A 230,686-nucleotide genomic window follows, 5' to 3' on the forward strand; every position below is an offset into this window, starting at 1 on the left:
ACAAACTAATGGTCCGCAAACTCATCTCCAAACAATTGCTTTCAAGAAGAGGCAATCTTTCATTAATTCACTTGTGTGAACCAACTTCATCCGGTATTAGCTGTCCTTTCGGGCAGTTATCCCGGGCTTGAAGGTAGATTATCTACGTGTTACTCACCCGTGCGCCACTCTACTCAGGATTGCAAGCAATCCCTTTCTCGTTCGACTTGCATGTGTTAAGCACGCCGCCAGCGTTCATTCTGAGCCAGGATCAAACTCTCCAGTTATAATCCTTGATACTTCTAAACTCTTTAAGGTCTTGTTTTAAGACCCGCTTTAAAATTTCTCACTGACCAATTTTCAAAGATCAAACTTTACTTCTTACTTCCGTGTAGTCACAGTTTCCGTGACCCAAAAACCAGCACAATATACATGCGGTACTGGCTTTTGTCAATCGCTTTTTTTAATTAATTTAAAATTATTTTATGATATTTTTTTTTGCCGGCTCTCAACAGGATTTCACCTTCCTGAATATCATCTTTCTCGATCATTTGATCAAATGATGCCACCCTGCTTCCATTAATATAGGCACCTCCCTGCTTAACCAGTCGCCTGACATCAGATTTGGATTTACACAGTTCTGCGCCCATAAACAGATCAACAACAGAAAGCTTTGCTATAATATCATCACTATTATAAGACGAAGATGGAACAGAATCCCCATTAGCTCCACTATGAGTACCTCTTGGAATACTACTGCCCGACAAAAGATCTTCAGGTACATCTATACCACCAAACATGGATACGGATGCCTGGAAAGCCTTGAAAGCTTCATCTTCCCCGTGACAGATTTTAGTCGCCTCATAGGCTAAAATTGCTTTGGCCTTATTCAAATCAACCCCTTCAAGATCTTTGACCTGATTAATTTCTTCCATTGGAAGAAATGTAAACAAAGCCAGAAACCGTTCAACATCTGCATCATCTGCATTCACCCAGAACTGGTAATACTCGTAAGGAGAAAATCTTTGAGCATCAAGCCAAACAGCGCCTTTATGAGTTTTTCCCATTTTTATACCGCTTGCAGTTGTTATCAGGGGAAAGGTGATACCATATGCTTGTTTTCCCAATGTTCTTCGAACCAGATCAATACCTGCTACAATATTGCCCCATTGATCAGAGCCACCCATTTGCAAAAAGCAGTCATAAGAGTCGGCCAGCTTCATAAAATCATAGGCCTGAAGCAACATATAATTAAATTCGATAAAGGTAAGTCCGTCTTCAGAATCCATCCTGGCTTTATAGCTTTCAGCCTTTATCATACGGTTAACGCTGAAATGCCGGCCGATATCTCTAAGAAAAGGAATATATTCAAGTTTCGTAAGCCATTGCGCATTATCCAAAAGAAGAGCTTTATCTTCTGAAAAATCAAGAAACCTGGACAATTGTTGTTGAATCCCTTTTTTATTCTCATCAATCTGTTCCAGGGTGATAATTTTACGAAGTTCGGTTTTTCCGGACGGATCTCCGATCAAACCTGTTCCCCCACCCACCAGCGCGATGGGTCTATGCCCATGCCTCTGCATGTGGGCTAATGCCATTATACAGACAAGACTTCCAACATGAAGGCTGGATGCAGTCGGATCAAATCCGATATAACAGGTTGCCCGGTTATTTGTTAAATAATCTTCCAACTCCTCCGTATGTGTTAGATCTTCTATAAAACCACGTTCTTTCAATACCGACAGGACACTCATTTGCTTTCCAATCTTTATTTTTTAATATACTTTAATTTTTTAATATACTTCATTTTTTAGTGTATTCCACTGCTCTTGTTTCTCTAATAACAACGACTTTAACCTGACCCGGGAATGTTAGATTCTCTTCAATTTGAGCAGCAATATCTCTGGAAAGAAGCACAGCACTTTCATCAGTAATCTTTTCACTCTCAGCAATAACTCTTATTTCACGACCGGCCTGGATCGCATAGGTGTTAACCACACCATCAAAAGAATTGGCTATATTTTCCAAATCTTCAAGCCGTTTAATATAATTTTCCAGACTCTCTTTTCTAGCCCCCGGCCTGGCACCGGACAATGCATCTGCCGCCTGTACAATATAATCATAAACAGATTCCGGCATTTTGTCTTCATGATGGGCAGCAATGGCGTTTACCACACCTTCAATCTCACCATATTTTTTGGCAAGCTTTGCGCCAATAATTGCATGGGCTCCGTCTACCTCATGATCCACTGCTTTTCCGATATCATGCAACAGCCCCATACGTTTAGCCAGTTTAATATCCAGCCCTAGCTCGGCAGCAATTGCGCCTGATAAAAAAGCCACTTCAACAGAATGCTGCAGAACATTCTGGGCATAACTGGTTCTGAATTTGAGCTTGCCAAGCACCTTTATCAGTTCGGGATCAATTCCATGAACACCCAAATCAAAGGCAGCCTGTTCCCCTGCTTCTTTGATTGCCATATCCACTTCTTCCGTAGCCCGTTCAACAACATCTTCAATCCTTGCAGGATGAATTCGTCCATCAGATATCAATTTTTCAAGAGAAAGCCTGGCAACCTCTCTTCGAACCGGATTAAATCCTGATAATATGACTGCTTCCGGCGTATCATCAATAATCAAATCAATCCCTGTAGCAGCTTCAAGCGCCCTGATATTCCTTCCTTCCCTGCCAATAATTCGCCCTTTCATTTCATCTCCTGGAAGATGAACAACTGAAACCGTTCGTTCAGCCACATAATCGCCGGCATATCGTTGAATGGAAGTTGCAATAATCTTTTTAGCTTCTTTATCAGCATTTTCCCTTGCCTCACTGGTAATCTTTTTTATCAGCTTGGCTCCTTCGTGCCTTGCCTCTTCCTGCATGGCCTTAAGCAAAAACTCCTTTGCTTCTTCCAGAGTTAGCCCGGATACTTTTTCAAGCTCCTTTTTGATTTCTTCCAACATTATATCATACTGGTTCTCTTTTTTAGTCGCAGAATCAAGTTTTTTCTGAGTCTCAACTTCTTTTCTTTGGACATTCTGTTCTCTTTTTGATAACTGGTCTTCATGATTATCAAGTTTCTCACTCTTTTTTGATAATCTTCTTTCTTCCTTTTTCAATTCAGAACGGGTTTCCTCAGTCTCGGAATCAAAATCACTCTTCATTTCCAAAAGCCTTGACTTTGCTTCCAGCTTAGCTTCTTTCAACAATGTTGCAGCCTTGGCTTTTGCCTCTCCAATTAACCTCGTCTGTTCTTCTTCAATTTTTAAATTTTCCTGAATCATCTTTTTCTTAAGAACGAAAAAGATCACGACTCCCAACCCCAGTAAAACGACAGTAATTGATGAGAGCACAACCGTATATTCCATTAAAAAATTCTCCTAAATTATATTAATATCAACACATTATGTTGTGATAGTCTATTTTCATACCTTGATCTTAAATCAAGGGCTTGTCTTTAAAAAAATATGAAATGGGGTAAAAATATCAGGGAGGATAAAATTAAAAAATATTTATTATTGCAGTTACCCCCACAAACTGCCGTGTTGATAGTTAAGGCTTTGAACCATTGGTTCAAAAATGCGGGTGTCCAATAATACCTTTAGGCTTTTCCTTACCAGGAGGAACTTAGCACACCAGTAATAGCGTGGACTCCCTTTTTGCTATGCGTTAGGACAAAGGCTGTCATACAATCACGCACATTGCAGGGGTAAAACTTATGAACAATAAATAATTCTTGTGTTATTCAATTTCTCTATCAATTTTTTCTATCAGGGATGAAACCCTATTCTCTATCTCTTTTTCAAGTCCTGAGAGTTGTACCTTAAGCTCATAAAAATCCTTTGATAAATTGATAGCCGCCAACAACAGTATAACAATTTTATTTTTACTTGAAGGCTTATTTTGAAATAATTCTTCAGCTTCTTTTATGTATTTCTTTAAATATTGTACAACTTGTTCAGGATTTTCAACCTGCTTATCCGGTTTAAACCTGAATTCTTCTCCAAAAAGATCAATTACAACAATTTCATCCAATGAAATCCCTTTTCCGAAATACCTTCGGTTATAGGTTTGATGAAGCCTCTTCCGGATCGCTATTTGCAAAATCATCCAACTTTGTCAAAAGCCCATCAATTTTAGAGTGAATCAAAGCCTGTTGGTCTAAATATTCATCTTCAGTCTCTTTTTTTTTATCAAGTTCTGTTTCAAAATTTTTAATTTTTAACAATAATTCCTGATTTTCCAACTGAAGTGTATGGCAAAGTTCTATCATAAAATCAATTTGTCCATCAATTTCATCAAACTTTTTTTTTATAAGATCGTTACCCAATTTCATAGTCTCCCAAAGCTTATTGTGGTTCAGTATAATTCAAAATATTTCATAAAGTCAAGGCAATTCATTTGCCCAGCCTTTGAATAAGACACTCGACTTTGCAAAGGTCTTCAAGCGTATTTACTCCCATAACTTCTCTTGGATCATCCATTGTTAAAACCTGGATGGATTCATTTTGTTTTTTTGCAATCCCAATAACATCAGTCAAATAATATTCTACCTGAATATTATCAGGTTTAATCTTATTAATAGCAGATATAAGAAGCTCTTTATCAAAACAATAAATTCCAGTGTTGACTTTTTTAATTTTCTTTTCAATTTCAGTAGCATCTGCATATTCTTTAATATAAAGAAGATGATTGTATTCATCAAGGACAATGCGTCCATAACTGCCGGGCTCTTCAATATCGGTTGCAAGAACGGTTATTTTTACCTGTTTTTTTTTATGTTCATTCACCAGATTTCGTAATGTATTCTCCTGGACCAATGGCACATCTCCACATAATACAAGAATGTCTTTAATACCGGATTTCAACCATGGAATAACTGCTTTAACCGCATCACCTGTACCCAAAAGTTGCTCTTGAAAAGCAAAATTCACCTTAAAATATCTGTTAACTTCATCCTTAACTAATTGAGCCTGATGGCCAATAACCACATAAATATTTTCCGCAGCAATTTTTTTTGCACATTCAATCACATGGACGATCATACTTTTGGCACCAACTTTATGAAGCACCTTGGCAATATCTGAGTTCATTCTGGTTCCCTTGCCTGCCGCAAGAACAACAATCCCAACATCCTTATAATCCATATTCATACCCATAATAATTTATGCAGTTCTCAAAAAACATATCAATACATAATTTAAAAAGGGGGTACTCCAAAGACTCTGAAGCATCCCCCTATTTTATAGTGCAGGCAGTTTTCATGTATAATTGATATACTTAAGCCAAACTCACCCTATTATTTTACATCTTTAATCTTAAGCCTGTGGACTGCACGTCTCATGGCAGCTTCAGCTCTCACAAGATCAGTATCGGCAGCCTTTGCGGCGAGACGTTTTTCAGCCCGCTCTTTAGCCTTACTCGCTCTTTCAACATCAATGTTCATTCGGCGCTCAGCAGATTCAGCCAGAATGGTCACCTTGTCCGGCAAAACTTCTGCAAATCCGCCATTAATGAAAAGATATCTTTCTTTTCCACTGGCGTCTTTATAACGAAGAGTTCCAACATTCAAAGATGTGAGGAATGTGGTATGCCCTTTGAGCGCTCCAAACTCACCTTCCGAACCCGGAGCGATAACAATTTCAGCCTCTTCACTGACAATTGCTTTTTGCGGCGTAACGACTTCAAGAAATAATTTCTCAGCCATAATATCCCTCCGGATGCTTATTCAGCTTTTGACTTTTCAATGGCCTCTTCTATCGAACCAACCATATAAAAAGCATTTTCTGAAAGATCATCATGTTTTCCTTCAATAATTTCTTTAAATGACCTTACAGTATCTTCAACTTTAACAAATTTACCCGGCATACCGGTAAATGTTTCTGCAACATGGAACGGTTGTGACAAAAATTTCTGAAGTTTTCTTGCACGTTGAACCGTTATTTTATCTTCATCAGAAAGCTCATCCATACCCAAAATTGCAATAATATCCTGAAGTTCTTTGTATTTTTGCAGGGTCTGCTGAACAACACGGGCAACATTATAGTGTTCTTCACCAATATAAGCTGCATCCAAAATTCTGGATGAAGAATCAAGCGGATCAACAGCCGGATAAATACCAAGCTCTGCAATCTGGCGGGAAAGGACAACCGTACCGTCAAGATGAGCAAATGTTGTTGCAGGTGCAGGGTCTGTCAAGTCATCGGCAGGTACATAAACACACTGAACCGCTGTAATGGAACCTTTATCTGTTGAAGTAATACGTTCCTGAAGCTCACCCATGTCAACCGCAAGGGTCGGTTGATAACCAACCGCAGAAGGCATACGACCAAGTGTTGCTGAAACCTCGGCACCGGCCTGGGTAAAACGGAAGATATTATCAACAAACAAAAGCACATCCTGACCTTCTTCATCACGGAAATATTCAGCACAGGTCAAAGCGGAAAGGGCAACCCTCATTCTTGCTCCGGGAGGTTCCGTCATCTGGCCATAAACCAATGCACATTTTGGGAGAACGCCGGAATCTTTCATTTCATGGTAAAGGTCATTACCTTCACGAGTTCTTTCTCCAACACCGCCAAATACGGAAATACCTCCATGCTGCATAGCAATATTGTTAACCATTTCCATCATGATAACTGTTTTACCAACACCAGCACCACCAAACATACCCATTTTACCACCACGCGGAAAGGGTACAAGAAGATCAATCACCTTAACACCGGTTTCAAGAACCCTTACTGTTGTATCCTGTTCTGTAAAAGCAGGAGCGTGTCTGTGAATGGGAAGCATTTTTTCCTGGGATATGGGCCCCAGACCATCAACCGGTCGTCCAACAACATTAAGAACCCTTCCAAGGGATGCTTCACCAACCGGCATCATGATCGGAGAACCTGTATCTTTTACAGCCATTCCTCTCTGAAGACCATCAGTTACATCCATGCCAATACATCGAACAACATTGTCACCCAGGTGCTGTGCAACTTCGATTACAAGGTTGTCTTCCATGTCACCAATAGCCGGGTTAGTTACGGTCAAAGCCGTCAGAACCGGAGGAAGTTTTCCAGGTTCAAATTCAACGTCAATAACAGCGCCGAGTACCTGAGCTATTTTCCCTATATTTTCAGCCATTTTTTTCTCCTATAAAGCTGTTTTCTTAAATTAAGTATATCTTAAATTTATCCCTTAAGGGCTTCTGCACCACCAACAATATCCATAAGATCCGCCGTAATACCGGCCTGCCTTGTTTTGTTGAATATTGTCTGAAGTTCTTCAACCATGTCATCACATGCTTTGGTAGCATTTTCCATAGAACTCATTCGAGCAGCATGTTCACTGGTGGACGTCTGGAGCAGTGCATCATATATCTGAATGAAAATATTCTTTGGCAGCATCTCTCCAAGCAATGCATCAGAAGAAGGTTCGCAGAGATGTTCGGGTAAGAATTTTGCATCTTTGTCCACTTCTTTTTCTTCTGCCACATCTTCAAGAGAAGGAATGGGAAGAATCTGTTTTATTGTTGGGTTTTGTCTTGCCATATTCACGAACTCAGAATAAATCAGATATACTTCATCAACAGTTCCGGAAAGAAAATTGTCTATCATTTTCTGTCCGGAAGAGGATGCCACAGAGAACTCAACATTGCCTCCCACAACGCCAATGAATTCATCTTCAATGGGTTGGGGTTGTTTTTTTGCCCAGTCCCTTCCTCTTTTACCAAAACAGATAAGGGAGACATCTTTTCCATCAAGCTCTGATTGAATAAATTTATCAGCTTTTGCAATTAAATTTGTATTAAAACCGCCACAAAGTCCCCTGTCAGATGTACAGAGAATGAGGGCCACTTTTTTAACCTCATCACGGGGAACAAGCAATGGACTTGCATCCTCACCGGATTTACCGGCAATGCTTCCCAAAACTTCGGCAAACTTGCCGGCATAGGGCTTAAATGCCTCCATGTTGTTCTGAGCACCGCGTAATCGTGAAGTGGCAACCATTTTCATGGCAGAGGTAATCTGTCTAGTCTTTTTTACGCCGACTATCTTTGATTGTACTTCTTTTAAAGTTGCCATATAATCTACCTTTCAAGCCTATTATTAGTGAATAATGTCACGATAAATTCCAAAGTTACTATATCGTATCCTTGAATTCTTCGTCATAGGCTTCCAGGGCTTGTTTCAGTTTACCTTCAATTTCTGCTGTAATTTCTTGTTTTTCCTTTAAACCGGAAAAAATTTCAGAGAAACGATTTTCAATAAACGGATAAAGGCCCTCTTCATATTTTGCAACAGCCTCTCTTGGGTATTTATCAATATAACCTTTGGTTCCGGCATAAAGGGCCGTGACCATTTTTTCCATTGGAAGCGGTTTGAACTGGGGTTGTTTCAATAGTTCGACAAGGCGTTCACCACGGGTCAACTGCTTTTGTGTGGCAGCATCAAGGTCTGAACCAAACGCTGCAAATGCTTCAAGCTCACGGAACTGGGCAAGATCAAGACGAAGGGTACCGGCAACCTGTTTCATTGCCTTAACCTGGGCTGCGCCACCAACACGGGAGACTGACAAACCAACGTCAATAGCAGGACGAATACCTGCAAAGAAAAGGTCTTTATCCAGAAAAATCTGACCGTCTGTAATGGAAATAACATTTGTCGGAATAAATGCGGAAACGTCACCTTCCTGGGTTTCAATAATCGGAAGCGCCGTCAAAGAACCCGCACCTTCTGCATCACTGAGTTTTGCAGATCTTTCAAGCAGACGGGAATGGTTGTAGAAAATATCTCCAGGAAAAGCCTCACGTCCCGGTGGACGTCTGAGAAGCAGGGATACCTGACGATAAGCTGCTGCCTGTTTTGAAAGGTCATCATAAATAATCAGGGAATGCTCACCTTTATCCCTGAAATATTCAGCCATTGCACATCCGGCATAGGGTGCCAGGTACTGCATGGCTGCAGATTCAGAAGCAGATGCAACAACAACAGTTGTATATTCCATTGCACCATGTTCTTCAAGTGCGGCAACAACCTGGGCAACGGTTGATTTTTTCTGACCACAGGCAACATAAATACATTTTATGTCACTTTCTTTTTGAGCAATAATAGCATCAACAGCAACAGCAGTTTTGCCAATCTGGCGGTCACCAATGATCAGCTCGCGTTGACCTCTGCCAACAGGAGTCATGCCGTCAACCGCTTTTGCACCGGTATAGCAGGGTTCATGCACGGACTTTCTGGCAATAACACCCGGGGCAACCAATTCCATGTTCATATATACTTTAGAATTTATAGGCCCCTTACCATCAACCGGCTCTCCTGTTGTTGTCACAACACGCCCCAGAAGTTCTTCGCCAACGGGAACCGAAGCAATACGGTCGGTACGCTTTACAACATCACCTTCTTTAATTAATTTATCATCACCAAGGATTGCAACACCAACGTTATCGGCTTCAAGGTTTAATGCAAGTCCTAAGATTCCACCGGGGAATTCAACCAGTTCCATGGCTTTTACTTTTTCAAGACCGTATACGCGGGCAATACCGTCACCCGCCGAAAGAACAACACCTGTTTCACTCAGGTCGACCTGTGCATCAAAACCTTTGATCTGGTCTTTTATTATTTGGCTTATTTCTTCTGCTTTAATTTCCATTAGACACTCTCACCTTTTTTTAATGTTTCTCTCATATTAATCAGCTGAGTTTTTACGCTGCCGTCCATAACAAGATCACCGATTTTTGTAATCACACCACCAATGAGACTTGGATCTTGTTCAACATTCAAAACAATATTTTTACCGGTCTTATTTGACAACGCTTTTTTAATTTTGCCAATTGCGCCTGCCGACAACTCAGTTGCTGAAATGATACTGGCTTTAACAACACCGTTAAGCTCATCTGCCAGATCTTTATAATAGGAAGCAATTTCTCTTAAAAAAACAATTCTACCTTTATCAAACAAAAGAATCAGGAAAGATTTCATAATGGCAGATAAATTTGTTGCAGCTAAAACAGTCTGCAGAACTTTTTTTCTATCATTTTTGTTGTACAAAGGATTTGTCAACGCTGTTTCAAAACCTTCCTGCGTATCAAAGAGCTTGACAATGGAATCAAGCTCTGCATTATAATGGTCTGCCTGGCCGTCTTCCTGGCCGATAAGAATCAATGCCTTGGCATAACGCCTGGAAACTGCTAAATTTTTCATTATGCCACCACCTTTTTCAAATAGTCATCAACAAGCTTGTTCTGATCTTTTGGTTTAATAGAGGCTTTAATAATTTCTTCAGCTTTATCCAGTGCTTTTTCAACAATTTCTTGTTGAAGTTTGATTTTTGCAGACTTGAATTCCTGATCAATATTGCGTTTGGCCATATCTTCCAGTTTTTCAGCCTGTGCTTCTGCTTGTGCAATAATTCTTGCTTTAGCTTCTTCACCCTGTTTTGTGTAATCCTCAACAATCTGTTTAGATTCCTGGTCAAGATTTTTAAACTTGGCTTGATATTCGGCAAGTTTTTTTTCAGCATCAGCTTTTTTTTGTTCAAGTGCTTCAATCTCATCTGCAATGCTTTTTGCGCGGGATGCGAAAAACTCGGCAACCGGTTTCTTTGCAAGAAGAAATCCAACAACAGCAAGAATACCAAAATTCAATACTTTCCAGGTATCAATTTGAAGCCAGGCATTATGCACACCACCATGCCCCCCATCCGAAGATGCAAAAGCAACACCACACAAAACAAGCGAGACAACAAAGCCGGAAACGAGCAGCAATCCCTTGTTCATTCTACATTTTTTCATCAGCAAGCCCTCCCTAAAATCTTTTCGCCGATGGCTTTGGCATATGCCTCAACTTCACCTTCAAGCGCCTTTCTGGCCTGCTCAGTCTCATCTGCCACCTGCTGTTTAATCTCAGCAAGATTGGCCTGAGCCTTCTTGTTAATCCTGTCAATTATTTCCGTTTCTTCTTGAGATGCTTCTTCCACAAAGGCTTCTTTTGTTTTCAAGCCTTCAGATCTGGCTTCTTTTAATCCATTTTTGTAAGCATCTTCTCCGGCAATAAGGTCGCCTGCGGCTTTTTCAGCCCCATTTTGCATCCCTTCAATTTTTGCCTTTCTTTCAAGAAGAACATTACGAATTGGTTTATAAAGAACCAGATTAAGCACAAAAAGCAGAACCAGGAAATTGATCATCTGATACATTAAAGATATATCAGGAATCACAGTTATCATAAAATCCCCTCCGCCAGTTAATAATTATAAAAAGATCAACTACTTATATCTTACTGACTGTTTTAACTCAAAAACAGTCCATATTCCAATCAAATCGAGACTTGAGTACCATCCGGGCCATCATTTGTCAATATTGAATGATAAAATATTTAAGGTATTGGCCCCTACTTTTCAATCAGTCTTTGTCTCGGAGAAAACCGGAAAAATCATAAATTTTCCACAAAGTTTAATAAAACAAAAGAATTGATCAAAACAAACAGGCTTAATTTAGCAAAATTATTTGTGTTTTGTATTAACCCGACAGAGCAAGGAGCATAGGAAAGAATTTTTGACCTGCCGACATTAAACCTATTTTATTTTTTGTTGCGGCAGTTAAATCTGCCATGGCCTTTATTTGGAAGAAAATTTACGCATACTGATATTCAAAAGAATTCCAAATCCCACCATATTGGTAATAACAGAAGAACCGCCATAGGACACAAGGGGCAAAGGCACACCAACAACAGGCATGAGGCCCATGACCATGCCTATATTGATAAAAATCTGCCAAAAAATCATAATTGTAATACCAAATGCTAGAATAGAGCCAAACATATTCCGGCAGCCATATGCAATATTAACCCCCCAAAACAAGATAAAAATGTATAATATCAGCAAAATGCTGCATCCCAAAAGACCCCACTCTTCGGCAAGAACCGAAACAATAAAATCAGTATGCTGTTCAGGCAAAAAAGAAAGTGCATTCTGTGTTCCTTTTAAAAATCCCTTACCTGCCAGCATTCCCGACCCAATAGCTATTTTTGATTGAATAATATGATATCCGCTCCCAAGCGGATCCCGGTCAGGATTTAAAAAAGTTAAAATCCTGAATTTTTGATAATCTTTTAAAACAAACCATACTAAGGGTGCAGCAGCAATACAAAACCCTGACAGAGTAAAAAAAACCCTTCGTTCCAACTTGACAAAAAAGGTAATTGAGCCGGCAATTAAAAGCAAAAGCAATCCAGTTCCAAGATCAGGCTGGTTTACGATTAGAATAAATGGAATTGTACATAAAACAAACGGCTTAATCAATTTCCTAAAATTGAGTCCTGTCTGGGATATTGAAGTCGAATAGACCGAAGCAAGGCTTATGATCAAAGCAATTTTCATCAATTCAGACGGCTGAATTCTTAGTGGACCAAGTACAAGCCATCGCCGTGATCCACCCCCAATTTGCCCGAAAAGAATAACGCTGATCAAAAGTCCAATGCAGAACATATAAATAAATAAATTTAATTTGTCCAGTTCCTTAAAATCAATCATCACTGCTATCATGATAATAAATAACCCTGCACCCATCCACATAATTTGTTTTTTAAACAAGACAGGAATTGTTCCTGTATCATGTCCCGCAGTCAAAGCACTGAATAAAATAACAAGCCCCACAGACCCGATTAAAAAAATCAATACAACCAATCCCCAATCAAAATTTTTTATCAGTCTCCGGTCAAACATGGTTTACTCCATTACGGTTTCTTTTTGTGATAAGGTTTGAATATATTGCTCAATTAAAGCTCCTGCAACAGGTGCTGCTGAACTTGATCCGTGTTCTCCATGTTCAATGATCACAGAAACCGCAATAACCGGCTTTTCAGCAGGAGCATAAGCAATAAACCATGCATGATCCCGCAAATTATACCGTAACTTTTCAGGGTCTATCTTTTCACCTTTTTTAATACTGAAAACCTGTGCAGTCCCTGTCTTACCAGCTATTTCAACACCTTTGATCCTAATTCTTCTTGCGGTCCCCCGGTCACCCTGAACAACGTTTAAAAGACCCTTTCTAACAATATCCAATGTTTCTGAGCTTGCCGGCAAACTTCCGGTAATTTCAGGATCGATTTTCTTAATAATACTTCCAAGACTGTCTTCAATGGTTTTGACGATTCTAGGCCGGTACAAGGTTCCCCCGTTTCCCACAGCTGCCATAAAGACAGCCATCTGAAGGGGAGTAACCAGGTTAAAACCCTGCCCAATAGCAATTGAAAGGGTCTCCCCGCCTTGCCAGGCTTCATTGTATCGTTTCTTTTTCCAGGCAGAAGTCGGGATAAGCCCTTTTCTTTCATTATCAAGCATAATACCTGTTTTTTTCCCAAGTCCGCAGCCCTTTGCATATTGTGCCAGCGTATCCACACCTGCTTTGTCTCCCGCCTGATAAAAAAAAACATCACACGATTGTGTCAGGGCATTAATCACATTCATCTCGCCATGCCCATGCTTATTCCAGCAACGATAAAGTCTATTTCCATATTTTAAAAACCCCGGGCAATATACATTTGAATGAGTGTCAATATATTTTTCTTCGAGGGCTGCAAATGAGGTAATTATTTTATATGTGGATGCCGGGGGATATTCTGCCTGAATTGCTTTGTTGGTCATTGGTTTACCCGGATTGGAAATCAATGTTTCCCAATTTTTTGTACTGATGCCGCCGATAAAATCATTTTGATCGAAACTTGGATTGCTTGCCATCACAAGGATATCCCCATTGTTAGGATCAATGGCGACAACAGCACCATCCCTGTTGTCAAACAATTTCTCTGCTGTCTTCTGCAAATCAAGATCCAATGTAAGATTCAAATCAAGTCCTGCAATTGGTTCAACTGTTTTCAAGATCTTAATCGTTCTCCCATTGGCATCAACTTCTATCTGCCGCCCTCCCCTTTTTCCATGCAGATATTTTTCAAAACTTTTTTCAATACCATACCTGCCTATTGAGTCTCCTGTCTTGATATCAGGATATTTACCACTTCTCAATTCCGTGCTGTTTACCTGGCCTAGATACCCTAAAAGATGAGCAGCAGTTTTTTTATGGATATAATGTCGTGTCGGTTCTATATCGATATGGATACCCGGAAGATCAAATTTATGCGATTCAACAATGGCAAGCTGTTCCCTTGAAATATCATTTTTTAAAGTCACAGCCTTGTAAAATGAACCTTTTCCTGCATGATCAATGGTATCCATGAGTTCCTGGAGAGGCATACGGATCAATTCTGCAAGTTTTTTGACTGTTTTTTCAACATTTCCTGCATCTTCAAGAACAATTTTGAGATTAAACGAAGGTCTGTTATCAACCAAAAGTCTGTTATTTCTGTCAAATATCAGACCCCTGGAGGATTTAATACTTTTAAGACGTACGGCATTTTTTTCAGACAAAAGCCTGTATTCTTCACCCTTGATAATTTGAAGGTATACCAACCGAAGGAACAAAATAGCAAAGACAAGCAGAATGCAGACACTTGCGCCGACAAGTCTTTGCTTTATCAATTCTCTATCCGAATTTTGATTGAATTCGGTCAATTATAGCCCCTGTATTTTTTAGACATCTGTTTTCTCATTGATTTAGTTATAAAAATCCAGTTCTGCCATAAAACCTTTACCATCCATATACCTGGCGGTATAAAAACCAATCCCCAAACGACCTGTCTTATCAAAAGAGTGAAATCAAATTCAAACACAGCATTAAAGCCTTGATTGATAAAAACGGAAAACAAAAGCAAACCATGCTGGATAACAACGGATAAAATGCTGATGATAAGGATAAAAAGAATGCTTCGTTTGAAAAAAAAATGTTTAACCAAGTGTACTATGATATAAATCCATAAATATGAAAAAATATGATAGCAAAATGGCACACCGGATATGCTGTCCATTATACATCCAATAATTATAATAGCAGCAACCATTGAATAGTGAGATGAAATAAGACTTAAAAAAAGGACATTTATGATCAGCAGGTCAAAGCACTGGGCAAACCAGACAAACGATGGGAGGATAATTGTTTGCATAACGATTAAAAACAAAGTGAGAATGATGAAAAACAATGTATTCATTATTGAACACGCTCAATAAAATTCATCTGATATTTTTCAGCACAAGGACTTCTTCTATTTTGTCAAAATCAACACTGGTCTCTATGATTATATCCTGGAAAAGTTGAGAATGGACCTTTGTCACTTTTAAAACACTGCCGATTTTAAGTCCTTTGGGAAATACCTGATCCAAACCGGATGAAATAATCATTTCACCCTCTTTGACCTCATCCTTTCTCAATGCATATACAAAAGAACATTTGACCGTATTGTTTCCTTTTACAATCCCTCGTACCCTGGAATTTTGAACAAGGGCATCAACAGCAGAATTTCTGTCCGTGATCAAAAGAACTCTGGAATAATTGTGTGCAACTTTAATTGTTTGTCCGACAATTCCTTCGGAAACAAGCACGGGACTTCCCTTTACAAGACCATCTTTCTCCCCTTTATCAATCATAATGGTTTTAAACCATGGAGAGGGATCTCTTGCAATAACTTGAGCTGCCACATAGGTATCTGGAACCAAGCCGGTAAAATCAACAAATTTCTTAAGCCGGATATTTTCAAGTTTCAACTCTTTGCACTGATTTTTAATTTCTATTGTTTTTTCAAGCTGCTTTTTTAGTTCAACATTCTCTTGAACTGCAAGGACGGTCATAAAATATGTGTTCCAGATATTGCGTGTAAAATGAATAGTTTTAGTAACACCCTGCTGAATCGGAGATGTGATGGAAATAAATAATCGTTCAAGGCCGTGAGCCGGCAAAGATTCAGTACTGCCCATAGTTATTACCGTAAAATTCATGGCAATAAACAAAGCAACTCCAAGAAAAACAAACTGTTTGTGCGAAAACATGAAATCAGTTAATTACGACTTCTTTCAAAATTTCAATGGAGTCTAAGACTTTCCCGCAACCAAGCGCAACCGTAGACAAAGGATCATCGGCAACGACAATGGGAAGCCCGCTTTTTTCGTTGAGAAGCTTGTCAAGATTTTTCAACAATGCACCTCCACCTGTTAACACAATTCCGGAATCTACGATATCTGCAGCAAGCTCGGGAGGTGTCTGTTCAAGGGCAATTCGAACTGTTTCAACAATAGCTTCGATCTGTTCGGAAATAGCAACCCTGACTTCTTCGGAATCAATGGCAAGAATTTTAGGGATACCTGACACAAGATCCCTGCCCTTAACCTCTATGGTTTCAATATTATCAGGGTCAGGATATGCGTTTCCAATGGTTGTTTTGATTATCTCTGCTGTCCGCTCCCCAATCAAAAGATTATATTTGCGTTTTATATGTTTGCTGATGGACGCGTCCATCTTGTCTCCAGCAACCCTTAAAGATCGTGTGTAAACGACACCGGCAAGAGAAATAACAGCGACTTCCGTTGTTCCGCCGCCGATATCAACAACCATATTACAAGTCGGCTCTGTAATGGGCAGGCCCGCACCAATAGCTGCAGCCATTGGTTCTTCAATCAAAAAAACTTCCCTTGCTCCGGCGGATTCTGCCGATTCCCTGACAGCTCTTTTCTCAACCTGGGTGATACCGGACGGAACTGCTATGACAATTCTGGGACGAACAAGAGTTTTGCGGTTGTTGTGAACTTTTCGGATAAAATGCTTTAACATTGCCTCTGTAATCTCAAAATCAGCAATCACACCATCTCTCATTGGCCTGATTGCGACAATATTACCCGGTGTACGGCCCAGCATTCTTTTTGCTTCAGCACCCACGGCAAGGACTTTGCTTCTTGACCTTCTATCGGTTCTGACGGCAACAACAGAGGGTTCACTCAATACAATTCCTTTTCCTTTTACATATACAAGTGTATTTGCGGTTCCAAGATCAATTGCCAAGTCATTAGAAAATGCGCCAAGCAAAGAGTCAGTTATAAAATTCATTTTACCTCTTTCAAGAAAAGTAATTATAAATTGTATTTGATACAAAATTTTATTGAAGTTTATCTGCTAACAGACTTAGCAATTTTTTACAAGCCTAAAAATTCTTAATGCACAATATTTCATATTAATTGGGCATGTATTAAATCATGCAGTTGCGGACGAAATTTTTTAATCCCTTCATTGGATCTTAACGGATGTACCCGATTGCTTAGAAAAATAATTATTTTTGATATTTCAGGATCAATCCAGAAAGAGGTGCCTGTAAATCCAAGATGACCTATGGATGATTTTGAAAAATATCGACCTGAAGAAGAATTTTCTTTTGAAGGGGTATCAAACCCTGCAACCATGTCATGCTTATTTTTCTTTAATACAAAACTTTTTATAATATCAGGTGCCAAAACAATTGTTTTTTTATTCTGCACTGCATTCAATATTTCACAGCAAAGTTTATATATTGAACCGGCGCTACCAAAAAGCCCGGCATGCCCTTCTATCCCCCCTGCGGCCCAGGCATTGTCATCATCCACTTCTCCTGCAAGAACTCTTTTTCTCCAAGGGCATTGCTGGGTGGCAACAATTTTTTGCCGGTACTTTTTTAATTTTTCATTGTGTTGATTCAGTTTTATAAAAAACAGGTCATCAATTCCAAGGGGACGATATATCTGCTCTGATACAAAATGATCCAGCCTTTGACAGGTTATCGTTTCAATGATCCATGCAATGAGCATAAAGCCCAGATCGCTGTAAACCTGACATGTATTAACTCTATTTTCAAGAGGTTCATGGACAAGAAAATCTCTAAGGCATTGCCTGGGCAATTTGGCTGTTGTTATGATTTTTTTAAAATATTCACGGTGAGCTGGAAAGCCTGAAGTGTGTCTAAGCAGCATATCAATAGTAATATCTGCTTTATCACTTGTTTTAAATTCTTCCAGAATGGATCCGATCTTCTGATCCAAAAAAACCTGTCTTTTTTCAACAAGCTTTAGTACGGCAAGTGCTGTAGCCAAAGGTTTTGTCAAGGAGGCAAGATCAAAGATACTGTCTTTTCTCATTTTTCTTTTATTAAAAAGATCTGCCATTCCATAAGCTTCAAAAAAGACTATTTTCTGATTTACGGCACACAATAAGACTGCACCCGGAAAAATACCCTTTAAAATCGCCTGTTCCATCAGCTTGGAAATTTTATCTTTTCCCATAGGAATTAAATCCAGTGGATTCTTGAATTTACCGTATCCATTTCAACATCAGTTCCCATGCATAAAGATAAATTAATCTTGCCATGGCCGGCATCCAAGCCTGACAAAACGGGAACAGAATACTCATCAAATATTTCCGACAGGATTTCTTCCAGGTATTCACGATTGTTACAGTTCTCAAAAGACCCGGTAATGACGCCCCGGATACCAACAAACAATCCTGCCATTTTCATCTGCGTCAGCATACGGTCAATCTTATATGCCGGTTCTCCAATGTCTTCCATGAACAGAACACAATTCTTAAAGTCCGGTTGAAACCGTGTCCCCAGCAGATGGGAAATGGTGGTGATATTGCCCCCTTTTAATACGCCTGTACACTTACCGGGTTTGATGATTTGCCCGGCTGAAACTTTAATGGCGTCAACCGAATCCTGGATGGTACCATAAAAAGAATCAATGGTTTTTTGAGGGGCATCAGCAAATGAAACCACATTGGGGCCGTGAATAACTTTGTTTCCTGTTTGATCAATGATAGAAAGCAATATTGCCGTACAATCAGAGAACCCAATAAACGGTTTGGTATGATGCCTGATCAGATTCCAATTCAGATGATCCAGGACTCGCATAGCACCAAACCCACCCCGGGCGCAAATAATTGCATCAATGTCAGGATCTGAAAAAAGCCTGTTTATCAGACCTGCTCGCAGCTTATCATCCCCTGCAAGATACCTCTTCTTTTGAAAGATTTCTTCAGGAACTCTAACCTCAAGCCCCAACTGTTCTAAAACCCGGATTCCCCTGTTTAATGTTTCAGGGTCAAAGCGAGAGGATGGCGCGCAGACACCTAATACCCCCCCTGATTGTAAAGGTGTTGTGCCCATCCTATAATTACTGATCTCCATCATTCATGCTTAAGATCCCCCGCCCCAACCCTCATATTTTACAAATCTATGGTTTAATCCTTATGGAAGGATACAAGCCATTAAGTTCTCCCGTAGTATATGGCTGAATGGTGTTAAAAGATATGTTCTGGTCATCCTGGGCATGGCCTCGTTTTTCACCATTATTAAAAAGAGCTCCATTTGCCAATAAAATTTGACTGATTCTCCTTTTGAAGCCATCAATAAAAACAGAACCCTTGCCGGAAAAAACCATTCTTCCTATTCGCAAACTATCCCTTACATCAGCAAGTTTATCCAATGAAATGGTGTTGTTTCTCAAATCGTCTTCAGAACGGATAAACCCCCATATCAGATGTTCTCCAGGTATTTTAATGGGCACATCAGGATCTATGATTGTATGCGGCATAACAATACATCCTTCACCAATGTCAATGGTTGCATCAGGTTTTCCATTTAAAAATGAATTAAATCCGACAAAGGTTTCAAATCCAATGTTTGAATGTATTATTTTCCCGCCATGTGCCGTCACATTCAAGCCGACAAGGGTTGAATGAATAATATAAGAATTTTCCTGGGCATTGGACCCGTCTCCCATTACAGCATTATCCAAAAAAGCACTTTGAGCGACAAGAACGTTTTCACCAATATGTGTTTTACTTAAAACAACCGCATATCTGCTGACAGCTGAAGTTGCCGGCGCATCTATGGGTTCAAGATTCACTACATCAAATAACTTCTCGTAATCCTGCTCCCGTTCCTTAACAAAATCGTATATGATGCCGCGGGGCTGATATAAAGAATTCACCCCTACAAAATCATCCAGAATTTCTTTTTCAAATTTATATTTAAATTCAAAATTGTGATTTCTTATCCACACTGTTCCGGGATCAATTTTCCTGTGAAAAAGCTCCCCTGTCTGAACATAGGAAAATTCACCGACAATGCAGGAATGCAGGTTCATCAAATCCACGGTTGCAAAAGGCCCCAGAAAACATCCTTCAAGGGTTGACCCATGAATATTTGCGTAATGGGCTGAAATAGTATTTCGAATGCCAAATTCTTCAGGACTCTCAGGGTTATGCGAGTTGCTGTGTACAAGCGTTTTATAAAGAAGACTGTCCTTTATAGTGATTGTTTCATCTTCAACAAGGGGAATATTCTTTGAACAACGTATCGTATCACCTTTTCTTTTTAATTCATCCCCCCTTATGTCACTTTTGTATATGGTAGATCTTCCCACATAACATTTCCCAAAAAAATAACTGCCGGCAAGATTTGACTTTTTGAAATGAAAATAAATGGGGTGTCGAGAGGTAATACCATAAAACGCATAAAATTTTAACATTTTATCATATTCAAGGGAATTTTTTACAAAACTTTCCGTATCAAAACCAAACTCTTCTAAATTAATATTAACACGACTGATAATTCTATCATTAAGTTGCTTTAACTGATCCATAAATAAATCCTTATTTGCATAAAAAAGCCTTTTTAAAATTATTTCAATAATCAAATGAACAAAATTAATATCATAGAAATACAGAAGTGACAAGAACATGCTTTTTAGATTAACTATCTGAAAGGCTTATAGTATTTTGCAATGCCAATGGCATCTATCGGGCCTTATACTTATTTAGGCAGATAATCTTCCCGTAAAGGAGAAAATACCTCGATTGCAACTGAATCCTCTATAATTTCGGCTCTGTGTTCTACACCGCCTTTTATGGACCAGGTGTCTCCGGCTTCTGCAAGAAAGGACTCATTATCAACAAACAACCTCATTTTCCCCGACACCATAAATCCTGTCTGTTCCTGGGGATGGGAATGTTGAAGCAAAACACTTCCTTTTTTCAAATGAAACCGCGTTAACAAACTATTTTCACCATATGCAAAGGTTTTCATTTCTATGCCGTCAACAGGTGTCAAAAATCCTTCAGAATCATACTTTACAAACATATATTTTGCCCTTTAACCATTTTAATTATCATAAGTTACAAGTTCATTATTTTGACAAATTTTGTAAAAATTGCAATAGTACTCATTTATAAAATCAAATTTGGATAACAAAACAAATGAGCTTAAATACCCCAAAAATTCTTGCACCAGCCGGTGATAAAAATTCATTTTTAGCTGCCATTGCAGCAGGTGCTGATGCCATATACTGTGGCCTGAAAATGTTTTCCGCACGCATGGAAGCTGAGAACTTCAGTATTGAAGAACTTGCAAAACTTACAACACTTGCAAAATCCAAAAATATTTTAGTCTATATTGCGTTTAATTGCATTATCAAAGAATCCGAACAGGAAAAAGTGTTAAAAATCCTTTGCAAACTGTGCAGGTATGTTGATTTTGATGCCCTGATCGTCCAGGATCTTGCCATGATAAACCTGGCAAACAAAGCAGGTTTAAACAAAGAACTGCACCTTTCCACTCTTGGCAATTGCACTTTCCCTTCCGGCTTGAAAACCGCAAACCAATTGGGATTTAAAAAAGTTGTCTTGCCAAGGGAATTTAGCATTGATGAAATCAAAGAAATGGCAAAACATACTCCTGCAGAAGACATGGAACTTGAAATGTTTGTCCACGGAGCGCTTTGCTATTCTATTTCCGGGCGATGCTATTGGAGTTCATGGTTTGGTGGAAAAAGTTCACTGAGGGGCAGGTGTGTTCAACCCTGCAGAAGGATGTACGAACAAAAAGGGCACAAAAAAAGACATTTTTCCTGTATGGATTTTTCCGCTGATGTGCTGGTAAAAATATTAAAACAAATCCCTGAAATAACCACCTGGAAAATTGAAGGCCGAAAAAAAAGCCCCCATTATGTTTATTATGCGGTTAAAGCATATAAACTCTTGCGAGATGATCCCAAAAAGAAAAAGGAGGCTCTTTCCTTTCTTGATTATGCCATGGGCAGAGAATTCAGCCATTACAATCTGCTGTCACAACGGATCATGAATCCTTTGGAACACTCATCAGAAACAGGTTCTGGACTGTTTGCAGGACGAATACAAAATCCTGCATCTCCTTTTTTTATAACAAGAGAAGCCCTTTTACCTTCGGATCTTTTAAGAATAGGCTTTGAAGATGATCAATTTCATAGCATTCAAAGAGTCACAAGGGCTGTGCCTAAAAAAGGCAAATTCTTTTTAAGCAAACAGTCTAAATTTAAAGTTAAAAAAGGAACTCCTGTCTATCTTATAGACAGAAGAGGAGCAGAGCTTGCAACTGTTATTAAAAGCCTTGATGCAGAACTTCAAGACATAGAAACAACATCCATACGTCCTGTTGAGAATAAATTTAAGACTCAAACTGTTCCAAAAACTGTAAAATCGAAAAATAGAATCAGGGAAATCACCCTTTCAAGGGGAAGGCTTCGACAACAACACAACGCGACAGAAACAGGCGTATGGATTTCTGCCCAGGGATACTCCTCTCCCCCCTCGCCCAAGAACTGGCTGTGGCTTGACCCTCTTTTATTTCCAGGTGAAGAATCAATATGTTCCGAGTACATTGCTAAAGCGCAAAAAAAAGGAGCAAAAAACTTTGTTTTAAATGCGTTATGGCAGCTTTCTTTGTTTAAAAATCCAAAGCAGTTAAACCTTTGGGCAGGACCTTTTTGCAATATCACCAACAGCATGACGGTCAATACTTTAAAATCTTCAGGATTTTCAGGTGCCATCGTCAGCCCGGAGCTTGATCAGCAAACTTTTTGTTCTTTGCCTCAAACAAGCGCCCTGCCCCTTGGCGTGGTAATTTATGGCAACTGGCCATTGAGCATTTCAAGGGTTATTTCCAAAGATCTGAAAATAAACCAGGCGTTTACAAGCCCTAAAGGAGAAACCGCCTGGATTTCAAAACACAATAATAATTATTTTGTTTTTCCCAATTGGTATCTGGATTTAACATCAAAAAAAGAACACCTGAAAAAAGCCGGATTTTCACTCTTTGTCAATATTCATGAAAATATACCCAGGGGTATAAAAATCAAAAACCGGCCAGGCCTGTGGAACTGGGACTTGAAATTGTTGTGATGAAAAAAAAACAAAAGCTCCTGTCAACAGTAAAGGGTAAAAGTACCGGGGGTGTCCATAACAGTAAGACCTGTAACACAAACGGCAGAGGCTGCAGTAAACAAAGCGTCAATAAATTTCAAATGTCTGGAGGCAGTCGACAAGGGCAACATTAAACATAATGATCCCAGTGCAATGAGTAACATATAACCGAATATTAAAATTCGACCCGGGGACCTGGAAAGAGACCGGCCAAATTTTTCAGTTAATAATTTCATTTTCCATCAGATGGATATGGAACAATAAGGGCCTGTAACCAAAAGGTTATTCGTCACCGTTGACTGAATCTGCTCCATTTTGCTGCCAAGCAGTATATCCTTGATAATTCCATGTCCATATGCTCCCAAAACAATGAGTGAATTATGGGGAACATCGTACAACATGGTATCAAACTCTGATTTTTTATAAAAATGCCATTGGTTGGATAACTGGCTGACAGGTTCATCCAACCCCTCTTTTTTTATCAAATCTTTATAAAAAGCTTTGTTCTTTTTCTCCAGCAATGTGTAAATATTTAATGAAAGGCTTGAAGCCATGGCAATTTTCAGTCCTAATTTCAGTGCATTCACTGCATTTTTAGAACCGCCGAAAAAAACGGAGATGCTGTTCCAGGGTTTAAATACCGGGCTTGTAATCAGAATCGGGAACGTAGCATGCTTGATAATCCTTCTGACCTTTGGCCCGATATGTCCCAGGCCTATTTTTGAAGACAAATCACTGACAGATCTAGGGCAGCACAGATAATCAAAATTAGTTGAAATATCCGGTAAAGAGGAGGCGGTAAAATTTTTTGGTTCATAAAACATGGGTTTGATTTTTATTTCATCAAACAACTCTTCAGCATGCTGTCTGGCAGTGGCAGGTGAGGTCAGATAAGAATGGTCCAGATCAACCTGTACGGCATCATTGGAAAAATACATCAAAAATTTATCACTCTTTGGGATATATGCGACAGGGAATGCATTGATTGTTTTACAAAAATACAATGATTGAAGAAATGTTTCCCTGCCAAAGGGTGTATTTCTGAAAATATGAAGTAATTTATAATTCATCTTCTTCTCCTTTAGTTTTTTTTAGTTGATCTGCCATGGCCGTTATATAATTTTAACGGACACTGGTCTGCATGATCAGTTCCCTGCGGTACAAATCAAGTATTCTTGTTTTTGATATCATGCCTATAAACCTGTCATTTTCCACAACCGGTATGCTGTCCATACGATTGATATCCATCATATCCAGAACCTCTTGCAGATCATTTTCCAAAGAAGCTGTAATAACTTCGGTATCCATGATCTGGTTTAAAAAAATCATATCATACATCCCTGGATCCAAGGTGAATTTTCGAATGGCATTGATTTGAATCACTCCTTTATAGTCATCTGTCCGGTCCTCAATTACAGGAAAAAAATTCTGACTTGAAGTTTTGATGATCTCAATAAATTCTCTGAACACCATATTTTCCGATACCTTTATAAACCCTGGGTCAATGAGTTCACTGACATTCAAATCAGACAAAATCCTAGCATCAGTACCCGGTCTTAAAAACTGTCCTCGCTCTATCAACTCTTTAAAATAAAAAGATGCCGGTTCAATATAGTGACTCATGGTTGATGAAATGGAGGATACAACAATTAGAGGCAGCATGGTTTCATAACCGCCTGTGATTTCAGCAATCAAAAAAATTCCGGTCAAGGGAGCCTGCATCACCCCGCTGATAATACCTGTCATACCAAGCAGGGCATACGCACCTTCGCTGGCAACCCCGGCAGATGGAAATAAAACAAACAAAATTTTATGAAATAAAATACCGGTCAGACTTCCTATAACCAGACAGGGAGCAAATATTCCTCCTGATCCTCCCCACCCCAATGTCATGGCTGTGGCAAAAATTTTTGCAAAAACAGCCACAAGCGTAATAAAAATACCCATTGAAAAGGTCCCTGAAATCATTGACTGAATAAAATGATATCCCTCTGCCAGCACAACCGGCATGAACATCCCGATAGCACCAACCGTACAACCGCCGACAACAGCTCTAACCCATAAAGGAAAAGAAGATTTTTTAGCAAATCTTCCTGTCTGCCTTAACGCTTTTGTAAACAAAACCGATATTATGGCTGTAGAAACAGCAAGACCGATACTTGCCATAATATCAGGAAATCCGATTTGAAAAAGCTGGTGGTTAAAAATAACCTGTTCCGGAATAATTGCATTGCTGATTTCAGCCCCTGCCACGGCAGCAATTGCAATGGGAATAATATTCACAAATTTCCATTCTCCCAGAATCACTTCAATGGAAAAAACAAGACCTGCAATGGGAGCATTAAAAATAGATGCAATTGCACCTGCCGTGCCGCAACCCACTAGAGTAATGCGTTGCCGTTCGTTTAAACCAAGCAATTTTGCTATATTGGAACCAATAGAAGACCCGCTCATGACCACAGGGGCTTCCGGCCCGGCAGACCCACCGCTTCCAATGGTCAAAAGACTGGAAATCAATCTTGAATAACTGGATCTAAAACGCAATAATCCGCCATATCTTGAAACAGCGTATATGACTTCAGGCACACCATGTCCCGCACCTTCCCTGGCAATCCTGTCAAGGTAAAGAGAGGACAGCATCGCACCTATACCGGGCAAAACAAATGCCCACCAATAGTGACGGAATGGATGCAACCACTCCAGAACAAACTCAAGGGATAAACGAAGGGTAACTGCGGCCAGACCACTGCAGATTCCGGCAATGGAGCCTGCAATGATGAGCAGCAACCTGTCATCCAGATGAAACATTTTATGGTATAGGGTTTTATACCAATTTTTTATAGTAACCACGAATTTTGCTGCTCCATTATTTACAACTACATTGGATTGGCTTTTTGAAGAACTTCAATTTTTTCAATTAGCTTGTCCTGATTGGGTTTTGATTTAAGAAAGTTTATAAACTGACGGTCTCTTAAACAAAAAGATAAAGCAGATAATAAATGCAAATGCATTTTCAATTCCGGGCATAATATAAAAAAAAGGATTGATACGGGCTGGTTGTCCAATGCATTATATTCTACTGGATCAGCAAGAAAACAGATGGAAACCACAGGATTGTTTAAATAGCTCAATTGCTCTCTGGGATGGGGTATGGCAATCGCGTTTCCGATCCCGGTCGAAAGAGCCTGTTCCCTTTCAACCAAACGATCAAGAAGATCCGTCTTAAAATCATCCGGGATGATTGAAATTTTTTCAATGGCATCCTTTAAAACACTATTTACATCATTTCCTTGAATATCAAAATAAATCCCGCCGTTGTTCACGGCATCAGATAAGGAGATGATGGAATCCCCCTTTTTTTCAGAAGCGCCTTTATCTGAAAGATTCAGGCAAATATTATGTGTGGATGCCCACTTTTTTAATTCACTTATATGAAATCGATACGTTGCACCAGTTTTGGAAACCGGCAGTTTTCCCTGCCGTACCCAGCGTTCGATGGTATCCGGGACAACGCCCAGCAGTTTTGATAAATCAAAAACTGAATACTCCATTTATTCTTCCTTACTTTTTTATATATATGAAAGTCTTTAAAAATCCAAACAGCTACTTTCAATTTTTGTTGTGAGTAAACATGGATGAAAGACCAGGTCTGCCCGTAGCAATTATTTAAAAAATGTCAACAACGCATGAAGATTTGTAAGCGGATGCGGAGGACAACCCGGTATAAAAAGATCCACAGGCAAAATGGAATCCAAACCACCTTCGGTTATTTCAGGACTTCCCCTGAAGGGACCGCCTGTTATTGCACAACTTCCAACAGCAATGACAACCTTTGGATCTGCAATGGCCTCATATGTCTGCAGCAAAGCTGTTTTCATATTTTTGGATACAGGTCCGGTCACAACAACGCCGTCTGCATGACGTGGGGAAGCTACAAAATTTATGCCGAAACGGGCCAGATCAAAAAACGGTGTTGCCAATACATTTAAATCGGCTTCACAGGCATTACACCCTCCTGCCGATACCTGCCTGAGCTGTAAAGACCGGCCGAACAATTTTTTAAAGTGCTGTTTTGAGTGTTCGGCAAGAGCTGGAAGATCGCCATTGGTCAACAGGTCTTGTTTGCCGGCAGTTGCCGTCTCAAAATTCCGGGTAAATGTTACAAATTCCCCTTTTGAAATACGTTCGCATGTGCCGCAGAATACGCACCTGCCCATATCAATTTTTTCTTGTTCTATATCAATGGCATCCTGGGGACACGCATTTGCACACATTTTTACAAGGTCAGGAGAAACAACTTTTTTTATCATGGGTTTTCCACGATAACGCTCAAATACAGCGGGTTTTTCATTAGGATAGTCACATGTCCTGTAACCTTGTTCAAATCTATTTTTAAGTGTAGTGAACATTTAATATTCTCTTTATTATTTTCTCATTTAACATGATGTTTAAATCTTATTATTTCACACTTTTTATAATCAAAGATCAAATCCGCAATAGGAAAGATTAAAACTTTTATTATTTAATGGAAAATCCGATATTCCCGTATTCCGCAGCGCCATTGCAAGACCGTTCCAGTTGTGAAAAGAGGGATCTTTGACCTTGTACCGAAGTATTTTTGCGTTGTCATCCGTCAACATCACATGTGATACTTCACCTCGCCAAGCCTCATTTACCGTGGCCACAAAAGAAGACGGCGCAAGATTATAATTGCTGTCATTCACACATCGGGTGTCTACAGGTACATTGATCAAAGATTGAATAATATGAATTGATTGCAAAATTTCATCATATCTCACTTTTGCACGGGCATATACATCACATTGTTTTTTTTTGTTTTCAGGAATATCCAGTTGGCCGTAATATTCTGTGGGAAAACTTCTTCTCACATCATAGGGAATACCGCTGGCCCTGCCAGCCGGTCCGACCAGACCCAATTGCCCGGCATCATGGCAGCTGACAATGCCGCAGTCTTCAAAACGGCCCCGTACGGTTGCAGCAGAAAAAAGAAGATCAAGAACATGTTCCACCTGGGGCTTTAATTCACTGATCCGTTCATTCAGGGTTTTGCGAATATCATCAGAGAGTGAAAAACAGACTCCTCCGGGGCGTACCAGGCCTTTTCCAAACCGGTTTCCACATATCAAAAGCGACAAATTCAAAAAATCGCCTCGCATACGGCCAAAATAATTGGCTGGCGGCAAAAAGGCAACATCTCCGCTCAAGGCCCCAAGATCACCGATATGATTGGCAATCCGCTCCAGTTCCAAGGCAATGGTTCGAATTATTTTAGCCCCGGTATCCGGTTGAACCCGGGTCATTGCCTCAACCGCCTGGGCCATGCAAAGGCCGTGACCGATAGTGGTATCTCCTGCAATATTTTCAGCCAGAATGGGCAATCTTTTTGCTTGAACATTATAAAAAAGGTTTTCAACGCCCCTGTGCTGGTATCCCAGTTGTATTTCCAGATGAAGGACTCGCTCGCCAATGCAATTAAACCGGAAATGACCGGGTTCTATGACACCGGCATGAACAGGCCCGACAGCCACTTCATGGATTTCATCGCCTTCCACCTGATAATACTCATATCTGCCAGGAATATCTTCTTTGTAATCATTACCAAAAACATCCTCTACATTCCGGCAGTTGGGATGATACCTGACCATTTTCAACCAGGGATGCCCCTCGGGCCTTATGCCGAATTGTTCGGCAATTTCCCTTTCAAACAGGTGAAACAGCTCATGTTTTTGAGTAAATGACGGATAAAACTCAGGTGCGTCACAGCCGGCCACAAGAAGTTTATCTGTTCGCAAAACTGCCATGAGCTTGATAGAGTCTTTTTCCTGATAAGCAAAATACTGGACCACTTTCCCACCCTCTTCTACAATGCTCAAAACATTATCATAAAATGCATTAAAGGGCAGATGAGGAATTTTTTCCCGTGATATTTTCTCACCGTTTGAAATTTCTAAAAAAGCGTTCGTCATTTAAGTCCTCCGCCTATTGCAGTTACTGCCTCAACAATGGTTTGATATAATGTGTCCGGGATAAAAAAGCACAATATAAGAGATGTTAACAACAGTATATATTGCGGCCACACAAGGCTTGCTTTTTCTGTTAAACAAACCTTTTTATTAGAATCACCTTTATCATAGCTATCGTTATCAAAATTATTAAAGGAAATTTTCATTACCTGATTTGCAAATCCGGCAAATATGACACAAAGGCTCAGAATAAAAATTCCCACTGCCACATAGTGACCGGTTCGAAATGCAGCCACAATAATAAACAGCTCCCCAATAAAAATCCCAAACGGAGGAAACCCTGCAATACCGGCAAAACCGGCAAAAAAAGCAATAAATGTTTTTGGCATGCAGCGGACCATATCGCCTGTATTTTTAATCAGCCGATCTTTGTACCCCAATAAAATATTTCCGGATGACAAAAACAGGGAGGATTTGATCAGGCTGTGGTGAATCATGCACAGCACGGCACCATAAACCCCCAAACCACCGACACCTGTTCCAAAGGCGATAATTCCCATGTTCTCGATACTGGAATAAGCAAGCATTCGTTTATATTCATTCTGTTTAAGGATAAATGTTGCGGCTGCCAGAATGGACATCAAACCAAAAACAATCAGAATCATGCCGGAAAAATCACCGAGTCCGGCTGCATACATAATTTTATTTGTTTTAAAAATCCCCAGGTAGGCACAGTTTAACAGCACGCCGGACAAAAGGGCTGAAGCAGGACTGGGGGCTTCACTATGGGCATCCGGAAGCCAGGTGTGCATCGGAGCAAGGCCCATTTTTGTCCCATACCCAACCAAAATGAAAACAAAACCGGCTTTAAGCCACAGGGGATCTAATTTTTGGGCGACACTAACAAGTGCCGGATAGGAGAGCGGCACATCAACGTTACCAATGTCCATGGCAAGGGTAATAAGAACCGATCCTAAAAGCGCCATGGCAATCCCTACAGAACAGATGAGGACATATTTCCAGGTTGCTTCAAGGGATGCGGAAGACCTGTGGGTATAGATCAGAGGGGCGCTTGCAAGGGTTGTCGCTTCAATGGCAATCCACAGGACCATGATATGGTCGGATAGGGTTACCATTGTCATGGTTGATAAAAACAAAAGTATTGATCCTGAAAAAATATTTTCTTTGAGAATATCACTTTCTTTCAAATACCCGATCGTATAAATGGAAATCAGGAAAAACAGAAGGGAAATCACCAAAAGCGATAACAACCCTTCCGGAGTCACGGCAAAATAGCCTTTAAAAATTGCCTCAGGTCTATTTTTCCAAAGAAGGAGGGACAAAAAAAGATGAATCGTTCCAGTACCGACTAACAGCTGACGACCGGCCCTTTTGGGAAGGAAAAAAGCCAGAATGCCGGTGATAAAAGGAGTCAGAAAAACAATTTCTACCATAAAATAACACCTATTCCTTTAATGTTCTGAGGTGAGCGGTATCAACATCATCAAACGTTTGTTTGATATTTTGAAGTATAATGGCCATTATCATAACGCCGGCAAGCACATCGAGCAAAATACCGAATTCGACAATATGACGGGCACGAACTGAAAATGTAGTTCCTACAAGGTAAATACCATTTTCCATTATGATGTAGCCCAATACCATTGCAATTGCATTACGCCGGGCCATCAGAAGAAACATTCCCGTAACCAGAAGCGCTATGGCAGTGGGAAGTAAGAGCGTATATTCACTGATAGACGCAATATTCAGCTGACGGCTGATGAATGTTGCGGCAACGATTAGTCCAAGACCACAGAGTATGGAGGCATGATATCCGATAATGGGTTGCACTTCTCTTTGGATAGCCACTTTTTTTATGACCATGTAAATGCTCATTGGAATAATAATGCCCCTTATGGATAACGTGACAAGGGTAAAAAAAATGCCACCGCCCGTCATGTCATGCCCGAAAAAAAAAGGAACGATAGATACCACAATCCCTTGAAAGGCAACGACTTTAATAAGCCCGGGCAGCCGGCTTGAACCAAAAGAAAACAAAACCGAAAGCAGGACAAGTGACAAAATAGTGTCAACCGGATATAGCATCATTTGATAAACTCCAACGTAATAATAGTTGCAAAAAAGGCCAATGCAAAGGATGTCAGGACAAATTGCGGAACTTTATCCATTCGATAACGGGCCATGATAGATTCCATAACTCCGACAGCCATATATACAATAACAAGCCCGGCAATATATAAACCGAAAACCAGCCCTGGAATGCCCGAATCAAAAGGTAAAATCAGCCGTGAGATAAGAGTTGAATAGAAAAACAGCTTACAAAAAGAGCCCAGCTCAATCAAGCCCAAATCAGGTCCACTGTGATCTAACACCATAACTTCATGGATCATTGTAAGCTCAAGGTGTGTGGCAGGATCATCAACAGGAACTCTTGAATTTTCCGTCAACAAAATAATAAAAAAGGAAATCACTATAAACAATAATGGGGCACCTGCCATATTCCACAATGCAAGGGTATTTTCTCCCGCAAAATAAGCTGATAACTTAAGTTCGCCGGTCAATCCATAAAACAAAATTAAAATCATAAAAGTTGCTGCTTCACAAATAATCGGAAAATAAGCTTCCCTTGCCGCACCCATACCTTCAAATGGGGAAGCCGTATCCATGGCGGCGGCAATCGTAAAAAAACGGCCAAGTCCCAGAATATATAAAACAAAAATAATATCCCCGTTAAATGAAAAAATCGGGGGATATCCTGCAATGGGCAGAAACATGAGTGCGGTGATGGCACAAGCAAATGAAATAATAGGCCCGAGTTTAAATACAACGGTGGTACTGGTACTGTAAACCGATCCTTTTTTAAAAAGCTTGACCAGCGTATAATAATTAATCAGCAACGGTGGCCCCTTTTTCCCTCCGAAAAAAGCCTTTATTTTAAGAATAACTGCTGAAAAGAAAGGTGCCGTTAAAATTGCAAGAAACCAAAGAATAATGGATTCAATCATAAAATTTTCCCATTTGAATTTAGTTTATAAAAAACAATACTGATACAATCGCCAGTAAAATATAACCAATATACAGATGAATATCCCCGTGCTGAATCCATCTTAATTTATCGAACAGGCTCAGCACCGGACGAACGATAACTTTTTCCATGTGAAGTTCTGCAATATCATGTACATGACTGCGGTAATATGTTTTTAAAGGAAACAGTCCTTTAATTGGAGGATGATCTTCTTTTAACGGTGCCACCGGACTGAAAAACTCAAGCAAGAATGCTGCATAGGATGAGCCGGTATACTGCATTTTAACCGTGGGTCGGGTAAAACCGCATCCCCATGTCCCGGATTGAGTGATGGTTTTACCCCGGTAATAATACCACCTAAGTGCAATCACCAGCAATAAAACAACCAGAAAAATCATTGCGGCAAGCGTAATATTTACCGCCATCCCCTCAAAGGGCGCTAACGGAATATTGCCGTAATCCAGCCCCAAAGCACAAACAGCTTTAATGGACATTTGAATAAAAACCCATGGAAATATACCTATCAGAATGCAGGCAGCCGCAAGGATCGACATGGATACCAGCATGGTTGAACCTTTTTCATTTACATTCTCTGCGGCTTTGGTCCTGGGCTCACCTTGAAAAACAACCCCCACCACTTTGGTAAAGCAAGCCAGTGCAAGTCCTCCGATAATCGCCAGGCTGATAATGGCAACAATGCTCATAACAAAAGCAGACTCACCAAGGGCAACCCCTTTAAATCCGCCCATATAAATCAAAAATTCACTGACAAATCCGTTAAAAGGCGGCAGCCCTGAAATGGCCAGAGATCCAATAATAAAAGTTGTTCCGGTGATTTTCATTGATTTGAGCAAACCGCCCATGGCATCAATGGAACTGGTTCCAGTTTTGTGAAGAACCATGCCTGCACCCATAAACAAAAGTGACTTAAAAACAGCATGGTTGAGAACATGAAGAAATCCGCCGGAAAATCCAAGAACTGCCATCAGCGGATGTCCGGATGAAACTCCAATCATGCCGATACCCAGACCTATTAAAATAATGCCGATATTCTCAACGCTGTGATAAGCCAGCAATCGTTTGAGATCGTGCTGGCCCAGGGCATATACAACCCCCAGGATACCTGAAACCACCCCGGCAATAAGAACAATATTTCCGAAAATCGGCGTGTGAAAATTCAGCAGGGCATACATTCTTATGATACCGTAAATACCGGTTTTGATCATAACTCCTGACATGACCGCAGAAATATGACTGGGGGCTGCAGGATGTGCATGGGGCAACCAGACATGAAAGGGAAATACACCTGCTTTTGAACCAAACCCGACAAACGAAAAAATAAATATCACAATTTTTGCGGAGTCGGGAATAGCCGCCATTGAGCCGAATCCAAAGCTCCCGGTGTAACCGTAAATAATTCCAAATGCAGCGAATATGAACATGGCACCGACATGGGAAAAAACAAAATATAAAAACCCGGCTTTTCTGTTTTCAGGCAAATCATAATTGTAAATGACCAGAAAAAAAGAAGACAGGGACATGATTTCCCAAAAAAGCATGAAGGTGATTATATTTGATGCAGTTACAACCAATGCCATGGCTGCAATCAGGAAACTGAAAAACAAATAGTTCACCGCGATTTTCACTGAATTTTCTGTCTGATTCATGTAATGGAAACTGTAAATGGCGGCAAGCAGAGAAACACCGAAAATGGCCATCAAAAAGAATGCGGAAAGTCCGTCCATTTGAAAGGCCAGTGAAAAACCATTTAAGTATTCAAAGGACGCAACCATATCACTGCCTGTCCCCATAAGTTGTGCAACTGCAGTGATAACCCCTGAAAAACATCCTGCACTTAACAAAACAACAGTAATAATTTTTGTTGATTTGCTGTGCTGTGCAAAAACAAGGGAGAAAAAGCCTCCAAATAAAATCATCATTATTGATATAAAAAATTGAATCATAAATTCCCCACTCTCATAAATTCTCCCACTTTATTTTTATTTGCTGTTCACTGCTATATAACTTTTATTTTTTAAAGCAAAACTTTACATTTATATAAAAAAATCAAAGTTTGTCAATAAAAGAAAAAAAACAACTTGACTAATAAAAATTTTCCCAGACTTTCCTTGACAAAAAGCAACTTACCATCCTATTTAAGACCAATTTATGAATTTAAGGGGTCGATATAACCCTGGAAGAATTATATTAACTTTAGGAGAATTATATTAACATGAGTACTAATGCAACAGCTTTAACAGGTTCGAATTTTGACTGGAAACGTGTCCTTTTTCTTTTAATCGGTCTTACACTTTTTTTTGTTGTTAATTTTGCACCGCCATGGCCGGATGCCATTGATCCTACAGGAAAACATTTTGTGTTGAGCAAAGAGGCCAAGGGTGCCTTGGCCGTGTTTCTTTTAGGGGGTACCTGGTGGGTGTTTGAAGTGGTTCCCATTGGTGTTACAAGTCTTACCATCGGCGTACTGCAGGTTCTGTTTATGATCCGGCCTGCAAATTCGGCATTCAAGGATTTTATGACCCCGTCAGTCCTTTTTATTTTTGCTTCGCTTGTCATTGGCATGGTCTTCACCAAAACAGGTCTGACAAAACGCCTGGCCTATAAGATGCTGGCTGTTGTGGGGGAAAAAACCAGCATGATTTACCTGGGGTGTTTTGTTGTAACCGCTGCCCTGACCCATATCATGGCCCATACTGCCGTGGCTGCAACCATGTATCCTCTTTTAATGACCATCTATAGCATGTATACGGATGATGAAACTCCCACCAAATTCGGTAAAGGCTTGTTCATGGGAATGGCTTTTGTTGCCGGTGCCGGAAGTATCGTAACCCTTCTGGGTGCGGCAAGGGGTGCGGTTGCTCTTGGTTTTTTCAAGGATATTATCGGAAGAGACGTCTCTTTTTTTGAACTTACCTTTTATATGTTCCCTGTTGGATGGGCCATGACCTTTCTTTTGTGGGGATTTTTCATGATTTTTTTCAAGCCTGAAAGAGCAACTATTCCGGGGCTTCGCGAAAAAGCAAAAAAACTGAGTGTTGCAATGGGAAAAATCACAAAAAATGAAATCATTGCTGCAATAATCATTTTTGCCTGTATTTTTGTTATGTCTGTGAAACAATTTGTCCCGTTTTTAAAACCGGTTGACAAAACCGCCATCATTTTGACTTCAACAATTCTCTTTTTTGTATTGCGTATACTGGATATCAAGGATCTTGAATCCATTCCCTGGAATATTATCCTGCTGTTCGGCGGTGCCATGAGTATTGGGTTCTGCCTTTGGGAAACAGGTGCCGCAGAGTGGCTGGCCATCAACTGGCTGACCATGTTCCAGAAATCAAACTATTTTGTCTTTATCATGAGTATTGCATTTTTTGTCATGATCATGACCAATTTTATCATGAATGTTGCAGCCATTGCCATTTCCCTGCCGGTTGCTTTGGTTATTGCACCCTATCTGGGTGTGGCACCTGAAGTTATCCTTTTTGCCGCTCTTGTCACCGCAGGTATGCCGTTTCTGTTGCTTGTTGGTGCGGCACCCAATGCCATTGCCTATGACTCAAAACAGTTTACAACAGGAGAATTTTTCCTCTTTGGAATTCCTGCCAGTATAATGCTAATGATTGTAATTGCAGTTGCAGTTGCAGTTGTATGGCCGCTTATGGGTATGCCGATACTGGTAAAATAATAATGCTTGTGGTATTATTTTATTACCTTGACACTCTCTCCTATCATGGGAATGTCCATACTGGTAAAATAATTACCCAAGTTGAGGAGGAACAATCATGAAAGATAAACAAGTTAAAGAAGTAATGATTCCACTATCCGATTATGCAACTGTTTCGGAAGAGGAAACCCTTGGAAATGCTATTAAAGAGCTTCAACAGTCCAGGAATAATACACAATTAAATCATAAACACCGAGCTGTGCTGGTTTACGATAAAGATAACCAGATTACGGGGAAACTAAGTATCCGATGCATCTTAAAAGCACTTGAGCCCAAATACCGGCAGTTTGAACACCCTGAAAGTATTGGAAATATTGGATTGTCACGATTTGGCTTCAATAACGACTTTCTCAAATCTCTTCTTGACAACTTCAACCTATGGGATGAAACCTTGGAAGAACTGGTCAAAAAGGCATCTAAGCTGAAAGTTAAAAATGTCATGTATACCCCTTCCAGCGGGGAATATGTTGATGAAAACGCACCGATTTCAGAGGCAGTTCATCAGTTTATACTGGGTTGCCACCAGTCACTTCTTGTCCTCAAAGAAGATAAGGTTGTCGGTATTATACGACTGCCTGATATTTTTGATCTGGTCTGCGATATCCTGGTATAAAATTCAGTAATCCATCAAAAAAAGCTGTCTGTATGGGTATTCATACAGACAGCTTTAATATTTTTGCAGACAGCCTTAATAAACAAATAATTGCCTGACAAACCAAATAGCGACTTGCATTATTTGTTGCAGGCAAACATTAGTGAAATACCAAGCCTGACATGGCAGTTAATCTGGCAATATCTTTAGATCTAACCAGAATATTTTACATATATCTATTTGGATATTTCAGTTTTAAGCTTAATATTGTACTTATCAATTTTGGCATGAAGAGTAGGTCGTGACATACTTAATAATTTTGCAGCCTGGGAACGATTTCCGTTGGTTATTTTCAAAGCCTCTGCAACAACTATACTTGAAATGGTATCTATGAAATCATCAAAACTGGATTTTTCAGACGGACTTGATAATACCTGCCGGACCCACTCTTGAATAATATTTAATTCGATTTCTTCGGTAAATTTGATTTTTTCTTTTTTGTTGATCACCTGCTCAAGGTCTGCATTAGAGATCGGGGCGCCCCTGTTGAAAATCATCACTTTTTGAATCAGGTTTGACAATTCCCTTATGTTTCCCGGCCAGTCATAAAGATTCAGGCGAGTTAGCGCTTCTTTTTGGATACTGGGATTATCAATTTTTAAATCAGTTGAAAATTTAGCCATATAATATGAAATCAAATTATTAATATCTTCCCGCCTTTCTCTCAATGGCGGCAATTCAATGGTCACCACTTTTAGCCGAAAATATAAATCTTCCCGGAATTTTTCTTCTTCAATTGCCTGTTCCAAATTTTTATTTGTTGCAGCAATAATGCGCACATCAACGGGAATGGTTTCTTCACCCCCAAGTCTTTCAATACTTTTTTCCTGCAGCAGCCTTAAAATCTTTGCCTGTATATTTAAAGGCATGTCCCCGATTTCATCCAAAAACACAGTACCGCCGTTTGCCTGTTCTATTTTCCCGATATGCCGCTGGGAAGCCCCGGTAAATGCCCCTTTTTCATAACCGAACAATTCACTTTCAAGAAGATTTTCAGGTATGGCAACGCAATTAATAATCAAAAAAGCCTTTTCAGAACGAATCCCATGCTGATAGACTGCCCTGGCCACCAATTCTTTTCCGGTTCCCGATTCTCCCAGTATTAAAACGGTCGCATCGGTTTGAGATACCCGGCCGATTGATTTATATACGTTTTGCATGAGTTTGCTTTGACCTATAATGGCATCTCCTGACTGTTTCTCAGGAACAGCATCCACTTCAACCGGCGATCTCATAAAATATCCCGCCTCGATTGCCAGTTCGATCAGGTTGAGCATCTCCGGCACATCAAATGGTTTGAGGACATAATCATAAGCACCCATCTTGGTGGCTTCGATGGCAATCTGGGTTGTGCCATAGGCAGTCACAATGATGACCGGCAATTTTGAATCAATTTTTTTGATCTGTTTGAATGTTTCCATCCCATTTATACCGGGCAACCGCATATCCAGGATAACCAGATCCAACACATTCTGTTTAACAATTTCAATGCCGGCCTCACCGGAAGCTGCACTGATCACCGCATACTTTTCCTCTTTTAAAAGCTTGCAAAAACTTTTTCGCAATTGATCATCATCATCAATAACCAGAATAGTATCCATATTATGCATCCTTTATGGGAAGTGTAATAATAAAGGATGCCCCCTGGCCTTGTTCACTGGATACATCCAGCCACCCCCCGTGTTCATTTATGATATTAAACGCTATGCTCAGACCAAGACCGGTTCCGTCATCTTTTGTGGTGAAAAAAGGATTAAATACCTGCTCCTTGATTTCCTGGGGAATTCCCGCACCATCATCAATAATTCTGATAACCACAACTTTTTTTAGAGGCTCCACATAATTTTCTTCTTCCTGGATGATAATCAAACCGGTTTTATTCATGGCTTCACAGGCATTGATCATGATATTCACAATCACTTCCTTGAGCTGTTCAGGATCTATAAATGTTTCGGCAAGGGGACGATGCCGGATTAACCGGGTACTCACATTATAGGATTTTAACCGCTGTCCCAGCAGACGAAGGGCACTGTCCACAACAATCGAAGGACTCATTTTTTCCATCCTCAATTTGGGCGGACGGGAAAATTCCAAAAAATTTTCAACAATTTTATTGATCTGTTTGATTTCTCCTGTGATCACATTAAAATCTTCTTGTTGATAATTTGTAAAATCACACGACCGGTTTAATGAAAAAAGCCTCATTTTTACAGACGTCAATGGATTTCGGATACTATGAGCTGTTCCGGCAGCCAGTTTGCCCAGTAATGCCATTTTTTCCGACTGCATAAGTGTTTCCTGGCTCCGCTTTAATTGTTGATGGGCCTGTTCTGAATTTTCAATCAGACCGTGGACACTTTGTTTTAATGCAGCCACTTCATTTCCAGAAGAATTTGATTCTCCCAGCAAATCAGCTTCTGCTGCCAGCTTTCGAATGGGTTCCAATATATGGCGGGCAAAAATATAATTTATCATAAGGCTCAGGACAACAACCGTAATAATGGCAAGAAGGGCAATATATCTGAGTTGATTGGATTCCATACGGCTTGTGTTGATGGCATCTGAAATTTTGTCTTTATGAAAGGTTTTAAATGCTTCGCATAACTCCAGAATTTTAAAAAAATGTTGCCGCACATTCTTGTGAAGACTACTTCCCTTGTCATAATTACCGGATTTATAAAACTCAATGACTTTCTTTTTTATATTAACATAATAATCGTATTCAGATTCAATCTGAGCCACTGAATCTTTTTCCCATTGTTCTTCAACCAAAGACTTGACGGTTACCAGGTGTTCATTGAAAAGCTGCTTATATTTATTAAGCTGATCAATCCATGCCGGGTCACCGTCAAGCAGGTAATACGACACAAATCCTTTCTGATTTACAAGGGATGTACCAAGGGCTTCAGCAGATTGATAAATCACAATATTTTTATCAATAATATCACTGAAAATTTTTTCTATCTTATAGGTATACCAGACCATGAGTACCGCACCAACCATTGTAATACACAAAAGGATGGCATTGACCAGGTAGACCCTGTTTTTAAGACTCAACTGGACTGTAATTTTTTTCATAATTCCGGATGCAGACCTTTTAACCTTTTAACCTTTTGAATTTAGAAAATTTAATTCATACCCGCCGTATACAATACATAAAAACGCTTATACATCTCCGCTTCGCCGTAAAAGGAGCCTGACTTCAGCCTGCCTTATTCGCTCTTCGTGTTCATCTTTTCGTTTCCTGGCATTTTCCAGTTTGGTTTTTATATCTTCAAAATCAGCCGGTTTCATCAAATAATCAAATGCACCCAGTTTCATACCATCCACTGCGGTTTCCGTTGACCCGTGACCTGTCAGCATAATGACTTCAACAATGGGATAAAGCTTTTTAATCTGTTTTAAAGTTTCTATTCCGTCCATGCCAGGCATCCTGATATCCAGGAAAACCACATCAATGCCTCCTTTTTCCAAAGCCTTCAACGCCTCATTGCCACTGTAGGCTGTGGAGACTTTCTCTCCCTGCTGCTCCAGGCGCAGGGAAAACATTTCAACAAAATCTTTTTCGTCATCAACTATCAGGACTTTTGCTGGTATTTTTATCATTTTTCTTCACTCCTTGAATAATTAATTATCTCAATAGTCATATTGTATATTACTGTAATTATATATTATTTCACTATATTTACATACCATTATACTGTATTTGCGCACATTGTTTTCATTCAAGCCTTTTTGGCAGATTAATCATAAAACTGCTTCCCTTACCCAAAGTGCTTTCAACCGTAACCTCACCACTCAGACTGGAAATGATTTTATGAACCACAAAAAGCCCTAGACCGGTTCCTTCATCAAAAGGTTTGGTTGTAAAAAAAGGATCAAATATCTTTCCTAAATTCTTTTTAGGTATGCCGATTCCATTATCTTTAATTTCAAGATTGATATCAACATCGGTTTCCAACAAAGACAATGTAATGATACCATTATTCTTCACCGCATGAACCGCATTGCTCAAAAGATTTATGAGAATCTGACGGATCTGATAAGGATCACTCCATAGAACCTTTTTTTTCTTGTCGGTTTTCCATTTGATCTGTATGTTTTTTTCTTCCACTTCCCTTTCAAGCAATCCTAATGTTTCACCCAGCAAGGCTTTCAGGTCAACTTCTGAAATCTGAGATTTCTGTTTTTTAACATGGCCCAGAAGCTGATGGGTAATTTTACGGGCCCGTTTAACACTTTTTTCTATTTTTTCTATCCCCAGCAGCAATGCTTCTTTCTGGGGTATCCTTGACATTTCCGGTTGAATGATCACCTGCTTCATAAAACCTGCAGATTCATTGATGATGGCCAGAGGATTGTTTATTTCATGGGCAATGCCGGTGGACATGGTGCCCAGAGATACAAGACGTTCCGTATCAATCATTTTTTTTTCCAGCTTTGCACGGTATTCCAGCTCTTTTTGTTGTTCTTCCTCCAGCCTAATCATTTCAAAGGCCTGCTTGATTTTATTTACCAGGTGATCAAGTTCCACAGGTTTGGTTAAATAATCAAACGCACCTGATTTTATTCCTTCAATTCCATCTGAAACTGTAATATTTCCTGTTAAAAGAATAACCTGAATTTTTTCATAGGTCTGTTTAATGGCTTTTAATGTATCAATCCCGCTTATCCCGGGCATTTTAACATCCAGAACAACCACACCTACAGGCTTACGGCCAAGAATATCCAGGCACTCTTCTCCACTTGAAGCCTGAATAGGGGCAAACCCTCTTTTTCCAAGCCTCTTGGCGATTGTCGTTCGGAAACCATCTTCATCATCCACCAGAAGAAGACCTGGCCTATCATTATTGGCGTTATTCATGCTTTATTCTTTACACCTTTGTTTTATAAGAATTATCCTAAATTAACCCCAGGATTCTCCACCACAAGGCTGCAACCACAACTAAAACCGTCAATAAAACAGGTGTGGCAACCAACCCTACTTTAGTCAGATCGGATGATTTAAAATACCGGTAACTGTATGCAATGGCATTGGGGGGACATCCGATAACAAGGAGCATGGCAAAAGAAGTGGCTGTTCCCAGACAAAGGGACAGTACCGTAGGGTCCACACCTTCAAGCTGCGCCATGGGAATGACAATGGGAAGAATCAGGGCGGCCGCAGCAACATTAGCCATTGCGTTTGTTACCAAAGCCCCGAAGACACCTACGCCAACAAAAAGAACCAGCCAGCCTTTTCCCTGAATCAAAGGAAAAAACAAATGGGCAAAGTAATCTGCAGCCCCGGAATACCCCATGGCCAGGCCCAGTGAAATTCCGCCGCCGAAAATAAACAATGCCGTTCCCCATTCCAGGTTGTCATTGATATCACGCCATTTTAACACTTTGAGCAATACCAGGCAAGTTACCCCCAGCATACCGGTTACGGAATAATCTATACCGTGGAGACCCTTTGTCAGCCAAAGTAAAAATGCACAGGCAATAACGGTCACGGTTTTTTTCTCAAGTGACGTCATTGGACCTAAATCTTCATCAAAATCAGGCAGCTTGAATTTTGGATCCGGCCTAAAAACCACATACACAATGCATACGGCAATCGGCACTGTAATAAACGCTGCAGGCATGCAATATAGCATCCAGTCAAAAAAAGTGATCTCAATCCCTGTAAATTCTTTTAAAAAAGCTGCTGAAACCATACATCGCCCTCCGCCCACAAGAGTTCCCATACCGCCGCAAGAGCAGGCAAATGGCAATGACAGCATCATAAACTTGGCTGTATTGGTATGGGGTTCTATACCAACAGCGCGCATCAGCGGTAGCATGGTCACGATTCCGATGGCACAGGCTGCGGCATCATGCATGAACGATGAAGCAAGTCCAAGTCCTATGGCAATAATAAAGGTAAACCGAGTAATACTGTTACCTGCTTTTTTGATGATAAAATATCCCAGACGTTTGGTTAAACCGGCTTTATCAAGTGCAATTGCAAAAATCAGGCAGCACATGATAAAAATAACTACCGGATGCATATAAGGAGCCCACGCAGTTTTTACATCTGTAATCTGCATGATGACCAGAAAAACCCCTATACAAACCGCAGTTATTTCAAGTGGAATCGGCTCAATTACAAACAATATGACCAGAACGGCAAGGATGGACAAAAACCTTTTCGCCTTTGGTGAAAGCCCGTTAACATAATCAACAGTAACGGTATCCAGATTCAAAGTTTTTGCTTTTTGCTCTAAAAATTTTGCTCTGCCCTCAAGAGAACCGGGTGAATTTGCCTTTAAAACATATGATTCTGTTGGAATTTTTCCTTCAGGCATAACAGTAAAATGTTGTGTCACATTCTGTAAAAGAATTCGGCCGGTATCGCCTGATATTTTAAATTGCGTTCCTTCCGGCCTTGGAAGAAGAAAAACAATCACACCTATCAACACCGCAACACAGAGTTTAAATCCATTAGTCTTATAAAACATATCTTCTCCTTAACAACTCAACTCATATTTATATTTTTTCATTAATCAGCATGGGACTCATCAGACAATTTTTGTTGATGCCTGTGGGCTTCATGGATTTTATCCATTAACTCCGAAAGCTCGCATGGCTTGCTCAGATAATCAAATGCACCAAATAAAATTCCTTCTTTGGCAGCTGTTTGCGAACCGTGTCCAGTCAATATGATCACAGGAAGGTCAGGAACCATTCTTTTGATAACCTTTAAAACTTCGATTCCATCCATGTCTTCCATTTTTAAGTCAAGGAGTACCACATGAAAATCTTGTTTTCGAAGTATCTGTATGGCCTGGGTACCGCTAAATGCCTTTGTTGCAATAATAGATCGTCTGGATAACCTGTTGGACAAAACATTCAAATACCCTTTTTCATCGTCAACCAGCAAGACGTTTATGCTGTTCTTGTTGTTCCCGCTCATGATCTGCCTCTTTTTCTTATACTCTCCGCTCAGTAATTTCTCTTATGCGGGCTTCGGTAATTTTTTCTTCATGTATTCTTTTCTTTGATGCGGCATCATTTGCTTTGCTTACCAGCACATCAATATCACAGGGTTTCATCAGGTAATCAAATGCACCCAGCTTCATCCCGTCAATTGCTGTTTCTATAGTGGCATGACCTGTCAGCATTATGACTTCCACAAGGGGAAATCTTTTTTTAATTTCAATTAATGTCTGGATACCATCCATTCCAGGCATCTTTACATCAAGAACGACCACCTCAACGGCTTTATTTTTCTCAAGCTCATCCAAAGCCTCCTTTCCACCGTAAACTGCAGAAACACTCACATCTCTTTTTTCAAGACGTTTGGTAATGGTATCGAGAAATGGTTTTTCATCATCTACCAGCAATAATTTAATTTTTTTCATATTTAGTCTCCTTATATATTTATCTGATTATCAGTTATCTGATTATCAGTATCATTATTTTTGTCTTCAATTAAATCTTCCTGAAAAGGTATCCATATGCGAAATTTTGTCCCGATACCGACCTGGCTGTAGACATCAATTTCTCCCCCCATCTTCTGGATTATGCCGTAACAGATTGAAAGGCCAAGCCCGGTCCCTTTTCCAACGGCTTTTGTTGTGAAAAAAGGATCAAATATTCTGTCAAGATTATCCCTTGGGATACCGGGCCCGTCATCTTCAATTGAAACCACCAGTTGGTTCTTTTCAATCCGGCTGATGCTTGTTTCAATCGTAATTGTTCCACCACTTTTCTCCATTGCATCAATGGCATTATTGATTAAATTAAGAATAACCTGCTGCAGTTCAGAAGGAGATATCCTGATATAAGGAATCCCCTGATTCAGTTTTGTTTTAATCATAACATTATTATATCTTGCCATTTGAGCAGTCAGAGAAACAATTTCTTTGATGGCATCATTAATTTGGACATCATTGATTGTAGAATCCGTTTTCCTGGCAAAACTGAGCAGCTTATGAGTAATCTCCTTGCACCGTTTTCCCTGGGTGTTGATCTGGCGCAGGGCCCGCTTGAATTCATCAAAATTTTCAGATCCGTTTAAATCCTCTTCTTCAAGAAGATCCTCTATCCATCCGGCCTCTTCAACCATAATGGCAACCGGATTATTGATTTCATGGGCAATGCCTGCGGCAAGTTCACCTATAGTTGCCAGTTTTCCGCTTTCAATCACCTGTTTGTTCATGACCTCGCTCTTTTTGTCCGCACTTGAAATCAGCTCGACAATATTGCGGGGAAGCATAAAGGCGACTGAAAGAATAGCAATGCATCCAAAAACGAATATGATCAAAGTGAGAAGCTGTGTTTTCCATAAATCATGAAAAGCATCACTGATATCCTGACGAAACACCATTATCCAGTCAATATTTTTAAGCATTGACGTTACACATAAGAATTGATTTCCCGAGGCATCATGTTTTTTTTCAAAAACCGTTTCATTATTGTTATGCCCTCTGCGATCCACCATTGATGCAATGATTGACGGGTTGAATCCCATGTCAGTTTTGGTTTGCAGTTGGCCTTTACTATTAACAATAAAGGCTATTCCGGTTTCACCGATATGAATGTTTTCCACCAAAGAATTAAAGGCTCCGAAATTGATGGTTGACCGTAAAATATAGTCGGAATCATTTGATTTAACCTTGATGGCAATAATAAAATGGGGATGTCCCCTTAACCCGGCAAACACATCACTGATATAAAACGGTTTGTCTACTGCGTTCAAAAACCATTCAGCCTTTGAATAATCTGCATTTTCAAGTTTAAAAGGCCCTTCATAAGCAAACTGAATACCGTTTTCATTGACCAGTCCCAAATCAGTAAAGACATCTCCATATTCATTTTTTAATAATGTCAGATTAGTTTGAAGAAATTGCGTTGGGATCTGGGGCTTACTGTCAAAATACCGGGCTATAAACTGAATATTCCCTAATTTTTCCAATAAAAAAGTATCAATATTCTGGGTGTGCCGTTGAACCAGTTCTGAAATGTGAGCCTGAATTTTTTCAGTATATGTCAGGTTAAATCGATAAAAAAGAATGCCGGTTGTTAATATCATGGGAAAAAATGAAACAATTAATATCAAAACTGTCATTTTTCTTGTCAATATCTGATAAAAAGCTTTTCGTTCTGGTAAAGATTGTTCCATTATGTTTTTCCCTTTTACACTTTTTATTTTTATTTCCTCTCATTTGCTTATTATTTATATCAAAATACATGCCAAACATTACGAAAACCGTAACATAACATAACACATTAAAAAAACAGTACTATTCAATCTGTAAAAACATCTGACACCACGCCCAGACATGTCAGTTTTTTTTACAGGCAGTAAAACAAATTGACTAACAGTCAATAAATTGATCAGTATTTTGTAAAATAATCTTTGGTTAGTTTAACTTTTAAGACTTTGCCGAATTTAAGTTAATTGATTTTTTCGATGGAATACAGATAATTTTTATATGTTGTCAGGTAAAATGACAGTGGGCGTGAAAAATTCCTTCCCAGAATACCATCAACAAATAGCCTGCTGATATACTGCTCGTGTTCCAGTATTTTCTGGGACTGCAAAAAAATAATTTTTTCTTCCGGAGTCAGCCGTGAAACCATATCAATCATAACGGTTCTTGCCCTTGGCAGATACATCCAGAAATAAAACAAATCAAGAGAATTAATAATAATCATTCGAGCAAGATCCTTTACCTCGGAATTCCTGCTGTTAAATAATGCTTCTGATTTTTCAAGGATCTTGAGTTCTTCAACTTCAGGAAAAAGAAGTTCCAATTTTGAATAGGTATCAAACAGATCTGAAAATTTCTTTTTTATATCCCTTTTGCGAAGGCCCATATTATGAAACCGATCTGCCGTCCCTTCTATAATTCCCGCCACGGCATCAGACGCTGCTTTTGAAATGATGGCAGCCCATTTTTGAAGAATAACCTCAACAGCAGCAACACCAAAAAAACTTAACATCCCGCCAACCATGCTGCTGAACACGATTGCAACAGGAATGGAAAGGATACTCCGAAAAAAATTACCGGTTATGGCACCTTTGGGAAGTCCGCGAAATGCATTGTGAGTAGAAAGATAAATTCCATTGGCAAGCGCCATGCCGGAATACAATATCATAGGACTGGAAGTTATATTTATGCCAAAGGTCTTATCAAGGAGAACAGTTTTAATCACATAATCCAAAAGAGGAACTGAAAAACCTGTATATAGCAAGGAGTCTGTCAGTCGCTCCCAACTAATGTAATCATTCCATTTTAGCAGGGAGGATCTTCGAAGGCCGCCTCCCCCGAGAACAGATTGTAAAACATTTCGAATACCAGTAATACCAAACCAGATGAATGCGCCGAAATAGGCCAGAAACCACCAATCTTTGGTAAACGCAAAACAGATAAATGCAGGAATAAAACCAATAATCACTTTAAAGCCGTTTTTAAGTCGTGTATTAAGATTGTTCCAGGATTTTTCCGTAATATTTTTTTCACTGTCCGGCAAATCAAGTCGAAGACCGTTTCTGATGTCCTTTTGTATTCCGCCAAGAGTAACAATATTACCTTTTCTTTTCATATCCATGAAAAAGGCCTCAAAGACCCACTCTTTTTTTTGCACCTGCATAATTTGATCAAGACCGGGCAAGCGTTTTAAAATATTCATCACCCATTTTAAAACAGGATGCATACTGTTTATCGGAAAAGAGGTCACCCTCTGGTTTACTTTGATGTTTGCCGGAAGAATCAATCTGTCCCCGGTATATTTTTGGATCTCTTTTTTTGCTCTGAAAGTCAGTGTGTTTACAATACCAAATCCCATTCCATAAGTTTGATTGGATCTTCCGTTTGAATCACTGCCCAACCTGGATTTGAGCGGCCTTACTGAGTACATGTTTTTCAATGCATCAATATCATGAAGGATATCCACAAGTTTTTTCAACCGGTCTGTCTTATCAACATAATCAGACTGTTCCACACTCGTGATAATTTGCCGGACAACCCGTTTGAGCTTTAACAGGCTTCCGTCATTAATGGCTTCTTGAAGCGCATTAACTGAAAAGATATGATCTGTCTTGCCGAGAATAAAATCTTTTAAATTTACGATTTCAAGCCGGGTAACCAGACCATCGCTTTCATAAAGAATCTCAAGAACGTCTTCCGGTTTCAGGTCACCCAGATTAAGGGTAATTCTAAAACCATGATGAAGCTTTTCAATATTGGCAAGAAGTTCTTTGAAATTCATTTTAAGCCTGTCAGGCAAATCAATATCATTGCAGATATCAAACAGCATGGGCATACCATGATGTTGGGACAGGCGCAAATAGTTGGAAATAATGTCTCTGGCACTAAAACAGTCCATTTTTTCCACCATTTGTTTTATCTTTTGCTGTTCCTCGGCATCAGACATACTAAACATCTGATTTAAATCTTTGATTCGCTCTTTCATTGCAAAGACTGCAAGAGAATGAATATACTCTCCAAGATGAAGGACCGAGGGCTGTCCGGGAAATGCAAACCGCAAAAACTCCTCGGGCACAGGCCGTTTCATATCAATATCAAAATCCCGGCACAAGGTTTCAAACTTCTGCTCATTAAAATCAGACAAAAGGCGTAACACACATTTTTCCTGAAATTTTAAAACCGCCTTCCCCTGTTCCATAAATTCAACCACATGGGGTTCGGCAAGAAAACACAGGAAAGTATCAACATCAGGAAGCCCTCTGGATACCCAGATCAATGAGATGGTACTATTCCGGTAAGCTGCCCAGAATTCAATACCGATTCTAAGATCAATTTCCATAATCCTTGCAGCTTCGATGAGTTCTGCGGCAAATCTGGGTTCAATATAATGGTAATAAATCACTCTTAACCGGCGAATCCCCTTTATCCAGGCATCCATAATAAGATGGGTAGGAGATTTGCGGCCCGATGTATTGGCATCATGCACATGGTCGTCAAAGGTGATCTGGTTCCATTCTTCAGGCATTTCCAGAAGATGATAATGTTTGAGCAGTCTTCTGACAATCCTGGGTTTCCCAAAGGCTGCCATACGAAAATCATGGGCCAGGTGCAGTTGAAGAGAATAATCTCCTTTTGCCCTGACAAGCTCCTTCATTATTTGAAGCAGAACCCTGGCAGTATTTTTCGCCATGGGACCGTCAGCCGTGCTGAAAATATCATCATTCAGGCCCTTAAGAGCTTGCAGACGATTTTCTATCTGTCCTCTCTCCATTGACTCGAGAAGGTTTACAATAGAATATGCAGTCCTAAGTCCTTTGGATTCCGCCAGTTCCTTTATCCCCAGAGGGTGAAAAAAAGGGTAATATAATTTACGGGTATACCCAAGGGTGTTATCTGCATCATAGACTGAATTAACAATCCGGATAAGTTCATGGTCTCGTTTGTCAAAAAAGAACTGCTTTATTTTTATACTCCCTGAAAAACTATATTTAAAACCGTCTAATCAAAATGCATATTTTCAAAATCAATAGTTATTTCATATTCTCCTGAATTGGAAGCCCGTTTTAAAGAAAATCCCAATTTTCTGCCCAGCATCAGCATTTGTGTGTTTTCAGCCAGGACAAATCCAACCACATGCTTTACTCCCCTGCTCTGAGCTGCCTTTAGGCATTGTTTGAGAAGAGATGAGCCAATCCCCTTGCCATGCCAGCCGTCACTTATGGCCGTTGCAAACTCACCCCGGGTCTTGTCGGATTCTAGAATAATTCTGCATACACCGACCATTTTTTTATCCTTGCCTTCTCCCATCAGTGCGACAAGCGCAATTTCCCTGTCATAATCAATCTGGGTTAATTTGATAAGCATGGTTTTGGACAATTGTTTTACAGGTGAAAAAAATCTCATATAAATACTTTTGGGTGACAGTGAATAAAAATGCTCTATCAGCAAATCCACATCACTGGGTCGAAGAGGCCTTATAAAAAATTCATGACCATTGACTGTATAATCTTTTCTTTCATACTGCCATGGATAGGAACTGATGATCAAATGCCCGGGGGACGCAACAGATGGTTCGCAAACAATAACCCTGGCATCCACAGCCGTTATCTCACCATTTTCAACCATTAACGGATTGATATCCAGTGCATTGATTTGCGGGAAATCCGTAACCAGCCTTCCCGTCCTTATCAACAATTCCTCCAGCAATGAAATGCTGACCGGTCTGAAATTTCTAAATCCCTTTATAACCTTTGATATTTTGGTTTCTTCGATCATCTGTCGGGCAAGAAGCCTGTTCAATGGAGGCAGACCAATTGCAGTATCCCTGAACACTTCGGTCATGACACCTCCCATCCCAAAAACAATCACCGGTCCGAAATTGGGATCTGTTTTAGCACCGATGATCAACTCATAATCTGCCGGATTCTGCATGGCTTGAACGGTTACACCTTCAATAACAGCCTTGGGCGCAAATTCCTTTGCTTTTTCAATTATTTGAGCAAACGCTTTTTTAACCTCGCCGGCTGTTTTAAGATTCAGGATTACCCCATCGCAATCTGATTTATGAAGAATTTGCCTTGAACAGATTTTCAAAACAACCGGATATCCGATCTGCTCGGATAGTCTTACAGCCGTGGCTTCCGATTCAGCCAGCTGGGTTGTATTGACTGTAATTCCATAAGATTGAAGAAGGTTTTTGGCCTGTATCTCCGTCAAACTTTCAACTTTGTTGGAAATAGCCTTTTTGATTATATTTTCAGCCTTTGACCGGTTGATAATCAATTTTTTATCTGTTCGAACGGGAATTTCCAATAATGTTTCAATATTACGGCCATATTGATAAAAATTCTTAAACGCCCGGACAGCACGCTCTGCTGAATCATAGGTCACAATACCGGCTTGATTTAACACCTGCCGGGCCTGTTGAACATTATCCCCTCCTATCCATGCCGTAAAAATAGGACAAGACAAGGTTTTTAAAAAATTTGTCAACTCGTTTGCCAGCTTAAACGTATCCATTGTCCCGGCCGGAGAACACAGCAACAGCAAGGCATCAGTTTCTTCTGATTTGGCACATATTTTTGCCACCTCAATATAAATTTCGGCTGCTGTATCCCCGAGGATATCTATGGGATTTGCCCGGCTCCAGTTTTCCGGAAGAATTTTATCCAGCTTTTCAATGGTTTCGGAACTGAGCTGCACCGGTTCCATTCCATGGGAGGCCAGGGCGTCTGCAGCCATAACACCCGGCCCGCCTGCATTGGTAATAATTGTAAGGCCGGATACTGAAGGACGGCCCAGTTTTGATAAAAATTCAGAACAGTCCAATAATTCTTCAAATTCATTTACCCGTATAATTCCGGCCCGGCGAAATGCTGCGTCATAAATTGCATCTTCACCTGCCAGGGCACCTGTATGGGATGCCGCCGCCCTGGCCCCGGCTTCTGATCTGCCTGATTTCAAGGCGATAATGGGTTTTATCCTGGAAACTGCCCGGGCCGCACTCATAAAATTTCGAATATTGGTGATATTCTCCATGTACATGACAATACTTTCCACAGAACTCAAAGATCCCAGATAATCAATCATATCTGCAAAATCCACATCTAGCATTGAGCCAAGACTGATAAAATGACTGAACCCTATCTTTTCGCGATGTGCAAGATCCAAAACAGAGGTACACACTGCGCCACTCTGGGAAAGAAAGGCAATTTTACCTGACAAAGGGGACAGATGTGCAAAACTTGCATTAAGAGCCTTTGAAGTGTTCACCACTCCCAAACAATTGGGTCCGACAATACGCAGATTATATTTTTTGGCCTTTTCCAGAATTTTTGCTTCAATCGCCTGTCCTTGCTTTCCGATCTCTTTTCCGCCGGATGATACGATAACAGCGCCTGCCAAACCTGCTTTTCCACAGGATTCAACAATAGGAGGAACAAACTGTATGGGCGTTGCAATGACAGCCATGTCCATATCCGATTCGATCTCTTCAATATTTTTAAACGAAGGCAAACCCATGACACTGGTATGGTTTGGATTAACAGGAAAAATATCTCCCCTGAACCCATTTTTTAAAAGATTGCTCATAATTGAAAATCCAACCGAACCCTTTTTTTCACTGGCTCCAACCACTGCCACTGATTTCGGGTTAAACAGTCTGTGCAAATTAAGTGTACTCATCCTTCATCCTCCCACATTTACGAAAGCCACCCCATCGGACATAGCCTGTTAAAACGATTCAAACACACTGTTTTACAGTACCATACATTCGGTCATTTCACTTTTATTTGCTCCTGGTGAATTTCAGTTCATCTCGGACACTGACGACCGGAACCGAAGAATGCCGAAAGACCTTTTCAGCAACACTGCCAAAAAGAACTCTTGACAGGTTTCCCCTGCCCTTGTTGGCCATCACGATCAAATCGACTTTCTCTGTTTTTGCAGCGTTCAGGATACATTCAAACGGAACCCCCTCATCAACTTTTATGGTCATCTTTGATTTTTCATCGGAAAAATTTTCATCTATCAAATTTTTTATTCTTTCATGCCTATCTTTTCTTAATTCCCTGATATAGTCTTGTGCATTGATTTCATTTGAAAAATAACCGGGGAAATAACCACTGACCATTTCAACACCGTTGATATCCCTTTGATTGATAACATTTAAAATAATGATTTGAGCCTTTGATCCTTTTGCAAACTCTACAGAATACTTCAATGTCATCAAAGAATATTCAGAAAGATCAACACATGCTAATATTTTGTTTATTTTACTCATTGCAATTCTCCTTTATCTTTTAATAATTTTTCTTAATCCCCTTGACAAATCAGCCACATAAAGCAGTTCCCCTATTCCATGAAACTTTTCAACCAAGCTGTCAAAATTGTCGGAATCAATGTCAAATGTATGAAAAAACACCTTTCTAAAACCGTCTTCCATATCATCATAAGAGGTCATGATACTGCACAACCTGCCACCACTGTTCCGAATCATATCCGTTAAATTTTTTATAATGCCGGGTTTGTCCGGCAAATTAAATGCAAACACCTGCCCTTTGTTTGAAACACCTGTAAAAGACACAAAACATCTAAAAACATCGCTTTTTGTAAGGATACCCTCCAGCAAACCTGCCTTATCAACCACCGGCATTCCTGATATCCCTTTGCTCAGCATGATTCCGGCAGCTTCATCAACCGTATGATCAGAATGAATAGTAACAGCAGGCTTGGACATGACCGACTCAACACTAATGGAATCCAATAAAGATACAATCTCAAATTTATCCAGGGTCGTGGCATCAGAAGGGGTAGCTTTTTTTATATCACCATCCGTTACAATACCGAAAAGCTCTCCATTTTTCAAAACAGGAAGAATGGAAATAACCCTTGTCCGAAACAATTTGGCAGCATCATTCAAAGACTCATTATATTCTATGGTAATGACGGACCTGCTCATCCATTCTTGTATAACCACATTACACCTCCTTTATCTCCTAATTATTTTCCGAAATCCCCTTGACAGATCAGCCACATAAAGCAGTTCCCCTGCCCTGTTAAATTTTTCAACCAGATTGTCAAAGTTGTCGGAATCAATGTCAAATGTATGAAAAAATACTTTTCGAAGTCCTTCTTCTATATCATCGTAAGAGGTCATGATGCTGCACAGCCTGCCGCCACTGTTCATTATCATATCTGTTAAATTTTTTATAATGCCGGGTTTGTCCGGCAAATTAAATGCAAACACCTGGCCATTATTTGAAACGCCGGTAAAAGACACAAAGCATCGAAAAACATCGCTTTTCGTAAGAACACCCTCCAGCGAACCGTCAGAATCAACAACCGGCACTCCTGATATCCCTTTGCTCAACATTATTCCGGCTGCCTCATCAACCGTATGATCTGAATGAATGGTGACAACAGGACTGGTCATGACAGACTCAATCCTAACAGAATCCATTAATGAAAAAATTTCAAACTTATCCAGAGCCGGTGATTCAGAAGGAGCTGCTTCTTTAATATCACCGTCAGTTACGATACCAATCAACTCTCCATTTTTTAAAACAGGGAGCATGGAAATCACCTTTGTCTGAAATAATTTGGCCGCATCTTTCAAAGATTCGTTATAGTTTATAGTAATTACGGATCGGCTCATCCATTCTTTTATCAACATCATTAATCTCCTGTAGTTTACGCATCATTCTTAACAGACCCTTGCCTGTTATATTCTTTAATAGCAATTGACGTGCCAGTTTTATAAAAAAAATAAAACCCACGGGTATAAAGCTTCTATGGCTCTCAAAGCACAAAAAAAATACCTGGTCTTTCAAGAAACAAAGACAACAATCATGCAGGTTGTAAAAGAAGCTGACACAGGCAAGGGGGAAGCAATTTGATATAATTTAAAAGAAATAGTCCGGGAAAAAGCAATGAAGTCAAATCAGTAGTGTCAGGCTTGTATTATTGCCTTTTGTTTATCAAAAAATAATATTTTTGATAAACAATAAAACAAACCTGACACAGTTTACTATAGTTTAAATCCTAAAGTTGAGTTACTTAAAAAAAACAGCTCCTGTCTTATGAATTTAAAATTTTTTCCATTTCAAAAAACAAATCCTGTTCCCTTATCACACCCACGGTTTTGCCTGACAATGTCACAAGAAGGCGTCTTTCCTTTTTATAAATCATTAGATATGCAGCCTCCATCAGGTTGGAATTGCTCTCAATGGAAACAGGAGAGGGAGACATGACATCACTGATGCATTTGTCTTTTATAGCAATGATCCCCTTACTGAACATTCCTTTCCAAAACATTGGGGAATATTCAATACTGTCTGCCAGGGATGGCTTGGGTGCGGTAAGATAGGCCGGCATGATCATTTCCAAGAGATCTCTAATGGTTAAAATTCCGTTTATCTCATTATCATCCCCTTTCACAAGAATAGACCGATGACCGGTTTCCATGAGCCGGTTTGTTGCCATCTTTGTGATAAAGGATTTTTTAAGTTCGTTGAGTGCTTCAAATATGGTTTTACCTTCATTTATAGTTGTGTACTCTGTAATGGGAATCATAACAGATGTAACCTTTCTTTCTTCCTTGTCGGATAATTCACCTGGCATATGACAGGCTTCCTTGATCTTTTCCGCCAGCAAATCAATATCACATGGTTTGCTCAGATAATCAAACGCCCCTTCAACCAGGGCCTCCCTTGCTGAAGGGATGCCCCCGTGGCCGGTCAGCATGATAACCGGCAAATCAGGATTGATTTTTTTTATTCTTGCCAGGGCCTCGTGGCCATCAATTCCCGGCATTTTAATATCCAAAATAACCACATCAGGAGCTTCTGATATTTTTTCAAGAGCTTCCTCTCCACTTTCTGCAAGAATTGTTTCAAACCCTTTTTTCATCAATATTTTTTTGGTCGTATCCCTGAATCTTTTTTCATCATCAACCATTAACACTTTTATTTTTTTTGTCATCTGTGTTGTCTCCTTATTGATCAGTGCTTTTCATACTATTTGTGCGATATTATCGGATTTTATCCTTAATTAACGAATGCCATGATTGCTGAATATATCAAAAAAAACTGAATGGTCATGGAAACCAGCAAAATAAACAATACCTGTTTCCATGTTAACATGCAGGTATTTTTAAAACCCGTATATATCAGCCACCATTTCCAAGGCTCTGAAAACCACAAAAGAAAAGGAAGCCACGATATAAACAGGGTCACCCCGGATGAAAATGCATACAGACTGAAAATGATAAAAAAAGAGGTGCGTTTACCCAGAATCATTGCCATTGAAATATACCCCAACACTGACGAGATAAGTATCATTCCTGACGCATTGGCAAAAAAAATGACAGCCATTACCCAGACAGGTTTAGAATATGCCCCGGTTAAAAGACTTGCAATGGTGAAAAAAACACAGGCAATCATCATAAATCCCAAAGTTTTTCTCAAAGTTGCCTTTTCCGGAAGCTCCTTAAAAAACTGCCCTGGTTCTATCAAAAGCTGAATCAGAGAATAAGAGTAAAACTGCCATGCTTTTAAACTTGATTCCAACATAATCGCACTCTCCTTTAGATATCTTTGTCTGAATCAATCATGTGCTTGTTCACAGGTCATACCAGTTTTGAAATCAAACCGAAAAAAAGCATGATAATTGTCATAAAGAAAAAAATTTTACGTTCAGTCTCTTTGCTGAAAAACAATTTTGTATTTTTCACTATTGTTTTCTTGGCTTTTATATTTTTTATATCTTGTTTTATTTCTATTTGTTTATTCATAACAGCATCCGTTTAAAATCAAGTTAAAATCCGGGCATCATACCAAATCCCCTGAATGACCAGAAAACACCAGTCATAAAAAGCAATACAACATTGGCCAGGAAAAATATGGGAATGCCAACCCTGAGATAATCCTTGGGCTCAAGATATCCGCTGGCGTAAACAATTGCATTGGGAGGCGTGCCTATAATCAGGCAATAGGCAAATGATGAGGCAATAGCTGTAGCCATGGCCATGAACGGCAGATAAGTGGTTCCGGGATGAACCATACCAGCCATGTTCAGAGCAATCGGCCCGACTGAAGCTGCGGCAGGACCGTCTGCCATAAGGTTTGTAAGAATCGAGGTCAATCCGTTACTGACCATCATTAAGGGAAGACCGGCTTCCATACCAAATTGTGCTAAAAAGTCTATGACGGATCGAGCCAGCCAGTAAGCTGCACCGGTATTATCAAGTGTCCTTCCAAATATGATGGCACCTGCATATAGCCAGACAACCCCCCAATCCACTTTGTCCTGGTAATCGCGCCAGTTGACAACTCCGGTAAGAATATAGGCCACGGCACCTGCTACGGCAATAACACCAATGCCAAGGCGGATGGGATAAATACCCATGTTAAAAAACACTTTCTCCGTAAACCATCCAAACACCATGATAACAAATATAATCAGGGCCCATATCTGCTTGGAATTCCATGATCCCATTTTATCGATTTCTGTTCTTAATTGATCCATTGCAGGTGCCAGGGAAACGATTTTGGGCCTGAAACGAAGATTTGTGACAAACCAGGTAACTGGAATCATAACAATGACAAACGGAAAACAATAGGTAACCCATTGAAAATAACCGATATCAACCCCAAACATATCAGTTAAATAGGTCATCATAATAACATTCCTGGCACCGCCGGAAGGCGCTCCAGGGCCACCTATATTGCAGGCCATGGCAATACTGATCATTAAAAGTTTTGCAAGCTCCTTATCCTCCGGCACTTCATCAGTCAAGCTGTTCTGGTATAACAGCATCCCAATGGGAAGAAACATGGCAGCCAGGGCATGATCCGATATAAATGCGGCCAGAGGTGCAATAATGACAAAGAAAATCAAGGTGATCCATTTGGTATTGGGGACGGCCAGTTTTTTAAACATTGCCATGCAGACCCGTTTATCAACACCTGTCTTAACAAAGGCCGCAGCAAACATAAGACTGCCCATGATAAACCAGCAGGCATCACTCCAGTACAGCATAGCCACTTCTTTTCTTGAAACCACCCCGGTAAAAACAAGGATCAGGCCAATACAAAAGGCAACTGCCGGCAAGGGAATACACTCGGTTAAAAAACAAGCCACAACAAACAACCCCATGGCAATGGAAACTTTTATATGCCAGGCACCCTTGTCGGCAGCTTTTTTATCATTTCCTGTCAGGTCTTCATATTTCAATCCTTCTTTTCTAAGATTTAATGCATTTTCCATAAATGTCATAAAATCTTTTTCAGGCACATTGTCTTTTATATAGTCATGGGCCTTATCAAAATTTTTCTGGCTGGCACCCATCTTATATTTTTTGCACCATTTGATATCGCGTTTCAGGAAACGTTCTTTTTGCAAAGCGCCTAACCGCATGTTCTGTTCCATCATTTTGGCAATGAGCAATTGCCATTGTTCTGAATCGGAACTGGTTTTATCAAACAGTTCTGTGGTAATAAAGTTCACAACAGCTTTGGGACCAACTTTAAATTCAGTACCGACATCTTTCATGCCATTTGGGGTAGGCATCAATAAAACCAAAATTAAAAGGATGACCGGGACGCAAAAAATTTTCCAGTCTATATATTTATCATATCCAGTGACTTTCTTTTCTTTTTTCATTTATCAACCTCCAGTATACAAAATTTTATTCATCATCATCTTTGAGAATTTCGCGAGGGGATCTCATATATTTTTTTGTTTGAGCCGTCCTGATTTTTTCCTCAAGTCGTTGCCGTTTTTCAAATGCAGCTATGGCTTTTTCCATAATTTCATCAATATCGGCAGGTTTCATGAGATAATCACAAGCACCGGATTTAAGACCGTCAATGGCCGAGTCCACAGTGGCATGCCCGGTCAGCATAATGACCTCCACCAGAGGATACATGGATTTGATTGCCTTTAAAGTCTCATTTCCATCCATCCCCGGCATCTTGACATCAAGAATCACCACATGAACATTCTTTGTTTTAAGAAGTTCAAGAGCCTCCTTTCCGCTTTGAGCAATTAATGTCTCATACCCTTTTTTTTCGATCAGTTTTTGGGTTGTTTGAAGATAACGAGCCTCATCATCAACCAGCATAAGTTTCATTTTTTCCACAGCTAAGCTCCCTCCTTTTAATAATGTTTAACCGGCAGACAGATCACAAATGTCGTGCCTGTATTTTGTTCACTTTTCACTTCCATGACCCCGCCAAAACTTTCTATAATCCCATAACAAACGGAAAGCCCAAGTCCAGTACCCTTACCAACAGGTTTTGTTGTAAAAAAAGGAGAAAATATTTTTTCAATATTTTCCGGACTGATGCCTATTCCATTGTCAGTGATTTTTATTTCAATTTTATTTTCATTTTCCTTACAAACCGCAATACTCAAACGCCCCCCTGATGAACCATGCCTTTCTTCGATTGCATCCATTGCGTTATTTAAAAGATTAAGCATCACCTGCTGAAACTGGGATGGATCACCCAGAAACCCTGGAACATCTTCTGAAATATCTTTAACAATCTTGATACCGCTGACCGTTGCTTTTTTTTCTATCATCTTGATAATTTCAGGAATAATAATATAAGGATGCAGCAATTGCTCTTTTGTTTCATTCTCCCGCCCGAACTTTAAAATGGCATGAGTAATTTCAGAGCATCGGTTCACCTGGAGTTTGATCTGGTCCAGTGACTCCTCAATATCCTTTATCTCTTCGTTTTTGGGAATTTTGTCATTACCGAATACTTCATCAAAAAGGGTTTCAATCAAAGAGTATTCACTTTTAATAATTTGCAGTGGATTGTTGATTTCATGGGCAAACCCGGCTGCCATCTCACCGATTTCAGCCAATTGAGTAGCCCTGATCAACTGATTTCCAAGACTTTTCTTTTCCATCCCCAACTGCTCAATCCTTTTGAGGATGCGTTCAGTTGTATACAGAGCAATAACGACAATAATCGCCCCGCCGAGAACCATGATCAATATATTGATATACAAAGCGGAATATAAATATTTATAGGCATCCTTTTTTTCCTGGCGTACCACCAGGAGCCACTCTCCATTTTTAAGCCAGGTGGTTGCATACACATATTTATTCTTTGCCGAATCGGCTTTAATAAAGGTATGAGTTGTGTTTTGCAATTTTGGGAAACCGGAATAGTCCGGATCCATGTTCAAAACACGGGTACCATTAGACCGCCTAAGGGTTTGTGCAATTCCGTTTTTATTTAAAATATAAGCCTCTCCTGTTCTTCCGATTTGCACTTTTGATACCAGGGTGTCAAAAAACAAAGTATCAATGGTTGCACGAAGTACCCAGGTTTTATCCCCGCTGCCCTGCCGCACAGCAATTATAAAATGAGGGACATTTCTATACCCCAAAAAAACATCGCTGATATAGTATCCGGTCTGCATTACTTTTTTAAACCACACCTCATCCTTGTATACTTTTCCTTTCAACGGATATTTGCCGGAATATCTTATGTGGATGCCCTGAGAATCAAAAAGCCCCAGATCAACAAAAGCGCTGGATCGATCTTTTAAATTTTCAAATATGGCATTAATGGTCTGGGTCGAGTTGATTTGTTCAAAACTATAGGTGTTTGTGATAAGTTCAAGATCTGAATTGCGCTCTATCAGAAAAGACTCAATCATACCACAATGATCTTGTACGATCCTTTTCAACGTGTTGACGGTCTTGTTTTCAAGTGCAGTAGTAAAAAAATAGAAACTTACTCCAATGGCCAGTAAAAAAGGGATAAATGGAACAATAATCATATTTGTTAAAATGGTTCGTTTAACCCGCATTCCTTTTTCTTTACGATCTTGACTGTTCTTATCCATAATGCCCTCTTAACTTTTATGGTAATACTGGAATTTATAACTTCATCAAATGAATCTCCAAATCGCAACCAAGTAATAAATAACCAAATAGCAACTATGATGCCGATTTGATTCAAAGGACAAAGAAAAGACACAACTCACTGGAATATAAAAGATTGTTTTATTTTTATACATTGATCTGAGTTTGGACGAAGAAAAAAAGAGTACCAACACATGTCAGGTTTTTTTTCAATTTGTAAATCAATCAAAAAATCAATCGTGTTCAATGTTAACTTTAAAGAAATATCAAAAAAGGCAGGGTAATAAAAGATTGGCAGAAGCAATAAGGATAGGGTCAAACCTGTGTTATTATGCTTTTGCCAACACCTTGACCCCATAAACTGAAAATCATAGCAAAAGAGCCGATAACACAAGTTGGCCCAGTTTAAAAGGTTCCTTTGGTCAGCATGCCGCGTGTCCAGGACGACAAGATGTAAGGGCAACAACAAAAAACTCACATATACTGACCAAAGGAACACAGATCAACAAAAATCGGTATCAGCCGTCTTTGTCAATTTCTCTTAACTTGCGAAGAATTTCTCTGGGCCTGCTTGAGATGGAAATATTTAAAAGTTCATTCAACTTTTTTTCTTCAATCTGTTTTCTGTTCATTATTTTTTTTTTATATGCATCCTGCAGGGTTTCAAGAAGTTGATCCAACTCACATGGCTTTTGAAGATACGAATATGCACCGCTTTTGGTACATTCCACAGCAGAATCAATTGCCCCGTGCCCGGTCAGGATGACAACTTCCATCCATTTATGTTCCTGCTTCAGCAATTTTAATGTTTCTTCACCTGAAATTCCGGGCATTTTAAGATCCACCAGCGCAATATCAATGGTGTTGTTTTTAGCCACCTCAACAGCTTTTTCACCCCTGTTCGCTGTAATCACATTAAAATCCCTCAACTCCAGGCTTTTTTTGATTGATTCCAGAAACTGGTCTTCATCATCTACGATTAAAAGATTTATTTTTTCTTTTTCCATGTCATCATTCCTTTCTAAATTACATACTGCCTATTCCCATCCATTTCCAATACCCGAAAAATACCCATATCCACAACACAGCCATACTGAGGAGAAAAACCGCAAAACCGTGAATGAAAAAATCTTTCATTGTTACCAGCTGCTCTCCGGTTTCAGGATCACGGGCTATACTGTAAACAATTGCATTATTCGGTGTGCCGATGATCAGCATGTGCGCAAAAGAAGACGCAAATGCAGTTGCCAATCCAACCATGAGCGGCGATGTCCCGGAAAGGGTTGCCATTGGCACGGTAATGGGTCCTACAGCAGCCACAGTGGCACCGTCACTCATAAAATTGGTGAGGATACCGGTAATAAAACTTGTGGACATACACAGTCCGATTCCAGAAGTCAAGCTATCAGGGAGGATGGAAATAAAACTGTTTGCAAGCCAGAGCGCAGCACCTGTGGAGGCCAGACCGACGCCCATGGCACTGGCGGCCGCATAAAGCGCCACAACATCCCAATGAATGCTGTTGATATCTTTCCAGCGAAGGATTCCCAGAACATTCAACAAAACCAGGCATAAAATAACCGGACCGCCCATCCCCACCTTGCTGGAAAAGGTAACCCATAAAATAATAACCAGGATCAAAACTCCTGCAGCTTTGTACTCATCTGGTGTCATCTTGCCGATTTTTTCCCCTTCCCGTTTTACTGCGGCAGCAACATTGACTGATTTGACCTTGACTTTATTTCTAAAAACAATAAGAAAATATGCAGCAATGGTAAGCGCCATTACCGGCACAAAAGGAAGCCCCATTTTAACCCACTGACCAAACGAAATACTGATGCCGTAATCTCCGAAAATTCCAAGCATTACGGCATTACGACCGCCTGCGGCAGGTGATCCGGGTCCGCCTATATTTGCACAGAATGTCAGCATTAAAAGCAGCATGACAATCAGCCCCTTGTCTTTGGTTATGTTCGCCGTTCTGATTGTTCCCATATATACCAGCATTAAAATCGGAGCAATAAACGCAACCAATGCATGCTCGGAAAGAAAAGATGCTGTTACGGCCAGAAGAGGTGCAAAAATAAGCGCAAACTTGCGAAGGGAGGTGCTGGTTCCCAGCAAAAGAATACCGATCCGCCTGTCCAGACCGGTTTTACTGATGGCGGCTGCAAAGGCAAGAACACCGAAGATAAAAATAACCGAATCTTTTGCATAAGCTTTTGCCACCATGCTGGGAGGAAAAATTCCGAAAAAATACATCAATACGCCCACAAGAAGAGCTGTTATTCCTATGGGAACGGCACCTGTTGCCCAAAAAAGGGCGGCAACCATAAGAACTCCTATCATAACCTTTGCCCTGAAAGCCACCCTGTCCACACCTGGAGCTGTTTTAACCATGGCCCCATCCCAGTTTTTTGTTTGGGTGTACAAGTTTGCTTTTTTACCATAATACTCTACAATCGTCTGACCCTTTTCCATTTTGCGGTATTCTGCATATCCAGCAATGCTTTCTGTAAGATTACCAGTCTTCTTTGCCGATAAAAAATTTACCATCTGCTTTGGTGCCGGTATAAACACCATGGTCAAAAAAAGAATAACCCCTAGGATGATAACTCCCGGGCGGGCATTTTGCACACCAACCAGCCAGTTTTTAAGGCTGGTTCTCTGTACGTCGGGAATTTCATTTCTGGCCATGGCATAAACGCGTTCCTGACTGGCCGCTGTTATCTCTCTAATCAGATCATCCAGGGCACAAGGCTTTTCCAGATAAGAAAACACATCAAATTTTCCAGTCACCCGAGCCGATTCGATACTGCCATGACCTGTATGCATTATGACCTGGACTTCAGGCCTTAATTTTTTTATCTCTTTTAAGGTCTGAATACCATCCATATCAGGCATTTTCTGGTCAAGAATTACCACTTGTGGATTTTCGTGACGCACAATTTTTATGGCGTCTTCGCCATTGCTTGCATCAAGAACCTCATATCCTCTGTGTTCCAGCTGTTTTGCCAGATTTTCCCGAAACCTGTCTTCGTCATCAACCAACAACACTTTGATTTTTTCATTATTGCCATTTGCTATTATTTGCTCTTCCATAGCCCTTCCTTTTGGTTAAAATGTGAATAAGTTTATGTGTTCCATCACAATCTGCGAATCGGAAACGATACTGTAAACGAACTTCCGGCACCCTCTAAAGACTGAACATCAATTGTTCCGCCAAGTGATTCTACGATGTTCAGTGAAACACTCAGGCCAAGTCCGGTTCCTTTCCCCACCTCTTTTGTGGTGAAAAAAGGGTTGAATATCTCACCCAGTTGCCTGGGCGACATTCCCTTGCCGGTATCTTTAATCGTAATATGTATATCCTCGTCACTTCTAATCGTTGTAATCGTAATTTTTCCCGGCCCGCAAATCGCATCCCCGGCATTATTGATAAGGTTAAAGAAAACCTGCCGAATCTGGTCATGATCCAACATGATTTCAGGCAGACCAGGATCATACTCTCGTATAATTTCAATATCCGCCACCTTGAACTCGCGTTCTTTAAGCCCGCTCATGATGTCATCGAGAATATGGTTTACGTTACAGGGAATAAGCTTGGGTTCATTTTTACGTCCAAAAGCAAGAAGCTGTTTGGTGATGGTTCTTGCCCTGAACGCTGCCGAATCTATGGTATCAATCTCTTTGACGATTTCTTCAGGGCTGGGGTTAAGGTTGAATTCAGGATTGAGCATATCACGAATAACACCGCTTGTGGCAACGATAATGGCCAAAGGATTGTTAATTTCATGGGCGACCCCGGTTGCCAGTTCACCGACAGAGGCAAGTTTTGATGCATGAAACAGTTGATGCCGCAGTTCATCGCTTTTTTCAGCAGCCCCCTGGGCATGGGTGATCAGCCTGCTGTTTGCAACCCATATGCCTGCTGCAATCCCCAGAAAAATAATGACAAGGATAATACTCATCATACGTCGGCTCTCATACATCCCTGCATGAGCGATTTTCAACGGCTGCCGGACAACCAGTGCCCAGGGAGTTTCTTTGAGCCATGCATAACCTATAAGTATTGAATCTCCGTTTTTATTGATTTCCGTTACCCCGGATTCAATGTTTTCAGGTGGGATATAATCACTTTTGCCAAGCAATTCACCCCTGTCAGGATCCACAATTTGAAACAGTCCCTCTTTATTGATCAAGGCGGATTCCACCTCTTTTCCTCGGCTGATGGATCTTAAAAACATATAAAATTTATCCGGATCAAGTGTGGAACGCATAATATAAGGGTTGCCGTCAATTATCTGCCTGACGGCAATTGTAAAGTGTGGTTTTTCTCTGAATCCAAGATAAATATTACTGATGTAATAATGGCGTTTTTGATTCAACAAAATTTTAAACCAGCTTTCATCGCTGTAATTTTTATCCTTAAGGTATGGAAATGATCCTGCATATCCGGTTTGAATTCCCTGTGTATTCAAAAACCCAACATCAATAAAAGCATCATCAACCTGTCTTAAATCATGGAGGTAAGTTTGCATTTTATTTTGAGAAGGATTAAGACTGAAATCAGCGCTATGAAACAAGGTAAAAATATTAGCCACCCGTTCCTGCAAAAAAAGATCAATGGTATTTTTCTGGCTGTTTGAAAGAGCTTCCAGATTCAAGCGTCCGGTATCTTTCAAAGTCTTGCTGAACTGGAATTGGAAATAACCGAAAAATGCAGCATAGGGAAGCATAAAAGCAGCCAGCAGCCCAACTCCAAGTCGAACTTTAAGTTTCTTAAAATATGCCTTTCTGTCATGAGTTTGTTCTCTGATGGTTTGTCTTTTTTCAAAAGCCTCTTGAATTTTTTCTGAAATATCATCAATATCAGCCGGTTTGATCAGGTAATTTGCCGCACCTAATTTTACACCGTCAACAGCGGATTCCACAGTACCATGACCAGTCAGCATAATAACTTCAATCAAAGGAAAATCGCGTTTGATTTTCTTTAAGATTGCGATCCCATCCATACCCGGCATTCTGACATCCAAAAGAACCACCTGGATATTATGCTCTTTTAATTTCCCAAGAGCTTCCACGCCGTTTGAGGCAGTCTGAACAGTATAGCCTTTTTTTTCCAACAGCTTTTGAGTAGTCGAAAGAAATCTTTCTTCATCATCCACAAGCAGTACGTTTATATTTATCATTTACCCTTTTTCCTTTTTTGTAACCGGCAAAATCAAATTCCGCCGACCATATATGTTCCTCAAAAAAGCAAGCTTTATGCCAAATATTATTTGGCAATCAAAAAGAGCTAACCATTTAAAATATTTCACCATATCAACTCAATGACAAAAGCCGTCAATCCTGAAAAACAGGCGATTGTGTCGATATTCTTTACACCCTGTAAAAAAAACTATTCTGTCGACATTCTTTACCAATTGTAAAAATCGATAAAAGAGGCTTGATCAAAATATAAGGGTTATAATCTGTCATATTGCTGATTTAAATTTTTTAGTTGTGACGGATGAAAGAAGATGCTGTGCGATGCCACTTCAACAGCAAATGAGTTAATTGAAGCATTAAAGGCTTGATGAGATTCGATTGCAAGATATTTTGTCTGAACCAGTGCCGGCTTTCAGTTGTAAACCCTTTTTGCTTTTGTTATTATGAACAAATAATTTAAACAGATGAGCATACCTGATGGATGCATAATTAAAAACCAACAATCAAGATAAATATTAGTATATTTAGTGGTCTTGCGAAAATATTTTTAGTTCTGTAACAGCCTGTCGAACGATTCTAAAAACCATCAGGAACCCAGGAAGTGTAATCATTGTGACTAATGGAAAAACCGGAAAACCTACCATATTAAAAGACAAAAGCCGGGTTCTTGTGGTAGGTTGCGGACCAGCCGGATCTTTATTTGCCATTCACCTTCTCCGGGAAGCTAAAAAAACACAAACTATCTTATCCATAACCCTTATTGATAGCCGAGTTGTTCAGGAACCATTCAGCAACGAATGGACACTCAAAGGCTGTAATTTCTGTGCCGGTGTTATTTCACCCCGACTGTACAATGCACTGGCCAAAAATGGCCTCAAACCGCCACAAAAAGTGGTGAATACAGAATTTTCCCACATATGGATTCACGGGCTCTGGAAAAATTTTCCGCTAAAAGTACCATCATTCCAAAAGGTATGTTCGGTTTTCCGGGGTATCCTGCCCCCTGACCGGGAACTCCGGGGCAAGGGATTTGATAATTTTCTTTTAAAAAAAGCTCTGGAACAAGGTGCATCCGTCATTAACGGTTATGTTGAAACTATCCGATACTCTTGCACCCGTAAACCGATCCTGATTATCACACCACTTTCAGGAAAAAAGTTCTCCATTGAATCGGATTTTGTATGTATTGCAACTGGAATGAATGCTCCTGCAAAAAAAAAACAAAGGCAAAGCCGGTTTATAAGGTCATACCAAACCCTTAATCCTTCATTTGTACCACCCGGGGTAAGACCCACACTGGTATTTGAACTCAAACCGGGCCGAGCCTACCTAAAAAAACATATGGACAAAGAGCTTTACCTTATTGTATCCGGCTCAAAAAAGCTGCATCTTGACCATATTGTCCTTGTTCCAAAACAAGGATATCTCACTGTGGCACTTACCGGAAAAAGCATTGACTCGGCATCTTTACCTGAAGATACAGCCCGGATTATAAGACAATTTTTATCATTGCCCCATGTCCGAGGTATTTTGCCCCATATCACACCGGATAACACACCCATTGCCTGCTCTTGCTGCCCCAACATGGTGATTTCCCCATCCCGGTCCCCTTTTGAAGACAGGATATCAATGGTGGGGGATGCCATGGGGGCAAGACTCTACAGGGACGGGCTTTATTCCGCGTTTATCAGCGCACAGCGCCTTGCCCAAACCATTATTCACACAGGCGTTGACAAAAAAAGCCTGGAACAGGAGAACAAGGAGGTTATTCAATGGATTAGAAAGGACAACCGGTATGGAAAGGTCCTTTTCGCCTTGATACAAGCCATTTTAAAATCAGATATTCTCAGCCGGATACTCTACCAGACCTTTGCCACTGAAATGAAATTCAAAAAAATGACCCAATGGCCGATGGGAAATGTTCTGTGGAAAATTGGAAGCGGAGGGGCCGACTATGCACACATTTTCCGGGAATTCATGCGTATTCCTGTTTTTTGTTCGCTTCTCACCGGAGGAGTCAAGACGCTGCGAAATATTCTCACGGAATTGTTCTTCGGCCTGAACTGGGAAACCTATGGCCGTTATCCAACGGTCATCCTCAAGGAAAAACGCAATTATATCAAACAATCAATTTCAGCGCCCCTGGCAATCACCCTTGATACTTCCCCGCAAATGGAACGGATGTATACCATCAAGATCAGGGCCTCATCCAGAGCCATATTTAAAGAACTGGGCAAATTCGGAGATGCTGATGCAAAGTTTCTCAAACTCAGGTTTGTGGATGTAAAAAGAATATCAGGACTGCCAAACCATATTGGATCTATTATTCGTTACAAATTGAAGATCCTGCCGGTTTCCATGGATGTTTGCCTTGCCCGATGCATTCCAAACAAATCCCTGTTGTATGACCCCCAGGAGTTGTTTACAAGCCATGGCAAACTGCTGTTTGATATCACCCCCACAAATGATGGAAACAACCGCCTGACAATTTACACGGCATTTAACTTTAAAAAAGGCCATGGGATGATCAGCCGAATCTTCTGGAAACTTTTCAAACACACGTTCCCTGACTATGCCCATGATGTGGTATGGAACCATGCCATTTGCTGTATCAAGACCCTGGCTGAACGTCAGACAAATTCATATGAAAGTCTTTAAAAATCCAAACAGCGCCTTTCATTTTTTGGTTTCTGCCCTTTAGGGTATTGTAGGCAAACCCGAATGACCAGATTATTGTAAAATAATAGCCAGATCTGCCCGTGGCAGTTAATCAATTAAAAACAAGGTCTGATCCGTAAGCCGATGCAGAACGCCCGAAGAAACACTGCCGAGCAGCCAGCGTTTTATCCCTGAAAGACCGCGTTTTCCCATAATTACCGTCCCGTATTTACGGGTAATAATCGTCTCAACCAGCGCTAAAATTACATTGGTTGTCATATTGGTTGCCATATTGTTTTCAGGGCGGATAAATTCCAATGGAATATTTTCTTTAAACTTTGTAATTTTTTTCATTTTTTCCCACTGGCGTTCAACCGGACTTGACTTTCCGGTCAGGACATTGACAAAACTTATGTGAAAGTTTTTTTCCCGCATCAAGGTTTTACGCAAAAAAATCATTACCAGCAATGTTGCAGGAGACAAATCAACCGGCACAATCACTTTGTGCTGACGAATATTGGCACAAAGGCGTGCCAGCACCTTTCCCTGCTGTTTATACAACAACCGGTCCCTCCAGGCTTCGTTTGAGTTTGAACTGATAAAAACCTGTCCGTAATCGCCCATACAAATTTCATCATACACAAGTTTTTCCAGATTTCCCGTATGTTCTTTCACAACAAAATTAACTGTCCCGTCACCAGAGCAGTTCAGATCAACAACATCTTTCATCCATTCTATAAATTTATTTTGTGCTTGATCAACATCCCGTCCCTGTAGGGCTTGCCTGAGCATCAAAACCGTGGGAAAAAAATTTTTCTTTTTGGCCCGGATAAGAAGCGGCAAAGATTTTTTAAAGGTATAAATATCCTCAATATCACAAATCACCCACAGAGGTTTATAATTGCGTGTCATCAACTGATGCTCAAGTCTTGTCCTGTCACGGAGTTCTTCGGGCCAGCGGCTGCAGGCAAATCCCTGTTCCAATACAACCTGTTTCAGGCACCAGTTACAATTCACACAATGTATTATTTTACGATTTTTATCCACGGCCTTGGCCACCCATAAGGGATCAGTCCTCAAAGGCCTTCCCAGACCGATCAGATCTGCAATGCCTTCCTTGACCAGTTTATCCGCCATCAAAGGTGTGGTGATCCTGCCGGATGTTATGGTGGGAATACCGACTCCTGCCGTGAGTTTGGCCATATCTTTTTTCAGATAAGCTGTTTTGGCAATGCTTTTTAATACAGCCGGAGAAAATATGGAATTGTATGTCCCTGCAGAGGCGGAAAGATATGCAATTTTATTTTTTTCAAGAACCTGTGCAAAAGCCAGAGCTTCGGGAAGGTCAATGCCCTGAGGAACCCATTCCCTGATAATAAGCCGGTATCCCACGGGAAAATTCTTTGGAACATTTTTTTTTACGCTTTGTATTACAGCAAGGGGAAATGTTGTCCGTTCCTGGAAATCACCCCCAAAACCAGAGTCAATTTTGTTGGTAAAGCAAGACAGGTACTGACACAAAAGATAGCCGTTTGCACCGTGAAGTTCAACCATGTCAAAACCTGCTTCATATGCCCTGGCAGCGGATAAGCCGAAATCTTCAATAACCCTTGCCCTATCCTCACAAGTCATGGCCTGTCTCCATTTATTAAACTGCCCCAAAAGATATCGGGTAAGACTAAACCGTTTTTCAAAAGGAAAAAATTCCATAAAATCCTTTAATGATTCCACATTAAAAGATAAATTCTCACTGGTGACAGCAGAAGGCAGCAGCGGACGGCTGGTTTTCGCAAACCTTCCGGCATGGTTAAGCTGAAGACAGGCAATGGCACCTTTGTTTTGTATCGCCTTTGCCAGTTTTGACAAACCGGGGATGAACTTATCCTTATCAATTCGAAGGTTAAACTTTGAAACAACGCCATCTGCGGAAACAGCCGTATTAGCGACAACCACCATTGCCACACCAGAGTCTGCCAACCTGGTATAAAAATCAATCAGCCAGGAACTTACAGTACCATCCGGATATGCAAACCCGGTATGAACAGGCAGGGCAATCAGCCTGTTTTTCATTTGATGCCCCCCAACCTGCAAAGGGCTGAAAAGAAAAGGATAAGCGGTCATGTCTTTTTTTCTAATCTGATCCATGAATGATGTTTGTGTTTCATATAACGGCCATGGCAGATTGATCTGTAACAACAAAAATGAAAGAAACTTGATTCCAAACAGTTTAGAAGTTCTTTCACATAAAACTGCCACGGGCAGACTTGATCTTTCTCTCAGATTTGTCCACAACAAAACATGAAAGTCGCTGTTTGGATTTTTAAAGACTTTCATATAAAAACGGCCATGGCATTTATATCAACTTTTAAAACACATTATATCATAGATTGAAAATCCGTTAAAACAAATAGACCCTTGCATTTTATGCTATTTTTTTTCTTGACGCCCTATGCAGAAGAAGATTACAATAAAACGAGGCTGATTTTTCACCGGCATCCGTCTTCCTTTTACCGTTTTTTTTGCTTCTGTGTTGAAAAAAAGACCTTCAGATGTCTTTGGTTTGTTATCAATTACAAAAAAAAGGAGTCAAATCATGAGAATAGAACCAAAAAAAATACTGTGTGCCATTGATTTTTCAGACTTTACAAATCTTATCGTGTCTTATGGCAAATCACTTGCCGTGGAATTTAATTCAAAACTTTGTCTGTGCCATATTGTTCCGGGAACGCTTATGGTTTCAAGCCATATGCCTCCATATCTTGACTACGCAGGCATTGAAAGTGAGCGAATCCGCAATGCCGAGGAAAGACTTGAAAAACTGGCAGAAGAAATTGGAACTGAATGTGAAATAATCGTTGCTGCCGGCCACCCGCCGGATGAAATCGAACAGATTAGCCGCGAAAAAAACATGGACATGGTAATTGCCGCAACTCATGGCGGTTCAGGCGTAAAACGATTTTTAATCGGTTCTGTCACCAACCGGCTGGTAAAAATCCTGGAATGCCCTTTTCTGGTGCTGCATACACCTGAAGATCATGTGGTTTCACCGGTTGAGGATGGTATAAAACTGAAACGAATTCTTGTAGGATGCGATTTTTCACCTGATTCCAAACTTGCTTTTGACTATGCCCTGAGTCTTGCACAGGAATTTCAAACACAACTTTATCTGGCCCATATAATCAGACCAATGGAACACCAAGTGGGTGAGGATATCAGCTGGATTCGTGCCGAACATCTGAATCTGTCCCAAAAAACAATAGAAGAAGAAAAAGAGAAAAAACAAATAATGTTCAACCGCCTTGAAAAGCAGCTTATCAATATGGTTCCGGAAGACAGCCGGAACTGGTGTACACCTGTTACCGTCATACTTGAAGGAGAGCCATACAAGGAACTGATCGACTATGCTGAAAAAAAAGAAATGGATATGATCATACTTGGGGTCCGGGGCCACAGCCTTTTAGAGCGTTTTTTAGTGGGATCTACAACTGATCGAGTCATCAGCCGATCTCAGTGTCCGGTTATGGCAGTTCGCCACGTCGTCTGAAAACCATTTCGCCTGAAAAAAATGGATGCAAAAGGAGATGTTACATGATAACAGCAAAAGATATTATGAAAAAAGATATTATATCCATTTCCCCTGACACAGATATCACCAAAGCGGTTGAAATTCTTTTAAACAATCATATCAACGGCGTTCCCGTAGTTGATTCAAATGGAATCCTTAAAGGAATCTTATGCCAGAGTGATTTGATTTTTGCACAAAAAGACATTCCGTTCCCCCCAATTTTCGTCCTCCTTGACGGAATTATCCCATTGTCATCCTCTAAAAGACTGAATTCGGAACTCAAGAAGATTGCAGCCACAAAAGTAAAACAGGCCATGGTAAAAAATCCCATTTCGGTCCATCCTGATACCCCTGTTTCTGAAATTGCAAGCCTGATGGTTGAAAAACATTTTCATACCCTCCCGGTGGTAGATAAAAACAAACTTGTAGGCATTATCGGAAAAGAAGATATTTTAAAAATTTTAATCTCCAGAAGTAAAAACAATTAAACTTTTGTATCCGATATCTTCAGATTCTATACCTTAAGGTCCAGTATTTCCCGAATTAATACTGCCAGTTCTTTATTGGCTACCGGTTTTTGAACATATTTTCGAATGCCCATCTCAAGTGCTTTTGCCTCTGACACAGTCTCACTGTATCCGGTACACAAAATAATCGGCATATCCTTGCGAAGGTTGAACACTTTTTTGGCAAGCTCATCACCCGTCATACCGGGCATGGTCATATCCGTAACAATCAAATCGAATTGATCCGGATCTTTTTCAAACGCTTCAAAGGCTTTTATACCATTTTCAAAGGTGTCAACCGAGTAACCGCAACCGGTTAAAAATGCCTGACCAATCAAGCGGATATTTTCTTCATCATCCACAATCATGATTTTTTCAACTCCGCGTTTCAATACTTTTTCTTCTTTTCCACAGAAATCAAAATCCGTTTCCTGATCAATCAACGGCAGGTATATACGAAAACTTGTTCCCTGTCCTTCCGTACTTTCAACTTTTATATAACCGCCATGTGATTCAACAATGGCATGAACCATGGACAGACCAAAACCCGTCCCCTTTCCCACCTCTTTGGTGGTAAAATACGGATCAAACGCTTTTAATAAAATTTTTTCATCCATCCCAAGACCGGTGTCAGTGATCTCAAGCTCAAGATATCTTCCTTTGGTGATAATATGATCAAAAACATCTTTGTCTTTTGAAATCTCAACTTCTTGAAGTTGTACCGTCAAAACACCTTTGTTTTCTCCAATGGCATGGTAAGCATTGGTGCAAAGATTCATAATCAACTGATGCATTTGTACCGAATCAGCCAGGACTTTTGCTTTTGAAACAATATTTTCACTGATTTTAATGGACGTTGGGATTGATGAACGCAATAATTTAAGGGCTTCTTTTACCACAAGATATAAATTCAACGGATACTTTTCAGGTTCTGTCTGACTCTGGCGGCTGAATGTCAGAATCTGCCGGGTAAGGCCGGCAGCTCTCTGGGCGCCTTTGACAATCAATTCAATATATTTTTTTGCTTTTGCCGGGCTGTCCAGGTTCAATTGTGCCAATTCCGAATACCCTAAAATTCCTGACAGGATATTATTAAAATCATGGGCAATTCCACCGGCAAGGGTTCCGATTGCCTCCATTTTCTGGGCTTTTTCCAATCTCACAGCCAAGGTTTTTGTTTCCTGGGCAGCAAGTTTATATGCTGTGATATCCCTGCCTTCTACGATCATGAACGCCACGTCACCCAATGAATTTAAAACAGGCTTTATGGTGGTATCAATATTTCTGATCTGATCATCTTTTGAAATATTTGTGATTTCAAATCGAATAAAATCCCCCTTGGCAGCCCTTTCAACAGCGGCTTTCACTTGTTGCCGAACCTTGGGATCATGACGCCACCAGGGTGTCTGCCAGAAAGGTTTACCCATCACGTCATCTGCAGTACATCCTACAAAATCAAGTGAACTCTGATTGACCTCTTCAAGCATTCCCAAAGGGGATAACAGACCCGTGTACTGGAAAGATTGATTAAACAGACTGCGCAGCCTAAGATCATATTCTTCGATAACGGCACGGGCTTCTTTGTTTTTTTTAATTTCGGTTTTAATCTTTTCCTGGTTCTGTTCCAACTGATCCATAAAAGAATTAAACTGACGAGCCAGCCTGCCAAACTCATAAGGAGCATCATCATCCATACGAACGGAAAAATCACCCCGGGCACCTTGATCCAGTGTATCCATCAATGACACCAGCGGTTTTGTCACAGAAGTACTTATTAGATACGTTATCCAGACAGATGATAAGATGATTAATATCATGAAAACCACTAAAAAATTCCTGAATGTACTCAAAGGAGAGAAAACTTCCTCCACATAGCTTGAAGAAGCAACAATCCATTTATATTCCGGCAAATATTTGAAAATCGTTATCTTTTCCCGAGGTTTTAATTCATGGGGATTTTTCCAGAAATATCTGATTTTCCCGTTTTTTTCTTTAAGGATCTGTTTAAAAAACTCATTGGAATACGCTGATTGCCTTAACAGGTTTATCCCCTGCATGGTGGGATGCACAACAACGTCACCCTCTTCACTCAGAACAAAGGCATATCCTGTTTCTCCTGATTTAAAAGAAAGAATACTGTTTCTGAAATCATCGATATTTAAAAAAGAGCTGAACTCTTCACGATAGGAAGACGCTGAAATAATCCAGTCAAACGGTTCAAAATAAACCATATAAAGGGCTTTGGATTGCTTGTTTGATTCCCCCTCTTTTTTTATATCATATTCAAGATATCCTCTTTTAATTTGTATCTGCTGCCTGATAAATTCAAGTTCGGAAAAATTCTTATTGCTTATTTTTTCATTTGGATGAACCGTAATAATCCCTTTACTGTTAATGCAATAAATATAACCTTTCATGCCAACAGACTGACTTAAAAATATTTCTTTAATGATTTTAATTGTTTCAGACCTGCTCAACAATCCGGATTGATATTTACCATAATAATAACGGGCAATATCTAAATTTTTATCGGCAATGGCATGAAGCCTGTTTTTTATAGAAAGTGCGGCAGAAGTTTGTATCAGGTTTAATAAAGAAAGGGTTGTGTCCTGTAGTTCTTTTTCAATATTGGTTTGCAGAATTTTTTTGACCTGGTAATATGCAATGGTGCTGCTGATTAAAATCAACGGAACAAAAACAATCAAAAAAGCAAACAACAACCTGTTTCTATATTTAAAATTTGCATCAATCATAAAATAGTCCACTGCCTGAAAAAATCAAATTAACTGCCATGTGCAGACCTGGCAATTTCCCTTTGGACTTAAACCCGGTAACAATAAAACAAGCGCTTTTCAAAAGCAAGGGTTTGATTAATTCAGTGGGGAGAAAACAAGGCTGTACAGGGTAAGCAGCTTTAAAGGCTGATAGGACAGTTTTGCCTGACGAAGCCCCTTGATGCCAAGATCCTGCTCCCGGTTAAGGTAGAAACACTTATCTTTAAGATAGAGTGCTGTTTCATGATTGATAACCTGGGACACCCCCTTAAATTCAATATCAGATTTTTCAAACTGAATGTCATAGGTGGACCGGCTCAATCGGCTGAAAACAGAAAATGCGACCATCCGGCTTCCAATTGTTATGGAAAGCCCTTCCAACCCAAGATCTTCAAAATAATCAAATGATGTTTTTAATGCACAAAACTCATGGTCAAGGGTTGTTGAGTTTAGTTTGCTGCGGCTCATCAATTCTTTTGTCAGCTCCAGAGCTTTAGATTTATACTCTCCTTTTAATGGATGAACCTCAAAATCAGGATAGGATCGCTTGAACTGTGATATCAAATTTCTTTTTTTGTGCAGTTTTTTCCCGGTAAGTTCACACAGGCTGTTAACATCATATATGTATTCTGAATAATCGCGCTCTTCTCTGACCTCATAATAATTTTCAATCCATGGAAATCTTCTCAAATAATCCGGTGTGACAAGATAAAAATCAGGTGTCAGACCCATATCTTTTAAATTTAACGACAAGACAACAAGTTCTTCAGGACAAAAGTCTTCTCCCAAAGGGATAAATCCACATTGAGAAACATTATCATAAATCAAAAGCCGTTCCTGGTACAAGGTCCAGGTAAGCTGATAAGCATCCTGCCAGGCAAAAAGATTTGAAAAATTATACTCGCAGGACAAGGGCTTGAAAGTGTCAATATAAGTTTGAATCATCCCCCGGTCTTTTAAATCAAATCGGTTTAACTCAGGAAGTCTTGTTTTTTTTGGGGGAGCCTGTAAAACCGCTTCTGCCCTGTACATTTTATCAATCCTTATATTTTAACGGAACATGATCTTTGAGTGTTTCAAATCCCAGTTTTGTGTAAAACAAAGAGGTTCCCGGCTCAGCAACAAGTCCGATCCAGCCAACCCCTTTCTCCTTTAATCGTTTTACCAGTGTTTGAACAATTTTTTTACCAATCCCTTTGCCCCTGAATGTCTTTAAAACTGCGACATCCTGAATATAAGCATCACTTGCAAGATCAGAAAGGGCACGCCCCATTCCGACAAGTCTTTGTCCCGCAAAAGCACCCACAAAAAGGGCTGAATCTTTTACAATAGACTGCAAGAATTCAGGATGTTCTTCAAAAGAAGAATCCCACCACCCAGCATCCTTGTAAAGACCAATTAAATCATCCATTGAAGCGGATTTAATGGTCTTTATGATAAATTCTGTTTTGGAATCATTTGGCATTTTTTAATATCTTTTGTTCATTGGAGGGGACAAATCTCGTTATTATAAGGTTTCAAACATTTTTTGGGCAAAATAAGGCAGAACAAAAGAAGCCTCATGGATTTTTGGCGTATAATAGTTTAATTGTTTTTGAATTGCATCAGACATAGTGCGGCAAGGAGTTTTTAATTGAGGGCCTAAAGATCCCAAGCAGATGCCTATATTACCACCCGGATATGTGGGAACAAGTATATAGGAATATGCCTGAACCTCAAACAGCTCTTTTGTAATCTTCACAAGATTGGCAACGCACTCCTTGTGCATAAAAAAAGATTCACCCTGAGTGGCAATGATTCCGTTTTGACGAAGTGCGGCTTTTAAATTTTCGTAAAATGGCCTTTCAAACAAGGCCTCCCCCGGACCAATGGGATCGGAAGAATCCACAATAATCACATCGTATTTATTTTTTTGTTCCCGGAGATAGGCGTTTCCATCCCCAATATGAACCCTGACCCTTGGATCATCAAACCCGCAGGCCATATCAGGCAAAAATTCTTTTGACACCTTGATGACCTCTTCATCAATTTCACAAAAATCAATGGTTTTAACACAGGCATGGCGGGCAATTTCCCTTAAAACGCCCCCATCTCCGCCCCCAATGACCAGAACATTTTCAGGATTGGGGTGGGCAAACAAAGGCACATGGGCCAGCATCTCCTGGTAAGCAAATTCATCTGACTGTGTCAACTGGATAATACCATCCAGGACAAGCATTTTTCCATGGTTCCGGGTTTGGTACAGGTCAATCTGCTGAAATTTGCTCTTGTTGCTGTACAAAACCTCTTCGATCTCAAGAGACAAAGCTATGCCAGGCCACATGGGACATATTTCCGAAAACCAGCCGTTTTTTATTTTACTATAATTTTTCATTTTTATTATCGCGCATACCTCAATTGCCGGCTATTGGAAAAAAGACCTCCTGGCAGACAATTGGAATTTGATTGGATTATTGCCTTAAAGCAATCTGGATCTTATAATGATCACCTTTGAAAAATGACATTGCAAACTGAGCAACTTCCCTGGGTTCATAAAATTTACAACTGAATACATCCAGGTAAATTCTGTTTGATGCATTGGCAAAATGACCTGAAATCAATGACGTTTCAATAAGTTGCGTCATGCTGAACCCTTCAACTTTTTCATCGTCTCCGAAATGAACAACCTGGCATTCCCCAAACCGCTTCATATCAATCAGATCACACAATTGATATACAAATTGTTTAATGCTTTTTGCATCACTGATAATATTCGGATCACTGTCATAAATATCCACAGAAGTTAAAACACCCCATGGATTTTTACTTTCATATTCCTTTTTCCAGGAAATCGGATATATTTCTGATTTTTTGACAATCTGTCCCACTTTTTTTTGTTCAAACGCTTTGGAAATAATTCCCCTGTTTTGATCAGAAGAAACAACAACATTTTCAGACTCAAAAGAATCTTTCATGGAATTGATGGCTATTTCCAAATCAATATTATCTCCGCATGTGAATATATCAACCGCAGCATAATCATGTTCCGGCCACGCATGCACTGTAAAATGAGACTCTGCTATCACGACGACCCCGCTGATTCCCTGGGGTTCGAATTTATGAAATGTCGAATTAATCACGGTTGCACCGCTTTTTTGAGCTGCATCTAACAGAGCTTTTTCTACCAAGGCTTCATCTAAAAGAGCTTTTGTTGAGCATTCATAATACTCAATGGTAAGTTGTCTGCCCAAGGCAAAACAGTTATCCTTCCGGGAGTCATCAATAAATTTTTTATTTTTATCAAGCATTAATGCTATCTCCGGTAATCAATAAAATATCTGATATTTTCCACAAAACTGTTGGAGCATAAAAAAATAATTGCGCTTAAGGTAAATCCTAAATAATGAATTACAAGGGCAAAAAGCCAGGAGAAAAACTAAATCAATAAATTTCCATTATTGATTTAAATCTGTCAAACTCGGTGTTGGCAGGCATGTTGCGTTTGTTTAAATTGTGTATCATTCTTTGGGCGTTAAACCGTATGTAAGGATTAACACTTAATTCATCATCCAGAGTTGATACGATTAACCCGGAATTATATTTTTGAATGTATGCTTCAAAATTCGGGTTATCTTTTTCAATTATTTTTGCCATTTTAATGGCTTCGATAACATAATCATGACCAGCATAAATTTTGGTATTGCCCGGCAATGCAATCAAACGTTTCAGGGATTTAAAAAACGCTTCAAGGTCGCCTGAAAAACAATTCCCAATAGTCCCGTTAAACAATGTATCACCAGTGACCAGAAAATCATCTGCTGCAAATGTTATTGAATCATCAGTGTGACCGGGGGTGTGGTACGCCTCTATTATTTCCATGTCAAGCGCTATGGCCCGATCTGATTTGATCTTTCTGCAATCAATAAATTGAGCATTTGTTTTTTCAAGCAACGCCTGGTTGCCCGGAGTATGGTCATAATGGGAATGGGTATTTGTGACATATTTGATATGTATATTGTTCTTTTCGGCAAAACTCAGAATATCATCTACACTACCTGCATCAATGGCAATCCCTTCTTTTCTTGAATATGCCAGATATCCCAGGTTATCAGTTGAATACTTAAACTGCTTAATAAACATAAAAAAAACCTTTATATTTGAAAAATCATCAACGGTTCACGCTTATCACGGGACAGGCGGATCGAAGAACCACCTGTTCAATTGTAGGGCCGAAGGATACCTCATCAGGATCACTATACATGTGGTGATGGCCCATCACGATAAGGTCGCTGCGAGCTTCTCGTGAAAATTTCAACAATTCGATATAAGGGCTGCCTTCCCAGACAGCAATATCATAATTATCAAAATTGTGCATTTGAGAAACATATTCTTGATCTATTCTGTTTTTTGCTTCCTGTATTTGATCTTCAATCTGTTTCTGACCAAGAACAGTTTGTGTTCCGGATGAATCAAGATTAAGCGCATGAAAAATATGCAGTTTGCAACCGATATAATCCGCCAGTTGATATGCAAACTCAAAGGCCGCCATGGAAGCCTCTGAAAAATTGGTTCCAAAAACAATCCGGCTAAAATACCAGAAACAGGTTTCACAAGGCCTTGCAATACTCAATACAGGACAGCACGCCTCTTTTATTACCTTTTTCAAAGTTTTCCCGGCAGTTTTTATGAATCCTTTCCCGTCAGGATCATCTACCCTGCCATGCGCACCCATGATAATGCAATCCGCTTCGATTTTTAAGGCAAAATCAAGGATTGCTTGTGCAGGTTCCCCTTCAAGCACCTTATATTCAATATTATCAGGGTCAGGTTTTTTATTGTCATGGTACTCATATTTGGAGTCTTTGTTTTTTTTAACCACAGCTCCATATGTATTTTTCATTCCCTCCAGAACTGCTGCAATATAATCAGGTCTGAACCGCAGTCTTTTTATTGCCAATGAATCCGGAACAAAAAGGCAACTTTCTTTTGAGTCATCCTCATAAACGTATATCAAGATAAGCTCAGAATTATATTTTTCTGAAAGTTCAAAAGCAATTTTTGCTGCTGCTTCACAGACAGGAGACCCATCAGTTGCAAAAACTATCTTTTTAAACATAACGACCTCAAAAAACCAAAAAACTGCATTTTTACAAACACCTCTTAAAATATGCCTCTCAGGTCAACAGATCCGCCACTTTCTCCAGCAGCTTCTGAGCATCAAAAGGTTTGCCGAAAAAAGCGGCAGCCTTTGGAATCGAATATTTTGTGCTTGACAGTCCGCTGATAACAATGACAGGGGTATTAAACCCCTTTGATTTACTGACTTTTCTAAAAAATCTGGGCCCCCATTCTTCGGGCATTTCAAGATCAAGCGTAATCAAATCAGGGCTTTGCGCTTTATACAGATCCAGGGCTTTTTTACCATCAACTGCAACACAGGTGTCATAGCCATTGTCAGTAAAAAGTGTTTCCAGATATTTTGTTATGGCCGGATCATCATCCACGATCATAATTTTTTTACTCATACTGTTCCTCCTGACTATTTGATATGGCATTCACCGCAAAGTACCGGACCTTTATTTACTTCAAAATGGCAGTCCTTGCACCGTTTATGATAAGCACGCAACAAAGGAACGGAATTTTCATCATCTGATTTCAGAGAATGACATTCTGAACACTGACTGTCTTCGCTGGATTCATCCTCAAGTAATTTTTTACCGTCATACACATGATGACAAACAGCACAATCATCTATTTGTGCCATATCATTATGATCATCATGCTCAAATAGAGCACCTGGCCTATGGGGATTTTTAAATACTGAATTGTCCAATCGTTCCAATTGGGATTTTTCAGCTGAGTCCGGTTCAGCATTGGAAAACGAAACAACTGCCGCAAATAAAAACAATATAAAACCCATAAAAATAACTATCTGTTTCATCTTAATCTCCCGGTTTAAAAATTTTCTTTTCCATGGTTTCAAAAATAATATCTCCCAGGAATTTGACTTCCATGTTCAGATCATAATGCTCAACAATATCTTCAAGTCCGCTGTGGCAATTGTGGCAGGGAGCGATTAAAACCTCGGCACCGGTTGCCTTTAATTGTTCCGCCTTTACCCTGTTATTAACCATACGTTCCCCTTTGTAGGGAGGGCCGCAATTGATCACACCTCCACCTGCGCCGCAGCAATAATTATGTTCCCGGTTCGGAGTCATCTCTATAAAAGACTCACACAACATGTTTGTCACTTGTCTTGCCATATCGTGCAATCCCCTTCCCCTGGAAACATTGCAGGGATCATGGAGTGTAACGGTCTTTTTAAATTTTTCACCAATCATGATCCGGCCCGATGTCAGCAATTCATGATAAAATTCCAGTGCATGAACAACCTCAAAGGGCGGCATAGACCAGCCGATCCAACGGTTTCCCATATCATAAATTGACCGGAATGCATGTCCGCACTCTCCCATGACAATGCGTTTTACCTTCAACCGTGCGGCTGTCTCATAAAATGCCCTGGCAATGCGGCCTGAAATTTCATTGTCGCCTGTATACATGGCCATATTACTATTATCCCAACCCGGACTTGAAGGCATGGTCCAGTCAATGCCTGCGGCATGCATTATGGTGGCGGTCTGATAAATTAATCCTGCCTGGAATTTTGGTTCAGGTGCGATAACAGAATACATGATATCAGAACCCACTTTATCCAAAGGGATTCTCAGGTTTTCAAACTCTTCTCTTGCATCCTCTTCCTGCCATTGAAGGGTATCAATCCATTCATCCTCCTTGACCCACATCTGGTTCATGGTGGCGGAATGGCTGTTCACCGTATCTTGAATATATAACGGTGTTATTTCAAGTTTATGACAAATTCTTCGGACCAGCAGCATCAGATAGGCAATATCAATACCAAAGGGACAATACATGGCACAACGTTTACAGACATTGCATTCCGTATGGGCAATATGAACCGCCCTTCTGAGAAAATCCGTTGAGACCTCCCCTTTTTTTTTAAGCATTTCCCAAATGGTCTGTTTTACCTTACCTGCAGGTGAGTATGTCGGATCACGATCATTTGAAAGAAAATAGACACATGCTTCCGCACACAGACCGCAATGCATGCAGGTCTCAACATAAGCTTTAAATTTAGGACCTGTCTCATCCTGAAGCACCTGGTTAATGGTGCTTTTTATTTTTTCCGGTGTCAGCCTTGCCAGTCCCGCCTCAACTGCTTCATCCGTATTTTTTTCATTCACCATATTGGACTCATCCATTTTGTCATTTCCTTTGGTTATCATTTCCTTTGCTTGTCATTGGCTTTAGCATATTTGTCTCCTTTGGCTTATTACCAGTCTTTTGCATGTCTGACATTTCCAAATTCAGACCCCATATAAGCCCTTGTCAACGGGGCAACAACCATGTGGGAAAATCTTGAAAACGGAATGAGAATGAGCATCAACTCTCCTGAAAGCACATGCATGATGACCATTAGTTTGTATAAAAAGAACTGGTGATATGCCAGAAAACCTGTAATAAAAGGCAAAGCAACAATTAACAACAATATATAATCTTTAAAGGATGTTAAATACCTTACTTCAGGAACCTTCTGTCTTCGAACGGCAAAGAAAACCAACGCAAGGATCACAACAACAGTTAATATATCGGCCAGGCCGTCATCCAAAGCTATCCAGGAAACCTGGAACGCTTCATCAATCAAAACAATGTGGGACATCAAAAAAATGGGAACAATAAAAAGAAGCAGATGGAAAATATAAGATATTGAATAAAATACCGGGCTTTGTTTTGTACTTTGGGGGAAAAACGGAATCAGCCAGGCAAAAATTGATCTTAAACTGTGTTTCAAGGTCAGGTATGAATAGATATAAGGCTCTCTGGCATTCACATCTTTGATAATAGAAACGATTTTAAATATCAGTCCGAGTATGAAAATCAAAAAAGATACCCAGACCATTGGCCCCATAATAAAGTCTATAAAGGCATTCATATGTGTCTCCTTTGGTTAAATATCCTTTTATAAAATTTTGTTCAGTGACAGGATCTGTCGTTGATATACACCGTCTTTCACTGCCCGTTGCATAATTTTTGTATTGTCAGGACTGATCACAGGGGTGGTCATAAAATCATAACCATTTGGGATCACATGATTATTTACCACCAGAAAATATTGTCCCTGTTTTTCAATTACAACCGATACAATACTGCCATCAGAACTTATACACGGATCAAACACCTTGTCGGCTGCAAGATCCCATTTTTTTTGATTCACCGCTAAAGTCCAGGCCCCTTTGTCCTTGAGTACCGCCACCAGGGTTGATCCGTCTTTTGAATACACAAGATCAGAAATCATCTGATCCGCAGACATATTCCAGGCATTGTCATTTTGTGCAACCGTCCATTTACCGAACTCTTTGGATACAATGGCGGCAATATTACCTGTTTTTGGAGAAACCAAAAGTTTCCAGAGCTGGTCATAGCTGTTTTTCCAAAACGGTTGACAGTCTTTGTAAAGCGTCCATTTACCACCAGTCTTAACCGGTGCGATGACTGAAGATTCATCGGGTAAAAACACAGGTTTCCATACAGATTGAAACTTTTTATCCCAGGCCGTATCGTTGACGGCAATAGTATAGTCACTCCGGTTTAACCTCGCACCATAGGCAACGTTTTTGCCGGTTGAATCAAAACTTATATCCCATATATTTAAAAAGTTTTTCTCGATTGCCTTTCCATTAACTGCACAGGAAAAAACACCTTGTTTAAATGTTTCGATATCCGCAGCAGACATTGGGGACACCTGCACGACAGCAGCAGTACTGCCGGTGTCACTTAATACCATTTCATTGATGTTATCATACATCCGGTCCCAGGATTCATCATTGACCGCCATTGCATATTCCGAATCCTTCTGGACTGCGATACTTACGCTCGAACCATCGGGAGTTGCCTGAAAATCCCAAATAAAATCAAACCGGCTCTCCCAGTCTTTGCCGCTGATACTCAATGTCCATTCCTCATCATTGCTGACCAATGCAGCAAATCTGCCATCCGGCAAAGGCCTTAAACACCAGGCCTTTTCATATTCGCCAGCCCATAGCTCACCGTTTTCACACACTGAGAACACGCCTTCCTCGACATTCACAATGCCGGCAATGGTCTCCCCATCAGGACTGACATAGGGTTCTTCCACCCAGGCAAACCGGTCTTTCCATTCCCGGACAGGCACTTCCTTTAAATTTGTTGTCCAGTCAAAAGATTTGCTTTCTTCCATTTTAATCTCCGAACTTTTTGTTAAACCAACATTAGCTTTTTAATTCGTTAATAATTGTATCCAAAGATGCTACGGTCAGCGGCTTTTCAATGAAAAAATCTATTCCCGCCTTAAGTACGTCAAGTTTTAAATCATCATTAACAATCGTTGTCATTAAAATTCTTATAATATCAGGATTATCCATAGCCACCTGATTTAAAAAGTCAACGCCATTCATATCAGGTAAAAAATAATCTGAAATCACTATGTCAATCTTCTGATATTTGAGAGAATTCAACCCTTGTGCTGCTGTTTTAAATATCAAAAAATCCATCTGGGTGCTATCAAAAAAAACTTTTAAGGAATCCCGAACATGTTCATCATTATCAATAAACATTATTTGAGGTGATTTTTTATCTTGTTTTGCCATTTGATCCAAAATTAAATTATTAATTATTGGAATCATGGAAAGCAGAAACCATGCCAGTCTACAAAATAATAATTTTATTTATAATATCAGCAGATTACAAACACCTTGATGTAACACCTGTTTGTGTATAAAACAATTAGTATAAAGATTTCTAAAAAAATTTAGAAATCTTTCTAAGTTTAGAAAATTTCATATATGCCAATCATCCGCAATCCTTCTTGAGTACCAGATTGTCCCGATGAATAATTTCATCATAATGTTTGCCGCCAAGACAGGCTTCTATCTGGGAAGATTTTAATCCTTTTATCAAATTGATATCAAACGACCGGTAGTTGACCAGGCCCGTACCAATGATTTCATTGTCAGAAGTTTTAAAAAAAACCGCGGCCCCCTGCTCAAACTCCCCTTCCACAGATAAAACCCCTATGGGCAATAGGCTTTTTCCATTTTTTCGTACCGCACTTACCGCGCCTTGATCAATAACAAGACTGCCTTTGGGGACAAGGGCATAGGCAATCCAGCATTTCCTGCTGGCCATTTTCTCTTTTCTGGGAACAAAATATGTGCCGTGTTCCTCCCCATCAAACAAACGCAATAGTACGTTTTGGGAATTACCCCTGGCCACTATCATGGGAATTCCCGAGGAAGTGACTTTCCGGGCGGCCTGTATTTTACTGAGCATTCCCCCGGTGCCCAATGTTCCGGGAATATGGCTTGCATATTCTTCAATCTCTTTTTCAAATGTGGTAACCTTTGGGATCAGCTTTGCATCGGAAAATTGTCTTGGATCTTTATCGTACAATCCATCAATATCGGTTAAAATGAACAAAAAATCCGCATCCATTAACAAGGTGATCATGGCGGCAAGATTGTCATTATCCCCAAGTTTAATCTCTTCAACCATGATGGTGTCATTCTCATTGATAACAGGCACAACCTTCCACTCCATGAGTGTATGCAATGTATTTCTTGCATTCAGATACCGTTTCCGGTTGTTCAGGTCTTCCGCAGTCAACAGAATCTGAGCCACTTTTTTATCACATTCGGAAAAACTTTTTTCATAGGCATTCATCAGTCCGCTCTGGCCTATGGCTGCAATGGCCTGGCGTTTGGGGATCTCATCCGGACGGCGCGTCATTTGCATTTTTCGAAGTCCGGCCGCCATGGCACCTGATGAAACCAGGATCACCTCAATCCCCCTGTCCATAAGGCTGCTGATCTGCCTTGAGATGGATTCAATCACCTCCAGATTCAAACTGTTTTTAGCAGTGATAACATTACTGCCCAATTTTACAACTACCCGTCTGGCAGTAATCAATCGTTGTTTTGGCATGGTTTTCTCTAACTAAAAATCTTTATTCAAGGATTTATGGGTGAACGGTTTTGCGGCCTCTCCGGTATAATCTTTTACCATATGCCCGTCACCTATCATTCGCCACTGGTAAATCATCAGCCCTTCAAGCCCCACAGGTCCCCGCGCATGAATTTTATTGGTGCTGATGCCCACTTCAGCACCCAGGCCGAACCGGAACCCGTCACTGAACCTGCTGCTACAGTTCCAGAAAGCATCTGCCGTATCTGTATGATCCATAAAATACAAGGATCGTTTCTTGTCTGAGGTCACTATCACATCTGTGTGGCCCGATCCATACCGGTTAATATGCGCCACAGCCTCTTTCAAAGACGGCACAACCTTAATGGAGACAATCAAATCAAGGTATTCGGTCTGCCAGTCTTTCTCGGTGGCGGCTTCAACATCAATGATGGCACCGGTCTTTTCACACCCGTAAATTTTAACGCCCTTTGCTTCCAGTTCTTTTTTTAACACAGGAAGAATATCTTTGGCCAAAGCTTCATGGACCAGGATGGTTTCTGTTGCATTACACACCGCCACATACTGGCATTTGCTGTCCACGGAGAGGTCAACCGCCATTTTGGGATCGGCAAGCCGATCAATATAAAGGTGACAAATCCCGTCTGCATGTCCCAGAACCGGAATTACGGTATTATCCATTATATAACGCACAAATTCATTACTGCCTCTTGGGATAATCAGATCAACATATTTTTCAAGCTTCAGCATCTGATCCACATCGCTTCGGGTTTCCAGCAGCCCCAGCCACCCTTCAGGCAACCCTGTATCCAAACCGGCCTTGGAAATGACGGACGCCAGGATTTGATTGGTAGCCGAAGCCTCACTGCCCCCTTTGAGCAAAACAGCATTCCCGCTTTTCAAACAAAGCGCGGCAATCTGCACCAGGGCATCCGGGCGGGATTCAAAAATAACCCCTATCACGCCAATGGGCCTGCTAACCTTAAAAAGGGTCAAACCTTTGTCAAGCTCAGTTGCGGACAATGTCTTTCCCACCGGGTCTTCCAGTTTTATCAGACTGGCAATCCCGTCACAGGCTTCGGATATTTTTGGTTGATCAAATTTCAACCGTTTTAATAAAGGAGCGTCCAGATTATCTTTTCGGGCCTGTTCCAGATCGTTTTTATTGGCATCAATAATAAGATCCATATTAGTTTCCAAGGCCTTAATAATATTTTTCAGTGCCTTATCTTTGATATCGGTTGAAAGTGCCGACATCAAAATAGCAGCATCTTTACATTGCGTGGCTATTGCTTGAATATCCATTTTTTTTCCTTAACTTAAACTTCCTGTTCTTTGATTTTACGCCCTATTCATCCATTAAATTTGTTTTTCTGTCAAGGGTAAAAACCACTTCCAAAAGGGGTAAAACATACAAACGGACTAAAAAACAACCAAAAAAGCGGGATTTTATTTCTTAAATTCGGATTGTATTGTCCTATAATATATAGTAAAAGGATTTATTTTTAAATTAACTGGAATATTAAAAATATTCTAGTAATTTCATGGTTTAATAATCAGGCAGACAAAGACAAGCTCTGCTGCAAGGATAAACATTATGAGCAGTCTTGTTCGACTATTGGGATTTTCACTCTCCGGTCAGAGATATGCGTTGCATCTTGATGCTGTTGACAGGGTTGTACACTCTGTTGAGATAACTCGATTGCCCAATGCACCGGATATTGTTCTCGGAGTGGTGAATGTTCAGGGCCGGGTTCTTCCAGTTTTTAATATAAGAAAACGCTTTGGAATTCCTGATAAAGAAATTGACTTGACCGATCAGTTGATTATTGCCCACACAATAAGACGGACGGTCATTCTTTTGACAGACAACGTAAACGGAGTCATTGAGTGTTCAGAGCAGGAGGTCACCAAAACTGAAAAAATTATTCCCGGCATGGGATATATAGCCGGAATGGGATATATAGAAGGTATAGTCAAATTCAAAGATGGCATGATCTTCATTCACGATCTCAATAATTTTCTATCTCTTGATGAAGAAAAAGCATTGGATGATGCACTATATCAATAAACCTTTATATAGTGAAAATGAAACGGCAATTTCAGAATCATCACTGAGCTTGATCAGCAAATTTTTATCCGCTAATATGGGACTTTATTTTCCAAAAGAACGTTGGCCGGATCTTAGACGGGGTATCGTATCAGCCTGCCAAGAGTTTGATCACAAAGACCCGGAATCGTTTATCCAATGGCTTTTATCCTCGTCGCTCACAAAAAGCCGGATTGAGTCCCTGGCAATCCATCTCACCATTGGGGAAACCTATTTTTTCCGGGACAAAAACGTTTTCAATGCTCTTGAAACACACATCCTTCCAAAATTGATGCAAGCACGCCAAAAGACCGGCAAGTGTCTGCGGCTGTGGAGCGCGGCCTGCTCCACAGGTGAGGAACCATATTCTCTGGCCATATTGCTTTCAAAAATGATCCCGGATTTAAGCGATTGGAATATCACCATTTGTGCGACTGATATTAATCCTCAATTTTTAAAAAAGGCTTTAGGCGGAATTTATACCAAATGGTCATTCCGGGGAACTTCTGAGCGGTTCAAGGACACATACTTCACAAAAACAAAAAACGGACATTACAGGCTTGATCCGCTGATCAAAAAGATGGTCAAATTTTCATACCTTAATCTTATGGATAATTGTTATCCCTCGATAACAAATAATACCAACGCCATGGATTTAATCTTTTGCCGAAACGTACTTATGTATTTTCCACCTGAATATGTCAAAAAGGTTATCAGCCGCATATACCGATCTAACTCAAAGGGAGGATGGTTTGTGGTAAGTCCGGGAGAAATGCCCAACCAATTTCATTCAAAATTTAATACCGTGTACTGCGATGGGGCTATTTTCTACCAAAAAGGCAGCAGTCAAACTTCTTTTAAACAAGATTTCAAAGAAAATCCGGTATTCCCAATACCGGAAAACCAGCCGAAAAACCAGCTTGATTATCAAAATTATTTTCAGCAAGAACTTATTTTTTTGGAAAAGACCGATATAACCGATGAAATCATGCCCCAACCGCTGAAAATATCCCCGGAATCTCCCAAATCAACAGAACCGGACAAAAGTTCCAGCAAACAGGCTCTGCAATTATTTAAGAAAGGTGAATACACCAAGGCCGCTGAATTACTCCGTGAACTATTATCAAACGACCAATTCAACGCCGATGCCATGACCTTGCTGGCTCAAACATACGCCAACAAAGGAGACCTGGCCAAAGCGGCACAATGGTGTGAAAAGGCGATTGTCACAGACAAGCTCAACCCGTCCTTCCATTATTTATTATCAACCATCATGGCCGAGATGGGCCGAATGGAAGAGGCGGCATCAGCACTAAAGAACGTGCTTTATCTCGACTATAACTTTGTGCTTGCCTATTTTTCTCTCGGAAATATCAACTGCCGGCTGGGCAAGCTGAAAGAATCAAAAAAAAATTTTGATAATGCCATCTCCATTTTGAGCGGGATGCAAACAGACGATATTGTGCCGGAGTCGGACGGAATAACCGCCGGTCGTCTCATGGAAATCATAAAATTAACATCCGGCCAGGAGGCCGCAAATGAGCAATAATGATTTAATGTCAAAAAAAATAGACTGGGACCGGATTCATCGGCATTTGGACGAATCAAATACTGCTATTGGAAAAGGTTTCCCAGCAGACCCGGACAAAAAAATTAAAATCCTTAAACAAAGGGCTCAACTGCTTTCCAGGGAAACCGGGAAAATCGAGGGGAAAAAGGCTCAAATTGAAATAGTGGAGTTTGTCCTGGCCTATGAAAATTATGCCATTGAATCCAAATACATCAGTGAAGTCTATCCATTAAAGGAATTCACAGCCATACCATGCACACCAAACTTTGTTCTGGGCATTATCAACGTTCGCGGAAGGATTATCTCAATTATTGATCTCAAAAAATTCTTTGACTTGCCGGATAAGGGAATTGCCGACTTCAATAAAGTCATCATCATCAGTTCAGAGCTGAACGAATTCGGTATAGTAGTGGACAGCATTACAGATGTAAGGTCCATCATGACAAGTGAAATCCAGCCATCGCTGCCCACTTTAACCGGAGTTCGTGAAGAATATCTCAAAGGTATTTTAGAGGATAGAATCGTTGTGCTTGAGGCGGCAATGATTCTATCTGACTCAAAAATAATCGTTCACGAAGAAGTTGATACATAAGTAAAGGAGAGAGGCAAATGTTCAAAAATATGAGGATCGGCATAAAAATAGGATTTGGTTTTATCGTTATTTTGCTTCTGGCGATGGCGGTGATGTATTTCGGCCACAAAGGCTTGCTCGCAATGGAGGACCGGGTTGACAAGGTTGAAAGCGTTAACCGTCTGGTCAAATACGCGCTCGGGATAAACAGATCAGGTAAGAATTATGCTCTGACACATGATCGGCAGTATGCCGATGAGGTACTTGCCAACCTGGATGGAATGAAAAAGCAGGCCAAAAAGACCAGGGAAAAATTCAAACAGGATGTAAATAAAACTCATATGTCCGAAGTATTAGCCATTACAGATAATTATGACGATGCTTTTCATAAATATTTGGATATTGAAGCACAACAGAAAACACTGGATGCCGACATGGTTCAAGCAGCCCGTGACCTGGAAAAAATAGCTGATGATTTAAAACAGTACCAGAAAAAAGAATACTCCCGGTTACGCGAAAAAAATGCAAGCAAGGCTGAGCAAAACGACATATTGACAAAGTCTGACGATGCAAACCTGATTATCAACTGGATTCATGAATGCAGGCGGAATGAAAAAAACTTTATCTTGCGCAATGATGAAAAGTCTTCTCAACAATTAATCAAAAATATAAAAAATATCATCGACCATGCAACAGATCTTAAACGCCGTTTAGATAAAGAAGAAACTCAAAAAATGGCTGAACAAATTATTATTAAAGCTAAGGAGTACCAAAAGGCTTTTTTCAATTACAAGGAACTAAGTGATGGATTCAAGGTAAATTTAGAAAAAATGATGCATGTAGCAAATTCATTTAATTACATTTGTAAGGAAGTGGAGGCAGACCAGAAAAACAAGATGCTCAACGAGATGGCTTCGGCAAAAAACAGGATGCTCAGCGGCATAATTGCCGCTATTGTTTTGGGAATAATCCTCTCGTTTATCATCATCAGGGCCATTACTATTCCTATTTCCAGGATCACAGAGATTGCAAGAAAAATATCTGACGGTGATTTTATTTATGAAGTAGAAATTGTGCAAAACGATGAAATCGGCCAACTGGCAGATATTTTCAGAAACCTGAAAGAAAGCTTGCAGGAGAAGACACAATTGGCTGAAAAAATATCCAAAGGAGATTTAAATATTAAAGTAAAACCCAGATCAACAAAGGACGTGCTGGGAAATGCCCTGGCAGCCATGACCAAAAGACTTCAGGAACAGTCTGTTTCATTAAAAGAGGCGATTAATGTTATTTCCTCTTCAACTTCTGAAATCGCCGCCACAGTTACCGAGCTTGCCACCAGTGTCTCGGAGACTGCTACGTCAGCAAATGAGACCACCACCACAATGGAGGAAATAAAACAGACTGCGGACCTTGCCAATAAAAAATCAAAAACCGTTTCCGAAAATGCTCAACAGGCCCAGCAAATATCAATTACAGGCAAGCAGGCCACAGATGAAACCATTGATGGAATGAGCCGGATAAAAACCCATATAGGATCTATTGCCGAATCAATTGTAACGCTGAGCGAACAGAACCAGGCCATCGGAGAAATCATTGCCACGGTGGATGACATTGCAGAGCAGACAAACCTGCTCGCGGTTAACTCCTCTATTGAGGCAGTTAAAGCAGGTGAGATGGGCAAGGGTTTTTCCGTGGTAGCCCAGGAAATCAAGAGCCTTGCAAAACAATCCAAACAGGCCACCAAAAGGGTGAGGACAATACTCAACGAGGTACAAAAAGCCACCGGCAAAGCAGTCCTGGTGACTGAAGAGGGAAGCAAGACTGTTGAAGAAGGAATAAAACAAGCCAGGAAATCAGGGGATGCAATCTCAACCTTGACAGGCAGCATTACCACAGCTGCCCATACAGCGATCCAGATTGCAGCGTCAAGCCAGCAGCAGTTGGTTGGAATGGACCAGGTGGGAATGGCAATGATGAACATCAAAGAAGCCAGCGCCCAAAACGCATCCGGCACCAAGCAACTGGAAATCGCGGCCCGGAACCTGGACGAGCTGGGCCAAAAACTCAAGCAGAAAATGGAATGGTATAAGTTTGAAGCATAAGAAAAGGGAGTCTCATGGGCTTAACAAACAAAGATCTGCTGAAAAAACTCCGGGCCGCCTTTAAGGCTGAGGCTGAAGACCGCCTGAAAATAATCAACTCCGACCTGGTCAAACTGGAGAAAAAACCTGCAGGTGACAAATACGATGAAGTGATTGAATCCATATTCCGGCAAACCCATAGCCTGAAGGGTGCAGCCCGCTCTGCAGACCTGCCTGCCATAGAAAAAATTTCAGGGGTACTTGAGGACATATTTTCAGCATTAAAACGAAATGAGATTAAAATTTCGTTTGAAATGACAAATGTGCTTTATGATGCAACTGACACATTAGCGGACTTAACTGCTAATCCCGGAAGTGAACATACAAATGTTCATGAAAATCAGATTTCCAAAATCATAAAACAAATCAAAGAGCTGAGTTCAGGCAAAAGCGTGAACGAAACCAAACCTGTTGAAAAAGAACCCAAGCCAGTTGATAAGCTTCTTCCGGCCATGGCAATAAAAAAAACACAAAAAGAAATTGCACCACAGCCAGAACCTGCCGACCCTCAGAAGCAAGGACAGGAAGCTTTCAAAGAGGCTGATCCTCAAACACAAACCATAAGGGTCTCCATAAACAAACTGGATTCGCTCATGCTGCAAGCAGAAGAGATACTCCAAGCCAAACTTTTGGCAAACAGACACAAAAACGAGCTTCAGGATCTTATTGAAATGCTGGAGTTGTGGAAAAAGGACTGGGCACAGATAACAACGGCCACACATACTTTGTCACAAATTATTAACAAAGAAACAGAACCTGACTGTCAGAAAAAGACAGCCCTGGTATCCATATCTAAGTTGATAGATTTGGTTGAATCAAATCAAAACCAGTCAAGATTGTTTGAAGACAGGCTCCTTGCTCTTTTTAAATCAGCGCATCAGGATAAGAGGCTGGTCGGCGAACTGGTGGACAGGCTGCTTGAAGACATGAAGGACGTGCTGATGCTGCCCTTTTCTTTTTTTCTGGAAATGATCCCCAAAATAGTGCGTGACCTTGCACGCGATCAAAACAAGAAAGTCAAGGTATCAATGGAGGGCGGAGATGTTGAAATAAACAGAAAAATTCTGGAAGAAATGAAAGACCCGCTGATACATTTACTTCGCAACTGCGTGGACCATGGAATTGAAAAATCAGAAATAAGAAAGAAAAACAAAAAACCGGAAACCGGAACGGTTAATGTCATAATCAGCCAGACAAACAGTGACAAGATTGAAATTATTATATCCGATGATGGAGAGGGAATTGACATAAAAAAAGTAAAAGAAGCAGCCATAAAGAAAAAAGTCATATCAGGACAGGAAGCAAGTGGGCTTTCCGAAAAAGAGGCTCTTGATCTTATTTTTCAATCAGAGGTAACAACAAGCTTGATCATAACCGACATATCCGGAAGAGGACTGGGTATGGCCATCGTACGCGAAAAAATCGAAAGACTTGGCGGCGAGGTTTCTGTTGAAAGCACCCCTGGTAAAGGAACTAAATTCCGGGCACTTATTCCCATAACACTTGCCACCTTCAGGGGCATACTTGTGTCGGCTGGGGAACAGCAATTTATCATACCAACGGTGAATGTTGACCGGGTGGTTAGAGTCAAGCCAAATGACATTAAAACCGTTGAAAACAAGGAAACCATTCTCTTAAACGGCAAGACCGTGCCACTGGTGCGGCTTGATGACGTACTGGAAATCCATCACAAAGAAAGAGTCCCCGCGTCGGAAATATACCCTGCTCTGGTCCTTGGAACCGGGGAAAAAAGGATTGCCTTCAGCCTTGACAAGGTATTGGATGAAGAAGAAATCCTGTTTAAAAGCCTTGGCAAACAGCTCTCCCGAGTCAGAAACATATATGGTGCAACGGTCCTTGGAAACAGAAAAGTGGTACCTATTTTGAACGTCATGGATCTTATGAAATCAGCAGTACACATAAGCCCCATGTCCGCAGGAGTCCCAGTTCGCATGGAAGAACAAGAATCAGAAAAGATATCCGTTTTGGTTGCTGAGGACTCCATTACATCGCGCATGCTTTTGAAAACCATTCTGGAGTCAGCCGGATATCAGGTAAAAACCGTGGTTGACGGCTTAGAGGCGTTAACAGAACTCAAAGAAGGGGAATACAATTTATTGGTATCAGATGTTGATATGCCCAGAATGAACGGGTTTGTGCTTACCGGAAAAATCCGTGAGGATAAAAAACTTGGTGATCTGCCGGTGATACTTGTAACCGCACTCCACTCCCGAGAAGACCGAGAACGCGGAATTGACGTTGGCGCAAATGCATACATTGTCAAGAGCAGCTTTGACCAAAGCAATCTATTGGAAGTGGTCAAAAAATATATTTAGCAGGTAGGAAATTATTATGATTAAAGTCCTGATAGTCGATGATTCACATACAACCATGGAATATCTAAAACATCTTCTTGATTCGGACGATGGAATTATGATTGTGGGAATTGCGCAAAACGGTAAACAAGCAATTGAATTATCGAAAAAAAAGCAGCCTGACGTGATTCTGATGGACATCAACATGCCTAAAATGAACGGATTTGAGGCAACCCGCATCATTATGGAAAACAATCCCGTGCCCATCATTATTATGAGTTCAATCCATGATATTAAAGATACTGCCATAGTATTCCGAGCCATGGAAGCCGGTGCTGTAACCCTTTTAAACAAACCATGGGGGATGGATCATCCCGACTATAAACGTGATTCTGAAGACCTGCTTCAAAATATAAAATTAATGTCGGAAGTAAAAGTGATCAAACGCAGCAGATCAATACGGGAATCTGCAAAAATGCCGGAGACGAGACCTCCTGTGGCAAGACCCGTGGTCAAACCGGTGGCCAAACAGATAGCAAAGTCAGGCAGAATCAGTGTGATCGCAATAGGAGCATCTGCGGGTGGACCTCTTGTTTTACAGGAAATTCTTTTAAAAATACCCAAAAATTTTCCCGTTCCCATATTGATTGTTCAGCATATTTCAAGCGGCTTTATAGACGGCTTAATAAAGTGGCTCGGCCAAACCACTGAATGTACAATTCAACTGGCAGCTCACGGGGAGATATTTCTCCCGGGTCATGTCTATTTTGCACCGGACGATTATCACATGGGAGTCAACAACTCAAGCCAAATCATCTTGAGCAAAGCTGAGCCGGAAAACAGCTCCAGACCCGCCATATCATTTCTCTTCAGGAGCATGGCAAAAGTGTATGGTGCCGAAGCATCCGGTGTCTTGCTTACGGGCATGGGTAAAGATGGGGCTGATGAATTAAAACTCATGAGAGACAAAGGAGCTGTTACAATTGCACAGGACAAAAAAAGTTCGTTGGTTCACGGTATGGCCGGAGAGGCGATAAAACTTGATGCGGTCATGTATGAACTTTCCCCGGAAAGTATTGCTGATAAACTGATATCAATTGTTCAATAACAATTGATATTAAATATTAATAAAATGATCATTTAATAAAACAATCAAAGGAATGAATCATGAAGGATGATGTCCATTTATTAATTGTGGAAGACAGCCCCACTCAGGCTCTGAAAATTCAATATTTTCTGGAGCAGAACGGCTACAAGGTCTCAATGGCTAAAGATGGCGAACAGGCGCTTGTCATGTTAAAAGATATTATCCCCACCATAATCATATCCGACATTGTTATGCCCAAGATGAACGGCTATGAACTCTGTGACGAGATCAAGAAAAACGATAAGTTAAAGGATATCCCGATAATTCTTTTGACAAGCCTTTCCGAACCGGAAAACGTTATTAACGGACTGGTTTGCGGAGCCACCAACTTTATTGTCAAGCCTTTTGATGAACAATTTTTGCTGTCGCGAATCAAGTACATCCTCATAAACAAGGAAATGAGAGACAGTGCCTTCTCGCAGATGGGAATTGAAATATTTTTCAGAGATAAAAAATATTTCATATCTTCCGAACGAGTGCAGATGATAGACCTTCTGCTTTCTACATATGAAGTTGCCATTCAAAAAAGCCATGATCTTAAAAAGGCTAACCAGGAACTTGAGCAAATCAAGGATGAGCTGGAAAGGCGTGTGTTGGAACGGACGGCTGAGCTTTCAAAATCCAATGTTCAACTGCAAAAAGAAATTGAGGAAAGAAAGCATGTTGAGGAAGCTTTGAGGCAATCTGAGAATAAGCTGGCGATCAAAAATCAGATATCTCAAGTATTTATTACTGCGTCTGATGACAAATTATTTGAAAATGTTCTGCAGGTTGTTTTAAAAGCCTTAAAAAGCAAATATGGTATCTGTATCTACGGGTACACCGACGAAGATGGTTCATACACCTGCTCTTCTGTTACAAGAGAAGTTAAAAAAGAGTGCGAGATGTCGGATAAAAATATCATATGGCCCCATGCGTCATGGACCAGCATCAGTGGCAAGGCTCTTAGCGAGAAGGAAACCTTGTATTCCAACGAACCCTTCCGGGTGCCGGAAGGTCATATTCAAATAACAAGAATCCTGAATGTTCCCATTATCCACAGAGGAAATGTTATAGGCAATATAATGGTCGGAAATAAGAAAACAGACTATGACAATAGCGATGTCCAGCTAATGGAGTCAATCGCCGGGCATCTTGCACCCCTTCTCAATGCAAAGTTACAAAAAGACAAACAGACAAAAGAGCGTAAAATGCTTGAAGCCCAACTGCAACAAGCACAACGAATGGAATCCATTGGCACCCTTGCAGGTGGTATAGCCCATGATTTCAACAACATACTTTTTCCCATTGTAGGCCATACGGAAATGCTTTTGGAGGATGTCCCTGAAAGCAGCTTATGGCGGGATGATCTGAATGAAATTTATATCGGAGCCCTTAGGGCCAGGGACCTTGTTAAACAAATTCTTACTTTTTCACGTCAAGAAAGCATTGAATTAATACTGACAAAGACTCAGCCTATTATTAAAGAAGTATTAAAACTTATCAGATCTACAATTCCTACAACAATTGAAATAAAACAAAACATTGAAACCGATTGTGGTTTAGTCAAAGCTGATCCCACACAAATTCATCAAATTATGATGAATCTTACAACCAATGCTTATCATTCCATGCAAGATATTGGCGGTGAATTGACAGTGAGTCTCAAAGAAGTTGAATTGAGCAGGAATAACGTAATAATCCCCGATATGCTGCCAGGAACATATGCTTGTTTGACTGTGGCTGATACCGGTATAGGTATGGATAAAAATATAACTGAAAAAATCTTTGACCCATTTTTTACCACAAAAGAAAAAGGCACGGGCATGGGACTTTCAGTGGTGCATGGTATTGTGAATAGAATGGGTGGAACTATCCGGGTATATAGTGAGCCTGGCAAAGGCAGTGAATTCAATGTCTATTTCCCTGTAGCGAGGAGTTCTTCTGAAGAACAGGATTCTCTAACAAAAAAAATAATTCAGGGGGGCACGGAAAGACTTTTGCTTGTGGATGATGAAAATGCAATCATTTTAATGGAAAAAAGGATGCTGGAGCGTTTGGGGTATCAAATTACTTCATGTACCGACAGCATTGAAGCTCTTGACGTTTTCCACACCAACCCCGATAAATTTGACTTGGTGATTACAGATATGGCAATGCCAAATATGCCGGGAGATAAATTATCTGCTGAGATGGTCAGAATACGCCCTGATATTTCCATATTGCTTTGCACAGGATTCAGTGAAAGAATATCTGAAGAAAAAGCAGCGTCTTTGGGCATTAAAGGTTTGTTGATGAAACCGATTGTAATGAGGGATTTTGCCCAGAAAATTCGTGACGTGCTGGATGAATCTGTGCAGGCCTCATAGAGAGGACAGAGAGGTTAATGTTTTCAAGCAAGACTTCAAACGTTTGCCTTTGGCTTTTTGAGAATTTAAGCCTTCATCAAGTAAATTTAGCGTAGAACTTAACAATACGTCGCAGATTTAATACTATTAATGGATAAATGGTCGCATAATCGCAACCACTCAAAACAAATAGGCACTTTTCCAAATCATAACCAGCTAAATTTATAGATTTTTCAGAAAATATTAACAAGTATGTTTTTTGGCATGCATTATGCTATCTATACAAAACTGGGATTTAAGTTTTAAGATGACTCTAAATCAAGGAGAGGTTGAAAAATGGAAAAAGTAGTGGTTGTCGGATGCGGTTCATATATGGACCAGGGATATGGCTGCCCGGGCGAATGGCGTTGCTTGAAGGCAGCCGCACAGGGCGATGGCACATTCGAAAATCCATCCCAGGTTGTTGGTTTTGTCAAATGTGAATGCCCCGGACGAACCGTTGTTCCCAGTATTGGCATGGCAATGAAATTGTCTGAAATCAAACCTGATAAAATATATTTGAGTTCCTGCCTGGCCAATGCCGTTCCGGGATGTCCCTATACCGGTGCAAAGGACCTGGCAGACATCATAGAAAAGAAAACCGGAATTGGTGTTGTTGTAGGTACCCACGATTACCATTAAAAATTGAAAGGAATGATCAATGGCAGAAGCTGTCATTAGGCTTGGAAATAAAAACCGAAAAAATATTTTTTTGAACAAAGTCAAAGAATTGCTGCCTGAAGGCGGCAATTTAAGTGCTTGTTTAACTTGCGGTGCTTGCGCCTCAGGGTGTCCTGCCACAGGACTTGATAATATGGATCCCAGAAAATTTCTTCGAATGGCTGCGTTAGGTATGGATGATGAAATCGCCAAATCTGACTGGCCCTGGATGTGTACCATGTGCCAGCGTTGCATTTATGTATGTCCCATGCAGATCGATATCCCCCAATTGGTCTTTAATGCCAGAGCACTTCGCCCCAGAGAAGAAAGACCTACAGGTATCCTTGGGTCCTGTGACATGGCCCTGAGAAATGAAAGTACAAGTGCCATGGGAGCCTCTCCGGAGGATTTTGAATTTGTCGTCGGTGATGTATTGGAAGAATACCAGGAGGCTCAGCCTGAATTCGCAGATATGCAGGCCCCTATTGATAAAGAAGGTGCTGAATTTTTTCTGAACCAGAATTCCAGGGAACCTGTGACGGAACCTGACGAAATGATACCCCAATGGAAAATTCTTCACTTGGCTGGCGTTGACTGGACCTATGGCAGTCGAGGATGGGCAGGTGAAAACTATTGCATGTTCCTAGCGGATGACGATGCATGGAAAAAGGTAACCGGAACAACAGTGGATCAGGCCAACAAGCTTGGGTGTAAGACCTTTCTCAATACCGAATGAGGTCACGTAACATTTTCAGTCCGGGCCGGAGTGAAAAAATACAACCTTGAGCATAACTTTGAAATTAAAAACATATATGAATATTATGCAAAATGGATCCGTGAAGGAAAACTAAAGGTCAATTCCGACTGGAATAAAGATCTTAAAATAAAATTTACAGTACAGGATCCATGTCAAATTGTCAGAAAAAGCTATGGTGATCCCATTGCCGATGATTTGCGTTTTGTTGTCAAATCTGTTGTTGGAGAAGAAAATTTTGTAGATATGCAGCCAAACAAATCTAATAACTATTGTTGCGGTGGCGGCGGCGGTTTTCTCCAATCAGGTTTTAAAGAGGAGCGCCTCGAATACGGAAGATTAAAAGACAATCAGATCAAGGCTACAGGGGCCGATTATTGCATTGCAGGCTGCCATAATTGTCATGCCCAGATCCATGAACTGAGCGAGCATTATGGTGGGAATTACCCTGTAGTTCATCTATGGACTTTGATTTGCCTGTCATTGGGAATATTAGGGCCAAATGAGCGGGAATATCTGGGAGATGACTTGAAAGATGTCAACGTATTTCACCCGGAAACGGCTCTTTAACCTCCAAAACCATCAAGCTGAAAAATGAATATTGGATCTGAGGGGAAGTCTCAACAGTGACCTCCCCTCCAGATCACAGAATCTTTCGTATGTGTCCATACACAGTCCCATATCACTTTTATCAATTGATAAATACCAAACCAATGCCTTCTTCATTTTGTCATTTGACCTTATTTCCACCAGCCTAATTCATTAATAGCAAATGATTGATTAGGCTTGATTTTAAGGCCGTTGTCCAGAATAAAGTCCACCGTCCTTTTTTTAGCTGCCAATTTTCGGAAGACTCCGCGTTTAACAAGTTTCTTACACATACCCATCTAATGTTATAATGTTATGAGGCACTCAGATATTTTTCTTGATTAAGCCTAATCAATAACAAACAATGCTGAATAAATTGCTTCAAATAATGGAATCAAAATTCAATTTATCCAAAAAGAAATATTCCCGGAAGTTGAGTGATTGATAAAAAAATCAAAGCGCATTCCAGGATCGTTTATAGAAACCCGTGAATGCGCTTTATTCAAATTTAAAACTATATGAAATTGATTAACTCTGCCTAATGATGGGAATCTCCACTATCATTCAGGGTGTCATAAACTGCTTTTAAAACACAGAATGTCATGCCGGCACCCAGAATACCAATGGCATACCAGAATCCACCAAAGAAGATTCCGTGCCCGATATCCCATGCCCATTCAAAACAAAATGGAAACATAATCTTTCTCCTTTATGCAAAAAAGGTTATTCCGTCTCTGCCACTGGATTTGAATTAAGTTCCTGCTCCTGGGGGAAAACAGGAAGGTAACGATATGTAATCGCAATCAGGATAATTCCATAGGCCACGGGCAGAACAGTAGTTGCAACTTCCTGCCAGCTTGGAATATAAAGTGCCCAGGTATCAAAACTCATTACCGGAACCGCCATGATTTGAAGAACCATGACCCATCTGTTCAGACAAACCCCGATAACACCAAGAGTAATTGCAATAAGTCTCAAAGCCGGATTTTCACGTGTTGATTTTTTGATAAGAATCAAACCCGGAACAATGCCGCATAATACAATTTCAGTCAGCAGTATCCAGTATCCATAAAAACTGTTGTCAGTATAAAAATGACTTAGCTTAAATCCAAGACTTGGGACTGTTACGCTTGCCCAGTAAATGGTATCAATAATTTTGGCAACGATATAGGTGGTTATCATCCAACCGGATATTTTGGCCAGAAGATTCACAACATTATCTTTAACCAGTTTTTTTCCGGTAATAACTTCAGTTATTTTTGTCACCAGAAGGGTAAAGCAAGGACCGAATGCAGCCGCAGACCATGTAAACAAAAAGAAAGTCCAGGGCCAGATCAACAGACCTTCCCTGACGGCAAAAGGACGGCCATACATTACGCCTGCAACCCCGCCAAGAGATCCTTGATGAAAAAAAGAAAGAAAAGCACCGGTTGCGGCAAAAATAGCCATCACACCATGCATATTATGTGCAAGGTGATGAAAAAACGGCACCTTGTTGGCCTGACGGTTTTCAAGAATATTGGGGATAAACTCAATAGTCAATACCGCAAAATAACAAGACAGGCAAAATGCCACCTCTGTCAACATTGAATGAACATTGGCATGCCAGAAAATAAACCAGCCCCGAAGCGGCTGTCCAATATCAATGGCAAGAATCAGCAATGCCGAACTATAACAGATAAAACCGATGATAACGGCAAAATTTATGATATTTTTCAGCTCATCAATTTTAAAAATATATCGCAACAGCCCTGTAAAAAATGCGCCCCCCCCAACTGCAATGACGGCAAGATCAGCCCAGATCCAAAGGGCAAATCCGTAATAATCATTCATATTGGTCTGGTTCAGGCCTTTAAACCAGCAAAGGAACATGGCATAAACGCCCCAAAGAAGTACGGCACCAACGATTGCAATTCCAATGGTGAATTTTGGAAATGAACACCGTTTTGCACCTTCAGGTATTAATGCAGAATCCATATTTATTCACTCCTAAATAAGATTTCGGATATCTTAATCATGGGATGAAGACCCATGATGATTCTTAAATTTATCCCACTCGCCATCCAGGTAATTATCACCTGCTTTTCTAACCCATTCGCGTTCGGAAAGATAATAAACTTTTGGATTGGTTCCAAGTCGTTCAAGAAGCCTGAATACTTTAGGATTTCTTGATTTTCCGACCACATGTTTGTTTCTTGGATCAGGGTGGGGATCAGGTTTGACAATCTTATGGACCTGATGATCGGGATTATTAAGATCCCCGAATACAATTGCACCTGCCGGACAAGCTGTGGTGCAGGCAGTCTGATATTCGTGTTCCTCAATATCATCACGGCCTTCAACGTATGCAGTATCCCTTGCAGCCTGGTATCTGTGATAACAGAAGCTGCATTTTTCCACGACCCCTCTCATCCTCGGAGATACATTGGGACTCAGGTATTTTTCCATGCCTTCGGGCCATTTGGGGTCCCACCAGTTAAAATACCTTGCATGATAGGGGCATGCTCCCATGCAATATCGACATCCAAAACAGCGTGTATAAATCTGGCTGACAATTCCCGTATCATAGCCATAGTCGGTTGCAGTGGCAGGGCAAACGGAAACACAAGGAGAGTGACCATGATCACCTTTTCCTCCGCAGTGCTGACAAGGCCTTGGTACATATGCAATTTCAGTATCAGGAAAGGATTTACCATTGGTTAATTTATAAACACGCATCCAGGTGATGCTATCCTTTTTATTGGATTCATCCTCCTTAAACGGAACATTGTTCTCAGACATGCACGAAACCATGCACGACCCGCATCCGGTGCATTTGTCCAGATCAATAACCATTCCGAACTTATGTGCTTTGTTATTTTCTTGTTTCATTAAGAACCTCTTTAGCAATTTATCCTTAATTTAGGCCTTGGAAATTTTTGCTTTAATTCCAAAGGCAGCATCCAGTCCTGAACCAGATTCAATTACCGGGCCGATTAAGTCATTTACATTGATACCTTTGTTTGACACATACTTATTATCAAAGTTATGACCAAGGCCTTTAACCATTCCGATCACACCCGGCATCATTCCTTCGTTAAAATTTACCATCACACGGGCTGAACCCATGGGTGTTGTCAATGTAGCATAACCATTATCTTTAAGACCAAGACCCCTGGCAGTTAAAGGATTAATCTCTACAAAACTGTCCATGCCTTTTAAAACCTTATCTGAAACCGTCTTAACGGCAAAAGGAGATGCAGCAGTTCCTGAACTGATCAGTCTTATGTTGTCAATGGGGATCAATGTAAGCTCATAATCTCCCTGGGCCTGAACCTTTGCAGGGTTATCGGCAATAAAAGAGACATTAACAGATACTAAACGGGTTGGAACGCCTTCGGACAAAACAGCATAACCGTCTTCTGACAAGGCATCCCAGATGCCAGGAGTAACACTTTCCAGACACTGTTCATAGGATTCCCAGTCAAAGCTCCGGGCAATATTGCCTTCCAGGGCTTTTGCAATCAAGATGAGGGTATCCCCGGTATTTTTAGTGTTAAATACCGGTTTGCTCACAGGCTTGGTCAGCCCTACAACCTTCTTTGAAAGCCCGCCACCTGAAGGAACGTCTTCAAGTCGTTCTATGAACGTATGGCTTGGCAGAATAATATCCGCTTGTTTTGCTGTTTCATCAAGGAACGAAGAAAAGCTCACAACAAAAGGAATTTTTTCAAAGGCCTGCTTGATACGCTTGGAATCATGCAACTCGTAACACGGATTTGCATTGTAGACAAAAAGAGCCTCAACAGCAGGTTTTGAAGATTTGGTTATTGTTTCAAAAAGCTGGTTGATATCTTGTCCTGCTCTATTTTTTGCAACTCCGGTATCTGCAACGCCATCCATTAATTTATTCGGAAACTTAAGATACTCATTTTGGGGCTGGACAAAAACACCACCCTTTTTATTGATATTGCCCACCAGACAGTTCAAGGTATGAACAGCAACAAGTTCTTTCAGGCTTTGGGAACCATTGCCACGACCTTTGCCAAAAACTGCAACCGGCATCTTTGATTTGGCAAACAAAGTGGCGATTTTTTCAATATCAGAGACTTTTACCCCGGTAATTTCAGATGTTTTTGCAGGAGTATAATCCTTTTGGAGCAATGCGGCCAATTTATTCAATCCACCTTTAAAATTAGCGGCAGCTGCACTGTCAAACAAGTTGTTTTTCAAAATAACCGCGCACATTCCAAGGGCCAGATCCGATTCGGTTCCAGGTTTTATGGGTATCCATTTATCAGCATTTGCAGCAGTATTGGATAACCGAGGCTCAATTTGATAGAGTTTTGCATGCCTTTCTTTTCTGGATGCATTTGCCTTAAAGCAATTAACAGGAGACCCCCAACCTTCGATGATCCCTGCACCAAAGCTTAAAACAAAACTTGCATTTTCAAGATCGAATCCAATTGTATTCCCTTTACCATGTACTGTTGCTGCCGTCATTTCAAGATAGGATTCAAGGCTTGGCATGGTATAAAAATTGGGAGAACCAAATGTTTTGAGCAAGCGTTTAAACAAGCCGCAAACCGATCCCTGACCCTTATCTGCGATGCAGGCAAGTTTTTCAGGTGATCCGCTTTTCCGTATAGCAGAAAGTTTTTCAGCGACAAGTGCAATAGCATCATCCCAGGATATTTCTTCGAAGTTATCACCATTCTTTTTTAATGGAGTTTTAACTCTTGAAGGATCATACAAATACTGAAGACCGGCAATTCCATGAAGACAGGCACCGCCGGCATTTATAGGATGTTCTGCAAGACCTTCAATTTTAACGGGCCTGTCGTCTATTTTCCTGACATTTATACCACAGCTTCCGGGACAGAGGCTGCAAACCGAACTTTCATATTTTACTTCTCCGTCAACAGGGACAGGAGTCCATGGCCAGTTCTGGGTCCAGATGGAAGAATCATCTGTAAGTTTAATCCCCACAGGGGAAACTGCAATACCCGCAACTGCGCCAAGTCCCAATCCCAAGAAGCTTCTTCTGTCAACTTTCATAAATTATTCCTCTATAAAGTTTTGAATTCTTGTTTTTCAGGTGTTTTTACTTGTGGCACTGGAAACAATAACCCTGATGGCCTGTTTCCTCTTTGTGACACTCTGCGCAGTCATCCATCTTCATACGATCCCAGGAATGTTTTTTAATTCCCCAGATGCTTTTACCCCAGATATCACGACTGTAGCCGGTAATCCTGTTCTCTTCATAGGGTCTTGAAGATGTTGATTCTCCAATCGGGCCATGACATGCTACGCAATCCATACCGGCAGCCTGGGTGTGTGCCCCATGGGAGAAAAAGACACAATCCGGTTGTCGCGAATAAACATACCAGGGTATTTCTTTCTCATTTGCCACATACTCTTCTACGAACAGAGCCTCATCTTCTGTTTCACCCAAAGGCTCTTCAGAATGACAATCCAGGCAGGCAGCGAGCTTGGGGATACCGGTAAAACTGCCGTCTTCCCTAAAAGAATGGCATGCATCACAATCACCGGCCTCACCAACATGAAGCGCGTGATCAAAATTAAAAGGTTGCTCTTTTTTTGAATAGAGCAATTTGGGAAACAACAGAGTACCGGATAAAAAGCATACAACAAATGCAACAATAAAAAAGATGATGCCAAGTCCTAATCCTTTATCATCTTTTGCATCTCCGGCAGTGCATTCCCCCGCACTCTCCATAGAACCATTTTCAGTTTTGTTTTCTATTTCACTCATGAAAACTCCATCAATTTAAAATGTTGATGATACGTTAACCATTTTATCCGGGCCACAATCTATCAAAGCTTTAACCCGGACTATTTCCTTTGCAGACAGTTATCTTAAACTGTTTTGCAATCACGTCCATAATTTGCGTTAATCTATATTAATATCTTGTTTTCTTGTCAAGACAAATTAAGACAACACCGGCAATGATCAAGGATGGTTAAGCGTAACTATGAAGACCGCTAAGCAAATAATTTACTCCGAAATAAGTAAACAAAACAGCTATGAAACCGATAATGGAAACCCAGGCAAGCTTTCTGCCATACCAGCCTTTCATCATTCTTAAATGCATGAAAATAGCATAAACAAACCAGGTAATAAGAGACCAGGTTTCTTTGGGGTCCCAGCCCCAGTACTTACCCCATGCTGAATTGGCCCAGACAGCACCGGTAATAATGCCGATGGTAAGAAAAAGAAATCCGAAAACCACCATCTGATACGTCAATTCATCAATGAGTTCCCATGAAGGAAGCTTTGCAAATATGGATTTGGCATCAGGATTTTTTGGTTTGACAAAATACATGATACTGAACCCGAAAGCTACGGCAAAACCTGAATAACCTAAAAAACAGGTAATAACATGGGCGATGAGCCAATTACTTTTCAGTGCCGGGATTAAGGGGGAAATCTTACTGCTGATATCAGGAGAAAGGGATGCATAGGCAATGGCAAGAAATACCAGAGGAGATGCAAACACGCCGATAATGCGTTCTTTGTATTTTAATTCAACAAAAATATAAAGGATGGCAACCGTCCAGGAAAAAAACACCAGGGATTCATACATATTGGCAAAGGGCGCATGACCGTACCCCATCTGATAAGACTCGATCCACCGTAAAATAATACCGGCGGTATTTGCCAAAAACCCGATTACCAGGACAATAAACCCAAGTTTTGAAAGAACTTGCTTTTTAAAGGTAAAAGACCCGATATAAAAAACCGAGGCCAGCGCATAAATAAATGTTGCAGAAGATAATGCAAGAGAACTATTCATAAGAATTACTTATCCTTTAATTTTGTTACAATTTTTTGAATTTTAAGTTTCATTCCCTGGCGGTTTCGATTGGTGCTGCCTGAAACAAAAACCTTTGAACCATTGCCTTGGGAGGAGTTAATTTCAATATAACAGGACTGATGCGACATAAAAAAAGTAATCCAGCATCCGATAATCATCAGGATAAAGCCTGAATAAACATACCATATTCCAGGATCTTTGGTAATCTGAAGACCTGTATAGTATTTTTTTTCAAATTCTTTGATGACAAAGGCAAAGGTCCCTTTTCTCATCTTATCAAAAGTCGGGAATTTGACGGGAATACCAATTTGAAAACTTTTGCCGTCATTTTGTGTGATTCTTCCTATAAATGCTTCTCCAAGATTATGACCTCTGAAATCAAAATGGGGCAAAAAACCTTCAAGTTTGAATAATCCCTGATCCTGGGGCAATTGAATTTCATCCCCGATTTTGACGATTTTGCTTGTAACATGGTTGTCAGACTGTTGGATCATATCAAGCTGGACCCTGTCCGGTTTAGCCGTGCCGTAAGAGGATTGAAAAATATTGATGCCTTTGTATCTGAGAGGATGATTGACAAGGATATCTTTGGTAAAACTTTCTTTGCCGTTCTCAATTATCGTCAAATTTGATTTAAACTCTTCAGGTGCCCCTGTATCGTAAAATTTAACATCAAAGTCATTACACCGGATGGAAAAATCAAGTTTTACCGGCACTCTTTTTTTAACGACAAAAACCGTGTCAGAGGTTTCTCCCTCATCCAATTGCAGGTTGGCCTTGAATCCAAAAACAGACCCGATTAATGCCCCGATGAGCAACAAAAGAATACTGGAATGCACTACATATACACCAATTCTTGTCCATCTTCCTTTTTCCGCAAACATCATGGTACCGGTGTCGGTTTTTTCTTTAATGACTTTTCCAATTGTTTTGGATAAAACGCTTTCATAAGCTTCGGACAAGGATGAAGCATCTTTATCAACCTTAAACGTTTCACAATTTTTTAACTTCCTGAACCGTTCCGGATTAAACGTGACTTTTTTGGGAAAAGTAATTTTCCATGTAAAGGAAAGCCTCTCAATTGAACATACAACTATATTGATACACAGCATAAAGATCAGGGCAAGAAACCACCATGCATTATACATATCGTCAATATTTAAAACCTTAATCAATTTATAAAACGCTTCGCCATAAAGCTTTACATATTGCTGGCCTGTTCCATTCTGGAGGATAACCGTTCCAATAATAGATGTGCTTGCAAGAAGCACAAGCAGATAAACGGTCAGTTTTACAGAACAAAAAAACCGCCAGATTAATTCGGGAATTGTTTGATTTTTTTTCAAAATTTTTTCTTTCTTTCTTGTTTATTTTTTTCGATACGATAAAGGGCCGCTAAAAATTTTTTGATCAACTTAAAGAAACAGTCGTTCTTATCATTGCTCTCATCATTTTATAGTCATGGCTATAATCACGGTTATAGCAATGACTATCAGGTTAAAACTCTTTTTTGTATATCAAAATTATCCTTTGTCCGCAAAATATTTTCACATACATGATTAATTGATAATGTTCCGTATTCCCAAATAAAAAAAAATTTTAATTTTTACGTTTTGATTCTTCTATATACTTATCAATCCTTAAAAACGGAATATACAAAGAATCCAAAGTAAGGATATGATCTATCAACCAGTCTCTTAATTCTTTTATTACCTCACCTGTTAAATTTCCAATATCGTCGGAAATCTCTCGCCGCAAAGTGATGGATGCCTTGGTAAATTGACGATGGGCCTTGGCATGGGCTCCGAAGTCAGGATATCCTTTTTTTTTCAAGTATCTTTCTTCTGCGCTGAAATAAAATTTACTGTATTCGTTTATATCTGAAACCATATTGATACAATCTTTGTTGTCTGTTTTTGTTTTTTTCATATCAATCAACTGGTTGAACAATTCAAACATCTTTTTCTGATGCACATCTATTTCTTCAATATCAACGCTATATTTGGGGTCCCACTCTATTTTTTCAATATCAATCATTTTTTATCTCCTTTTATTCTTCTTTCAAAAAACATTGTTCCCACAACAGCTATAGAAATAATAATGGCAACTAAGACTGCAAATTTAAACCCACTATCGCCAAATTTTGGATAAACTAAAAAAGGAACAATATATAAATATAACACCATATGAAAGATACCAATTCCAATAATACGAAATATGATCTTTTTTTTCATTCAATAGACTCAAGTAATTTGTTGTGAATATTATCAAATCCGCCATTTGACATGATTAAAACAAGATCGTTACTTCTTAATTCAGGCTTCAAGAAATTTATAACCGCATCACTGTTTTCAAAATGATATGCCGATATCCCCTTTGTTTCTATGTCTGCCACAAGTTTTCGGATGGAAAATTTTTCTTTTTCAGGTATGTTTTTTTTAACTTGCGGCTCACAAACACACACCATATCTGCATCCAAAAATGAATCAGGATAGATATCTTGAAAAACATTTCGCATGCTTGTGTTTGTTCTGGGTTCAAACACTGCAATCACCCTGCCGTCTTTATAGAATGGTTTTACCGCCTTAATGGTTTCTCTGACTGCTGTGGGGTGATGGGCAAAATCATCCATTACCGTAATACCTTGTTTTATGCCCCTAACCTCCTGTCGTCTTTTTATGCCGGAAAAAGTTTTCAAAGCACGGCATACAATTTGATCATTAATACCTATCCTATGGGCTGCGGCAATGCAGGCAAGACAATTAAACAGGTTATGCCGGCCAACCAGGTCTGTTTCAACACAAATGGCTTTATCAGGCCCTTGAACATCAAAAAAAGTTTTTGATGTTTTTTGCATATGATTTGAAAAAGACCATTGACCCTTATTTCCATAGGTCTCAACAGATGCTTTTGAAGCGGTAAGAATCTGATTTAAATTGTCATTGTTATCAAATGCAATGATATGACTGGTTTTTTCATTTTTTTTTACAAACTTTGAAAAAACAGTCTTGATATGATCAATGCCTGTAAAAATATCTGCATGATCAAATTCAATTCCTGTCATGATGATTATGTCGGGATCATAATGCATAAACTTGGGCCCTTTATCAAAAAAAGCCGTGTCATATTCATCCCCCTCAATCACCATATACTCACCGTTTCCTATCCTGAAACTTGAATTAAAATCCTTTAAAATACCTCCGATCATAAAAGACGGGTCCATTCCCGCCTCAAACAGGATATGAGCCATGATGGACGAGGTGGTGGTTTTCCCGTGGGTTCCCGTCACCAGGATAATTTTTTTATCCTTTGCAATAAACTTATTCACGGCCTGGGGCATTGATATATAGGGAATACCTTTTTTTAATACTGCCTGGGCTTCAACATTGTGCCGTGTTATTGCATTGCCGATAACCACAAGATCAGGCGAATGATCCAGATTTGCCTCATCATATCCCTCAAAAAGCTTGACCCCCTTGTCTGCTAAAAAATCACTCATGGGCGGATAAACATTCTGGTCGGAACCTGATATTGAATACCCCATATCCTTTAGAATGCAAGCAAGGGTTCCCATTCCGGTGCCGCAGGCAGCAATCAAATGTATTTTTTTTACCATGTCAGGTTACAAATCTGCCATTGCCTGCTGTGCAGCTGCAATGGTCTTATCAATATCATCGTCAGAGTGGGCAAGAGACAAAAAGCAGGCTTCAAATTGTGAGGGTGCAAGGTATACACCTTTTTCAAGCATGATCCGGTAAAATTTTGCAAATTGTTCCAAATCACATTTTTTAGCATCATCAAAATTATGAACATCTTCTCCTGTAAAAAAGAATCCTGCCATGGAACCGATATGGCCTGTTTTCAAGCTGATGTTGTTATCGTCCGCAGCAGACTGTAAACCGGTCATCAATTTTTCTGTTTTATCATCAAGGGCTTTGTAAACACCTTTTTTCTTAAGCTCCGTCAAAGTGGCAATTCCTGCTGCCATTGCCAGAGGATTGCCGGAAAGAGTTCCTGCCTGGTACACGGTTCCCACGGGTGCGATATGATCCATTATCTCTTTGCGGCCACCATAGGCCCCGACAGGCAAGCCACCGCCAATAATTTTTCCAAAGCAGGACAGATCCGGTGTAATGCCAAACAGACCCTGGGCAGATCCTCTTGCAACCCTGAATCCTGTCATCACCTCATCAAAGATAAGAAGTGACCCAAATTTTGATGTGACTTTCCGCAAGGTTTCAAGAAAACCGTTGACAGGAGGCACCATACCCATATTACCGGCAACAGGTTCAACAATGACGCAGGCAACTTTGTCTCCCTTTTCTTCCATTATTTTTACAAACCCATCAATGTCATTGAATTTCAAAGACAATGTATTTGAAATAACTGACTTGGGTATACCGGGGCTTCCCGGGATATTCAGTGTTGCAATCCCTGACCCTGCTGCTACAAGAAGGGTGTCGGCATGACCATGATAACAGCCGTCAAACTTTATGATTACATCCCTGCCGGTATATCCGCGGGCAAGACGAACCGCACTCATGGTGGCTTCCGTTCCTGAATTAACCATTCTTATTTTTTCCACAGAAGGCACAAGTTCTACCACAAGACGGGCAAGATCTGTTTCAAGTTCAGTTGGCGCACCAAAACTGGTCCCGGTTTCAATTACCTTTTTCAAGGCTTTGATAACACAAGGCGGCCGGTGTCCTAAAATCAAAGGACCCCAGGAAAGCACATAATCAATATATTCATTTGCATCAGCATCATAAACCCTGCTCTGGTTTCCTTTTTCTATGAACACTGGCCTGCCACCGACAGATCCACAAGCTCTTACCGGGGAGTTTACCCCTCCCGGGATTAAATCCATGGCTTGTTTAAAAAGGTTTTCTGATTTTGCTGTAGACATATTTTTCCCCTTCATTTAAAAAAACTTAAATTTCATCATCATAAACAAATGAATATATCAAACCTGGAATTAAAGGGTCAACCGCTTTTTGTAAAGGCCATTGAAGAATCACATAAAAAAAACTATTTATGCATTTGCTTGCAACCTGAAATGATGTGTTTATAAATGCTGTTCAAACGAAATTTTCATCTCAAAGTCAATGACTTGAAGTTCAATGAATTGGCGATAAACAAATAGATTTGATTTTTTAAAACCAACACTGTAGAATCAGCCCCCTGATGTTGCAATAATAAAACATGACAAAAGGAAAATATTTCTTTATGAAATACAGGTGGTGGTTTTTTCAGATTATAATGACGCTGGTTTCTGTTTTTTTTCTGATCTTTGGATTGGATCTATTAATCAGTGCCTATTCTTTGAATAATCCTTTCAATTTTATTATGACCTTTTTTGCAGCAAGTTTTATTATTTTGATTAGTTTAACCCTGATGATCAGTTTTTTAATTAAAATGGTCAGGGTCTACCGTCACATTAAAAACAATACCAATGAATAACTTATGAGTCTAATTTTCAGCCTTAAAAACATTTCAAAAACATATGGCGATGATACCCTTTTTCAGGACCTGTCCATTGATTTTAAATCAAATGAACAGCTTGGGCTTATCGGAATGAACGGATCGGGTAAATCAACGCTGTTAAAGCTCATTGCCGGTCAAACCCAACCCGACACTGGTGAGTTGATAACAAAAACAGGCTTAAGATTTATCTATCTGCCACAAGAAGATCAGCTTAATCCGGACCAGACAGTGGAACAACTCTTATACGACAGTATTAAAGACAGCACTTTTGATGATAAACAGCGCCATAAAATTGTTCAAAAATTATTGGGAAAAGGCAAATTTGTCGATCCGACCATTACGTCAAAACAATTGTCGGGCGGATGGAAAAAAAAATTAGCGATTACCAGGGCCCTTTGCTGTAAACCTGATATTCTTTTATTGGACGAACCAACCAATCATCTTGATATTAACGGTATCTTATGGCTGGAAGACATTTTGAAAACAGCTGATTTTTCATTTATCGTTGTCAGTCATGATCGAACCTTTCTTGAAAATGTATGTTTAAATGTGATGGAAATCGGCAGATATTATGCTTCCGGGTATTTTAAAATCCAGGGCCAGTATCAAAAATTTGAAAAAGAGAGAAATAAATTTTTAGATGCCCAACAAAAAAAACAGATCTCTTTAGCCGGCAAAATGAGACGAGAGGATGAATGGCTCAGACAAGGCCCCAAAGCCAGAAGCACCAAAGCAAAATATCGAATTGAACAGGCCCAAAAACTGAGAATGGAGTTGTTTGCCTTAAAAGACAGGAATAAAAATACAGCCAAGGTGGAGATTGACTTTCACGCCACAGGCAGACAGACTAAAAAACTGTTACGGGCCTATAATCTGAAAAAAAGCATGGATGGGAAAAATTTATTTTCTGATCTTACCTTTGAAATAGGTCCCGGATTTTGCCTTGGAGTTGTTGGAGAAAACGGCAGCGGGAAGTCTACGTTCTTATCCATCCTTGAAAAAAAAATCCTGCCTGATGATGGCAAGGTTGAATGGGCACAAGACCTGAAAATATCCGTATTTGATCAAACCCGTTCAAGTCTGAATCCCCAGCACACCTTGAAACAAGCCCTCAACCCCGGCGGCTCAGACAGTGTTAATTATAAAGGCCGCTCCATCCATGTGGTAACCTGGGCAAAGCGGTTCCTGTTTATGCCGGACCAGCTTGATATGCCGGTCAAAAATCTTTCCGGCGGTGAAAAGGCAAGGATCATAATTGCAAATATCATGCTGACCCCTTGTGATATACTTCTTCTGGACGAACCCACCAATGATCTTGATATATTGTCCCTGGAAGTCCTTGAGGATAGCATACGGCAATTTCCAGGAGCGGTTATCCTCGTTTCCCATGACCGTTACCTTATGGACAAAGTCTGCCACAAAATTTTATATCTTGATACGGCTGCACAAGCCCGGTTTTTTAAAGATTTTCAACAAATTATGAATTACCGGCAAACCCTAACCCTGATTCAAAAACCTGAAAAAGTTGAAAAACAGACAAAAAACAGACAAACAGAGAAAAAACCTGCAACCATTGCGTTTTCATATAAAGACAAATATGAGTTAGACCATATAGAAGAAAAAATTCTTGAAGCTGAAGATGAGGTTGAAGGCCTGACCGCTAAAATTCAACACCCTGAAATTATCAGTCATCCTGAAAAAATGAAGCACTATTGTTCTTTGCTAAAACAGACACAAGAACAGGTTCAAGAGCTGTATGACAGATGGGAATATCTTGAAGAAAAAAAAGCCGGGGCTGATTAAGCTTCACATTAAACCATCCCAAGGTCAATGGCCTTTATAACCTGTTTTGCTTCCTGAAATCCCGGATCTTTTTCAAGGGCTTGCTGAAATTTTTTTTTTGCTGCTGAAATGTCTTTCATATCCAGGTAGAGCCGGCCGATATTATAATAGATATAGGGTTCATCCGGATGGACTTTCAAGGCTTTTTTGTATTGGTTCAGTGCAGTTTGTGGGTCCCCTTTTTTTCTGTATAAAACACCAAGGGTATTAAATATATTCAGTGAATTTGTACCTGATTCAAGAATTTCATTGAGAACATCTTCTGCAGCTCCTATTTTATCCGAATCCATATATATTTCAGCTGCCTGATGCATACACTCCTCTGCCTTTGCAAAATTCCCCATTAGCTTGTAAACCCGGCCCATCTCTTCATAAGCCTTGGCAAAAAGTTTGTCCAGGCGTGTTGCCATGGAAAAAGCTTCAATTGCTTCCGTATGCTTGCCCTGTAATGTTTTACAATACCCGATATTAAAATAGATTTCAGGAGCAATTTCTTTTTTTTTGATAACTGAGGTAAAAACTTCTATCGCCTTACCATATTCTTTTTTTTCTATTAACCGGATGCCTTGATTGACTGTATTCTCAGTTTTTCGGATCACAGGTGCTTTAAGCTTTTTAAGGGCAGACGGTATTTTACGGTGTATCACTTTTTCATCATAAGGTGTCACAAAAAGACCTGTTACACCTGTCTGCCCTGCCTTTATGACTTTGATTTTTGTAAATGCATTGTCTGCCAGAAAAAACGGAGTATCAAAAAGGCTGTCATCCCGCCTGATAATCTTAAGCAATGCAAGACCGGAAATTTCTTTCATTTCATAAGCTGCTATGACGCAATCAATTTTTCTGTCTTTCAAAATACCCCAGGCAGTATCCCCGTCATCAGCCAACAGTAAATGATTAAACCCAACTGTTTTCATCATTGTGTCCAGTTGCTGCAATTTGTGCTTGTCATCATCAACTAATAAAATCTGCTTATTTTCTTCCATCCAGTCCCCTGTAATATTGTCTAAAAGACCCCTACAATATGTCTAAATATGGTTTTTTCTTTATGCTCATGGCGGTACTATCCGGGCAAGCCAATTCATAATATGCTTTTTTAAGCTGACAAACGATATCAGGATCATGGGTATCGGAAAATTGAAAAATAAACAATCTTAAATTATCATCTGAATATTTTAACATGAGATTTGCCATTTGGCTGCATTGCACCTGCCTGTTGTTTGTTGGTGCAAACTCGATACTGTCAAGAAATAACTCACCCCAGTTATTGGAAATCAGGAACTCAGCCTTAATGATACCGGGAGTATCATAAAATAAAAGAATCATCATTTTTGACCATGATGCATCATGATCATAGCAAGAATCCGACAAAGGTTTTAATGGCTGAAATGCCATATATAGGGTATCTGCAGTAATGGCAGTATCAGATGATTCAAACAGCAAAAAATTTGTATGAAGTATTATGGATGCAGTTTGTCGCCGGTAAAGCTGATTTTCTAAAATCCACCCCATAACCCCTAAAAAATGGGAATGCTTATAAACCTTATCCATTCTTTGACCGGTTTTAGTCTGAAAATTAACTTCCCATAAATTTGTTTTTTTTATGATATCCAGATACAAAATATGTCTTCGCTTTAAATAGGTTGAACATTCAGAAATTTTATCAGCACTTTTTCGCAGCCTCTCCCTTGTTTTATTTCTTAAAATAATCCAGTTTCTTTTTTCAGTTCTGCTGTCAAAACGATGATTTATTTTACCGGTTTTCCGAATGGCATAATTATACATCTGTGCAAGCCTGTGAATATATGTTTTTTCCAGAACCAGTTTTTCCGACTCTGACCAGTTTGAATACGATAACAATTTTTTTACCTGGTTTTTATTCAACTTCCATCTGCGGATATACTTATCCAACAAATACCTTTTGGGAGTATTTTTATCAGGAAGCTTTACATCAGGATACTCGCATAACCTGAAAAAAACAGCATTCTTTATCAGATTAATCCCTTTTGGATCTTCAATGTCATGAAATTCAAGAATTTGATCAAAAAGAACTTTATAAGGGTCAACACCATAATCGTCTATCCCGGCAGTTGAATATCCCTGTTTTATTTTTTCACATAATAAAGTTTGGGGTAACTTTTGACTGAACCCATAACAAAAAATCATTGTGGCTTTGATAACGGCTTTAATCGGATCGGCTTTGGATTTACAGATATGCCACAAAAATCCTTTTAAGACCTCTTCAATGGGAAAGGATGTTATCTGTCCAAGATCAATCAAATCATCATACATGGATAAAATCTGTGCGGTTAAGCCATCCGCATTCCATATTCCCGTTTTTTCAAGGTCCTTTTCTCCAGGCAAAACAGACCAGACAGGAATTTTACCGGCGATCATCAAAAATGTTCTGTAAAACTCTTCCTTTAAAAATATTTTTGGTACGGTAAGCGTTTCTTCACCCTTAAATGGAGCATAACAATTATTTTTAATTTCCCTTTGATCCATTATAAAAAAACTTACTTTTTGATCATATGATTCCCTGCAGTATTTCAATATGGCATCCAGTTTTTTTTCAAGGGCTTCATAGCGTTCTTTAGAAAACTTTTTTTTATCTATGATGATCCAATAATCAAAATCCGAGCCAATTGACTGTGTAAAGGTGCCGATGCTTCCAATATGATAGAATCCAAGAATTGCCGGGCTATTAATCATATTATGTTCAACGATGGATTTTGGAAAAATTTTTGTTTTTATAACCTCTTTATAGAACCCGGATTGCTCAAAATTCCAGATACCGTGAGATTTAACCCTTGTCTCGATAAATCCCGGATATTCTGGAGAGTTAATATGCAGTAAGAACGGTATTTTTATAAAAATCTCTAACTTTTTTGCGGTTAAATTACGAACAGCCTCCCGCATTCTGACCATGTTATAATTGGAAAAAGCAGATCGGTTTTTCTCGATTTGGATTTTAAGATTGTTTAATATTTTCTTGTTTTTAATGATAACAAAGACCTTTTATACATATATATAAACCCATTGAAAAGGGCGCAAAAAAAGTCTATTATTCACACATTATATTGCTGAATACAAAGGTTTTTTAATTTTTTTTGTTTTTAATTTGGAGAATAAATGACGGATTGTGCAACACCCCATGCCGGTATTGAATTGGATGTGATAAATTTATCCAAAGACAATAAACAGTCTCTTTTTAAAAGCAATTTAAACTCGAACAACAGCAAAATAAATTATCAAGCATTTATTAAATATATTTTAAAAAAAATGCTTGATAATACTTCTTTTTTATCATTTTCAACTCAAATTAAAAATGTTAACCAAATCTTGAAAATGAAGTACTCTTCCGCCAATGATATTGCCAATGTTATTTTAAAAGATGTGGCCCTGACAACCAAATTATTAAAGCTTGTAAATTCTTCATTTTACGGTCAATTCTCAAACAAGGGGATTACATCCATTTCAGAAGCCATGATCATCTTAGGAACACAAGAAATAAAACTTGCAGCAGCCAGTCTTAAAATTTATGACTTCATGCAGAATATTGCAACCATTAAAATTTTAAAGGTAAAAACACTCAGATCCTTGCAGCGAAGTATCATTGCCCGTCAAATAGCTCTTGACGAAGAAATTAAAGATGCCGAAGCCATTCAAATCAGTGCAATGCTGTATGATTTTGGTGAATACCTGGTTGCCTTATTTTCACCTGAGGTTTTTATCACCATAGAACTGCTTTTAGATGAAAACCGCCTGACACGGGATCAGGCTTCCAAATCCATCATTGGCATATCCTATGGCATGCTGGGACGATTTATGGCATCAAAATGGAATTTGCCCGAGTCTATCATCCATGCCATGAAACCGGTTGAAAATATCAATTGTTCAAAAAACGACATGACCATAGAGGAATTTAAACGCACTATCTGTGCATTCTCAAATGAATTGTGCAATATTGATTTTTCCATGGGAGATGACCATATTCGAAAAAAAATAATGGAAATTTCAACAAATTATGAAAGCTGCCTTGAAATTCCGGCTTCAAAATCCGTTGAATTATTAAAAATGTCACGGCATAAAATCACTCAGCATTCATCCATTCTAAAAACGAGTACAAAAAAAATTTAGAATTCTATTTCTCCATATAATCGACTAATTTTCCCGTAGTTTTTCTCAAGTGCTGACTGATTAATTTTGAAATTTTCCATAAAATCTGAAGTCCTAACTTGGGATGGTCTTCAGCAATATCCAATAAATTTTTTTTTGAAATAAAAAAAATAATGGAATCTTCTGCTGCTATGCCTGTTGCGGATCGAGGCTCTCCATCCAGCAGTGCCATTTCTCCAAAGGTTTGTGAACTTTTTAATCTGGCTATTTTTTTTATTTGATCATCACTTTTCTTGAGGATATCAATTGATCCTTTAACAATAATGCCAAGACTTTCTTCTTTTTGCCCTTCTTTGAAAATAACCGCCCCTTTTTTTGCCCTTACCGGATGGATATAATGACAGATTGTACGGATGTGATCCCAGGAAAACTCATTGGACCATTTGGTTTTTTCAAGAATCTGGGCATATTTTACATATTTTTCGTAATCAAGTTTTGTTTCAGTCTGGTTGCCCATTAATACCCCTTAAATAATGAATTCACTTGTTTATAATTTAAAGGGTATGCACAAAACTGTCAAATTTAATCTTTAACAATAAACTCGTCGAGTTTTTCAAACAAAGAATCAGGCCACACTTCAGCATAAAGAAAAATTTCTTTTTCTTCCTCAGTCAAGCTTTCTTTAATACTCGGCGGCAAGCTGTCATAGGACATCTGCCGTTCCTTATCAATTTTCTTTTTATCTTTCATATAAAAGTTCCTTGAAATAGAGTTCTTGTTTTTTAAGAATACAGCCGAGAAATCAAATATGTAACCGCTGTTTCAACCTTTAAAATTCTTTGTCCGATATGACAGGAAAAAAAACCTTGTTTTTCCAGAGTTTGCACTTCAATATCGATAAATCCCCCTTCCGGTCCAACAGCAAGGGTTATCGCCTTGTTCACACCGGACGGACAGAGAGTTGGTGTTTTAGGGTGAGCCGTCATACACAAGGTGTTTTTTGAAATCAAAGGCAGTTCCTCATTTACAAACCGGGTAAAAAATCGTTTTTGATGAATTTGAGGCAATACCGTATCCCGGCTTTGTTCCAGACCCAGAACCATCTGCTTTCTAAGATGATCTTCATTCAGCCATGGACTTTGCCAGAAACTTTTTTCCACTCTCCACGAATTGATCAGATAAATTTGTTTGACCCCCATACTGGTAACGCTTTCGATGATCCGTTTGAGCATTTTTGGCCTTGGAAGGGCTAACAAAAGGGTTAACGGCAATGGTTTTGGGGGGTCAGTATCAAGATGAATTTTCATCTCAAGAAAATCACGGGAGATTTTTGTTATCAGGCCAGTACCTATTTTATCATTTAAAAGTCCGCACGCCAGCCGATCATTTTTTGCAACCTTGTTTACCGATATGAGATGCTTAAAACGTCTTCCTTGAATAACGACATAATTCTTGTCAATAAAATCCTCATTTTCCAACAGAACAAGATTCATATCAAAATGTTACCACCTCATTTCTACGCAAAAGGCGTTTTAACTTTTTTTTCCAGTTTTTTCCGCCTTTAAGAGACGCAAGTTCCACTGCCAGATGGATTGGTTTTAATTTCAAATCATTATGCCTGCCAAGTCCCTGCAGACAGGAAGGGCAATTGGTGAGTATCGTATGAAATGAATTTTCCTCTATTCCTTTTTTAATGGCATCTTTTTTTCGATCCAGCATGCCATTGCTGATATCCGGCCTTGAAAGCGCAAGGGTCCCGGCTTCAGAGCAGCAATATGGAATTTTTTGAATAACATTGTCCGTGCAGCAAGATTTCAACAAATCCAGTGCAGTGTCGTTTAAAGAATCGTGACAGGGTGCATGATATAAATAATTTTTATGTAATTCAAATGTATCATCACTTTTGAGTATATATTCTGAAATATCTTGAATGGAACAGTCAAATATACTGGAAACATCAATTTCCTTGAGCGATTCCATACATGTTCCGCAGCTGATAATACAGGCATCAAATGTAAACTCCCTGAACATATCTCTTATCTGGCTTAAAATAATAATATTTTCAAGGGTAATCCTTTCATAGTCCTCCCGTTTGGCATTGACCAAAAAAGGATAGCCGCAACACATGTATGAAGGAGGTAAAATAACCCTGTTATGATTTTCCAGCAATAAAAAAATAGAGGCCATTGATATTTTTGAAAATATCCGTTCACTTCCGCATCCGGGAAAATAAAAAACAGTTGTGTGAGCTTCACCTTCTGGTTCAAGAATAATGGCTTGGTTTTTATTGGTATTGGGTAACAGCCTGCTTAAGGTTTTACCTTCCGGTTTTGCCACAGGTGTCCGAAGCAATTGAAAATTTCTTGTCTGCTTCAATCCCTTAACATTCTTCAACGGCGATAAAACAGTTGCTGCTGTCCGTTGAACCCTTGCACCAATACCCAGAAGAGCGGTTCTCAAAACAGGATTTAAAATTTTATTTTTAGTTGAAAGGTATTTCAAAGTTATATTGGTTGATATGGGTGTATGCTTGAATCCGATATTATCAAGAATTTCACGCTCTTTGATGGCAATATTTCCAGAATCAATATTAACGGGACATTCAGTAAAACACTTGTGGCAAATGGTACAATGATCGGCTATCTGTTCAATATTTTTTAAAACTTTAAAACCAGTGGATTGTGTTCTCTGGGTTATATACAGCAATGCCTCTATCAATGCACCAATGGATAGGTTCTTATTTCTCGGATGAAAAAACATATTTTTGGCCGGAACAAATACCGGACACTTGGGTTTGCATCTTCCACACCGTACGCAATTGGCAATATTAATGGCAAGTTCTGACAAAGACCCGTGTTTTAAAATCCTGGCTTCAAGTTCCAGCAGATTCAAAGAAGGGGTAAACACCTTTTCAATAATATCCGGTTCAAAAAGCTTGTTAGGGTTCATTAATCCGTTAGGATCAATTTTCTTTCTATAGTCGGTAAACTCGTCTATTGTTTCCTGGTCAAGATGTTTAAATTTTGTAATGCCAATTCCATGTTCACCTGAAACAACCCCTTTCAAGCTAATGGTTTTTTCCATTATTTTGTCAGCTGTTTGATTGGCTCTTTCCATCATTTGGCGGTCATTGGATAAAACCGGAATATTCACATGAACATTTCCATCACCCGCATGCATATGGGTAGCAATGACAATCAGCCTTGACTTGGTTTCTTCATAGATCCTGTTCACATTATCAATTACAAGCGTATAACCTCGCAGATTGCCAATGACTTCCCGGTAAAAATTTTTAGAATGGATATAGGCTTCAAGAGCGTCTCTGGAAGCAATATCCAGTTTTTTTCTTGTTTTATAGGCAAGATCCTTTGCCTGCCCTACCCTTTTTTGCAATAATTCAGGATCTGATAAAGGAATTGCCGTATCCAGATAATGAACAATATTTTGAATGATCTGGGTCTGGTTGAATTTTTTTTCTTCAATATTATACTGATCCACAAATTTTGCAAACTCAGCCAATGAATCAATGGGCAAAACAATATCTTCATTTAATTTAAATGCATTGGTATGGGCGGCGATTGCTCCTAAACGTTTCCTGTCCTGCCAGAACCTTTTGGATTGCCTGTCATTTTCGGCAATACTCAAACCGGTTTTGTCATATGGCTCAAGAATTTTTTCAAGGGTATCAACCCCAGTTTGCAGCCGAAGTTGATCATTGGAAACCATATCTACGAGAAGAACCGCAATAAGCCTTGTTCCCACGGATGTTTTGGTTTTATAATTAATGGCTTTAACATACTCTTCATCAAAATGTTCCAGTGCCATCAAAGCCGGATCATGATTTGCAAATGCCTTACATATATCAGCAATAACAAGCCCTGCCTGGCTCATATCATTGCCGAAAAACTCAATGCAGAATGTCTTTTTAAATTTAAATTCAGGATATAAAATAAATCTGGCAGAAGTTATGATCCCGTCACACCCCTCTTTTTGAAGTCCAAAAAGCCCGTTCAAGGTTTTATTGGTAACATCTTTGCCAAGACCTTTTTTACGCATTTGATTTCCGTTTATGGTAACCGTATGGCTCAACTGACCGTCTTCATGATAAATATCAAACACAACAATATCTTCGGGAAGTGTTTTTCTTAACGGATGATCTTTTCGTTTGACCGTATAGGATACCGCATCCGGCATGGTAATTTTATAGGAGAGTACATTATCAATTGCAGTGCCATACAATACAGCTGTTTTCCCGCCTGCATTTTCCGCAAGATTCCCGCCAATGGTGCATGCCCATGAACTGGTCGGGTCTGTAGCAAAGATAAGTCCGTGTTTTTTTGCCGCTGCCATAGCATCCTGTGTAATGACACCTGCCTCAAGAGTAATGGCAGCATACGGGATATTGTTTTTATCTTTTTCATACTCAATATCTGAAATTTTATTCAATTTTTCAGTATTGAGCATAACACAGGTTTGGGTCAACGGAGTTGCTCCTCCGGTCAAACCGGTGCCGCCTCCCCTTGGTATAATATGAAGTCCCAGGCTTTCAATTTTTTTTACAAGGCTTGGCACCTGGGATTCTTTATCAGGACGCAAAACTGCAAGCGGCATATAAAGACGCCAGTCAGTCGCATCGGTTGCATGGGCAAGAATATTAAACGGATCAAAATAAATATTGCCTTTACCTATAATAGGCGACAACTGCTTTAAAATTTTATTCTGATAAGAACGGATTGTTTTGATTTTTTTTGCAAGTCTTTTCAGTTCAAGTCTGCACTGTTCCAGAACCACAAGAACATCTTCTTGCTGAACACGATTTCCAATCAAGTCAAGGTCGTTTTTAAACTCATGAAACAAGCGTTTTTTGAGCAATGGGTCCTCAACAAGTTCCTGAAAAAGAAACGGATTCCTCTGGATAATAAACAAATCACCCATAAATCTGTGCAAAAGCCTGGAAGATCTGCCGGTATCTTTTTGAAACTCCAGTTTTTTAATAACTTGGAGCAGATCAAATCCGAAAAGATGTTTAATTATCTGATCATCGTCGGCTGAAGTGTAATTATAGGGTATTTTCCTTGTTAAATCCATAATTTCTACAATTCAAAGGTTTTCATACTGATGACAAGTTCCAGGTCTTCGATTTCCTTTATAACCTCAGGCGGAACCGGTGTATCTGTTTCCAAAAATATAATATTCCTGTCCCCGTCCTCTTCTCTGCCCACCATCATACGGCAAATATTGATATTATGTTTTCCAAGGGTGATGCCCATTGAACCTATGGAGCCAGGCTTGTCAAGATTATGAATCAATCCAAGATGCCCTTCTGGAATAACCTCTAAGCGAAATTTATTAATTCTGACAATCCTGGCATCATCCTTGCCGAAAATAGTGCCCTCAAGAAGATTGGTTTCTTCGTCTGTTACTGCTGTTACCCTGATAAGATTTAAAAAATTACCGGCTTCCTTGGACGTAGATTCTGAAATTTTAATTCCCATTTCATTGGCAAAGGTAATTGCGTTAACCGAATTAACCTCATCTTGAACAAAATGGGCAAGCAATGCATTGATGGCGGATATGGTAACGGGTTTAAGGTCCAGATCAGGAAATTTTCCGATATATTCAATGTCCAGTTGCCTTATACCGCCTTTTGTAATCTGTGCCATCATCTTACCCATTTTTCCTGCAAGATACAAAAAGGGTTTAAGCTCTTTTAACAATTCACCGGAAACCGATGGGACATTGACTGCATTCATAACAGTACCATGCAACAAATAAGCAATAATCTGATTTGCTGCGGCCACTGCCACATTTGTCTGGGCTTCTTTGGTAAATGCTCCTATATGGGGAGTTGCAATGACCTGATCAAGCTTTAATAATGGATGATCCCCTGGAGGTTCCGTGGAAAAAACATCCAAAGCAGCACCGGCAACCGTACCTGACAAGACAGCATCATAAAGGGCAGACTCGTTAACAATTCCACCGCTGGCACAATTGATGATCATGACGCCTTTTTTCATCTTGTTAAAGGCCTCAAAATCCAGCAAATCAATGGTGGTATCAATTTTCGGAACATGGATGGAAATATAATCAGAGCGTTCATACAATTGCTCCAAAGAAACATATTCAAACCCGGCCTTTTTAATATGTTCCGAAGAAATATTGGGATCAAAGACAATAACTTTCATTCTCAAGCCTTTTGCAAGGCTTGCCACTCTGGAGCCGATATTGCCGAAACCTATCACACCAAAAATCTTGTTGCAGATTTCCGTTCCCTGAAGCAAATGTTTTTCCCATTTTCCAGCTTTCATGGACTGAGTGCCCCTTGGAATATTCCGGCTCATTGCCATCATCATGGCAATGGCATGCTCTGCTGAAGTCACCGTATTTCCACCCGGGGTGTTCATCACTGCCACACCCTTTTTAGTGGCTTCGTCAATATCCACATTATCAAGACCAATCCCGGCTCTTGCAATCACTTTAAGACGGGTTGCCGCATCAAGGATTTCTTTGGTCACTTTTGTTTCACTTCGGATTGCCAACGCATCATATTCGCCAATGATTTGTTTTAACTCAGCATTTGTCAAATCTGTCTTTACATCAACATCAATGCCTTCTTGCAGTTGAAATATTTCAACGCCTGCCTCCCCTATCTTATCGCTGACAAGAACTTTCATTATGTATTCTCCTTTTCAAAGGATTCCATAAATTCAATTAACGCTGTAATACTCTCCATGGTTGCTGCATTGTAAATGGATGCTCTGCACCCGCCAACCGATTTGTGCCCTTTGAGTCCTCCAAAGCCTTTTTCAGTGGCTTTGGCTATAAATTGTTTTTCCAATTCGTTGCTTGGCAACCGGAAGGTTACATTCATTAAAGACCGCGAAGATTTTTCCACAGTTGTTTTATAAATGGAACTTGTATCAATAAAATCATACAAAAGACCGGCCTTTTTAATATTATATTGTTCCATTTTTTCAAGTCCGCCCATTTCTTGCTCAATCCATTTCAACACAAGATTAATGGTATATATTCCAAAACAAGGAGGTGTGTTATACATGGAATTTTTATATGCATAGGTAGAATATCTCAACATGGTGGGCAAATCAGTATTGGCCGCATCCAGCATATCTTTTCTGATAATAACCATGCAGGTTCCTGACGGTCCAAGATTTTTTTGAGCCCCGGCATAGATCAATCCGAATTTATCCATATCAAGGGGGCGCGAACAAATATCTGAAGACATATCACAAATAATTGGAACTTTGTTTGTATCCGGAAATTCATGAAACTGTGTTCCCTTAATAGTGTTATTTGACGTCATGTGAACATACTTGGCATTGCCTGAAAACTTGATATTTTTTGGAATATATGAAAAATCCTTATCTTCCGAAGATGCCACAACATGATATTTCTTTTTTTGAATCTGAGCTTCTTTTATGGCTTTTGTTGACCATGTGCCGGTATTGATATAATCTGCCTTATCATTTTCAGATAAAAAATTCATGGGGATCATGGCAAATTGAAAAGAAGCTCCGCCTTGTAAAAAAAGGACATGAAACCGGTTATCAAGCTTTAAAAGCCTTTTTGTCCTATCAATGGCATCATTGATAACATCATCAAAATAAGAAGACCTGTGACTGATTTCCGTGATAGACATACCAGATTGATTAAAATTCAAAAAAGAAGACCTTATTTCTTCCAGAACAGGTAAAGGCAAAGCAGCAGGTCCGGCATTGAAATTAAAAATTCGTTTGTCTGTCATCGTTTTCCTTTTGTTTTAATAAGTTCGTTAATTATGTTCACGGGTTTTATGAAATTGAATCTGAGGCCACTCTTCCATGACAAATCCCAACTGATACTCACTAGTCGTCAAAAAGGTCAGCCAATCTTCTGAATCCATTGTAAGACTGGATTCATTTTTTCTTTTAAAATCTTTTAATATTGTTTCATCTTCACAAGTAACCCATCTTGCAACGGACAAATCAATTGTTTCATAACCGGCATTTACATTATATTCCGCTTTAAGCCGCGCCATGGTCACATCAAACTGAAGCACCCCAACCGCACCTATAATATGCATATTTCCAAGCAACGGTCTAAAAACCTGTATGGTTCCCTCTTCGGAAAGCTGAGTCAAGCCTTTTTGAAGAGCCTTTGCCTTCATTGGATCTTTTAAAATCACCCGTCTGAAATGCTCTGGAGCAAAATTGGGAATGCCTAAAAATTTTAAAGGTTCCTTGGTTGTAAACGTATCACCAATTTTGATGGTTCCATGATTATGTATTCCAATAATATCTCCGGGATAGGCTTCCTCAATATTATTTCGTTCCTGGGCCATGAAAATTGTGGCATTGGAAATTTTAATTTCTTTGCCAATTCTATGGTGTTTTACTTTCATTCCTTTGGTAAATTTTCCGGAACAGATCCTGAAAAAAGCGATTCGATCCCTGTGTTCCGGGTCCATATTAGCCTGAATCTTAAAGGTAAATCCGGAAAATGCATTTTCATGGGGTTCCACATCCCGTGTAGCCGTGGATCTAACTCCTGGTTGAGGTGCAATTTTGACAAAAGTATCCAACATCTCTTTTACCCCGAAGTTATTAATGGCCGAACCAAAAAAAACAGGGGTCTGGGTACCATTTAGATATAAACCCATATCAAAAGGATCTGATGCTCCGCAAATTAATTCCACACTTTCTCTGAGCTGCTCAGCCTGACTCTCGGAAATGAGTTCATCAAGCCTACAATCCGATAAATCATCAATGATAACACCATCATTATTTTTTGGTGTGTACCCGGGAGAAAAGATACCCAACTCTTTTTTTTCAAGATTATAAACCCCTTTAAACCGCTTGCCCATGCCGATTGGCCAGGTCAAAGGAACACACTCAATCTGTAGTTTGTCCTCAATATCTTCAAAAAGATCAAGCGGTTCCATTCCTTCTCGATCCAGTTTGTTAATAAAGGTAATGATGGGAGTGTTTCTCATTCGACAGACTTCCATCAATTTCTGAGTCTGTGGTTCAACCCCTTTTGCATTATCGATTATCATGACTGCACAGTCAACAGCAGTCAAAACTCTGTAAGTATCTTCAGAAAAATCTTTATGCCCTGGAGTATCCAGAAGATTAATTTCATATCCTTGATAGGTAAACTTCATAACAGAAGAAGACACACTTATTCCTCTTTCCTGTTCAATGGACATAAAATCACTGGTGGCAGCCTTTGCAACTTTTCTGGATTTTACAGCACCAGCTTGTTGTATGGCACCGCCAAACAAAAGTAATTTTTCAGTCAAAGTTGTTTTGCCTGCATCAGGATGGCTTATGATCGCAAAGGTTCTGCGCTTATTAATTTGATTTAAAAGGTTTTTATCTATATTATTATTTGAATTCATTAACTTCGAATTCCTTATACGCTAAATTTTAAGGGTTGGAATCTAACAGTATTTTTTTTATTTATCAATAAAAAAATATTTTATCATGACAAATTTTAAATAATTTCAAATTATTAGAAGAGAGTATTAGATTTAATTTTTCGCAATTAATAGTGGTTATAACGTGTTAATCTTCAGATTGTTTCTTGATTTTTTGTCTCTTTTTTATTTTAAAAAAATCATAGGCACCCCATGGAAGCAAAACTACACTTAACACTTTATTAAAAGTTGCATGTTCAACCATATCAGGGTTATTTGTCAGCCAACCATCCCAAAAGCACCATAAACCAAACCCGATCAATAAAATTGTAAAAATATAGGGACTCATCTGAGGTGGATCGGATTTTTTGTCCTTTTTTTCCATTTTAGACCTCAAATTTAATATTCATAATGCTTATTTCGACCCAATTAAATATCAAAGCTCAATTCAAAAATTATTTCATACAAAATAACATCAACTCGATAGAGGATCAATACTTTTTGATCAAAATCAGTTCACACTGATATTTAATAAACACATAAAGCCCACCGTTTTTAGAAAGTTTTACATGCTTGGGTTGGAATATTCCACCAATTATCCTCAAATTAAGGCGTGGCTATATTGGGACAATAAAAACAAAAAAGGTTTTCAACGAAAAGCTGAAAACCCTTGATTTTAAATGGTACGCCTGGCAGGATTCGAACCTGCGACCTACGGATTAGAAGTCCGTTGCTCTATCCAGCTGAGCTACAGGCGCAAACAAAAAGGACTTTTATCAAATTCATTTTAAATTGTCCACAAAAAAATACAGTATCCATTTTTTTTGTGCAAAACATATTGCTTTTATCGATATTATGGTATGGTGTATTAATTTTTATCAAAACATCTTAAGGTATATTGAATGACAAAAAAGATCGACCAGGAGAACAAAAACAAAGGAAGATTGACAAAAAAAGATTTTCTGATTCCCGTACAAAAGGCAAAAACTTCAAGCTCAAAAGCACTTGTAAAGTCAGACCCTATTCAAAGCTATCTTAACGAAATCAGCAGGTACAAGTTGCTTACAAGAGAGCAGGAAATTGAGCTTGGTAAAAGAATCCAGGAAGAAGAAGATCAGGAAGCGGCATATATTATGACCACATCCAATCTGCGGCTAGTGGTTAAAATTGCCCTTGAATTCCATAGAATATGGGTTCAGAACCTTCTGGATTTGATCCAGGAAGGCAATATCGGACTTGTGAAAGCTGTCAAAAAATTTAACCCATATAAAAATGTTAAATTTTCATATTATGCATCATTCTGGATAAAAGCCTATATCCTCAAATTTATCATGGATAATTGGCGAATGGTGAAAATCGGAACAACTCAGGGGCAGCGCAAATTGTTTTTCAGACTAAAAAAAGAGAAACAACGACTGATTGAACAGGGATTTGACCCAAAACCCAAGCTGTTGTCAGAACGGCTCGGGGTATCGGAAAAAGAGGTGGTTGATATGGATCAGAGATTGGCCAACTGGGATTTGAGCCTTGATGAACCGCTAAAGAACGATTCAAATACGGAAAGAATTGAATTCATAAATGTTGAGGCTGATTCATCAGAAGAACAGGTTGCCAAAAAAGAGATTGAAGATATTCTGCATACCAAGGTCAATGAATTCAAAAAGTCCCTTAACAATAGAGAACTGGATATATTTGACAGAAGAATTTTCTCAGACAGCCCTGAAACTCTTCAGGAAATCGGAGAACAATACTCCATATCGCGCGAACGGGTAAGACAGATCGAAAACAATATCATAAAAAAAATGAAAGCCTTTTTCAAAAAAGACATGCCTGATTTCGACATGTATGACCACAGCCAGTAAAAGACAACTTGTCATCATTATACTGCAATTTGCTATCATTAAAATAAGGTAATGCGAACCATGAAAAAAAGTCTTGTTTGTATTCTTCTCATTTTTATACCGTTTTTTTTTCTTACCGGCTGCACACAACTAAAAACAAGCCGGCAGCATTCTGAATCTCAAACCGGTAAGACAAGCAATTCAAAAGAAGAAAACGATCTGTCTTCAAATTATTACTACCTTGAATCAAGAATACACATTCAAGACAAAAATTTTCAAAAAGCCATAATTTCTCTGGAAAAGGCCCTTGACCAAGATCCTGATTCATTCATATTAGCACAGGATCTGATCTGGTTATACCTGAGACAAAACGACAACGACAAAGCGTTGGAACTCTCAGAGAAACTGGTCCTGAAAAATCCTGATAATGTTGATGCGCTGCTGCTGCTTGTCCAGTTAAAAAAGAATTCACTTGATGAAAAAAAACTGGTTGAAATTTTAAACCAAGTTATAGAGCTTGACCCAAAAAACAGAGAAATATTTCTTCATCTTGGCAAAATATACATGGAAAAGGAAAACTACACAGAGGCCCTGATATTGTTTAAAAAAATGGTGACCCAGTTCCCTGACTATTATGTAGCACGGTTTTATCTGGGCCAGGTCAATATGATTCAAAAGCAGTATGGCCTTGCAAAAATCCAGTTTTTAAAAACAATTGAACTTGAACCGGATCTTTTAGAACCAAGGTTTCAATTGATAGAAATCTACAGCACTGAAAACATACAGGATAACAAACAAAAAATTATAGAGACCTACGAGGAAATACTCGAAATAGAACCGGACAATAATCGGGCAAAATTAGGGATGGCCCTGCACTATTTTAAAAACAACAGAAAAAAACAAGCTGAAAACCTGTTTTTAGACCTTGGCCGGGACATTGAAACCAATTCCAGGCTGGTCATGGTTGCAGTGGACGAATATCTTTCCGGTCAAAAATATGAAGATGCCGTCATTGTCTTTTCCCAAATGCTGAAAGCAGACCCTGACAACTCAACTTTGAACTTTTTCACGGGCATGTCCTATGAAGCTGTCGAGGACTTCAAAAAAGCTATTTTTTACTATTTAAAAATAAAACCAGACCACTCCCAATATAAGAAAACCATTTTAAATATTGCCATGCTTTACAAACGTCTCGGAGAAGAGACGTCTGCCAGAAACTATCTTGAAGACAAATACAAGCTCTTTCCAAAAGATATTGACATCATCATCTATCTGGCCTCTTTTTATGAAAAGGACAACAACTATGACAAAGCAATTGACCTCTTTAAAAAAGGCCTGGAAGATTCTCCTGAAAACACATCTTTATTATTCAGGCTTGGCGCATTACAGGACAAGGCGGGTTTTGCAGAAAAAAGCATGATCACCATGAAAAAAATCATTGAGATTGATCCAAATGATGCCAGCGCATTGAACTACCTGGGATATTCATATGCGGATCGGGGTATCAAACTTGATGAAGCCCTTTTGCTTCTTAAACGGGCCTATGAACTACGGCCTGATGACGGGTATATCACGGACAGCCTGGGCTGGGTTTATTATAAACTGGGCCAATACCAAAAAGCCGTGGAATACCTTGAAAGAGCCGCCCAATTAACATTTTTTGAAACCATTATATCCGATCATTTAGGGGATGCCTATCAAAAAACCGATCAGTTTAAAAAAGCCCTTGAAACCTATAAAAAAGCTTTGTCCAATGCCAAAGATGAGGACAAAAATAAAATCCTTGAACTTAAAGAAAAAATCAACGCTGCCCGAAAGAAAATAGATGAATAACCAAACTCTTTTATCAAGCACAGCTTTTATCCTTGCGGTTATCCTTACGATCTCTGGTTGTGCATCAATTCGGCCTGAAACAGATCCGTTACTTGACAAAAAAGCCTTACGCCTCTCCAACCAGGCAAAATCGTTCAATCAACACATTCTGGCAAGCAAGGGAAGCGGCTGGGCAAAACTTGAAACCAAAACCCGCGCAGAAAAATTCAGAATTGCATGGGCTGCGGTCTTTCCAGATAAAGTCAGGATCACCTTTCTTTTATCCGGCCTGCCCATAGAAACCATTATTACCAATGGAGAAAAAATAACTTTTTTTTCACATACAGGAGAACATTCCAAATACTCATATAATTCAAAAAATCCTGATATGGAAAAATATATCCATGTTCCGGTCAAAATGTCTGAACTGATATTGCTTTTATTGGGACGATTACCGCTTAAACCATTTGATGATGCATATTTTTCAGTATCTGATTCTTCCTTATCCACACTTATATTAAAACAAAAATGGAAAAGAACGGCACAGCAACTCCATTTTAATAACAATGGAAATGTTGATGATCTTATATCCACAGATCCTGCCGGAAAATTATTATATAAAATAACCCCCACAAAATATAACACATATGATTTTGGTGATATTCCCATAAAAATTGAGATTCAAGACACAAATGAAAGAAAACTGACACTGGGAATTACAGACTTTATTGCCAATCCTCCCATAAAAGAATCTGTATTCCTGTTGACAGAATAAGGATAATGATCATTATTACGGAGTGATATGCTAACGATATTTCTCAAAGGAGATGTTATAAAATGATTCATGAAAGTGTTGACAAAGCCAAAAAGGGAAGCAGCTGCCCGTCACAAAGCGGTGGCCAGAATATGGATGCCAGACAGCAACAAGAAGAAATAGCAATTAAGGCTTCTCTTTCAAAAATAAAACACAAAATTTTTGTCTTAAGCGGTAAGGGAGGGGTGGGGAAAAGCAGCGTATCTGCAAACCTTGCGGCCAGCCTTTCAAAAAAAGGGTATAAAACAGGCCTGATGGATGTTGATGTCCACGGCCCATCCATTGCACAGATGCTGGGACTGACAGGAATTATGGATATTTCTGAAAACCAGCTTTTGATTCCCAAACAGGTCAATGGAAACCTTAAGGTTGTTTCCGTCCAGTCATTGATGCAGGACCAGGACCAGGCCATTATCTGGAGAGGCCCTGCCAAAACAGGCATGATCAAACAATTTGTCAGTTCAGTGGACTGGGGAGAGCTTGATTTTTTAATTATTGATGCGCCTCCGGGAACCGGTGATGAACCCTTGACCGTTGTGCAGACCATTCCCGATGCTTTGGGCGTCATTGTTACCACACCACAGGAAGTGGCATTGGCAGATATCAGAAAATCCATCTCCTTTTGCAAGACGGTTCGCTTAAAAACCCTTGGAATTGTGGAAAATATGGCTAGCTTCAAATGCCCGCACTGCAACGAACCCATTGACCTGTTCAGTTCAGGCGGTGGTGAAAAAACAGCAAAAGCCCAGGGTCTTGAATTTTTAGGCTCCATACCTTTTGACACACAGGTAGTCGTCTCAGGAGACAAGGGTATTCCAGTGATGTTCCAGGACGAAGAAACTGAATTTACAAAAGCATTTGAAACCATAGTGGAAAACATTACCAAACAATTGTAGTCAAGTGTAGTTACGCTATTGGATAACAATTTTAAAAAAGCCGGGGAACTAAAAAATCTTCTTAATCTCAGAGAAAAGGAAAATCTTTGTTCCCTGGCCTGTTTCAGTCATAATGCCATCAGGCGTCGCAAAGAAAAATTCACTAGAAACGAATACCGCCAGCCCTTTTCCTCAGATGCAGACCGTATTTTAAATTCCCTTGCCTTTACACGGTATATTGATAAAACCCAGGTCTTTTCCCTTATCAATAACGATCATCTCACCCACCGGGTGATCCATGTTCAGCTGGTCTCAAGAATTGCAAGGACCATTGGCAGGTATCTGGGATTAAACGAAGACCTCATTGAAGCGGCAAGCTTAGGCCACGACATCGGCCACACCCCTTTCGGGCATGACGGCGAGCGTTTCCTTTCAAAGCTGACCCATGAACATGGTGCCGGTTTTTTTCATCATAATATTCAAAGTATTCAATTTCTCGACAGGATTGAAAAAAAAGGCAAGGGCTGGAATTTAAGCCTTCAGACCCTGGACGCCATTCTCTGCCATGACGGGGAAACCCACTCACGACAACTTGTTCCTCAAGAAAACAGATCGTTTAAGGAATTTGACCAAATGGTGGACACCATGAGAAAAAAGGCTTCCTTTGAAGCCATCCCCATGACCATGGAAGGCTGTGTGGTAAGAATGGCAGATACCATCGCTTACATCGGTCGGGACCTGGAAGATGCAATCCGTCTGGGCTTGGTAAAAAGAGACGACATACCTGAAATCTGCAAACAGATACTGGGCCGGACAAACGGCACAATTGTTTATACCCTTGTGACCGACCTGATCTCAAACAGCCTGGATCAGCCTTTCATCGGATTTTCCGAAACAATTTCCGCTGCTTTAAAAAAACTGAAGGCATTTAATTACCGGCATATTTATACAAACCCCGTGATTAAAAAACATTTGTCTTCCATTGAAAATATTTTTTGTTTTCTCTTTGACACCTACCTGGCAGATCTGGAAAATGGAACCGAACACTCTGTCATTTTTACGGATTTTTTACACGGCATGTCACCCGAATACAGACAAACCCATTCATCCCCTGAAATTGTAAGAGACTATATCTCGGGAATGACAGATTCCTGTTTAATCAGGCAGGCACCCGATCATTTAAAACCGGATTCCATTGAACATGTTTAAAAATCGTATTTATCGTAAACAGCATCAAAAAAAAGGATTAGTCTCTTTTGATATCACGGTAAAAGAAACCAATCTGAATATCCAGGCTGCGACCGACCTGACCGACAAGGCCATAAAATCAGTATTGACCTGTCGAAATTATATTGAGGCCTATATAAATATGCATCCTGAATTTGCAACATCCATGACCCCTTTACAGAACTCAGGTCCTGCGCCCCAAATAATACAGGATATGATCAAAGCTGCAGAACTTGCAAATGTCGGCCCCATGGCAGCCGTGGCAGGCGCTGTTGCAGCGGGCACCGGAACATCATTATTGCCTTACTCCAATGAAATTGTTGTGGAAAACGGGGGCGATATTTTCATTAAATCCGATTCAAAAACCATTTTCAGTATTTATGCCGAGAACTCTGTGTTCAGCATGACCACGGGTATTCGGGTCGAAAAAAGAGACACTCCCTATGGAATATGTACCTCTTCGGGCACACTGGGGCATTCAAAAAGCTTTGGCAAGGCTGATGCCGTCACAGTGCTGGCAGATTCATGCCCGTTGGCGGATGCTGTGGCCACGGCACTGGGCAACCGGATCAAAAATACAACAGATATTAAAGCTGCCATTGATACCGGGAAAACCATACCAGGTGTCCAGGGAATTGTGATCATTAAAGGCGATAAAATTGGGTTATGGGGAGATCTCAAGCTCGTCAGACTGCCAAATTAATACAATTTGGCCTAATGCAATCGGGTCAATACAACCCACCCACTTTATCTTCAACAGCCTTAACAATACTGCCGTCTTTTAACAATGCCTTTACCTTGGCAATATCTGACGAAAGAATCCGGTCTTCGGTCATGTAATCAACCTTGCTTCGAATAACTTCATATGCTGCCAGAGTACCGTTTCCGGCTTTCATGTTGGTGAACAGATCAATTCCCTGGGCAGCACATAAAAGTTCAATGGCAATAACTTCTTCTGTGTTGGCAACAATATCCCTGCACTTTCGCGCGGCAATAGAACCCATGGAAACATGGTCTTCCTTGTTTGCGGAAGTGGGAATGGAATCAACCGATGCCGGATGGGCAAGCACTTTATTTTCCGACACAAGGGAAGCTGCCGCATACTGGGCAATCATGAATCCTGAATTCAAGCCGCCGTCTTCAACAAGGAATGCCGGAAGCCCTGAAAGCTGAGGATTTACAAGCCTTTCTATCCGCCGTTCCGAAATATTGGCAAGCTCTGCAATGGCAATACCCAGAAAATCACAAGCAAGTGCCAAAGGCTGGCCATGGAAATTACCGCCGGACAGAAAGTCTTTTGATTCCGGGAAAATCAGGGGATTTTCCGTGGATGAATTCATTTCAACCCTGATAACCTTTTCCACATAAGCAAAGGCATCCCAGGAAGCCCCGTGGACCTGAGGAGAACATCTCAAGGTATAGGCATCCTGAATCCTTGAACAATCGTGATGAGAAGAGATGATCTCTGAACTTTCCGTAATCCTGAGCATATTATCGGCAGCCTTGATCTGACCAGTATGGGGTCTTGCACGATGAATTCTCGGGTCAAAGGCAGATCTTGTGCCCATGAGGGTTTCAAGGCTCATGCCAGCGGCAATATCTGCATGTTTGCAAAGATTCAAGGCATCATGGAGGGCAAGGCACCCAAGTGCAATCATGAACTGGGTTCCATTGATCAGGGCAAGCCCCTCACCCGCCTCAAGCACAATTGGTTTGATCAATTTTTCCCTTAACGCCCCGGCACCCGACATCTTTTCTCCATCCACAAAAGCTTCTCCCTCACCAATCAATACAAGGGAAAGGTGAGCCATGGGAACAAGGTCTCCGCTTGCACCCACAGAACCCTTTTCAGGTACAACAGGTATAATGCCTTCATTTAAAATTTGAGCAAGTTTTTCAATGGTTTTAAGCCTCAACCCTGAATTACCGCGGCAAAAATCATTCACCCTCAATGCGATCATGGCCCGGACCACATCATCTTCCATGGGTCTACCCATCCCGGCTGCATGACTGAACAGGATATTTTTTTGAAGTTTTTTCGTATCTTCACGACAAATCGCCACATCCGACAAAGCGCCAAACCCTGTGGTGACACCATATATCCTTTTCCCCTGCCCTACCCACTGGTCAACCAGATCTCTTGCCTTATTGATCCTTGATTCAGACTCAACAGATATGGTGATGCCTACATTGTTTCTGGCGATCCGGACCAGATCTTTGAGAAGAAAATCTTTTCCGTTTAAAACAATTTGATTTTTCATTGTTCCTGCCCCCGCATGAATTTAAGCAACCGGTTCATATTTTGATCCAAATATGTTTGATCCAAATATGTTTGATACAACCATTAATTCATCTGTTCAATCATAGCGATAGTTGTTGACTTTAAAAACCACTTGATATCATATTTATACTTGTAAAAACGAGCAGTATCCATTTCAAACTCAAATGTCAACCATCTTGAGAGGGAAAACAATGAATAACAGGGAAAAACTTTTAACAGACCTGAAGATCGGATGCGGTGTTGCCCGTCCTGTCAGAGCACCCCGGGGCACACAACTGCACTGCAAGGGCTGGCAACAGGAAGCGGCCCTGCGCATGCTGTGCAACAATCTCGACCCTGACAACGGTGAAAACCCGGATGAATTAATCGTCTACGGCGGTCTTGGCAAAGCCGCAAGAAACTGGACCTGCTTTGATGCAATTGTCAGAACCCTGCTGGATCTTGAAAATGATGAAACCCTGCTGGTACAGTCGGGAAAACCGGTAGGTGTATTAAAAACCCATGAAAATGCACCACGTGTACTAATTGCCAATTCAAACATAGTTCCCCAATGGGCCAATTGGGACACATTCCATGAACTGGACAAAAAAGGGCTGATCATGTATGGACAGATGACAGCAGGGTCATGGATTTATATCGGCACCCAGGGCATCCTCCAGGGCACCTATGAGACATTTGCCTCCCTGGGACTAAAACATTACAATTCCGATTTGACCGGTAAAATCGTCGTCACCGCAGGACTTGGCGGAATGGGTGGGGCACAGCCCCTTTCCATTACCATGACAAACGGGGTGGCCATCTGTGTTGAGATTGACCCGGCCCGCATCAAAAAACGGCTTGAAAAACGCTACCTGGATATTGAAGTATCACATCTTGACAAAGCGATTTTTAAAGCAAAAGAGGCTGCAAGAATCGGCAAACCGCTTTCCATCGGCCTGTGCGCCAATATCGGAGATATCCTGCCTGCCATGATACAAAAAGGCTTTGTCCCGGATGTAATCACCGATCAGACAAGTGCCCATGATGAACTCAACGGATATTTCCCCCGGGGCCTGTCCTTTAAAGCCGCTTTACGACTTCGAAAAGACGACCCTGAAAAATACAAGGACATGGCCCTGAACTCCATGGCTGACCATGTGAGGGCCATTTTAAAAATACAGAAAAAAGGGGCTGTTGCCTTTGATTATGGAAATAATTTAAGGGCCCAGGCCATGAAACGGGGAGTTGACAATGCCATGGATTACCCGGGATTTGTTCCCGCCTATATCCGGGAACTTTTTTGCCGGGGAGAAGGGCCGTTCAGGTGGGCAGCCTTGTCCGGCGATCCTGAAGATATAAAAGTAACAGACCGGGAACTTGTCAAACTGTTCCCTGAAAAAACAAAAATGATCAACTGGCTGAAAATGGCCGAAGAAAAAGTGGAACATATGGGACTTCCCACACGAATCTGCTGGCTGGGATATGGTGAAAGGGAAAAAGCCGGTAAATTGTTCAATGATCTGGTCAGGGACAAAAAGGTCAAAGCCCCCATCGTTATTGGCAGGGACCATCTGGACTGCGGATCTGTGGCATCCCCCTACAGGGAGACCGAAGCCATGAAAGACGGGTCTGATGTCGTGGCCGACTGGGCTTTATTAAACTGCATGACCAACGTGGCGTCCGGTGCCACATGGGTTTCCTTCCATGATGGCGGCGGAGTGGGAATCGGGTATGCCCTCCATGCAGGCCAGGTCACGGTGGCTGATGGTACTTTGGCAGCAGAAAAACGGGTGACCATGGTTCTTCGAAATGACCCGGCCACCGGCATTATCCGCCATGCCGATGCAGGATACGAAACCGCCATTGATATGGCCAATATAAAGGGTGTCAAACTACCCATGATCAATATGCATTAAAAATATTTTTTATCATGGGGGTCATGAAGAAAATGAAAAAATCATTATTTTTTGCCACTTCATGATCTTCATGATAAATTAAATGATTAAAATTAGAAACAAGACCCAATAGAACAATACACCGACATGGAGCCTTAAACCCTTTGGAAACCCTATTGCCGGATAAAATAGATACTCTCTTTATCAATTGTCACCTGGCCACAATGGCTGACACCGCCCTTTCAGTTATTAAAAAGGGGGCCTTAGCCGTCACCGGAAAAACCATTTCATGGATGGGTAAAGAAAAAGATCTGCCAAAAAATTTTAAAGGCAGATGCCAAAAAATTATCGACTGCAAAAACGGCTGGATTCTGCCGGGTTTTGTGGACTGCCATACCCACCTGGTCTGGGCAGGCTCCAGGTCCAATGAGTTTAAAATGCGGCTTGAGGGTGCCACTTATGAAGAGATTTCAAAAAAAGGTGGCGGCATCTTTTCTACAGTCAAAGCCACGCGCAACGCCTCAACAGAACACTTATTCGTCCTGGCTGCAAAACGTGTAAACGCTTTGTTTAAACAAGGCATCACAACCCTTGAAATCAAATCAGGCTACGGGCTTAACCTTGAAACCGAATTAAAAATCCTCAAGGTCATCCAGCGCCTGGATGACCATTTCCCCTTGCACATAGACGCAACGTTTTTAGGGGCTCATGCCCTGCCCCAAGAATTTGTCAACAACCCGGACGGGTATGTTGATCTTGTAACCCAAACCATGCTGCCGAAAGTTAAATCCCAAGCCATTGCAACGGCAGTGGACGTATTTTGTGAACGTATCGCCTTTTCCCTGGATCAGACAAAAAAAGTGTTTGAAACGGCCGGAAATCTTGGATTTAACATAAAGCTTCATGCAGAACAATTATCCGATTCCAATGGTGCTGCTCTGGCTGCACAATTCAATGCCCTGTCCTGTGATCACCTTGAGTATCTGTCCTTGTCCGGCGCACAAAAAATGGCCCGGCATAATGTGACTGCCGTTCTTTTACCCGGTGCCTTCTACTTTTTAAAACAAACACAGAAGCCACCCGTGGATGTCTTCAGGGATCTTAAAATCCCCATTGCCCTGGCCACAGACCTGAATCCCGGTTCCAGCCCGGTTCACTCCATGACACTAATCCTGAATATGGCCTGCATGCTGTTTGACCTGACCTGTGAAGAAGCATTGCTTGGCGCCACCATAAACGGCGCAAAAGCCCTGGGGCTTGACTGTTCAAAGGGCAGCCTTGAAACCGGCAAGGATGCCGATCTTGTTGTCTGGGATATTGATACCCCTGCAGATCTCTGTTATCTTGCCGGGCTGAGTCCCAGTAACATTGTCATGATAAAAGGTCGCATACACCACGACGAACCTTATAATTAACCGATGATTCAATCATATCAAACAAAATAAAAGCAATTAAAAGAAAAACTTTTCAAGTCACATTTATTGTAGCCCTGATAACAGAATATAGTTAACATTTGAAAACCATCCATATAAATTGTATATAGACGATGAATTTAAAAAATTCAAACAGGCTAAGGAACGCAAATTAAATAACATGGACAATCGAAGGACAAAGAGTTGTTTCCGGCCAAAGACCCTTCATGCTCTTCAAGTCCTTCATGGTAAATTATGATTAACTTATTTAATTTTTATTCCTATATATGGAATGAAACAGACAAAGGAACAAAATAATGTGTGAATCCAACGTATACTTAAAAAAAGACAATAAAGAAGAATTGATCATGGAAAATGTTGCAGCCATCTCTCCGATTGGTAACGACACATTTATTTTAAAAGGTCTTTTGGGAGAAAGCATGGAGGTCAAGGCCATTATTGAAGATATTAATCTCATGGGACATAAAATCATCCTGAAAGCCCTGTAATGAGCAAGTTTTCAGACTATCTTCAAATCATTTCCCAAGTAAACGATCTGTCCAACGGTTCGGGAAACGGCCAATCCGTTCAATGGCTGTTCCATTGCGGCATGCTCTTTTCCACCAAGGATAAATGGTGGGGAGATTTCAAATTCCGGCAGGCCGTCCATGAAGGAATAGACATTACCTATTTTAGAACAGATAAGGATAACCTACAGGTCTTTGATGATTCCATCAAAGTTCCGGCCATGGATGACGGGATTATTGCAAATATCTGTGATGATTTCCTGGGTCAGACCCTTGTGGTTGAACATGAAAACTCATTTATTTTTAATCGGCGAATCCTTTTTACATATGCCCATATCATCCCTGAGAAAAGGTTAAAAATCGGTCAGACTATCGAAAAAAGTGAGGTTATTGCAAAGGTATGTAATACCTGTAAAAATCCGCAATTACCGCCCCATCTGCATTTTTCCTGTTTTGAAGCATCACAGCAGGTTTTGCCCGAACATCTGAACTGGAACCTTTTTTCAGGAGGCCGTGACGTCAATTTGATTCACCCTGTTTTTCTTTAATAAGTGATTATTGAGGAACAAATTTAAAATCTGTTCCCCAATAATCAAATACTGACCTTAAATTAAATATTTAAGCCTGTTTTATATAACGGCAATGGCAGATTGTCCTGCCACAACAAGAAATGAAAGATATCTGATTTCAAGAGGTTAGAAATTCTTTCATATAACGAACATGGCAGACCAAACTGCCAAAACACAAAATGAAAGAGAGCTAATTCCAACAAGTTAGAAGTTCTTTCATATATAAAAAGAAGAATTGAAAAAAAAGAAGAATTGATCTATGATCACAAAAACTTAATAATTTTGAATTGAAATTTGAATTGAATATGGAGCAGACCAATGAAAACAATTAAATATATTTTGTGGTTGATTATCATAGCAATGCTTGGAATCTTGATCTATCAAAATTTAGAGTATTTTATAACCCCTGTTTCCTTAAAATTTGATCTTAAAGTTGCTTCTTGGAACTGGACAATACCGGAACTTCAAAACATTGCCTACTTTGGAATTTGCTTTCTTCTGGGTCTTATAATTGCCGGCATTAAAGGGTTTGCTGTGAAACTTCGATTAACAAAACAAATCAAATCAAAAGATACAGATATTGCATCGCTTAACGAACAGGTCAATAAACTGAAAACAGATCTGGGCGTGTTTCAGCATGATCCGTATATCAAAAAAGAGATTGAAGAAAAAACGGTTGTCGGGCAACCTGAAAATGACAACAAAAAAGGCGACAAATCCAATACTGCGGATTGATTCTGCTTAAATAAACCTGCCCATGAGCCCAAAAAAAAACACTCCCATGATGGAGCAATACCTGTCCATCAAAGAATCTCATCAAGATGCCATATTATTTTATCGGATGGGAGATTTTTATGAGATGTTCCTTGAGGATGCACAAAAGGCGGCATCTATCCTGGAAATCGCCTTAACCTCCAGAAACAAAAATGATACCGCCCCTATCCCCATGTGCGGAGTTCCCTTTAGGGCTGCTGACAATTATATCGCCAAACTCATTGAAAACGGCTGCAAAGTTGCCGTGTGTGAGCAAATGGAAGATGCCTCCGCAACCAAAGGACTTGTGAAAAGAGAAGTTGTCAGGGTCATTACTCCGGGCATGATTTTAACTGAAGAGTTACTGGATAAAAAATCCAATAATTTTCTTTTAGCCCTGTCAAAAACAAGGGATGTTTGCGGTATTGCGTATCTTGACATATCAACTGGAACCTTTAAGACCACCCAGGTTGAAAGCCGGCAGTCAAAAATACCGGAACAATTGATTGACGAGGCATTAAAAGTTGATCCCAAAGAAATCCTTCTGCCCTCCAATTTTAAAACAGACCCTGTGTATAAGCATATCCGGCAGGCGTTTTACGGAAGACAAATCACCTATCTTGATAAAACTGATTTTTCGCTTGAAGAAGCAAAAGAAAGGCTTTTAGACAAATTTAAAACCCGGAGCCTTGAAGGGTTTGGTGCGGAAAATCTTCATGCATCCATTTGTGCTGCCGGCGCTATTTTATCCTATGTCCAGAACACCCAGATGCAGGATACAAAACACATCTTTCAAATCATCCCATATGACCTGAAAAATTTTCTGGTGATTGATGACCGGTCCTGTAAAAATCTTGAAATCCTTACAAATATACAAACATTGAATAAAAAAGGCACATTGATCCATGTGCTTGACCGGACGGTTACTGCCATGGGCTCACGCCTGATCAAGAACTGGGTCAGATATCCGCTGATTGATAAAAACAAAATCCAACAGCGCCTGGATTGTATTGAAGAACTCACCCGGGCTGCCCATATTCATCAATTGATCATCAATCACCTGAAATCAGTTTATGACCTTGAGCGTCTTGGCGGCAAAATTTCAATGGGCCAGGGCAATGCCAGGGATTTGATTGCCCTGAAAAATTCGCTAAAAAAGCTTCCCATTCTTTTTAAGGAACTGTCCCTGTTTCAAAGTCCTTTGCTCAATGGAAAAAATTTTGAAGAAAGGGAAACAATTTTATCTGAACTTAATGCCCTTGCGGCTTTGATAGAAAAAGCCATCCGTGACGATGCCACTCATGTGTTGAATGAAGGCGGATTAATAAATGATGGATACAGCCCTGAACTGGATGAACTTCTGTTGATTTCAAGGGATGGAAAATCCTGGATTGCAAAAGCCGAGGCTACGGAAAAAGAAAAAACAAAACTGAGTTCACTTAAAATCAAATACAATAGAGTGTTCGGTTATTTTATAGAAGTGTCAAAAGCCCAGGCTGTTTCGGTTCCTGATCATTATATCCGAAAACAGACCCTGGTCAATGCGGAACGATATATCACAGATGAAATGAAGCAGGTTGAATCCACCATCCTGAATGCCCAGGATAAGCGCAACGCAATGGAATACAAAATTTTTTGCACTATCAGGGACAAAATTGTTTCAAAGGCTACCCTTATCCTGAAAACAGCCGATTTTATTGCAACCGTTGACGTACTCCAGGGGCTTGCCCTGGTGGCATCGGAAAACTCATATATCAAGCCTTTCATCAATGAAGAAAACCGTATTTGTATTGAAGACGGGCGGCATCCGGTAGTTGAAAAACTGATCAAAGGGGAGCGGTATGTTCCCAATTCCATTAAAATGGATGATATTGAAAATCAGACCCTGCTCATCACCGGCCCCAATATGGCAGGAAAATCCACTGTATTACGACAGGTTGCCCTGACAATTTTAATGGCACAAATGGGATCATTTGTGCCGGCCCAGAAAGCATCTGTCTGCATTGTGGACAGGATATTTACACGGGTCGGGGCCCTGGACAACCTTTCTTCCGGTCAAAGTACATTTATGGTGGAAATGGAAGAAACCGCCAATATCATCAATAACGCCACGAACAAAAGCCTTGTGATTCTGGATGAAATAGGAAGGGGCACCAGTACCTATGACGGAATGAGTATTGCCTGGGCCGTTGCAGAATATCTCCATGACCTGAACAATAAAGGCGTAAAAACCCTGTTTGCAACCCATTACCATGAATTGATAAAATTAGAACAGATCAAACCCAGGATAAAAAATTTTAATATCGCAGTCAAAGAATTCAATGACAATATTGTGTTTTTACGACGGCTTGTTAAAGGCGGGACCAATAAAAGCTATGGCATCCAGGTGGCAAGGCTTGCCGGTGTGCCGGACATTGTGATCAATAATGCAAAACAGATATTATTCGGTATTGAGAAAAAAAACGACACCGATGCCCCCAACCCGTCTCACAAAAAAACAAAGGCTAAAAAGAAAAACAAAAAAGATGACGATCAATTGGACTTATTTGGCAACAATGAACAATCCATCAAAAAGATGTTGGAAAAGATTGATATTTCAAGTATTACTCCCCTTGAAGCAATTAACTTGTTAAACGATCTAAAACAGAAAGCATCAAACTAATATATGTGCAGGTTTAAACCATTCATACGGTCAATCTCTTTTTTGATCATGATCTTTTCAGGCGTTTTTATTTTCCCGGCAAACGGACCAGCCGATACAGCCAAAGGAAAATATCTTATAGCAGACTCCTGCTATAAAAAGCTTCGAAATTCTCCTGCCAAAAAGAGGCTTGAATCAGAATGGCTCAACTGTATCAGCCGGTATGAAAGCATATATAAACTTCATCCGAGAAGTTCCTGGGCACCTGCAGGAATGTACAAGGCAGCCCAGCTTTATTTAACCCTTTCCAAATTATCCGGCAAAAAAAGCCACAAAAGCCAGGCCGAAGACCTTCTTGCACGAATCAATAACAAATACCCTGAAAGCGCTTATGGCAAAAGGGCTAAATCACTTCTCAAGTCGATAGATGCCAACCCGAAGCTCTATACAAAAAAAATCAGACATCTTAAATCAAAAAAAAATCAGACCAAAAACGACAGCCTGATAAGAAAATTTAATCAGGCTCAAAAACAAGCCGTTGCAAAAAAATCAAGCCTTAATAAGCCCCACTATCAAAAACCGTCTGCCATAAAACCTGTTCCGGTAAAAGAAATTTTTTCAAGGGACACAACGATTGCAGATCTGCGGTTCTGGTCCAACCCTGAATATACCAGAATTGTCGTCAATGCTGATAAAGAAAGCGATTATTCCCACAGGCTTTTGAAAAAAGATCCGGGCATTGATAAGCCTTTTCAGCGATTATATATTGATATTGAGCAATCAAAACTTGGCAACGGGGTTGCCGAATATACCCCTATCAATGACAATCTGTTAAAACAGGCCAGAGCCGGGCAATATCTGCCCCATACAGTCAGGGTTGTGATTGATATCAAATCATTTGAAAATTATAAAATTTTCTCTTTAAAAGATCCGTTCAGGATTGTTATTGATGTCTGGGGAAAAGGTTCTAATGGTGGAACTGTTCCTCCGGCGGGTCAGCGCATCGCAAGTCTGGGCAAACCTGAAAAACCTGAAAAATTTTCCAGGATCACAACAGACAATTTAAAATCCTCAGATATCGCACGGCAGCTTGCATTGGGGGTAAACAAAATAGTTATTGATCCGGGTCATGGCGGCGCAGATCCGGGAGCTCCGGGATATTTTAAAAATGTCTGGGAAAAAGATATTGTTTTAAAACTGGCCAAAAAATTAGCCGGCATTTTAAGGGAACGCTTAAAATGCACTGTGCTGCTGACACGGTCAACCGACAAGAAACTGACCCTTGAAGAAAGAACCGCCATTGCCAACACAAAAAAAGCGGATCTGTTTATCTCGCTTCATTGCAATGCAGCAAAAAACAGGCGCGCCAAGGGTATTGAAACTTATATCTTAAACCTTGCCACTGATGACCAGGCCATTGCAGTGGCAGCCAGGGAAAATGCAACATCTGAAAAAAATATCTCGGATCTGGAATATATTTTAAGTGATTTGATGAAGCATGCCAAAATCGAGGAATCCACAAGGCTTGCCAATGTGGTGCATCATTCTTTTGTAAACGGAATGAAAAAAAAATATCCAGGCATTACTGATTTAGGCGTTAAACAGGCCCCTTTTTATGTCCTATTAGGTGCCAGGATGCCATCCATCCTGGTGGAAGCATCCTTTCTGAGCAACAAAACAGAATGCAAGCGGCTCATGAGCGACTCATACCAAACAGCAATTTGTAACGCCATCGCTGATGGGGTTACAAAATATATAGATGCAACAAACCCCAAACAATTATAACCCATATTATAAGGAGAACATCATGTCTTTTGAAAACATTATTCTTGAGGTTGCCGACCCTGTTGCAACCATATTTTTTAACAGACCCAAAGCCTTAAATGCACTGAATAATGCCCTGTTTGATGAATTGGACATTGCGCTTGACCAGATAAAGGAAAACAAAGATATCAGGGTTCTTATCCTGACCGGTGCAGGAGACAAATCATTTGTTGCAGGAGCCGACATTGCCGAACTCTCTCAAATGAGTCCCCTCCAAGGAAAATTTTTTTCACGCAGAGGACAGAAAATTTTTTCAAAAATTGAAGAACTTCCCATTCCGGTCATTGCAGCAGTAAACGGATTTGCTCTAGGTGGCGGTTCTGAAGCAGCTCTTGCCTGTGATTTTATCTATGCATCGGAAAAAGCGCTTTTCGGCCTGCCTGAAATCACCCTGGGATTGATTCCAGGCTTTGGCGGAACACAGAGACTGGCAAGAGTTGTTGGTATAAACCGTGCAAAAGAACTGATCTTTATCGGGAAACCCATCAAGGCACAAGAGGCTATGGAATACGGTATGGTCAACAAAATCTGCGAACCCGATAAACTCATGGAAGAGGTCTTGAAAACCGCAAATCTCATTGCCGCAAGGGGAAAAGTAGCCTTAAGGTCTGCAAAAGAAGTCATTCAAAGCGGCCTGAATACAGACCTTGAAACCGGATGTAAAATTGAAAATGATGTGTTTGGCCTCAATATGGCCAGCGAAGATGCAAAAGAAGGGACAAGTGCCTTTCTTGAAAAAAGAAAACCCGTGTTCAAAGGAGAACTTTATTAAAAGTTCTTCTTTTTTATAAGGAATAAAAAATGCCCATTTATAATATTGATTCCGAAACAATGCCAAGGGAAGGCATTGAAGCGATTCAGCTAAAAAGACTCCAAACAACCATTGAACGGATTTACGTCACTGTTCCTTTTTACAAAAAGACATTTGACAAAGCCGGGATTAAGCCCTCGGATATCAAGAGCCTTGATGATCTCAAACGGCTGCCCTTTACAACCAAACTGGATTTAAGGGACAACTATCCCTATGATATGTTTGCCGTACCCATGGAAAACATTGTTCGTATCCATGCATCTTCAGGCACTACTGGAAAACCTACCGTTGTGGGTTATACAAAAAGGGACATTGATACTTGGGCCAGACTTATGGCAAGATGCTTTGCTGCTGCCGGCGGAACAAGTGGTGATATTATCCACAATGCCTTTGGATATGGGCTGTTTACAGGCGGCTTGGGGGTTCATTATGGTGCTGAAAAACTTGGTGCATCCATCATACCGGTTTCAGGCGGCAATACCAAACGTCAGATTACCATTATGCAGGATTTCAAACCGACCATACTCACCGGCACCCCTTCTTATGTTCTTCATCTTGCAGAGGTTGCCGATGAAATGGGCGTTGATTTCAAAAACCTTTATTTTAAATCTGGAATTTTTGGTGCAGAACCATGGTCTGAAAATATGAGAGAAGAACTTGAATCAAAACTTCACCTGAAAGCCATGGATATTTACGGACTAAGTGAAGTCATCGGCCCCGGCGTTGCAATTGAATGTTACGAAGAACAAAAGGGCCTGCATATTTTTGAAGATCACTTTATTGTTGAAATTATTGATCCGGAAACACAAGAAGTTCTTCCATATGGTGAAACCGGGGAACTTGTTTTTACATCCATCACCAAAGAAGCCTTCCCTGTAATCCGGTATCGGACCAAAGACATTACCTCTTTAAATCCTGCACCCTGCATCTGCGGAAGAACCCATATAAGGATGAACAAACCCTCGGGCCGTACCGATGACATGTTGATTATCAGAGGCGTTAACGTCTTTCCGTCCCAGATTGAAAGTGTTTTAATGGAGACAAAACAAATTCTTCCCCATTATCAGCTGGTGGTTGACAGAAAAGGAAATCTTGACAGCCTTACCGTAAAAGTTGAAATTGATGAAGAACTTTTCAGTGATGAAATAAAGACTCTTCAGACCATGGAACAAAAAATCTCCAATGATATCAAAGAGTATCTGGGAGTTTCGGCAAAAGTTATGCTTGTTGAGCCAAAGACCATTGAAAGAAGCGAAGGAAAAGCAGTACGAGTCATTGATAATCGAAAAATTTAAATTACTTTAAGGGGTAAACACAATGTGTGCTGAACAAATTTCCGTATTTATTGAAAACAAGGAAGGCAGACTTGCAGAAGTTACTGCAATCTTAAGGGATGCCAATGTTAATATCAGGGCTTTATCCCTTGCAGATACAACTGATTTCGGTGTATTGCGCTTAATTGTAAATAACAATGAAGGCGCAAAAACTGCATTGAAAAAAGAAGGGTTTACCGTGGGCATAACACAGGTTATAGCCGTTGAAGTGAGAGATGAGCCCGGTGGATTGAATAATATTTTAGATCCACTTTCTGAAAATGAAGTTAATGTGGAATACATGTATGCATTTGCCAATCCGCAATGCAAAAATGCCATCATGATTTTCCGATTTGATGATCATGACAAAGCATTAAAAATCCTGGCCGAACAAAATATTAAAGTGATTAACAGCCAGGAAATCTGTAATCTATAAAAAAAATCAGGGGGGCTGCCGGATGTAAAGACGGCAGTACCCCAACTTTTTATCCTATTCTAACGGATTGTCAATTTGGAATGACTTGTGGAGGCAGGAATAAAAAATCCGGGCAACCTCTGCATAGGTTTCAGCAGGCGTAAATTTTGGAAACAAAGACTAAAGAAGTGCGGACTCATCCTTGGTCACTTTTCTTACCAATTCCTTGTAGTCAGCTGATGCAGTAGAACCGGGAGCAAACTCAAAAATAGATTTTCCATAAGATGGTGCCTCGGAAAGGCTTTCACAGTATCTTATGGGAGTACACATATATTCCGAATATAATTTTTTAAGCTGTGAATATATTGTTTCAGGTCCCTTTATCCGGGTATCCATAAAAGTGGGAACAATATATTTTAGGACAATTTCCTTTCGATATTTTTGAATTGATCCCAAACTTTTCATAAATTCCGACAATCCCTGAAGTGGCATTACTTCCAATGCTACCGGCACGAGAAGTTCTGTGGCATAAAACAGAACATTGACTATTAGCTGATCCCATCCGGGAGCCGTATCAATAATGATAAAATCATATCGTTGATCCAATTCTTTCATAGCTTCAGATAAGGTCCATTCTGCACCAAAACTTTTGCGATCAATAATTCTTTTAACACCTGCCAGTGATTTCCCTCCGGAAAGGAGCCAAAGATTTTTTCTGGCCCTGACAATACACTCTTCAGGCGCAAGCTCTTTTGTCAGCAATTCCGTTAAACCTGCTCTTGTTTTTTTCCCAAGGATATAGGAGGATTGACCCTGAGTATCTGTATCAACAAGCAGGACTTTATGCCCGGCAAGGGCTAATCCGGCACTCAAGTTGACTGAAGTCGTGGTTTTACCGACACCGCCTTTACTCAAGGTAACACAAATTTTTCTGGCATTAATTTTTGATTCTTGAAATTTTTCTTTATTAATGATCTGGTCAAGTTGCACAGGAAATTTATGACCGCAGGATTTACATCTTGCAGCAATTTTTTTTCCTAAAGGCGCATTTTCTTTAAGACTATCTAAATTGACTTTGTGTTTTTTTGCACATTTAGGACAGACAATAATAGCCACTAATCCTCCTTCTTAAGTTCCCTATAACGGCCACGGCAGATCAATCTGCCACAACAAATAATGAAAGACATTTAATTTCAGCAGGTTAAAAGTTCTTTCATATAAATCAACAAGGATATTGTCCATAATATCATTTCTCTAAGGCATGAAATATTTTTTTCTTAATCAAACAAAATAGTATCATCTTTTAACACTTGTTCTTTCATTTCTGCAACGATCTTTGAAATTTGATCAGCAGTTTTTTGTTTCATATCCATCCATTGAATACCACAGTGCCAATGTTTAGAAGGGCTCAATGAAAAATGAACAATCCGACCGTTCAAATCTTTAATTTTTAAATCAAAAATATTAAGTTCACAACTTTTTAAAATCTGGTCAATGGTAAACGCTGATTTATCTTCAAGAACAATGCCGATACTATCCAGACAAATATCCAGTACAGGATATTGTGTATTGTTAATTGTAACCAGGACATTCTGACTGTCTTTAACAGGAACACGAAATGATTTGCGAACAATTTCAGGTAAAGTTGAATCGTCTTTTATCTTCCCAAATTCAATGGATTGATCATTCATATGCCACCTTCTAAATCGCAGGAAAATATTAAATTTTCATCTGATTTCATATCATATAGTCCTAAGTTCTAAAGTCGCCTGAAAATATAGCAATAATGACAGACCCAGGCAAGAGAAATCGTTAAAACAGGATAAAATGGAAAAAGGGTATAAGATAAAAAAGCATCTTATACCCTTTTTAAGACGATAGTCAGTCTAATTTATGCAGTATGGCTTAGTGTCCGCCCAAAGCAGCAATAGCACCCTTAAGAGCAGGATGAGCATACATAAGGATCAAGGCAACAACAAGTGCATAGATACAAAGAGATTCAATCATTGCAAGACCGATCAGCATGTTAACCTGAATTTTACCGGCTGCTTCAGGATTTCTTGAAATACCACTCATAGCACCACTCAAACCCAGGCCCTGACCAATACCGCAACCAAAAGCGGCAATACCAATTGCAAGACCTGCTGCCCATACACTACCAACTAGAAATTCCATGTTTTACTCCTTAATATAATTTAATAAATAATATAAAATAACGGGCTTCTTCCCAGTTCCCGTAAAACGACTTATTAATGTGCTTCTTCTATTGCACCCGCAATATACATGGTTGACAACAAAAAGAATACAAACGCCTGTACCAGAGCAACAAATGCTCCCAAAGCCATGACCGGCAAAGGTGCAAGAAACATTCCCCCAAGTCCCAGAAGAATACCGACAACCAGCTCATGACCTGCCATGTTTCCAAAAAGACGGAAAGTAAGAGACAGAACTCTTGCGGAATGACCTATAAGTTCAATGGGTAAAAACAAGGGAATCATTGCAGGAACAGGCCCTAAAAAATGTTTAATATACTTGAAACCATGCTGTTGAACACCAATTACATGACTCCATAAAACCGCAATAATAGCTAAACCCAGGGTTGTATTAATATTTGCCGTTGGGGGAAAAAATGCAGGAACCAATCCCATGAGATTTCCCAGCAGAACAAACAAAAATATTGTCAATACAAGCGGATAAGATTTTCTTCCCTCATCCCCTGTAACCGTAACCATAAACTCTTCAAGCCCCGAGATCAGAACTTCAAATACATTCTGTGCAGCTTTGGGCACCATTGTAATACTCTTTCCTGCAAGCCAGCCGAAAAATATTAAAACAATCATACACAGCCACATATATGTAACATGTGGATATGCTGCCGCCCACTCTTCCAAACCTATCATTCCAAAAAATGACGTAAGAATCAAATACGGATGTTCCACCTTATACCGCCTCCTTGAATAATAATCTTGTTAACTCAAGCACCGTAGCCATAAACATGCTTGCCACAACAACAGACAGACCCGCCAAAAGACCCAGCGGATGCACAATATGGTTTGATATAAGCAGGAAAATCACTGTCCCGCTTATCGCAAATCGGATATAGTATTTTACCAGGACATTGCTCACAATCGAACGTCCTTGCTCTGATACGACTTCGGGGTGAAACATGTTTTTAAGCGTGTTTTTCAAAAGATGAAAATTAATTGCCACAATCAATCCACCAAGAATGATTCCCAAAGCAAATTTTACCGGGGTCATCATCAGGCCGATCATTCCTCCGAACAGCAATAAAAGCCAGTTGGAAGTTGTAACAAAATTAACTATCTTATGAAGATCCTGCATTAAAACTTTCTTCCCTTTTTACCTGCTCTGATAATATTGCTGAATCCGGCTGCAATACCAAATGCAAGCCCGATAAACATCAGGACAGGGTCTGTATCAAATTTCTTATCCAGCCAGATTCCAATGAAAAGACCGATAAAAATTGAAATTGCCACGGACAATCCAAGGCTGGCAAAATATCCAAGTTCTCTGACGGTTTTGCCGGTTTCCTTTTTCATCTTATACCTTCCAAATCCTTTCCTTTAGCCTTCAAAGATCAATTTATCTTGAGAGCAAATAACATATGCTGAATCTCAAGTCAATGTGAAAACGCATTAAATCATTCTCAAAAATCCAGCATTGCTGTCACGGGTAATTTCACCAACTATCCAGGCGTTTTGACCATTTATTTTCATTTTCTCAACGCAGGCCCCGGCTATGTCTTTGTTCAGGCTGATCAACAGACCACCTGATGTTTGTGGGTCAAACATCAGGTCAACTACGGCCCTGTCAACAGCCGGATCAATATGAGTCGATGCTTCAAAAAACTTCCGATTTTTATGAGCCCCCGCCGGCACCATTCCCATATTTGCAAAATCAAGCACACTGTTTAAAAAAGGCACCTTTGAGGTATGGAGAGTAATCTCTTTTTTTGATCCTTTTGCCATTTCCAGCAAATGCCCTGCCAGTCCGAATCCTGTAACATCTGTACAGGCATTGACCTTAAATTGTGTCATTACCATGGCTGAAGCTTTGTTTAACAGGGACATGACCGACACGGATTCATTTATATTCTCTTTTGTGGCAAGCTTTGCCTTTATGGCCGTTGACATGATTCCGGTTCCCACAGGTTTTGTTAAAATAACAGCATCCCCTGTGGCAGCTGCAGCATTGGTCAATACCTTATCTGGGTGAACAATACCGGTAACGGAAAGCCCGTACTTAAACTCATCATCCTCCACTGAATGACCGCCGACAAGAACGGCACCAGACTCATTAATCTTATCCATGCCACCTTTTAAGGTTTTGGCCAGAATATCCTCAGCAAGATCACAGCTGGGAAAACAGACGATATTCATAACTGTAATGGGGCTGCCCCCCATGGCATAAACATCACTCAAAGAATTGGCAGCAGCAATCTGGCCGAATTCATAGGGTGAATCGGTAATCGGAGTTAAAAAATCAAGGGTCTGGATAAGTGCTGTCTGTGAATTCAATTTGTACACACCAGCATCATCCGGCGAATCAAGCCCGACAATCAGGTTGGGATGCGATTTTATTTCAAGTCCTTGAACAATTCGATCCAGCGTCCCTGGATCAAGTTTGGCAGCTCAACCGGATGCTTTTACTTTCTGTGTCAAAAAAACTGCATTACTTTTTTCCATTTACTTTTTTCCATTTCAAATTTATATATCAAAACTCAGCCCATATCACCGCATTGATATCACACAGGCAAATCTGCTATCAGTTTTTTCGCCCCGAAAAGAATAAAACAGATCTGTATGACATTTTGTACAAATTTCCATATTTTCAATATGTTCTTTTTTAACCCCTTTATCCAGAAGCTGATCAGAACTCATTTCCCAGAAATCAAAATAATTTTTATCTTCAATTTTATACTTCCATATTTTTTTTGGGATTTCAGCCTTATAATTAATAAATTCGGAACAACATGGGCCAAGGGATGGAGAGATACCGGCAATAACATCTTCAGGCTGACAGCCAAACTCTAAAATCATTTTGTCCAGACAATTTCCAATAATATTTTTAACACTCCCCCTCCAGCCGGAATGAATGTTTGCAATAATTTTTTGCACCGGATCATACATCATTACCGACTGGCAATCGGCCACCCGGATCACAAGCGCCACATCCTTTATATTGGTAATGACACCGTCAGCGGTGCTGGTCTCTTTTCCCGAATCAAAATTTTCAGTTAGTTTCGTATCATACTTTTTTAACACCTTGATCTTATCCCCATGAACCTGATTTAAAAAGACAAGGGATTTTCGACCGATTTTAGAATCAATACCAATTCTCAGAAAATCAAAGGGAGTTGCAAGAGTTTTATTCATCCTTGTAAATATACCGTGAACAATATCAGGACAGGCCTTAAAAAGCTCAAATTCATAAACGTTTATATTATTATTTTCCATAATAAAGAGTACCGATTCGTTCTATAATTTTTGTCGTGGAAATATCAGGTTCCAAAATGATCCTTTCTACGCGACCCCCATTGCGTTTCACAAAATCTGCTCCAATGATCTTATCTTCAGACCAATCCGCTCCTTTAACAAGTACATCAGGACAGACAGCCTCAATCAATTTCCCGGGATCAGGTTCATCAAACAATACAACATGATCAATACACGCCAGGGATGCAATAACATAAGATCTATGATCCTGACCCAAAACCGGACGTTTTTCTCCTTTGATACGCTTCACAGAATCATCGGAATTTAGCCCTAAAATTAGAATGTCTCCAAATTCTGCCGCATGCGTTAAGTATTTTACATGGCCGGCATGAAGGATATCGAAACATCCATTGGTAAATACAATGGTCTTGTCAGCATTCTTATATTGCCTGGATAATATTTTAATCTCAGCAAAAGTGGAAATTTTATCCATAGATTTCAGGTCTCCTGTCCGTCATGCAGGGAATTAACGCTCTGGCCGTTTTCACAAGGCCATAATCAATCTTGGCAAAAACACTTGTTTCATCACATCCGGCATCGGCAAGAACATTGCCCATGGGATCCACAATCATGGACATCCCTGGAAAATGCAACAACTCATCACTGCCTGTCCGGTTTGAACAGACCATAAACAATTGATTTTCAACCGACCGTGCCGTGACCAGGGTTTTCCAATGCTCTTTTCTGGATTCCGGCCACTGCGCCGAAACAACAATCATTTGTGCCCCCTGCAAAAAAAGTGATCTTGCAAGCTCCGGAAACCTCAAATCATAACAGGTCATCAGTCCTATTTTTCCAAAACTTGAGTCGATTGTGACAATTTTATCTCCGGCAGTATAATACAGATTTTCACCGGTCAACCGAAAAAGGTGCAGTTTTCTATATACCCCTTTTACTTTTCCATCCACATCAATGAACACCATGGTATTGTAAATTTTATTTGCTTTCTTTTCAGGAAGCGTTCCCACTATGGCAATCTTCTTTTTTTCGGCAAAAAAAGAAAGTTCTTCAACGACCTTATCTGTTTTTTTTGAATGCCGACTTAAATTTTCATTATCAAAAGAACAGGAAAACATTTCCGGCAGGACTGCAAGAGAAACATCTTGAGATGCCAGCTTCTCCAAATATCCAAAAACAGTATTCAAATTGGTTTCAATTTGCCCGTTTTTTATATCAAACTGCACAACACCGGCTTTAATTTTTTTTCTCAACCTTCTCAATCTTCCTTTTTTTTAAAGCGTTACCTTTCAAAGCCTTACCATGGATAAACACCTCCTCACCATATAGTTTCACCCTTACATCGTCAATCTTTTTATCCCCACGGCCAATGCATATAAAAAAATATTAAAAAATCATTTTAATATAAAAAAACTTCTAAGGCGCAATATCATAAATAAATAGCCCGCAAAAAAGATCTGTAACTGCTATCTTAAATTTGGAAATAATGGGCTGTGGCCAAAACGTTTATAGGCACACTGAGTCGATGGAATATTTTATATTTGATATTGCGCCTAAGTGGAAAGATCAAGCACAGATCCCCCAAGTTCTCGAATTTTTTCATCAATGTCCTCAAGACTCTTCTCCATGGTTTCATATGAAATATCTGGTAATTTGCCTCCCCATGCTTTTTCAGCTTCCTGAAATCCCCGCAAAATGCCTTCTCTTCCTGATTTCAAACGTTCAAGGTCATCACCCGCCCCCTGAAGAACGAAATCTGAGATACGTTCAGATGTCTTTTTGACTCCCCAATAATCATTTTCACCAAAAAGTAACTGAGGATCTGAAATTTGATTTAAATCAGAATCAGGAGCTTCAAGTTTCAAATCCATGGATTCAGATAAAAAATTTTCTTTCATCAAGATGCCCTGTTTATTGAAACTTTCAAAGGCTTGGGATTTGACGTTGAGACTGAATTGACTGGATATCATGCTCAAATCCATTGATTTTTTGCTTGCCTGAGTACTGCGATTGCTTTTAACCGAAGCTGAAAATTGATTCAGCTTATAATTCAACGAATGCCCTGAAATAGTAGATGTTTTCATGTTTTTATCTTTCCCTTCCAAACTTCATTTATTTGCGACCCTTTAATTTAATACCTCAATTTTCGGACTTAAATCATGTTATGACAGACGGGTCACCCATTAAAAGGTTATTGCCAAGAGAATAAACCAGCATCACAAAAAAAAACTCGAGAATACAAGCCGGACCCAATCCAAATTGGGTTAATACTAAAAATATTTATTCGAATATTTAAGATATCGTTCAAACGAAGACTGAACTTTAAAAAAAACTAAAATTATTTTTTATAATATATTTGGAATGTTAGGAGGCAAATTCAATTAATCCATAAATTGAAACATTAAGTGACTTGATTACAAGTATCAACCGGATGAATTTTGGGCAGACGAGTTTTGAGTGTTATTAAATTCTGAATCCTAAAAGGCTACACAAAAAATCATAAAATTGTTATGGTTTGATCCAAATTTTATTTATTGAGAACAAAACATATGAAAACGACCCATACATTTTTTTTTCAGGATTCAAACAATCTTGACTTGATCCCATCAAACACTATTGACCTTATTGTTACATCTCCTCCCTATCCCATGATTGAGATGTGGGATGACATCTTTTCCTCTCAGAATAATGCGATTGCAAAAGCCCTTAATAGAAAAGACGGCAACAAAGCATTTGAACTTATGCACAAAATACTTGATTCGGTATGGGATGAAATTTTCAGGGTCTTAAAATCCGGCGGATTTGCCTGTATAAATATCGGGGATGCCACAAGAACCATTAATTCAAATTTTGCAATTTACTCAAACCATTCAAGAATTCTTCAATATCTTGTTAAACTTGGGTTCTCAGCTCTGCCTGGAATAATATGGAGAAAACAGACCAATACTCCCAATAAATTCATGGGATCAGGTATGTTGCCGGCAGGCGCTTATGTCACCTTGGAACACGAATATATACTGATTGTCAGAAAAGGTGGAAAACGTGAATTTAAGAGCAATTATGAAAAACTCAACAGAAGACAAAGCGCCATATTCTGGGAAGAAAGAAATACTTTTTTCTCAGACATCTGGTTTGATATTAAAGGAACCCGTCAAGGACTTATTGATAAAGCTTCCAGAAACAGAAGCGCTGCTTTTCCATTTGAACTAGCCTACCGGCTGATCAATATGTATTCTGTTAAAGGGGACAATGTGCTTGACCCTTTTCTCGGCACAGGAACCACCATGGCAGCATCCATGGCTTCAGCCAGAAATACAATCGGATGTGATATTGATAATAGTTTTAATGAATATATACCCCGGATCAAAGAAAATATCATTGATCTGTCTAACCACCATATGGAGAACAGATTAAAAAAACACCTTGTTTTTGTTAATGAAAGGATAGCATCGGACAAACTCTTGAAACACAAAAATATGCCTTATGGTTTTCCAGTCATAACCAATCAGGAAAAGGAACTTATCTTGAATGAATTACTCACCGTAGAAATAATGCAGGATCACTCAATAGAGGTAACCCATTCCGATCATCCCCAAACTGCATTCTGCCAAGAATGTGATACGCGCCAGGAATAAAAAAAATCATTCTCCCCAAAAAACAATCAAACAGTCTCCATCTAAAAACAGGATTAAAAACAAACCAAATGAAATCAAAAAGGATCTTTTATCTTACCGCCTGTAATGGCTTGACTTTTCATTATGCTTTTATTACCTTATTTAGATAATAAAAAAATTAAAAACCTAGTATCTAATATTCAAATTAAGGATACTGGCAACATTATTTTAAGCTAAATATCATTTATCCCTTTATATATTTTTTTTGACTTATATTTTTTTTAACAAGGAGAAAAAAAATGACACAAACCGGTTCTTTTCTCAAAGACAAACATATATTGGCTGTTGACGATGAATGGGATGTAATTGAAACCATACAGGAAATTCTGGATGAAGCAAAAGTGGACATTGCCCAAGACTACGAAACCGCTTCTGCAAAAATTCTCCAGACCCAATATGATCTTGCCATTCTTGACATTATGGGCGTTAACGGAATTAAACTGTTAGAAGAATGCGTAAAAAGAGATATCCCGGCTGTTATGTTAACGGCCAATTCTCTGAATCCTGAATCCTTGATGCAGTCCATTAAAAAAGGAGCGATTTCCTATCTTTCAAAAGAACATTTAAGTGAGCTTGATTCATTGCTCAATGAACTTTTGGGAGAAAAAAACCAGGGCAAACCAGTTTGGAAACTTTTGTTTGAAAAACTTGGGAATCATTTCAACCAGCGTTTCGGGAAAGGCTGGAAAGATGATAACAAAGATTTCTGGAATGATTTTGAAAAAAACTGGGAAGTCTCAAGGGGCATTCAGGAAAGACTCTTACACGACAAAAACATCATCGATAAAGGGATATAACCCCGGATAAAAAATAGAACCAGGATTTAATAACACCAAAAACAATTCCAAACGTCTCAATTTAAGGGGTCACTAAATCCAAGGTCAGATCCGTCATACATCACCATAAGTCTTACAGAACAAGCAAAAGCCGGTATTCATAAGAAAACTTCTTCATGAATACCGGCTTTTTTATTTGTCAGGCAAAGGACCTGACTTTTTAGCTGTTTTTATAAATATCCAAAGAACCTGGGCAGAAAAAGAACAACTTCAGGAAAATACGTTAGAAAGAAAAGAACCCCAATCTGGATAGCCAGAAACGGCATTACAGCCCTTGAAACATAAATAATATCCCTTTTCGCCAGCGAACCCGTAATAAACAAACTCACCCCCATAGGCGGAGTACAGTATCCAATGGCAAGATTTACGGTCATAATAAGCCCGAAATGCATAGGATCTACATTGAACGGCCCCAGCAGGGGAAGAAAGACCGGACCCAAAATCAACGTGGCGGAAATAATATCCATGAACATGCCGATCATCAGCAACAATACATTCATGGCCATCAAAAAGACAAATGGTGACTGAATGCTTGCCACCACAACTTCCGCCACCCTGTTGGGAATATTTTCAAACGTCAGATATCTTCCAAAACAGGTTGCAGATGCAACAATCAACAACAAAGTTGCACTTGTTACGGCAGAGCTGACTGTTATCTCTTTTACATCTTTAAAATCTATAGACTTGTAAATAAACAGTTCAACAAAAAATGCATATACACTGGCAACGACAGCAGCTTCATTGGCAGTGAACATACCGGAAAAAATACCGCCGAAAATAATGACAATCAGCATGAATGCCCAGAAGCCTTCCTTAAAAATGGAAAAAAGCTGCATAAAATCCGGAGCAGGCAATCTGTTGATATCTGTTCTATTTCTATACTTTAGCCAGGTATAAAGACATACACATCCGATGATGAGAACACCGGGAACAAACCCTGTAATAAATAGTCCCTCTAAGGATACGTTGCTGATCATTGAATAAAAGATCATACTGATACTCGGAGGAATAATAACCCCTAAATTCGGTGAGGTAGTCATAAGCCCCAGTGTATAATCCTCATCATAGCCGTTTCTGATAAGGGCCGGGATCATGAACCCACCCAGTGCCACCACCGTGGCAACTGTAGAGCCCGAAATGGCACCAAACAGACCACAACCGATAACACCCGCCATTCCCAGTCCTCCCGGCAACCAGCTGACCAGTGCATTGGCCAGATTGATCAATTTTTCAACGGTCTTTCCCTTACTCATGATGTTGCCGCAAAGAATAAAAAACAGCACAACCACCAATGAGAAATTATCAAGACTTCTGAAAAGCGTTTGTGCCAAAAGAGCCAGGGGCATATCCAGGAAAACAACAAAACCTATGGTTGCCGTAAAAAACAGGCATAAAAAAACCGGTACATAGGTTGTCATACAACCTAGAAGAATACATAAAATAATCAAATCACTGATCTGCATGATGGTCCTTTTCTGTTTAGATCTGATTTTTTATATGAAAGAACTTCTAACCTCTTGGAATCAGATCTCTTTCATTTTTTTATTGTGGCAGATCAATCTGCCATGGCAGTTTATATGAAAGTTTTCAAAAATCCAAACAGCGACTTTCATATTTTGTTGTGGGCAAACCTAAGAAGACCAAATCATAGCATAAAATGGCCCGGTCTGCCCGTAGCGTTATTTAGATCTTATATCTTGAATAATCACCTGAATCGTCCGGATAAATATCATAACGCCCATTACAGGCATTATGGCATAAACAATGACAAGAGGAATCTGCATGATGATGGTTTTCTGATGGGTTAATAACTGCAAATGAGTCATTCTATAACCATAGAATACCATCATCCATGCAAAAATAAGCATCAACAAGTTGGTATAAAGTGTCAGGCCCGGTTTAAGCTTTGGGAAAATCTGGACAACAGCATCTATCCGGATCATTGCCCGCTGTTTAACAGCCACACTGGCCCCGACAAAGGTTGAATAAATCATCACGATACGAACCAGTTCCTCACTCCAGGCAAGGGTATAATTGAATCCGTATCTCAAAACAACATTGGCAAAAAGTGACATTAATGCCGCCATAACAATAATAAAAAGTGTCCACTCTTCAACATTTGTAAAAATAGTGTCTAATTTTTTTAAAGTTTTCCCAAGCATAAACCTAATTCCTGTATAATTAGAATGAAAATCCAGTGTTATTTATTGCAAGAAATCCTGAACTTCTTTTAAGAAATTCACAGGTTTATAGGTATCTCCGGGATAGAGCTGGTTAATTTCCGGTGCATACCTGTTATAAGCCCCATCGCTCTGCTCTTTGAGTATTTTCATTTCCGCTTCAGACAACTTGAAAAATTCAACCCCGTTTGCTTTTGCGGATTCAATATTTTCCATTTCCCATTTTGCTGTTCTTTTCCTGTTTTCAGCACACACATCATGAACAGTGGCAACAAAGGTTTCTCTCAAATCCTTGGGAAGCCTTGCAAGCCAAGCTTTATTAAAAATCCAGATAAACAGTCCCTGGGCATAATTTAATTGCGTAAAATTCTTTGCCACTTCAAATTTTTTTGTCAGGTTGCACACTGCGGGGGTATGATCCAAACCTGTTATAACGCCTTGTTTTAAAGCAATCTGAACATCAGGCCATGGCATGGAAACAGGATTAAACCCCCAGTTTCGATAACTCAACTGGTTCACGGCAGCCTCGGCAGTCCTGAATTTAATTTTTTTTGCAGCTGCAATGGTTTGAACCGGCTCAGTGGTTGCCCATCCGTAATTTCCATAACCGGTGATATCAAGACCTGTAATTCCTTGATGATCCATGGCATTCAAGAAATGATCAAACAATTTCTTGTTGGCAATGAATTTATCTAATTTTTCAAACGAGTCGATAAGAAAAGGCAAATTCACCATTCCAAAACGTGGTCCAAGGTTGGTAGAAGCAACAGAACTGACCCCCATACCTTGAACAGCACCCATCTGAAGCATGTTTAAAACCTCTACTTCACCACCAAGAATTGATAGGGGTTTAAAATCAACATAGATCTGACCATTTGTTCTTTTCCAAAGTTCATCCCTGATCTCAAAACCGGCATATGTCCCGACCAGAGCTGGCGTTGAAACATTTGAAATAATGCATTTGTATTTTGCTCCTTTGGGATCAAAATTAGGTTTCCATTTATCAAGCGAACTTTCTTTTTTTGCAAAAACAGAAGACGTAACGATAAATGATCCAACAAACAAAACAAGCAGTAATACTAAACATTTGCCAAGCTTCATACTAGTTCCTTTCCTAAAAATTTAAATTTATAATTTGTGGTGCAAGACTTAAAAAGTCTTGCACCTGTTTCAACTTTTGGAATCCAACTAATTTTTACTTTAACTATTTTGCACTTTACTAGAATGGTCAATGGGTTTTACTCTACGTCATACTTCAACAATAAGTCAAGCCCAATGAAAAGTTTTATTTAAACAAGTTGTTTAAACGCCTCCTTACGACCTGTAAATTTTTCCCTAAGTTGTGGTTTCATGAGTTTTCCTGTTGGATTTCGAGGAACATGATCAAAAAGAACCTTACGCGGCACCTTGTAAAGAGATATTTTTGATTTTGCAAATTCAATAACATCTTCTTCAGTCAAATGTTTGCCTTCTTTGGGTTGAACAACCGCAAGAACGATTTCCACCAGTCGGTCATCCGGATATCCGATACATGCGACATCATCTATATCAGGATGATCCATCAGTGCATCTTCAATTTCAACCGGAAAAATATTTTCACCACCACTGGTAATCATATCTTTCATTCGATCAACAATATAAAAATAACCGTCTTTGTCTTTCCTTAATAGATCTCCTGTATAAAGCCAACCATCTTTCAGGGTTTCTATCGTTTTTTCAGGATTCGAATAATATTCCCGCATCATTCTGGGTGTCCTGAACACCAACTCACCCACAGATCCGTCCGGAAGTTCCTCTCCTGTGGGACCAACAATTTTAGCTTCAACACCAAAGGTTGGTTTTCCAATGGAACCCGGTTTTTCAAGAACATCTTCCGGATAGAGATTAAAGCTGCCTCCACCGCCACCCTCTGTGATACCATAGATATTGGATACTCTACACGGCAGTTTTTCCACCACCAGCTTCATGGTATCATAGGGTACCGGCTGTGCGCCTATTTCCATATACTTCCATGATGAAAGATCATAGTCATCCAGATTTAACTCACCATTTTCAATTGCATTAAGAATGGCAATACCAATGGGAACAACAAAGAGAGTGTCTGTACATTTTTCTGCAGCAATTGCTTCAATGATGGATTTGGGATTTTTCAAATCTTTTACAATGGTTCCTGTTGCGCCTGTGGCATAAAACGGGGCCCACAAAAACATAGTACCGGAATGATACAGCGGGAGAAAAATCAGGTAATTATCATCTTTTTGAACAAAATATGTCATTCCATTGCTAACGGCTATGCTGTTCAAAGAAAAATGAGTATGCAAAACAGGCTTGGGCTTTCCTGTTGTGCCAGACGTAAACATCATGGCCAGTGAATGATCCCTTTCAACTTCAACCGATGCATCCGATGTATCTTCATAATTCTGCACGGCTTTAAAATTGATCATATCGTCGGGTACATCATCGCCAATACAAATATATTTTTTAATGGTGGTAAGATCTTTTTGAATGGGTTGAACAACCCTTAAAAATTCAGATCCGAGGATAAAAACATCCGGATTGCATACTTCGGCTGCATAGAGGACATCAGGACCTTCAAAACGGAAATTGAGTGGAACAACAACCGCACCCAACCGAATAATTGCATAATATGTCAAAACCCATTCAAGGGAATTATTCTGAAGGTGCATTACAAAGTCTCCATGCTTTACACCCAACTCATTTGCCAAAAAATTTGCTGTTCGATTAATCTCTTCATTAAATTCTTTCCAGGTAAAAGATCTCCTTTCTCCCGTTTCCGGGGTTCTTTCAATCAGGCAAACTTTTTCTGGAATATGCCGGGCATGAATTGAAGCATAACTTGAGTAATTCAACAGTATTCTCCTTAATTTTCGTTAATGGTATCCTACTAACCTCATCTCTCCTTATTAAAATTTTCAGAGACCTTCGAATAATGACACTTCCTATAAACTGCCACGGGCAGACCTATTCTTTCGCTCGGATTTGCCCACAACAAAATTTGAAAGTCACCGTTTAGATTTTTAAAGACTTTCTTATAAAAACAAACAGTTTACAATTTATATTTCAAAAAAAGGATGTTATTCAAAGGTCTTCTGTATCACTCAAATCGGTATATCATAAATCTAAAAATTAACCTTATCAAGCCCTTTCAAACCAAGAATCTGTCTTGTCTCTTCAGAAGTTGCAGGCTCAAGACTCATTTCCTTTGCAATCCGTTTTATCATGTTAACCTGATCTGCACTGGCCTTTGCCATAATTCCCTTGCCGGCATAAACAGAATCTTCAAGCCCGACCCTGACATTTTGTGCCCCCATTGCCATGGCAGTAGTGGTAATGGGAATCTGGAACCGTCCACCGGCTGCCACCGACCATGTGAAATTTCCTTCGCCAAGCACTTCCTTTGCCTCATCATAAATCAAAACCAAGTGTTTGACCGACGGCGTCATCCATCCGACCATGGGACCAAACACAAACTGAAGATGAACCGGGCCTTTTGTCAGATTTTCTTCAAGAAGCCATTTGACATATGACACATGCCCCAGTTCATAAATCTCAAATTCAGGTTTGGTATCCATTTCCATGAAAGTTTTACCATAAATCATATCATCATTGAATGTTGGTCTGAAGGTTACATTCTTGCACAGCTCCAAGTATTCGGGTTCCCAATCATATTTGTATTCCTTGAAACGACCCGCGATTTGAAAGATACCAAAGTTAAACGGTGCAGGATCAAAAGAACACATTTCAGGCTCAAGCCTTTTTATTGGAATCAGTTTCTCCTCCGTGGTCTGATTCATCCCGCCACCAGTTGTGGGAAGCAGTATCAAATCACACCTTGCCTTGATCTTTGAACATACTTCAATAAACAGTTCAGGGTCGGCCGACGGAAAACCATTCTCAGGATTTCTCACATGGATATGGGCAATGGCAGCACCAGCCTCATGGGCTTTCACGGCATCTTCCACAATCTGGTCAGGAGTTATTGGAAGGTAATCACTCATGGTTGGAATATGAACAGACCCGGTAATCGCAGCGGTAATTATTAATTTATTATCCATATTGTTTAATCCTCCTGTTGAAAAAAATTATAATTATGTTTTTTTACACTGTGTATTCTTCATCCAAATCAAGCACTAACAGTTTCTTTTCTTTTACATTATCAATCACAAAAGAAGATTTAACCACTTGAATCCCTTCTATCTGGGTGAGTTTCATATTCATAAACTCCCCATAGGCTTTAATATCCTTTGCAATCACCTTTAAAATAAAATCATTTGCACCGGCAATCTGGTAACATTCAATCACTTCATCCAGAGCAATAAACTTTTCTTTTATAACAGCCACGGAAGAAAGGCTACTCAAGCTTAAACCGATGTTCACCATGGCCATAATTGAAAACCCTATCTTTTCAGGATCAAGTACAGCCGTAAAATGAGAGATCACCCCTGCAAGCTCCAGTCGTTTTACCCTTTCAAGGGTTGCAGGGGCTGAAATCCCGACAATCTTGGACAATTTAGAATTTGTTGTTTTTCCATTTTCCTGAAGTGTATTCAAAATCTGTTTGTCAATTTTATCCAGAACCATTTATTCCCTCTTTTTGGAAAATCTTTTAAATTAAACCTATCAAAAAAGTAAATGGTTATATTTTTCTTCAATTAAAGGCAACAATTCTTTCAGGGTTTCATCTATCTTGTTGACCAGGAAATCAATCTCTTCTTCTGTAATTGCAGTGGACAAAATAAACAATCCCCTTGGAATTGTAAAAATCCCTTTATTCAATAAAGACAAATGCATCAGCCTATGGAGCTGTTCTTCTGATTTTAACACCTGATCAGCATTTGTTATGGGTTCATTGACAAAATGAATATTGAGCAAAGAGCCAATCTGGTTAGCCTGAATATTTAATCTGTTGGCTTTAAAACTTTCCAAAAGACCATTTTTAAACTGATCCCCCAGTTTATTTACATAGGCCACTGCAGCTTCATCATATTTGGACAAAGCCGCATATCCGGCCTGCATAACTGTTTCATACCCGTTAAATGTTCCTGAATGATACAATGGCTTTTCCGTGTTTTCATGGCAAAAGATATTCATTATCTCTTCTTTACCACCAAACACACCAATGGGAAGCCCGCCTCCCACAACTTTTCCAACCGTTGTCAGATCCGGAATCACGCCAAAAAGTTTCTGGCAACCGCCTGTATTTACCCTGTAAGAAAAAATCTCATCAAAAATCAACAGGACGTTATTATCCGAAGTAACTTTTCTTACATGTTCAAGATAACCGGGCTTTGGCAGGACTACGCCACCTGCACCAAGGAAGGGCTCCATGATTACAGCAGCAAGTTGGTCAGCATTTTCCTTAACCGCATTTTCAAAAGCATCAAAATCGTTAAAAGGCACTTCCAGCATATCCTCTGTCATTCCTTCGGGAATACCGGCAGTGATAACATTCTTTTTTGTTGATGCAGCCACACTGTCATGGGTTCCATGAAATCCACCGATCATTTTCAGAATCTTGTCTTTCCCGGTATAAGCTCTTGCCGTTCTCATGACAAACAAAGTGGCTTCTGTTCCTGAATTCAAAAACCTTACCTTATCAAAACCAGGCACCCTTTCACATAAGAGTTTTGCCAGCTTATACTGCCCGTCCGTAGGAGTGGAGTACTGAGACCCCTTTGCAATGCCGTCCCGAACTGCCCGAACAACATCCGGATCACCATGCCCATGAACAATAGCTCCATAAGCATTGGTGACATCAAGTAATTTATGCCCTTCATGAGTATAGACATACGCTCCCTGGCCATAATCGATATGAATGGGATAGGGTTTAAAATAACTTAAGCTTCTGGTAGCACCACCGGGAATATAATTGATCAGTTGCTCATGACGCTCCTTGGAAACCGGAAATTTTTCCTTATATGCATCTTCAATTTTCTTTTCAATTTGCTCTTCAATCATGGCGTTGTCCTTGTTATTTTTATATTGAAGTCTTCAAACCCAAACAGCGACTTTCATGTTTTGTTGTAGGCAAACCAAGGAGATCAATCTTAGAATAAATGGCCAAGGTCTGCCCGTTGCAGTCATATAAAAGTAGCGAATGTTGAGTAATCAGTATTTAATTTTCCCCACTCACCACTTTTATATTTTATTTTGCCATCAAGGGATGGGGGTTATTTTATTATTCTTTTTCGTGAACAATCAATAGTTCGCCAATTTCTTTTTCAACTTTTTCTACAAACTCACCTGATTCAATTCGGGCTTTGAGTTCTTCCATATGATCAATATAAACTTTGTCATGATCCAGGTACGGAAGGGTTTCTCGAACCGCTGCATGCATAATTTTACCGGCAGGACTCAATTTTTCAATACCTCTTAAATCCGCAGCCTGGGCAGCGCACATCAACTCAAAAGAGAGAATATGATTGGTATTCTCAACAATCTTCCTGGCTTTTCTTCCGGCAATCAGGCCAAAGCTGACGATATCCTGAAAGTCTGCCGTCGATGTGATAGACTGAATGGAAGCCGGAATGGCAAGAGTTCTGTTTTCCGCCACAAGAGAGGTTGTCATAAACTGACCGCCCATAAGCCCCATGCGAACCCCGGTATCTCCTTTACACAAGAAGGGAGGCAGACCTGTACTGTGATGTTCATCCATAAACCGGTCAATTCTCCGGTCACTGACAACACCCAAATTTATCATGGCGATTCCCAGGCAATCCATTGCAAATGAAATGGGCTGGCCATGAAAATGTCCGTTATGAATAAAAGTATCCCATTCCGTAAATATCAAAGGATTGTCATTACTGGAATTCAGCTCTCTTAAAAGGACTTCCTCGGCATGGGCTACAGCTTCTTTTGTAGGACCTACAAACTGAGGGGTACAACGAATAGAGTAGGCATCTTCAACAGGGATATCCGCAACGGCAATGCCTTCATGTTTTTTGAGTACAGCCTGAAGTGTCAAAGAGAGCTCCTGTTCATCAATGGCCAAATCACTGCCGGTCAAAAGCTTGGTCAGATTCATGGCGGTTGCATATTGACCCGGATGATATTTTTGTGCATGAACTCTTACATCAAAAGGATTGATTCTTCCCATTAGAGTCTCAATGGCAAATGCGGCTATAATGTCAGAGTTTTTCAATGTATTCTTGGCTTCAGTAATAACGGTACAGGCAAGACCGACCATCCCGGAAGTACCATTAATAAGAGACAATCCTTCTTTGGCATTCAAGAACATAAGCTCTACACCTGCCGCTTCCATTGCTTCCTTACCCGGCATTACTTTTCCATTATATTTTGCTTTCCATTCACCAAAAGCAACACTTGCAATACAACCCAATGGACCAAGATCACCACTGGTTCCAAGAGATCCTTTTCTGGGGATAACCGGGAAAACGTGATTGTTAATCATATCCAGATAGATTCTCAGATTTTTTTCCTTAATACCGGAGAAACCGCGACAAAGAGAGTTTGCCCTGGCGATCATGAACTTTCTGACAAGCGTATCCTCAAAGGGCTCGCCAACCTGTGTGGTGACACTCCTGACAAGGTTTTTCTGAAAATCGTTATCTCTTTCTTTTGGCAGAAGATGGTCAACCAGACCGCCACAACTTGTATTTACGCCATAGATACACCGTTCTTCATTGGCCCATTTATCAACCAAATCCCTGCAATCACGAATCTTGGGCCAGTTTTTATCATCAATCTCAACTTTGATAGACAGATCAGTCCCGGCTTTCATAAGTTCTTCAAGTGTTAATGTGTAACCGTCAAGAATTAAAGTATTTTCTTTGATTGGCATGGTGTTCTCCTCTGTATATTAGTTTAATAACTTATAACACTCTGTAAAAAAATGACCACTTCAACTTAAAATTTAAAAAAACAGACTCTAAACCAATTTGTATGTTCCGTTTTGTTTCAATTAATCAAATCCACAAATCTTTGTCAAGCATTAATTTTAATTTTATAAGGAAATTTCTTATTTTCTTGTAACTATCGAAAGCACATGTCCTAATTTTAACTTATTTTGTAAGCCTTTTTACGAGGTTTGCCTTATTTTAATTTTAATATTTCTGCTGTTCACCCAAACAAATCAGACCACTTTCTTGACAAACTCCAAACATTCCAAATCCATCATTTTCATATCACTACCACAACTGTCCTCGTTATCCATTTTTTCATACAACCACCTATTTATCTTAATAATTTCAATGTTATTGAGACAAACAACAACCAATCCAATATATAGTTAATGATTTATATATTGGGATTAATTTTTCACTGGTTTGAAATTTTTTGCTCTGCAGAATTGCACAGCTTGACAACCTGTCATAAAAAATCGTTCAATCCATGACAAATGGCCCTAAAAAATCAACAAAAAAAACCGTCATGGAATCAAAAACAAAATTTTATTATATTATCTGTTTACAAAGGCTTAAATTGATTGTGGATTCATTGATTACAAATAGAAAATGGCTGGTATCGAACCGGTATTCATCCCTTTCTGGGATTTAAATACCGATACGACTTATAAAATTTTTTCATAACGAATTGTCAGGCAGATATTCGACAGTACCCCAAACAAATTAAAACCGCTCAAATTTTTAATCGCCCGGTATTTACCGCTTGATTTTTACCGCTTGACGTTTTCCGGCAACATATTTCATCTATACCCCGCAACATACGCCAAACGGCATGGATATTTTTGCAGTCAGACCGACTGCTGTTTCCTATCCTCAGCCAACGGTCATAATATGAACGACATCGCCTTCATTTAATACCTCATCCATCCTCTCGCCATAGGGAAGATGTTTGATCATGTTGACAGCTACCCGGTATTCAATATCTACTTCATCCTTTTTGTCTAATAGAATTGTTTTGACGCTAGGGCCAAATTTACTTACCAGACCATTGACCAGATCCCGCAATGTATTCCCATTAAAAACAAAATCCAGCTTTTTCCGTTTTTTCATCAGTTTATAAAGAGCCGGGATCCCTTCAATTCTAAAATTTACCTTCATTAATATACTCCTTTCTTAAAATACAGAACATAATAAGCCCTAAATGAACTTTGACAAAAAGAACCCTTTAGCGCTTCATTCATACAAAACTTCGCCCAACATACTGTAATAATAAAAGTTTCTTTTTTTGTTGTGGCAGACAAATATGCCATGCATGTTTTATATGAAAGTTTTCAAAAATCCAAACAGCGATTTTCAATCTTTGTTGTGGGCAAACCAAGGCGAAAGACCAGGTATGCCCGTGGCAGTTATACAAAAACAAAACCATCACAAATAATAGTTACTTTTCAAACAAATAATCTGTTAAAACGATTTTAAGCTTACCCAGGCAGCCCGAATAAAAATGGTCACAATCTTCAACAATCTGATAACTCGGGGCAATCCGCCAACGATGGATATGATCTTGAACCAGGTCTGAAGGCGCGATTTCATCATTGCTACCGGTCACAATCAAGCCGGTAGAAGGCATTTTTTCAATATCATCAAAGCTCATAAATCCAACAGGCGGCGATACCATAACATGGTCTTCAATTTCACATCCTTTTGAAACCACCAGGGCATTCATTCTTGCTCCAAAAGAATATCCTGCAAGAGAAATCTTTTTGTAACCCTGTTCATTCAGCCAGGACATGACAGCCTTTACATCCTCCTGCTCCCCGTTTCCATCATCAAACATACCTGTGCTGTTACAGGTTCCCCTGAAGTTAAATCTAAGAGTTGTAAATCCTTTTTCAAAAAAAGATTCAGCAATGGTCATCACCACAGGATTATCCATATTCCCGCCATAAAGCGGATGAGGATGACAGATAATGACAGCCCTTTGATTATCTTTTTCTTGCAAAATGCTCTCGAGTTGAATATTTTTACAGTGAATCGTGACGTGTGATTTCATTTGAAAAATCCTGTTTTTATAAACAATAATATCTCTTTGCTTGTAACCAAGCCTTTTTTTTTATAAATTATACCTTGCTTGATACAAGCTTTGATTATTTATAGAGGGTATTATTGAGAATATCAATTATTTTTAGAGATTTATAAATGAAGGGGCAACTCATGAAAATAAAGATCTGCCATAATTGTGGCGAAAAATTGAATAGCTTGACAGAAAAATGTCCAAAATGTGGCATCATTCCGAAAACATCCATCCCACCCGCTTTAATAGGAATTGCTGTTGTAATTATTTTACTGCTGATCGTGATTGCCGGATTAATTTTGTTATAGATACCATATTCAATCTGATTTCCCGACATCATGAAGCCGCTTCAAATCAAACAAAAAAAATTATAATATCAGAAACAAACCTGCACTGAATTTATTCTGATTAATGCCCAATCAGTTCGCCACAATGATAAGAAAAACAAAACCGGAATGCAGTATTGCTCTTCTTATCATAATCTACGTGTTGATCATTGTTTATTTTTTAATCATGACTTGCTTTTTAGCATTTTTCAATGATGCTTTGATAAAATCCCTGAATAATGGATGCGGATTTCCGGGTTTTGATTTGAATTCCGGATGAAACTGACACCCAAGATACCAAGGATGATCTTTAAGTTCAACAATCTCAACCAATTCATGATCAGGCGAAGTGCCGCTTATGACAAGCCCTGCCTCATCTATCAGTCGGTCTTTATATTCATTGTTAAACTCATAACGATGACGGTGACGCTCAAAAATTTCCTCTTGTTTATAGGCTGCCATTGCAAACGTCTCTGGAACCAGCTTACAAGGATATGCTCCAAGACGCATTGTGCCGCCTTTATCAGACTTTTCATCACGTTTTTCAATCTGCTTTGTATGCTCGTCATACCATTCTTTCATAAGGTAAATCACAGGATAAGGAGTATAAGGATCAAACTCTTCACCATTGGCATCTTCAAGATTCAGCAGATTCCTTGCGATTTCAATAACTGCCATGTGCATCCCCAGACAAATCCCAAAATAGGGCACCTTATTCTCTCTTGCGTATTTTGCCGCTAAAATCTTGCCTTCAATCCCTCTTGTGCCAAATCCGCCCGGTACAAGAACCCCGTCGCTTGCGGAAAGAATTTGAACAACGTTGGCTTCCGTAAGTGTTGTAGAATCGACATATTGAAGATTAACCCTGGCATCATTTGATATTCCGCCGTGGGCAAGTGCTTCGTTGAGACTTTTATAACTTTCCGTCAAATCAACATATTTGCCAACAATAGCGATATTAACTGAAAATCTCGGATTTTTAAGTCTTTCAACCATTTCCCGCCATTCATCCAACTGCGGTGCCCTGGCCCAGATGTTCAGTTTCTTTAATATTGTATCACCAAGCCCTTCCTTATTATAGACCAGCGGGACTTCATAAATACAGTCCACATCCTTTGCCGTAAAAACCGCATCAGTATCCACATTACAAAAAAGTGCGATCTTGGCTTTAATTTCCCGGGACAGATAGCTTTCGGTTCTGCAAAGAAGAATATCCGGCTGAATGCCAATACTTCGAAGTTCTTTAACGCTGTGCTGCGTGGGTTTTGTTTTCACTTCGCAAGCAGTTTTAATATAAGGGACAAGGGTCAGATGAATATAAATAACATTGGATGCTCCTGCATCCGCCTTAAACTGCCGGATAGCCTCCAGAAAAGGCAAAGATTCAATATCCCCAATGGTGCCGCCGATCTCAACAATCACAACATCTGCATCATCAGATACCAGACAGATGCTCTGCTTGATCTCATCGGTAATATGGGGGATGACCTGCACCGTGCCGCCAAGATATTCCCCCTTGCGCTCCTTGGTAATTACCTGATCATAAATTTTGCCGGTGGTAAAATTATTATTCTTACCCAATTTTGCATTGGTAAACCGCTCATAATGGCCCAAATCAAGATCTGTTTCCGCTCCATCATCAGTTACAAATACTTCACCATGCTGGAACGGATTCATCGTTCCGGGATCAACATTTATATAGGGATCAAGTTTTTGAATGGTAACCGTCAGGCCGCGGCTTTCAAGCAGCATTCCTATGGCAGCGGATGCGAGTCCTTTGCCTAAAGATGACAATACGCCTCCGGTAACAAAAATATACTTGGTGTTCTTAGCCATTATTCCTCGCTTGTTTAAAATATTTCATATAAAAGTCTTTGCAAACCAAACATAGACTTTCATGCTTTTTTGTGGCCAAACCCGAATGACCAGATTGTTGTAAAAAAAGGCCAAGCCTGCCTATGGCAGTTATTCATATAGTTTTTTAAAATTCTCTATGCGCCTGTCAAGATCGTCAACCTGTCTGGAATTCTCATCCAACGAATCAGGCTCATTTTTTGGATATAAACGCTTAATATGATCAATATCAAACAAAGAAAGAGAAAAATTTGATTTCAAATCAATCTCGTTCACCTCAATCGTTGCAAACAATTGATTGTCCAAAAAAATATAAACCTGCTTTGGATACCAGGTTTTGCTGACCTGCTGCCAATTACTATAAAAAAACTCAACCAGCCAGCCATTTTTTTCAACCACATATTGTACGGGCAAAAAAGATTCTTTTTCTATCCAGAGTCCGGCAAAGGGTTCACCTTTTGTCAAGGGTCGGCCAATGACATAGCAAACGGTATCATTAAATCTTTGAAAAGATACTTTATCTATATCAATTCCTGCCAGAACAAGCTGTTTTAAAAGAGTTTCATGGTTCCGGTAAAGCAGAATATCCGTATACATATCAAGCAGCGGTTTATCATTGGAAATGATAACCCCATTCATCACTTTGATACATTCAAAATCAGATTCAACACTGAAACTTGTCATGGCATCTGAAATAATTTCAGATCTGAACCGGTTGGGGTATCGATAAATCAGCCGTTCTTTTAATTGCTGAACACCTTTTTGCGTGTCTTTGTAATTTAAAATCTTTTTGTTCTGATAAACTTCAATGCCGACCGGCTGTTTGATCTTTTTTACAACCAGATTCAGCAGGTGAGGCGTTTGAGGCACAAACGCTTCACCCACACCTGACAGCAGGATTAAAAACAGCACAAAAAAGCCTACAAAAAATCTTTTTTTCATAACCTGAGGGTCACAATATATATATTAAAATCAGACAAAAAGATTTTCAGGAAATAATGCACTATCTCCCAGTTGTTCTTCAATCCTGATGAGTTGGTTGTATTTGGCCACCCTGTCACTTCTGGACATGGACCCTGTTTTTATCTGCCCGGAATTTATACCCACTGCAAGATCTGCGATAAAAGAATCTTCGGTTTCTCCGGATCTATGGGAAACAACCGTTGTATAACCGGATTCTTTTGCCATCTGAATGGTGTCCAGGGTTTCCGTAAGGGTTCCGATCTGGTTCAATTTGATAAGGATCGAATTGCCGATTCCCTTTTCAATTCCTTTTTTAAAGATATCCGGATTTGTCACAAAAACATCATCTCCAACGATTTGTATGGAATTTCCAAGCCGTTCGGTCATAAGTTCCCATGAATCCCAGTCCCCTTCTGCAAGCCCGTCTTCTATGGAGTATAAGGGATATTTTTCAATTAATTTTTCATAATAATCAATCAACTCCACAGCTGAAAGTTCACGGCCTTCCGACTGAAAAATATATTTGCCATCCCGGTAGAATTCAGAAGCAGCTGCATCAAGGGCAATACCAATATCCTTACCCGGCCTGTACCCGGCAGCCTCAATGGCATTGATGATATATTCCAATGCAACTTCATTGGATTTAAGGTTTGGAGCAAACCCGCCCTCGTCCCCGACAGCAGTGGAAAGGCCTTCACCCTTTAAAATTTTTGCCAGATGATGAAAAGTTTCTGCTCCCATCCGAACCGCTTCGGTAATGGAATCAGCTCCAAAAGGAAGAATCATGAATTCTTGTATATCCAAATTATTCGGGGCATGAGCCCCTCCATTGATAACATTCATCATGGGAACCGGCAGCACTCTTGCATTAATACCGCCCAGATGCTGATACAAAGGAATCTCACAGGCTTGAGCTGCAGCCCTTGCCGCTGCCATGGATACGCCCAAAATGGCATTGGCACCAAGTCTTGACTTGTTTTCAGTACCGTCAATATCAATCATGGTTCTATCAAGACCTGCCTGATCCATGGCATCATACCCAATAATTTCAGGCGCAATAACTTCATTGACATTGGCAACCGCGTTTAAAACACCCTTGCCCAAAAACCGGCTTTCCGAGTTGTCCCGAAGTTCCAAAGCTTCCCTTGTGCCGGTTGAAGCACCGGATGGAACCGCGGCCCTGCCCTTTGCACCGCAGGCTAAAACAACATCCACTTCAACTGTTGGATTCCCTCTGGAATCAAGGATTTCCCTTGCCCTGACATCAATTAATTCCGTCATTTTGCTCCCCTATCCTAAAATTTATTTTTTTATTATGAGTTTTAAAAATTTCATGATTTTTTCCGCACCCATTAATAGCAATATCCCTTCTGACATTCAAGGGCTATTCTCAAATTCTTTACCCTGATTTTTAACCGTTAAAACTTACCAAGTCACCAGATTGAACTATCCCTCTATGGAAGGGTCAAGCTTGCATTATTGGCGATTTTATTAAAAACCTCCTTTATGATCAATCAGTTGGCACAAACACAATAACACAAGTCCGACCTCATTGGCCCCATGAACCCATGGGCCAACAATTATGACGGGTGGCCGACATTCTGATCAAGCCTCCTTTTTTTGATAACCAGTGAAAGTTATTTAACCTCTTATCTTTTTATGATAAACAAAAAAAATGATAATCAAATCCAATGAGATCCATTGTCCCTTATGCAGAAGTAAAAATTTGAATTCATTTTTCAAAGACAAAAAAAGAATCTACCTGCGCTGTTTTTATTGCAAGCTGGTCTTTGTCCCAAAGCAATATTGGATTAATGCCGAAAATGAAAAAAAAAATTATGATTTGCATAAAAACGATTCAAATGATCAAGGCTATCGACAATTTCTGTCTCGATTAAGCACGCCGATATTGGAGAAGATAAATTCAAAACAACAAGGATTGGATTTTGGTTGCGGTCCGGGTCCAACCCTGTCGGTCATGCTAGAAGAACAAGGCATTCAGACGAATCTTTATGATCCATTTTACCACAATGATCCTTCGGTGTTTTATAAAAAGTATGATTTCATTACTGCAACGGAAGTAGTGGAACATCTACATGATCCATATACGGAATTTACCGCCTTGTTCAAGATGTTAAAAAAAGGCGGATGGCTGGGGATTATGACCAAGCTTGTGATCAATAAAACCGCTTTCAGTCAATGGCATTATATTCGAGACATGACACATATCTGCTTTTATAGTAGGAGTACCTTTGAGTACATAGCGCAACGCTTCAATGCCGAACTTAACTTTATCTCAAATGATGTGATATTGCTGAATAAAAAATAGACCTTTGACTTTAATATTTTTTTTGATCAAGGCAAAAGCTTAACCAAGTTCAAAGGCCTTTTATAACAATGAAAGTCCTTTGAACTGAATAGTTTAATTCCTAATCAAATATTTTAAAACCAAGCCTGTATCAATTTCCTGCCATCATTGCAGCCACATCTTCCTCCGGGGTCGTTATGGGTTTAATATCAAATTTTTCAACAAGAGCATTGGCAATTCCCGGAGACAAAAAACCCGGAAGTGTGGGCCCAAGACGGATACCCTTAAGACCTAACGACAGCAATGCCAAAAGAACCAGTACAGCCTTTTGTTCATACCAGGCAATATCAAATGAAATGGGAAGATCATTTATATCCTCAAGGCCAAAAGCCTTCTGAAGCTCCATGGCAACCACGGCAAGAGAGTAGCAATCATTGCACTGCCCTGCATCCAAAACCCGTGGAATACCGCCGATATCCCCCAGATCAAGCTTGATATATTTATATTTTGCACAACCTGCAGTCAGGATAACGGCATCTTTTGGCAATGCTTTGGCAACTTGTGTGTAATACTCCCGGTTTTTTTGTCTGCCATCGCAACCGCCCATGACAATAAAGCGCTTGATGGCACCTGATTTAACCGCTTCAATAATTTTATCCGCAAGGGCCATAACCTGGTTATGGCCGAAACCGCCCGTAATCTGACCGGTTTCAAGCTCCTCGGGAGGATCGCAGGTTTTGGCCATCTTGATGATGGCGGAAAAATCTTTTTTTCCCCCTTCTTCTCTGTCGGGAATATGTGGAGTCCCATCAAATCCGACAGCACCAGTTGTAAACAATTTATCCTTATAAGCCGCCTTTGTAGGCACAAGACAATTAGAGGTAAACAGCACCGGCCCATTGAATTTTGCCATTTCTTCTTTCTGGAGCCACCATGCATTGCCGTAATTACCAAAAAGATGAGAATATTGTTTTAATTTCGGATAATAATGAGCCGGCAGCATTTCACTATGGGTATACACATCAATCCCCTGGTCTTTGGTCTGTTCAAGCAGGTCTTCAAGATCCACCAGATCATGACCGGTGACCAGTATCCCCGGATTTTTACCCACACCAATGTTGACCTGCGTAATCTCAGGATTTCCATAAGCTGTGGTATTGGCATCATCCAAAAGAGCCATGGTTTTTACACCCATTTCACCGGTTTTGAGAACAAGGGCAAACAGGTCATCTTGTGATTTAGTTTCATCCACCAAAGTTGCAAGAGCTTCCATCAAAAACTCAAATATTTCCCGGCAGGACTTTGTAATCTGATACGCATGTTCGGCATAGGCGGAAATCCCTTTCAATCCATACAAAACAAGGGCTTTTAACGAACGTTCATCTTCATCTTCTATTTCAAGCCAGCCCCCGGCACCACTGTCGGCTTTGGCCAGAAGATCCTTGTCATCTGCCGGCACCCAGGTGGCACACTCGGGAACAGGCAAAGAAAAATTTGTACCGTTTTTTTGCTTATAAGCCTTTAAAAATTCATCTTTCAGGCGGTCCCTGATATCAATTCCTTTTTTTATAAAACCAATAAAATCTTCCCGGTCAAAATTGGCATTGGTAATGGTGGAAAAAAGCCCCTTATCAATAAAAAAACCGGCCTCATTATCGTAGATGCCAAATTCTTTTGCTTTCACGCCCCATACGGAAACACCTTTTAGCCCCCAGACAAACAAGTCCTGAAGATTTGCAACTTCAGCAGTTTTCCCGCACATCCCCTGTTTCATGGAGCATCCTGTATTTTTCATGGTCTCCTGGCATTGATGGCAAAACATGTTATCTCCTCCTTCTTTAAAAAATGTATTAAATAAAAACCAAGGTAACAACGGGTGTTAAATTTTAATGAAGATTCATTTTGTAAACCAACTATAAATAGAATATTGGCAGCATTGAGTCTTCGCACGGATGAAGAAGAGCCTAAATTATTTAAAATATTACAACAATCAGCCCTCAAAGTACATAAAAAAGAAATCCAGAATCAAACACAAATCATTAAGTGATAGAGACTAGAAGGGCCTGGCAGTTGACCTTTACGGAATCATTTGTTAACCGTATATGTGAAAGGTTTTTCTTAACCTTGACAAATAAAAACGACTCTTATATTTAGGGGAGTTGTGCCGATTTTACTTACATTTTAATAACTACCATGGGCAGACTTGTTATTTCAACTTGGTTTGCTCAAAACAAAACATGAAAGTCTTTATTTGAATTTTTAAAGACTTTCATAATAAAATATTAAGGAGTCTTGAATGAACATTTTATTTTTTGGACCAAACGGAAGTGGTAAAGGAACCCAGGGCGCTATCCTGAAGGACAAATACAATATTGCACACATTGAGTCCGGTGCCATTTTCCGTGAAAATATCAAAGGCGGAACAGACCTGGGTAAAAAAGCAAAAGAATATATCGACAAAGGAGATCTGGTTCCTGATGAAATTACCATCCCAATGGTTCTCGACAGAATAAAACAAGATGATTGCAAAGGCGGATGGCTTCTGGACGGTTTCCCAAGAAATAAAGTTCAGGCTGAAAAACTCCATGCATCCCTGGAAGAAGCCGGTATCAAACTCAATTATGTAATTGAAATGCTGCTTGACAAACAGATTGCAAAAAACAGAATCATGGGTCGTCGCCTTTGCGAAAATGATAACAATCACCCCAACAATATTTTCATTGATGCCATCAAACCGGATGGAGACAAATGCCGGGTTTGCGGCGGTGCATTAACCAAACGTGATGATGACCAGGATGAAGTTGCAATTGATAAACGTCATTCCATCTATTATGACACAGAAACAGGCACACTGGCGTCTTCTTACTATTTCAAAGATGTGGCGGCAAAAGACGATGCTGTAAAATACATAACACTGGCCGGAGAAAAAGCGCTTCCTGAAGTAACAGAAGAGTTGATTTCCAAACTCTAAAACCAGCCGATAAAATTTTATAAAAGAGAGCCTTTCCTCCTTCAACTTTAGGCGGAAAGGCTTTTTTTCTTGCTTTTAATATGTGTATTTGTTAGATAGTCGGGTTATAAATATCTCGGTATTTAAATACACTATGAAAGGGGCGATGTTTTTTGAAGGAAATTACAGTCACGGTTATTGATAATGATGTTGAAAGAGCGTTAAGGATATTAAAGAAAAAAATCCAGAACGATGGCCTCTTCAAACGTCTTAAAGTGAAAAAACATTTTGAGAAACCATGTCAATTCAGACGGCGTAAGATGCGAGAAGCAATGAGAAGACAGAGAATTGCTGCTTCACGCTCACGCAGAAGACCCAGGTAACAATTAAAATTCACCCGGTATAAATTATTTTCTTTAATACTTTATACCGGGTTTTTGTTTAAAAAAATGAAAAATAAAACTTCCCAAAATAATGCTTATCAAGCATGCCTCGATAAAATATACAAGCTTGGCCGTTTTGGCATCAAACTTGAACTGGACACCATATTAAATATTTTACAACGGCTGAACAATCCTCAAAAAAATTATCGTATAATTCATGTGGCTGGCACCAATGGCAAAGGCTCCACCGCCACATATATTGCATCAATTTTACAAAAAGCCGGGTTTAAAACAGGAATTTATACGTCACCGCATCTGGTTGATTTTAATGAGAGGATCGCCATAAACGGGGAACATATTTCAAATGACCAGGTTGTAAAAGCCTATGAAGCCGTCAATGCTGCAGATATCGGGGAAAGAAAAGCCACTTTTTTTGAGATTGCGACTGCAATGGGTTTTTATCACTTTTCAAAGGAAAATGTTGACTGGGCCGTAATTGAAACCGGCATGGGTGGAAGATTTGATGCCACCAACGTTATCACCCCACAGGTCAGCGTTATTACCAACCTGTCAATTGAACACACTGATTATCTTGGCAATACCATTCAAGATCTTGCCAAGGAAAAAGGCGGCATTATCAAACCGGACATACCGGTTGTCACCGGGGTTTTCCAGCCTTCAGGGCTTGACGTCCTCAAACAGATTGCAAACGAAAGATCATCTGAACTTTTTATTTATAAAAAAGATTTTTCAGCAAGAAAAGATCCAAATAAAAACACCTATACCTACACCGGGTTGAAGAACAGTTTCAATAAACTGATAAAGCCTTTGCCAGGGGATCACCAGAAAGAAAACTTAAGCCTTGCCCTTGCGGCGTGTGAGCTGGTTTTTGAAAAGTTAAAAACCAGTGATAAACGATACAATTTAAACCAAGCTCTTGTCTGTGACGGACTTTCCATTGCCAAATGGCCGGGGCGACTTGAGCATGTCATGAAAAAACCCCTTGTCATTCTTGACGGGGCCCACAACCTTCACGCCGCAAAAGTACTTGGAAAATATTTATCGTCACACCTGGACGGCAGAAAACTGACACTGGTACTTGGCATCCTTGATGACAAGCCTTATGAAAAAATGCTTGAAAGTCTTGTACCCTGTGCCCAAAATTTTATCATCACAAAGGCAAAAATAGACAGAAGCCTTGAACCATCCGTTTTGAAACAAGCTGTCCAACGACTTACCCACAGCCCTGTCACAATCATTGAAGATGTAAAAGAGGCGGTTACCCATGCCATTAACAATTCAAATGAAAACGACGCTGTGTGCATAGCCGGATCACTCTATGTGGCTGGTGAAGCAAAAGAAAAATTTAACCAGGAAAAGCTCAATCATGATCTTGACCATTAGCAAAGATTCAAGTATCATATGATTTTTGCGCTCGTAGCCCAGGGGATAAGGCGTCAGCCTCCGAAGCTGAAGATCGCTGGTTCGATTCCAGCCGGGCGCACCATACAACTTTCATGAACACACCCCTTAAAATAGGTCTTATCAGCTATCGAAGCAACCCCCACTGCGGTGGCCAGGGGGTTTATATCCGTCACTTGAGCCATGCCCTTTGTGATCTCGGCCATGATGTTGAGGTTATTGCCGGACCACCTGATCCTCTGCTGAATACTAATTCACATAATACGTCAAGTAACACGTTAACCCTTACCATGCTTAAAACACTGGATCTTTATAACCCTGAAGACCTTTTCCGAACCCCTAGCCTGTACGAACTCAAAGATCCCATCAACCTGATTGAATGGCTTGATGTTTCCACCATGGGATACCCTGAACCCCTTACCTTTGGGATGCGGGTTAAAAGACACCTTAATGAGACAAAAAAACAATACGATATCATCCATGACAACCAATGCCTGTCTTATGGAATTTTGTCCCTGGCAAAAACAATGCCTGTCACGGCAACGATTCATCACCCCATTACGGTTGACAGAAGACTTGCGGTTCAAAGTACAACATCTTTTCTAAAAAAACTCAAAGCCCTTCGCTGGTACTCATTTATCAGTATGCAAAAACGGGTGGCAAAAAAACTGTCCCACATCATAACGGTTTCAGACAGCTCTAAAAAGGATATAGCAAAAGAATTCAATATTTCCGAATCAAAATTCAAAACCATCCCCATCGGCATTGATACAGACAATTTTTATCCTTTGGAAAACATTAAAAAACAGTCCAATAGGATTATTGTTACCAATAGCGCGGACACCCCATTAAAAGGACTTTTTCATCTGCTCTTTGCCATAAAAGGTGTTTTAAAAACCAGACAGGTTAAGCTGGTAATCATTGGCACCCCCAAAAAAGGGGGAAGCATTGAAAACCTGGTTAAAAAACTTGGGCTGGACCAGCATATAAAATTCACCGGCCGCATTGACAATGATCAATTTGTCAAAGAGTATGCCAAATCCTCTATTGCCGTCGTACCATCTTTATATGAAGGATTTGGACTGCCGGTGGGAGAAGCCATGGCCTGCAGGATTCCGGTAATCTGCACCACAGGAGGCGCATTGCCCGAAGTTGCCGGAGATGCGGCAAAAATGGTTCCTCCTGGGGATGCAAAATCATTGGAAACAGCTATTTTAGAACTGCTGGATGATCCGTCCCAGCGCGAAACACTTGCCGAAAAAGGGTATCAAAGGGTTTTAAAAGAATTTAACTGGAAAAAAACCGCTGCCAGAACCGTTGACACCTACAAAGAAATTATAAATGATTACCATTGATTTTAACAAACTTGATATTCATCCCAATGACCGGATACTGGATATTGGATGCGGTGAAGGCCGCCACACCATAGAGGCCTGCCGGCAACAAGGGACCCTCTGTGTTGGTGCTGATGTCGGAGTTAAAACTCTTGTTGAGACTAAAAAAAAAATCGCCTTTCATCGGGCCTTGGATGATCTTTGCTGTAAAAGCGTTGATCTGTCCTGCATGGATGTGACCTGCCTGCCGTTTAAAAACAACTGCTTTGACACTGTCATCTGTTCGGAAGTTCTGGAGCATATCCCGGATGATCAAAATGCCATGTCCGAACTTGTCAGAATTTTAAAACCCGGCAAAATTCTGGCTGTCAGTGTTCCAAGATTTTTTCCGGAAAAACTTTGCTGGTTTTTATCGGATGAGTATGTAAACGCCGACATGGGTCATGTAAGAATTTATCAAAAACATTCGTTGATCAAGGCGATGGAAGCCTTTGGGGTCCGGCACATTTCCTCCCATTATGCCCACAGCATCCATGCCCCGTTCTGGTGGCTCAAATGTTTGATCGGACCCAACAGAACAGATTCAAAATTTGTCACCCTTTATCATGAGCTGCTTGTCTGGGATTTGATGAACAAACCTAAATTCACGGCATTTGTTGATAAATTACTCAATCCCGTCCTTGGAAAAAGTCTGGTTCTCTATTTTAAAAAGCCATAAGGTTTGATACCATACAATAATCATGGATGTCCGATTCAATCAATAACATTACGATAAGGGAGACCCACAATGGACCGACTGTTTATTTTTTTCCTGATTTTTCTTATCCTGCCCATCCTTCAATCCTGCGCCACAGTAAACAACCCAGTCCTGAGAAAAGATCCTCTGATCGGAAAGATAATCAACGCCCAGACAGGTGTACAAATAAATTTTGAATCCCTTATTAAAGATATCAGCACCCATGATGTGATCTACCTGTCTGAAAAACATGACAATCCTGAGCATCATAATATTCAGCATAAAGTGATCAATTCTTTGATTAAAAATGGATTAAAACCCACACTTGGATTTGAATTTTTCTCCATGGATAACACACCTGATCTGCTCAATTTTGTTGATTCTGGAAAAGTACCCCATTCTAAAAAAACAGAAACAATCATTGAAAAAAACCTGAGAAAAAAACTTGGCTGGGATACCCATTCAGATCAAATGTGGAAATTTTATTATGATCTTTTAAAAATCGCAAAAAAAGAACACCTTCAAGTTGCTGGAATTGATCTGCCAAACACCTTAAAAAAAAGAATTACCCGAAAAGGCATCAACGGCATTACTCCCATTGAAAAAGACCTGATTTTTTCAACACAATTAACGGATAAGGCATACAAAGATTACATGTACTCTATTTTCAAAGAAGTTCACTGCGGCATGAGCCATGGAAAAATGCAATCAAGATTATATGATACATGGGTAGCAAGAAACGATAAAATGGCATTATCCATCAACCAACTTCATAAACATCTCAAAGGACCCGTAATTATTATTATCGGCGGCGGACATACTGCCTATGGCCTGGGGGTTATCAACAGGGTTACGGCCATTGATAAAACAATACAGCAAATCAACATTGACTTAAAGGAAATCGATCTAACACCGTCAAGGCTATCTGAATATATTCAGCCCCTTGATCTGGAAGGCTTTGAAAAAGTCCCGCCGGCAGACTATCTCTGGTTTACCCAGAGGGTCTCCTATACAGACCCGTGTGAAGAATTTAAAAAATCTTTACAAAAAATGAAAAAACATTCTGAAAACTTCAAAAGAAATAACCCTCCAAAATGACACTTTTTTAAATGGCAACACCTGAAAAACATTTTATGCATCATTGCCGGAAAAGTTCTTGACCATTTGTTTTTATTAACTTATAAAAAATATTGAAAACTTTCGCCACCTGCGAAAGATAAGCTGAATCTCTATTTTTTTAAACAAAGACTTTAAGGAGGACACGAATGGCAAAAGTTGCAGTGTTTCATTACACAGAAAAAGCAAGAATCCCGGAACTGACCCCTGAACAAGCGGCAGGCTTTAAGGCAAGTATGGAAAAAAATCTTGCGGAAAATCCCGATGTCAAATTGGAAGGCATCTTTGTAAATTCTGATGGAATAGGGTTCGGCATTATCGATGCCCCGGATGCGGAAGCAGCCAGAAAGGTGGTGGAAGGCTCAGGAGCAGCTTATGATCTTATCACGGAAGTGCAAGAATTAAAGCTTTAAACAGATAACCTGAAAATCACAAACATCATAAAAGGTCTGCTTTACACGACAAGCAGACCTTTTTTTCAATCCATAATAAATTCAAATTTATTCAGACAATCAAATCGGTAGTCCTATCCGAAAACCAACAATCACAACTCGTTATCAGGAACTGCAAGACAGCATTGAACAACCGGGTCTGTTCCTGGCCCATTCAGGCCTTTTTGCTGCAAACATTTCCCTTCCCGGCTGCTCATCATAGGGCTTTCGCATCACATCCAGCAGTTCCCGCACCATGGAAAAATCGCCATCCTCTGCCTTGTCAATAGCGGTCTGGGCAAGGTAATTTCTCAAAACATATTTGGGATTTACCTGGTCCATTTGCTGTTTTTTATCCCATTGGGAAATCCGATTCAGACCCAGTCGTTTTTGGTAGACCTCAAGCCAGGCATTCAAGCGAGCAATATAGTCCAGAGTAATCTGATCCGGATCATAAAAGGCATTCTCCAGAAAAGATGGGATTAAAGTTTTTGCTAAGCCATCTTCAGTACCCAGGTGTGACAGCCCCCTGAAAAAAATCGTGTAATCGGTTTCCGTCAATTGAAAAATATCAAGCAGTCCTTTGATAATGGCAATGTCCGTATTGGGTTCAAAGTTTTGAAATCCCAGCTTTTGTGTCATCATAGTGAGTTGGCTCTGCCGGAAGTATTCTTGAGCATCATCCAGAGCCTCTTGGAGAGGTTCCGGGTGCTTGACCACGGGAAAAATAGCATTGCCCAGCTGGGCCAGATTCCAAAAAGCCATTTGGGGCTGATTTCCAAAGCAGTAGCGACGGCCAGCCAAATCCGTTGTATTGGGAGTCCAGCCGGGATTATAGTCTTCCAGCCAGCCATAGGGACCATAATCAATGGTCAAGCCCAAAATGGACATGTTATCCGTATTCATTACCCCATGGACAAAACCAACACGCATCCAGTGAATGATCATGTCCATGGTTCTCATACAAACCTCCCTGAACCAACGTACATAGACAGCCTGTGACGGTGAAGTCAGATGGGGAAAATCAGTTTCAATGGTATAATCCACAATACGCTTAAGAAGACTGTTTTCCCCCCGGGCCGCCAGAATCTGAAAGTTGCCGAACCTGGTAAAAGACGGTGCCATGCGGCAGACAACCGCCCCTGGCTCAAGCTTGGGATGGCCGTCATAAAACATATCCCGCTCCACATCTTCACCTGTCAAGGTCAGGCTCAAGGCCCGGGTAGTGGGAATACCCAGATGAAACATAGCCTCACTGCACAAAAATTCCCGGATGGAAGACCGCAGCACGGCCAGTCCATCGGCAGTTCTGGAGTAAGGTGTGGGACCGGCACCTTTTAGCTGCAGCATCCAGCGTTCATCCCGCTGGTTAAGGATTTCTCCCAGATTAATTGCCCGTCCATCTCCCAGTTGCCCGGCCCAGTTGCCAAACTGATGCCCCCCGTAACACATGGCAAAGGGATCCATACCCGGCAAGAGATGATTTCCGGTAAAGACCCGGGTAAAAAGCTCTGACTGGCAGGCCTCATCCTTCAAATCCATCAGCAGGGCGGCTTCAGGAGAAAACGCTACAAGCCTGGGGGCCGCTACAGGCGTGGGTTTCACCCGGGAATAGCAGGCACCAGTCACCTGTCGTCTTGTATTGGCGGTATTTGGATCACATGGCAGGTTTCTGACAAAACGATTATCAAAGGTCAAGTTTTCAAGGGTATTGGATTTTCTTTCAAGTGTCATGACATCCCCTTTTATATTAAAATCAGTCAGGCTATGTTCTGGCCGATCAAAATTATTTTAGGTATGTCTCACAATATAATCATTGATTTCCATAACAACAGGCAGAGTTATTTTTTTTAAAAAATTGGTCGTGATTCCAAGACAAACTATGCTTGGATAGTTCTGTTTGAATTATTCCAGGGTTGACATTCAAATATTTCGTTACAATACTATAAACAGTTTAACCTCAACTATCTTTAAATCCATTAACAAATAAGAGAGGTGACCCATGACAAATCTTCATACCTGCAAAACCTGTGGCAAAGTGGCAAAAAACCAGGGACATTTATGCGATCCTGTTGAACTCAAAAAAGCATATACCTGTGAAGACTGCGGAGCGTCTTCCCTTGATGCCAGACATATCTGCAAACCCAGGCTGGGAAAAATCAGATATACCTGCAACGGATGCGGACGTTTATCAGTCGAAGCCGACAAATTGTGCGATCCCAAAGAAATTCTGTAAGACTTGAGATCTATCTTTGAAAAACTGTGTTATCCTGAAAATTACGGCTTTCCCAGCAGCAGACTGCAGGGAAAGCCCCAAGCAAATTACTTGGCTTACCAAACCTCGGGATAGGCGACATCTACAAATTTTTGTTCCATTTTGAACTTATGGTTCCGTTCCATGGCAGCAAGATCCAGAAAAATCTTTTTTAATTGTTCGTCATCGCAATTTTCAGCAAGGGTCATATATTTTTTCATGGCGATTTCTTCATTTTTCATGGCAATACCAACCGCACTCTTAAGATCCATCTCCTCATTAACAACAGGCATTGCAATGGTTTCAGATACCTTAAAATCCTTTTCATAATCGAAAAAAGAGGTGTCCATTTTTTCTTCGGTTAATACACGGATCAAAATTTTTTCATGCTTTCCTTCTTCCCTGGAAAATTGCTCAAACAATTCTTTGAGATATGCATCCTTGATCCTCTTAGCAACCTTTTCATAAAAATTTTTCGCCTCAATTTCACCTTTAATGGCATCTGAAATAACCTGTTTATATTTTTCTAAATTCATATTCTCCCTCCATATGTTATCATGCTATATTAATAATGATTAAAATACCCAGGCTGTTACGGAATGCACAATTCGCCAAGACTATCTACAGTATACAGTCATGAAATGAACAATTGTACATTTCAATCAGCCATTCACTTTACACAATCTGCAAATTGCTCGGTTTTTGAATATGATCCTGTCTTGCCAGGCGAAGCCCATCCATATATTTAATCAATCCGTCACAGGTTGTCAACGACTGTTGGTTTTCACCTTCCAGATCAATTGCGACACCAATAATCATGATATTATACTGACTGGCAATATCTTTTGATTCCTTCATCAGGCATAGTTCTCCACCGTGAACAATTCCCATTTCATTTCCAAATATCGAATGGAGACTATCTTTTTCTTACGTTTATCCAGGCTTTTGCCGGAGCTGTTTTCTTTTTTTACGGGGATACGGACCGGATCACCATAAAAAAAACGCGCTTTGCCTACCCGTTAATAAGGCAGAAAAAACGCGCGATAGGTCAGATTGTGGCTATGAGGAAAGTCCTGTTTTTCCCTTCTTTTTCTCTTGCTTATCCTTTTTCTTTTCTTTCATAGTTTTTTCCGGTTTCTTTTTAACGGCTTTTTTGGAATCTTGTCCCTTTGACATATATGCCTCCTTAATTATATGGAAATCAGCCCAATGAACATCTTCCCGTGCTTGTTATATTTTTGAGTTCATTAAAAAAATGATCATGATCAGGTTACAGTCATTATCTTCGATAAAAAAACATATCCTCATTAAATGTTACAATGACAATGCTTAAAACTTATTATGTATTGATACAATCTGTGATTTTTAGCATCACGCTTTTTTCAGAAAATAATTTACTCTTCAAAAGGAGAGGTGTCCTCATTCTTCTCGACAGTAGTTTTTTGTTTCTCCAACTTGCGTTGCTTTTTTTCTTCTTTTTTCTTTTTCTTTGCCAATTCTTTTTGGCGCTTTTCAAATGAATAGTTTGGTTTAAACATGAGCAAATCCTTATTAATACTTTATGTTTTGCCTAAAAAAGACTGCTATAAAAAAAGGACTCTTAGGGGAACCACTTTATTCTATTGCCAAAGCATCTCTTGATACGTCGACTGGCAGTCTGGATATCCAGACAAATCTGTTATGGATGAGATGTTCTGCTTTTGCTGATCGCCAAAGAAAAAACACCGCCGTGTTGGTTTCTGCCTCGCCCGCCTGAAGCCGATTTTTTTCCTCTCGGCATTGGTCGTGAAATGCGTTTCCTCTTTTTAGCCACAATCTCTTTGGTATCCCAGGCAAAACCAGGAGTTTCCTGGCAACGCATTTTTTTTCCCAAATTTCGCTCTATGAGTGAAATTATTTTGCTATCTTCCTGACCGGCAAAAATAAATGCCTGACCGGTTCGTTCTGCCCGTCCGGTACGCCCTGTTCGGTGGGTATATGTTTCGGCTGTATCCGGGACATCATAGTTGATGACATGGGAAATCCCCTTCACATCAATCCCCCGGGCAGCAATATCGGTGGCCACCAGGATCTTGAATGTACCATTTTTAAAACCGTTCAGTGCTTCCTGCCGTTTGACCTGGGAAAGATTGCCTTGGATTGAAGCTGCCTTATAGCCCGCTTTTTGTAGTATCAGAGCCAGGCTTTTTGCCTTGTGTTTGGTTCGGGTAAAAACCAGCGTACTCTTCATTTCCTCTTTTTGAATAATTGTTTTAAGCAAAGAGGTCTTCTGTTCTTTTGAAACCTGAAACAGGACATGGGAAATTGCGAGAACCGGCTGGGTATGATTGATTTGTACAGTTGCCGGATTTATCAATATATTTTCCGCCAAGTGACGGATTTCCTTAGGCATGGTGGCAGAAAAAACCAGAGATTGACGTTTCGTGGGCAGCTGTTTGATAATTCTGCGGATATCAGGTAAAAATCCTTTGTCAAACATATGGTCTGCCTCATCAAGAACCAGCGCTTCAACAGCCTTCAAAGAAAAAGCCCGATCATTAAGGAGGTCCAGCAATCGACCCGGGCAGGCAACAATAATTTCCACGCCACTTCGGATTGCTTTGACCTGGGGATGCTTACCCACACCACCATAAATGGAAATACTCCGCAAACCGGTTTTTTGTGCCATTTTGCTGATATCTGCATGAATCTGTTCTGCTAACTCCCTTGTGGGTGCTACGATCAACGCCCGCACTTTTTTTCGAGGACCATCCAGCAGTCGCTGAAGAAGAGGCAGAACAAAAGCTGCAGTCTTTCCAGTCCCGGTCTGGGCCAGACCAAGGATATCTCTGCCGTCAAGTATTGGAGGAATAGCCTCTTTCTGGATCGGGGTGGGAAGTGTATAGCCGCAGGCTTCGATACCCGCTTCTATTTTAGGGTCAAACTTAAAACTTTTAAAACTCATTAATACTCCTATGTATTCCGTAATGATCTACCAGGTCATTTTCCTGGTTAAAAGATCTGAGGATTCATTAGAATCCGTTTATTATTTTATTTAATTTTATGGGAAATGATTGAATTGATTATACTGAGGCCACCAAAGGCAATCGGCAGATCATCGCCCGAGTTAATAGCTGTAAAGACATGATAATGGTTTATACTATAAAATATCATCATCGTTTCTCCTGTTTATTGAATCAGCAGAAACTTCGGCGGCAACAAACGATGTTTTATAAAACAACGAGGTTAACGAGAAAAACTTTGAAGGAAAATTTGATTCTACCTAAATATAAAGATACAGTATACATGGATGTATGGAAATTGCAATGAAATAAAAAAAGCTCTAGCCTGACGCATGAACAAACAAACGCTGCAATCATAATGAATTGAAAAATAACTTTTCGCGCTATTTTTGGCCAAATCAAACCATAACCCATTGATATTACAACAACCGGCATAAAAATTAATGCATCAGGACTAAAAAAAACCGCTAAACCTACCAAGGATCAATGCCTATAGCCCCTCGATACAAGTTTGCCTGATTCAAAAGCACTGATCAGACAGACATGGCGGTATCTCTTGCCGGACTCGATCAAAAAAAAACACCCCGTATTGAAAACCAAAATACGGGGTGCATTCTGATTGGAGGAGTGCAGCACGAACAGATCGAACGATTATAAATTTTCTTAAAACCTATAATCGTTCTAAAAGGGAAATTGCTTTGCCTGCAATAGTATTAATATCATGAACATGATCAACAGCACCAATTTTTATTGCCTCTTTGGGCATCCCAAACACCACACTCGATTTTTCATCCTGGGCAATATTAATTGCTCCTGCTTTTTTCATTTCCAGCATTCCGGCAGCGCCATCCTTACCCATACCGGTCAGTATGATGCCCAGCGCATTGGCCCCGGCATACCTGGCAACGGACTTAAACAAGACATCCACCGCAGGCCGCTGATAATGGACAAGAGGGCCTTTTTTAATTTCCACATAATACCTGGCACCACTTCGTTTGAATATCATATGATAATTGCCCGGTGCAATCAGAACCCTTCCGTTTATAACGGTATCACCATTTTTTGCTTCAACAACATTCATCTGGCACAACTCATCCAGCCTCTCGGCAAATGATGTTGTAAAACGGGCAGGCATGTGCTGGACCACCACAATCCCAGGAAAATTCTGCGGCAGCCGGGTCAACACCTTTTTGATGGCTTCCGTACCCCCGGTGGAAGCCCCAATTGCAACAATTTTATTGGTCGTGACGGAAAGGGCTTTTGATTCAATGGCACCCAAAGGCGCATTCTCTATTTTCTTTGCTTCCGATGGCATCACTCTTACCCTGCTGATCGCCCTGATTTTTTCGGCAAGCTGCAGGCTCATATCCCCAACGGAATAAGCGGCACTAGGTTTTGATATAACCTCAAGAGCACCCAGGGAAAGTGCTTCAAAAGCAAGTTTGCTTCCCTTGGTCGTTAATGAACTAACTATGATAACAGGAATAGGATAATACTTCATCAATTTCCTTAAAAAAGTTATGCCGTCCATGCGGGGCATTTCAATATCAAGGGTAATCACATCCGGTTTCAATTTCACTATCTTATCCCGTGCAACATAGGGATCAGGGGCGGTTCCTATAACCGTAATCCCTTTTTGTTTAGACAATTGCTCAGAAAAAACCTTTCTAACAACAGCAGAATCATCTACAATCAGTACTTTTATGTCATGGAGCATATATAATTCTCCTGGTATGCCAATCAATCCAGTGAGACATGAATTGCCATCATTGATGGAGTGGTCTCTACGATAGTAAACAATTCTGATTTCGGGATTTCAGATTCATCAATCACTTTTGGTATATTCAATTCAAAAGGAACTTTTGAATCTACTCTACTCAATGTATTGCCGCAGATCATGTTCAAAGTTTCCGTCAATGTACCCAAAAGATGTTCTTTCTCAAGGCTTTCCCTGGATTCCCCCATAAAATTTTCAGTCATGTCAACCAGAAGATTTTTGGGAATCACAAGGATAAAATGTCCGGAAAAATCACCGGAAAAATCCAGACGGCAGGCCAGATTAGGTTTATATTTATCCATTCCGCTTTGAATAAATGTTGATTCTTCAGGAAATTCAACAGGCAAATAAAACATGGTCTCCATTACTTCAGAAATCGAAGTCGTCATCGCTGTCATCAAAATCTTCATCATAGCTAATTTCTCCAAGGATATCAGTTAGTAAATCCCTTATTGTTTCAGGTGTAAAGGGCTTGGTGATATATCCGGCTGCACCGCAGTCCATAAACTCTTTAATTTTGGTTTCATTGCCCTCAGTGGAAATAACTACAACCGGAATATCCTTTAAAAGGTCATCTTGTTTAATTGTTTTAATAAATTCCATGCCGTTCATGACCGGCATGTTGTAATCGGTTATTACAATATCAATCCAGTCGTTTTTCATAAGTTCAAGCGCCTCTTTACCATTGGCGGCTTCATGGAATTCAGAATTTGCATAGCCGGCAGCCTTAAAGGTTCTTTTTATCACAGAACGCATGGGCAATGAATCATCCACTATAAGTATTGAGTATGACATTGTTTTTTTCCTATTATCCAGTGTTAAACAATCTGTAACAATTCTTCAACTTCCTGCATGTTAAAGCCAAATTCTGCAATAATCATGGCTATATCATCCGCTGAAATCCCCAGTTCCTTCATGGCCTGATTTTTAAACCGGTATGCAAGCCCATCCGATCCCACACCTATTCCCAGCATCATACACAGGCAGTCGGCAAGATAAACAGCGGCAATTTCCTTGTCTTTGATCATGGTTTCATCAGCCAGGTGATGATGCCGGATGATTTTAACCATTTTAGGACTGAAATTCCACATTTTTGCGATCATGGCACCCAGCTCGGCATGATCAATACCCAGTATCTTTTTTTCAGCTTCTCTAAAACTGAAATTTTTGTTTTTCAGAAGATTTTGAATTTTTTTTGCAGAACGGCTTACATACTTTTCCAAAATAATTTTGCCGATATCCTTTATCAAGGCCGACGTAAATATCATGCTTTTATTTTCCAAAGACAATTTAATGGCTATCTGCTTTGCAAGAACAGCAGAAGAAACAGAATACTTCCAGATATCCCCCTTTTCCAAGCCATATCCGTCCTGATTCCCGGAAAGACTTTCTGCCCCGGATTTCATTAAAACAAGTTCAATCACTTGATCCGTACCCAGCATATTAACGGCATCTTTGATGGATTCCGCCGGATTTTTAAGACCGAAAAACGCTGAATTGCAAGTTTTTAACACACTGGCCGTTATAATAGGGTCATATTGAATTACATTGGCAATATCTTCCATTGAGCTGTCAGGGTTATCCACAACAGCCAGAAGCTGATTAGCAACAGCTGGAATCGGTTTTAAATTTTTGATTTCTTTTAATAATTCCTGGATTGAATTCATATTCTTACCTCCTTTGATCCGGAAGTTCTTACATATATGTCGCCGGTTGCGATTTCAATCCTGACGGTCCGATTTACATTCCCGCCAACATCCTGCTTGTTGATCATAACTTTGTTTTTAAAAAACATTTTTTTCAATGCCATATAATTTCTTTTACCAATGTTAAAAAAACCTTTCTGGTCAAGAATTTCCGCTCCTCCTGCAACATATATTTTCATTCGCTGTTTAACCCCACCCAGCTTATAAGCAAACTTAAACAGCCTGGGTATTCCGGTATCAGCAAACATATAAGGCCTGGCAGCAGCCTTTTTTTCATCAATGGAAGACTCCGGCAGCATATAATGCAAAATACCTCCAACTTTAACAACAGGATCGTATATGACAAGACCGATACAGGAACCAAGGGAATAAGTGATAATTGATTCAGATCTGCTATTGCTAACTTTCATATCAGCTACACCAACGACAGTTTTCACATAGAGGTCCTTTCATTTTTTTATTGCTTAAAACCTAACCCGGACAAGCCGAAACCAAATAGTCTTTCTGATTTTCTTGCTAAAATAACACAAAAATCAGAGATAAGAACCTAAGTTGCATAATAAAAGATTTCTTAAGGCTCCTATTGCATGCCCTGTGACACAAGGCTGAAAATGCCATGAATATCGAGAATAAGCCCCACTCGTCCGTCAGCAAGGATGGCTCCGCCGGCAAGGCTTTCAACATCCTCAAGATTGGTGCCGAGACTTTTGATTACATATTCGTCTTTGCCCAGAAGTTCATCAATCAGCAATGCTCTTTTTTCTTCCTTTGACTCAACAACAACAACAAGACTCTCCCAGACAGATTTTTTTTGATTGCTGCTATTGTAAAGTTCATTCAATCTGATCAAGGGAATCAAATTACCCCTGTCCTTGACCATTTCGCCTTTACCCCTAACGGTAAAATAATCTTCTTTCTCCGGTTTAAAAGCTTTTTGTATGGCTATGGTGGGAATGACATATCTTTCATCATCAACCCTTACAAGCATTCCGTCAATAATTGCCAGCGTAAGCGGTAAGCTGATGGTAAATTTGGTTCCAACGCCTTTTGATGATTCAATATGCAACTGCCCCCTGAATTTTTCAATCCCATCTTTGACCACATCCATGCCAACCCCTCTGCCGGAGACATCAGTGATCTGCTTTGCAGTAGAAAACCCGGGCTGAAGGATGAGATCATAGATCTGGGCATCCGTCATCTGTTCATTACCTGTAATAAGACCCGTGCTTTTAGCCTTTTCAAGTATCCCGTCCTTGTCAAGCCCTTTACCGTCATCTTCGATTTCAATAATGATATGCCCGCCTTTATGATAAGCCCTCAAAACAATCTGACCCTGAGAAGACTTTCCATGTTCAAGACGATCTGTTTTTGATTCGATGCCGTGATCAACGGAGTTTCTGATCATATGGACCATGGGTTCATACAGCGCATCCACAACATTTCTGTCGATCTCGGTTTCTTCACCAATCATATTTAAAGCCACGTCTTTGCCTGATTTTCGGGATAAATCCCTGACCAGGCGTATCATTTTCATAAAAGTTGCTTTAATCGGGATCATTCTCATGGACATGGCAATATTCTGCATATTGGTTACAATCAAACCAAGCTGAGCAACATTCTGGCTCAATGACGGATCATTTGACGTTTTCTGTTTGAGCATGGACTGGGCAATGACAAGCTCTCCTGCATAATCCACAAGATCATCCAGTTTTTGAGTACTCACTTTAACCTGGGAGACCACCTGTTTTTTGGACAGATTTTGTTCCATCAAGGCAGAGGCAACCTGCTTGGGGGCTGCTTTTTTTTCTTCAACCAGTATTTCCCCGAGTTTTTTCTCAGGAGATTCCTGCTGACTCTCAAGGGATTGATCAAGACTTTCCTTGTTGATAACACCTTTTCTGACAAGAATCTCTCCCAGAGGTTCTTTTCCGCCTTTTGTCAGGGCAGTCTGGAGGTTTTGGAGTTTGTCCCGCAAATGGTTAATGTCAATATCATCATCCGGCTGCTTGAATCCTGTGGAAGTCCCTTGTTTTACCCTTTCTATGAGATTTTTCAAGGCATCCACAGATTCCAATATGGCATCTGTTGCTGTATTATTAATCACAAAATCTCCGCTGCGAGCACTGTCCAGAAGATTTTCCGTTGTATGGGAAAGCTTATTGATTTTCGTCAGTGACAAAAAGCCGGACACCCCTTTAATGGTATGAAACGGACGGAAGATATCGTTGATAATATCCTTATTGGTCGGATCCTGCTCCAGATCAATTAAACTGACTTCAATTGTATCAAGGTTTTCCTCAGCTTCAGATACGAAATCTATAAGAATTTCCATGTCATCGTCTGATATTTTTTCCGGTTCTGTTCGGACTGCCGGTTCCGGTTTTTCTTCAATCTCCACGGCCTTTTCAGGTTCCTGTTCTTCCTTTATAGGCAAAATTTCTTCAGGTTCCGGCTCTTCTATTACCACTAAGGTTTCTTCGAATTCCGGCTCTTCCTCAATTACCTCAGTCTCTTTGACCTCTTGTTCTTTATCGAGCTTGACATTTAACAATTCCAGAACATCAGAATAATCAAATGCAAACCCCTCTCCTCTTTTCAAATGGCTCAAGACGGATTTGAGCAGCAAAAGGCCTTCTTCAATGGGTTTTGTATCATGAACATCTTCCAGGGTCATGTATTCCACATACCCTTTGCAGGCAACCGAGACTTCATTCAAGATAACAAAATTTTTCTGTTTTGAAACCGCAATAAGCTCATCCAGTGTATTGAGCATCAAACCAAGATCAGGAATTTCTCCGGGACAATAACCGCTGATCAGATCAGCGAATTGTTTCAAATTTTCTTCTATTCGATCCAAAACCTGAGAATCAGGTATTTCATCAGATGAATTATTTTCAGTATGATCCGAAACCTGATCATTTTTTTCCGGAAAAGATATGGGCGACGACAATTCAGATATCAATTCACCCAGAGCAGTCATTTTTTTTTCAACATCCCCGGTATTATTTTTTAAAACAGCCGTTATAATTTTTCTTGCCTTTAAAACCTCTTTTGCTTTAGCATCCAAAGACAGTTCCGTACACTTTCCATGAATTTGTTTCAAAATCGGCAACAAACCGGATAAGCTTTCCGGCTCTTCTTCTGGATTTGCCAGGACAAAATCACAGGAAAGTTTTTCAACTAAATCTTCAATGATTTTATAAGTCATAATAATTCCAATGTCTAAGATTAAAAGTCTCCAAAACCATCATCACCATCAAATAGATCACCTGCTTACTTGAAAACTTGGCGGTTTTCACATTTTTTTTAGCAATTCCTTCAGGTTTGGCACAGATATCGAGAGAAAGGGATGTAACAGTAAGTTTTTGTTTAAAACCAAGTCGCCCCAATTTATTGTTTTTTTTTTCTATTACTTCAAAATCGGTTTTCTCAAACCTCATTAAAAACTCACAACATTTCTTGTTATAGCCCAGCTACTGCCCAAATCAAAAAAAACACCGGAACATGTTTGATGTTCAGATCAATTTCAATGGGACTCAGAGTACAACATATATTACTACAAAACAATTTAAATTTCATCGGGCAGGATAATTTTAAAAAGGGTCTCTTTTTCCTTTATGGACGTTACATGAATGAAGCCGCCATGCTGTTTGATAATAGAATTTGAAATATACAGTCCGAATCCAGTTCCTTTTGTACTTTTTGAGGAAAAGAACAGGTTGAATATTTTTTCTTTTGTTTGACTGTCCATTCCACAGCCGTTATCATAAATTTGAATCACCAATTGATCTGTTTTCCTTAATATTTCAAACTCAATGGCATGATCTTTTTTCTGCATATCAGACCGGCATGCATCAATAGCATTATCCAGGATATTGACCAGGGCGGCCATGATAAATTCCTCATCCACAAACATGGTTTCAGGACAATGTGTATAATTGCAATTAAAGATTATATTTGTTTTTTTCAATTTTAATTCCATCATTTTTTTAATCTGACTGACAAACCCTTTGGTCTCAATGACGGTTCGGTTAAGCTTTCTTTCCTTGGAATACAATAAAACATCCATGATCATCTTTTTTATCCGGTCAACTGACTGCCCCAGCAAGTCCATTCCTTCTTCGATTGTTTTATTGTTGTTGTTTTTCAGGCCGGACCGTGCCACATAGAGTCCACCGTCAAGATTGGTTAACAATCCCTTGATATTGTGTGAGATGGTTCCCATCATAAGCCCCAGGCCGGACAAATGATCGGCCAGCTTTGATTTTTCCAGGATGAGAAGTTCAAGTTTTTGAGTGTATTCCAAAAGCTTTTGACCTGAGACAATTTTTTCAACAGCTTTTTCAACGGCAATTTCAAGAATATCCACATTTACAGGTTTGGTGATAAAATCCATGGCCTCGTGCTTGAGGCTGCGAATGGTCAAATCCATGTCGCCGTGACCGGTGATCATCAACACTTCGGTTGCAGGATTTTCCCTTTTAATCTGTCTTAACAATTCAATACCATCCATAACCGGCATTTTAATATCTGTAATAACTATCTGGGGTCTTTTGGACTTGAATATCTCAAATGCCTTTTCGCCATTTTCTGCAAGCAATACCGTATATCCGATATCCATTAATGCAATTTCAAGAACGTCCCTGATATCTTCTTCATCATCAACAACCAATATGGACACCTGGCTTTTATCAATCATATTTCCTCAACTTTTATGGCTTTCATACACGATATCATCTCCATCTCCGTCCGGTACGGGAAAAGAGATAATAAAAACCGCGCCTTTGTTCTTCCCCGGCTCTGCCTGGATTGTGCCGGAACACTCTTTGATAATACCATAACTTATGGACAACCCCAAACCCGTTCCCTTTCCCACTTCCTTGGTGGTGAAAAAAGGCTCGAACAGCTTGTCAGCCGCCTCTTTTTGAATTCCGATACCCGTGTCACGGATTTCAATGACAACCCTGTTATCCCGTATTTTGGTTATAATGGTAATTTTGTCGGTATCCCCCGGCCTTGTGCCCTGTTTTTCCCATTTTTCTTCTATGGCATCTTTTGCATTCATCACAAGATTAATAAAAACCTGTTCAAGTCTGTCGGGATTAGCCTGTATTTCCGGCAATGCATCGTTTTTATCCCAGATAACATCAATACCGTGAATTTTAAGTTGCTGGTTAAACATTTCAAATGTTCTTTGAAGCACCTTGTTTATGTTTGTTCTGACAAGTTTGATTTCAGTTTTTCTTGCAAACTGCCGCATATGGTGAATAATTTTTTCAGCCCGGTCCACATTGCTGTCAATTTTTGAAATCAGCTTGTTGAAAATCTCTTTTTCAATTATTTCATTTTTCCGCATTTTTTTCATACAAAAACTGCTGGAAGATTTAATCACCGACAATGGCTGGTTCAATTCATGGGCAATCCCGGTGGACATTTCACCCAGGGTGGCCATTTTGCTTGCATGCATCAGGTGCTGTTCGGTTTCAAGACGCTGAGTAATATCATTAATGGTGACAAGCAGCACTTTTTGGCCCGAATAATTTGATGGCGAAACCCACATGTCAACATAGATGAACCGGTTATTTTGCACCAGGTGTTTCACCTTGTTTATCTCCCGGCCCGACCTCATTTTTTTAACCAGTTCGGCTGCCTGAGATTCCACAAAAAACTCGGAAAACAATTTGTTTAACAAGATGCTTCTGGAATACCCGTAAACTTCAACTGCTTTAATATTACAGTCAAGGATGGCAAATGTCTGGATATCGACGACAAAAACAGGATTTGAAATATTGTTAAATATTGCATGATACTTTTCCTCAGAACTTTTAAGCTCTTTTTCAAGCCTTCGTCTCTGGGTAATATCAATGCTCATCTCCATTGCGGCAACAATGTTTCCGTCAGCATCAGTTATGGGAGAGGTGATAAACATCCAATGGGTTTTTTCACCGTCTTTTCCCATACCCTCAGCTTGGCCATAGTGGGACTTACCATCCAAAAAAGTTTTTTCAACCGGACAATTGACACATTTTTCTTCCAGACTTTTATAGGCGTGATAACAAAGAGATCCAGGCTTGGGATCAAATCTGTCTTTAAACACTTTATTCCATCTTAACAACCGGTAATTTTTATCCTGAACTGTGATCATGCAAGGAGCGGTTTCAAACAATAACTGGTATTCATTTCTCTGTTTTTTCAATTCAGCCCGGTCAAGATTAATCTGCGTACCCATTTTTTTGATGGCTCTGCCAAGAAGACCTATTTCATAATCATTGCCAATATCAATATCTTCATTGTATTTTCCTTCTGCTATTTTACGAGTTCCCTTAATCAGCTTCTTTATCGGCCGGCTTACAAATTGTAAAATAGAGAAAAAAATAATTACGGATATAATAAAAATAGTCCAAAATGCAAGCTTGATGATCCCCTTTTCAATTTTCAGCATCTGACGATCAGATTGTTCAAGCGATACAACCACATCAAGAGTCCCCAGTATTTTTTGATACCCAGGATGAAAATGACACTCTGTAGCGCAGCCGGGTTCATTGCATATGGGCTGAACAATGCCCAGAAGTCTGTGGCCCTTTTCCGAGCGGAAAAACCGGGTCCGTTGCTCCAGACTGAGGTTTTCTAACGGCGGGTTCAGTTTGTGGCAAATTTCACAGGCCACCTCATTAATATCTACCAATGTATCTATCTCTTCTGTCTGGTTGGTAAATTTTATCTTACCCTCTTTATTGTATATCCTTATATTTTCTATTTCCGGCTGAGTTGCGATATTATTTATAATCTGGGTAATGTCATCCCTTGAATTGAGCATCATAGCGTAATGGGTGCCGAGTTTGATGGAATTTGTAAGCCTGTCCGTACTGGCGATCAGGTTTTTCATAATCTGGGTCCGAATATTATTAATATTAAAATATGCCCAGGCAGATATGGAAAAAATAACGGTCAGTCCAACAATAATGATCAACTTTGAAACAAGGCTGTGCCTTAAATATTTGGTAAAATTACTCATATAATACAGCTCTTTTTGCAAAAACTCCTGTATGGGAAAGATTTAAATCCAACCGGGTATCTTCTTGTTTTTTTCCCATGGCAAGCCCTAAAAACTGCGGAAGGAAAAGAACCGGGATTTCAAGATTTTTCCCTTGTTGTTGAGATATTTTTTTTTGATAGCCTTCAAGGTTCATCTGGCACATGGGGCAGACGGTTAATATTGCATCCGCCCCTTTTGCAGCCTGCAAAATTTTTCCCACCAGTGCCAATCCTGCTTCAGGCTTTGTACTGGTATTGGAAGCGCCGCAACATTGACCACCCATGTCCCATTCAAAAATTTGTGCCCCGGTTGCCCGTATCAATGCATCCATGGAATGGGGATCTTCTGGATCATCAAAAACATTGAAAGGCCGCAGACACTGACATCCGTAATAAGGCGCAATGCTCAGACCCGACATTTTTTGTTGAGCTGCCAGCTTGATTTTTTTGATATCCACATCATTTGCCAGAACATCCAGCAGGTGCCGGACGGTTACATCTCCATTTAAAACAAGATCTTCTTCGGCAAGCACCATATTAATTTGCCCCAGCAAATTCTTGTCTTTTTTTATCTTTTCTTCGGTTTTTTTCAAATTCAGATAGCAGGCGCTGCAGGGCACCAGAATCTGTTTGGATCTGTTCATTTTTTCAGCAAGGGCCAGATTCCTTGCCGGAAGCACATAGGACAACAGCCGGCTTACGGACTCGGCTGCCGTGGCCCCGCAGCAGGTCCAATCCTCAATTTCTTCCAATTGTGCGTCCATAGCCTGCATTAATGCTTTGGTGGAAATATGATATTCAACAGAGGTGCCTTCCAATGAACAGCCAGGATAATATAAGTATTTCATCTCATCCCTCCAGTTGTGCTGTTTTTTCAAACAATGCCGTTAATTTTCCCTTGCCTCCAAAAGAAAAGTCAGGCCGGATCTTACCCTTAGCCAGCAGCCTTGTTCCTAAAGCCGCATAGCCCAACGGAAGCAGGGGGTTTTTCATCGACATAAAATAGTGGGTCATAAACTCCATCTCCTTGACCCTGCCATGTTTTTCAACGCTGTCTAAAAAAGCTTCATAAAAAAGAGACGAGCGCCGGAACCGCTTTAATTTTAATTTTGATGCCGCCTGTTTCAACAGGCTCATGGCAGCAGTCAACTCAAGCCCCCTTGGGCATCTCAAGGTGCAATAATAGCAGGATGAACACATGATAAAAGATTTGCTTGAAAAAATTACGTCAGCATGATCCGTCAGCAGCAAACGCCACATATGCCTGGGAGTCATGTCCATAAATTTTGTGTTCGGACAGGACGCAGTACAGGTTCCGCATTGAATGCATGTCTGGATCATCTCCTTGATCGGCCCGATATGTGTCAACAACAGTTCATTATTTTCCTGGCCCATACCCTTTCCCCTTTTTTTAGTGTTTAATTCCTGCATTACCTGATATTTTATCCGGCAGTTCACTGAAATTTTCATCCGGCAACTTAACAATTGCCCAGGATATTACGACAATACCACGATAATATCACAACAATGCCATATCAATGACATCCAGCATCTGCCTGGCGTCAAACCCCTCCAGGACTGCCGAACCGCTTGGACAGACTGCCGCGCACACACCGCATCCCTGGCAGGCACCAGGATCAATACCTATTTTTTCCTCCAAAGCATCAACAAACCTTGCACCATAGGGACAGGTATCCACACACATTTCACACATGCTGCAGGTTGCCGCACGGGTTGTTGCAACTGTTTTCCCGGATACCAGACGCTCATGAGAGAGAATTCGCATGGCCCTTACGGCACAGGCCTGGGCTGAAGAAATTGCTTCTTCAATGATACACGGTTTTAACGACAAGCCGCAGGAAAAAACCCTGTAATTCATGCTGTCCACAGGCCTGAATTTTGAATCAGCTTCCTTGAAAAAATAAAATTCATCTCTTGTTGCGCCATATTGATCTGCCAGTGCCTTTGGAAGATCCGGCAAAATACCAGTGGCATGAATCACGCAATCAGCCTGGATTTCAACCGGCATATCCAGCAGAATATCACGGGCTTTGACAAGACACCCGCTTTTATTTGTTTGTGTCACAGGCTTGTTTTCAGGATCATACTGAAAAAAAACCACACCAAGATTTTTTGCCCGGATGTAGTATTCTTCAAAAAATCCATAGCTCATCATATCTCTGTAAAAAATAAAGACCTGGACATCTGGATTCTTTTCTTTGAGCAAAAGCGCATTTTTTAAAGCCCTGATACAACAGACCCTGGAGCAGTAATTTTGCTTTTCATCCCTTGTTCCGGAACACTGTATCATCACAACACTGTTCAACTTTTCAGGATTAATTTCCCGGTCGTGAACAGCAATTTCAAATTCTTTCTGGGTCAACACATTTTTTGACGGGTCGTTAGACATCAAATCAAGTGGGGCCTGGTTGCCTCCTGTAGCCAGAATTGTCACCCCGTGAAAAATCGTTTCACTTCGGTCATTGTCTTTGTTTAAAACAGTGGCAAATTCTTCTGCCCTCCCTCTATAATCGTTAACTGCAAAACCGTTAACACCAGAACCTTCAATATTTGTTTGTTTATGAATCGTAACATGATCATGGGATTCTAGCTGTTTGACTTTTTCAGCCAGATACGCCTGAATATCCAGACCGTCAACATTCTTATCCATCCACAACAGATTCCCGCCAAGAGTATCATTTTTTTCAACCAGGTCCACATGATACCCGCAGTCCGCAATTGACAATGCCGCTGTGATACCTGCAATACCACCGCCAATCACCAGTGCGTTTTGATTGGATTCAACTTCCTCAACCGGCACGGGATTTTTAAACCTGGCCCTTGATATCAAAACTTTCAACTCTCTTTCAAGACATTGTGTTGTCCCTATAATTTGAAAATCGGTAATTTGAGAATTTAAATTCCTGTTTAAAACAGGAACCATATCCAGAGTTTCAATAAGGCTTGGGTGAAGTTTTGACATATTTCCAAGTTCCCTGATTTTTTGTTTTTGAATACAAGGAAGGCATGCTCCTATAACAAGACGGTTGGGATGGATTTTTTCAATCTTGTCAATCAAGGCTGCCTTTCCTTCATCCATGCACAGCTTATCCATTATTTCAATGGATTCTATTTCCGGAATTCGCTCCAGGCTGGCTTTCAGAGTTTCAATGTCAAGCTTTTGAGAAAATGCAGTATTGCAAGAACACAGCACCGTTAAAATTCTTGGATTTTCCCTTGCCAGAATCGCTGGTTCATCTGCCTGTATTTCATGGGTTATCCGCCGCCCTGCCTTGTGCATGATTTTGCATGCCCCAAAGGCTGCTGCCGATGCACAGGTGACTGATTCGCCGATATCCTTTAACCCGCAAAGAGATCCGCCGGATAAAATCCCCGGCCTTGATGTCTCAACCATTGAAAAAGGCAGGGTTTCAACAAATCCCCATGTGTTTGTTTCAATGTTGTTTTTAATGGCAAAATCGGTCATCTGTTGGGCAGGTCTTTGTCCGGTTGCCAGCACCACAAGATCAAAATCTTCTTCATGGATGACTCCCTGAATGTCTGCGTACCTGGTCACAAGATTGCCGTCCATTTTACCGGAATCTTGAGAAACAACAGAATTTTTAAAAAAGGTGGGGTTTTGAGAAAGAGAATGAATTCTTGCCCTGACAAACCTGACCTGGTTGTCTTGTTGAGCAGTTCGCTTATACTCATCAAAGGATTTGCCGATTGTTCTCATATCCATATAAAAAATCGTGGTTTCAATATCCGGGCCAAATTTTTCTCTGGCAAGAATAGCCTCTTTTATGGAAATCATGCAGCAGACACTGGAACAAAACTGTGCCCCAGCCTGGACATCCCTGGAACCAACGCATTGGAACCAGGCGATTTTTCGAACAGGCTTGCCGGTTTTTGGATGAATCAACCTGTTGCTGCCGGAAACAAATTCAGGCCCGGTTCCACTGATGAGCCGTTCAAACTCCATACCGGTTAACACCCCCGGCAAAACACCATAACCATAAGGATTTTTTCCCAGTTCAGGCCTGAAAAACTGTGTTCCCCCGGCAAGAATAAACGCATCCACCCGTTCAACACGTCCTTCGGCAATTTCAAACTCATGATAGACTTTCAGCACCATGGAAATCAATATATCCGGATCAAAGGGTTTGGTAAGATAATCAAGGGCCCCATGTTTCATGGCATCCACGGCTGAATCAACCGCGGCATACGCCGTCATCATAATAACGCACAGATCTTCATTTTTCTGTTTTGCCCTGGCCAGCAATTCAACCCCGTCCATTCCAGGCATTTTGATATCGGTAAGCAGCATGTTAAACAGCTGTTCGTCCATCAGGTCAAGGGCTTTTTGTCCTGAATCCGCTGTTTTGACGAAAAATCCCTCTTCCTTGAGCCACTCTTTCATGGAATCCCGGACAATTTTTTCATCATCAACCACCAGGATCTTAAATTTTTCCCTATCCTGTTCTGTAAATTTTATCGCCCCTGCAGAACAAATTTTCTCGCACTCGCCACACCTTGTACATGCCGTATAATCAATGGTGTAAGCATTGGAAAAGGACTGGGGTGTCGGCAGGTAGACAGCCTTTCGCTTTGTAAATCCCTCGTTGAACGGATCATTTACCAACACCGGGCAAACCCGTTCGCATTCACCGCACCCCGTGCATAAAGACGAATCAATCAAAGAGGGGTTTTGTTTGAGGGTAACGGTTAAATCCCCTGGTTCCCCTTGAACAGATATCAGTTCCGTGGACAAAAGGATCTCAATATTTTCATGGAAAAGCCCTTTTCTCAAACAATGCTGGGAAGACCGGTCCCTGTCAAACATGGGCAGCATCCGGCAATATCCACATGTGGATGTGGGAAACTGGTAATCAAGCTGACACAACAGGCCGCCGATGTGGTCTGCTTTGTCAATGAGAAGAACCTTGAAGCCTGTTTCAGCCAGATCCAGTGCAGATCTGATACCGCTTAACCCTGCGCCGGCAACCAATGTTCTGCCAATTGCCTTGTTCATTTGACCTCCAAAAAATAAATTATATCCGATTATTCTTTTGCCACACCAACTATGCTCTCAAACTCTTGTTCATTAAAAACCGATAAGGGAGGCAATTGATTTTCGTCTGTTCCGGGAGAATATTCAAAGGCTGCCTGGGTTTGTTGAGCCACGCTCTTGAACAGCTCAAAAACATTAATATCGCTGGGGCATGCATTTGAACACTGACCGCATCCCACACAGGCATGACTCATATGTGCCATCCTGGTGAGATGATAAAAAACCGTATCCGTGGGCATTTTGATACTCCCCTTTTTTTCAGCCCACTGGTGATATTGAACCGGCTGATGATAAAACACATCCGTATTAAAAACGCACTCTTTGCAATAGCAGACCGGGCACATGTTCCGGCAGTTATAGCAGTTGATGCACCGGTCAAAAAAAGCATTGAGTTTTACGATACTGTCTGTCTTATCGGTGATGTCGCAAATCATTGCCTGATTGGCTGTTGAACGGGCCTGTTTTATCTGAGCCATGATCTGATCTCGTTTCTCCGGCAAGACCGCCTCCGGCATTTCAAGGCTTTCCAGAATCTTTTGCCCCGTTTCACTGTCTGACTCCACCACCACCCCCGTTGAAAGATCAATACCGTGAAGAAGAATATTCAAGTCACTGTTGATGGGAAACGGATTCTCACAGGTGTTACAGGCACTGCTGAATGTAAAGCCTTCTATAGTTTCATTGTTGTCTGAGGCTTCATTTTTGTCTGAGGTTTCATTGTTGCCTGAAAACACCGCCTCAACATAGGCATCATCGGTCAAAGGCGATCCTTTCATGTACGCTGCACAGTCAGACGATGTAAATGCTTTGGGGCAATCCATGCCCATAAGAATCAACTCCTGCCGGGAGCCTTGTTTGAGCTTTACCAGTTCAATAAAAGCCCGTATTTCACAAGGTCGTAGCAATACAACAGTTTTTCTTCCGGACGCCTTATAGGAAAGACGAGATACCATCCTTGCCGAATTAAGCGCAAAAGCAGGGCTTAAAGGTATGGCATTCTCCAATTGATCCGGGCTGGTCACAAGAGACGGCATAATGGAACTTGACCCTTCTAAGCGAACCGGCAGAAAAAGAGCATCAATCTTGCGGGTTTCCAGGAGCCGTTTAAAAAACAACTGCAATCCTTTGATCAGGCTGTTATCCTCACGCTCTATTTTGCATATCATGGCAGTTTTTTTCCTTTCCATCATATGACCTTGCTCAACCTTGTCTGAGAAGGTCCCATTTCAATTATTTGATCATTGAGCTTCGTCATGACTTGAGAAAATTCAATGCCGTCACTTGCCCCTATCCATGTCAGCCTCAGCCGGTCCCTTTCAATTCCAAATCGCACAAGAATTTCTTTTAACAGCTTGATCCGGCGTCTTGCCTTGTAATTGCCGTTGATATAGTGGCAGTCGCCCGGATGGCACCCACTGATTAAAACCCCGTCAGCTCCTTCAAGAAAAGCCTTGATAACATATTGGGGATCAACCATTCCCGTACACATGACCCGGATCAGGCGAATATTATCAGGATAGGACAATCTGGATGTCCCTGCAAGATCCGCAGCCGTATAGGTACACCAGTTGCAGACAAAAGCGATGATAACCGGTTGAAAATTTTCCATTTAATTCTCCTTTTGCCAGTGGGTTGATATCTTTAAAAAATTCCGCTGATTTCCGCGAAAATCTGTTTTTTGGTAAAATGGCGGCTTTGTGCCGCACCGCTGGGACAAACCCCGGAACAACTGCCGCATCCTTTACAGACAGCTTCATTGACAACAGACACCAATCTTCGGTCGTCAAATTCAATGGCTGAATAAGGACACAGGCTGATACAGGTTTTACACCCTACACAAACATCAGGATCAATAAATGAAATTGTAGGAGCAATATCAACCCGGCCTTTTGCAGCAAGAGACAATGCTTTTGCCGCAGCGCCCGATGCCTGGGACACGGTATCGGGTATGTCCATGGGCTTTTGACAGCATCCGCAAAGAAACACGCCTTCTGTTGCCGTATTCAAAGGAGCCAGCTTTGGATGTTCTTCAAGAAAAAATCCATCCGCCCCCTGGTTAACGCCAAACACCCTTCCCACATCCCCGGCATCTTGCCTTGCCTGGATGGCTGTGCAAAGAATGATCATGTCCACGGGCACTCTGACAAGTTCCCCCAAAAGGGTATCTTCCGCAATGGCAATCAGCTTTCCCTGTTCAGACGACTTGTCGGGTTTATCCGTGATCTGTGCCACTTTGCCCCGGATAAAAATTGTTCCCTCTTCCTGGCACCGCTTGTAAAACTCTTCATATCCCTCACCAAAACAGCGCATATCAATATAAAAATCATAGACCTTTGTATCATGACCTACTTTTTCCTTGATCAGGTGCGTATATTTTAAGGCATACATGCAGCAAACCCTTGAGCAATATTCGTGGAAATTCACATCCCGGCTGCCTATACAATGAACAATTGCCACGCTTTCAGGCGGTTTTACAAATTCATTGTTTTTGTCGCGCATCAAAATTTTACCTCCGGTAGGACCGGTGGCATTGCTTAAGCGCTCAAATTCAAGGGCTGAAAACACATTGGCAAACCTGCCATAGCCAAATTGTTTCATAGGGGTTGGCTCCAGGGTATCATAACCTGTGGCAAGAATAATGCTGCCTGCCTGCAACTGCACGGTCTTTTCCTTCATAAAATGGTCTATGGCCTTTGCCTCACACACTGACATACATTCCATGCATTCACAGCAGGTGGCACAGTTCAAACACCGCTGCGCTTCCTTTACGGCCTGCTCTTCCGTCAAAGTGGCCTCAACTTCCTCATAGGAAAGAACCCTTTGTTCAGGATCAATAGAGTGAACACAGGCCCTCTCTTCAACCATTGTGTTTGAAGGAATTTCAGAATAATTTTCAAGTTTCACGGCTTGATTTGCATCATTACCATGATCTGTCTCTTTGCCATTGTAAATATCATTGTCATCCTTATGCGTTTGAATATTGTTTATATAATTATCAATACCTGTGGCTGCCTTTCGTCCCTGGGCAATGGCTTCAATGACAGTGGCAGGACCCGTAACCATATCCCCACCTGCAAACACATTTTCAAGAGATGTCTGCAAAGTGTCGGGATGGGTCTTTATACGATTGTAGGAAGTGATCTCAAGACCGGGCATTGAGTTTGCCCATGACAGGTCTGTTTTCTGCCCAATGGCCGGAATGATGGTGTCGCATTCAATCACAAATTCAGACCCCAAGATATTTACCGGTCTTTGTCTTCCTGAATCATCTTTTTCACCCAGTTTATTTTTAATGCACTCAATACCGGCAACCCTGCCGTCCCTTGTTATAATTTTGGCAGGTGTTGTCAGGGTTAAAATCTCAATATTCTCCTCAAGGGCTCCTGTAATTTCTTCTTCATAGGCCGGCATCTCCTGCCTTGTCCGCCGGTATATGATGGTGACTTCACAGTTGCCGGTTCGTTTTGCACACCTTGCAGCATCTATGGCCACGTTACCGCCTCCAACAATCATCACTTTTTTGCCGCAGTCTGTCTTGCATCCCAAGTTCACATCCCGCAGAAAACTGATGGCATCCATAACGCCTTTTGCGGAAGCTTCCCCTTCCAGACCAAGTGTGAGAGATTCATGGGCACCTGAACTTAAAAACAGTGCGTCAAACCCCTCTTTTTCCAGGCTTTCAAAAGTAATATCCTTTCCAAACGCCGTATCTGTAACAAGGTTGATACCGTGGGCGAGAATGGTGTTTATTTCTCCGTCAAGCACGTCTGACGGCAACCTGTAGTCCGGGATACCGGTTTTGAGCATACCTCCTGGAACGGGCAGTTTTTCAAAAACAGTTACCCGGTATCCTTTCAGGCGCAGAAAATAAGCAGCCGTCAGTCCGGCAGGCCCGGCACCGATCACGGCAATTTTTTCTTCCCGGTCCAAAATTTCAGGAATATATGTATCTTCAAGGCTTGCCCTGTCTGCTACAAATCGTTTCAGCTCTTTGATGGCTATGGGTGCATCCACAAATTTTCGCCGACATTCAGCCTCGCAAGGATGTGGGCATACTCGTCCCAGCACGCCCGGAAACGGGGCTTTTTCCATAATCAAACGAAACGCCTGATCATATTTTTTTTGTTTAACCAGTTGAATATATCCCTGCACATTTATCCCGGCAGGACAGGTTAACCGGCAGGGGGCTGTCTGTTTTTTCTCAATATTATAGGTGATGGGTATGGCCTGGGGAAAGGCCCTGCCGATTGCTTTTCGTTGAGCCATGCCCATGTCCCAGGGATTAGGAATAAAAACCGGGCACACCTTTGCACATTCACCGCAACCAGTACAAAGATTTTGGTTGATATACCGTGATTTTTGCCTGACATCCACTGTAAAATTACCGATAAACCCAGACACGTTGGTGACCTCACTGAAACTGAGCAGCTCAATATTCGGGTTCTGCCCCACTTCCACCATTTTTGGAGTCCCAATACAGGCGGCACAGTCAAGAGTTGGAAAGGTTTTGTCAAATTGAAGCATATGGCCGCCAATAGTTGTATCTTTTTCAATCAAATATGCCTTGTGACCTGAATTTCCGACATCAATGGCCGCCTGCATACCTGCAATGCCGCCACCGACGATTACAACATTTGGATTAACGCCCGATGTTTTTGTTTCAAGATGATCATGAAATTTCACCCGTTGAATGGCAGCCGTTACCAGGTGCATGGCTTTTTGGGTGGCAAGCAATTCATCCTCGGTCACCCAGGAGACCTGTTCTCTTACCGAAGACATTTGAAAATAGTATGGATTAAGCCCTGCCCGCCTGCAGGCTTCCATGAATGTTTTTCCATGAAGTCTCGGAGAGCAAGATGCCACCACCACCCGGTTCAGACCCAGTTCCCGGATGTCCTTTTCAATCATGGCCTGACCAGGTTCCGAACACATGAATTTATAATCCCTGGACACAATTATTCCCTCAAGGGTCTCGACATATTCCCTGACAGCTTCAACATTCACTTTGCTTGCAATGTTCAACCCGCAATGGCAAATGTAAAACCCTATCCTGCAGGGTTGAAATCTCAACAAAGCTGTCTTGCCGAATTCCGGTTTTTCAGATGCAAATTTGTTGGAGCCGGGCGCAAGCTTCTTGAACATGGACACCTCCAGTATGGTTGATATTTTTTTACGGTTCTTTAAACACCCGATTGCTTTGGGGGAAGTTTAATTACAAATTCAGAGCCTTTTTCCAGAGTGCTTTCCACAACGATTGTGCCTTTGTGTTTTTCAATAATTCCATAAGTTAAAGACAGCCCCAAGCCAACCCCGTAGCCTTCATTTTTTGTGGTAAAAAAAGGTTCAAAAATAAAATTTATATCATCTTTTGAGATCCCCTTTCCATTGTCTTTTATGGCAATAAAAACAAGGTTTTCTTTTGAATCAAAGCCTGTTTTAATCTCCAGACGCCCGCCATTTGCCATAGCGTCAATGGCATTGAAGATCAGGTTAATCATGCATTGTTCAAGCTGATTAAAATCGCCGCAAATATGGGGGACATCGGTATCGTATTTCTCTTGTATAATGATATTGCTCAACTCAAGCTTATGTCTGCACAATAAAAGACTGTGTTGAATTAATTCAGCCACATCAATACTTGTTTGTTCCAGCTTTGTTTTTCTTGAAAATTTCAACAGGCCGGACACAAGATCCGAGCATCTCTGGGTCTCGGCTTCTATGATTTCAAGATAGGAGTTGAACTTGTTGAACCGCTCCTGCAACCTGTCCTGCAACCGGGCTTGTGTCAGATCCGGTTCCATGCCAGATTTAAGGCCAGACTTCATGCTCAAGCCTCTCTCTGATCCTATGTCAGAATATTTTTTACTGATACGAATCATGAGCCTTATATAGTTCAAGATTCCTGACAAGGGATTGTTGATTTCATGAACCATGCTTGAAGCAAGCCGTCCCAAAGAGACCATTTTTTCCCGGTGAAGCAGTTTTGCCTGATCCGTTACTTCCTGCTCCAGGGTTCTAAGATCCCTTAAATCACTAATGAAAAGCACCATGCTGTTTGGGACCGTTTCCTGGGATAGAATAAACCCTGAAACCTGGACAGGGATATCTTTTTGTTCCACTGAAAGCATGGAGGTTTCATAGACAAACAACCTGTTCTTACCACCAAAATCACTGCCGGACAAATCTTGTTTCAGTTTTAAAAACCGGTGGGGTTTGAAAAACGACATCACTTTCATTTTCTTTAATACCAGGGCTTTGGGATACCCCAGCAGTTTTTCCATACTCCGGTTATAGGTTACAATGATATCGTTTTCATTACATCCAAGAATTCCGTCCATTGAATTTTCAATGAGACTGCTCTGAAAATTTACACTCTTTACCAGCTCAGAGCTGGTTTTTAAATTTTCATTTTCAAGCAGGGTAGTGTAATCAGACAATTGTTTTTTATCAACATACCGTTTCATGGCCCGCTTCAATGCCGTGTGCAAAGCGTCATCATCAATGGGCTTTGAAATAAAATCAGACGCATCATATTGCAGAGCTTTGACGGCTTTTTCAATATCGCCAAACCCTGTGGTAATAATGACTTCTGTTTCCGGTTTCAGTTTTTTGATTTTTTCAAGGACTTCAAGGCCGTTCAAGCCGGGCATTTTAATGTCCGTGATAACGATCTGGGGTTCTTCTCTTGTGGTGAGCATGAGACCCGTATACCCGTCAGGAGCACAAACAACTGAATATCCGGCATCTTTCAGGATGATTTCCATAACATCCCGGATATCTTCGTCATCATCTATCAGAAGTATCTTCCAGTTTACGGGCAGGTTCATTGGACCTCCTGTTGTTTGTAATCTTTAAAGAGAGCAAACAGCATGCCAAAAAAAATAGAACTATAATTTCACAATTGATTCCTTTAATTATTAAGGAGTTAAAAAATCATACCATCTCATGAAAAATTACCAGCAAAGCCTATCAGTGCAATATCGCAATCCTATAACGATGCAATATTGCACTGATAGGTCGGATCACTTTGCGCCCACGTTACCAAGTATAGCAGCTTAACAGCCTGATCCACTAGAGCCTGATTCCATAGGATTTGCTCCGATAAAACTTGACCCGATAAAACTTGACCAATTGAGACAGCACCAGAATTTTGCAAGAATCCTCCTTTCATACCATAGAATCGTCCTCTCTGCATCCAGGCATTAAAAAAGACGGACCAAGAGGATTGCCTTTGGCATAAGCTTCAAGCACCTGGTTAACATTGCCGCCGATAAAGGGGATCAGCTTAATGGCGCAAGCCTCAATCAATGTAGAATGAATTTCTGAAATTGCCCCACAGATCAGGACTTCAATACCAAAATGACTTAAATCCTCTGTAAGGCGAGCCTCAAATTGAGGGTTAAATGATTGATAGGACATTTTTTTTATTTTTTCATTTTTGATGTCCGCAATTAAAAGCTTGTGAGCAGAATCAAAAACAGGGGAAATTTTCTCATCCCAAACCGTAATTGCAACTTTCATCCTAAATTTTCCTTTCTTGAATAACTGCCTCGGCAGACTTGGTCTTTCACCTTGGTTTGCCCACAACAAAGATTGAAAGTCGCTGTTTGAATTTTTCAAGACTTTCATATAAATTAAGATGTATCGCAAAGAGCATGCCACCTATGACCCAAACGGTTAAAAATAAATTTTTCCTTTAATTATAATCAGTTATATAAATTTAATCCATGTCCTTAAAAAAAACTCAACCTCCGCAAAAAAGTAAAATTGTGTAACAATGCAATTTTAAGACTCTACCATAAATTTTAACGGTTGCCGCCGCCCATACCGCGTCCACCGCCCATACCGCGACCGCCTCCCATACCTTGTCCACCTCCACCGCCCATGCCTCGACCGCCACCGCCACGTCCACAGCCAATTCCTCTTCCGCCCCCCATGCCTCTTCCCTGGCCTTGCGGCATTGCATTACCCTGACCCGCCATATCCTTCACACCGGACTTTTCGTCAACCGTTGGATCAACAGAAGGAGTCAATTCTCCATTTTTAAATTTTTCTACAACATCCTTGATTAAACCCGCCTGCCCTGTAACAACCTTTATTTGGCTTTCCGAAAAAACACCCATGGCATTAGGGCCGCAATTACCGGTCAAAACAACCTCCACGCCCTTTGAGTTCATGAAACCCGCTGACTGAATACCAGCGCCCCCACCAAGGGATTTATACTCATTTTCAAACACTTCAATATTCATATCATCCATCCGGATAATCATAAAATACGCACATCTGCCAAATCTCGGATCGATCTGGGAATTCATATCTTTTCCTGTTGAACTGATACCTATTTTCATACCATTCTCCATTATTAATATTCCTTACACAAAACAATCTTTAACATACTGAAATTAAAGATCTTTCATTATCCTTTGTAGCAGAGTGATCTGCCATGGCTGTTATTGAGACATACCCTTCTTTTTTATTTAATTAATTATTTAAGTTATACCTAACTTACAAATTTAGTTATCGCAAAGAACATGCCAGAGGTTATTATATTTCCAAATAAAAAAAATACTTATAATCACAGATAATTACAAAAACTATATTATGGATTGAATTTTTTCAGATGATAACAAAATGCAAAAATGCAACAGTATAGAGACTGAACAGTGCAGAATGCCGGGAAATTATTTTTTTTTGGATCGCCCATCAATTTTCGGCAGCTTGATCCCGAGCCTATCAATTTTCCTGAACAGGGTACTTTTGTGTATCCCCAAATCCCTGGCCGTGGCATTTCTGTCATAATTATTTTTGCTCAAGTAGGCTCTTATCACTTTTATTTCTGCTGCTTTCAAGGGAAACCGTGACGTGCTGTCTTCTATTTCCATCATGACTTGCCGGGTAAGCGAAGACGGAAGATGATCCGGGGTGATCTCCCCTTTGGAACACAGCACAAAGGCATGCTCAATAATATTTTCCAGCTCCCGTATATTGCCCGGATAATCATGGGCCATAAGAATTTCAAGAGCTGTTTTACTTAACCCTCTGACAAATTTTCCCTGGATTTTATTTAAGGCCGCAATAAAATGATCTACAAGAAGAGGAATATCCTCCATTCTTTGCTTGAGCAGCGGCAGTTTTAATTGCACCACATTGATGCGGTAAAACAGATCCTGCCTGAAAATATTTGCATCCACCATTTGAGACAGATTTTTATTTGTGGCTGCAATGATCCTTATGTTTATTTGTTCTTTTTTAACCGCCCCAAGAGGTAAAACCGCCTGTTCCTCCAAAACCCGAAGAAGCTTTACCTGGAACGAAGGACTCGTATCCCCAATTTCATCCAGCAAGACCGTCCCTTCATTTGCCATGGATAATTGTCCTGGTTTGTCCTTTGTTGCATGGGTAAACGCACCGGCTTTATAACCGAACAATTCTGATTCCAGAAGAGTATCCGGCAGTGCGCTGCAATTAATCGCAACAAAAGGAGCGTCTTTTCTCGGACTCAGATCGTGAATCGCCTTTGCCATCAATTCTTTACCCGTACCTGTTTCTCCCATGATCAACACGGTACTGTCACTTTGAGAAATTTGCGGTAAAATTTTAAATATGCTTCTCATTGACTGGGCCTGACTGATCATATCTCCCATTTGAAAGCTGCCATTCAATTTTTTTCGCAGTTCCTCCACAAGGCTGTGGTCCCTGAAAGTCTCAACGCCACCGATAATATTCCCGTTTTCATCTTTTAACAAAGAGGTAAAAACCGTTGTGGGAATCCGTTTTTTTTTACAATTAATGATATATGTAAAACTGCTGAAAAATGATCGGCCTTCCTGCATGGTTTTTTTTAGTGCACATTCGTTCTGGCACATGTTTGATCGAAACACATTCCAGCAATGCTTACCAATGGCTTCTTTTCGTGATATGCCGGTAATTTTTTCAGCCCCATGGTTAAAGGACATGATTTTCCACTCATGGTCAACCGTAAAAACACCGTCAGATATGCTTTCAAGAATTGTTTCTGTCGTGTTCCGGGTAAATGTATCCAATATTATTATTTCCCCCTCATTGGCATTGCACCATAAAAAGTTACCGGAGAACCCGTTTTAGATTGGTATTAGTTTTTCATAAACCGCAAAAGGGATCAAGAATTTTTGTGATATCTTTGCGTTTAATTTATATTTTAAAAATTTATTTTGGCTTTATCAGGTCGGGTAATGGGATCAAGTTTATTTTCCTTATACAGGCTGATAATTTCTTTTACGCTCATTTCTCTATCAATTTTAATGATATCAACATACGAATTTTTTAACATATGAAATGAAATTTCACCAATACTTGAAACAAACAAAAGGTTAATCTTGTAATCAATAATTGCTTTTACGACATTAACGCCGACATGCCCTTTTTTATCAAGAAAATCATTAGCCAGATAGGACTCAATCTCCATTAAACCATGACCAATATTTAAAATAATAAAATAAGGCGCCCGTCCAAAATGCTTATGAAGTATGGAATCAAGACCGTTTTTATCCTGAACGGGTATCACCGCAGTTTCAATTGTCTCTTTTTCCGGTTCAACATGAACAAAAACAGATGCAATATTATCATATTTCGTCAACAGCATATTTTCTGCAATATCCGCCAGTTCATGAGATTTATACAATACCAGGGACGGTGTTGTTTTAATGATGCAATTGACGATTTTAAAAGGGCCGGACTGCCGTATTTTGACGTCGCAAACCCCCTGAACCCCCTGAATTTGGTTCAATTTTTCCTCAATTTCCATCTTCAAATCCGTATCCATGTTGGCATCCATCAAAACCATGATGGATTTCCATGCGGTTTCTATACCAAGTTTCATGATCAATACTGCTATCAAAACAATAACTGCACCTTCCACATAGGCAATCTGTGCATAAACACACAAAATTCCCACAAGAACAAACAAGGATGTAAAAATATCAAAAAAAGCTTCCTGTGATGTGGCCAAAAGGGCCTGTGATCCAATGGCTTTTCCAATGGCCCGCTGCTTAACGGCTAAAACAGATGCAACGACACAAGAGACAATTGATGCCCCAATGGGAAAAACGGGGAAACCATTCCGGGAATTGATCATAAAAAGCTTGTGCCACCCTTCCTTAAACAAATCAATACCTATGAAGGCAATCAATATCCCTATCAAAAGACAGGCAAGGGTTTCCGCCCTGTAAAGCCCGTATGGAAATTTACTGGATTTTTTCTTTGACGCAAAGATAAGACCGAAAAGAGATGAAAGGTTGATCAAAATATCCGCACCGCTGTGCCATGCATCTGCAACTAAAAGAGGAGAGTTAAACCGATAGCCGACAAATGCTTTCAGCAAAGCTAACGCGAGTATGAGCAGCGTTGATAACAGGGCTATATGCTGCCCTTTTTTCAATTGTTCCCTTTTATCAATAATCTTTGAATTTTCCATTTTGTCAAAACACTTTTGAACCGGTCAATTCCATACGGGCAATATAAATATCAGATCTGCCGCAGCAGTTTATAAAAGATTTTCCTGTTTTAATTGAGCAATAATCTCACCTGTGGATTTACTTCGATCCATGGTATAAAAATGAAGTCCGGGAACGCCTTGTTTTAAAAGTCCCCTGCACTGTTCCGCGGCAAAGTCTATCCCCAGCTTAACAGCTCCTTCCTTGTCTTCAGAATCAAGAAAATTTAATTTTTGATCCAATTCGTCTGTAATGGCTGATCCACAGATTTTTGACAGCATCCGTGTCATTTTAACCGTATATACCGGCATTATACCGGGAATAATGGGAACGTTGATTCCTTGATCTTTACATTTATCCACATAATTGAAAAAATAATCATTATCATAAAAATACTGTGCCACGACATACTCAGCACCATTATCGACTTTCTGTTTCAGGTATTGAATATCCTGATCCAGATTTTTTGCCTCAATATGACCTTCCGGATATCCTGCACACCCAAGTGTAAAATCATAATTTGACTTGATAAATGAGATAAGGTCCGATGCATACAAAAAGCTGTCCGGGTGAAGGGCTGCATCATCTGTCTTTGGTTGATCGCCCCTGATAACAAAAATGGTTTCAACACCCAACTCCCTGTAGCTATCCAGCACCTCCCTGATGTCATCCGGGCCAAGCCCATACCCGGCAATATACGCGACCGTGGGCAATTTTTTATCAACAATCAATTCCTTAACTGTTTGATACGAACCATCCCGTGTAGACCCTCCGGCCCCGAAGGTAATGGACATATAGTCTGGATTGTACGCGGCCAGGGTATCAATCAATCCGCCGAATTTCTCAGATGCTGCCTGATTTCTGGGTGGAAAAAATTCCATTGAAATTACCGGTTGTTTGTTTTTATATAACTCATTCACACGCATGGTGACCTCCTTGAAAATATTTTTATCATCATCTTATATTATAATCGTTCTGCTAAATTACAGCCAAATTTTCAGTTATATTTGCAATCCGTGTGCCACGAAGCAACAAATCGAAAAAAGATAATAATCAACTTAAATTTTAACGACTTATAAGAAAAAAATCTTACTTCCATAAAAGCGAAATAAAAAAAGGATCGCAATTTTGCACCTTTTTGTTTCCTGATTCATTATATTACTTCATTTCTTTTAGACTCTGAATCATGCATAATAAATTTGGATACTGAAAAACACACTAAAACACAAAAAAATTTATGACGTTCAAATAGTTAAACAACTGTTAAACAAAATAACATCAGGTATAGGAGGTACGATGAGAGACCCCATCTTTGAACCTATCACAATCAATACTCTCAACATTAAAAACAGGATCTATCTGCCTGCAATGCACCTTGGAATGGCTCAAGATTTTAAAATTACAGATCAGATTATTGATTTTTATGCCCTGAGGGCCAAAGGCGGTGCCGGCATGATTTGTACGGGTTATGCAACAGTTGATGAACTTTCCGGCAATACACAAACGATAGGCGCACATAACGATAAATTCATTCCAGGGCTTAAACGACTTTCAAAAGCGATCAAAGAGAACGGATCGCTTGCTGCAATCCAGATAAATCATGCAGGAAGATATAACTTTTCCTCTTTTCTTAAAGGCAAACAACCGGTAGCGCCTTCTCCCATTGCCTCAAGACTGACCAAAGAAATTCCAAAAGAAATGACGGTTAATGAGATAAAAAAAACGGTTAAAGCATTTGCCAAGTCTGCATCACGGGTCAAAACAGCAGGCTTTGATGCGGTTGAAGTATTAAGCGGAACCGGATATTTAATCAGTGAGTTTCTTTCTCCTTTAACCAATCACCGGACCGACCGGTATGGCGGCAGTTTTAAAAACAGGATGAGATTTGGAATTGAAGTTGTTCAAGCTGTAAGGGATTCGGTGGGGAAAGACTTCCCCTTGATTGTCAGGATGAACGGCAATGATTTCATGCCGGGCGGAAATTCCAGGCATGAAATCATGGAATATGCAAAAGCTCTTTCCTTCAGCCTTGCTGATGCTCTTTGCATCAATGTGGGATGGCACGAAGCAAGAGTCCCCCAGATAGTGGCATCTGTTCCAAGGGGCGCGTTTGCATATCTTGCAAGAGGAATCAAACAAGACGTAACCATACCTGTCATTGCCAGCCACAGAATTAATGACCCTAAAACTGCAAGACAGATGCTTGATGACGGTCTCTGTGATATGGTGGCCATGGGCCGCAGCCTTATTGCAGATCCAATGCTTCCTGAAAAAACAAGACACGGCAGGGAAAATGAAATCATCCATTGCATTGCTTGCGCCCAAGGATGTTTTGACAACCTTTTTAAGCTAAAACATGTGGAATGTCTGTGTAATCCATTAGCAGGCCATGAAGGGGCAACACCTGTTAAAAAAATAAGTTATCCCAAAAAGGTTCTTGTGGCAGGAGGCGGTGTTGCCGGAATGACAGCCGCCCTTGCGGCACACTCAAGAGGCCATGATGTTGTCATTTATGAAAGCGGCACCAGGCTTGGAGGACAACTTTACCTGGCAGCCGCCCCTCCGGGAAGAGAAGAATTTGCACAACTTGCAAAAGATCTTGAAACCCAGATTTCCGTAAAAAACATACCTGTTGCCTTAAAAACAAAAGTGGATGAACAACTGATCAAAAAACAAAATCCAGACACCGTCATTCTTGCAACCGGTGCCAAACCTGTTGTTCCATCCATCCCAGGAATAAATCTTCCCCATGTTGTGAAGTCATGGGATGTTCTGCAGGACAATGTCTGTACCGGCAGAAAAATTGCCATTATAGGAGGCGGTGCCGTTGGGGTTGAAACCGCCCTTTTCCTTGCAGAAAAAGGGACTTTATCGGCTGAAATAGTAAAATTTCTTCTTGTAAACAGGGCTGAAGACCCCGAGACTCTATTTGAAATGGCAACCTGTGGCACCAAACAAATCACTCTAATCGAAATGTTGGACAAGGTGGGCAAAAATATAGGAAAATCAACAAAGTGGGTTATGATGCAGGATCTTGAAAGACATCATGTAAAGACCATGACTGACAGCAAAGTTATAGAGATTACACCCAGAGGTCTGAAAATTGAAAAAGCAGGCAACAGGCATGAAATAGATGCTGATACTGTTGTCGTAGCTGCCGGTTCTGCACCGAACAATCCTCTTGAATCAATACTAAAATGCTTGAATAAGGACTATAAAGTTGTCGGGGATGCCAGACAGATCGCATTGGCATTTGATGCTGTTCATCAAGGTTATAAGGCGGGATTAGACGTCTGACCTCTAAGGATATGATTTAAAATTTTCAATTCAAAAAAGACATATTATTGAACTGACAATAGTTAACCTGCAGTATTATTCAGGGAATTGCCGCAAAGGTCTGACAATTCCCTGAACAATAATTGCGTCTATTCGCTTATTTGGTCAGTCATCTCGCTATCAGAAGAACTTGACGGCGAATTAAATTCTGTTGAATCATCTTTAATGCTCTGTTTATTTCCAGACAGATGCTGCCTTATTTTTTCTTTATGCTTTGTGATCTGTAGTTTTATTTTGTCTGCCATTGCATCAATGGATGAATACATACTTTCAGATTCTTCTTTTGCATGAATCCTTAATTTATCACAATTGAGGTTTATTTCAGCTATATGTCGTATTTTTTCAACGGATAGAACAATATGAGCTTCTGCCGGATGATCAAGCATTTTATCAAATCTATCCATTTTTTTTTGAACGTAAGATTTTAAGGAATCTGAGGAATCAATCTTATTAAAAGTAACACTTATTTTCATAGCATCTCCCTGAAAAATTATTTTTATTCACGATACCACATCTCAAAATTACTATCAACGACGGTTAACGGATATCAGGTATAAAAATTTATCTGCCAACTCCACTTCTATAAGATCATGTATAAGGTCCAAAACTGAAATAGACCTTAATGAGTTTAACATTTCAGGCTATTTCAAAAAAATGGAACCTACAATATTTTGTATTGCAAATCAAATAAAATAAAATAAAACCATAGGAATAAAATTTAGACATAAAAACACTTCAAAGGCCTCAAAAAACAAAACTAAAGAATATTTTTAAATCATTAAACCTGAACACGGACACACCTTGTATTTGAAAACAAATTACATCTTTTTGACAAGGTCGTGTTTACATCAGACAAAAAAGACGTATATAATACCTTTCAAATCTATGTAATAAGGCTTTAGGAATTTTTTATGGCAAAAAACTTGAATGCAAATTTGGTAAAGGTGTTTTTGATGCCGTACAAAATGGTACTCCCATTGCTACTTTTGCTAATCCAGGTGAAATATTCGGGGAAATGAGTGTTTTTGAAGGTATTCCCAGAACAGCTATTGCTTGACAGCCAAATTCCCATGTGTTTGAATGTCGCTCAAAAAATGTTTTAATTAGAGTGCTTTTCAGTCGGTTGATTACTAAATACAAATAAAACATTCAAATGAATCAGCACAATTACTAAAATAAAGCTATTGATTTTCCTTCAGGTTATTCAAAAGAAAATCATATGCTTAAAAGAAGAAAAACCGAAAAAGGAGAAAGACATGAACTGGGGAAAAAGTCATTTCAATGTCCATAGAAATATGGCCATAGCATTGATAATCGGAACATTAATTTTATTTTTTGCCCCTTCTGCCATGGCAAAGAAGATAACTCTTCGCTATGCAAGCTACAATCCTCCAAGGGGAATGGGAGCGCAGACCGCTATTTGGATGATGGACGAGATTACAAAAAGATCAAAAGAAGATGTAAATTTTCAGCAGTACTTTGGCGGGACGCTTATCAAAGCAAGAGAAACTCTCAGAGGAATCCAGAGAGGCACTGCTGATATGGGTTATCTTTTTGTTCCCTACTTTCCAAAAGAATTACAAACCTGGACAGTGGCCGAACCCTTTGTTCAGGGTCCGGTATCACCTGCCAGGCGGGGAAGTTTTTTCTGGGAGCTTTACGACCACTCTCCTGAGATGGAAAAGCAACTGAAACAATGGAACCAGAAAGTTGTGGCAATTCGGGTATTTGGCATGCACAGCGTGGGCGGATCCAAACCCATCAAATCCCTGATAGACCTCAAAAAGCAGCGTGTTCGGTGTGCAGGAGGATATGATGCTTTGCATATGGGTGATTTTGGCGCAAAAATTGTTTTTCTCAAAGGTTCCGAAGTGTATTCAGCCATGCAAAAAGGTGCTGTGGATGCCAATTATACGCCCCTGACGTCTTATTACAAATACCGGTTATATGAAATCGGAAAAAATCCTCATTTGTTGCTAATCCCACAGTTTGTCGGTTCAATAGGGCTGGTAACAATCAATTTAGATACCTGGAACAATCTGTCGGCTGATTTAAAAAAAATCATTTCCGAGGTCGGCAGAGAATATAGCCGGATTCAGGATGAAAAAATCCGGGAATTGGAAAAGGAATACATCGAGAATATGAAGACTAACGGGTGTAATATTTTCCAAGTATCCAAAGAAGAAATCAAGAACTGGGCAGAAGTCACACAAGGACCAAGCAAAATAAAATGGATAACCTCTGCCAGGGAACAGGGTGTTTCAGGTGCTGAACAACTGCTTGAACGAACGGAGAATCTCATCAGAAAGTATACGGAATAGCTGCCTGTCACAAATTTAAAATACAAAAAGGTTTATATGGTACAGGAGGTTCCTCAAGCCATGAAAATAGTGAATAAAATGTTTGGATCAGCGGGAGGAATACTTATCGGTGCCATGATGTTACTGGTTGTTGCCGAAGTCTCTAACCGCCTTTTTTGGGGAAGTTCAATTGAAGGCGCAATAGAGATTGAGGGTATATTCCTGGCACTGGCAATTTTCCTGGGATTTTCCCCATGTGAGGAAGAAAAAAAACACGTCAGGGTTGAACTTGTAGCTGCCCGTTTGCCCAAAAAATTAAAAACCTTCCTGGATATCATCGTTTATATAACCGCCGTAGGTGTGGTTGCCGTCATCACATGGCAGGTAGGCCTTGACATGATAAGTTCCTGGAGCATACGAGAGACTTTGCCCGGAGCAAAAGTGCAAGTGCCTGTATACCCCGCAAAGGCGGCTGCTTTCATAGGATATTTTGCCTTTTTTATTCAGTTGATGGTAAGCCTGGCGAGTATCATAAGGACTCAAAGGCGGTCGGAGAGCCAAACCATGAGACCGTCGAAAAAAAGAAATTTATAATGAAGCTTTTTTCTTAACTAACGGCCATGACAGATCACTATGCAACTAAAATTGATTACTAAGGAGTTATAGGTATGGATCCGACTCTTACCGGTGTCCTGGGAATTGTTGTTTTACTCATTTTTATATTGAGCGGTCTCCATGTAGGATTAGTCCTGATTTTGGTCGGCGGACTGGGCAGTGTCGTGCTTTTAGGGATTCAGGGAGGACTGAATATCCTGGGCACAACTCCGTTTGCCGTGGCATCTGCATATGATCTTACCCCCTTGCCTCTGTTCTTGCTTATGGGAGCATTGGCTGCCAATGGAGGACTTGGTGCTATCGCCTACGATGCCATGGTAAAATGGATCGGCACGGTAAGAGGAGGGCTTGCCATTGCAAGCACTTTCGGCTCAGCCTTTTTCGGACTTGCATGCGGCTCATCTCTTGCTGCGACAGGTGTCTTCACAAAAGTAGCGCTTCCGGAAATGCTGAAACGCAATTACAATAAGGAACTTGCCATCGGTAGCATTGCTGCGGCAGGGACTTTCTCCACCATGATGCCCCCTAGCGGCCTTTTGATAATATATGCTATTTTCACGGAAGAATCCATTGGTCAACTTTTTATGGCAGGCATTATCCCGGGGATTATTACTGCTGTTTCCTATGCCGTCTTAATTTATTTCAGGGTTCGAAGAAATCCAGATCTGGCACCAATAACAACAGAACGCTTTGACAGGCGGACAAAACTGATATCTCTGGCACAGACCTGGCCTATCTTTTTTCTTGTAGGCCTGGTATTGGGCGGCATCTTTGCAGGGTGGTTCACAGCCACTGAGGCCGGTGGTATTGGCGCTTTCGGCGCTCTTATCATTGTGTTCATTTACAAAGGCTTTCGTGGTGCCAACCTGTTGGGGGCGCTTATGGATTGCATGAGAACCAATGGCATGATTTTTCTGGTGATCATCGGGGCCATTGTGTTCGGACGATTTCTCAGTGTCACTCAAATACCGGTAAACCTTGCCACATACCTGAGTGAGCTTACAATTCCCATGCCGATGATTTTGCTGGGTTTTCTGATCATGTACTTTGTTCTGGGTATGTTTCTTGACGCCGTTGCAATTCTTTGCATAACACTTCCGGTTGTCTTTCCCGTAATTGTCCACCTTGGCTTCAACCCGATCTGGTTCGCTATTATCGTGATAAAGGTTACGGAAATAGGACTGGTTACACCCCCCGTAGGGATGAATGTTTATGTTGCGGCCAGCGCAGCAGAAGGCCAGGTGTCTTTAACGGATGTTTTCAAGGGTATTGCCCCTTTTATTTTTTGCGATATTTTTATACTGGCTCTGTTGATCGCCTTTCCACAAATTGCCTTGTTTCTTCCCGGCCTCATGTTTTAAAAAACAACCGGGCAGAAAAAAAAATTTATCCTGCCCGGAAACTTATCATTATTCGCCGTCAAATTCCGTGATGGCAAATACATTGCAACCTTGAATCTGTTCTCTGCCTTTCAACTCCGGCAGTTCAACAACAAAGGCGCATTCAACAATATCTGCGCCCAGTTTTTTTACCAGCTTAACTGTTGCTCCGATCGTTCCGCCGGTGGCAATCAAATCATCAACAATGACGACTTTCTCTCCTTTTTCAACAGCATCTTCATGAATTTCAAGAGTATCTTCTCCGTATTCCAGGGTATAGGTTTCCTCAATAGTGTTCCAGGGCAGCTTGCCTTTTTTTCTGACCGGAACAAACCCGATCCCCAGTTTATAGGCCAAAACCGCACCAAAGACAAACCCCCTGGCATCAATCCCGACTATTTTTCCAACATCCTGGTCCTTGTACCTTTCATACAAGATATCACACGATTGACCATAGGCCTGAGGATTTTGCATCAATGTAGTCAGATCTCTGAACACAACGCCTTCAATTGGCCATCCAGGTATGCTTCTTATTGTCGTTTTAACATCCATTTATTTTTTCCTTTACTATAATATTATGTTTTTCACTATTATTATGTTCACTATTGCTTATTTTAATCCCTGTACAACCGTTACAAGCAGTTTTTTTACATTATCGGCATTATGATTGAATACGGCCAGGATCTCATCCCAGGTAACAGGCGCTTCATCCTCTTTCCAGCAGTCATAATCCGTTGACATGGCAACGGCAGCATAAGGGATACCGGCTTCATTTGCCAGCATGGCTTCTGGGGCTGTTGACATATTGATCACATCCGCTCCCCAGATTCTGAACATCTTTGATTCCGCAACCGTAGAAAACCTAGGCCCTTCGATGGTAACAACGCATCCTTTGTCATGAACCTCTAAATCCAGTTTTTTTGCGGTTTCATAAAGTTTTTTGCGCAATCCTTCATCAAAAGGATGAGCCATGGCGGTATGAACGGCACCATTCTCAAATGAGTCTGCAAAGGTGTTCTTCCTGAATCGTGTAAAATCAATAAACTGATCCAAAACAACCAGGTGCCCCCGGTCTATTTGTTCACGCAAACTGCCGCAGGCCGTGGTGGCAATAATATGGGTAACCCCTGCATGCTGAAGCGCTTTGATATTGGCCCGGTTGTTTACCTGGGTGGGGCTGAACTGGTGATTCCGGCCATGGCGGCTGAGAATAACAGTCTCGACATCATTTATCTTCCCGGACAACAAAAAGGAAGAAGGGACTCCATATTCCGTGGAGATATCAAGTTTTTCCGGGTCTTTTAAAATATCAGGATCATCAAGCCCTGATCCACCGATAATGCCGATTTTAAACATTTATTTCTCCTATCAAATTTAACTTTCTGTTTTAAACTTTAATCTTTTCTTTTACTTTTTTGTTTATAACAAGCGCCTAACATAATTGGATTAACTTATCAAGAATGGAATAAGAATAACCATATCTGAAAATTTGAGTATTATGGATCAACAATAACCAGCATTGCTTTATCCATACGTTTTACCGCAAGCCGTTGTGCTGCACTGGAATTTTTTACAGCAATCTCCATATAAGCGGAAGATGATCCGATGAGAAACAGTTCACCCTCTTGGGCAAAAGAATAACTGCTCACTGTTTTTTCAATCCTGATACCATTGATTTTAAGACAATACCGCTTGTTCTGCACAAATTGTCTGAATTTTGTTTCTTTAAGATTCAAGATCACGTTTCCAAACCAATCAATATGAATAACGGTCAATTCCATTGAAAAGGCAGTTTTGTCTATTCTTGGAAAATGATATTCAACACATTTTTCAAGGGGTTTGCCTAAAGTTGAAATATCTTCAATCCCCTTTGAAATATGGGCGGCCACAGGCGCAAAGATATCCCTGCCGTGAAACGTACTTGACACTGAATCTAAAAAAAAAGCTTTGTTGGCAAGATGAATAATGCGGTTGATTTTATTGTCACTGGCGGCTTTCCAGAGCAAGCCGTTATCCGGGCCCACAAAATAATAATCTTGGGTCTGAATACAGATCCCTTTGCGGCTTGAGCCCACACCTGGATCAACAATACAACAGAACACACTTCCCCTGGGAAAATATGAACAGGATGTACTCAATAAAAAAGAGCCGTGCAGGATATCCTGGGGATTTACCTCATGGCTCAGATCAATTACTTTTGATTCCGGGCTGACAGAGGCAATAACCCCTTTTAAAACCCCTGAAAATGAATCCTGACGGCCAAAATCAGTCAATAAAATGATGGGCTTTTTATCAATATTCGCCAAATTCAATCTCTCCCATTGATTTGAATGCATATTTAAATTATGACAGCACCATATCATATATCAACAATCGGAACGGAGTTGAACGGTTTTTATAAAAACAAAAAAAATTAACTATATTTAACAGGGGGAGTTAACAATGGCCATTGAAATAGAAAAAAAATTTCTTTTAAAGTATCTTCCATCCTCGCTTTTGACCAACGGAACCCTTATCCGCCAGGGGTATATGGTAAATGAAAAAGAAAGAGTTGTCAGAATTCGCCTTGCAGGAGACAAGGCATTTTTGACTATCAAGGGTATAACCTGCAATGCCGCCAGAAAAGAGTATGAATATCCCGTCCCGCAACAGGATGCAAAAGAGATGCTCCAGTTGTTCTGCAAAGAACCCTTGATCGAAAAGACCCGGTATCATGTTGAATTCAAAGGTTTTGAATGGGTGATCGATCAATTTTCAGGAGACAACCAGGGACTTGTGGTTGCTGAAATAGAGCTGGATTCTGTTGATCAGGTGTTTGAAAAACCCGACTGGATTGGAAAAGAGGTCACTCATGACTCGGGATACTTTAATTCCAACCTGATTAAAAATCCCTATTCAACCTGGCAGATAAAATAGCCTTCACACAAAAAGAACAGATTTGAAAATTGGTCCCCACCAAACCAAGAATCTTTTAATTCAGATTATTTTAGCTTACCCACCTCTTTTTTAGGATCAAAGTATATGAACTCACTATCAATAACATCACACAAAGGCTTAAATGAACAATATCCAAAGCAATAATTGTGGTGTGCGCAAAATAAATATGGGAAAGATTTTTAACCACCATAAAGGCCCCGGTGACAATCAATCCTGCAATTATTCCTGTTTTAAAGTAACCGTACCCGGTAATTCGATTGAATCCTGATCTTTTGAAAATAAAATCAAATACAACATATGTGGCAAGAGCAATCAATACAATGGCGGCAATATAATGAACCATATGCGTCACATAAAAGCGGGCCAGCCAACCCAGCCCCGGAATGTCCGCTATATAATATCGCTTGAAAATTGGCATCTGCCCAAAACCGGACAAGGTAATAAAAACAAGGGTGACACCATAAATATAGTGTTTTAATTTTCTGGCAACTTTCATTATTTATCCTCCTTTGCACTCAGATAAAATTTTCCAAATGCGGCTGCAACACCGGCTATGGGCGCAATCAACATGGCTTTGGCAAGATTGGTTCCATTTGCCATCATATTCTTGACTTTATTTAAATGGGGTTTGCCTTTTGATTTTTCAATCGTCTGGTTTAATTGATCAAAAGGGACAGGAGAAACATAAATGGTATGGGTTCCGCCATTTTCGTGTTCACCATAAATATAGCCGTTCATCTCTCTTGCAAGGGAATGTGCTTTTTTCAAAATTTCACTTTTCGGCCCGATGGTCTGAACATCTTCCGGACAGGCCTCTATACAGGCCGGCACTTCGCCCTTTTCAAGCCGATTGTAACACCTGTCACATTTGTACATGACCCCGTTTCCGGCAAAGGCAGGCAAAAGATCAAGATAAAGCCCGACACCTGTTTGTCTTTGCGGCACATCCCAGGGACAGACTTTTTTGCATTTTGAACCGCCAAGGCAAAGGTCTGAATCAATCCTTGAAAGACCGTTTTCTTCCTGTTTTAAGGCCCCCCAGGGACACAATTTGACACAGGGAGGATTTTCGCAGTGCATGCATCGCCGAGGAATGGTCAGTTCAATTTGCTCACCATTGACAGTGGCAGATGCATGCTGGATAAAAAGCCAGTTGTAGGGCGTCAGACGATCGGTCACATCTCTTCTTTCTGACCAGTCTTCCACAAGAACCCTGTCAGGAAACATTTTGGGAAATGGTTTTTCAGGATTTGGGTATTTGTTTTCATTGGCTTGCCGGCATGCATAGACACACTCTTCGCACCCAATGCATTTGCTGATGTCAATCAAGGTTGCCAAAGGCTCTTTTTTTTCACCGGACAAGGACCTGGCGGCCCTGGCAATGCTCGCGGTCGCTGCCACAGATCCAGCCACCGTAATTGAGCCCTTTAAAAATGCTCTGCGCGAAATCTTGGGCCTTATTTTCCTTGTGGTCATTGCATGCTCCTATAGAGTTTTGACAAATTCATTGAACGTCATTTTGCTATAACTTTTGGTATGAATATATTTTAAAATGTTTAAAAACTGTTTTTTATCAACATATCCCGGGATACTGCTGATCTTTGAATTATCCGGTTCAAGAAACCATAGGGTTGGCAGTCCCTTGACCTTCCATTGTGTGGAAAGTTTCTGATTTTTATCAGTATCAACTGCAATACTGATAAAATTATCCCTTAGATAGCTTAACACTGCCTCATCCTTAAAGGTTGTTTTCTTGAGTTTCCGGCAATATGTACACCAGTCTGCATGAAAGTATAAAAAAACATGTTTGCCCTGTGTTTTTGCCATGGCCATGCCTTGATTGTAATCCTGCCAGGCAATAGTTGACCCATCCCCATTTTGGCCGGACAATTCAGCTTTGCCAGACACTTTAGAAGGGAAAAACCCCGTCATGCTACCTGATTTAGAGTTGTTGTACATAAAGACACCAGCAACAGCAATACAAACAATAGCAACAACAAGTATGTTCTCTTTTTTCATGTTTTAATCCTTCAAATTTGAATTCAATTTTATCACATATCGCCAAGCCACTTAGCAACAAACTTTTAGCAATAAATGTGCCAAAAATTATTTTCCATTACAAAACAATTTTCTGTGATCTTTGTGCCTGCAATATCATGTTGTTTTGCCAATTATTACCTTTTTCAGCCCTATTGCCTTGAACAGCACACTGAACCCGGTATATTAACAAAAAGTTAACAGTTCAAAAATAATAGCACAATTTACAGAATTTCAAAAGTCAAGTACCACTTTGTGTGCTTTACAGACAATTAAAGTTCATTTATGACTAAAGGTAATTTATGATAAAATAATAACCTCGCATAAAAAATTCTTTATTTACATTTATCAAAGGAGAATCCCATGACCGACAATGTTCTTATCACACTTGCCTGCGGCACGGACAACCCGAACCGCGCAACCCGCGCACTTTTTCTTGCCGCCCTGGCCCAGAAAAAAGGAAAAAACGTCACTGTCTTCTTGCTGGATGAAGCTGTTTATCTTGCCAGAGAAGGAGCTACAGAGAACCTGAAAGCCGCCACAGGAGACTCTGCCGATGATTCAATGGCGCACCTTCAGGCCCATGGGGTCCCGATTCTTGTGTGTACTCCCTGTGCTAAAGCAAGGTTTATTGAAGAAAAAGACCTTGCAGATTCCTGCAGAATGGCAACAGCAGCCGAACTGATTGATCTTGCCTGTGATGCCGCAACCATAAGCCTTTAAGCTGTTCAAAAAAATCATTTAAGTTGTATTCCATACTTTTTGATGCGCTTCCACACGGTTATCCGGCTGACGCCTAAAATTTTTGCAGCACGACTCTGGTTTCCGTCTGTCTGGCGAAGCGCATCAAGAAGCTTTTCTTTTTCAGACAGCCCTAACTTGATCGTATCCTCAAAGGTCGGATCATTGAAAACCGTATCTTTGGATGCCAAATATTTTAATGATCCGGTTTCTCCAGATGTATGGCTAATAATTTTTTCCGGCAAATGCTCCGGCCCGATGCTTTTCTCTCTTGCCAGGACAAATGCATACTCTATACTGTTTCTCAATTCCCTGATATTACCGGGCCAGGGGTATGCCACCATCAAGCGCATGGCTTCCGGCGTAATTCCCAAAATATTTTTCCCTGTCTTTTCTGCATGAAAATTGATGAAATGCTGGATAATCAGCGTAATATCATCTTTACGGTGACGAAGAGGCGGACAAGTCAACGGGAAAACATTGATCCTGAAAAACAGGTCTTCCCTGAATAATCCGTCTTTAATCAATTGTTCAAGGTTTTTATTTGTAGCCGTAATAATCCTGACATCAATCTGAATGGATTTATTGGC

The 230,686-nt window shown here is 40.3% G+C and carries 198 protein-coding genes, 2 tRNA genes, 1 rRNA gene and 1 other RNA gene (1 of these 202 cut by a window edge); 52 read left to right on the top strand and 150 right to left on the bottom strand.

The annotated features are described in order from the left end of the window. From BLT94_RS09020 to BLT94_RS09130, 22 genes are all read right to left on the bottom strand, one after another. Positions 1-266, bottom strand: a 16S ribosomal RNA gene (locus BLT94_RS09020); the annotation flags it as partial. Positions 267-446: 180 nt separating this feature from the next. Further along, positions 447-1,733, bottom strand: coding sequence for a tyrosine--tRNA ligase (gene tyrS, locus BLT94_RS09025; protein WP_092233028.1), 1,287 nt, complete (start codon positions 1,731-1,733; stop codon positions 447-449). Between the two features lie 49 nt (positions 1,734-1,782). Then, on the bottom strand, positions 1,783-3,348 hold the full coding sequence (gene rny / locus BLT94_RS09030) for a ribonuclease Y (RefSeq protein ID WP_092233032.1): 1,566 nt from the start codon (positions 3,346-3,348) through the stop codon (positions 1,783-1,785). A gap of 155 nt (positions 3,349-3,503) precedes the next feature. After that, positions 3,504-3,693: non-coding RNA, 6S RNA (ssrS, locus tag BLT94_RS09035), on the bottom strand. A 28-nt stretch (positions 3,694-3,721) separates the two neighbouring features. Next, positions 3,722-4,015 carry a cell division protein ZapA gene (locus tag BLT94_RS09040; protein ID WP_014957469.1) on the bottom strand — a complete coding sequence of 98 codons (294 nt, stop codon included), beginning with the start codon at positions 4,013-4,015 and terminating at the stop codon, positions 3,722-3,724. Positions 4,016-4,043: 28 nt separating this feature from the next. Continuing rightward, positions 4,044-4,316 (bottom strand): DUF904 domain-containing protein, encoded by a 273-nt coding sequence (locus tag BLT94_RS09045; protein ID WP_092233033.1) that lies wholly within the window; start codon positions 4,314-4,316, stop codon positions 4,044-4,046. Positions 4,317-4,377: 61 nt separating this feature from the next. Then, complete coding sequence (locus BLT94_RS09050; RefSeq protein WP_092233036.1) at positions 4,378-5,127, bottom strand: sugar phosphate nucleotidyltransferase; 750 nt, start codon at positions 5,125-5,127, stop codon at positions 4,378-4,380. A gap of 152 nt (positions 5,128-5,279) precedes the next feature. After that, entirely contained in the window at positions 5,280-5,687 is a 408-nt protein-coding gene (locus BLT94_RS09055; RefSeq protein ID WP_092233038.1) for a F0F1 ATP synthase subunit epsilon, read from the bottom strand. Positions 5,688-5,704: 17 nt separating this feature from the next. Beyond that, positions 5,705-7,111 carry a F0F1 ATP synthase subunit beta gene (atpD, locus tag BLT94_RS09060; protein ID WP_092233043.1) on the bottom strand — a complete coding sequence of 469 codons (1,407 nt, stop codon included), beginning with the start codon at positions 7,109-7,111 and terminating at the stop codon, positions 5,705-5,707. 47 nt (positions 7,112-7,158) lie between these two features. Next, complete coding sequence (atpG, locus tag BLT94_RS09065; protein ID WP_092233045.1) at positions 7,159-8,052, bottom strand: ATP synthase F1 subunit gamma; 894 nt, start codon at positions 8,050-8,052, stop codon at positions 7,159-7,161. Between the two features lie 58 nt (positions 8,053-8,110). Beyond that, positions 8,111-9,625, bottom strand: coding sequence for a F0F1 ATP synthase subunit alpha (atpA, locus tag BLT94_RS09070; RefSeq protein ID WP_092233047.1), 1,515 nt, complete (start codon positions 9,623-9,625; stop codon positions 8,111-8,113). Next, on the bottom strand, positions 9,625-10,176 hold the full coding sequence (gene atpH, locus BLT94_RS09075; RefSeq protein ID WP_092233049.1) for an ATP synthase F1 subunit delta: 552 nt from the start codon (positions 10,174-10,176) through the stop codon (positions 9,625-9,627). The genes atpA and atpH overlap by 1 nt, the downstream gene beginning before the upstream one ends. After that, positions 10,176-10,766 carry a F0F1 ATP synthase subunit B family protein gene (locus tag BLT94_RS09080; RefSeq protein ID WP_014957461.1) on the bottom strand — a complete coding sequence of 197 codons (591 nt, stop codon included), beginning with the start codon at positions 10,764-10,766 and terminating at the stop codon, positions 10,176-10,178. Before BLT94_RS09080 ends, atpH begins: the two co-directional genes overlap by 1 nt. Beyond that, entirely contained in the window at positions 10,766-11,197 is a 432-nt protein-coding gene (locus BLT94_RS09085) for a F0F1 ATP synthase subunit B family protein (protein ID WP_092233052.1), read from the bottom strand. Before BLT94_RS09085 ends, BLT94_RS09080 begins: the two co-directional genes overlap by 1 nt. A 390-nt stretch (positions 11,198-11,587) precedes the next feature. Further along, the gene (gene rodA / locus BLT94_RS09090) at positions 11,588-12,694 is read right to left on the bottom strand and encodes a rod shape-determining protein RodA (protein WP_092233055.1); all 1,107 of its coding nucleotides are present in this window, start codon (positions 12,692-12,694) and stop codon (positions 11,588-11,590) included. A gap of 3 nt (positions 12,695-12,697) precedes the next feature. Then, positions 12,698-14,542, bottom strand: coding sequence for a penicillin-binding protein 2 (gene mrdA / locus BLT94_RS09095; protein ID WP_092233058.1), 1,845 nt, complete (start codon positions 14,540-14,542; stop codon positions 12,698-12,700). 555 nt (positions 14,543-15,097) lie between these two features. Continuing rightward, positions 15,098-15,910: a rod shape-determining protein MreC gene (mreC, locus tag BLT94_RS09105; protein ID WP_092233065.1), complete on the bottom strand. Its 813-nt coding sequence runs from the start codon at positions 15,908-15,910 to the stop codon at positions 15,098-15,100. Positions 15,911-15,914: 4 nt separating this feature from the next. Further along, positions 15,915-16,961: a rod shape-determining protein gene (locus BLT94_RS09110; RefSeq protein WP_092233068.1), complete on the bottom strand. Its 1,047-nt coding sequence runs from the start codon at positions 16,959-16,961 to the stop codon at positions 15,915-15,917. A 119-nt stretch (positions 16,962-17,080) separates the two neighbouring features. After that, the gene (locus BLT94_RS09115) at positions 17,081-18,163 is read right to left on the bottom strand and encodes a serine hydrolase domain-containing protein (RefSeq protein WP_092233070.1); all 1,083 of its coding nucleotides are present in this window, start codon (positions 18,161-18,163) and stop codon (positions 17,081-17,083) included. A 5-nt stretch (positions 18,164-18,168) separates the two neighbouring features. Continuing rightward, positions 18,169-19,068, bottom strand: coding sequence for a S66 peptidase family protein (locus BLT94_RS09120; RefSeq protein WP_245743064.1), 900 nt, complete (start codon positions 19,066-19,068; stop codon positions 18,169-18,171). A gap of 43 nt (positions 19,069-19,111) precedes the next feature. Then, positions 19,112-20,524 (bottom strand): transferase, encoded by a 1,413-nt coding sequence (locus BLT94_RS09125; RefSeq protein ID WP_014957452.1) that lies wholly within the window; start codon positions 20,522-20,524, stop codon positions 19,112-19,114. A gap of 170 nt (positions 20,525-20,694) precedes the next feature. Beyond that, positions 20,695-21,021, bottom strand: coding sequence for a cupin domain-containing protein (locus BLT94_RS09130; protein WP_092233076.1), 327 nt, complete (start codon positions 21,019-21,021; stop codon positions 20,695-20,697). A gap of 116 nt (positions 21,022-21,137) precedes the next feature. Here BLT94_RS09130 and BLT94_RS09135 point away from each other — a divergent pair, with 116 nt between their 5' ends. Next, positions 21,138-23,096, top strand: coding sequence for a peptidase U32 family protein (locus BLT94_RS09135; RefSeq protein ID WP_092233079.1), 1,959 nt, complete (start codon positions 21,138-21,140; stop codon positions 23,094-23,096). Between the two features lie 263 nt (positions 23,097-23,359). Here BLT94_RS09135 and BLT94_RS09145 read toward each other — a convergent pair whose 3' ends face one another. From BLT94_RS09145 to BLT94_RS09185, 9 genes are all read right to left on the bottom strand, one after another. Next, the gene (locus BLT94_RS09145; RefSeq protein ID WP_092233085.1) at positions 23,360-24,187 is read right to left on the bottom strand and encodes a universal stress protein UspA; all 828 of its coding nucleotides are present in this window, start codon (positions 24,185-24,187) and stop codon (positions 23,360-23,362) included. Between the two features lie 52 nt (positions 24,188-24,239). Next, positions 24,240-25,967 (bottom strand): chloride channel protein, encoded by a 1,728-nt coding sequence (locus BLT94_RS09150; protein ID WP_092233088.1) that lies wholly within the window; start codon positions 25,965-25,967, stop codon positions 24,240-24,242. Between the two features lie 26 nt (positions 25,968-25,993). Then, positions 25,994-26,668, bottom strand: a complete 675-nt coding sequence (locus BLT94_RS09155) for a PTS sugar transporter subunit IIA (protein ID WP_092233091.1) — start codon at positions 26,666-26,668, stop codon at positions 25,994-25,996. Positions 26,669-26,779: 111 nt separating this feature from the next. Next, positions 26,780-27,526: an NADH-quinone oxidoreductase subunit B family protein gene (locus BLT94_RS09160; RefSeq protein WP_092233093.1), complete on the bottom strand. Its 747-nt coding sequence runs from the start codon at positions 27,524-27,526 to the stop codon at positions 26,780-26,782. Positions 27,527-27,595: 69 nt separating this feature from the next. After that, positions 27,596-29,104, bottom strand: coding sequence for a hydrogenase large subunit (locus tag BLT94_RS09165; RefSeq protein WP_092233096.1), 1,509 nt, complete (start codon positions 29,102-29,104; stop codon positions 27,596-27,598). Further along, entirely contained in the window at positions 29,101-30,555 is a 1,455-nt protein-coding gene (locus BLT94_RS09170; RefSeq protein WP_092233100.1) for a proton-conducting transporter transmembrane domain-containing protein, read from the bottom strand. The genes BLT94_RS09165 and BLT94_RS09170 overlap by 4 nt, the downstream gene beginning before the upstream one ends. Positions 30,556-30,565: 10 nt before the next feature. After that, positions 30,566-31,210 carry an NADH-quinone oxidoreductase subunit K gene (locus BLT94_RS09175; protein WP_175530308.1) on the bottom strand — a complete coding sequence of 215 codons (645 nt, stop codon included), beginning with the start codon at positions 31,208-31,210 and terminating at the stop codon, positions 30,566-30,568. Continuing rightward, a complete protein-coding gene (locus BLT94_RS09180; protein WP_092233103.1) occupies positions 31,207-32,127 on the bottom strand; it encodes a respiratory chain complex I subunit 1 family protein in 921 nt (306 codons plus the stop codon). Before BLT94_RS09180 ends, BLT94_RS09175 begins: the two co-directional genes overlap by 4 nt. A 19-nt stretch (positions 32,128-32,146) precedes the next feature. Then, positions 32,147-34,111: a proton-conducting transporter transmembrane domain-containing protein gene (locus tag BLT94_RS09185; RefSeq protein ID WP_092233106.1), complete on the bottom strand. Its 1,965-nt coding sequence runs from the start codon at positions 34,109-34,111 to the stop codon at positions 32,147-32,149. Between the two features lie 269 nt (positions 34,112-34,380). Here BLT94_RS09185 and BLT94_RS09190 point away from each other — a divergent pair, with 269 nt between their 5' ends. Beyond that, positions 34,381-35,853: an SLC13 family permease gene (locus tag BLT94_RS09190; protein WP_092233111.1), complete on the top strand. Its 1,473-nt coding sequence runs from the start codon at positions 34,381-34,383 to the stop codon at positions 35,851-35,853. A 97-nt stretch (positions 35,854-35,950) separates the two neighbouring features. Continuing rightward, positions 35,951-36,505: a CBS domain-containing protein gene (locus BLT94_RS09195; RefSeq protein WP_092233115.1), complete on the top strand. Its 555-nt coding sequence runs from the start codon at positions 35,951-35,953 to the stop codon at positions 36,503-36,505. Between the two features lie 215 nt (positions 36,506-36,720). On the opposite strand, the gene BLT94_RS09200 is transcribed toward BLT94_RS09195, so the two are convergent. The 21 genes from BLT94_RS09200 to BLT94_RS09300 all read right to left on the bottom strand — a co-directional run bounded on the left by BLT94_RS09200 (position 36,721) and on the right by BLT94_RS09300 (position 65,082). Then, complete coding sequence (locus BLT94_RS09200; protein WP_092233119.1) at positions 36,721-38,145, bottom strand: sigma-54-dependent transcriptional regulator; 1,425 nt, start codon at positions 38,143-38,145, stop codon at positions 36,721-36,723. A gap of 1 nt (position 38,146) precedes the next feature. Further along, positions 38,147-39,622 (bottom strand): ATP-binding protein, encoded by a 1,476-nt coding sequence (locus BLT94_RS09205; protein ID WP_175530309.1) that lies wholly within the window; start codon positions 39,620-39,622, stop codon positions 38,147-38,149. A gap of 87 nt (positions 39,623-39,709) precedes the next feature. Then, complete coding sequence (locus BLT94_RS09210; RefSeq protein ID WP_092233121.1) at positions 39,710-40,150, bottom strand: sigma-54-dependent transcriptional regulator; 441 nt, start codon at positions 40,148-40,150, stop codon at positions 39,710-39,712. Positions 40,151-40,265: 115 nt separating this feature from the next. Beyond that, a complete protein-coding gene (locus BLT94_RS09215; RefSeq protein ID WP_245743065.1) occupies positions 40,266-41,408 on the bottom strand; it encodes a hybrid sensor histidine kinase/response regulator in 1,143 nt (380 codons plus the stop codon). Between the two features lie 37 nt (positions 41,409-41,445). Beyond that, complete coding sequence (locus BLT94_RS09220; RefSeq protein WP_092233124.1) at positions 41,446-43,026, bottom strand: SLC13 family permease; 1,581 nt, start codon at positions 43,024-43,026, stop codon at positions 41,446-41,448. A 41-nt stretch (positions 43,027-43,067) separates the two neighbouring features. After that, complete coding sequence (locus BLT94_RS09225) at positions 43,068-43,481, bottom strand: response regulator (protein WP_092233127.1); 414 nt, start codon at positions 43,479-43,481, stop codon at positions 43,068-43,070. Positions 43,482-43,497: 16 nt separating this feature from the next. Then, positions 43,498-43,929, bottom strand: coding sequence for a response regulator (locus BLT94_RS09230; protein WP_175530310.1), 432 nt, complete (start codon positions 43,927-43,929; stop codon positions 43,498-43,500). 11 nt (positions 43,930-43,940) lie between these two features. After that, positions 43,941-45,692: a sensor histidine kinase gene (locus BLT94_RS09235; protein ID WP_092233130.1), complete on the bottom strand. Its 1,752-nt coding sequence runs from the start codon at positions 45,690-45,692 to the stop codon at positions 43,941-43,943. 275 nt (positions 45,693-45,967) lie between these two features. Continuing rightward, the gene (locus tag BLT94_RS09240; protein ID WP_092233133.1) at positions 45,968-48,775 is read right to left on the bottom strand and encodes a hypothetical protein; all 2,808 of its coding nucleotides are present in this window, start codon (positions 48,773-48,775) and stop codon (positions 45,968-45,970) included. A 227-nt stretch (positions 48,776-49,002) separates the two neighbouring features. Then, positions 49,003-51,687, bottom strand: coding sequence for a bifunctional acetate--CoA ligase family protein/GNAT family N-acetyltransferase (locus BLT94_RS09245; RefSeq protein ID WP_092233136.1), 2,685 nt, complete (start codon positions 51,685-51,687; stop codon positions 49,003-49,005). Positions 51,688-51,790: 103 nt separating this feature from the next. Continuing rightward, positions 51,791-52,285, bottom strand: coding sequence for a universal stress protein (locus BLT94_RS09250; RefSeq protein WP_092233139.1), 495 nt, complete (start codon positions 52,283-52,285; stop codon positions 51,791-51,793). A gap of 12 nt (positions 52,286-52,297) precedes the next feature. After that, the gene (locus BLT94_RS09255; RefSeq protein ID WP_092233142.1) at positions 52,298-52,981 is read right to left on the bottom strand and encodes a CBS and ACT domain-containing protein; all 684 of its coding nucleotides are present in this window, start codon (positions 52,979-52,981) and stop codon (positions 52,298-52,300) included. A 12-nt stretch (positions 52,982-52,993) separates the two neighbouring features. Then, a complete protein-coding gene (locus tag BLT94_RS09260; protein ID WP_245743066.1) occupies positions 52,994-53,680 on the bottom strand; it encodes a CBS and ACT domain-containing protein in 687 nt (228 codons plus the stop codon). 401 nt (positions 53,681-54,081) lie between these two features. Beyond that, a complete protein-coding gene (locus BLT94_RS09265; protein WP_092233148.1) occupies positions 54,082-54,984 on the bottom strand; it encodes a response regulator in 903 nt (300 codons plus the stop codon). 65 nt (positions 54,985-55,049) lie between these two features. Further along, a complete protein-coding gene (locus BLT94_RS09270; RefSeq protein WP_092233151.1) occupies positions 55,050-55,574 on the bottom strand; it encodes a YIP1 family protein in 525 nt (174 codons plus the stop codon). 244 nt (positions 55,575-55,818) lie between these two features. Then, a complete protein-coding gene (locus tag BLT94_RS09275; RefSeq protein WP_092233154.1) occupies positions 55,819-57,666 on the bottom strand; it encodes an SLC13 family permease in 1,848 nt (615 codons plus the stop codon). Between the two features lie 25 nt (positions 57,667-57,691). Then, a complete protein-coding gene (locus BLT94_RS09280) occupies positions 57,692-58,144 on the bottom strand; it encodes a response regulator (protein ID WP_092233157.1) in 453 nt (150 codons plus the stop codon). A gap of 17 nt (positions 58,145-58,161) precedes the next feature. After that, positions 58,162-59,871, bottom strand: coding sequence for a sensor histidine kinase (locus tag BLT94_RS09285; protein ID WP_092233160.1), 1,710 nt, complete (start codon positions 59,869-59,871; stop codon positions 58,162-58,164). A gap of 537 nt (positions 59,872-60,408) precedes the next feature. Then, complete coding sequence (locus tag BLT94_RS09290; RefSeq protein ID WP_092233163.1) at positions 60,409-60,897, bottom strand: response regulator; 489 nt, start codon at positions 60,895-60,897, stop codon at positions 60,409-60,411. A 19-nt stretch (positions 60,898-60,916) separates the two neighbouring features. Further along, positions 60,917-62,992, bottom strand: coding sequence for an SLC13 family permease (locus BLT94_RS09295; RefSeq protein ID WP_092233166.1), 2,076 nt, complete (start codon positions 62,990-62,992; stop codon positions 60,917-60,919). Positions 62,993-63,036: 44 nt separating this feature from the next. Next, complete coding sequence (locus BLT94_RS09300) at positions 63,037-65,082, bottom strand: response regulator (RefSeq protein WP_092233169.1); 2,046 nt, start codon at positions 65,080-65,082, stop codon at positions 63,037-63,039. A gap of 631 nt (positions 65,083-65,713) precedes the next feature. On the opposite strand from BLT94_RS09300, the gene BLT94_RS09305 reads away from it, so the two are divergent. Beyond that, on the top strand, positions 65,714-67,759 hold the full coding sequence (locus BLT94_RS09305; protein WP_092233172.1) for an NAD(P)/FAD-dependent oxidoreductase: 2,046 nt from the start codon (positions 65,714-65,716) through the stop codon (positions 67,757-67,759). A 108-nt stretch (positions 67,760-67,867) separates the two neighbouring features. Here the strand turns inward: BLT94_RS09305 and BLT94_RS09310 are convergent, their stop codons facing one another. Next, complete coding sequence (locus BLT94_RS09310) at positions 67,868-70,093, bottom strand: oxidoreductase (protein ID WP_092233176.1); 2,226 nt, start codon at positions 70,091-70,093, stop codon at positions 67,868-67,870. A gap of 259 nt (positions 70,094-70,352) precedes the next feature. Here BLT94_RS09310 and BLT94_RS09315 point away from each other — a divergent pair, with 259 nt between their 5' ends. Next, the gene (locus tag BLT94_RS09315) at positions 70,353-71,303 is read left to right on the top strand and encodes a universal stress protein (protein WP_092233179.1); all 951 of its coding nucleotides are present in this window, start codon (positions 70,353-70,355) and stop codon (positions 71,301-71,303) included. A gap of 44 nt (positions 71,304-71,347) precedes the next feature. Next, a complete protein-coding gene (locus BLT94_RS09320) occupies positions 71,348-71,812 on the top strand; it encodes a CBS domain-containing protein (protein WP_092233181.1) in 465 nt (154 codons plus the stop codon). Positions 71,813-71,838: 26 nt separating this feature from the next. Here the strand turns inward: BLT94_RS09320 and BLT94_RS09325 are convergent, their stop codons facing one another. From BLT94_RS09325 to BLT94_RS09395, 15 genes are all read right to left on the bottom strand, one after another. Next, a complete protein-coding gene (locus BLT94_RS09325; protein WP_092233184.1) occupies positions 71,839-74,583 on the bottom strand; it encodes a cache domain-containing protein in 2,745 nt (914 codons plus the stop codon). A 117-nt stretch (positions 74,584-74,700) separates the two neighbouring features. After that, on the bottom strand, positions 74,701-75,636 hold the full coding sequence (locus tag BLT94_RS09330; protein WP_092233187.1) for a DUF2156 domain-containing protein: 936 nt from the start codon (positions 75,634-75,636) through the stop codon (positions 74,701-74,703). Between the two features lie 4 nt (positions 75,637-75,640). Further along, a complete protein-coding gene (locus BLT94_RS09335; RefSeq protein WP_092233190.1) occupies positions 75,641-76,069 on the bottom strand; it encodes a GNAT family N-acetyltransferase in 429 nt (142 codons plus the stop codon). A 42-nt stretch (positions 76,070-76,111) separates the two neighbouring features. After that, on the bottom strand, positions 76,112-76,978 hold the full coding sequence (gene speE, locus BLT94_RS09340) for a spermidine synthase (protein ID WP_092233193.1): 867 nt from the start codon (positions 76,976-76,978) through the stop codon (positions 76,112-76,114). Between the two features lie 76 nt (positions 76,979-77,054). Next, on the bottom strand, positions 77,055-77,891 hold the full coding sequence (speD, locus tag BLT94_RS09345; protein WP_092233195.1) for an adenosylmethionine decarboxylase: 837 nt from the start codon (positions 77,889-77,891) through the stop codon (positions 77,055-77,057). 133 nt (positions 77,892-78,024) lie between these two features. After that, positions 78,025-78,723, bottom strand: coding sequence for an MBL fold metallo-hydrolase (locus tag BLT94_RS09350; protein ID WP_092233198.1), 699 nt, complete (start codon positions 78,721-78,723; stop codon positions 78,025-78,027). Between the two features lie 28 nt (positions 78,724-78,751). Next, on the bottom strand, positions 78,752-79,699 hold the full coding sequence (locus BLT94_RS09355; RefSeq protein ID WP_092233201.1) for a universal stress protein: 948 nt from the start codon (positions 79,697-79,699) through the stop codon (positions 78,752-78,754). A gap of 58 nt (positions 79,700-79,757) precedes the next feature. Next, complete coding sequence (gene divK / locus BLT94_RS09360; RefSeq protein WP_014957405.1) at positions 79,758-80,108, bottom strand: DVU0259 family response regulator domain-containing protein; 351 nt, start codon at positions 80,106-80,108, stop codon at positions 79,758-79,760. A gap of 14 nt (positions 80,109-80,122) precedes the next feature. Further along, entirely contained in the window at positions 80,123-80,524 is a 402-nt protein-coding gene (gene tmcA / locus BLT94_RS09365) for an acidic tetraheme cytochrome c3 TmcA (RefSeq protein WP_092233204.1), read from the bottom strand. Between the two features lies 1 nt (position 80,525). Beyond that, positions 80,526-81,863, bottom strand: a complete 1,338-nt coding sequence (gene tmcB / locus BLT94_RS09370; protein WP_014957403.1) for an electron transfer complex ferredoxin TmcB — start codon at positions 81,861-81,863, stop codon at positions 80,526-80,528. 71 nt (positions 81,864-81,934) lie between these two features. Beyond that, entirely contained in the window at positions 81,935-82,594 is a 660-nt protein-coding gene (gene tmcC / locus BLT94_RS09375) for a TmcC family electron transfer complex membrane anchor subunit (RefSeq protein ID WP_014957402.1), read from the bottom strand. Positions 82,595-82,621: 27 nt separating this feature from the next. After that, complete coding sequence (gene tmcD / locus BLT94_RS09380; protein WP_092233207.1) at positions 82,622-83,878, bottom strand: electron transfer complex subunit TmcD; 1,257 nt, start codon at positions 83,876-83,878, stop codon at positions 82,622-82,624. 31 nt (positions 83,879-83,909) lie between these two features. Next, complete coding sequence (locus tag BLT94_RS09385; RefSeq protein WP_158406096.1) at positions 83,910-84,287, bottom strand: response regulator; 378 nt, start codon at positions 84,285-84,287, stop codon at positions 83,910-83,912. Positions 84,288-84,489: 202 nt separating this feature from the next. Then, positions 84,490-85,620, bottom strand: a complete 1,131-nt coding sequence (gene proB, locus BLT94_RS09390; RefSeq protein ID WP_092233210.1) for a glutamate 5-kinase — start codon at positions 85,618-85,620, stop codon at positions 84,490-84,492. A gap of 12 nt (positions 85,621-85,632) precedes the next feature. Next, positions 85,633-86,925: a glutamate-5-semialdehyde dehydrogenase gene (locus BLT94_RS09395; RefSeq protein WP_092233213.1), complete on the bottom strand. Its 1,293-nt coding sequence runs from the start codon at positions 86,923-86,925 to the stop codon at positions 85,633-85,635. 292 nt (positions 86,926-87,217) lie between these two features. Here BLT94_RS09395 and BLT94_RS09400 point away from each other — a divergent pair, with 292 nt between their 5' ends. The 9 genes from BLT94_RS09400 to BLT94_RS09440 all read left to right on the top strand — a co-directional run bounded on the left by BLT94_RS09400 (position 87,218) and on the right by BLT94_RS09440 (position 99,806). Continuing rightward, positions 87,218-87,691: a chemotaxis protein CheW gene (locus tag BLT94_RS09400; protein WP_092233216.1), complete on the top strand. Its 474-nt coding sequence runs from the start codon at positions 87,218-87,220 to the stop codon at positions 87,689-87,691. Then, a complete protein-coding gene (locus BLT94_RS09405) occupies positions 87,672-89,258 on the top strand; it encodes a CheR family methyltransferase (RefSeq protein WP_175530311.1) in 1,587 nt (528 codons plus the stop codon). Before BLT94_RS09400 ends, BLT94_RS09405 begins: the two co-directional genes overlap by 20 nt. Beyond that, positions 89,248-89,871: a chemotaxis protein CheW gene (locus BLT94_RS09410; protein ID WP_092233221.1), complete on the top strand. Its 624-nt coding sequence runs from the start codon at positions 89,248-89,250 to the stop codon at positions 89,869-89,871. The genes BLT94_RS09405 and BLT94_RS09410 overlap by 11 nt, the downstream gene beginning before the upstream one ends. Positions 89,872-89,888: 17 nt before the next feature. Beyond that, the gene (locus BLT94_RS09415) at positions 89,889-91,955 is read left to right on the top strand and encodes a methyl-accepting chemotaxis protein (RefSeq protein ID WP_092233224.1); all 2,067 of its coding nucleotides are present in this window, start codon (positions 89,889-89,891) and stop codon (positions 91,953-91,955) included. Between the two features lie 14 nt (positions 91,956-91,969). After that, a complete protein-coding gene (locus BLT94_RS09420; protein WP_092233227.1) occupies positions 91,970-94,330 on the top strand; it encodes a hybrid sensor histidine kinase/response regulator in 2,361 nt (786 codons plus the stop codon). Positions 94,331-94,346: 16 nt separating this feature from the next. Further along, complete coding sequence (cheB, locus tag BLT94_RS09425; protein WP_092233229.1) at positions 94,347-95,417, top strand: chemotaxis-specific protein-glutamate methyltransferase CheB; 1,071 nt, start codon at positions 94,347-94,349, stop codon at positions 95,415-95,417. A gap of 59 nt (positions 95,418-95,476) precedes the next feature. Beyond that, positions 95,477-97,804 carry a response regulator gene (locus tag BLT94_RS09430; RefSeq protein ID WP_092233232.1) on the top strand — a complete coding sequence of 776 codons (2,328 nt, stop codon included), beginning with the start codon at positions 95,477-95,479 and terminating at the stop codon, positions 97,802-97,804. 315 nt (positions 97,805-98,119) lie between these two features. After that, entirely contained in the window at positions 98,120-98,464 is a 345-nt protein-coding gene (locus BLT94_RS09435) for a CGGC domain-containing protein (protein WP_092233236.1), read from the top strand. Between the two features lie 19 nt (positions 98,465-98,483). Next, positions 98,484-99,806, top strand: a complete 1,323-nt coding sequence (locus BLT94_RS09440) for a (Fe-S)-binding protein (protein WP_092233239.1) — start codon at positions 98,484-98,486, stop codon at positions 99,804-99,806. 556 nt (positions 99,807-100,362) lie between these two features. On the opposite strand, the gene BLT94_RS21975 is transcribed toward BLT94_RS09440, so the two are convergent. From BLT94_RS21975 to hemL, 11 genes are all read right to left on the bottom strand, one after another. Then, complete coding sequence (locus BLT94_RS21975) at positions 100,363-100,521, bottom strand: hypothetical protein (RefSeq protein WP_173391123.1); 159 nt, start codon at positions 100,519-100,521, stop codon at positions 100,363-100,365. Positions 100,522-100,547: 26 nt separating this feature from the next. Continuing rightward, on the bottom strand, positions 100,548-101,801 hold the full coding sequence (gene qrcD, locus BLT94_RS09445) for a menaquinone reductase integral membrane subunit QrcD (protein ID WP_014957388.1): 1,254 nt from the start codon (positions 101,799-101,801) through the stop codon (positions 100,548-100,550). A gap of 33 nt (positions 101,802-101,834) precedes the next feature. Further along, positions 101,835-102,695, bottom strand: a complete 861-nt coding sequence (gene qrcC / locus BLT94_RS09450) for a menaquinone reductase iron-sulfur cluster-binding subunit QrcC (RefSeq protein ID WP_014957387.1) — start codon at positions 102,693-102,695, stop codon at positions 101,835-101,837. A 30-nt stretch (positions 102,696-102,725) separates the two neighbouring features. Continuing rightward, positions 102,726-104,861 carry a menaquinone reductase molybdopterin-binding-like subunit QrcB gene (gene qrcB, locus BLT94_RS09455; RefSeq protein ID WP_092233242.1) on the bottom strand — a complete coding sequence of 712 codons (2,136 nt, stop codon included), beginning with the start codon at positions 104,859-104,861 and terminating at the stop codon, positions 102,726-102,728. 46 nt (positions 104,862-104,907) lie between these two features. Then, complete coding sequence (gene qrcA / locus BLT94_RS09460) at positions 104,908-105,579, bottom strand: menaquinone reductase multiheme cytochrome c subunit QrcA (protein ID WP_092233245.1); 672 nt, start codon at positions 105,577-105,579, stop codon at positions 104,908-104,910. Between the two features lie 208 nt (positions 105,580-105,787). After that, positions 105,788-106,621 carry a c-type cytochrome biogenesis protein CcsB gene (gene ccsB / locus BLT94_RS09465; RefSeq protein WP_014957384.1) on the bottom strand — a complete coding sequence of 278 codons (834 nt, stop codon included), beginning with the start codon at positions 106,619-106,621 and terminating at the stop codon, positions 105,788-105,790. 5 nt (positions 106,622-106,626) lie between these two features. Beyond that, positions 106,627-107,988, bottom strand: a complete 1,362-nt coding sequence (resB, locus tag BLT94_RS09470) for a cytochrome c biogenesis protein ResB (protein ID WP_092233246.1) — start codon at positions 107,986-107,988, stop codon at positions 106,627-106,629. 253 nt (positions 107,989-108,241) lie between these two features. Beyond that, positions 108,242-108,679, bottom strand: a complete 438-nt coding sequence (locus tag BLT94_RS09475) for a bacteriohemerythrin (RefSeq protein ID WP_092233249.1) — start codon at positions 108,677-108,679, stop codon at positions 108,242-108,244. Then, complete coding sequence (locus tag BLT94_RS09480; RefSeq protein WP_092233254.1) at positions 108,676-108,876, bottom strand: hypothetical protein; 201 nt, start codon at positions 108,874-108,876, stop codon at positions 108,676-108,678. The genes BLT94_RS09475 and BLT94_RS09480 overlap by 4 nt, the downstream gene beginning before the upstream one ends. Beyond that, positions 108,873-110,258, bottom strand: coding sequence for a UDP-N-acetylmuramate:L-alanyl-gamma-D-glutamyl-meso-diaminopimelate ligase (gene mpl / locus BLT94_RS09485; protein WP_092233256.1), 1,386 nt, complete (start codon positions 110,256-110,258; stop codon positions 108,873-108,875). Before mpl ends, BLT94_RS09480 begins: the two co-directional genes overlap by 4 nt. A 6-nt stretch (positions 110,259-110,264) precedes the next feature. Next, complete coding sequence (gene hemL / locus BLT94_RS09490; protein WP_092233259.1) at positions 110,265-111,548, bottom strand: glutamate-1-semialdehyde 2,1-aminomutase; 1,284 nt, start codon at positions 111,546-111,548, stop codon at positions 110,265-110,267. A 557-nt stretch (positions 111,549-112,105) separates the two neighbouring features. Between hemL and BLT94_RS09500 the strand changes: the two genes are divergently transcribed. Next, positions 112,106-113,929, top strand: a complete 1,824-nt coding sequence (locus tag BLT94_RS09500; RefSeq protein ID WP_092233265.1) for an ABC-F family ATP-binding cassette domain-containing protein — start codon at positions 112,106-112,108, stop codon at positions 113,927-113,929. Positions 113,930-113,937: 8 nt separating this feature from the next. Here the strand turns inward: BLT94_RS09500 and BLT94_RS09505 are convergent, their stop codons facing one another. Together BLT94_RS09505 and BLT94_RS09510 are read right to left on the bottom strand one after the other, a co-directional pair. After that, entirely contained in the window at positions 113,938-114,954 is a 1,017-nt protein-coding gene (locus BLT94_RS09505; RefSeq protein ID WP_092233268.1) for a tetratricopeptide repeat protein, read from the bottom strand. A 31-nt stretch (positions 114,955-114,985) separates the two neighbouring features. Further along, positions 114,986-116,974 carry a class I adenylate cyclase gene (locus BLT94_RS09510; protein ID WP_322787277.1) on the bottom strand — a complete coding sequence of 663 codons (1,989 nt, stop codon included), beginning with the start codon at positions 116,972-116,974 and terminating at the stop codon, positions 114,986-114,988. Between the two features lie 126 nt (positions 116,975-117,100). Here BLT94_RS09510 and BLT94_RS09515 point away from each other — a divergent pair, with 126 nt between their 5' ends. Then, positions 117,101-118,108 carry an HDOD domain-containing protein gene (locus tag BLT94_RS09515; protein WP_092233274.1) on the top strand — a complete coding sequence of 336 codons (1,008 nt, stop codon included), beginning with the start codon at positions 117,101-117,103 and terminating at the stop codon, positions 118,106-118,108. Between the two features lie 4 nt (positions 118,109-118,112). Here BLT94_RS09515 and BLT94_RS09520 read toward each other — a convergent pair whose 3' ends face one another. The 9 genes from BLT94_RS09520 to BLT94_RS09555 form a co-directional block, all read right to left on the bottom strand. Then, on the bottom strand, positions 118,113-118,604 hold the full coding sequence (locus BLT94_RS09520) for a cyclic nucleotide-binding domain-containing protein (RefSeq protein WP_092233277.1): 492 nt from the start codon (positions 118,602-118,604) through the stop codon (positions 118,113-118,115). Between the two features lie 65 nt (positions 118,605-118,669). Next, positions 118,670-118,837 carry a hypothetical protein gene (locus BLT94_RS21980; RefSeq protein WP_173391122.1) on the bottom strand — a complete coding sequence of 56 codons (168 nt, stop codon included), beginning with the start codon at positions 118,835-118,837 and terminating at the stop codon, positions 118,670-118,672. Between the two features lie 32 nt (positions 118,838-118,869). After that, positions 118,870-119,580, bottom strand: a complete 711-nt coding sequence (locus BLT94_RS09525; protein WP_092233280.1) for a 16S rRNA (uracil(1498)-N(3))-methyltransferase — start codon at positions 119,578-119,580, stop codon at positions 118,870-118,872. 1 nt (position 119,581) lies between these two features. Then, positions 119,582-123,175 (bottom strand): DUF3683 domain-containing protein, encoded by a 3,594-nt coding sequence (locus BLT94_RS09530; RefSeq protein WP_175530312.1) that lies wholly within the window; start codon positions 123,173-123,175, stop codon positions 119,582-119,584. 5 nt (positions 123,176-123,180) lie between these two features. After that, the gene (gene serA, locus BLT94_RS09535; protein ID WP_092233286.1) at positions 123,181-124,761 is read right to left on the bottom strand and encodes a phosphoglycerate dehydrogenase; all 1,581 of its coding nucleotides are present in this window, start codon (positions 124,759-124,761) and stop codon (positions 123,181-123,183) included. After that, a complete protein-coding gene (serC, locus tag BLT94_RS09540) occupies positions 124,761-125,849 on the bottom strand; it encodes a 3-phosphoserine/phosphohydroxythreonine transaminase (protein ID WP_092233289.1) in 1,089 nt (362 codons plus the stop codon). The genes serA and serC overlap by 1 nt, the downstream gene beginning before the upstream one ends. A gap of 27 nt (positions 125,850-125,876) precedes the next feature. After that, a complete protein-coding gene (locus BLT94_RS09545; RefSeq protein ID WP_092233292.1) occupies positions 125,877-127,484 on the bottom strand; it encodes a peptide chain release factor 3 in 1,608 nt (535 codons plus the stop codon). A gap of 166 nt (positions 127,485-127,650) precedes the next feature. Continuing rightward, entirely contained in the window at positions 127,651-127,887 is a 237-nt protein-coding gene (locus BLT94_RS09550; RefSeq protein ID WP_092233295.1) for a hypothetical protein, read from the bottom strand. Positions 127,888-128,183: 296 nt separating this feature from the next. Next, positions 128,184-128,260: transfer RNA gene (locus tag BLT94_RS09555), tRNA-Arg, on the bottom strand. Positions 128,261-128,404: 144 nt separating this feature from the next. On the opposite strand from BLT94_RS09555, the gene BLT94_RS09560 reads away from it, so the two are divergent. From BLT94_RS09560 to BLT94_RS09585, 6 genes are all read left to right on the top strand, one after another. Next, complete coding sequence (locus tag BLT94_RS09560; RefSeq protein WP_092233298.1) at positions 128,405-129,364, top strand: sigma-70 family RNA polymerase sigma factor; 960 nt, start codon at positions 128,405-128,407, stop codon at positions 129,362-129,364. 60 nt (positions 129,365-129,424) lie between these two features. Next, positions 129,425-131,176, top strand: coding sequence for a tetratricopeptide repeat protein (locus tag BLT94_RS09565; RefSeq protein ID WP_175530313.1), 1,752 nt, complete (start codon positions 129,425-129,427; stop codon positions 131,174-131,176). Then, positions 131,169-131,930, top strand: a complete 762-nt coding sequence (locus tag BLT94_RS09570) for a hypothetical protein (protein WP_092233304.1) — start codon at positions 131,169-131,171, stop codon at positions 131,928-131,930. The genes BLT94_RS09565 and BLT94_RS09570 overlap by 8 nt, the downstream gene beginning before the upstream one ends. A 62-nt stretch (positions 131,931-131,992) precedes the next feature. Further along, positions 131,993-132,865: an Mrp/NBP35 family ATP-binding protein gene (locus BLT94_RS09575; RefSeq protein ID WP_092233306.1), complete on the top strand. Its 873-nt coding sequence runs from the start codon at positions 131,993-131,995 to the stop codon at positions 132,863-132,865. Positions 132,866-132,883: 18 nt separating this feature from the next. Then, the gene (locus BLT94_RS09580) at positions 132,884-134,053 is read left to right on the top strand and encodes a deoxyguanosinetriphosphate triphosphohydrolase family protein (protein WP_092233309.1); all 1,170 of its coding nucleotides are present in this window, start codon (positions 132,884-132,886) and stop codon (positions 134,051-134,053) included. Beyond that, positions 134,046-134,774 carry a UPF0280 family protein gene (locus BLT94_RS09585; RefSeq protein WP_092233311.1) on the top strand — a complete coding sequence of 243 codons (729 nt, stop codon included), beginning with the start codon at positions 134,046-134,048 and terminating at the stop codon, positions 134,772-134,774. The genes BLT94_RS09580 and BLT94_RS09585 overlap by 8 nt, the downstream gene beginning before the upstream one ends. Positions 134,775-134,799: 25 nt before the next feature. On the opposite strand, the gene hutH is transcribed toward BLT94_RS09585, so the two are convergent. Next, a complete protein-coding gene (hutH, locus tag BLT94_RS09590; RefSeq protein ID WP_092233314.1) occupies positions 134,800-136,332 on the bottom strand; it encodes a histidine ammonia-lyase in 1,533 nt (510 codons plus the stop codon). A gap of 211 nt (positions 136,333-136,543) precedes the next feature. Between hutH and hutU the strand changes: the two genes are divergently transcribed. The 10 genes from hutU to BLT94_RS09640 all read left to right on the top strand — a co-directional run bounded on the left by hutU (position 136,544) and on the right by BLT94_RS09640 (position 148,512). After that, the gene (hutU, locus tag BLT94_RS09595; protein WP_092233317.1) at positions 136,544-138,247 is read left to right on the top strand and encodes a urocanate hydratase; all 1,704 of its coding nucleotides are present in this window, start codon (positions 136,544-136,546) and stop codon (positions 138,245-138,247) included. A 155-nt stretch (positions 138,248-138,402) separates the two neighbouring features. Then, a complete protein-coding gene (gene hutI, locus BLT94_RS09600) occupies positions 138,403-139,641 on the top strand; it encodes an imidazolonepropionase (RefSeq protein ID WP_245743069.1) in 1,239 nt (412 codons plus the stop codon). Between the two features lie 314 nt (positions 139,642-139,955). Further along, entirely contained in the window at positions 139,956-140,147 is a 192-nt protein-coding gene (locus BLT94_RS09605) for a CooT family nickel-binding protein (RefSeq protein WP_092233323.1), read from the top strand. Next, positions 140,147-140,713, top strand: a complete 567-nt coding sequence (locus BLT94_RS09610; protein ID WP_092233326.1) for a M23 family metallopeptidase — start codon at positions 140,147-140,149, stop codon at positions 140,711-140,713. Before BLT94_RS09605 ends, BLT94_RS09610 begins: the two co-directional genes overlap by 1 nt. A gap of 339 nt (positions 140,714-141,052) precedes the next feature. Further along, a complete protein-coding gene (locus tag BLT94_RS09615; RefSeq protein ID WP_092233329.1) occupies positions 141,053-141,469 on the top strand; it encodes a hypothetical protein in 417 nt (138 codons plus the stop codon). Positions 141,470-141,491: 22 nt separating this feature from the next. Continuing rightward, on the top strand, positions 141,492-144,149 hold the full coding sequence (mutS, locus tag BLT94_RS09620) for a DNA mismatch repair protein MutS (protein ID WP_092233332.1): 2,658 nt from the start codon (positions 141,492-141,494) through the stop codon (positions 144,147-144,149). A 3-nt stretch (positions 144,150-144,152) separates the two neighbouring features. Beyond that, positions 144,153-145,913, top strand: coding sequence for an N-acetylmuramoyl-L-alanine amidase (locus BLT94_RS09625; RefSeq protein WP_092233335.1), 1,761 nt, complete (start codon positions 144,153-144,155; stop codon positions 145,911-145,913). A 22-nt stretch (positions 145,914-145,935) separates the two neighbouring features. Then, positions 145,936-146,724 (top strand): enoyl-CoA hydratase-related protein, encoded by a 789-nt coding sequence (locus BLT94_RS09630; RefSeq protein WP_092233338.1) that lies wholly within the window; start codon positions 145,936-145,938, stop codon positions 146,722-146,724. A 29-nt stretch (positions 146,725-146,753) separates the two neighbouring features. Continuing rightward, positions 146,754-148,058 carry a phenylacetate--CoA ligase family protein gene (locus BLT94_RS09635; protein ID WP_092233341.1) on the top strand — a complete coding sequence of 435 codons (1,305 nt, stop codon included), beginning with the start codon at positions 146,754-146,756 and terminating at the stop codon, positions 148,056-148,058. Positions 148,059-148,080: 22 nt separating this feature from the next. Further along, positions 148,081-148,512 carry an ACT domain-containing protein gene (locus tag BLT94_RS09640; protein ID WP_092233344.1) on the top strand — a complete coding sequence of 144 codons (432 nt, stop codon included), beginning with the start codon at positions 148,081-148,083 and terminating at the stop codon, positions 148,510-148,512. Positions 148,513-148,671: 159 nt separating this feature from the next. Here the strand turns inward: BLT94_RS09640 and BLT94_RS09645 are convergent, their stop codons facing one another. The 11 genes from BLT94_RS09645 to BLT94_RS09695 all read right to left on the bottom strand — a co-directional run bounded on the left by BLT94_RS09645 (position 148,672) and on the right by BLT94_RS09695 (position 156,049). Beyond that, positions 148,672-149,607: an AAA family ATPase gene (locus BLT94_RS09645; RefSeq protein WP_092233347.1), complete on the bottom strand. Its 936-nt coding sequence runs from the start codon at positions 149,605-149,607 to the stop codon at positions 148,672-148,674. Between the two features lie 161 nt (positions 149,608-149,768). Then, positions 149,769-150,182: a hypothetical protein gene (locus BLT94_RS09650; RefSeq protein WP_092233350.1), complete on the bottom strand. Its 414-nt coding sequence runs from the start codon at positions 150,180-150,182 to the stop codon at positions 149,769-149,771. 214 nt (positions 150,183-150,396) lie between these two features. Beyond that, the gene (gene atpE / locus BLT94_RS09655) at positions 150,397-150,666 is read right to left on the bottom strand and encodes an ATP synthase F0 subunit C (RefSeq protein WP_014957338.1); all 270 of its coding nucleotides are present in this window, start codon (positions 150,664-150,666) and stop codon (positions 150,397-150,399) included. A 74-nt stretch (positions 150,667-150,740) separates the two neighbouring features. Further along, positions 150,741-151,430: a F0F1 ATP synthase subunit A gene (gene atpB, locus BLT94_RS09660; RefSeq protein WP_014957337.1), complete on the bottom strand. Its 690-nt coding sequence runs from the start codon at positions 151,428-151,430 to the stop codon at positions 150,741-150,743. A 1-nt stretch (position 151,431) separates the two neighbouring features. Beyond that, positions 151,432-151,833, bottom strand: a complete 402-nt coding sequence (locus BLT94_RS09665) for an ATP synthase subunit I (protein ID WP_014957336.1) — start codon at positions 151,831-151,833, stop codon at positions 151,432-151,434. Next, complete coding sequence (locus BLT94_RS09670; protein WP_014957335.1) at positions 151,833-152,051, bottom strand: AtpZ/AtpI family protein; 219 nt, start codon at positions 152,049-152,051, stop codon at positions 151,833-151,835. The genes BLT94_RS09665 and BLT94_RS09670 overlap by 1 nt, the downstream gene beginning before the upstream one ends. A 96-nt stretch (positions 152,052-152,147) precedes the next feature. Beyond that, positions 152,148-153,197, bottom strand: a complete 1,050-nt coding sequence (selD, locus tag BLT94_RS09675; protein ID WP_092233353.1) for a selenide, water dikinase SelD — start codon at positions 153,195-153,197, stop codon at positions 152,148-152,150. Positions 153,198-153,242: 45 nt separating this feature from the next. Then, positions 153,243-153,968, bottom strand: a complete 726-nt coding sequence (pgeF, locus tag BLT94_RS09680) for a peptidoglycan editing factor PgeF (RefSeq protein WP_092233356.1) — start codon at positions 153,966-153,968, stop codon at positions 153,243-153,245. Then, the gene (rfaE2, locus tag BLT94_RS09685) at positions 153,958-154,440 is read right to left on the bottom strand and encodes a D-glycero-beta-D-manno-heptose 1-phosphate adenylyltransferase (protein ID WP_092233359.1); all 483 of its coding nucleotides are present in this window, start codon (positions 154,438-154,440) and stop codon (positions 153,958-153,960) included. Before rfaE2 ends, pgeF begins: the two co-directional genes overlap by 11 nt. Next, positions 154,433-155,218: a carbon-nitrogen family hydrolase gene (locus BLT94_RS09690; protein WP_092233362.1), complete on the bottom strand. Its 786-nt coding sequence runs from the start codon at positions 155,216-155,218 to the stop codon at positions 154,433-154,435. The genes rfaE2 and BLT94_RS09690 overlap by 8 nt, the downstream gene beginning before the upstream one ends. 300 nt (positions 155,219-155,518) lie before the next feature. Further along, positions 155,519-156,049, bottom strand: a complete 531-nt coding sequence (locus BLT94_RS09695) for a hypothetical protein (protein ID WP_092233365.1) — start codon at positions 156,047-156,049, stop codon at positions 155,519-155,521. 465 nt (positions 156,050-156,514) lie between these two features. Here BLT94_RS09695 and BLT94_RS09700 point away from each other — a divergent pair, with 465 nt between their 5' ends. Both BLT94_RS09700 and BLT94_RS09705 read left to right on the top strand, forming a co-directional pair. After that, entirely contained in the window at positions 156,515-157,600 is a 1,086-nt protein-coding gene (locus tag BLT94_RS09700; protein WP_092233368.1) for a DNA-methyltransferase, read from the top strand. Positions 157,601-157,878: 278 nt separating this feature from the next. Next, positions 157,879-158,436, top strand: a complete 558-nt coding sequence (locus BLT94_RS09705; RefSeq protein WP_092233371.1) for a response regulator — start codon at positions 157,879-157,881, stop codon at positions 158,434-158,436. A gap of 209 nt (positions 158,437-158,645) precedes the next feature. On the opposite strand, the gene BLT94_RS09710 is transcribed toward BLT94_RS09705, so the two are convergent. The 10 genes from BLT94_RS09710 to BLT94_RS09755 all read right to left on the bottom strand — a co-directional run bounded on the left by BLT94_RS09710 (position 158,646) and on the right by BLT94_RS09755 (position 170,588). After that, positions 158,646-159,938, bottom strand: coding sequence for a TRAP transporter large permease (locus tag BLT94_RS09710; protein WP_092233374.1), 1,293 nt, complete (start codon positions 159,936-159,938; stop codon positions 158,646-158,648). A 216-nt stretch (positions 159,939-160,154) separates the two neighbouring features. Beyond that, complete coding sequence (locus BLT94_RS09715; RefSeq protein ID WP_092233377.1) at positions 160,155-160,637, bottom strand: TRAP transporter small permease; 483 nt, start codon at positions 160,635-160,637, stop codon at positions 160,155-160,157. 42 nt (positions 160,638-160,679) lie between these two features. Further along, positions 160,680-161,756, bottom strand: a complete 1,077-nt coding sequence (locus tag BLT94_RS09720) for a TRAP transporter substrate-binding protein (protein WP_092233380.1) — start codon at positions 161,754-161,756, stop codon at positions 160,680-160,682. Positions 161,757-161,944: 188 nt separating this feature from the next. After that, positions 161,945-163,525, bottom strand: coding sequence for a class I adenylate-forming enzyme family protein (locus tag BLT94_RS09725; protein ID WP_092233384.1), 1,581 nt, complete (start codon positions 163,523-163,525; stop codon positions 161,945-161,947). Positions 163,526-163,795: 270 nt separating this feature from the next. Further along, complete coding sequence (locus BLT94_RS09730; protein WP_092233387.1) at positions 163,796-164,731, bottom strand: BKACE family enzyme; 936 nt, start codon at positions 164,729-164,731, stop codon at positions 163,796-163,798. A 43-nt stretch (positions 164,732-164,774) separates the two neighbouring features. Continuing rightward, positions 164,775-165,257: an Lrp/AsnC family transcriptional regulator gene (locus BLT94_RS09735; protein WP_092233390.1), complete on the bottom strand. Its 483-nt coding sequence runs from the start codon at positions 165,255-165,257 to the stop codon at positions 164,775-164,777. A gap of 39 nt (positions 165,258-165,296) precedes the next feature. Further along, on the bottom strand, positions 165,297-166,634 hold the full coding sequence (locus tag BLT94_RS09740; protein ID WP_092233393.1) for an aspartate aminotransferase family protein: 1,338 nt from the start codon (positions 166,632-166,634) through the stop codon (positions 165,297-165,299). 220 nt (positions 166,635-166,854) lie between these two features. Continuing rightward, complete coding sequence (locus BLT94_RS09745; RefSeq protein ID WP_092233394.1) at positions 166,855-168,477, bottom strand: aromatic amino acid lyase; 1,623 nt, start codon at positions 168,475-168,477, stop codon at positions 166,855-166,857. 934 nt (positions 168,478-169,411) lie between these two features. After that, the gene (locus BLT94_RS09750; RefSeq protein WP_092233397.1) at positions 169,412-169,696 is read right to left on the bottom strand and encodes a hypothetical protein; all 285 of its coding nucleotides are present in this window, start codon (positions 169,694-169,696) and stop codon (positions 169,412-169,414) included. A 280-nt stretch (positions 169,697-169,976) separates the two neighbouring features. After that, positions 169,977-170,588: an alpha/beta hydrolase gene (locus BLT94_RS09755; protein WP_092233400.1), complete on the bottom strand. Its 612-nt coding sequence runs from the start codon at positions 170,586-170,588 to the stop codon at positions 169,977-169,979. 161 nt (positions 170,589-170,749) lie between these two features. Here BLT94_RS09755 and BLT94_RS21985 point away from each other — a divergent pair, with 161 nt between their 5' ends. Next, a complete protein-coding gene (locus tag BLT94_RS21985) occupies positions 170,750-170,917 on the top strand; it encodes a hypothetical protein (RefSeq protein ID WP_158406093.1) in 168 nt (55 codons plus the stop codon). A gap of 192 nt (positions 170,918-171,109) precedes the next feature. Here BLT94_RS21985 and BLT94_RS09765 read toward each other — a convergent pair whose 3' ends face one another. From BLT94_RS09765 to eno, 3 genes are all read right to left on the bottom strand, one after another. Further along, positions 171,110-172,771, bottom strand: a complete 1,662-nt coding sequence (locus BLT94_RS09765; RefSeq protein ID WP_092233403.1) for a CTP synthase — start codon at positions 172,769-172,771, stop codon at positions 171,110-171,112. Positions 172,772-172,900: 129 nt separating this feature from the next. Beyond that, the gene (locus tag BLT94_RS09770) at positions 172,901-173,731 is read right to left on the bottom strand and encodes a hypothetical protein (RefSeq protein ID WP_092233406.1); all 831 of its coding nucleotides are present in this window, start codon (positions 173,729-173,731) and stop codon (positions 172,901-172,903) included. 30 nt (positions 173,732-173,761) lie between these two features. Next, complete coding sequence (gene eno, locus BLT94_RS09775; RefSeq protein WP_092233409.1) at positions 173,762-175,033, bottom strand: phosphopyruvate hydratase; 1,272 nt, start codon at positions 175,031-175,033, stop codon at positions 173,762-173,764. Positions 175,034-175,427: 394 nt separating this feature from the next. Between eno and BLT94_RS22520 the strand changes: the two genes are divergently transcribed. Continuing rightward, positions 175,428-176,081, top strand: a complete 654-nt coding sequence (locus tag BLT94_RS22520; RefSeq protein ID WP_092233412.1) for a class I SAM-dependent methyltransferase — start codon at positions 175,428-175,430, stop codon at positions 176,079-176,081. A 130-nt stretch (positions 176,082-176,211) separates the two neighbouring features. Here BLT94_RS22520 and hcp read toward each other — a convergent pair whose 3' ends face one another. Then, complete coding sequence (hcp, locus tag BLT94_RS09785) at positions 176,212-177,882, bottom strand: hydroxylamine reductase (protein ID WP_092233415.1); 1,671 nt, start codon at positions 177,880-177,882, stop codon at positions 176,212-176,214. Between the two features lie 474 nt (positions 177,883-178,356). Between hcp and BLT94_RS09790 the strand changes: the two genes are divergently transcribed. The 8 genes from BLT94_RS09790 (at position 178,357) to BLT94_RS09825 (ending at position 184,414) form a co-directional block, all read left to right on the top strand. Next, a complete protein-coding gene (locus BLT94_RS09790) occupies positions 178,357-179,031 on the top strand; it encodes an adenylate kinase (RefSeq protein WP_014957312.1) in 675 nt (224 codons plus the stop codon). 152 nt (positions 179,032-179,183) lie between these two features. Next, complete coding sequence (gene rpsU, locus BLT94_RS09795; protein WP_014957311.1) at positions 179,184-179,393, top strand: 30S ribosomal protein S21; 210 nt, start codon at positions 179,184-179,186, stop codon at positions 179,391-179,393. 66 nt (positions 179,394-179,459) lie between these two features. Then, a complete protein-coding gene (locus BLT94_RS09800; protein WP_175530314.1) occupies positions 179,460-180,797 on the top strand; it encodes a bifunctional folylpolyglutamate synthase/dihydrofolate synthase in 1,338 nt (445 codons plus the stop codon). 27 nt (positions 180,798-180,824) lie between these two features. Continuing rightward, positions 180,825-180,900, top strand: a tRNA-Arg gene (locus BLT94_RS09805). 10 nt (positions 180,901-180,910) lie between these two features. After that, on the top strand, positions 180,911-182,170 hold the full coding sequence (locus BLT94_RS09810; protein WP_092233421.1) for a glycosyltransferase family 4 protein: 1,260 nt from the start codon (positions 180,911-180,913) through the stop codon (positions 182,168-182,170). After that, complete coding sequence (locus tag BLT94_RS09815) at positions 182,157-182,867, top strand: class I SAM-dependent methyltransferase (RefSeq protein WP_092233424.1); 711 nt, start codon at positions 182,157-182,159, stop codon at positions 182,865-182,867. The genes BLT94_RS09810 and BLT94_RS09815 overlap by 14 nt, the downstream gene beginning before the upstream one ends. Before the next feature lie 69 nt (positions 182,868-182,936). Next, positions 182,937-183,983, top strand: a complete 1,047-nt coding sequence (locus BLT94_RS09820) for a ChaN family lipoprotein (RefSeq protein ID WP_092233427.1) — start codon at positions 182,937-182,939, stop codon at positions 183,981-183,983. A gap of 167 nt (positions 183,984-184,150) precedes the next feature. Continuing rightward, positions 184,151-184,414: a nickel-binding protein gene (locus BLT94_RS09825; RefSeq protein ID WP_014957306.1), complete on the top strand. Its 264-nt coding sequence runs from the start codon at positions 184,151-184,153 to the stop codon at positions 184,412-184,414. A 144-nt stretch (positions 184,415-184,558) separates the two neighbouring features. On the opposite strand, the gene BLT94_RS09830 is transcribed toward BLT94_RS09825, so the two are convergent. After that, positions 184,559-186,166 carry a protein adenylyltransferase SelO gene (locus tag BLT94_RS09830; protein ID WP_092233430.1) on the bottom strand — a complete coding sequence of 536 codons (1,608 nt, stop codon included), beginning with the start codon at positions 186,164-186,166 and terminating at the stop codon, positions 184,559-184,561. A 268-nt stretch (positions 186,167-186,434) separates the two neighbouring features. Between BLT94_RS09830 and BLT94_RS09835 the strand changes: the two genes are divergently transcribed. Beyond that, positions 186,435-186,668, top strand: a complete 234-nt coding sequence (locus BLT94_RS09835) for a hypothetical protein (RefSeq protein ID WP_092233433.1) — start codon at positions 186,435-186,437, stop codon at positions 186,666-186,668. A gap of 95 nt (positions 186,669-186,763) precedes the next feature. On the opposite strand, the gene BLT94_RS09840 is transcribed toward BLT94_RS09835, so the two are convergent. From BLT94_RS09840 to BLT94_RS09960, 25 genes are all read right to left on the bottom strand, one after another. Further along, positions 186,764-187,222 carry a ferritin family protein gene (locus tag BLT94_RS09840; RefSeq protein ID WP_092233436.1) on the bottom strand — a complete coding sequence of 153 codons (459 nt, stop codon included), beginning with the start codon at positions 187,220-187,222 and terminating at the stop codon, positions 186,764-186,766. Between the two features lie 139 nt (positions 187,223-187,361). Beyond that, positions 187,362-187,577: a hypothetical protein gene (locus tag BLT94_RS09845; protein WP_245743072.1), complete on the bottom strand. Its 216-nt coding sequence runs from the start codon at positions 187,575-187,577 to the stop codon at positions 187,362-187,364. A gap of 503 nt (positions 187,578-188,080) precedes the next feature. Further along, entirely contained in the window at positions 188,081-188,224 is a 144-nt protein-coding gene (locus tag BLT94_RS21990; RefSeq protein WP_175530315.1) for a hypothetical protein, read from the bottom strand. Positions 188,225-188,364: 140 nt separating this feature from the next. Next, on the bottom strand, positions 188,365-189,630 hold the full coding sequence (locus tag BLT94_RS09850; RefSeq protein ID WP_092233439.1) for a DEAD/DEAH box helicase: 1,266 nt from the start codon (positions 189,628-189,630) through the stop codon (positions 188,365-188,367). Positions 189,631-190,358: 728 nt separating this feature from the next. Beyond that, positions 190,359-191,405, bottom strand: a complete 1,047-nt coding sequence (locus tag BLT94_RS09855) for a protein-glutamate methylesterase/protein-glutamine glutaminase (protein ID WP_092233442.1) — start codon at positions 191,403-191,405, stop codon at positions 190,359-190,361. 23 nt (positions 191,406-191,428) lie between these two features. Next, the gene (locus BLT94_RS09860) at positions 191,429-191,878 is read right to left on the bottom strand and encodes a chemotaxis protein CheX (RefSeq protein WP_245743073.1); all 450 of its coding nucleotides are present in this window, start codon (positions 191,876-191,878) and stop codon (positions 191,429-191,431) included. Further along, on the bottom strand, positions 191,835-192,260 hold the full coding sequence (locus tag BLT94_RS09865; protein WP_092233448.1) for a response regulator: 426 nt from the start codon (positions 192,258-192,260) through the stop codon (positions 191,835-191,837). The genes BLT94_RS09860 and BLT94_RS09865 overlap by 44 nt, the downstream gene beginning before the upstream one ends. A gap of 23 nt (positions 192,261-192,283) precedes the next feature. Beyond that, positions 192,284-193,132 carry an HDOD domain-containing protein gene (locus BLT94_RS09870; protein ID WP_092233451.1) on the bottom strand — a complete coding sequence of 283 codons (849 nt, stop codon included), beginning with the start codon at positions 193,130-193,132 and terminating at the stop codon, positions 192,284-192,286. After that, positions 193,129-193,608, bottom strand: a complete 480-nt coding sequence (locus BLT94_RS09875; protein WP_092233454.1) for a chemotaxis protein CheD — start codon at positions 193,606-193,608, stop codon at positions 193,129-193,131. The genes BLT94_RS09870 and BLT94_RS09875 overlap by 4 nt, the downstream gene beginning before the upstream one ends. Before the next feature lie 143 nt (positions 193,609-193,751). Then, positions 193,752-196,379, bottom strand: a complete 2,628-nt coding sequence (locus BLT94_RS09880; RefSeq protein WP_245743074.1) for a chemotaxis protein CheA — start codon at positions 196,377-196,379, stop codon at positions 193,752-193,754. After that, the gene (locus BLT94_RS09885) at positions 196,369-196,611 is read right to left on the bottom strand and encodes a hypothetical protein (protein ID WP_092233457.1); all 243 of its coding nucleotides are present in this window, start codon (positions 196,609-196,611) and stop codon (positions 196,369-196,371) included. The genes BLT94_RS09880 and BLT94_RS09885 overlap by 11 nt, the downstream gene beginning before the upstream one ends. A 128-nt stretch (positions 196,612-196,739) precedes the next feature. Then, positions 196,740-197,870 carry a hybrid sensor histidine kinase/response regulator gene (locus BLT94_RS09890; RefSeq protein WP_092233460.1) on the bottom strand — a complete coding sequence of 377 codons (1,131 nt, stop codon included), beginning with the start codon at positions 197,868-197,870 and terminating at the stop codon, positions 196,740-196,742. A gap of 6 nt (positions 197,871-197,876) precedes the next feature. Next, positions 197,877-200,186 carry an ATP-binding protein gene (locus tag BLT94_RS09895; RefSeq protein ID WP_092233463.1) on the bottom strand — a complete coding sequence of 770 codons (2,310 nt, stop codon included), beginning with the start codon at positions 200,184-200,186 and terminating at the stop codon, positions 197,877-197,879. Further along, a complete protein-coding gene (locus tag BLT94_RS09900) occupies positions 200,179-201,054 on the bottom strand; it encodes a CoB--CoM heterodisulfide reductase iron-sulfur subunit B family protein (RefSeq protein ID WP_092233466.1) in 876 nt (291 codons plus the stop codon). The genes BLT94_RS09895 and BLT94_RS09900 overlap by 8 nt, the downstream gene beginning before the upstream one ends. A 1-nt stretch (position 201,055) precedes the next feature. Further along, positions 201,056-201,601 (bottom strand): 4Fe-4S dicluster domain-containing protein, encoded by a 546-nt coding sequence (locus BLT94_RS09905; protein ID WP_245743075.1) that lies wholly within the window; start codon positions 201,599-201,601, stop codon positions 201,056-201,058. A gap of 124 nt (positions 201,602-201,725) precedes the next feature. Further along, positions 201,726-205,241, bottom strand: coding sequence for a response regulator (locus tag BLT94_RS09910; RefSeq protein WP_092233469.1), 3,516 nt, complete (start codon positions 205,239-205,241; stop codon positions 201,726-201,728). A 29-nt stretch (positions 205,242-205,270) separates the two neighbouring features. Next, positions 205,271-206,470, bottom strand: coding sequence for a 4Fe-4S dicluster domain-containing protein (locus tag BLT94_RS09915; protein ID WP_092233472.1), 1,200 nt, complete (start codon positions 206,468-206,470; stop codon positions 205,271-205,273). Further along, positions 206,467-206,889, bottom strand: a complete 423-nt coding sequence (locus BLT94_RS09920; RefSeq protein ID WP_014957290.1) for a hydrogenase iron-sulfur subunit — start codon at positions 206,887-206,889, stop codon at positions 206,467-206,469. Before BLT94_RS09920 ends, BLT94_RS09915 begins: the two co-directional genes overlap by 4 nt. 32 nt (positions 206,890-206,921) lie before the next feature. Then, complete coding sequence (locus BLT94_RS09925) at positions 206,922-210,422, bottom strand: NAD(P)-binding protein (protein ID WP_245743077.1); 3,501 nt, start codon at positions 210,420-210,422, stop codon at positions 206,922-206,924. A gap of 38 nt (positions 210,423-210,460) precedes the next feature. Next, positions 210,461-212,107, bottom strand: coding sequence for a hybrid sensor histidine kinase/response regulator (locus tag BLT94_RS09930; RefSeq protein WP_092233475.1), 1,647 nt, complete (start codon positions 212,105-212,107; stop codon positions 210,461-210,463). Positions 212,108-212,447: 340 nt separating this feature from the next. After that, the gene (locus BLT94_RS09940; RefSeq protein WP_014957287.1) at positions 212,448-212,801 is read right to left on the bottom strand and encodes a NifB/NifX family molybdenum-iron cluster-binding protein; all 354 of its coding nucleotides are present in this window, start codon (positions 212,799-212,801) and stop codon (positions 212,448-212,450) included. A 284-nt stretch (positions 212,802-213,085) separates the two neighbouring features. Next, positions 213,086-213,628: a NifB/NifX family molybdenum-iron cluster-binding protein gene (locus BLT94_RS09945; protein ID WP_092233484.1), complete on the bottom strand. Its 543-nt coding sequence runs from the start codon at positions 213,626-213,628 to the stop codon at positions 213,086-213,088. A gap of 333 nt (positions 213,629-213,961) precedes the next feature. Further along, the gene (locus tag BLT94_RS09950) at positions 213,962-215,323 is read right to left on the bottom strand and encodes a sigma-54 interaction domain-containing protein (protein ID WP_014957285.1); all 1,362 of its coding nucleotides are present in this window, start codon (positions 215,321-215,323) and stop codon (positions 213,962-213,964) included. Between the two features lie 134 nt (positions 215,324-215,457). Further along, entirely contained in the window at positions 215,458-216,732 is a 1,275-nt protein-coding gene (locus tag BLT94_RS09955) for a cation diffusion facilitator family transporter (RefSeq protein ID WP_014957284.1), read from the bottom strand. Positions 216,733-216,801: 69 nt separating this feature from the next. Then, a complete protein-coding gene (locus BLT94_RS09960) occupies positions 216,802-217,677 on the bottom strand; it encodes a methylenetetrahydrofolate reductase (RefSeq protein ID WP_092233487.1) in 876 nt (291 codons plus the stop codon). A 370-nt stretch (positions 217,678-218,047) separates the two neighbouring features. Between BLT94_RS09960 and BLT94_RS09965 the strand changes: the two genes are divergently transcribed. After that, positions 218,048-220,048 carry an oxidoreductase gene (locus BLT94_RS09965; protein WP_092233489.1) on the top strand — a complete coding sequence of 667 codons (2,001 nt, stop codon included), beginning with the start codon at positions 218,048-218,050 and terminating at the stop codon, positions 220,046-220,048. Between the two features lie 128 nt (positions 220,049-220,176). On the opposite strand, the gene hpf is transcribed toward BLT94_RS09965, so the two are convergent. Beyond that, positions 220,177-220,560, bottom strand: a complete 384-nt coding sequence (hpf, locus tag BLT94_RS09970) for a ribosome hibernation-promoting factor, HPF/YfiA family (protein ID WP_014957281.1) — start codon at positions 220,558-220,560, stop codon at positions 220,177-220,179. A gap of 783 nt (positions 220,561-221,343) precedes the next feature. Here hpf and dctP point away from each other — a divergent pair. The 3 genes from dctP to BLT94_RS09985 all read left to right on the top strand — a co-directional run bounded on the left by dctP (position 221,344) and on the right by BLT94_RS09985 (position 224,363). Beyond that, positions 221,344-222,408: a TRAP transporter substrate-binding protein DctP gene (dctP, locus tag BLT94_RS09975; RefSeq protein WP_092233492.1), complete on the top strand. Its 1,065-nt coding sequence runs from the start codon at positions 221,344-221,346 to the stop codon at positions 222,406-222,408. Positions 222,409-222,468: 60 nt separating this feature from the next. Further along, the gene (locus tag BLT94_RS09980; protein WP_175530317.1) at positions 222,469-222,981 is read left to right on the top strand and encodes a TRAP transporter small permease subunit; all 513 of its coding nucleotides are present in this window, start codon (positions 222,469-222,471) and stop codon (positions 222,979-222,981) included. A 74-nt stretch (positions 222,982-223,055) separates the two neighbouring features. After that, complete coding sequence (locus BLT94_RS09985; protein ID WP_014957277.1) at positions 223,056-224,363, top strand: TRAP transporter large permease; 1,308 nt, start codon at positions 223,056-223,058, stop codon at positions 224,361-224,363. A 48-nt stretch (positions 224,364-224,411) separates the two neighbouring features. Here the strand turns inward: BLT94_RS09985 and BLT94_RS09990 are convergent, their stop codons facing one another. From BLT94_RS09990 to BLT94_RS10000, 3 genes are all read right to left on the bottom strand, one after another. Beyond that, positions 224,412-224,933, bottom strand: coding sequence for an adenine phosphoribosyltransferase (locus BLT94_RS09990; RefSeq protein WP_014957276.1), 522 nt, complete (start codon positions 224,931-224,933; stop codon positions 224,412-224,414). Between the two features lie 57 nt (positions 224,934-224,990). Continuing rightward, positions 224,991-225,737, bottom strand: a complete 747-nt coding sequence (gene mtnP / locus BLT94_RS09995) for an S-methyl-5'-thioadenosine phosphorylase (protein ID WP_092233498.1) — start codon at positions 225,735-225,737, stop codon at positions 224,991-224,993. 140 nt (positions 225,738-225,877) lie between these two features. Further along, positions 225,878-226,687 (bottom strand): SAM hydrolase/SAM-dependent halogenase family protein, encoded by an 810-nt coding sequence (locus BLT94_RS10000; RefSeq protein ID WP_092233500.1) that lies wholly within the window; start codon positions 226,685-226,687, stop codon positions 225,878-225,880. Positions 226,688-226,823: 136 nt separating this feature from the next. Between BLT94_RS10000 and BLT94_RS10005 the strand changes: the two genes are divergently transcribed. After that, positions 226,824-227,297 (top strand): CYTH domain-containing protein, encoded by a 474-nt coding sequence (locus BLT94_RS10005; protein WP_092233503.1) that lies wholly within the window; start codon positions 226,824-226,826, stop codon positions 227,295-227,297. A gap of 70 nt (positions 227,298-227,367) precedes the next feature. Here BLT94_RS10005 and BLT94_RS10010 read toward each other — a convergent pair whose 3' ends face one another. From BLT94_RS10010 to BLT94_RS10020, 3 genes are read right to left on the bottom strand one after another with little or no spacing between them, the layout of a single operon-like run. Further along, the gene (locus BLT94_RS10010) at positions 227,368-227,814 is read right to left on the bottom strand and encodes a hypothetical protein (RefSeq protein WP_092233505.1); all 447 of its coding nucleotides are present in this window, start codon (positions 227,812-227,814) and stop codon (positions 227,368-227,370) included. Further along, positions 227,814-228,794 (bottom strand): 4Fe-4S dicluster domain-containing protein, encoded by a 981-nt coding sequence (locus BLT94_RS10015; protein ID WP_092233508.1) that lies wholly within the window; start codon positions 228,792-228,794, stop codon positions 227,814-227,816. The genes BLT94_RS10010 and BLT94_RS10015 overlap by 1 nt, the downstream gene beginning before the upstream one ends. Before the next feature lie 9 nt (positions 228,795-228,803). Beyond that, a complete protein-coding gene (locus tag BLT94_RS10020; protein ID WP_245743079.1) occupies positions 228,804-229,337 on the bottom strand; it encodes a thioredoxin family protein in 534 nt (177 codons plus the stop codon). Between the two features lie 381 nt (positions 229,338-229,718). Between BLT94_RS10020 and BLT94_RS10025 the strand changes: the two genes are divergently transcribed. Beyond that, on the top strand, positions 229,719-230,078 hold the full coding sequence (locus BLT94_RS10025; RefSeq protein WP_014957269.1) for a DsrE family protein: 360 nt from the start codon (positions 229,719-229,721) through the stop codon (positions 230,076-230,078). 14 nt (positions 230,079-230,092) lie between these two features. Here BLT94_RS10025 and BLT94_RS10030 read toward each other — a convergent pair whose 3' ends face one another. After that, positions 230,093-230,686: the end of a sigma-54 interaction domain-containing protein gene (locus tag BLT94_RS10030; RefSeq protein WP_092233511.1), read on the bottom strand. The gene runs 810 nt beyond the window's last position; only the last 594 of its 1,404 coding nucleotides appear in the window; its start codon lies beyond the right edge, outside the window; its stop codon occupies positions 230,093-230,095.

Origin of the sequence: Desulfobacula phenolica (assembly GCF_900105645.1) — a bacterium.
Lineage (GTDB): Bacteria > Desulfobacterota > Desulfobacteria > Desulfobacterales > Desulfobacteraceae > Desulfobacula > Desulfobacula toluolica.

Excerpts from the sequence above, each read along its gene's own strand:
- BLT94_RS09240 (WP_092233133.1), bottom strand. The coding sequence starts at position 48,775 with ATGGAGAGAGGACAGATAGAAAATCGTCTGCAAGCTCTTAAGGGCCTG.
- BLT94_RS09715 (WP_092233377.1), bottom strand. The coding sequence starts at position 160,637 with ATGCTTGGGAAAACTTTAAAAAAATTAGACACTATTTTTACAAATGTT.
- hemL (WP_092233259.1), bottom strand. The coding sequence starts at position 111,548 with ATGTCTACAGCAAAATCAGAAAACCTTTTTAAACAAGCCATGGATTTA.
- BLT94_RS09120 (WP_245743064.1), bottom strand. The coding sequence starts at position 19,068 with ATGATGGAGATCAGTAATTATAGGATGGGCACAACACCTTTACAATCA.
- BLT94_RS09330 (WP_092233187.1), bottom strand. The coding sequence starts at position 75,636 with ATGTACAGGGCAGAAGCGGTTTTACAGGCTCCCCCAAAAAAAACAAGA.
- BLT94_RS09335 (WP_092233190.1), bottom strand. The coding sequence starts at position 76,069 with ATGCCAAATGATTCCAAAACAGAATTTATCATAAAGACCATTAAATCC.
- BLT94_RS09920 (WP_014957290.1), bottom strand. The coding sequence starts at position 206,889 with ATGGAAAATTTTCAACCGGTTATCATCGCTTTTGTCTGCAACTGGTGT.
- BLT94_RS09640 (WP_092233344.1), top strand. The coding sequence starts at position 148,081 with ATGTGTGCTGAACAAATTTCCGTATTTATTGAAAACAAGGAAGGCAGA.
- BLT94_RS09835 (WP_092233433.1), top strand. The coding sequence starts at position 186,435 with ATGACAAATCTTCATACCTGCAAAACCTGTGGCAAAGTGGCAAAAAAC.
- BLT94_RS09755 (WP_092233400.1), bottom strand. The coding sequence starts at position 170,588 with ATGAAATCACACGTCACGATTCACTGTAAAAATATTCAACTCGAGAGC.
- BLT94_RS09800 (WP_175530314.1), top strand. The coding sequence starts at position 179,460 with ATGAAAAATAAAACTTCCCAAAATAATGCTTATCAAGCATGCCTCGAT.
- BLT94_RS10025 (WP_014957269.1), top strand. The coding sequence starts at position 229,719 with ATGACCGACAATGTTCTTATCACACTTGCCTGCGGCACGGACAACCCG.
- BLT94_RS10005 (WP_092233503.1), top strand. The coding sequence starts at position 226,824 with ATGGCCATTGAAATAGAAAAAAAATTTCTTTTAAAGTATCTTCCATCC.
- atpG (WP_092233045.1), bottom strand. The coding sequence starts at position 8,052 with ATGGCAACTTTAAAAGAAGTACAATCAAAGATAGTCGGCGTAAAAAAG.
- BLT94_RS09895 (WP_092233463.1), bottom strand. The coding sequence starts at position 200,186 with ATGAGTAATTTTACCAAATATTTAAGGCACAGCCTTGTTTCAAAGTTG.
- divK (WP_014957405.1), bottom strand. The coding sequence starts at position 80,108 with ATGAGTAAAAAAATTATGATCGTGGATGATGATCCGGCCATAACAAAA.
- BLT94_RS09355 (WP_092233201.1), bottom strand. The coding sequence starts at position 79,699 with ATGTTTAAAAAGATAGTTTTTGCAACTGATGGGTCTCCTGTCTGTGAA.
- BLT94_RS09350 (WP_092233198.1), bottom strand. The coding sequence starts at position 78,723 with ATGTTTATTAAGCAGTTTAAGTATTCAACTGATAACCTGGGATATCTG.
- BLT94_RS09190 (WP_092233111.1), top strand. The coding sequence starts at position 34,381 with ATGAGTACTAATGCAACAGCTTTAACAGGTTCGAATTTTGACTGGAAA.
- BLT94_RS09285 (WP_092233160.1), bottom strand. The coding sequence starts at position 59,871 with ATGGATAAGAACAGTCAAGATCGTAAAGAAAAAGGAATGCGGGTTAAA.
- hutH (WP_092233314.1), bottom strand. The coding sequence starts at position 136,332 with ATGAAAAATCAAATTGTTTTAAACGGAAAAGATTTTCTTCTCAAAGAT.
- BLT94_RS09435 (WP_092233236.1), top strand. The coding sequence starts at position 98,120 with ATGGAAAAAGTAGTGGTTGTCGGATGCGGTTCATATATGGACCAGGGA.
- BLT94_RS09320 (WP_092233181.1), top strand. The coding sequence starts at position 71,348 with ATGATAACAGCAAAAGATATTATGAAAAAAGATATTATATCCATTTCC.
- BLT94_RS09770 (WP_092233406.1), bottom strand. The coding sequence starts at position 173,731 with ATGAAAAAAAGATTTTTTGTAGGCTTTTTTGTGCTGTTTTTAATCCTG.
- BLT94_RS09840 (WP_092233436.1), bottom strand. The coding sequence starts at position 187,222 with ATGAATTTAGAAAAATATAAACAGGTTATTTCAGATGCCATTAAAGGT.
- BLT94_RS09880 (WP_245743074.1), bottom strand. The coding sequence starts at position 196,379 with ATGACTTATAAAATCATTGAAGATTTAGTTGAAAAACTTTCCTGTGAT.
- BLT94_RS09475 (WP_092233249.1), bottom strand. The coding sequence starts at position 108,679 with ATGATTGATATTGAAAAAATAGAGTGGGACCCCAAATATAGCGTTGAT.
- BLT94_RS09410 (WP_092233221.1), top strand. The coding sequence starts at position 89,248 with ATGAGCAATAATGATTTAATGTCAAAAAAAATAGACTGGGACCGGATT.
- BLT94_RS09505 (WP_092233268.1), bottom strand. The coding sequence starts at position 114,954 with ATGGAAGAAAATAAGCAGATTTTATTAGTTGATGATGACAAGCACAAA.
- atpD (WP_092233043.1), bottom strand. The coding sequence starts at position 7,111 with ATGGCTGAAAATATAGGGAAAATAGCTCAGGTACTCGGCGCTGTTATT.
- BLT94_RS09905 (WP_245743075.1), bottom strand. The coding sequence starts at position 201,601 with ATGGGCCAGGAAAATAATGAACTGTTGTTGACACATATCGGGCCGATC.
- BLT94_RS09290 (WP_092233163.1), bottom strand. The coding sequence starts at position 60,897 with ATGGAAAAAGAAAAAATAAATCTTTTAATCGTAGATGATGAAGACCAG.
- BLT94_RS09520 (WP_092233277.1), bottom strand. The coding sequence starts at position 118,604 with ATGGGCAACCAGACTGAAACAAAACTTGATTACGAAAAATATGTAAAA.
- BLT94_RS09670 (WP_014957335.1), bottom strand. The coding sequence starts at position 152,051 with ATGAAAAAGGAAACCGGCAAAACCGTCAGAGAACTTGGATATTTTGCC.
- BLT94_RS09115 (WP_092233070.1), bottom strand. The coding sequence starts at position 18,163 with ATGGGAAAAGATAAAATTTCCAAGCTGATGGAACAGGCGATTTTAAAG.
- speE (WP_092233193.1), bottom strand. The coding sequence starts at position 76,978 with ATGAAAAATTATAGTAAAATAAAAAACGGCTGGTTTTCGGAAATATGT.
- BLT94_RS09215 (WP_245743065.1), bottom strand. The coding sequence starts at position 41,408 with ATGAATAACGCCAATAATGATAGGCCAGGTCTTCTTCTGGTGGATGAT.
- BLT94_RS09630 (WP_092233338.1), top strand. The coding sequence starts at position 145,936 with ATGTCTTTTGAAAACATTATTCTTGAGGTTGCCGACCCTGTTGCAACC.
- rny (WP_092233032.1), bottom strand. The coding sequence starts at position 3,348 with ATGGAATATACGGTTGTGCTCTCATCAATTACTGTCGTTTTACTGGGG.
- BLT94_RS09125 (WP_014957452.1), bottom strand. The coding sequence starts at position 20,524 with ATGGATCAGTTAAAGCAACTTAATGATAGAATTATCAGTCGTGTTAAT.
- BLT94_RS09195 (WP_092233115.1), top strand. The coding sequence starts at position 35,951 with ATGAAAGATAAACAAGTTAAAGAAGTAATGATTCCACTATCCGATTAT.
- BLT94_RS09480 (WP_092233254.1), bottom strand. The coding sequence starts at position 108,876 with ATGAAAAAAAAGATCATATTTCGTATTATTGGAATTGGTATCTTTCAT.
- BLT94_RS09135 (WP_092233079.1), top strand. The coding sequence starts at position 21,138 with ATGAGCTTAAATACCCCAAAAATTCTTGCACCAGCCGGTGATAAAAAT.
- mutS (WP_092233332.1), top strand. The coding sequence starts at position 141,492 with ATGAGCCCAAAAAAAAACACTCCCATGATGGAGCAATACCTGTCCATC.
- BLT94_RS09870 (WP_092233451.1), bottom strand. The coding sequence starts at position 193,132 with ATGAATTCAATCCAGGAATTATTAAAAGAAATCAAAAATTTAAAACCG.
- BLT94_RS09810 (WP_092233421.1), top strand. The coding sequence starts at position 180,911 with ATGAACACACCCCTTAAAATAGGTCTTATCAGCTATCGAAGCAACCCC.
- BLT94_RS09045 (WP_092233033.1), bottom strand. The coding sequence starts at position 4,316 with ATGAAATTGGGTAACGATCTTATAAAAAAAAAGTTTGATGAAATTGAT.
- serC (WP_092233289.1), bottom strand. The coding sequence starts at position 125,849 with ATGACAGACAAACGAATTTTTAATTTCAATGCCGGACCTGCTGCTTTG.
- BLT94_RS09860 (WP_245743073.1), bottom strand. The coding sequence starts at position 191,878 with ATGATGAAGATTTTGATGACAGCGATGACGACTTCGATTTCTGAAGTA.
- BLT94_RS09985 (WP_014957277.1), top strand. The coding sequence starts at position 223,056 with ATGGATCCGACTCTTACCGGTGTCCTGGGAATTGTTGTTTTACTCATT.
- BLT94_RS09695 (WP_092233365.1), bottom strand. The coding sequence starts at position 156,049 with ATGAAAACATCTACTATTTCAGGGCATTCGTTGAATTATAAGCTGAAT.
- BLT94_RS09430 (WP_092233232.1), top strand. The coding sequence starts at position 95,477 with ATGAAGGATGATGTCCATTTATTAATTGTGGAAGACAGCCCCACTCAG.
- BLT94_RS09735 (WP_092233390.1), bottom strand. The coding sequence starts at position 165,257 with ATGGTTCTGGATAAAATTGACAAACAGATTTTGAATACACTTCAGGAA.
- BLT94_RS09560 (WP_092233298.1), top strand. The coding sequence starts at position 128,405 with ATGACAAAAAAGATCGACCAGGAGAACAAAAACAAAGGAAGATTGACA.
- speD (WP_092233195.1), bottom strand. The coding sequence starts at position 77,891 with ATGCTTGATAAAAATAAAAAATTTATTGATGACTCCCGGAAGGATAAC.
- BLT94_RS09960 (WP_092233487.1), bottom strand. The coding sequence starts at position 217,677 with ATGCGTGTGAATGAGTTATATAAAAACAAACAACCGGTAATTTCAATG.
- BLT94_RS09315 (WP_092233179.1), top strand. The coding sequence starts at position 70,353 with ATGAGAATAGAACCAAAAAAAATACTGTGTGCCATTGATTTTTCAGAC.
- tmcC (WP_014957402.1), bottom strand. The coding sequence starts at position 82,594 with ATGAATGCCTTTATAGACTTTATTATGGGGCCAATGGTCTGGGTATCT.
- BLT94_RS09635 (WP_092233341.1), top strand. The coding sequence starts at position 146,754 with ATGCCCATTTATAATATTGATTCCGAAACAATGCCAAGGGAAGGCATT.
- BLT94_RS09515 (WP_092233274.1), top strand. The coding sequence starts at position 117,101 with ATGACGGATTGTGCAACACCCCATGCCGGTATTGAATTGGATGTGATA.
- BLT94_RS21990 (WP_175530315.1), bottom strand. The coding sequence starts at position 188,224 with ATGTTTAAACCAAACTATTCATTTGAAAAGCGCCAAAAAGAATTGGCA.
- BLT94_RS09210 (WP_092233121.1), bottom strand. The coding sequence starts at position 40,150 with ATGATAAAAATACCAGCAAAAGTCCTGATAGTTGATGACGAAAAAGAT.
- BLT94_RS09850 (WP_092233439.1), bottom strand. The coding sequence starts at position 189,630 with ATGAGTTTTAAAAGTTTTAAGTTTGACCCTAAAATAGAAGCGGGTATC.
- BLT94_RS09940 (WP_014957287.1), bottom strand. The coding sequence starts at position 212,801 with ATGAAAGTTGCAATTACGGTTTGGGATGAGAAAATTTCCCCTGTTTTT.
- BLT94_RS09585 (WP_092233311.1), top strand. The coding sequence starts at position 134,046 with ATGTTTAAAAATCGTATTTATCGTAAACAGCATCAAAAAAAAGGATTA.
- qrcC (WP_014957387.1), bottom strand. The coding sequence starts at position 102,695 with ATGAAACAAGAAAATAACAAAGCACATAAGTTCGGAATGGTTATTGAT.
- BLT94_RS09570 (WP_092233304.1), top strand. The coding sequence starts at position 131,169 with ATGAATAACCAAACTCTTTTATCAAGCACAGCTTTTATCCTTGCGGTT.
- hcp (WP_092233415.1), bottom strand. The coding sequence starts at position 177,882 with ATGTTTTGCCATCAATGCCAGGAGACCATGAAAAATACAGGATGCTCC.
- ccsB (WP_014957384.1), bottom strand. The coding sequence starts at position 106,621 with ATGAATAGTTCTCTTGCATTATCTTCTGCAACATTTATTTATGCGCTG.
- BLT94_RS09550 (WP_092233295.1), bottom strand. The coding sequence starts at position 127,887 with ATGGAAAAAAAGGACAAAAAATCCGATCCACCTCAGATGAGTCCCTAT.
- qrcA (WP_092233245.1), bottom strand. The coding sequence starts at position 105,579 with ATGAGTGAAATAGAAAACAAAACTGAAAATGGTTCTATGGAGAGTGCG.
- BLT94_RS09710 (WP_092233374.1), bottom strand. The coding sequence starts at position 159,938 with ATGCAGATCAGTGATTTGATTATTTTATGTATTCTTCTAGGTTGTATG.
- BLT94_RS09180 (WP_092233103.1), bottom strand. The coding sequence starts at position 32,127 with ATGATTGAATCCATTATTCTTTGGTTTCTTGCAATTTTAACGGCACCT.
- BLT94_RS09300 (WP_092233169.1), bottom strand. The coding sequence starts at position 65,082 with ATGATAAATATAAACGTACTGCTTGTGGATGATGAAGAAAGATTTCTT.
- BLT94_RS09565 (WP_175530313.1), top strand. The coding sequence starts at position 129,425 with ATGAAAAAAAGTCTTGTTTGTATTCTTCTCATTTTTATACCGTTTTTT.
- BLT94_RS09765 (WP_092233403.1), bottom strand. The coding sequence starts at position 172,771 with ATGGCTAAGAACACCAAGTATATTTTTGTTACCGGAGGCGTATTGTCA.
- BLT94_RS09980 (WP_175530317.1), top strand. The coding sequence starts at position 222,469 with ATGAAAATAGTGAATAAAATGTTTGGATCAGCGGGAGGAATACTTATC.
- BLT94_RS09945 (WP_092233484.1), bottom strand. The coding sequence starts at position 213,628 with ATGAAAATAGGTATCAGTTCAACAGGAAAAGATATGAATTCCCAGATC.
- cheB (WP_092233229.1), top strand. The coding sequence starts at position 94,347 with ATGATTAAAGTCCTGATAGTCGATGATTCACATACAACCATGGAATAT.
- mreC (WP_092233065.1), bottom strand. The coding sequence starts at position 15,910 with ATGTTTTCGCACAAACAGTTTGTTTTTCTTGGAGTTGCTTTGTTTATT.
- BLT94_RS09545 (WP_092233292.1), bottom strand. The coding sequence starts at position 127,484 with ATGAATTCAAATAATAATATAGATAAAAACCTTTTAAATCAAATTAAT.
- BLT94_RS09825 (WP_014957306.1), top strand. The coding sequence starts at position 184,151 with ATGGCAAAAGTTGCAGTGTTTCATTACACAGAAAAAGCAAGAATCCCG.
- BLT94_RS10020 (WP_245743079.1), bottom strand. The coding sequence starts at position 229,337 with ATGAAAAAAGAGAACATACTTGTTGTTGCTATTGTTTGTATTGCTGTT.
- BLT94_RS09820 (WP_092233427.1), top strand. The coding sequence starts at position 182,937 with ATGGACCGACTGTTTATTTTTTTCCTGATTTTTCTTATCCTGCCCATC.
- BLT94_RS09235 (WP_092233130.1), bottom strand. The coding sequence starts at position 45,692 with ATGGAACAATCTTTACCAGAACGAAAAGCTTTTTATCAGATATTGACA.
- BLT94_RS09750 (WP_092233397.1), bottom strand. The coding sequence starts at position 169,696 with ATGAAGGTAAATTTTAGAATTGAAGGGATCCCGGCTCTTTATAAACTG.
- BLT94_RS09405 (WP_175530311.1), top strand. The coding sequence starts at position 87,672 with ATGATGCACTATATCAATAAACCTTTATATAGTGAAAATGAAACGGCA.
- BLT94_RS09575 (WP_092233306.1), top strand. The coding sequence starts at position 131,993 with ATGATTCATGAAAGTGTTGACAAAGCCAAAAAGGGAAGCAGCTGCCCG.
- tmcA (WP_092233204.1), bottom strand. The coding sequence starts at position 80,524 with ATGAAACAGATAGTTATTTTTATGGGTTTTATATTGTTTTTATTTGCG.
- BLT94_RS09915 (WP_092233472.1), bottom strand. The coding sequence starts at position 206,470 with ATGATGGAAAGGAAAAAAACTGCCATGATATGCAAAATAGAGCGTGAG.
- BLT94_RS09625 (WP_092233335.1), top strand. The coding sequence starts at position 144,153 with ATGTGCAGGTTTAAACCATTCATACGGTCAATCTCTTTTTTGATCATG.
- rfaE2 (WP_092233359.1), bottom strand. The coding sequence starts at position 154,440 with ATGGATAAAATTTCCACTTTTGCTGAGATTAAAATATTATCCAGGCAA.
- BLT94_RS09130 (WP_092233076.1), bottom strand. The coding sequence starts at position 21,021 with ATGTTTGTAAAGTATGATTCTGAAGGATTTTTGACACCTGTTGACGGC.
- BLT94_RS09270 (WP_092233151.1), bottom strand. The coding sequence starts at position 55,574 with ATGTTGGAATCAAGTTTAAAAGCATGGCAGTTTTACTCTTATTCTCTG.
- BLT94_RS09200 (WP_092233119.1), bottom strand. The coding sequence starts at position 38,145 with ATGGATACTATTCTGGTTATTGATGATGATGATCAATTGCGAAAAAGT.
- BLT94_RS09080 (WP_014957461.1), bottom strand. The coding sequence starts at position 10,766 with ATGAAAAAATGTAGAATGAACAAGGGATTGCTGCTCGTTTCCGGCTTT.
- BLT94_RS09220 (WP_092233124.1), bottom strand. The coding sequence starts at position 43,026 with ATGTTTTATAAGACTAATGGATTTAAACTCTGTGTTGCGGTGTTGATA.
- BLT94_RS09385 (WP_158406096.1), bottom strand. The coding sequence starts at position 84,287 with ATGGCAAAACAAGATAAAAAATCACCTCAAATAATGTTTATTGATAAT.
- atpH (WP_092233049.1), bottom strand. The coding sequence starts at position 10,176 with ATGAAAAATTTAGCAGTTTCCAGGCGTTATGCCAAGGCATTGATTCTT.
- BLT94_RS10010 (WP_092233505.1), bottom strand. The coding sequence starts at position 227,814 with ATGAAAGTTGCCAGAAAATTAAAACACTATATTTATGGTGTCACCCTT.
- BLT94_RS09295 (WP_092233166.1), bottom strand. The coding sequence starts at position 62,992 with ATGGAAGAGCAAATAATAGCAAATGGCAATAATGAAAAAATCAAAGTG.
- BLT94_RS21975 (WP_173391123.1), bottom strand. The coding sequence starts at position 100,521 with ATGTTTCCATTTTGTTTTGAATGGGCATGGGATATCGGGCACGGAATC.
- BLT94_RS09610 (WP_092233326.1), top strand. The coding sequence starts at position 140,147 with ATGAGCAAGTTTTCAGACTATCTTCAAATCATTTCCCAAGTAAACGAT.
- tyrS (WP_092233028.1), bottom strand. The coding sequence starts at position 1,733 with ATGAGTGTCCTGTCGGTATTGAAAGAACGTGGTTTTATAGAAGATCTA.
- BLT94_RS09415 (WP_092233224.1), top strand. The coding sequence starts at position 89,889 with ATGTTCAAAAATATGAGGATCGGCATAAAAATAGGATTTGGTTTTATC.
- mpl (WP_092233256.1), bottom strand. The coding sequence starts at position 110,258 with ATGGTAAAAAAAATACATTTGATTGCTGCCTGCGGCACCGGAATGGGA.
- BLT94_RS09965 (WP_092233489.1), top strand. The coding sequence starts at position 218,048 with ATGAGAGACCCCATCTTTGAACCTATCACAATCAATACTCTCAACATT.
- BLT94_RS09155 (WP_092233091.1), bottom strand. The coding sequence starts at position 26,668 with ATGGAGTATTCAGTTTTTGATTTATCAAAACTGCTGGGCGTTGTCCCG.
- BLT94_RS09615 (WP_092233329.1), top strand. The coding sequence starts at position 141,053 with ATGAAAACAATTAAATATATTTTGTGGTTGATTATCATAGCAATGCTT.
- BLT94_RS09050 (WP_092233036.1), bottom strand. The coding sequence starts at position 5,127 with ATGGATTATAAGGATGTTGGGATTGTTGTTCTTGCGGCAGGCAAGGGA.
- BLT94_RS09175 (WP_175530308.1), bottom strand. The coding sequence starts at position 31,210 with ATGATGCTATATCCGGTTGACACTATTTTGTCACTTGTCCTGCTTTCG.
- BLT94_RS22520 (WP_092233412.1), top strand. The coding sequence starts at position 175,428 with ATGATAATCAAATCCAATGAGATCCATTGTCCCTTATGCAGAAGTAAA.
- atpE (WP_014957338.1), bottom strand. The coding sequence starts at position 150,666 with ATGGAATTTCTAGTTGGTAGTGTATGGGCAGCAGGTCTTGCAATTGGT.
- BLT94_RS09910 (WP_092233469.1), bottom strand. The coding sequence starts at position 205,241 with ATGAACAAGGCAATTGGCAGAACATTGGTTGCCGGCGCAGGGTTAAGC.
- BLT94_RS09900 (WP_092233466.1), bottom strand. The coding sequence starts at position 201,054 with ATGAAATACTTATATTATCCTGGCTGTTCATTGGAAGGCACCTCTGTT.
- BLT94_RS09265 (WP_092233148.1), bottom strand. The coding sequence starts at position 54,984 with ATGACAAAAAAAATAAAAGTGTTAATGGTTGATGATGAAAAAAGATTC.
- rodA (WP_092233055.1), bottom strand. The coding sequence starts at position 12,694 with ATGTTTGACCGGAGACTGATAAAAAATTTTGATTGGGGATTGGTTGTA.
- BLT94_RS09930 (WP_092233475.1), bottom strand. The coding sequence starts at position 212,107 with ATGAACCTGCCCGTAAACTGGAAGATACTTCTGATAGATGATGACGAA.
- BLT94_RS09395 (WP_092233213.1), bottom strand. The coding sequence starts at position 86,925 with ATGGATATTCAAGCAATAGCCACGCAATGTAAAGATGCTGCTATTTTG.
- BLT94_RS09885 (WP_092233457.1), bottom strand. The coding sequence starts at position 196,611 with ATGAGGTTTGAGAAAACCGATTTTGAAGTAATAGAAAAAAAAAACAAT.
- pgeF (WP_092233356.1), bottom strand. The coding sequence starts at position 153,968 with ATGGAAAATAATAATATAAACGTTTATGAATTTGAGCTTTTTAAGGCC.
- BLT94_RS09955 (WP_014957284.1), bottom strand. The coding sequence starts at position 216,732 with ATGGAAAATTCAAAGATTATTGATAAAAGGGAACAATTGAAAAAAGGG.
- BLT94_RS09865 (WP_092233448.1), bottom strand. The coding sequence starts at position 192,260 with ATGTCATACTCAATACTTATAGTGGATGATTCATTGCCCATGCGTTCT.
- hpf (WP_014957281.1), bottom strand. The coding sequence starts at position 220,560 with ATGAAAATAAGTGTTACTTTTAATAAGATTGATTCCTCAGATTCCTTA.
- BLT94_RS21985 (WP_158406093.1), top strand. The coding sequence starts at position 170,750 with ATGAAAATAAAGATCTGCCATAATTGTGGCGAAAAATTGAATAGCTTG.
- BLT94_RS09700 (WP_092233368.1), top strand. The coding sequence starts at position 156,515 with ATGAAAACGACCCATACATTTTTTTTTCAGGATTCAAACAATCTTGAC.
- BLT94_RS09605 (WP_092233323.1), top strand. The coding sequence starts at position 139,956 with ATGTGTGAATCCAACGTATACTTAAAAAAAGACAATAAAGAAGAATTG.
- BLT94_RS09530 (WP_175530312.1), bottom strand. The coding sequence starts at position 123,175 with ATGGATTTAACAAGGAAAATACCCTATAATTACACTTCAGCCGACGAT.
- BLT94_RS09310 (WP_092233176.1), bottom strand. The coding sequence starts at position 70,093 with ATGAAAGTCTTTAAAAATCCAAACAGCGACTTTCATGTTTTGTTGTGG.
- BLT94_RS09420 (WP_092233227.1), top strand. The coding sequence starts at position 91,970 with ATGGGCTTAACAAACAAAGATCTGCTGAAAAAACTCCGGGCCGCCTTT.
- BLT94_RS09275 (WP_092233154.1), bottom strand. The coding sequence starts at position 57,666 with ATGAAAAAAGAAAAGAAAGTCACTGGATATGATAAATATATAGACTGG.
- BLT94_RS09525 (WP_092233280.1), bottom strand. The coding sequence starts at position 119,580 with ATGAATCTTGTTCTGTTGGAAAATGAGGATTTTATTGACAAGAATTAT.
- serA (WP_092233286.1), bottom strand. The coding sequence starts at position 124,761 with ATGAAAGTTCTTGTCAGCGATAAGATAGGGGAGGCAGGCGTTGAAATA.
- proB (WP_092233210.1), bottom strand. The coding sequence starts at position 85,620 with ATGCCAAAACAACGATTGATTACTGCCAGACGGGTAGTTGTAAAATTG.
- BLT94_RS09665 (WP_014957336.1), bottom strand. The coding sequence starts at position 151,833 with ATGCAGGATCTTCATAAGATAGTTAATTTTGTTACAACTTCCAACTGG.
- BLT94_RS09855 (WP_092233442.1), bottom strand. The coding sequence starts at position 191,405 with ATGCTCCATGACATAAAAGTACTGATTGTAGATGATTCTGCTGTTGTT.
- BLT94_RS09740 (WP_092233393.1), bottom strand. The coding sequence starts at position 166,634 with ATGATTGAAGAGCAAATTGAAAAGAAAATTGAAGATGCATATAAGGAA.
- tmcD (WP_092233207.1), bottom strand. The coding sequence starts at position 83,878 with ATGGAAGAAAGCAAATCTTTTGACTGGACAACAAATTTAAAGGAAGTG.
- BLT94_RS09250 (WP_092233139.1), bottom strand. The coding sequence starts at position 52,285 with ATGAGTAAAATAAACAAAATATTAGCATGTGTTGATCTTTCTGAATAT.
- BLT94_RS09500 (WP_092233265.1), top strand. The coding sequence starts at position 112,106 with ATGAGTCTAATTTTCAGCCTTAAAAACATTTCAAAAACATATGGCGAT.
- BLT94_RS09225 (WP_092233127.1), bottom strand. The coding sequence starts at position 43,481 with ATGAGCGGGAACAACAAGAACAGCATAAACGTCTTGCTGGTTGACGAT.
- BLT94_RS10015 (WP_092233508.1), bottom strand. The coding sequence starts at position 228,794 with ATGACCACAAGGAAAATAAGGCCCAAGATTTCGCGCAGAGCATTTTTA.
- BLT94_RS09790 (WP_014957312.1), top strand. The coding sequence starts at position 178,357 with ATGAACATTTTATTTTTTGGACCAAACGGAAGTGGTAAAGGAACCCAG.
- BLT94_RS09705 (WP_092233371.1), top strand. The coding sequence starts at position 157,879 with ATGACACAAACCGGTTCTTTTCTCAAAGACAAACATATATTGGCTGTT.
- BLT94_RS09830 (WP_092233430.1), bottom strand. The coding sequence starts at position 186,166 with ATGACACTTGAAAGAAAATCCAATACCCTTGAAAACTTGACCTTTGAT.
- BLT94_RS09245 (WP_092233136.1), bottom strand. The coding sequence starts at position 51,687 with ATGAGTACACTTAATTTGCACAGACTGTTTAACCCGAAATCAGTGGCA.
- BLT94_RS09890 (WP_092233460.1), bottom strand. The coding sequence starts at position 197,870 with ATGATTGATAAAAGCCAGGTGTCCATATTGGTTGTTGATGATGAAGAA.
- BLT94_RS09845 (WP_245743072.1), bottom strand. The coding sequence starts at position 187,577 with ATGGGAATTGTTCACGGTGGAGAACTATGCCTGATGAAGGAATCAAAA.
- BLT94_RS09205 (WP_175530309.1), bottom strand. The coding sequence starts at position 39,622 with ATGAAAAAAATTACAGTCCAGTTGAGTCTTAAAAACAGGGTCTACCTG.
- BLT94_RS09230 (WP_175530310.1), bottom strand. The coding sequence starts at position 43,929 with ATGAAAAAAATTAAATTATTGCTGGTAGATGATGAAAAACCATTTCTC.
- BLT94_RS09925 (WP_245743077.1), bottom strand. The coding sequence starts at position 210,422 with ATGTTCAAGAAGCTTGCGCCCGGCTCCAACAAATTTGCATCTGAAAAA.
- BLT94_RS09185 (WP_092233106.1), bottom strand. The coding sequence starts at position 34,111 with ATGATTCAATTTTTTATATCAATAATGATGATTTTATTTGGAGGCTTT.
- BLT94_RS09745 (WP_092233394.1), bottom strand. The coding sequence starts at position 168,477 with ATGCCAATCAAAGAAAATACTTTAATTCTTGACGGTTACACATTAACA.
- BLT94_RS21980 (WP_173391122.1), bottom strand. The coding sequence starts at position 118,837 with ATGAAAGATAAAAAGAAAATTGATAAGGAACGGCAGATGTCCTATGAC.
- atpA (WP_092233047.1), bottom strand. The coding sequence starts at position 9,625 with ATGGAAATTAAAGCAGAAGAAATAAGCCAAATAATAAAAGACCAGATC.
- BLT94_RS09325 (WP_092233184.1), bottom strand. The coding sequence starts at position 74,583 with ATGATTGATGCAAATTTTAAATATAGAAACAGGTTGTTGTTTGCTTTT.
- BLT94_RS09730 (WP_092233387.1), bottom strand. The coding sequence starts at position 164,731 with ATGGATAATAAATTAATAATTACCGCTGCGATTACCGGGTCTGTTCAT.
- BLT94_RS09400 (WP_092233216.1), top strand. The coding sequence starts at position 87,218 with ATGAGCAGTCTTGTTCGACTATTGGGATTTTCACTCTCCGGTCAGAGA.
- mtnP (WP_092233498.1), bottom strand. The coding sequence starts at position 225,737 with ATGTTTAAAATCGGCATTATCGGTGGATCAGGGCTTGATGATCCTGAT.
- BLT94_RS09720 (WP_092233380.1), bottom strand. The coding sequence starts at position 161,756 with ATGAAGCTTGGCAAATGTTTAGTATTACTGCTTGTTTTGTTTGTTGGA.
- BLT94_RS09165 (WP_092233096.1), bottom strand. The coding sequence starts at position 29,104 with ATGACGAACGCTTTTTTAGAAATTTCAAACGGTGAGAAAATATCACGG.
- BLT94_RS09110 (WP_092233068.1), bottom strand. The coding sequence starts at position 16,961 with ATGAATTTTATAACTGACTCTTTGCTTGGCGCATTTTCTAATGACTTG.
- eno (WP_092233409.1), bottom strand. The coding sequence starts at position 175,033 with ATGACGGAATTAATTGATGTCAGGGCAAGGGAAATCCTTGATTCCAGA.
- BLT94_RS09160 (WP_092233093.1), bottom strand. The coding sequence starts at position 27,526 with ATGTTCACTACACTTAAAAATAGATTTGAACAAGGTTACAGGACATGT.
- qrcD (WP_014957388.1), bottom strand. The coding sequence starts at position 101,801 with ATGGATTCTGCATTAATACCTGAAGGTGCAAAACGGTGTTCATTTCCA.
- BLT94_RS09055 (WP_092233038.1), bottom strand. The coding sequence starts at position 5,687 with ATGGCTGAGAAATTATTTCTTGAAGTCGTTACGCCGCAAAAAGCAATT.
- dctP (WP_092233492.1), top strand. The coding sequence starts at position 221,344 with ATGAACTGGGGAAAAAGTCATTTCAATGTCCATAGAAATATGGCCATA.
- BLT94_RS09650 (WP_092233350.1), bottom strand. The coding sequence starts at position 150,182 with ATGAATGATCAATCCATTGAATTTGGGAAGATAAAAGACGATTCAACT.
- BLT94_RS09170 (WP_092233100.1), bottom strand. The coding sequence starts at position 30,555 with ATGGTAGAAATTGTTTTTCTGACTCCTTTTATCACCGGCATTCTGGCT.
- BLT94_RS09990 (WP_014957276.1), bottom strand. The coding sequence starts at position 224,933 with ATGGATGTTAAAACGACAATAAGAAGCATACCTGGATGGCCAATTGAA.
- tmcB (WP_014957403.1), bottom strand. The coding sequence starts at position 81,863 with ATGGATGAGTCCAATATGGTGAATGAAAAAAATACGGATGAAGCAGTT.
- hutU (WP_092233317.1), top strand. The coding sequence starts at position 136,544 with ATGAATAACAGGGAAAAACTTTTAACAGACCTGAAGATCGGATGCGGT.
- BLT94_RS09145 (WP_092233085.1), bottom strand. The coding sequence starts at position 24,187 with ATGAATTATAAATTACTTCATATTTTCAGAAATACACCCTTTGGCAGG.
- BLT94_RS09085 (WP_092233052.1), bottom strand. The coding sequence starts at position 11,197 with ATGATAACTGTGATTCCTGATATATCTTTAATGTATCAGATGATCAAT.
- BLT94_RS09815 (WP_092233424.1), top strand. The coding sequence starts at position 182,157 with ATGATTACCATTGATTTTAACAAACTTGATATTCATCCCAATGACCGG.
- BLT94_RS09260 (WP_245743066.1), bottom strand. The coding sequence starts at position 53,680 with ATGATGTTGATAAAAGAATGGATGAGCCGATCCGTAATTACTATAAAC.
- qrcB (WP_092233242.1), bottom strand. The coding sequence starts at position 104,861 with ATGAAAGTTGACAGAAGAAGCTTCTTGGGATTGGGACTTGGCGCAGTT.